General features: G+C 63.8%; 207 protein-coding genes, 1 pseudogene and 1 riboswitch (2 of these 209 cut by a window edge). Of the genes and pseudogenes, 123 read left to right on the top strand and 85 right to left on the bottom strand.

Going from position 1 to position 225,288, the window contains the following annotated elements; all coding sequences use genetic code 11:
- Window positions 1–185: the start of a cobalt-precorrin-6A reductase gene (locus H3H51_RS14725; protein ID WP_183089803.1), read on the bottom strand. Its footprint begins 553 nt before the window's first position; 185 of the gene's 738 nt are visible here — the first part of the coding sequence; it begins with the start codon at window positions 183–185; the stop codon falls past the left edge of the window.
- Window positions 182–1,384 (bottom strand): precorrin-6y C5,15-methyltransferase (decarboxylating) subunit CbiE, encoded by a 1,203-nt coding sequence (gene cbiE, locus H3H51_RS14720; RefSeq protein ID WP_183089802.1) that lies wholly within the window; start codon window positions 1,382–1,384, stop codon window positions 182–184. Before cbiE ends, H3H51_RS14725 begins: the two co-directional genes overlap by 4 nt.
- Before the next feature lie 64 nt (window positions 1,385–1,448).
- Window positions 1,449–1,636: riboswitch (cobalamin riboswitch) on the top strand.
- An 89-nt stretch (window positions 1,637–1,725) separates the two neighbouring features.
- Between cbiE and cobG the strand changes: the two genes are divergently transcribed.
- The 5 genes from cobG (at window position 1,726) to H3H51_RS14695 (ending at window position 6,847) form a co-directional block, all read left to right on the top strand.
- Window positions 1,726–3,072 (top strand): precorrin-3B synthase, encoded by a 1,347-nt coding sequence (cobG, locus tag H3H51_RS14715; RefSeq protein ID WP_183089801.1) that lies wholly within the window; start codon window positions 1,726–1,728, stop codon window positions 3,070–3,072.
- The gene (locus H3H51_RS14710; RefSeq protein ID WP_183089800.1) at window positions 3,065–3,691 is read left to right on the top strand and encodes a precorrin-8X methylmutase; all 627 of its coding nucleotides are present in this window, start codon (window positions 3,065–3,067) and stop codon (window positions 3,689–3,691) included. The genes cobG and H3H51_RS14710 overlap by 8 nt, the downstream gene beginning before the upstream one ends.
- A complete protein-coding gene (locus H3H51_RS14705) occupies window positions 3,688–4,437 on the top strand; it encodes a precorrin-2 C(20)-methyltransferase (protein WP_183089799.1) in 750 nt (249 codons plus the stop codon). The genes H3H51_RS14710 and H3H51_RS14705 overlap by 4 nt, the downstream gene beginning before the upstream one ends.
- Window positions 4,425–6,086 carry a precorrin-3B C(17)-methyltransferase gene (gene cobJ / locus H3H51_RS14700; protein WP_183089798.1) on the top strand — a complete coding sequence of 554 codons (1,662 nt, stop codon included), beginning with the start codon at window positions 4,425–4,427 and terminating at the stop codon, window positions 6,084–6,086. Before H3H51_RS14705 ends, cobJ begins: the two co-directional genes overlap by 13 nt.
- Before the next feature lie 350 nt (window positions 6,087–6,436).
- Window positions 6,437–6,847 carry an MAPEG family protein gene (locus H3H51_RS14695; RefSeq protein WP_183089797.1) on the top strand — a complete coding sequence of 137 codons (411 nt, stop codon included), beginning with the start codon at window positions 6,437–6,439 and terminating at the stop codon, window positions 6,845–6,847.
- Between the two features lie 47 nt (window positions 6,848–6,894).
- On the opposite strand, the gene H3H51_RS14690 is transcribed toward H3H51_RS14695, so the two are convergent.
- Together H3H51_RS14690 and H3H51_RS14685 are read right to left on the bottom strand one after the other, a co-directional pair.
- Window positions 6,895–7,182: an outer membrane protein assembly factor BamD gene (locus tag H3H51_RS14690; protein ID WP_183089796.1), complete on the bottom strand. Its 288-nt coding sequence runs from the start codon at window positions 7,180–7,182 to the stop codon at window positions 6,895–6,897.
- Window positions 7,183–7,306: 124 nt separating this feature from the next.
- A complete protein-coding gene (locus H3H51_RS14685) occupies window positions 7,307–7,567 on the bottom strand; it encodes a hypothetical protein (RefSeq protein WP_183089795.1) in 261 nt (86 codons plus the stop codon).
- A 127-nt stretch (window positions 7,568–7,694) separates the two neighbouring features.
- Here H3H51_RS14685 and H3H51_RS14680 point away from each other — a divergent pair, with 127 nt between their 5' ends.
- The 7 genes from H3H51_RS14680 (at window position 7,695) to H3H51_RS14650 (ending at window position 18,727) form a co-directional block, all read left to right on the top strand.
- Window positions 7,695–8,165, top strand: a complete 471-nt coding sequence (locus tag H3H51_RS14680; RefSeq protein WP_183089794.1) for a PaaI family thioesterase — start codon at window positions 7,695–7,697, stop codon at window positions 8,163–8,165.
- A complete protein-coding gene (locus tag H3H51_RS14675; RefSeq protein WP_183089793.1) occupies window positions 8,162–8,608 on the top strand; it encodes a PaaI family thioesterase in 447 nt (148 codons plus the stop codon). Before H3H51_RS14680 ends, H3H51_RS14675 begins: the two co-directional genes overlap by 4 nt.
- A 201-nt stretch (window positions 8,609–8,809) precedes the next feature.
- Complete coding sequence (locus H3H51_RS14670; protein WP_183089792.1) at window positions 8,810–10,051, top strand: MFS transporter; 1,242 nt, start codon at window positions 8,810–8,812, stop codon at window positions 10,049–10,051.
- A 281-nt stretch (window positions 10,052–10,332) separates the two neighbouring features.
- Complete coding sequence (htpG, locus tag H3H51_RS14665; RefSeq protein ID WP_183089791.1) at window positions 10,333–12,231, top strand: molecular chaperone HtpG; 1,899 nt, start codon at window positions 10,333–10,335, stop codon at window positions 12,229–12,231.
- A 904-nt stretch (window positions 12,232–13,135) separates the two neighbouring features.
- On the top strand, window positions 13,136–16,828 hold the full coding sequence (locus H3H51_RS14660) for a PAS domain S-box protein (RefSeq protein WP_183089790.1): 3,693 nt from the start codon (window positions 13,136–13,138) through the stop codon (window positions 16,826–16,828).
- Window positions 16,821–17,819 carry a response regulator gene (locus H3H51_RS14655; protein ID WP_183089789.1) on the top strand — a complete coding sequence of 333 codons (999 nt, stop codon included), beginning with the start codon at window positions 16,821–16,823 and terminating at the stop codon, window positions 17,817–17,819. The genes H3H51_RS14660 and H3H51_RS14655 overlap by 8 nt, the downstream gene beginning before the upstream one ends.
- Before the next feature lie 185 nt (window positions 17,820–18,004).
- Window positions 18,005–18,727, top strand: a complete 723-nt coding sequence (locus H3H51_RS14650) for a dienelactone hydrolase family protein (protein WP_183089788.1) — start codon at window positions 18,005–18,007, stop codon at window positions 18,725–18,727.
- 143 nt (window positions 18,728–18,870) lie between these two features.
- Here H3H51_RS14650 and H3H51_RS14645 read toward each other — a convergent pair whose 3' ends face one another.
- The 4 genes from H3H51_RS14645 to H3H51_RS14630 all read right to left on the bottom strand — a co-directional run bounded on the left by H3H51_RS14645 (window position 18,871) and on the right by H3H51_RS14630 (window position 22,588).
- Entirely contained in the window at window positions 18,871–19,752 is an 882-nt protein-coding gene (locus H3H51_RS14645; RefSeq protein ID WP_183089787.1) for a pirin family protein, read from the bottom strand.
- Window positions 19,753–19,754: 2 nt separating this feature from the next.
- The gene (locus H3H51_RS14640) at window positions 19,755–20,150 is read right to left on the bottom strand and encodes an OsmC family protein (protein WP_183089786.1); all 396 of its coding nucleotides are present in this window, start codon (window positions 20,148–20,150) and stop codon (window positions 19,755–19,757) included.
- A gap of 50 nt (window positions 20,151–20,200) precedes the next feature.
- A complete protein-coding gene (locus H3H51_RS14635; RefSeq protein WP_183089785.1) occupies window positions 20,201–21,595 on the bottom strand; it encodes a methyl-accepting chemotaxis protein in 1,395 nt (464 codons plus the stop codon).
- A 135-nt stretch (window positions 21,596–21,730) separates the two neighbouring features.
- Window positions 21,731–22,588 (bottom strand): substrate-binding periplasmic protein, encoded by an 858-nt coding sequence (locus tag H3H51_RS14630; RefSeq protein WP_183089784.1) that lies wholly within the window; start codon window positions 22,586–22,588, stop codon window positions 21,731–21,733.
- Between the two features lie 109 nt (window positions 22,589–22,697).
- On the opposite strand from H3H51_RS14630, the gene H3H51_RS14625 reads away from it, so the two are divergent.
- The 3 genes from H3H51_RS14625 to H3H51_RS14615 all read left to right on the top strand — a co-directional run bounded on the left by H3H51_RS14625 (window position 22,698) and on the right by H3H51_RS14615 (window position 26,009).
- Window positions 22,698–23,726: an amidohydrolase family protein gene (locus H3H51_RS14625; RefSeq protein WP_183089783.1), complete on the top strand. Its 1,029-nt coding sequence runs from the start codon at window positions 22,698–22,700 to the stop codon at window positions 23,724–23,726.
- A gap of 72 nt (window positions 23,727–23,798) precedes the next feature.
- A complete protein-coding gene (locus H3H51_RS14620; protein WP_183089782.1) occupies window positions 23,799–24,263 on the top strand; it encodes a DUF3859 domain-containing protein in 465 nt (154 codons plus the stop codon).
- 120 nt (window positions 24,264–24,383) lie between these two features.
- The gene (locus tag H3H51_RS14615) at window positions 24,384–26,009 is read left to right on the top strand and encodes a methyl-accepting chemotaxis protein (protein WP_183089781.1); all 1,626 of its coding nucleotides are present in this window, start codon (window positions 24,384–24,386) and stop codon (window positions 26,007–26,009) included.
- A gap of 54 nt (window positions 26,010–26,063) precedes the next feature.
- On the opposite strand, the gene fabB is transcribed toward H3H51_RS14615, so the two are convergent.
- The 3 genes from fabB to H3H51_RS14600 all read right to left on the bottom strand — a co-directional run bounded on the left by fabB (window position 26,064) and on the right by H3H51_RS14600 (window position 29,908).
- Window positions 26,064–27,281 carry a beta-ketoacyl-ACP synthase I gene (fabB, locus tag H3H51_RS14610; RefSeq protein WP_183089780.1) on the bottom strand — a complete coding sequence of 406 codons (1,218 nt, stop codon included), beginning with the start codon at window positions 27,279–27,281 and terminating at the stop codon, window positions 26,064–26,066.
- An 11-nt stretch (window positions 27,282–27,292) separates the two neighbouring features.
- Window positions 27,293–27,808 carry a 3-hydroxyacyl-[acyl-carrier-protein] dehydratase FabA gene (fabA, locus tag H3H51_RS14605; RefSeq protein WP_183089779.1) on the bottom strand — a complete coding sequence of 172 codons (516 nt, stop codon included), beginning with the start codon at window positions 27,806–27,808 and terminating at the stop codon, window positions 27,293–27,295.
- A 177-nt stretch (window positions 27,809–27,985) separates the two neighbouring features.
- Window positions 27,986–29,908, bottom strand: coding sequence for an ATP-binding protein (locus tag H3H51_RS14600; protein WP_183089778.1), 1,923 nt, complete (start codon window positions 29,906–29,908; stop codon window positions 27,986–27,988).
- A gap of 261 nt (window positions 29,909–30,169) precedes the next feature.
- Here H3H51_RS14600 and H3H51_RS14595 point away from each other — a divergent pair, with 261 nt between their 5' ends.
- From H3H51_RS14595 to H3H51_RS14580, 4 genes are all read left to right on the top strand, one after another.
- Window positions 30,170–31,192, top strand: a complete 1,023-nt coding sequence (locus tag H3H51_RS14595) for an NAD(P)H-dependent glycerol-3-phosphate dehydrogenase (RefSeq protein ID WP_183089777.1) — start codon at window positions 30,170–30,172, stop codon at window positions 31,190–31,192.
- A 35-nt stretch (window positions 31,193–31,227) separates the two neighbouring features.
- Complete coding sequence (locus tag H3H51_RS14590) at window positions 31,228–31,575, top strand: DUF4389 domain-containing protein (protein WP_183089776.1); 348 nt, start codon at window positions 31,228–31,230, stop codon at window positions 31,573–31,575.
- Window positions 31,572–32,030 (top strand): phosphohistidine phosphatase SixA, encoded by a 459-nt coding sequence (gene sixA, locus H3H51_RS14585; protein ID WP_183089775.1) that lies wholly within the window; start codon window positions 31,572–31,574, stop codon window positions 32,028–32,030. Before H3H51_RS14590 ends, sixA begins: the two co-directional genes overlap by 4 nt.
- Window positions 32,031–32,214: 184 nt before the next feature.
- A complete protein-coding gene (locus H3H51_RS14580) occupies window positions 32,215–33,867 on the top strand; it encodes an AMP-binding protein (protein WP_183089774.1) in 1,653 nt (550 codons plus the stop codon).
- A 190-nt stretch (window positions 33,868–34,057) separates the two neighbouring features.
- Here the strand turns inward: H3H51_RS14580 and cobA are convergent, their stop codons facing one another.
- The 10 genes and pseudogenes from cobA to H3H51_RS14530 form a co-directional block, all read right to left on the bottom strand.
- Entirely contained in the window at window positions 34,058–34,795 is a 738-nt protein-coding gene (gene cobA, locus H3H51_RS14575; RefSeq protein ID WP_183089773.1) for a uroporphyrinogen-III C-methyltransferase, read from the bottom strand.
- 10 nt (window positions 34,796–34,805) lie between these two features.
- Window positions 34,806–37,526, bottom strand: coding sequence for a nitrate reductase (locus tag H3H51_RS14570; protein WP_183089772.1), 2,721 nt, complete (start codon window positions 37,524–37,526; stop codon window positions 34,806–34,808).
- A 146-nt stretch (window positions 37,527–37,672) separates the two neighbouring features.
- A pseudogene (locus tag H3H51_RS14565) lies at window positions 37,673–38,914 on the bottom strand (NAD(P)/FAD-dependent oxidoreductase); the annotation flags it as partial.
- Window positions 38,915–39,163: 249 nt separating this feature from the next.
- Window positions 39,164–39,790, bottom strand: a complete 627-nt coding sequence (locus H3H51_RS14560) for an ABC-type transport auxiliary lipoprotein family protein (RefSeq protein WP_183089770.1) — start codon at window positions 39,788–39,790, stop codon at window positions 39,164–39,166.
- Window positions 39,787–40,722 carry an MlaD family protein gene (locus tag H3H51_RS14555; protein ID WP_183089769.1) on the bottom strand — a complete coding sequence of 312 codons (936 nt, stop codon included), beginning with the start codon at window positions 40,720–40,722 and terminating at the stop codon, window positions 39,787–39,789. The genes H3H51_RS14560 and H3H51_RS14555 overlap by 4 nt, the downstream gene beginning before the upstream one ends.
- Window positions 40,722–41,507 carry an ABC transporter ATP-binding protein gene (locus H3H51_RS14550; protein WP_407926505.1) on the bottom strand — a complete coding sequence of 262 codons (786 nt, stop codon included), beginning with the start codon at window positions 41,505–41,507 and terminating at the stop codon, window positions 40,722–40,724. The genes H3H51_RS14555 and H3H51_RS14550 overlap by 1 nt, the downstream gene beginning before the upstream one ends.
- On the bottom strand, window positions 41,504–42,628 hold the full coding sequence (locus H3H51_RS14545) for an MlaE family ABC transporter permease (protein WP_183089768.1): 1,125 nt from the start codon (window positions 42,626–42,628) through the stop codon (window positions 41,504–41,506). Before H3H51_RS14545 ends, H3H51_RS14550 begins: the two co-directional genes overlap by 4 nt.
- 208 nt (window positions 42,629–42,836) lie before the next feature.
- On the bottom strand, window positions 42,837–44,504 hold the full coding sequence (locus tag H3H51_RS14540; protein WP_183089767.1) for a bifunctional protein-serine/threonine kinase/phosphatase: 1,668 nt from the start codon (window positions 44,502–44,504) through the stop codon (window positions 42,837–42,839).
- Between the two features lie 235 nt (window positions 44,505–44,739).
- A complete protein-coding gene (locus H3H51_RS14535) occupies window positions 44,740–45,951 on the bottom strand; it encodes an MFS transporter (RefSeq protein ID WP_183089766.1) in 1,212 nt (403 codons plus the stop codon).
- A 429-nt stretch (window positions 45,952–46,380) separates the two neighbouring features.
- A complete protein-coding gene (locus H3H51_RS14530) occupies window positions 46,381–46,821 on the bottom strand; it encodes a thioesterase family protein (RefSeq protein ID WP_183089765.1) in 441 nt (146 codons plus the stop codon).
- A 111-nt stretch (window positions 46,822–46,932) separates the two neighbouring features.
- Here H3H51_RS14530 and H3H51_RS14525 point away from each other — a divergent pair, with 111 nt between their 5' ends.
- Both H3H51_RS14525 and pyrF read left to right on the top strand, forming a co-directional pair.
- Complete coding sequence (locus H3H51_RS14525; protein ID WP_183089764.1) at window positions 46,933–47,667, top strand: ZIP family metal transporter; 735 nt, start codon at window positions 46,933–46,935, stop codon at window positions 47,665–47,667.
- Between the two features lie 80 nt (window positions 47,668–47,747).
- Window positions 47,748–48,443, top strand: coding sequence for an orotidine-5'-phosphate decarboxylase (gene pyrF / locus H3H51_RS14520; RefSeq protein ID WP_183089763.1), 696 nt, complete (start codon window positions 47,748–47,750; stop codon window positions 48,441–48,443).
- 159 nt (window positions 48,444–48,602) lie between these two features.
- On the opposite strand, the gene H3H51_RS14515 is transcribed toward pyrF, so the two are convergent.
- On the bottom strand, window positions 48,603–49,607 hold the full coding sequence (locus tag H3H51_RS14515) for an NADP-dependent oxidoreductase (protein WP_183089762.1): 1,005 nt from the start codon (window positions 49,605–49,607) through the stop codon (window positions 48,603–48,605).
- A 221-nt stretch (window positions 49,608–49,828) separates the two neighbouring features.
- On the opposite strand from H3H51_RS14515, the gene H3H51_RS14510 reads away from it, so the two are divergent.
- On the top strand, window positions 49,829–50,590 hold the full coding sequence (locus tag H3H51_RS14510; RefSeq protein ID WP_183089761.1) for an SDR family oxidoreductase: 762 nt from the start codon (window positions 49,829–49,831) through the stop codon (window positions 50,588–50,590).
- Between the two features lie 287 nt (window positions 50,591–50,877).
- Window positions 50,878–51,774 carry a bile acid:sodium symporter family protein gene (locus H3H51_RS14505; protein ID WP_183089760.1) on the top strand — a complete coding sequence of 299 codons (897 nt, stop codon included), beginning with the start codon at window positions 50,878–50,880 and terminating at the stop codon, window positions 51,772–51,774.
- Between the two features lie 144 nt (window positions 51,775–51,918).
- Here the strand turns inward: H3H51_RS14505 and H3H51_RS14500 are convergent, their stop codons facing one another.
- Together H3H51_RS14500 and H3H51_RS14495 are read right to left on the bottom strand one after the other, a co-directional pair.
- Window positions 51,919–53,106 (bottom strand): benzoate/H(+) symporter BenE family transporter, encoded by a 1,188-nt coding sequence (locus tag H3H51_RS14500; RefSeq protein WP_183089892.1) that lies wholly within the window; start codon window positions 53,104–53,106, stop codon window positions 51,919–51,921.
- 20 nt (window positions 53,107–53,126) lie between these two features.
- Window positions 53,127–53,741 carry a LysE family translocator gene (locus H3H51_RS14495; RefSeq protein ID WP_183089759.1) on the bottom strand — a complete coding sequence of 205 codons (615 nt, stop codon included), beginning with the start codon at window positions 53,739–53,741 and terminating at the stop codon, window positions 53,127–53,129.
- A gap of 143 nt (window positions 53,742–53,884) precedes the next feature.
- Here H3H51_RS14495 and H3H51_RS14490 point away from each other — a divergent pair, with 143 nt between their 5' ends.
- Window positions 53,885–54,514, top strand: a complete 630-nt coding sequence (locus tag H3H51_RS14490) for a hypothetical protein (RefSeq protein WP_183089758.1) — start codon at window positions 53,885–53,887, stop codon at window positions 54,512–54,514.
- A gap of 2 nt (window positions 54,515–54,516) precedes the next feature.
- On the opposite strand, the gene H3H51_RS14485 is transcribed toward H3H51_RS14490, so the two are convergent.
- Window positions 54,517–54,972, bottom strand: coding sequence for a MarR family transcriptional regulator (locus H3H51_RS14485; RefSeq protein ID WP_183089757.1), 456 nt, complete (start codon window positions 54,970–54,972; stop codon window positions 54,517–54,519).
- A gap of 92 nt (window positions 54,973–55,064) precedes the next feature.
- On the opposite strand from H3H51_RS14485, the gene H3H51_RS14480 reads away from it, so the two are divergent.
- Both H3H51_RS14480 and H3H51_RS14475 read left to right on the top strand, forming a co-directional pair.
- Complete coding sequence (locus tag H3H51_RS14480) at window positions 55,065–56,243, top strand: aminotransferase-like domain-containing protein (RefSeq protein ID WP_183089756.1); 1,179 nt, start codon at window positions 55,065–55,067, stop codon at window positions 56,241–56,243.
- A gap of 2 nt (window positions 56,244–56,245) precedes the next feature.
- Window positions 56,246–56,848, top strand: a complete 603-nt coding sequence (locus H3H51_RS14475) for a glutathione S-transferase family protein (protein ID WP_183089755.1) — start codon at window positions 56,246–56,248, stop codon at window positions 56,846–56,848.
- A 42-nt stretch (window positions 56,849–56,890) separates the two neighbouring features.
- Here H3H51_RS14475 and H3H51_RS14470 read toward each other — a convergent pair whose 3' ends face one another.
- The 3 genes from H3H51_RS14470 to H3H51_RS14460 form a co-directional block, all read right to left on the bottom strand.
- Window positions 56,891–57,262 (bottom strand): glutaredoxin family protein, encoded by a 372-nt coding sequence (locus tag H3H51_RS14470; RefSeq protein WP_183089754.1) that lies wholly within the window; start codon window positions 57,260–57,262, stop codon window positions 56,891–56,893.
- A 134-nt stretch (window positions 57,263–57,396) separates the two neighbouring features.
- Window positions 57,397–57,942, bottom strand: coding sequence for a GTP cyclohydrolase I FolE (folE, locus tag H3H51_RS14465; RefSeq protein ID WP_173206837.1), 546 nt, complete (start codon window positions 57,940–57,942; stop codon window positions 57,397–57,399).
- A gap of 95 nt (window positions 57,943–58,037) precedes the next feature.
- A complete protein-coding gene (locus H3H51_RS14460) occupies window positions 58,038–58,373 on the bottom strand; it encodes a winged helix-turn-helix transcriptional regulator (RefSeq protein WP_183089753.1) in 336 nt (111 codons plus the stop codon).
- A gap of 84 nt (window positions 58,374–58,457) precedes the next feature.
- Here H3H51_RS14460 and H3H51_RS14455 point away from each other — a divergent pair, with 84 nt between their 5' ends.
- Window positions 58,458–59,006 (top strand): carboxymuconolactone decarboxylase family protein, encoded by a 549-nt coding sequence (locus tag H3H51_RS14455; RefSeq protein WP_183089752.1) that lies wholly within the window; start codon window positions 58,458–58,460, stop codon window positions 59,004–59,006.
- Window positions 59,007–59,009: 3 nt separating this feature from the next.
- Here H3H51_RS14455 and H3H51_RS14450 read toward each other — a convergent pair whose 3' ends face one another.
- The 3 genes from H3H51_RS14450 to H3H51_RS14440 form a co-directional block, all read right to left on the bottom strand.
- Window positions 59,010–59,567, bottom strand: coding sequence for a Smr/MutS family protein (locus H3H51_RS14450; RefSeq protein ID WP_183089751.1), 558 nt, complete (start codon window positions 59,565–59,567; stop codon window positions 59,010–59,012).
- 34 nt (window positions 59,568–59,601) lie between these two features.
- A complete protein-coding gene (locus H3H51_RS14445; RefSeq protein WP_183089750.1) occupies window positions 59,602–59,925 on the bottom strand; it encodes a hypothetical protein in 324 nt (107 codons plus the stop codon).
- 83 nt (window positions 59,926–60,008) lie between these two features.
- A complete protein-coding gene (locus tag H3H51_RS14440; RefSeq protein ID WP_183089749.1) occupies window positions 60,009–60,602 on the bottom strand; it encodes a cysteine hydrolase family protein in 594 nt (197 codons plus the stop codon).
- Between the two features lie 145 nt (window positions 60,603–60,747).
- Here H3H51_RS14440 and prmB point away from each other — a divergent pair, with 145 nt between their 5' ends.
- Window positions 60,748–61,662 (top strand): 50S ribosomal protein L3 N(5)-glutamine methyltransferase, encoded by a 915-nt coding sequence (gene prmB / locus H3H51_RS14435; protein WP_183089748.1) that lies wholly within the window; start codon window positions 60,748–60,750, stop codon window positions 61,660–61,662.
- A gap of 128 nt (window positions 61,663–61,790) precedes the next feature.
- On the opposite strand, the gene H3H51_RS14430 is transcribed toward prmB, so the two are convergent.
- On the bottom strand, window positions 61,791–62,573 hold the full coding sequence (locus H3H51_RS14430) for a hypothetical protein (protein ID WP_183089747.1): 783 nt from the start codon (window positions 62,571–62,573) through the stop codon (window positions 61,791–61,793).
- 167 nt (window positions 62,574–62,740) lie between these two features.
- Between H3H51_RS14430 and aroC the strand changes: the two genes are divergently transcribed.
- The 5 genes from aroC (at window position 62,741) to mtnC (ending at window position 66,982) form a co-directional block, all read left to right on the top strand.
- Window positions 62,741–63,832: a chorismate synthase gene (gene aroC, locus H3H51_RS14425; protein ID WP_183089746.1), complete on the top strand. Its 1,092-nt coding sequence runs from the start codon at window positions 62,741–62,743 to the stop codon at window positions 63,830–63,832.
- Window positions 63,829–64,983 carry an MFS transporter gene (locus H3H51_RS14420; RefSeq protein ID WP_183089745.1) on the top strand — a complete coding sequence of 385 codons (1,155 nt, stop codon included), beginning with the start codon at window positions 63,829–63,831 and terminating at the stop codon, window positions 64,981–64,983. Before aroC ends, H3H51_RS14420 begins: the two co-directional genes overlap by 4 nt.
- The gene (locus tag H3H51_RS14415) at window positions 64,980–65,591 is read left to right on the top strand and encodes a methylthioribulose 1-phosphate dehydratase (protein ID WP_183089744.1); all 612 of its coding nucleotides are present in this window, start codon (window positions 64,980–64,982) and stop codon (window positions 65,589–65,591) included. The genes H3H51_RS14420 and H3H51_RS14415 overlap by 4 nt, the downstream gene beginning before the upstream one ends.
- A gap of 23 nt (window positions 65,592–65,614) precedes the next feature.
- Window positions 65,615–66,160, top strand: coding sequence for a 1,2-dihydroxy-3-keto-5-methylthiopentene dioxygenase (locus H3H51_RS14410; RefSeq protein ID WP_183089743.1), 546 nt, complete (start codon window positions 65,615–65,617; stop codon window positions 66,158–66,160).
- Between the two features lie 138 nt (window positions 66,161–66,298).
- Complete coding sequence (gene mtnC, locus H3H51_RS14405) at window positions 66,299–66,982, top strand: acireductone synthase (protein WP_183089742.1); 684 nt, start codon at window positions 66,299–66,301, stop codon at window positions 66,980–66,982.
- A gap of 133 nt (window positions 66,983–67,115) precedes the next feature.
- On the opposite strand, the gene H3H51_RS14400 is transcribed toward mtnC, so the two are convergent.
- Window positions 67,116–68,261 (bottom strand): catalase family protein, encoded by a 1,146-nt coding sequence (locus H3H51_RS14400; protein WP_183089741.1) that lies wholly within the window; start codon window positions 68,259–68,261, stop codon window positions 67,116–67,118.
- Between the two features lie 15 nt (window positions 68,262–68,276).
- The gene (locus tag H3H51_RS14395) at window positions 68,277–70,151 is read right to left on the bottom strand and encodes a di-heme-cytochrome C peroxidase (protein ID WP_183089740.1); all 1,875 of its coding nucleotides are present in this window, start codon (window positions 70,149–70,151) and stop codon (window positions 68,277–68,279) included.
- A 264-nt stretch (window positions 70,152–70,415) separates the two neighbouring features.
- Between H3H51_RS14395 and H3H51_RS14390 the strand changes: the two genes are divergently transcribed.
- Window positions 70,416–71,747 carry a sigma-54 dependent transcriptional regulator gene (locus H3H51_RS14390; RefSeq protein ID WP_183089739.1) on the top strand — a complete coding sequence of 444 codons (1,332 nt, stop codon included), beginning with the start codon at window positions 70,416–70,418 and terminating at the stop codon, window positions 71,745–71,747.
- An 86-nt stretch (window positions 71,748–71,833) separates the two neighbouring features.
- On the opposite strand, the gene H3H51_RS14385 is transcribed toward H3H51_RS14390, so the two are convergent.
- Both H3H51_RS14385 and H3H51_RS14380 read right to left on the bottom strand, forming a co-directional pair.
- A complete protein-coding gene (locus H3H51_RS14385; protein ID WP_220791005.1) occupies window positions 71,834–72,448 on the bottom strand; it encodes a hypothetical protein in 615 nt (204 codons plus the stop codon).
- Window positions 72,449–72,455: 7 nt separating this feature from the next.
- A complete protein-coding gene (locus H3H51_RS14380) occupies window positions 72,456–74,087 on the bottom strand; it encodes a methyl-accepting chemotaxis protein (RefSeq protein WP_183089738.1) in 1,632 nt (543 codons plus the stop codon).
- 196 nt (window positions 74,088–74,283) lie between these two features.
- Here H3H51_RS14380 and H3H51_RS14375 point away from each other — a divergent pair, with 196 nt between their 5' ends.
- Window positions 74,284–75,114 (top strand): undecaprenyl-diphosphate phosphatase, encoded by an 831-nt coding sequence (locus H3H51_RS14375; protein WP_183089737.1) that lies wholly within the window; start codon window positions 74,284–74,286, stop codon window positions 75,112–75,114.
- Window positions 75,115–75,130: 16 nt separating this feature from the next.
- Window positions 75,131–75,844, top strand: a complete 714-nt coding sequence (locus H3H51_RS14370; RefSeq protein ID WP_183089890.1) for a DUF1294 domain-containing protein — start codon at window positions 75,131–75,133, stop codon at window positions 75,842–75,844.
- Here H3H51_RS14370 and H3H51_RS14365 read toward each other — a convergent pair.
- The 3 genes from H3H51_RS14365 to H3H51_RS14355 all read right to left on the bottom strand — a co-directional run bounded on the left by H3H51_RS14365 (window position 75,838) and on the right by H3H51_RS14355 (window position 78,380).
- Complete coding sequence (locus H3H51_RS14365; RefSeq protein WP_183089736.1) at window positions 75,838–76,188, bottom strand: MmcQ/YjbR family DNA-binding protein; 351 nt, start codon at window positions 76,186–76,188, stop codon at window positions 75,838–75,840. The genes H3H51_RS14370 and H3H51_RS14365 overlap by 7 nt on opposite strands.
- Entirely contained in the window at window positions 76,185–77,381 is a 1,197-nt protein-coding gene (locus H3H51_RS14360) for an MFS transporter (protein WP_183089735.1), read from the bottom strand. The genes H3H51_RS14365 and H3H51_RS14360 overlap by 4 nt, the downstream gene beginning before the upstream one ends.
- Window positions 77,382–77,471: 90 nt before the next feature.
- Entirely contained in the window at window positions 77,472–78,380 is a 909-nt protein-coding gene (locus H3H51_RS14355; RefSeq protein ID WP_183089734.1) for a LysR substrate-binding domain-containing protein, read from the bottom strand.
- Window positions 78,381–78,552: 172 nt separating this feature from the next.
- On the opposite strand from H3H51_RS14355, the gene H3H51_RS14350 reads away from it, so the two are divergent.
- The 8 genes from H3H51_RS14350 (at window position 78,553) to H3H51_RS14315 (ending at window position 86,428) form a co-directional block, all read left to right on the top strand.
- Complete coding sequence (locus H3H51_RS14350) at window positions 78,553–79,059, top strand: DUF1993 domain-containing protein (RefSeq protein ID WP_183089733.1); 507 nt, start codon at window positions 78,553–78,555, stop codon at window positions 79,057–79,059.
- A gap of 132 nt (window positions 79,060–79,191) precedes the next feature.
- A complete protein-coding gene (locus H3H51_RS14345; protein WP_183089732.1) occupies window positions 79,192–80,214 on the top strand; it encodes an alpha/beta hydrolase family protein in 1,023 nt (340 codons plus the stop codon).
- A gap of 117 nt (window positions 80,215–80,331) precedes the next feature.
- Entirely contained in the window at window positions 80,332–80,940 is a 609-nt protein-coding gene (locus H3H51_RS14340; RefSeq protein WP_183089731.1) for an FMN-dependent NADH-azoreductase, read from the top strand.
- A 447-nt stretch (window positions 80,941–81,387) separates the two neighbouring features.
- Window positions 81,388–82,512, top strand: coding sequence for a branched-chain amino acid ABC transporter substrate-binding protein (locus H3H51_RS14335; protein ID WP_183089730.1), 1,125 nt, complete (start codon window positions 81,388–81,390; stop codon window positions 82,510–82,512).
- 133 nt (window positions 82,513–82,645) lie between these two features.
- Window positions 82,646–83,560 (top strand): ABC transporter permease subunit, encoded by a 915-nt coding sequence (locus H3H51_RS14330; protein ID WP_183089729.1) that lies wholly within the window; start codon window positions 82,646–82,648, stop codon window positions 83,558–83,560.
- A gap of 2 nt (window positions 83,561–83,562) precedes the next feature.
- Entirely contained in the window at window positions 83,563–84,843 is a 1,281-nt protein-coding gene (livM, locus tag H3H51_RS14325) for a high-affinity branched-chain amino acid ABC transporter permease LivM (RefSeq protein WP_183089728.1), read from the top strand.
- Window positions 84,840–85,715, top strand: a complete 876-nt coding sequence (locus H3H51_RS14320; RefSeq protein WP_183089727.1) for an ATP-binding cassette domain-containing protein — start codon at window positions 84,840–84,842, stop codon at window positions 85,713–85,715. The genes livM and H3H51_RS14320 overlap by 4 nt, the downstream gene beginning before the upstream one ends.
- The gene (locus H3H51_RS14315; RefSeq protein ID WP_183089726.1) at window positions 85,712–86,428 is read left to right on the top strand and encodes an ABC transporter ATP-binding protein; all 717 of its coding nucleotides are present in this window, start codon (window positions 85,712–85,714) and stop codon (window positions 86,426–86,428) included. Before H3H51_RS14320 ends, H3H51_RS14315 begins: the two co-directional genes overlap by 4 nt.
- A gap of 388 nt (window positions 86,429–86,816) precedes the next feature.
- On the opposite strand, the gene H3H51_RS14310 is transcribed toward H3H51_RS14315, so the two are convergent.
- From H3H51_RS14310 to phnD, 7 genes are all read right to left on the bottom strand, one after another.
- A complete protein-coding gene (locus H3H51_RS14310) occupies window positions 86,817–88,403 on the bottom strand; it encodes an ABC-F family ATPase (RefSeq protein WP_183089725.1) in 1,587 nt (528 codons plus the stop codon).
- 20 nt (window positions 88,404–88,423) lie between these two features.
- Complete coding sequence (locus H3H51_RS14305) at window positions 88,424–88,579, bottom strand: integrase (protein ID WP_183089724.1); 156 nt, start codon at window positions 88,577–88,579, stop codon at window positions 88,424–88,426.
- A 292-nt stretch (window positions 88,580–88,871) separates the two neighbouring features.
- Window positions 88,872–89,699 (bottom strand): phosphonoacetaldehyde hydrolase, encoded by an 828-nt coding sequence (gene phnX / locus H3H51_RS14300; protein ID WP_183089723.1) that lies wholly within the window; start codon window positions 89,697–89,699, stop codon window positions 88,872–88,874.
- Between the two features lie 71 nt (window positions 89,700–89,770).
- A complete protein-coding gene (gene psrA / locus H3H51_RS14295) occupies window positions 89,771–90,868 on the bottom strand; it encodes an iron-containing alcohol dehydrogenase PsrA (RefSeq protein WP_183089722.1) in 1,098 nt (365 codons plus the stop codon).
- Between the two features lie 131 nt (window positions 90,869–90,999).
- Window positions 91,000–91,818: a phosphonate ABC transporter, permease protein PhnE gene (phnE, locus tag H3H51_RS14290; RefSeq protein WP_183089721.1), complete on the bottom strand. Its 819-nt coding sequence runs from the start codon at window positions 91,816–91,818 to the stop codon at window positions 91,000–91,002.
- Between the two features lie 10 nt (window positions 91,819–91,828).
- On the bottom strand, window positions 91,829–92,617 hold the full coding sequence (gene phnC, locus H3H51_RS14285) for a phosphonate ABC transporter ATP-binding protein (RefSeq protein ID WP_183089720.1): 789 nt from the start codon (window positions 92,615–92,617) through the stop codon (window positions 91,829–91,831).
- A complete protein-coding gene (gene phnD / locus H3H51_RS14280) occupies window positions 92,614–93,483 on the bottom strand; it encodes a phosphonate ABC transporter substrate-binding protein (protein ID WP_183089719.1) in 870 nt (289 codons plus the stop codon). The genes phnC and phnD overlap by 4 nt, the downstream gene beginning before the upstream one ends.
- Before the next feature lie 111 nt (window positions 93,484–93,594).
- On the opposite strand from phnD, the gene H3H51_RS14275 reads away from it, so the two are divergent.
- The 8 genes from H3H51_RS14275 to H3H51_RS14240 all read left to right on the top strand — a co-directional run bounded on the left by H3H51_RS14275 (window position 93,595) and on the right by H3H51_RS14240 (window position 101,302).
- Entirely contained in the window at window positions 93,595–94,476 is an 882-nt protein-coding gene (locus tag H3H51_RS14275; RefSeq protein ID WP_183089718.1) for a LysR substrate-binding domain-containing protein, read from the top strand.
- A gap of 238 nt (window positions 94,477–94,714) precedes the next feature.
- Entirely contained in the window at window positions 94,715–95,695 is a 981-nt protein-coding gene (locus tag H3H51_RS14270; RefSeq protein ID WP_183089717.1) for a quinone oxidoreductase family protein, read from the top strand.
- A gap of 10 nt (window positions 95,696–95,705) precedes the next feature.
- On the top strand, window positions 95,706–96,554 hold the full coding sequence (locus H3H51_RS14265; protein ID WP_183089716.1) for a TauD/TfdA dioxygenase family protein: 849 nt from the start codon (window positions 95,706–95,708) through the stop codon (window positions 96,552–96,554).
- Window positions 96,555–96,605: 51 nt separating this feature from the next.
- Window positions 96,606–97,655, top strand: a complete 1,050-nt coding sequence (locus tag H3H51_RS14260) for a BKACE family enzyme (RefSeq protein ID WP_183089715.1) — start codon at window positions 96,606–96,608, stop codon at window positions 97,653–97,655.
- A gap of 329 nt (window positions 97,656–97,984) precedes the next feature.
- Window positions 97,985–99,313, top strand: coding sequence for an MFS transporter (locus H3H51_RS14255; protein WP_183089714.1), 1,329 nt, complete (start codon window positions 97,985–97,987; stop codon window positions 99,311–99,313).
- Window positions 99,310–99,972, top strand: coding sequence for a DsbA family oxidoreductase (locus H3H51_RS14250; protein ID WP_183089713.1), 663 nt, complete (start codon window positions 99,310–99,312; stop codon window positions 99,970–99,972). The genes H3H51_RS14255 and H3H51_RS14250 overlap by 4 nt, the downstream gene beginning before the upstream one ends.
- Complete coding sequence (locus H3H51_RS14245) at window positions 99,969–100,295, top strand: Rieske (2Fe-2S) protein (RefSeq protein WP_183089712.1); 327 nt, start codon at window positions 99,969–99,971, stop codon at window positions 100,293–100,295. Before H3H51_RS14250 ends, H3H51_RS14245 begins: the two co-directional genes overlap by 4 nt.
- Complete coding sequence (locus tag H3H51_RS14240) at window positions 100,292–101,302, top strand: YeiH family protein (RefSeq protein WP_183089711.1); 1,011 nt, start codon at window positions 100,292–100,294, stop codon at window positions 101,300–101,302. Before H3H51_RS14245 ends, H3H51_RS14240 begins: the two co-directional genes overlap by 4 nt.
- A gap of 214 nt (window positions 101,303–101,516) precedes the next feature.
- On the opposite strand, the gene H3H51_RS14235 is transcribed toward H3H51_RS14240, so the two are convergent.
- Window positions 101,517–102,533 carry an AraC family transcriptional regulator gene (locus H3H51_RS14235; RefSeq protein WP_183089710.1) on the bottom strand — a complete coding sequence of 339 codons (1,017 nt, stop codon included), beginning with the start codon at window positions 102,531–102,533 and terminating at the stop codon, window positions 101,517–101,519.
- A gap of 297 nt (window positions 102,534–102,830) precedes the next feature.
- Here H3H51_RS14235 and H3H51_RS14230 point away from each other — a divergent pair, with 297 nt between their 5' ends.
- From H3H51_RS14230 to H3H51_RS14200, 7 genes are all read left to right on the top strand, one after another.
- Complete coding sequence (locus tag H3H51_RS14230) at window positions 102,831–103,394, top strand: RBBP9/YdeN family alpha/beta hydrolase (protein WP_183089709.1); 564 nt, start codon at window positions 102,831–102,833, stop codon at window positions 103,392–103,394.
- Window positions 103,395–103,516: 122 nt separating this feature from the next.
- Window positions 103,517–105,583: a DUF1302 domain-containing protein gene (locus tag H3H51_RS14225; protein ID WP_183089708.1), complete on the top strand. Its 2,067-nt coding sequence runs from the start codon at window positions 103,517–103,519 to the stop codon at window positions 105,581–105,583.
- Window positions 105,584–105,622: 39 nt separating this feature from the next.
- Window positions 105,623–106,981, top strand: a complete 1,359-nt coding sequence (locus H3H51_RS14220; protein ID WP_183089707.1) for a DUF1329 domain-containing protein — start codon at window positions 105,623–105,625, stop codon at window positions 106,979–106,981.
- Between the two features lie 165 nt (window positions 106,982–107,146).
- Entirely contained in the window at window positions 107,147–108,214 is a 1,068-nt protein-coding gene (locus tag H3H51_RS14215) for a YCF48-related protein (protein WP_183089706.1), read from the top strand.
- A 21-nt stretch (window positions 108,215–108,235) separates the two neighbouring features.
- Entirely contained in the window at window positions 108,236–110,749 is a 2,514-nt protein-coding gene (locus H3H51_RS14210; RefSeq protein ID WP_183089705.1) for an efflux RND transporter permease subunit, read from the top strand.
- Window positions 110,736–112,358 carry a SulP family inorganic anion transporter gene (locus H3H51_RS14205; RefSeq protein ID WP_220791003.1) on the top strand — a complete coding sequence of 541 codons (1,623 nt, stop codon included), beginning with the start codon at window positions 110,736–110,738 and terminating at the stop codon, window positions 112,356–112,358. The genes H3H51_RS14210 and H3H51_RS14205 overlap by 14 nt, the downstream gene beginning before the upstream one ends.
- Window positions 112,359–112,702: 344 nt before the next feature.
- Entirely contained in the window at window positions 112,703–113,920 is a 1,218-nt protein-coding gene (locus H3H51_RS14200) for a multidrug effflux MFS transporter (RefSeq protein ID WP_183089888.1), read from the top strand.
- 53 nt (window positions 113,921–113,973) lie between these two features.
- On the opposite strand, the gene H3H51_RS14195 is transcribed toward H3H51_RS14200, so the two are convergent.
- Window positions 113,974–114,252 (bottom strand): peptidylprolyl isomerase, encoded by a 279-nt coding sequence (locus tag H3H51_RS14195; protein ID WP_183089704.1) that lies wholly within the window; start codon window positions 114,250–114,252, stop codon window positions 113,974–113,976.
- 145 nt (window positions 114,253–114,397) lie between these two features.
- Here H3H51_RS14195 and H3H51_RS14190 point away from each other — a divergent pair, with 145 nt between their 5' ends.
- Entirely contained in the window at window positions 114,398–115,621 is a 1,224-nt protein-coding gene (locus H3H51_RS14190) for a PilT/PilU family type 4a pilus ATPase (protein ID WP_183089703.1), read from the top strand.
- A gap of 93 nt (window positions 115,622–115,714) precedes the next feature.
- Here H3H51_RS14190 and H3H51_RS14185 read toward each other — a convergent pair whose 3' ends face one another.
- The 3 genes from H3H51_RS14185 to fnr form a co-directional block, all read right to left on the bottom strand.
- Window positions 115,715–119,206, bottom strand: coding sequence for a response regulator (locus H3H51_RS14185; protein WP_183089702.1), 3,492 nt, complete (start codon window positions 119,204–119,206; stop codon window positions 115,715–115,717).
- A 208-nt stretch (window positions 119,207–119,414) separates the two neighbouring features.
- On the bottom strand, window positions 119,415–119,963 hold the full coding sequence (locus H3H51_RS14180; RefSeq protein WP_183089701.1) for an adenine phosphoribosyltransferase: 549 nt from the start codon (window positions 119,961–119,963) through the stop codon (window positions 119,415–119,417).
- A 34-nt stretch (window positions 119,964–119,997) separates the two neighbouring features.
- Window positions 119,998–120,732: a fumarate/nitrate reduction transcriptional regulator Fnr gene (gene fnr / locus H3H51_RS14175; protein ID WP_183089700.1), complete on the bottom strand. Its 735-nt coding sequence runs from the start codon at window positions 120,730–120,732 to the stop codon at window positions 119,998–120,000.
- 154 nt (window positions 120,733–120,886) lie between these two features.
- Between fnr and H3H51_RS14170 the strand changes: the two genes are divergently transcribed.
- Window positions 120,887–121,336 (top strand): hypothetical protein, encoded by a 450-nt coding sequence (locus H3H51_RS14170; protein ID WP_183089699.1) that lies wholly within the window; start codon window positions 120,887–120,889, stop codon window positions 121,334–121,336.
- A 4-nt stretch (window positions 121,337–121,340) separates the two neighbouring features.
- On the opposite strand, the gene hemN is transcribed toward H3H51_RS14170, so the two are convergent.
- The 13 genes from hemN to ccoN (H3H51_RS14105) form a co-directional block, all read right to left on the bottom strand.
- Complete coding sequence (hemN, locus tag H3H51_RS14165; protein ID WP_183089698.1) at window positions 121,341–122,723, bottom strand: oxygen-independent coproporphyrinogen III oxidase; 1,383 nt, start codon at window positions 122,721–122,723, stop codon at window positions 121,341–121,343.
- A 90-nt stretch (window positions 122,724–122,813) separates the two neighbouring features.
- On the bottom strand, window positions 122,814–123,497 hold the full coding sequence (locus H3H51_RS14160) for a sulfite exporter TauE/SafE family protein (protein WP_183089697.1): 684 nt from the start codon (window positions 123,495–123,497) through the stop codon (window positions 122,814–122,816).
- Window positions 123,490–123,696 carry a cbb3-type cytochrome oxidase assembly protein CcoS gene (ccoS, locus tag H3H51_RS14155; RefSeq protein ID WP_183089696.1) on the bottom strand — a complete coding sequence of 69 codons (207 nt, stop codon included), beginning with the start codon at window positions 123,694–123,696 and terminating at the stop codon, window positions 123,490–123,492. Before ccoS ends, H3H51_RS14160 begins: the two co-directional genes overlap by 8 nt.
- Before the next feature lie 93 nt (window positions 123,697–123,789).
- Window positions 123,790–126,189: a heavy metal translocating P-type ATPase gene (locus tag H3H51_RS14150; RefSeq protein ID WP_183089695.1), complete on the bottom strand. Its 2,400-nt coding sequence runs from the start codon at window positions 126,187–126,189 to the stop codon at window positions 123,790–123,792.
- Window positions 126,190–126,202: 13 nt separating this feature from the next.
- Window positions 126,203–126,703 (bottom strand): FixH family protein, encoded by a 501-nt coding sequence (locus H3H51_RS14145; protein ID WP_183089694.1) that lies wholly within the window; start codon window positions 126,701–126,703, stop codon window positions 126,203–126,205.
- Window positions 126,704–126,716: 13 nt separating this feature from the next.
- Window positions 126,717–128,132, bottom strand: coding sequence for a cytochrome c oxidase accessory protein CcoG (gene ccoG / locus H3H51_RS14140; protein ID WP_183089693.1), 1,416 nt, complete (start codon window positions 128,130–128,132; stop codon window positions 126,717–126,719).
- Window positions 128,133–128,273: 141 nt separating this feature from the next.
- Window positions 128,274–129,239 carry a cytochrome-c oxidase, cbb3-type subunit III gene (gene ccoP / locus H3H51_RS14135; RefSeq protein WP_183089692.1) on the bottom strand — a complete coding sequence of 322 codons (966 nt, stop codon included), beginning with the start codon at window positions 129,237–129,239 and terminating at the stop codon, window positions 128,274–128,276.
- Window positions 129,236–129,421 (bottom strand): cbb3-type cytochrome oxidase subunit 3, encoded by a 186-nt coding sequence (locus H3H51_RS14130; RefSeq protein ID WP_183089691.1) that lies wholly within the window; start codon window positions 129,419–129,421, stop codon window positions 129,236–129,238. The genes ccoP (H3H51_RS14135) and H3H51_RS14130 overlap by 4 nt, the downstream gene beginning before the upstream one ends.
- Before the next feature lie 6 nt (window positions 129,422–129,427).
- Complete coding sequence (gene ccoO / locus H3H51_RS14125; protein ID WP_183089690.1) at window positions 129,428–130,042, bottom strand: cytochrome-c oxidase, cbb3-type subunit II; 615 nt, start codon at window positions 130,040–130,042, stop codon at window positions 129,428–129,430.
- Window positions 130,042–131,484 (bottom strand): cytochrome-c oxidase, cbb3-type subunit I, encoded by a 1,443-nt coding sequence (gene ccoN / locus H3H51_RS14120; protein WP_183089689.1) that lies wholly within the window; start codon window positions 131,482–131,484, stop codon window positions 130,042–130,044. The genes ccoO (H3H51_RS14125) and ccoN (H3H51_RS14120) overlap by 1 nt, the downstream gene beginning before the upstream one ends.
- A 361-nt stretch (window positions 131,485–131,845) precedes the next feature.
- Window positions 131,846–132,781, bottom strand: a complete 936-nt coding sequence (gene ccoP, locus H3H51_RS14115; protein WP_183089688.1) for a cytochrome-c oxidase, cbb3-type subunit III — start codon at window positions 132,779–132,781, stop codon at window positions 131,846–131,848.
- 5 nt (window positions 132,782–132,786) lie between these two features.
- Complete coding sequence (ccoO, locus tag H3H51_RS14110; RefSeq protein ID WP_183089687.1) at window positions 132,787–133,401, bottom strand: cytochrome-c oxidase, cbb3-type subunit II; 615 nt, start codon at window positions 133,399–133,401, stop codon at window positions 132,787–132,789.
- Window positions 133,401–134,837 (bottom strand): cytochrome-c oxidase, cbb3-type subunit I, encoded by a 1,437-nt coding sequence (gene ccoN, locus H3H51_RS14105; protein ID WP_183089686.1) that lies wholly within the window; start codon window positions 134,835–134,837, stop codon window positions 133,401–133,403. Before ccoN (H3H51_RS14105) ends, ccoO (H3H51_RS14110) begins: the two co-directional genes overlap by 1 nt.
- Before the next feature lie 41 nt (window positions 134,838–134,878).
- Between ccoN (H3H51_RS14105) and H3H51_RS14100 the strand changes: the two genes are divergently transcribed.
- The gene (locus H3H51_RS14100) at window positions 134,879–135,556 is read left to right on the top strand and encodes an alpha/beta family hydrolase (RefSeq protein WP_183089685.1); all 678 of its coding nucleotides are present in this window, start codon (window positions 134,879–134,881) and stop codon (window positions 135,554–135,556) included.
- 55 nt (window positions 135,557–135,611) lie between these two features.
- Here H3H51_RS14100 and H3H51_RS14095 read toward each other — a convergent pair whose 3' ends face one another.
- The gene (locus tag H3H51_RS14095) at window positions 135,612–137,177 is read right to left on the bottom strand and encodes a methyl-accepting chemotaxis protein (RefSeq protein WP_183089684.1); all 1,566 of its coding nucleotides are present in this window, start codon (window positions 137,175–137,177) and stop codon (window positions 135,612–135,614) included.
- Window positions 137,178–137,955: 778 nt separating this feature from the next.
- Here H3H51_RS14095 and H3H51_RS14090 point away from each other — a divergent pair.
- The 12 genes from H3H51_RS14090 (at window position 137,956) to H3H51_RS14035 (ending at window position 153,865) form a co-directional block, all read left to right on the top strand.
- The gene (locus H3H51_RS14090; protein WP_183089683.1) at window positions 137,956–139,266 is read left to right on the top strand and encodes a nucleotide sugar dehydrogenase; all 1,311 of its coding nucleotides are present in this window, start codon (window positions 137,956–137,958) and stop codon (window positions 139,264–139,266) included.
- Between the two features lie 87 nt (window positions 139,267–139,353).
- Window positions 139,354–140,835, top strand: a complete 1,482-nt coding sequence (locus tag H3H51_RS14085) for a glycosyltransferase family 2 protein (protein ID WP_183089682.1) — start codon at window positions 139,354–139,356, stop codon at window positions 140,833–140,835.
- Between the two features lie 65 nt (window positions 140,836–140,900).
- Complete coding sequence (locus H3H51_RS14080; RefSeq protein WP_328803666.1) at window positions 140,901–142,067, top strand: HlyD family efflux transporter periplasmic adaptor subunit; 1,167 nt, start codon at window positions 140,901–140,903, stop codon at window positions 142,065–142,067.
- Window positions 142,064–143,440: an SEL1-like repeat protein gene (locus H3H51_RS14075; protein ID WP_183089681.1), complete on the top strand. Its 1,377-nt coding sequence runs from the start codon at window positions 142,064–142,066 to the stop codon at window positions 143,438–143,440. The genes H3H51_RS14080 and H3H51_RS14075 overlap by 4 nt, the downstream gene beginning before the upstream one ends.
- Window positions 143,437–144,870, top strand: coding sequence for an alginate export family protein (locus H3H51_RS14070; RefSeq protein WP_183089680.1), 1,434 nt, complete (start codon window positions 143,437–143,439; stop codon window positions 144,868–144,870). The genes H3H51_RS14075 and H3H51_RS14070 overlap by 4 nt, the downstream gene beginning before the upstream one ends.
- An 80-nt stretch (window positions 144,871–144,950) precedes the next feature.
- On the top strand, window positions 144,951–146,450 hold the full coding sequence (algG, locus tag H3H51_RS14065) for a mannuronan 5-epimerase AlgG (RefSeq protein WP_235981383.1): 1,500 nt from the start codon (window positions 144,951–144,953) through the stop codon (window positions 146,448–146,450).
- A 28-nt stretch (window positions 146,451–146,478) separates the two neighbouring features.
- A complete protein-coding gene (locus H3H51_RS14060; RefSeq protein WP_183089678.1) occupies window positions 146,479–147,882 on the top strand; it encodes an alginate O-acetyltransferase in 1,404 nt (467 codons plus the stop codon).
- Window positions 147,883–147,938: 56 nt separating this feature from the next.
- Entirely contained in the window at window positions 147,939–149,423 is a 1,485-nt protein-coding gene (locus H3H51_RS14055) for an MBOAT family O-acyltransferase (protein ID WP_183089677.1), read from the top strand.
- A 12-nt stretch (window positions 149,424–149,435) separates the two neighbouring features.
- Window positions 149,436–150,575 (top strand): alginate O-acetyltransferase, encoded by a 1,140-nt coding sequence (locus H3H51_RS14050; protein WP_183089676.1) that lies wholly within the window; start codon window positions 149,436–149,438, stop codon window positions 150,573–150,575.
- A gap of 40 nt (window positions 150,576–150,615) precedes the next feature.
- Window positions 150,616–151,251, top strand: coding sequence for an alginate O-acetyltransferase AlgF (locus tag H3H51_RS14045; protein ID WP_183089675.1), 636 nt, complete (start codon window positions 150,616–150,618; stop codon window positions 151,249–151,251).
- A 9-nt stretch (window positions 151,252–151,260) separates the two neighbouring features.
- Window positions 151,261–152,358, top strand: coding sequence for a mannuronate-specific alginate lyase (locus H3H51_RS14040; protein ID WP_183089674.1), 1,098 nt, complete (start codon window positions 151,261–151,263; stop codon window positions 152,356–152,358).
- A gap of 64 nt (window positions 152,359–152,422) precedes the next feature.
- On the top strand, window positions 152,423–153,865 hold the full coding sequence (locus tag H3H51_RS14035) for a mannose-1-phosphate guanylyltransferase/mannose-6-phosphate isomerase (protein WP_183089886.1): 1,443 nt from the start codon (window positions 152,423–152,425) through the stop codon (window positions 153,863–153,865).
- 49 nt (window positions 153,866–153,914) lie between these two features.
- Here the strand turns inward: H3H51_RS14035 and acnA are convergent, their stop codons facing one another.
- On the bottom strand, window positions 153,915–156,602 hold the full coding sequence (gene acnA, locus H3H51_RS14030) for an aconitate hydratase AcnA (RefSeq protein WP_183089673.1): 2,688 nt from the start codon (window positions 156,600–156,602) through the stop codon (window positions 153,915–153,917).
- A 145-nt stretch (window positions 156,603–156,747) separates the two neighbouring features.
- Between acnA and rlmM the strand changes: the two genes are divergently transcribed.
- The 3 genes from rlmM (at window position 156,748) to tusA (ending at window position 159,318) form a co-directional block, all read left to right on the top strand.
- Window positions 156,748–157,803, top strand: a complete 1,056-nt coding sequence (gene rlmM / locus H3H51_RS14025; RefSeq protein ID WP_183089672.1) for a 23S rRNA (cytidine(2498)-2'-O)-methyltransferase RlmM — start codon at window positions 156,748–156,750, stop codon at window positions 157,801–157,803.
- 111 nt (window positions 157,804–157,914) lie between these two features.
- A complete protein-coding gene (gene lpxO / locus H3H51_RS14020; protein WP_183089671.1) occupies window positions 157,915–158,814 on the top strand; it encodes a lipid A hydroxylase LpxO in 900 nt (299 codons plus the stop codon).
- A 264-nt stretch (window positions 158,815–159,078) separates the two neighbouring features.
- A complete protein-coding gene (tusA, locus tag H3H51_RS14015) occupies window positions 159,079–159,318 on the top strand; it encodes a sulfurtransferase TusA (protein WP_183089670.1) in 240 nt (79 codons plus the stop codon).
- A 108-nt stretch (window positions 159,319–159,426) separates the two neighbouring features.
- Here tusA and H3H51_RS14010 read toward each other — a convergent pair whose 3' ends face one another.
- Window positions 159,427–160,827, bottom strand: coding sequence for an MATE family efflux transporter (locus H3H51_RS14010; RefSeq protein WP_183089669.1), 1,401 nt, complete (start codon window positions 160,825–160,827; stop codon window positions 159,427–159,429).
- A 124-nt stretch (window positions 160,828–160,951) separates the two neighbouring features.
- Between H3H51_RS14010 and pdxB the strand changes: the two genes are divergently transcribed.
- Window positions 160,952–162,082: a 4-phosphoerythronate dehydrogenase PdxB gene (gene pdxB / locus H3H51_RS14005; RefSeq protein ID WP_183089668.1), complete on the top strand. Its 1,131-nt coding sequence runs from the start codon at window positions 160,952–160,954 to the stop codon at window positions 162,080–162,082.
- Between the two features lie 82 nt (window positions 162,083–162,164).
- Here pdxB and H3H51_RS14000 read toward each other — a convergent pair whose 3' ends face one another.
- A complete protein-coding gene (locus H3H51_RS14000; protein WP_183089667.1) occupies window positions 162,165–162,341 on the bottom strand; it encodes a PA1571 family protein in 177 nt (58 codons plus the stop codon).
- Between the two features lie 241 nt (window positions 162,342–162,582).
- Between H3H51_RS14000 and H3H51_RS13995 the strand changes: the two genes are divergently transcribed.
- The 7 genes from H3H51_RS13995 (at window position 162,583) to H3H51_RS13965 (ending at window position 169,681) form a co-directional block, all read left to right on the top strand.
- A complete protein-coding gene (locus tag H3H51_RS13995) occupies window positions 162,583–163,713 on the top strand; it encodes an ATP-NAD kinase family protein (RefSeq protein WP_183089666.1) in 1,131 nt (376 codons plus the stop codon).
- Between the two features lie 30 nt (window positions 163,714–163,743).
- Window positions 163,744–164,142: a GFA family protein gene (locus tag H3H51_RS13990; protein ID WP_183089665.1), complete on the top strand. Its 399-nt coding sequence runs from the start codon at window positions 163,744–163,746 to the stop codon at window positions 164,140–164,142.
- 44 nt (window positions 164,143–164,186) lie between these two features.
- Window positions 164,187–165,419, top strand: coding sequence for a lysozyme inhibitor LprI family protein (locus H3H51_RS13985; RefSeq protein WP_183089664.1), 1,233 nt, complete (start codon window positions 164,187–164,189; stop codon window positions 165,417–165,419).
- A 34-nt stretch (window positions 165,420–165,453) separates the two neighbouring features.
- Window positions 165,454–166,011 carry a DUF1287 domain-containing protein gene (locus tag H3H51_RS13980; protein ID WP_407926508.1) on the top strand — a complete coding sequence of 186 codons (558 nt, stop codon included), beginning with the start codon at window positions 165,454–165,456 and terminating at the stop codon, window positions 166,009–166,011.
- Window positions 166,012–166,022: 11 nt separating this feature from the next.
- On the top strand, window positions 166,023–166,457 hold the full coding sequence (locus tag H3H51_RS13975; protein ID WP_183089662.1) for a thiol-disulfide oxidoreductase DCC family protein: 435 nt from the start codon (window positions 166,023–166,025) through the stop codon (window positions 166,455–166,457).
- 320 nt (window positions 166,458–166,777) lie between these two features.
- Window positions 166,778–168,556: an ABC transporter transmembrane domain-containing protein gene (locus H3H51_RS13970; RefSeq protein ID WP_183089661.1), complete on the top strand. Its 1,779-nt coding sequence runs from the start codon at window positions 166,778–166,780 to the stop codon at window positions 168,554–168,556.
- A 15-nt stretch (window positions 168,557–168,571) separates the two neighbouring features.
- Window positions 168,572–169,681 carry a saccharopine dehydrogenase family protein gene (locus tag H3H51_RS13965; RefSeq protein ID WP_183089660.1) on the top strand — a complete coding sequence of 370 codons (1,110 nt, stop codon included), beginning with the start codon at window positions 168,572–168,574 and terminating at the stop codon, window positions 169,679–169,681.
- 11 nt (window positions 169,682–169,692) lie between these two features.
- Here the strand turns inward: H3H51_RS13965 and rhtA are convergent, their stop codons facing one another.
- The 3 genes from rhtA to H3H51_RS13950 form a co-directional block, all read right to left on the bottom strand.
- Complete coding sequence (gene rhtA / locus H3H51_RS13960) at window positions 169,693–170,565, bottom strand: threonine/homoserine exporter RhtA (protein ID WP_183089659.1); 873 nt, start codon at window positions 170,563–170,565, stop codon at window positions 169,693–169,695.
- Window positions 170,566–170,652: 87 nt separating this feature from the next.
- A complete protein-coding gene (gene ppnP, locus H3H51_RS13955) occupies window positions 170,653–170,934 on the bottom strand; it encodes a pyrimidine/purine nucleoside phosphorylase (protein WP_183089658.1) in 282 nt (93 codons plus the stop codon).
- Window positions 170,935–171,089: 155 nt separating this feature from the next.
- On the bottom strand, window positions 171,090–171,635 hold the full coding sequence (locus tag H3H51_RS13950) for an exonuclease domain-containing protein (protein ID WP_183089657.1): 546 nt from the start codon (window positions 171,633–171,635) through the stop codon (window positions 171,090–171,092).
- A gap of 145 nt (window positions 171,636–171,780) precedes the next feature.
- Between H3H51_RS13950 and H3H51_RS13945 the strand changes: the two genes are divergently transcribed.
- The gene (locus tag H3H51_RS13945) at window positions 171,781–172,653 is read left to right on the top strand and encodes an NAD(P)-dependent oxidoreductase (RefSeq protein WP_183089656.1); all 873 of its coding nucleotides are present in this window, start codon (window positions 171,781–171,783) and stop codon (window positions 172,651–172,653) included.
- A gap of 35 nt (window positions 172,654–172,688) precedes the next feature.
- On the opposite strand, the gene H3H51_RS13940 is transcribed toward H3H51_RS13945, so the two are convergent.
- Window positions 172,689–173,030, bottom strand: coding sequence for a DMT family protein (locus tag H3H51_RS13940; RefSeq protein ID WP_183089655.1), 342 nt, complete (start codon window positions 173,028–173,030; stop codon window positions 172,689–172,691).
- A 198-nt stretch (window positions 173,031–173,228) separates the two neighbouring features.
- Between H3H51_RS13940 and H3H51_RS13935 the strand changes: the two genes are divergently transcribed.
- Both H3H51_RS13935 and H3H51_RS13930 read left to right on the top strand, forming a co-directional pair.
- A complete protein-coding gene (locus H3H51_RS13935) occupies window positions 173,229–173,480 on the top strand; it encodes a YkgJ family cysteine cluster protein (RefSeq protein WP_183089654.1) in 252 nt (83 codons plus the stop codon).
- A 65-nt stretch (window positions 173,481–173,545) separates the two neighbouring features.
- Complete coding sequence (locus H3H51_RS13930; RefSeq protein ID WP_183089653.1) at window positions 173,546–174,154, top strand: START domain-containing protein; 609 nt, start codon at window positions 173,546–173,548, stop codon at window positions 174,152–174,154.
- A 58-nt stretch (window positions 174,155–174,212) separates the two neighbouring features.
- On the opposite strand, the gene gltA is transcribed toward H3H51_RS13930, so the two are convergent.
- Window positions 174,213–175,502, bottom strand: a complete 1,290-nt coding sequence (gene gltA, locus H3H51_RS13925) for a citrate synthase (RefSeq protein WP_183089652.1) — start codon at window positions 175,500–175,502, stop codon at window positions 174,213–174,215.
- Between the two features lie 348 nt (window positions 175,503–175,850).
- Between gltA and sdhC the strand changes: the two genes are divergently transcribed.
- From sdhC to H3H51_RS13850, 15 genes are all read left to right on the top strand, one after another.
- On the top strand, window positions 175,851–176,237 hold the full coding sequence (gene sdhC / locus H3H51_RS13920) for a succinate dehydrogenase, cytochrome b556 subunit (RefSeq protein ID WP_183089651.1): 387 nt from the start codon (window positions 175,851–175,853) through the stop codon (window positions 176,235–176,237).
- Window positions 176,231–176,599 carry a succinate dehydrogenase, hydrophobic membrane anchor protein gene (gene sdhD, locus H3H51_RS13915; protein ID WP_183089650.1) on the top strand — a complete coding sequence of 123 codons (369 nt, stop codon included), beginning with the start codon at window positions 176,231–176,233 and terminating at the stop codon, window positions 176,597–176,599. Before sdhC ends, sdhD begins: the two co-directional genes overlap by 7 nt.
- Before the next feature lie 3 nt (window positions 176,600–176,602).
- Complete coding sequence (sdhA, locus tag H3H51_RS13910) at window positions 176,603–178,378, top strand: succinate dehydrogenase flavoprotein subunit (RefSeq protein WP_183089649.1); 1,776 nt, start codon at window positions 176,603–176,605, stop codon at window positions 178,376–178,378.
- An 11-nt stretch (window positions 178,379–178,389) separates the two neighbouring features.
- Window positions 178,390–179,109 (top strand): succinate dehydrogenase iron-sulfur subunit, encoded by a 720-nt coding sequence (locus tag H3H51_RS13905; protein ID WP_183089648.1) that lies wholly within the window; start codon window positions 178,390–178,392, stop codon window positions 179,107–179,109.
- Between the two features lie 240 nt (window positions 179,110–179,349).
- On the top strand, window positions 179,350–182,181 hold the full coding sequence (locus H3H51_RS13900) for a 2-oxoglutarate dehydrogenase E1 component (RefSeq protein WP_183089647.1): 2,832 nt from the start codon (window positions 179,350–179,352) through the stop codon (window positions 182,179–182,181).
- A gap of 73 nt (window positions 182,182–182,254) precedes the next feature.
- Window positions 182,255–183,472 carry a 2-oxoglutarate dehydrogenase complex dihydrolipoyllysine-residue succinyltransferase gene (gene odhB / locus H3H51_RS13895; protein ID WP_183089646.1) on the top strand — a complete coding sequence of 406 codons (1,218 nt, stop codon included), beginning with the start codon at window positions 182,255–182,257 and terminating at the stop codon, window positions 183,470–183,472.
- A gap of 67 nt (window positions 183,473–183,539) precedes the next feature.
- Window positions 183,540–184,976, top strand: coding sequence for a dihydrolipoyl dehydrogenase (gene lpdA, locus H3H51_RS13890; RefSeq protein ID WP_183089645.1), 1,437 nt, complete (start codon window positions 183,540–183,542; stop codon window positions 184,974–184,976).
- A gap of 199 nt (window positions 184,977–185,175) precedes the next feature.
- On the top strand, window positions 185,176–186,342 hold the full coding sequence (gene sucC / locus H3H51_RS13885) for an ADP-forming succinate--CoA ligase subunit beta (protein WP_183089644.1): 1,167 nt from the start codon (window positions 185,176–185,178) through the stop codon (window positions 186,340–186,342).
- A complete protein-coding gene (gene sucD / locus H3H51_RS13880) occupies window positions 186,342–187,229 on the top strand; it encodes a succinate--CoA ligase subunit alpha (RefSeq protein WP_183089643.1) in 888 nt (295 codons plus the stop codon). The genes sucC and sucD overlap by 1 nt, the downstream gene beginning before the upstream one ends.
- Before the next feature lie 286 nt (window positions 187,230–187,515).
- A complete protein-coding gene (gene brnQ, locus H3H51_RS13875) occupies window positions 187,516–188,829 on the top strand; it encodes a branched-chain amino acid transport system II carrier protein (RefSeq protein WP_183089642.1) in 1,314 nt (437 codons plus the stop codon).
- Window positions 188,830–188,984: 155 nt separating this feature from the next.
- Window positions 188,985–189,791, top strand: a complete 807-nt coding sequence (locus tag H3H51_RS13870) for an alpha/beta fold hydrolase (protein WP_183089641.1) — start codon at window positions 188,985–188,987, stop codon at window positions 189,789–189,791.
- The gene (locus tag H3H51_RS13865) at window positions 189,788–190,651 is read left to right on the top strand and encodes an alpha/beta fold hydrolase (protein ID WP_183089640.1); all 864 of its coding nucleotides are present in this window, start codon (window positions 189,788–189,790) and stop codon (window positions 190,649–190,651) included. The genes H3H51_RS13870 and H3H51_RS13865 overlap by 4 nt, the downstream gene beginning before the upstream one ends.
- 50 nt (window positions 190,652–190,701) lie before the next feature.
- Complete coding sequence (locus tag H3H51_RS13860; protein WP_183089639.1) at window positions 190,702–191,361, top strand: glutathione S-transferase family protein; 660 nt, start codon at window positions 190,702–190,704, stop codon at window positions 191,359–191,361.
- Window positions 191,362–191,369: 8 nt separating this feature from the next.
- Complete coding sequence (locus tag H3H51_RS13855; RefSeq protein WP_183089638.1) at window positions 191,370–192,170, top strand: DUF4892 domain-containing protein; 801 nt, start codon at window positions 191,370–191,372, stop codon at window positions 192,168–192,170.
- A gap of 57 nt (window positions 192,171–192,227) precedes the next feature.
- Window positions 192,228–193,301: an AI-2E family transporter gene (locus H3H51_RS13850; RefSeq protein WP_183089637.1), complete on the top strand. Its 1,074-nt coding sequence runs from the start codon at window positions 192,228–192,230 to the stop codon at window positions 193,299–193,301.
- A 136-nt stretch (window positions 193,302–193,437) separates the two neighbouring features.
- Here H3H51_RS13850 and xopAW read toward each other — a convergent pair whose 3' ends face one another.
- The 3 genes from xopAW to H3H51_RS13835 form a co-directional block, all read right to left on the bottom strand.
- Complete coding sequence (xopAW, locus tag H3H51_RS13845; RefSeq protein WP_183089636.1) at window positions 193,438–194,211, bottom strand: XopAW family type III secretion system calcium-binding effector; 774 nt, start codon at window positions 194,209–194,211, stop codon at window positions 193,438–193,440.
- A gap of 196 nt (window positions 194,212–194,407) precedes the next feature.
- Window positions 194,408–195,457, bottom strand: a complete 1,050-nt coding sequence (locus H3H51_RS13840; RefSeq protein ID WP_183089885.1) for a sensor histidine kinase — start codon at window positions 195,455–195,457, stop codon at window positions 194,408–194,410.
- Window positions 195,454–196,209: a response regulator gene (locus H3H51_RS13835; RefSeq protein ID WP_328803664.1), complete on the bottom strand. Its 756-nt coding sequence runs from the start codon at window positions 196,207–196,209 to the stop codon at window positions 195,454–195,456. Before H3H51_RS13835 ends, H3H51_RS13840 begins: the two co-directional genes overlap by 4 nt.
- A 296-nt stretch (window positions 196,210–196,505) precedes the next feature.
- Here H3H51_RS13835 and H3H51_RS13830 point away from each other — a divergent pair, with 296 nt between their 5' ends.
- From H3H51_RS13830 to H3H51_RS13805, 6 genes are all read left to right on the top strand, one after another.
- Window positions 196,506–196,595 carry a K(+)-transporting ATPase subunit F gene (locus tag H3H51_RS13830; protein ID WP_183089635.1) on the top strand — a complete coding sequence of 30 codons (90 nt, stop codon included), beginning with the start codon at window positions 196,506–196,508 and terminating at the stop codon, window positions 196,593–196,595.
- 10 nt (window positions 196,596–196,605) lie between these two features.
- Window positions 196,606–198,306, top strand: coding sequence for a potassium-transporting ATPase subunit KdpA (gene kdpA, locus H3H51_RS13825; RefSeq protein ID WP_183089634.1), 1,701 nt, complete (start codon window positions 196,606–196,608; stop codon window positions 198,304–198,306).
- Window positions 198,307–198,318: 12 nt separating this feature from the next.
- Window positions 198,319–200,379 carry a potassium-transporting ATPase subunit KdpB gene (gene kdpB / locus H3H51_RS13820; RefSeq protein ID WP_183089633.1) on the top strand — a complete coding sequence of 687 codons (2,061 nt, stop codon included), beginning with the start codon at window positions 198,319–198,321 and terminating at the stop codon, window positions 200,377–200,379.
- Between the two features lie 106 nt (window positions 200,380–200,485).
- Entirely contained in the window at window positions 200,486–201,061 is a 576-nt protein-coding gene (kdpC, locus tag H3H51_RS13815) for a potassium-transporting ATPase subunit KdpC (RefSeq protein WP_183089632.1), read from the top strand.
- Window positions 201,058–203,709 (top strand): sensor histidine kinase, encoded by a 2,652-nt coding sequence (locus tag H3H51_RS13810; protein WP_183089631.1) that lies wholly within the window; start codon window positions 201,058–201,060, stop codon window positions 203,707–203,709. Before kdpC ends, H3H51_RS13810 begins: the two co-directional genes overlap by 4 nt.
- Window positions 203,710–203,781: 72 nt before the next feature.
- Entirely contained in the window at window positions 203,782–204,474 is a 693-nt protein-coding gene (locus tag H3H51_RS13805; protein WP_183089630.1) for a response regulator, read from the top strand.
- A gap of 55 nt (window positions 204,475–204,529) precedes the next feature.
- Here the strand turns inward: H3H51_RS13805 and H3H51_RS13800 are convergent, their stop codons facing one another.
- Window positions 204,530–205,546, bottom strand: a complete 1,017-nt coding sequence (locus tag H3H51_RS13800) for a patatin-like phospholipase family protein (RefSeq protein ID WP_183089629.1) — start codon at window positions 205,544–205,546, stop codon at window positions 204,530–204,532.
- 243 nt (window positions 205,547–205,789) lie between these two features.
- Here H3H51_RS13800 and H3H51_RS13795 point away from each other — a divergent pair, with 243 nt between their 5' ends.
- The 7 genes from H3H51_RS13795 to H3H51_RS13765 all read left to right on the top strand — a co-directional run bounded on the left by H3H51_RS13795 (window position 205,790) and on the right by H3H51_RS13765 (window position 212,364).
- Entirely contained in the window at window positions 205,790–206,068 is a 279-nt protein-coding gene (locus H3H51_RS13795; protein WP_183089628.1) for a hypothetical protein, read from the top strand.
- 22 nt (window positions 206,069–206,090) lie between these two features.
- Window positions 206,091–206,699, top strand: a complete 609-nt coding sequence (locus tag H3H51_RS13790; protein WP_183089627.1) for a flavin reductase family protein — start codon at window positions 206,091–206,093, stop codon at window positions 206,697–206,699.
- 102 nt (window positions 206,700–206,801) lie between these two features.
- Window positions 206,802–207,719, top strand: coding sequence for an AAA family ATPase (locus tag H3H51_RS13785; protein ID WP_183089626.1), 918 nt, complete (start codon window positions 206,802–206,804; stop codon window positions 207,717–207,719).
- Window positions 207,716–208,678: a DUF58 domain-containing protein gene (locus H3H51_RS13780; RefSeq protein ID WP_220791002.1), complete on the top strand. Its 963-nt coding sequence runs from the start codon at window positions 207,716–207,718 to the stop codon at window positions 208,676–208,678. The genes H3H51_RS13785 and H3H51_RS13780 overlap by 4 nt, the downstream gene beginning before the upstream one ends.
- Entirely contained in the window at window positions 208,675–210,675 is a 2,001-nt protein-coding gene (locus H3H51_RS13775) for a transglutaminase TgpA family protein (protein WP_183089625.1), read from the top strand. Before H3H51_RS13780 ends, H3H51_RS13775 begins: the two co-directional genes overlap by 4 nt.
- Entirely contained in the window at window positions 210,672–211,433 is a 762-nt protein-coding gene (locus tag H3H51_RS13770; protein WP_183089624.1) for a CHAD domain-containing protein, read from the top strand. Before H3H51_RS13775 ends, H3H51_RS13770 begins: the two co-directional genes overlap by 4 nt.
- 133 nt (window positions 211,434–211,566) lie before the next feature.
- Entirely contained in the window at window positions 211,567–212,364 is a 798-nt protein-coding gene (locus H3H51_RS13765; RefSeq protein ID WP_183089623.1) for an acyl-CoA thioesterase, read from the top strand.
- On the opposite strand, the gene H3H51_RS13760 is transcribed toward H3H51_RS13765, so the two are convergent.
- A complete protein-coding gene (locus tag H3H51_RS13760; protein ID WP_183089622.1) occupies window positions 212,365–213,177 on the bottom strand; it encodes a TatD family hydrolase in 813 nt (270 codons plus the stop codon).
- Window positions 213,178–213,406: 229 nt separating this feature from the next.
- Here H3H51_RS13760 and H3H51_RS13755 point away from each other — a divergent pair, with 229 nt between their 5' ends.
- A complete protein-coding gene (locus tag H3H51_RS13755) occupies window positions 213,407–214,828 on the top strand; it encodes an MltF family protein (protein ID WP_183089621.1) in 1,422 nt (473 codons plus the stop codon).
- A 107-nt stretch (window positions 214,829–214,935) separates the two neighbouring features.
- On the top strand, window positions 214,936–215,370 hold the full coding sequence (locus H3H51_RS13750; protein WP_183089620.1) for a DoxX family protein: 435 nt from the start codon (window positions 214,936–214,938) through the stop codon (window positions 215,368–215,370).
- Window positions 215,371–215,412: 42 nt separating this feature from the next.
- Here H3H51_RS13750 and H3H51_RS13745 read toward each other — a convergent pair whose 3' ends face one another.
- From H3H51_RS13745 to thpR, 3 genes are all read right to left on the bottom strand, one after another.
- Window positions 215,413–216,465: a lipase secretion chaperone gene (locus H3H51_RS13745; RefSeq protein WP_328803663.1), complete on the bottom strand. Its 1,053-nt coding sequence runs from the start codon at window positions 216,463–216,465 to the stop codon at window positions 215,413–215,415.
- Window positions 216,466–216,522: 57 nt separating this feature from the next.
- Window positions 216,523–217,464, bottom strand: coding sequence for a triacylglycerol lipase (locus H3H51_RS13740; protein ID WP_183089619.1), 942 nt, complete (start codon window positions 217,462–217,464; stop codon window positions 216,523–216,525).
- Window positions 217,465–217,708: 244 nt separating this feature from the next.
- Window positions 217,709–218,242 carry an RNA 2',3'-cyclic phosphodiesterase gene (thpR, locus tag H3H51_RS13735; protein ID WP_183089618.1) on the bottom strand — a complete coding sequence of 178 codons (534 nt, stop codon included), beginning with the start codon at window positions 218,240–218,242 and terminating at the stop codon, window positions 217,709–217,711.
- A gap of 177 nt (window positions 218,243–218,419) precedes the next feature.
- Between thpR and H3H51_RS13730 the strand changes: the two genes are divergently transcribed.
- Window positions 218,420–218,731 (top strand): class I SAM-dependent methyltransferase, encoded by a 312-nt coding sequence (locus H3H51_RS13730; protein ID WP_183089617.1) that lies wholly within the window; start codon window positions 218,420–218,422, stop codon window positions 218,729–218,731.
- Window positions 218,732–218,746: 15 nt separating this feature from the next.
- Here H3H51_RS13730 and greB read toward each other — a convergent pair whose 3' ends face one another.
- Genes greB through H3H51_RS13715 form a run of 3 tightly spaced genes read right to left on the bottom strand, consistent with a single transcriptional unit; the run spans window position 218,747 to window position 222,471 of the window.
- On the bottom strand, window positions 218,747–219,241 hold the full coding sequence (greB, locus tag H3H51_RS13725) for a transcription elongation factor GreB (RefSeq protein ID WP_183089616.1): 495 nt from the start codon (window positions 219,239–219,241) through the stop codon (window positions 218,747–218,749).
- A gap of 42 nt (window positions 219,242–219,283) precedes the next feature.
- The gene (locus H3H51_RS13720) at window positions 219,284–221,788 is read right to left on the bottom strand and encodes an ABC transporter permease (protein WP_183089615.1); all 2,505 of its coding nucleotides are present in this window, start codon (window positions 221,786–221,788) and stop codon (window positions 219,284–219,286) included.
- Window positions 221,788–222,471, bottom strand: coding sequence for an ABC transporter ATP-binding protein (locus H3H51_RS13715; RefSeq protein ID WP_183089614.1), 684 nt, complete (start codon window positions 222,469–222,471; stop codon window positions 221,788–221,790). The genes H3H51_RS13720 and H3H51_RS13715 overlap by 1 nt, the downstream gene beginning before the upstream one ends.
- 10 nt (window positions 222,472–222,481) lie before the next feature.
- Between H3H51_RS13715 and H3H51_RS13710 the strand changes: the two genes are divergently transcribed.
- From H3H51_RS13710 to H3H51_RS13700, 3 genes are all read left to right on the top strand, one after another.
- Entirely contained in the window at window positions 222,482–223,090 is a 609-nt protein-coding gene (locus tag H3H51_RS13710; protein ID WP_183089613.1) for an arylesterase, read from the top strand.
- A 56-nt stretch (window positions 223,091–223,146) separates the two neighbouring features.
- Complete coding sequence (locus H3H51_RS13705) at window positions 223,147–223,428, top strand: hypothetical protein (RefSeq protein WP_183089612.1); 282 nt, start codon at window positions 223,147–223,149, stop codon at window positions 223,426–223,428.
- A 73-nt stretch (window positions 223,429–223,501) separates the two neighbouring features.
- The gene (locus H3H51_RS13700) at window positions 223,502–224,464 is read left to right on the top strand and encodes a L,D-transpeptidase family protein (RefSeq protein WP_183089611.1); all 963 of its coding nucleotides are present in this window, start codon (window positions 223,502–223,504) and stop codon (window positions 224,462–224,464) included.
- A 130-nt stretch (window positions 224,465–224,594) separates the two neighbouring features.
- On the opposite strand, the gene oprI is transcribed toward H3H51_RS13700, so the two are convergent.
- A complete protein-coding gene (gene oprI, locus H3H51_RS13695) occupies window positions 224,595–224,846 on the bottom strand; it encodes an outer membrane lipoprotei OprI (protein WP_106740573.1) in 252 nt (83 codons plus the stop codon).
- Between the two features lie 333 nt (window positions 224,847–225,179).
- Here oprI and H3H51_RS13690 point away from each other — a divergent pair, with 333 nt between their 5' ends.
- Window positions 225,180–225,288: the 5' portion of a hypothetical protein gene (locus H3H51_RS13690; RefSeq protein WP_183089610.1), read on the top strand. It continues 1,157 nt past the right edge of the window; only the first 109 of its 1,266 coding nucleotides appear in the window; the start codon lies at window positions 225,180–225,182; its stop codon lies off the right edge, out of view.

The following is a 225,288-nucleotide window of genomic DNA, read 5'->3' as shown; positions in this document are numbered from 1 at the left end:
TGCTGTTCGCGGATAAACGCCGCCAGCCCCTCGGCACCACCGAAACCGCCGACGCGCACCTGACAGGCCAGGTCGCCGGGCACCTTGCCCAGCCCGGCCAGGCTGTAGATATGCGCCGGCCCCAACTGGCGCGCGGTGGCCAGGGCATCGCCGACGCCGCCGAGCAGGAGGATGCGCGGGCTCACGGCTTGCGGCTTTCCAGCAAGGTGATCGGCAGGGCGCTGCGCCAGGTATCGAAACCGCCCAGTGGCTGGGCCTGGGCCACGGCGATGCGGGTCAGCTCGCCGCCCTGTCGCTCACGGAAGGTCACCAGCGCGGCTTCGCTTTGCAGGGTTACGGCATTGGCGATCAGCCGACCGCCAGGCTTGAGCGCTTGCCAGCACTGCTCAAGCACGCCGGGAACAGTCACGCCGCCGCCGATGAAGATCGCGTCGGGCTGCTGCAGGCCACTCAGGGCATCGGGTGCAGCGCCGGCCACCAGTTGCAGGGCCGGTACGCCGAGGGCGTCGCGGTTGCGCTGGATCAGCTGCTGGCGCCCGGTATCGGCCTCGATGGCGATCGCGCGGCAGCTGGGGTGGCTGCGCATCCACTCGATGCCGATGGAGCCGCAGCCGGCACCGACATCCCACAGCAGCTCGCCGGGGCGCGGTGCGAGGCGGGCCAGGGTGATGGCGCGCACGTCGCGCTTGGTCAACTGGCCGTCGTGCTGGTAGGCGTCGTCGGGCAGGCCACAAGTCAGTGGCAGGCGCGTGGCGCTGTCGTCGGCATGGCACTCCACTGCCAGCAGGTTGAGCGCGGCGGCTTCGTCCAGCGCCCAGCTCTCGGCCAGGCCGTCGATGCGCCGCTCCAGCGGGCCGCCCAGGTGTTCCAGCACGCTCAGGCGGCTGGGGCCGAAGCCGCGCTCGCGTAGCAGGGCGGCGATGGCGGCCGGGCTGCTGCCATCGTTGCACAGGATCAGCAGGCGCTGGTCGGCGTGGATGTGTGTATTCAGCGCTGCCAGCGGGCGAGCGACCACCGACAGCAGGGCCACCTCCTGCAGCGCCCAGCCCAGGCGTGCGGCGGCCAGTGAGTAGGAGGAGGGGGCCGGCAGCACGCGCAGTTCCTCGGCCGCGACTTGGCGCGCCAGGCTGGCGCCGACACCGAACAGCATGGGATCGCCGCTGGCCAGCACGCAGATTGGCGTGCCGCGTTGCTCCAGCACTGGCGCCAGGCTGAAGGGGCTGGGCCAGGCCTGGCGCGGTGCGCGAATGCAGGCGGGCAGCAGCTCCAACTGGCGCGGCGCGCCGATGATTCGTTCGGCCGCCAGCAGGGCCCGGCGCGCGGCCTTGCCTAGCCCGGCGTAACCGTCTTCACCGATCCCCACTACTGTCAGCCACTGCGCCATCGGCGATTCCTACCTGTTGTCGTGCGGCCCGCTGCAGGCATGTCGCGGCGCCGGGCAAAGCGGGCATAATAGCGCCTTCGTCGGTGCAGGCGGTTCAACCCGCTTGCTGAAAAGGGAACACGGTTAAGCCGTGGCTGCCCCCGCAACTGTAAGCAGCGAGTCGTTCTACGCGCATACCACTGAGCAATCGGGAAGGTGGTGGAACGATCATGACCTGCCAGCCAGGAGACCTGCCGACGACGCTGGTCGCGAGTGCCAACATCGGGCGGGGTGTACCGATGCCGTAGAGTCCTGCCTGGGCTCGCTGGTTCGGTCGCCGCGTCGCTGTTTCGGATGACCTTGTGCGCGACCGTCCCTCCATCACTGCCTTGCCTGTACCACGCCCTTCTGCGTGCCCTGGGCTGCTGCGCATCGTGGCGGCGCTGGACGGTGGCATCTGCCGGGTCAAGCTGGCCGGTGGCGAGCTGAGCAGCGCCCAGGCGCGAGCCATTGCCGCCGCTTCCGAGGCTTGCGCCAGTGGTGTGCTGGAGCTGACCAACCGCAGCAACCTGCAGATTCGCGGTGTGCGCGACGCCGCCCAGGACGAGCTGATCCAGCGCCTGTTGGACGCCGGCCTTGGCCCGCGCGTGGCCGGTGCTGACGATGTGCGCAACCTGCTGCTCAGCCCTAGCGCGGGTCTGGATCCGGCAGCGCTATTCGATGTGCGGCCCCTAGCCGCGCAACTGCTCGAGCTGTTGCAGGACACCTCAGATTTTCACGCCCTGTCGGCCAAGTTCGCTCTGCAACTGGACGGAGGCGAAGCCCTGGCCATGCTCGAACACCCGCACGACCTGTGGCTCAGCGCGCTGCCTGGCGGTGAGCTATTGGCATTCGGTCTGGCGGGTTGTCCGGTGGATGGCTCGCTGGCGGCGGTAGAGCGCAAGCAGGCCGTGGCCTTGGTCGATACTGTGCTGCGTTTGTTTCTCGAACTGGCCAGCCCAGAGCAGACGCGTATGCGCCAGTTGCTCGATGGGCTCTCGGTGGATGACTTTCTCCAGCACGTGCAGGCGCGGTTGCCGTTCCAACTGCGCCGCGATGAGTCGGTACTGGGTTGGCGACGTGTTGCCGGGTCGAGCGCAATTGCCCTCGGGGCGCAGTCACAGCGCCAGGCCGGTTTGCAGATGATCTTGGCTGCTCCGCCGCTGGGGCGGTTTACGGCCTGGCAGTTGGCGGCGCTAGCCGATCTCGCCCAGCGCCATGGTGATGCCACGTTGCGCCTGACGCCCTGGCAGGGCGTATTGCTGCCGAATATCCCCGCCGCCCGCTGCCCAGACCTGCTGGCCGAATTGGCTGCGTTGGGCCTGTTGCTGGATAGCCATGAACCGCTGACCCACCTGCTGGCTTGCACCGGTTCGGCGGCCTGCGCCAAAGGCCTGGCCGATACCAAGGCTGACGCCTGCCAACTGGCCGACCTGCTGCGCGCCGGCACGCTGCGACCGCAGGTGCACCTCAGTGGCTGCCCGCGCTCCTGCGCGGCGGCGCATACCGCTTCCTTCACCCTGCTGGCTCAGCCTGGCGGGCGTTATCAGCTCTATCAGCGCGCTGCAGGCATGGCCGGTTTCGGCCACCTGCTGGTGCCTTCCCTCAGCATCAATGAAGCCGGCGCCTGGTTCGCCGCGCAGCCCGAATCAGGAACAACCCATGATTGATTACATCCGCGACGGCCAGGAAATCTATCGCCAGTCGTTCGCTACCATTCGCGCCGAGGCCGATCTGTCGGCCATCCCGAGTGATCTGGAAAAGCTCGCAGTGCGCCTGATCCACGCCTGCGGCATGGTCGATGTGGTGCAGGACATTCGCTTCTCGCCGGGCGCCGGGGCTGCCGGCCGTGCGGCCCTGGCCGCAGGCGCGGCGATCCTCTGCGATGCGCGGATGGTCGCCGAAGGCATTACCCGCGCGCGCCTGCCGGCGAACAACCCGGTGGTCTGCACTCTGCACGATGACGGCGTGCCGGAACTGGCCCGCGAACTCGGCAACACCCGTTCCGCTGCGGCCCTGGAGCGTTGGCGCGAGCACCTCGACGGCAGTGTGGTGGTGATCGGCAACGCGCCGACCGCGCTGTTTTATTTGCTGGAAATGATTGATGCCGGCGCCGCCAAGCCGGCGCTGATCATCGGCATGCCGGTGGGCTTTATCGGCGCCGCCGAATCCAAGGACATGCTCGCCGCCGACAGCCGTGGCGTGCCTTATGTGATCGTGCGCGGTCGTCGCGGCGGCAGCGCCATGGCCGCCGCCGCAGTCAATGCGCTGGCCACGGAGGTCGAATGATGACGGTAAAAGGACGTCTGCTCGGCCTCGGTGTCGGCCCTGGCGACCCGGAGCTGATCACCCTCAAGGCCCTGCGCCTGCTGCAGGCGGCGCCGGTGGTGGGCTACTTTGTGGCCAAGGCCAAAGCCAGCAAGGGGCAGGGCGGCAACGCCTTCGGCATCATCGAACAGCATCTGAGCGAGGCACAGCAGCGTTTGCCGCTGGTGTACCCGGTGACCACCGAAAAGCTGGAGCCGCCGCTGACCTACGAAACTGTGATCAGCGACTTCTACGACACCTGCGCCGCGCAGATTGCCCTGCACCTGGATGCCGGCCGCGATGTGGCGGTGATCTGCGAGGGTGACCCGTTTTTCTACGGCTCCTACATGTACCTGCACGATCGCCTGGCCGAGCGCTACGAGGCGCAGGTGATCCCCGGCGTATGCTCGATGCTCGGTGGCGCGGCGGTGCTCGGCGTGCCGCTGGTGTACCGCAACCAGAGCCTGTCGGTGCTCTCCGGTGTGCTGCCGGAGGAGGAGTTGAAGCAGCGCCTGGCGATTGCCGATGCGGCGGTGGTGATGAAGCTCGGGCGCAACTTCGACAAGGTGCGCCGGGTGCTCGGCGAGCTCGGCCTGGCCGAGCGCGCGCTGTATGTGGAGAGGGCGACCATGGACAATCAGCGCATCGTGCCGCTGGATGAGGTGGAACCGATGGACTCGCCGTATTTCTCGCTGATTCTGTTGCCGGGGGTGAAATGGTCGGCCTGACCCCCCCCGCCCTGGTGATTCTTGGCGCTTCGGCGCTGCCCACCGCACGCCGTCTGCAAACGCTCTATCCGCTGGCACAGGTGCATGGCCTACGTGGCCGCGCCGAGGGGGCGGATGTGCTGTTCGATGACTTCGGCGAGAACCTGCGCGAGCTGTATCGCCGGGATACGCCGATCATCGCCCTGTGCGCCGCCGGCATCGTCATTCGCAGCCTGGCGCCGCTGCTCGCCAGCAAGGGCGCCGAGCCGCCGGTGCTGGCCCTGGCCGAGGATGGCAGCGCGGTGGTGCCACTGCTTGGCGGCCTGGCCGGGGTGAATCTGCTGGCGCGCGAGATCGCCACGTTGCTGGCCGTGGCCCCGGCCATCACCACCAGCGGCGAGCTGCGTTTTGGCACCTGCCTGCTCAATCCGCCGGATGGCTACGCCCTGGCCGATCTGGAGCAGGGCAAGCGTTTCGTCAGTGATCTGCTTGGCGGTGAGTCGGTGCGCATCGATGGCCAGGCGGCTTGGCTGGAGCAGGCGAACCTGCCCCTGGCTGATGACGCGGCGCGGCGCATTTTGATCAGCCCGCAGCGCACGGTGGCGGAGGATGAGTTGCTGATTCATCCGCGACTGGTACTGGCTCGTCTGCGTCAGCTGGAGGGCGACTTACCGGCCCTGGTGCGCGCTGCACTGGCCGATGCGCACCTGGCCGAGGCCGCGCTGGCCGTGCTGCTGGCAGATTGCAGCGCGATGGCACGCCCCGAGTTGGCTGCCGCTGCGGTTGAACTGGGCGTGCCGTTGCGCTTCCTCGACGCCGATTGCACGCTGCCCGAGGCGCTGGCGTGCGGCGAGGCACTGAGCCTGCACCTGGCCGAGGCGCCGGAAGTGGCCGAAGTCATCGGCCGGGCGCGTGGCCGTCTCAGTGTGGTCGGCCTCGGCCCCGGCGCTGCCGAACTGATGGTGCCGGCGGTGCGCCAGGCGCTGGATCAGGCGGACGATGTGCTGGGCTACGAAACCTACGTGAACATGGCGGGCCCGTTCCGTGCGGAACAGGTGCTGCATTGCAGCGACAACCGCGAGGAACTGCAGCGCGCGGCCCATGCCTTTGAGCTGGCGGCCCAAGGACGGCGGGTGGTGGTGGTGTCGTCTGGCGATCCTGGTGTGTTCGCCATGGCCGCCGCCGTGCTGGAGGCGCTGGAAGGCTCGAGCGATGAGGCTTGGCACAGCGTCGAACTGGACGTGCTGCCGGGGGTTTCCGCCGCACTGGCCACCGCCGCCAAGGCCGGTGCCCCGCTGGGGCATGACTTCTGCCTGCTGTCGCTGTCGGACAACCTCAAGCCCTGGGCGGTGATCGAGAACCGCCTGGATCATGCCGCCGCCGCCGATCTGGCGATGGCTTTCTACAACCCGATCTCCCGGGCGCGGCCCTGGCAGCTCGGGCGCGCGCTGGAGATCGTCCGTCAGCACCGCACGCCACAGACCCTGGTGGTGCTCGGTCGTGATATTGGCCGGCCAGCGGAAAGCCTGCGTGTGCTGACCCTGGGCGAGCTGACGCCAGAGCAGGTGGACATGCGTACCCTGGTGATCATCGGCTCTTCGACCACCCGGCGCATGCCACGCGCCGGTGGCGGCGAGTGGGTGTATACGCCGCGCTGGTATCGCGCGTGAATAGCGTGGTTACCGGCACCTTGAGTGGGTTGGGTTGAGACACTATCCACCCCAACCTTGTAGGAGCCAGCTTGCTGGCGATCCGCTGCCAATCGGCGCCGAACAAGCATCGCCAGCAAGCTGGCTCCTACAAAGGCGGCATGTGCTAACGAGAGCGTCGTAGGTTGCAGTTGAACGCAGCCGCGGCGGCAGATGGTGTTTAGCGGGCTGTCTGTACGGTTCCACGGGGCTCAATTCGATCTGTCGGCTTACTGCAACGGGCTGCCGGTCGGTTGTATCTGGGTGCAATGTGCTACATGTGAAGGGGTACAGCCCACTCAGGCGGCGGAGCCGCCGAAGGAGAACAAATAATGAGTATTCCGTTCTGGTGCGTGTTTATCGCAGCCCTGCTTATCTATCTGGCCAAGCTGCCGGTGGCCAAGGCCATGAATGCCCAATCCGGTGGTTACGACAATCACCACCCGCGCGAGCAGCAGGCGCGCCTGACTGGCCTCGGCGCCCGTGCCCATGCGGCCCACCTCAACAGCATCGAGATGTTCCCGCTGTTCGCCGCCGGGGTGCTGATGGCTCACACCACGGAGGTGTTTGGCTGGTGGGTCGACCTGCTGGCGATTCTCTACATCGTCACCCGCGTGCTGTACCTGGTGTTCTACTGGCGCGACCTGGCCACGCCGCGTTCGCTGGTCTGGGTGGTTGGCCTGCTGTGCTGCCTGCTCTTGATGCTCAGCCCCGCATTGCGCTGGCTGATTGTCAGCGTGTAGAAACGACGAGGCCCGCAAATGCGGGCCTCGTGTTTTGGCGGTTCGGATCAGTTGTCGACGGCGTCCTTGGCTTCGTCCCCGGCGTCCTTGATGGCGTCGGCGGTGTCATCGGCAGCGTCTTGCAGCTTCTCGCCTGCGGTGGGCTCATGGCCGGTGACTTCGTCAGCTTTCTGCTCAATCGCATCGCCGGTGTCTTTGGCGGCGTCACCGAGGGACTCCATGGCTTCGGAGACGTTTTCCTTGGCGGCATCCATCTTGTCTTCCGGGGTCTTCTCGCAGGCGGCCAGGCCAAGGGTGGCGGCGAGGATCAGGGCATAGGTCAGCGGCTTTTGCACGATTGAATCTCCTGGTAGTGCGGATGAAGATATCCGTACCGATAGGAGCGGGGTGGGCTGTAGGAAGTTCCGCAGATGTTCGACAAGGCTGCCTGCGGCACAGCCGCAGGCAGCGAGTAGCAGGTTATTGCTGCTGGTTGGCCGGTGGCGGCGGAGTCACTGGCGCGGTCGGCACCTCCTCGGCATTTTCCTTGGCGCGCTCCTCAGCAGCCTCGCCGGCTTTCTGTGTGGCCTCGTTGCTGTGCTCGGCGGCCTCGTTCATCGAGTCCTGGGCTTCGGATTGCGCCTCGCGGGCTTCTTCGGCTTTGTCTTCAGAAGGTTTGTCGCAGGCGGCAAGACCCAGCGTGGCAGCCAGCATGAGTGCGTAAGCGAGAGATTTTTGCATGGGGACGTTCTCCTTGGAAAAATGACCAACAATTTTTCGAGGTACCCCCTGCGGCATTAGTTCAGTGCGTTTTTACCTGCGCAGGTATCATCCCGTTTTTTCCGCAGTCGCCATGAGGTCATCGACGATGAGCGATAACATCCTTGAGGAACGCGCCCGGCGCTTCCTGTCTGCCCTTCGCCACTGCCAGGTACTGGGCATCGCGGTGCATGACGCCAGCGCGGCAGGGCTGACCCTGCGTCTGCCCTACAGCACGCAAATCATCGGCAACCCAGAAACCGGGGTGATCCACGGCGGCGCCATCACCACGCTGATGGACACCACCTGCGGCATCTCCACCGTCTGCGTACTGCCCGAGTTCGAGATCTGCCCGACGCTGGACCTGCGCATCGACTACATGCGCCCGGCCGAGCCACACAAGGATGTCTACGGTTTCGCCGAGTGCTACCGGGTCACCGAGAACGTCATCTTCACCCGTGGCTATGCCTACCAGGACAACCCGGACGAGCCGATTGCCCATGTAGTGGGCGCGTTCATGCGCATGGGCAAGGGCTCGCCAAAACTCGATGTGGCGAAGAAGCCGGAGGTCGCGCAATGACGGCGCTCAATCTCAACGCGCTGGTGCGCGAGGCCCACGAGAAGAACGACTACGACACGCTGCTAAGCCTGATTCCTTACGCCAAGATGATCGGCATCGAATGCCTGCGCCTGGGCGATGACATGGTGTTCCGCCTGCCGGCGAACAAGGACAACATCGGTAATCCAACGCTGCCGGCGCTGCACGGCGGGGTGATCGCCGGCTTCATGGAACATGCGGCGATGCTCCACCTGCTGATGTTCATGGGCATTCCACATTTGCCGAAAATCATCGACTTCTCGATAGATTACCTACGCGCCGGTCATTATCGTGACACCTTCGTTCAGTGCCAGGTCTGGCGCCAGGGACGGCGAGTCGCCAACGTGGCGATCACCGCTTGGCAGACCAGCCAGACCGAGCCTATTGCCACGGCACGGGCGCATTTCAAGGTCGATGAGCCCTGAGAGCCTGTCTCGGATTTTTTGATCGTCGGCCATGCTGCGTTGAAATTGGGCTCGGACTGCTCATTTACACTTCGTAAACTCCGCGTCCTTACCCAATTTCGCCTTGCCTGGCTCTAGCTCAAAAGCTCCGAAAACAGGCTCTGAGAAACGTTTATTCGGGGTTGTGAAACCTGCGTCCAATAAAACAACAAGGAATTCTCGATGGATGCATTGCTGATCCTCGGCGGGGTACTGCTGATCCTGGTCGGTCTGGTCTGGCTGGTGATGCGGGCGTTCGGCACCAGCCTGCTGTGGGGCTGGGGCTGCCTGATCCCGCCGATCACCCTGATCTATGTGGTGCGTCACTGGCGTACCGCGCGCAAGGCCGTTGCGCTGAGCGCCCTGGGCTTCATTCCGCTGGTGGTCGGGTTGACGTTGATGGCCAGCCAGGATGCCGCGCGCCTGGAGGCGATCCTCAGCCTCAAGTGGCTCAAGGCCGATCAGCTGGCGCCGGCCGAACTGAATATTCGTCTGAACGGCGAACTCAACGGGCAACACTTCAAACCGCAGCATGCCGAGCTGATCGACGGGGTGTTGAGCCTGCGCGAAGGCGAGGACTTCTTTGCCCGGCGCGAGGTGAAGATTCGCCTGCCCAAGGACATGAAAGCGCCGATTGTGCTGGATGTGCTGCCGTCCGATAGCGGCCCGCAACCGGAAGTCGAGGTCAGCTGGCTGTTGCCTGAACAGGACCTGCCCGAGGCGCGTCGCCTGAGCAAGGGCTACACCCTGCACCTGGCCCTGCAGGCGCTACCGCCGAACAAGCTGCAGGGCGATTTCCACCTGGTGCTGCCGCCCGCGTTCAAGACCACCCTGAGTGGCAGCCTGGAGCTGTTCAGCGATCGCCTGCGCTACCACGATGGCCGCCTGGACAATGCCTTCGACTCGCGGGAAACCCTGGCGCGGGTGGTCGACGATTACCTGCAGCGACGTTTCAACAGCCGCGTGGTGCAGGTCGCCGAGTTGCCGGACATCACCTTCCCGACCACCCGCGTGCCGCTGGATATCGAGGCGCGCATCAATGGCCAGTCGCAGCAGCTGGCCCTGGTACTGTCCAAAGGCCCGCGCGGTTGGCAGGTGGAAGGGGATCGCTATCCGGCGTTGCCGATGGTCGACAAACCGGTGGTGGCTGCACCGGTTGCCAGCGCCAAGCCGGTGACGACGAGCAAGCCGGTCGTCGACCGTCGCCAGTATTTCTCCCTGTTGCGTTTGCAGCGCAATCCGGAGCAGTACCGCAACCTCAGCATGCGCGTGACCAAGTCCAGCGGCGGGGTGGCCGAGGGGCGTTTCGCCGGGCTCGACAGCACGGGCAACATCCTCCTCAGCCAGCAACATGGCGGCAACGGCCAGGTCAATTTCAACCTGCCACTGGACGATATCCTCAAGGTCGAGCTGCTCGAGCCCTAGGGCACATCTTTATGGGCTTGGCTGCCGCCGCTATTCGTCGTCCCCGCGCAGGCGGGGACCCAGAGAAGCGCCAGGATGCACGGCGCTGCCGGCTGCTGGATCCCCGCCTACGCGGGGATGACGGGTCTGTTTGCCGGTTATCACATAGCAGCGCTTGCTGCGATCAGCTCGCCACGGCGGACTCGACCCGCTGCGCAAACACTTGAAATCCCAAACGAAGCCCCCATCTGCATGACATCCGCCGCGTTTGCGGCCTGTCCTGCATGTGGAGTTAGACGACCATGAGTGTGGAAACTCAAAAAGAAACCCTGGGCTTCCAGACCGAGGTGAAGCAACTGCTGCACCTGATGATCCATTCGCTGTATTCGAACAAGGAAATCTTCCTGCGGGAGCTGATTTCCAACGCGTCGGATGCTGCCGACAAGCTGCGTTTCGAGGCGCTGGCCAAGCCAGAACTGCTCGAAGGTGGCGCCGACCTGCGCATCCGCGTCAGCTTTGACAAGGATGCCAAGACCGTCACCCTCGACGATAACGGCATCGGCATGAACCGCGAGGAAGTGATCGCTCACCTCGGCACCATCGCCAAGTCCGGCACCGCCGACTTCATGAAGAACCTCACCGGCGACCAGAAGAAGGATTCGCACCTGATCGGTCAGTTCGGTGTGGGCTTCTACTCGGCCTTCATCGTTGCCGACAAGGTCGATGTGTACAGCCGTCGCGCCGGTACTGCGGCCAGCGAAGGTGTGCATTGGTCGTCCAAGGGCGAGGGCGAGTTCGACATCGCCGGCGTCGAGAAAGCCGAGCGTGGCACCCGCATCGTCCTGCACCTGAAGAGCGGTGAGGAAGAGTTCGCCGATGGCTGGCGCCTGCGCAATGTGATCAAGAAATACTCCGATCACATCGCCTTGCCGATCGAACTGCCGAAGGAAGCCCAGGGCGAAGAACAGCCGGCCGAGGTCGAGTGGGAAACCATCAACCGCGCCAGCGCCCTGTGGACCCGTCCGCGTACCGAGATCAAGGACGAGGAATACCAGGAGTTCTACAAGCACGTCGCCCACGATTACGAGAACCCGCTGAGCTGGAGCCACAACAAGGTCGAGGGCAAGCTGGAATACAGCTCGCTGCTCTACGTGCCAGCCCGCGCGCCGTTCGACCTGTACCAGCGCGAAGCCCCGCGCGGCCTCAAGCTGTATGTGCAGCGCGTGTTCATCATGGACCAGGCGGACCAGTTCCTGCCGCTGTACCTGCGCTTCATCAAGGGCGTGGTCGACTCCAACGACCTGTCGCTGAACGTCTCCCGTGAAATCCTCCAGTCCGGCCCGGTCATCGACTCGATGAAGTCGGCGCTGACCAAGCGCGTGCTGGACATGCTGGAGAAACTGGCGAAAAACGAACCCGAGCAATACAAGGGCTTCTGGAAGAACTTCGGCCAGGTGCTCAAGGAAGGTCCGGCGGAAGACTTCGCCAACAAGGAGAAGATCGCCACGCTGCTGCGCTTTGCCTCCACCAGCGACGAGTCCGGCGAGCAGTCTGTGGGCCTTGCCGACTACCTGGCGCGGGTCAAGGAAGGCCAGGACAAGATCTACTTCCTCACCGGCGAGAGCTACGCGCAAGTGCGCAACAGCCCGCACCTGGAAGTGTTCCGCAAGAAAGGCATCGAAGTGCTGCTGCTCACCGACCGTATCGACGAGTGGCTGATGAGCTACCTCAGCGACTTCGACGGCAAGGGCTTTGTTGACGTGGCGCGCGGTGACCTCGACCTCGGCAAGCTGGACTCGGAAGAGGACAAGAAGGCCCAGGAAGAAGTCTCCAAGGCCAAGGAAGGGCTGGTCGAGCGCCTAAAAGCGGCGCTGGGTGATGAAGTCGCGGAAGTGCGCGTGTCGCACCGCCTGACCGACTCGCCGGCGATCCTGGCCATCGGCGAACAGGACCTCGGCCTGCAGATGCGCCAGATCCTCGAAGCCAGCGGGCAGAAAGTGCCAGAGTCCAAGCCGATCTTCGAGTTCAACCCGGCCCACCCGCTGATCGAGAAACTCGACGGCGAGCCGGACGAAGAGCGCTTCGGCGAGCTGTCGCACATCCTCTTCGACCAGGCGGCCCTGGCCGCTGGCGACAGCCTGAAGGACCCGGCTGCCTATGTGCGCCGCCTGAACAAGCTGTTGGTCGAGCTGTCTGCCTGACCGCTGCTGTAAGTGAAAAAGCCCGCTTCGGCGGGTTTTTTCATGGCTGCAGTTTCGGTGGAGGGGCTATATCCGTGAAAAATTCCGAGAGCTGTAAGGCCACCTGCCACGGTATAGCCATACCTCGCAGACAGAACCCTCTCCCTTTTGGGGAGAGGGCAGGGTGAGGGGGCGCAGCCAGTGTTGGCGAAGATGCTGTGTGGCGACGAAACCTCTTCCCCTCACCCCAACCCTCTCCCCAGAGGGGCGAGGGAGCGGGCCGTGCAAGTCGGTTAGTCACAGTTTCGGTGGAGCGGCTATACGCGCGAATAAAACCGAGAGCTGTAAGGCCACCTGCCACGGTATAGCCATACCTCGCAGACAGAACCCTCTCTCTTTTGGGGAGAGGGCAGGGTGAGGGGGCGCAGCCAGTGCAGTCGAAGATGCTGTGTGGCGACGAAACCTCTTCCCCTCACCCCAACCCTCTCCCCAGAGGGGCGAGGGAGCGGGCCGTGCAAGTCGGTTAGTCTCAGTTTCGGTGGAGCGGCTATACGCGCGAATAAAACCGAGAGCTGTAAGGCCACCTACCACGGTATAGGCATACCTCGCGGACAGAACCCTCTCCCTTTTGGGGAGAGGGCAGGGTGAGGGGGCGCAGCCAGTGTTGGCGAAGATGCTGTGTGGCGACGAAACCTCTTCCCCTCACCCCAACCCTCTCCCCGGAGGGGCGAGGGAGCAGGCCGTACAAGTCGGTCAGCCTCCTTGCACGGCTAAAGTCGTGTCCACGAAGGATACAGAGCGCATCTTTCCCGGCGAAAGGGACTGGAGTTCAGCCGGTGATGGCTATTTAATAGCCAGCTAAAGCGAATCGGCCCTGCGGCCGATACGGCTTAACTATCAGCAGTCCTCGGTAGCCGTATTCCGCATGTCGTACCTGACCAGCCTGTTCATCGATCCCAACGACCCCAGCCTGTATCTCTACGGTAGCCACAACCCCTGGTTGGTGGCGCTATCGCTGCTGATCGCGGTATTTGCCTCCGGCATGGCGTTGCAGGTCGCCGGCATGGCGCGCCTGAGTGATAGCCGCCTGTATCGCCAGGTGGCACTGGGCACCGGGTCGCTGGCGCTGGGCGGCGGGGTTTGGTCGATGCACTTCATTGGCATGCTGGCCTTCCAGCTGTGTGCGCGGGTCGACTACGCGCCCGGCCTCACGCTGTTGTCGCTGCTGCCGAGCTTTTTCGCTTCCTGGGTGGCCTTGCAGTTGCTGGCGCGGCGCAGCATCACCACCATCCAGTTGGTCACCAGCGGCGTGCTGGTGGGCGCCGGCATCGGCGCCATGCACTACAGCGGCATGGCGGCCATGGAAATGGCGCCGTTGCTGCGCTATGACCCTTACTGGTTTGCCCTGTCCATCGTCGTGGCGGTGGTGCTGGCGATTCTCGCCCTGTGGGTGCGCTTTGGTCTGCGCGGGCGGATTTCCGGGGGGCGGGCGATCCTCGCCAGTAGCGTGGTCATGGGCCTGGCCATCGCCGGCATGCACTACACCGGCATGGCGGCTGCGCGTTTCATCGGCAGCGTCGAGGCGCTGGACCAGCAGAGCAATGCCGACAGCGTGTTCATCGCCCTGGCCGTGGCCCTGATCACCGTATCGCTGACCATCTTCGTCGCCGCCACCAACGGCCTGCTGCGCTATCGCCAGCTGTTCCGGCAGATGCAGGGCAGCGAGCTGCGCCTGCGCGGGATTCTGGAAACTGCGGTGGATGGCATCGTCATCATCGATGACCAGGGTCTGATCGAAGGCCTCAACGCCGCTGCCGAACGCCTGTATGGCTGGAGCAAGCAGGAGTTGATCGGCCGGCACATCAACACCGTGATTCCCGAGAGCTACCACCAGGGTGCCCTGGATTACCTGCCCAGGGTGATGCTCGAGGGGCAGAGCGACATCATTGGCGGCAGCCGCGAAGTAGACGCGCTGCTCAAGGACGGCAGCCTGTTGCCGATCCGCCTGGCCATCGGCCTGGCCAAACTGCCGAACCGCACCTTGTATGTCGGCTTCATCAGTGACATCAGTGCGCGCAAGGGTATGGAGCAGGCGCTGCGCGAGAGCGAGCAGCAGTACCGCTCGCTGATCGGCAACATCCCGGGGGTGTCGTTCCGCTGCCTGCTGGACGACGACTGGACCATGCTGTTCATCAGTGATGCGGTGGAGACGCTGACCGGCTGGACGGCGGACGACTTCATGAGCCAGCGCAAGTCGATCAGCGAGCTGTACCACCCCGAGGACTTCCAGCGGGTGGCCGAGCAAGTGCTGGCGGCGATCGGCCAGGGCCACAACTACACCGTCGAATACCGCCTCTATGACCGCCAGGGCGTAGAGCACTGGATCTGGGAAAGCGGCAGTGCGGTGCTCGACGAGCACGGAAAACCCACGTGGATCGACGGCGTGCTGCTGGATATCACCGAGAACAAGCTGCGCAATGCCGAGTTCGAAAGCACCGTAACGGCCATCCGCCGTGCCCTGCTGGTGGTCGAGTTCGACCTGCAGGGCACTATCCTCGATGCCAACCAGAACTTCCTCGACCTGACCGGCTACCAGCTGGAGGAAGTCCAGGGCCAGCATCACCGCATGTTCTGCGAGCAGGACTATGTCGAGAGCCCGGAATACGCAGCGTTCTGGGCCCGCCTGGGGCGCGGCGAGCTGGATGCCGGCGAATACCTGCGCCTGGGCAAGGGCGGGCGCGAAGTGTGGATCCAGGCGTCCTACAACCCGATCTTCGATGCCGACGGCAAGCCGTTCAAGGTGATCAAGTTCGCCACCGACCTCAGCCAGCGCCGCGAGATGGAAGGCGCCCTGCGCGAGGCCAAGGAAGTCGCCGAGCAGGCCGCAGCCGCCAAGACCACCTTCCTGGCCAACATGAGCCACGAGATCCGCACGCCGATGAACGCCATCATCGGCTTCACCGAGCTGCTCCTCGGCGGCTCGCTGGAGAGCCAGCAGCGGCGCCACCTGGGCACCGTGCGCCAGGCTGCGCGTTCGTTGCTGGGGCTGCTCAACGGCATCCTCGACACTGCCAAGCTGGAGCGCGGCGCGGTGGAGCTGGAGCGCGTGGACTTTTCCCTGCGCGAGCTATGCCAGCAGATCTGCGATTCCCTGCGCCTGAGCGCCGAGGCCAAGGGCCTGACCCTGGAGCTGGATTACCCGGACGAGCTGGGGGCGCACTTCAAGGGCGATTCGTTGCGTATCCAGCAGGTGCTGACCAACCTGGTGGGCAACGCAGTGAAGTTCACCGAGCGCGGCTGGGTGCGCCTGGAGCTACGGGCGGGGCAGGGCGACGAGCTGCATTTTGCCGTGCGTGACAGTGGCATCGGCATCGCTGCCGATCGCCTGCAGCGCATCTTCGAGCCGTTCGCCCAGGCCGATGCCTCGATGAGCCGGCGTTTCGGCGGTACCGGCCTGGGCACTACCATTGCCCGCCAACTGACCGAGCTGATGGGCGGGCGGATCGAGGTCGAAAGCCAGCTCGGCGAGGGCACCACCTTCCATGTTCACCTGAGCCTGCCGGCGGGCTTGGCCACCAGCCATGAGCCGAGCGCCGGTGGCCCCAACCTGCCGCCGCTGCGCATCCTCGCCGCCGATGACGTGCCACAGAATATCGAGCTGCTCAGCCTGATCCTCAGTCGCCTGGGGCATAGCGTGGTCACCGCCTACGATGGCGAGGAAGCGCTGACGGCCTTCCACGCCGAGCGCTTCGACCTGCTGCTGATGGACGTGCAGATGCCTCGGGTGGACGGCCTGGAGGCGACTCGGCGGATTCGTCGTCACGAGCAGGTCAACGGCCTGGAGCCGACGCCGATCATCGCCCTGACCGCCAGCGTGCTGGAGCAGGATCGCCGCGCCGCGCGCGAGGCCGGCATGGACGGCTTCGCTTCCAAACCGTTGGAAATGGACAAGCTGCTGGCCGAGATCGCCGCGGTGCTGGGCCTGGCGCCTCAACCCAGTGCCGCGCCTGCGCCGGTAGTGCATGAGCGGCCAACGACCATCGACTGGCCACGGGGTATCGCCTTGTGGGGCAGCGAAAGCGCGCTGCTGGCGGCCATTCGGCGTTTCCTGCACGAGCATGGCGAGGCCGGCCTGCGCATCGCTGAGTTGCTGCACGCCGGCGACCAGGCTGCGGCCATCGAGCTGACCCACCGGGTCCGCGGCGCGGCGGCCAACCTTGCGTTGTTGCCGCTGAGCCGCCTGGCCGGGCAACTGGAACATGCGCTCAAGGGCGCGGTGCCGGCCTCGACCGAGGAACTGCTGGCCGCCCTCGGCCAGGCCCTGGCCTCTCTGCCAGGCGAGCTGCCGGAACTGCCGCCGGCAGCGCTGGACAAGCCCGCTGCCGGCGCAGTAGAACTGCAACAGATGCGGCCGCTGATCGAACAATCGCGCACCGCCCTGCAGCATGGCGAGCTGGCCGAACAGGCCTTGCAACAATTGCTCGATACGCTGCCTGCCAGGCAGGCGCAGGCCCTTGAGGCGGCGATCAATAATTTCGATTTCGAGCGTGCCGATGCCTTGCTTGCCGAACTCCTCGGCAACCTCGAGCAGCAGTCCGGAGCCCCTGGTAATGAGTGACCCCGTGGATACCCGCCCGAAACTCCTGCTGGTCGATGATGAGCCGACCAACCTGCAGGTGTTGCGGCAGATTCTTCAGGACGACTACCGCCTGTTCTTTGCCAAGGACGGCGACAAGGCCCTGGAGCTGGCCGCGCGCGAACGGCCGGACCTGATCCTGCTCGACGTGATGATGCCGGGCATGACCGGCTACGAGGTGTGTACGCGCCTCAAGCAGGCGGCTGAAACGCTGGCGATCCCGGTGATCTTCGTTACCGCCCTGGCCGATGTCGATGACGAGGCGCGTGGCTTCGAAGTGGGCGCAGTGGACTACATCACCAAGCCGGTCAGCCCGCCGATCGTACGGGCGCGGGTGCGCACCCACCTGTCGCTGGTGCGCGTCGATGAGCTCAAGCAGACCCGCCTGCAGATCGTCCAGCGCCTCGGCCTGGCTGCCGAGTACAAAGACAACGAAACCGGCCTGCACGTGATCCGCATGAGCCATTACTCGCGGGTGCTGGCCCTGGCTGCCGGTTTCAGCGAGCTGGCCGCCGACGATCTGCTCAACGCCGCACCGATGCACGACGTGGGCAAGATCGGCATTCCCGACGCGATCCTGCAAAAGAACGGCAAGCTTGACGAAACCGAGTGGCGGGTAATGCGCAGCCACGCGCAGATCGGCGCCGAGATCATCGGCGAGCACGAATCCGGGCTGCTGCGCATGGCCCGCAGCATCGCCCTGACGCACCACGAGAAGTGGGACGGCAGCGGCTACCCGAACGGCCTCAAGGGCGAGGAAATCCCCCTGGAAGGGCGCATCGTTGCGATTGCCGATGTGTTCGATGCGCTGACCAGCGTGCGCCCGTACAAGGCCGCCTGGTCGGTGGAAGACACCCTCGACCTGCTGCGCCGGGAAAGCGGCAAACACTTCGATCCGCAGCTGGTGGAGCTGTTTCTGACCCAGATGCCGGAGATCCTGCAGATCAAGCAGCGCTGGGCCGAGCACGAGTGAGCGGGTTCTAATAACCATCCTTTCGCTTCGCTCTGTGCTGGAACTGTCATGACGCTGCAAACCTGGGAACTGCTGTCCTATAGCCGTGGGCTGGCAGAGCAGGAGAGCGCTACCCTACAGGACTGAATCTGTCTTGCCTGGCGGCCCAGGCCGCTGCGTTTTGCCTCGACCTCAAAGGAGATGCCATGAACTCGATCGCCAACCTGACCGTGCGCTACGAAATCGACGGCCAGACCTTCGCCAGCCAATTGCTGTACGACGAATCCCACGCGGCCCCGCGCCCCGGCCTGCTGATGGCGCCGAACTGGATGGGCGTGTCCGCCGGTGCCATCGAGATCGCCCAGCAGGTAGCAGCGCGTGGCTACGTGGTGCTGGTTGCGGACGTGTATGGTGCCGATCTGCGCCCGCAGGGGATGGACGAAGCTGGTGCCGCGATGATGACAGTGAAGGGCAAGCCCGCCCTGCGCCAGCGTCTGCAGGCGGCTCTCGACAGCCTCAAGGCGCAGCCCGGCATCCCGCTGGACAGCAGCCGCCTGGCGGTATTCGGCTTCTGCTTCGGCGGGCATTGTGCGCTGGAGATGGCCCGCTCTGGCGCAGCGCTACAGGCGGCGGTGTCCTTCCACGGTACGCTGGACAGCGCCAACCCGGCGGAAGCACAGAACATCAAGGGTTCGGTGCTGGTGCTCGATGGCGCGGCCGATCCGTTCGTGCCGCGCACGCAGCTGACCGAGTTCGCCGAGGAAATGGGCGCGGCTGGGGTCGACTGGCAGTTGATCAGCTATGGCCGCGCAGTGCATTCCTTCACCGACCCGCAGGCCAACATCCCCGGCAAGATGCAGTACGACGCCAAGGTATCGCACCGTGCTTTTGCGGCGATGTATGACCTGTTCGACGAAGTGTTCGCGTAGGGCGGATGCAACCCGCGTAGATAGGTTCCAAGGGCGCATTCCCACGCGGAGCGGGTTCACAACGTAGGGTGGATCACGCTTCACCGATCCGCCGAGCGGGGCCATTGGTGGATGAGCAGAGCGTCATCCACCCTAGGGTCTGTTTACGCGGGTTTCACCCGCCCTACGGTTGGCAGTTCGATGCGTTGCTGCTCACCCGGCACCTGCGGCCAGTCACCGGCGTGCCAGCGTTGCTTGGCCTGCTCCAGCAACGCTGGATCGCTGGCGACGAAATTCCAGAACATCCGCCGTGGCCCCAGCGGCTCGCCGCCGATCAGCACCAGGTGACATTCACTGCTGGCGCTCAGCGTCAGCGCCTCGCCTTCGGGCAAGACCGCCAGGCCTTGTAGCGGCAGGTCGTCCTCTTCCAGCGTGGCTTCACCGTCGATCAGGTACAGCGCGCGCTCGCGGTGTTCGGCGGGAATCATCAAGCTGGCGCCTGTCTGCAGTTTCAGCTCGGCGTAGACCGTGGGCGAACGTACCGGCACCGGCGATTGCAGGCAGAAGCCGTTGCCGGCGATCAGGATAATCGCCACGCCCATGGCTTTACTGCGCGGCAGGCTGGCGGCCGGGTGGTGGCTGTAACTGGGCTCGCCCTGTTCCTCGGTCTGTGGCAGCGCCAGCCAAACTTGCAGGCCGTGTAGGCGCGTGGGTTGCTGCCAGAGCGCTGCCGGCGTGCGTTCGACATGGGCGACGGCACGCCCGGCCGTCATCCAGCTGACATCGCCGGCCTGCACCAGCTGGTCGGAGCCGAGGCTGTCCTTGTGTTGCAGCGCGCCTTCGAACAGGTAGGTGAGGGTGGACAGGCCGATGTGCGGGTGCTGGTTGATGTTCATCCCGCTGTCGGCCGGGTAGGCCTGTTCCAGCATGTGATCGAAGAACACGAACGGCCCGACGCTGCGGCACTTGGCCGACGGCAACGGGCGCAGGATCGGTTGGCCGGCGATGTCTTCCAGGCGCGGTTGGATCAGCAGCAGGCCGCTCATGTTCAGACTTCGCCCAGGCGGGTGCTGATCTGCACGTCAGCGCTGGTAATCAGTTTTTGCACCGGGCAGCGGTCGGCCACTCGCAGCAGTTGCTCACGCTGGGCATCGTCCAGCGCACCGTGCAGGTCCAGCTCCACGGCCAGGCGATAGATGCCCTGGCGCTCTTCGCTGTCGTCGCGGTTGACGCGTACGTCGAGGCCTTCCAGCGGCAGGCCTTTCTGCTTGGCGTAGAGCATCAGGGTCAACGCCTTGCAGGCGCCGAGGGCGGCATCGAACAGGTCGTGGGGTTCCGGCCCGGAGGCATTGCCGCCGTATTCGACGGGGACATCGGTGTGCAGCAGGTGGTCGCCGATTTCGATGCTGTGGCGCATGCCGCTTTCAGTGCTGATACGGATCATGGTGCTTCCTCGCTAGGCTGGGTGACCCAGCCTAGCCCAGCAACGCCATTTCAGACCAGTACGGAGAGGCGCACATCGGCGCCAAGCACGCGCTGCAAACGGCCATCCTGGCCGAGGATCGGCACCGACACGGTGAAGCAGAAATCGTCGGTGGCCGAAGAGCGGTAGACCGGAGTGATGTGACTGCGCAGGCCATCGGCCACCGCGCGGAACCAGGGACGCTGGCTCCAGTTGCGGCCGCGGCAGGAGGCCGCTTCCTGGTGCGGTACGTCGCTGGCGAAGATATTTTCCGAGAGCTGCACACCGTTGTTGTCGACCAGGTAGAACAGCTCGAAACGCGCATCGCGGCGCAGCGTCTCGCTGAGCAGGCGTTCCGCTCCAAGGAGGTCGCCGCTAAGCGCCGACTGGCGGGCCAGTTGCTCGACGCCGCTTTGCACCGCGCGGTGCAGCTCCAGACGGAAGTCGCCAAGGCCTTGCAGCAGGCGGTCGCCATCTTCGCGCACGGCCTGGCTGTGGCGCAGCACCTGGCCGGCCTTGCCAAGCAGGTCGCCGGCGACCTGGGCGATCTGTTGCACATCGCCATTGATCGAGCGTACGGCCTGGCCGATCTGCTCGGTGCCGGTGGCGATGTGGCTCACGCGCTCGTCGAGCATGTCCATGGCCTGGCGCGTGCTATCGAGGCCAGCGCCAACCTGCAGCATGCCGTCGCGGCCATCTTCCACGGCCTGGTGCATGCGTTCGCCGGCACTGCCGAGCTGGGCCATGCCATCCCGGAAGCGCTCGATGATCTGGCTGACCTGGCCGGTGGATTCGGTGGTGTGGCCGGCCAGGCGGCGGACCTCTTCGGCCACCACGGCAAAGCCTCGGCCGTGCTCGCCGGCGCGAGCGGCCTCGATGGCGGCGTTGAGCGCGAGCAAGTTGGTTTGCTGGGAGATGCTGGCGATCACGCCGATGACCTTGCTGACCTCTTCCAGTTGCCCGGCCAGGTTGCCGATCACCTTGCCCAGCTCGGCTTCGCAGGCGCCGATGGCTTCGACCTGGTTGAGCACGTCCTGGCCGCTTTGCTGGCATTGGCGCAGGGTGCTGGCGACCTCGCCGGAGAGGCGGGCGACTTCGGCGGCGCCGGGCACCAGTTCGACATCCAGGGTGGTGGTGACCTGCTCGCTGGCGCTGGCGATCAGCTCCGAAGATTGCGCCAGGCTCTGTCCGCTTTCCTGGTTGGCGCTGGCAATATCGGCCAGTTGCGGGGCGTGCGAGGCGATGCCGACGGCGGCGCCGAGGCTGGTGCGGATGCGCTGGTGCAGGCCGTCGCTGAAACGGTTCAGGCGGCCCATCCAGGCCTGCTGCTCGGGCAGGCGAGTGGTCAGGTCGTGCTGGTTGAACAGGGCGCTGAGCGCCTCTTCGTTCTCGGCGCGGCGGGCGTTGGTGCGCAGCAACTGCAGCATGAGGAAGCTCCCTTGATAGTCTGCAGGGAGCAGTGCAAGCACAGTGCCATCACTGCTGGCGGCGCGTCATGGGGCTGGCGCCGTAAGAATGACTCTCTGGGCGCGTCGGACCAGTGCGTCATCTGTCGACTGGCGCTATTTGGGTGCGCTCGGGCGGTACCACAGCTCGCTGCGCTCGAACGGGGTCTGTTCCGGCAGGTCCGGGTTCTGCAGTTCGATCACCTGGCGCTGGTCGAGGCGGGCCTTGCGCAGATGTTCGCCGTGGTACTGCTCGAACAGGCGGTCGAAACTGCCGTCGGCGATCATCGCCTCCAGGCCGCGCTGCAGGTCTGCTGCTAGGTCGGCGCGGGCGCGTGAGGTGAAGAAATAGAAGGCGGAGGGGTAGTGGAGGACGATATGCGAGTCCACCACCAGCTTGAGCCCGGCCGCGCTGGCGCGTTGCTGCTCGTCATGGGCCACCACCACTTCGCGGGGGAACAGGTCGAAACGCCCGGCGTCGAGCATGCGGAACAGGCTGTCGTAACTCTGGCTGGTGATCACCTGCAGGCCGTTGCTACGCAGGATGTGGGTGTCGGGCCAGTCCGCACGCTGCCCGATGCGCATGGGTTTTAGCTGGGCCAGGTTGCGTACCGAGGCCAGCCAGTCGCGGTCCTCCTCGCGGACCAGGGCCACGCGCCAGCCGATCAGGCCCTTGTAGATGGGGATGCGCACCGGCAGCAGGTTCTGCTCGCGCTCGCGGGTGGTCATGGTCCACATCACTTGCAGGTGACCGTCGTTCTGCTCCAGGGAAAGTTGGGCGCGGCTCTGCGGCATCGGTTTGTCCGAGGCCTGCAGGCGGTGGCCGGCGCCGCTCTTGTCGAGCGCCTGGCGCAGCAGTTCGACGACATAGGCTTCGGGGTTTTCCCCCTCGGAGTGCCGTGGGTAAGTGAGCAACTCGCCAGCCTGTAGCGGCAGGCAGCAGAGCAGGGCGAACAGGGGTAGCAGGCGGCGCATGGGCAGGCTCGTTTTGGGGCTACGAGCATGATGGCCGTTGTGCTGGCACCGCGCCAGTGAACCTCGCGATTGCCGGGCTGGTCTACCTTTGCCAGGACTGTCAGGAGGATTGCCCTTGCCCCATCACCGTCTACTGCTGGCCGTAGCCTTGAGCCTGCTGGCGTACCCCACGCTGGCCCGTGACTACCACTACAGCGATGCCCACCTGCATTACGTGGATTTCTTCCAGGAGAGCGACGGCATGACGCCGCTGCTCGAAGCCATGGCCGCCGGGCGCATCGACCATGCGTTGATCAGCGGCATTCCGGTGGCGAAGAAGTGGCACGAGGACGAACCCAAGCGACCTCGCTACTACGCCGGCGACGATGCTGGCGCCTACTGGTACAGCGCCACCGACGTGCTGGTGGCCGATGCGGTCCGGCGCTTGCCGGCGGAGCAGCGTCAGCGTCTGCATCCCTTCCTGTCCGGATTCAATCCGACCGACAAGAACGCCGATGCGCATATCCGCCGCATGCTCGAACTGGACCCCGGCCTCTGGCAGGGCCTGGGCGAAGTGTTCACCCGCCACGACGACCTCACTGCGCTGATCTACGGTGACACGCCGCGGGCCAACAACGAGGCCATGACGCGGGTCTATCACCTGGCCGCCGAGTACGACCTGCCGGTGCTGCTGCACAGCAACATCACCTCCAAGCGCGAGCGTAATCCCTTGTACCTGGCGGAAATCGAGGAGCCGCTGCGCAACCATCCGCATGTACGCTTCATCTGGGCCCATGCCGGCACCAGCATGGAAATCCACCGGCACCAGGAGCAGCTCGATTTCCTCCTGCCGACCCTGGAACGCATGCTCACCGATTACCCGAACCTGTATATCGATCTGTCCTGGAGCGTGCTGCGGCCCTATCTGCTGGACAAGGACGGCAAGCCAGACAAAGCCTGGTTGCAGTTGGTTGAGCAGCACCCGACGCGCTTTATGCTGGGCTCTGACGTGGTCGGGCGCTTCGAGGGGCTGGGCGACTACTTGACGGCGTTCAATCCGTTCCTCGATGCGCTGCCGGAACAGGTCGCGCGCCAGGTGGCTAGGGACAATTTCCTCGCGGTGCTGCCACGCAAGCAGCAGGGGCAGCTGACGCAGTAGTAAGCATCTGACTGTCACACGGCTGTAACCGACGTGTCATAGCCTCGCGCCATCCCAATCTAGGAGCGCGAGATGAAACTGTTCAGCCTGAGCGCACTGGCGCTGGGCCTGGCATCCAGCCTGGCCATGGCCGATGTGCAGGTCGAAGGACCGGTCGAGTACGGCGTATTCGCCACTGCCCCCATCAAGGACCCGCAGCCGGGTGAGCGCGTGCTGACCCGTGCCAATCAGGCGATCGAAGCGACCGATCAGGTGCCGGGGCGTTTGGGCACCAAGTTCGGCATGCGCTACCGCCTGGCCGGCAAGGTCGCGACCGATGCGCCGTTGACCTTGCTGTACCTCACGCCTGGGCTGGTCGGCGCCGATGGCCGCCGCCAGGACAAGATCGAGGTGGTGCAGAAACTGATGCCTGGCGCGCCGATGGACGTCATGGCCTACGAATTTACCGAGCCCCACGAACTGGTGGCTGGCGAGTGGCATTTCATGGTGTTCCAGGGTGACCGGCTGCTGGCCGAGCAACGTTTCCAGGTGCGTTAACAGGTTGTATCGACCTTGGCCCGGCTGCCCTGCAGTCGGGCCTTTTTTATGCGCGGCTGGCGGGGAACGTCGGGCTTTGCTTGGCTTAGGGCTTAGCCACCGCAGTCACGGATGCTCATCATGTACCTTCGCAACCTGAAAATTGCTCCACGCGCAGCTCTTGGCTTTGCCATTCTCGCGCTGCTGATGCTGATTCTTGGTGGCTTCTCGCTGAGTCAGATGGGGCGAATGCACCAGCAGTCGAGCGATGTGAACAACAACTGGCTGCCGAGCATCCAGGTGCTCAACGACATGAGCCAGGAGATCCTGCGCATTCGCGCAATCACCCTGCGACTGCTGATCAACCGTGATGCGCAGAGCATGAGCCAGAACGAACAGCGCCTGCTTACCCTCAAGGAAGGGCTGGCCGGCTCGCGCGGCGAATACGAGAAGCTGATTTCCAGCGCCGACGAGCGCGCGGCCTACGAGCGCTTCAAGCAGGCGCAGGACAATTACCTGGGCGAGCAGGAGAAGATCATGGCGCACTCGCGCCAGGACGAACTGGACGCGGCCGTGGCGATTGCCAACGGCACGCTCAACCAGTACGCCGACGGCATGGCCAAGGCACTCCAGGAACTGACCGAGATGAACGGGCAGGGCGCTACGGCTGCCGCCGAATCCAGCGATGCGGCATACGCCAGTGCCGTCGAGATGGTGGTGATTTTGCTGGTGATCACCGCGCTGATCACCATCGTCCTGGCCGTGTTGCTGACCCGCAGCATTGTCCGCCCGCTGACGCAGGCAGTGGAGGTAGCGCAGGTGGTTGCCTCCGGTGATCTGACGGGTGAGTTTCGCATCGAAGGCAAGGACGAACCGGCGCAGTTGCTGGAGTCGCTCAAGCGCATGCAGCAGAGCCTGCGTTCCACTATCCAGAGCATCGCCGACTCGTCCAGCCAACTGGCCTCGGCGTCCGAGGAGCTGCATGCGGTGACCGAGGACGCCACCCGTGGCCTGCACCTGCAGAACGCCGAGATCGAGCAAGCAGCCACCGCGGTGAATGAAATGACGGCGGCAGTGGAGGAGGTGGCGCGCAACGCGGTGAGCACCTCGGAGGCGTCCCGCGAGTCGGATCGCACCACCCAGCATGGCCGTGAGCAGGTGCGCCAGACGGTGGACTCGATCAGCCATCTGGCCAGCGACGTGACCACTACCTCGGACCAGGTGGAAACCCTGGCCGGCAAGGTGCGCAATATCAGCCAGGTGCTCGACGTGATCCGTTCGATTGCCGAGCAGACCAACTTGTTGGCGCTTAATGCGGCCATCGAGGCGGCGCGGGCCGGGGATGCCGGGCGTGGCTTTGCCGTGGTGGCCGACGAGGTGCGCGCGCTGGCGCATCGCACCCAGCAGTCGACCCAGGAAATCGAGCAGATGATCGGCGGCATTCAGCAGGGCACCGAAGCGGCCGTCAGTGCCATGCAGGGCAGCACCACGCGGGCGCATTCCACCCTGGATGTGGCGCGCGCAGCAGGCGCGGCGCTGGACGAAATCGCCGTGGCCATCGCCTCGATCAACGAGCGCAACCTGGTGATCGCCAGTGCTTCGGAGGAACAGGCGCAAGTCGCCCGCGAGGTGGACCGCAACCTGGTGAACATTCGCGACTTGTCGCTACAGACCTCGGCGGGTGCTGACCAGACCAGCGCCGCTAGTCAGGAGCTGTCGCGCCTGGCTGTCGACCTCAGTGTCTTGGTCGGGCGTTTTCGCATCTAGCGCGCGGACAAACAAAAACGGCGCCCGAGGGCGCCGTTTTCATTGCCGCAGCAATCAGCCTTTGTAACGTTGCAGCACCAGCGTGGCATTGGTGCCGCCGAAGCCGAAGCTGTTGCTCATCACTGTGTTCAGCTCGGCGTTCTCGCGGGTCTGGCGCAGGATCGGCAGGTCGGCCACTTCCGGGTCCAGTTCGTCGATGTTGGCCGAACCGGCGATGAAGTTGCCTTCCATCATCAGCATGCAGTAGATCGCTTCCTGCACGCCGGCGGCGCCCAAGGAGTGGCCGGACAGGCTCTTGGTCGAGCTGATCGGTGGCGCCTTGTCGCCGAACACTTCGCGCACACCGCGAATTTCCGCCACGTCGCCCACGGGGGTCGAGGTGCCGTGGGTGTTCAGGTAGTCGATCGGTGCGTCGACCGTGGCCAGGGCCTGCTGCATGCAGCGGATGGCGCCTTCACCGCTCGGTGCGACCATGTCGTAGCCGTCGGAGGTGGCGCCGTAGCCGACCACTTCGGCGTAGATCTTCGCGCCGCGGGCGAGGGCGTGTTCCAGCTCCTCGACCACTACCATGCCGCCACCGCCAGCGATGACGAAGCCGTCACGCTTGGCGTCGTAGGCACGCGAGGCTTTTTCCGGGGTTTCGTTGTACTGGGTGGAGAGGGCGCCCATGGCGTCGAACAGGCAGCTCTGGCTCCAGTGTTCTTCCTCGCCACCGCCGGCAAACACGATGTCCTGCTTGCCCAGCTGGATTTGCTCCATCGCCTGGCCGATGCAGTGCGCGCTGGTGGCGCAGGCCGAGGAGATGGAGAAGTTCACGCCCTTGATCTGGAACGGCGTGGCCAGGCAGGCCGACACGGTGCTACCCATGGTGCGGGTGACGCGGTATGGGCCGATGCGCTTGACGCCCTTTTCGCGCAGGGTGTCGATGGCTTCCATCTGGTTCAGGGTCGAGGCGCCACCGCTGCCGGCGATCAGGCCGGTACGCGGGTTGGACACCTGCTCCGGGGTGAGGCCGGAGTCGGCAATCGCCTTCTCCATCGACAGGTAGGCATAGGCCGCGGCATCGCCCATGAAGCGGAAGATCTTGCGATCGATCAGCTCTTCCAGGTTCAGGTCGACCGAGCCGGACACGTGGCTGCGCAGGCCCATTTCTGCATAGGCCGGGTTGAAGCGGATACCCGCTTTGCCGGCACGCAGGTTGGCGGAAACGGTGTCTTTGTCATTGCCCAGGCACGAAACGATGCCCAGACCGGTGATCACGACGCGACGCATGCGGATAACCCTTAGAAATTGTCAGTGGAGGTGAACAGACCGACGCGCAAGCCTTCGGCACTGTAAATTTCGCGACCATCAACACTGACGGTGCCATCGGCGATGGCCAGGATCAGCGAGCGGTTGATGGTGCGCTTGATATGAATGTTGTAGGTGACCTTCTTCGCGGTAGGCAGCACCTGGCCGAAGAACTTCACTTCGCCGGAGCCCAGGGCGCGGCCGCGGCCGGGGTTGCCCTGCCAGCCGAGGTGGAAACCGACCAGTTGCCACATGGCATCGAGGCCTAGGCAGCCGGGCATTACCGGGTCGCCTTCGAAGTGGCAGGCGAAGAACCACAGGTCTGGGGTGATATCGAGCTCGGCGACGATTTCGCCTTTGCCGTACTTGCCGCCGTTGTCGCTGATGTGAGCGATGCGGTCGATCATCAGCATGTTGGGGGCGGGCAGTTGCGCATTACCCGGGCCGAATAGCTCGCCACGACTGCAGCGCAGCAGGTCTTCCCGGGTGAAGGCGTTTTGCTTGGTCATGCGAGCTCCTCAATGGCCCCGCCGCACGGGGCTAAGCGATACATCCTGGTCGCCGCAGGCTCTGGGCTTCTGTCGGCAGCGTAGTCATAGACTGTTGCGTGTTGGTGAAAGTCACAGTTTCCTGTGAACACCTGTATACCGGGCTGTTCCCGCGCCTGAAAAACGCTTTGGCTGACTCTAGCACTCCTGTTCCTGGCGCTGGTTACGGTTGTTCAACCAGCGCAGCAAGACACGTTCCAGGTCTGCACGTTTGAAGGGCTTGGCCAGGTAATCGTTCATTCCCGCCTGCAGGCAGGCTTCGCGGTCGCCCTGCAGGGCGTTGGCGGTGAGGGCGATGATCGGGATGTTGCAGTGCGGCGCCTGCTGGCGAATCTGTCGTGTGGCCTCGTAGCCATCCATGATTGGCAGGCGGCAATCCATCAGGATGGCGGCGAAGCGCTGGGCATTGAAACGGTGCACCGCCTGGGCGCCATCGCCGACCAGGGTGACGCGGTAGCCGAGGCTGCGCAGCATGGCCTCGATCACCGTCTGGTTGACTGGGTTGTCTTCCACCAACAGCACTTCCTGGCCTTCGCCGGCCGGCCCCTGCAAGGCCAGATCGGCTTCCAGGCTGGCGCTGCGCGGGCGGAACGGCAGGGGAATTTCCAGGCTGAATACCGAGCCTGCACCTTCCTGGCTGGAGGCGTGCAGGGTGCCGCCCATGCGCTCGGCCAGGGTGCGGGCGATGGACAGACCAAGCCCGGTGCCGCCGTAGCGTCGGGAAATCGAGGTGTCGGCCTGCTGGAAGGCATCGAACATGTGTTCCAGGCGCTCCGGGGCGATGCCGATCCCGCTGTCGTGTACCGCGCAGATGAACCACAGCACCTCGTTGTCCAGCGGCTGCCAGTGGGTTTCGATGCGGATGCCGCCGTCCTCGGTGAACTTCAGCGCATTGCCCAGCAGGTTGACCAGGATCTGCCGGATGCGCGTCGGGTCGCCCTGCACCTCGAAGTCTTCCAGGCCTGGCTGGTTGTTCAGGCGCAGGTACAGGCCACGCTGCTGGGCGCTGTGCTGGAACACCTGCAGCGAGCCTTGCAGCAGATCGATCAGGTTGAACGGGATGCGCTCCAGCTCCAAGGCGCCGCGCTCGATGCGCGAGAAGTCGAGGATGTCGTTGATCACCTTGAGCAGGTGCTCGGTGGATTCGGTAGCCAGGGCGGCGTATTCGGCCTGCTCCTGGTTCATCTCGGTGGTTTCCAGCAGCTGCAACATGCCCAGAACGCCGTTCATCGGGGTGCGCAGCTCGTGGCTCATCATTGCCAGGAAGTCGGATTTGGCCCGGCTGGCCTGTTCGGCCTGCTCGCGGGTCTGGATCAGCTGCTCCATGGCGCTTTGCTGCTCGCGGCTGGCGCTGGCCAGGCCGCTGGCCAGGTTGTTGATGTGACGTGCCAGCTCACCCAGCTCGCCGCCGGCGCTTTCCGGCAGCTGGCTCTGGTAGTTGCCGGCCTGGATCGCCTCGACGGCCCGGCCCATGGCGCTGATCGGGCGTGCCAGGCGGCTGGCCAGCTGACGGGCGAGGAGGAAGGTCAGGAGCAGTGCAAGCAGGCTGAGCACCGCGGCCTTGATCAGGATGTCCTGCTGCTGGCTGCTCAGCGCCTCATTGGACATCCCGACCACCACGCGGCCCAGGTAGTCGCCCGGGCGTTTGTCGTTCTTGGCTCTCTGGCCTTGGGCCGGAGTCTGGTTGGGTTCGATGCGCTGCTGGTGGATCGAGGCCTGGAACACCTCGACACTGACACCGCTGTCATGGTCCGGCTGTTCGACATAGACGAGGATGTTCTCGTCGCGGTCGCGTATTTCCAGAAAGCGCACATGGGGCGTCTTCAGCGTGGCGCGCAGCAGGTTGTCGAGTACCTGCGGGTTGTGCGCCAGCACGCCGTATTCGGCTGCCGGCGCGAGCTGGTCGGCGATCAACTGGCCGGTGTGGTCGAGTTCCTGGCGCAGATCCTGCAACCGGGCAAAGGTGAAGAAACCGGTCAGCAGCAGGGTCAGCAACAAGGCCGGGCCGACGCTGATCAGTTGAGTGCGGGTATGGATGTCCCAGTTCTGGCCAAGATTCATGGGCACGCCACCCCGGCGGTCTGTGCGGGGCAGGGCCGAGGCTCGAGTCGCGACGAGCTGGGAAACGGGGGCAGCGCAGGAATAAAAAATGAGGTGCGCACGGAACAGCCTTGTTCGGGGGCGGACAGGCGCATGTTAACCGAGATGCCCGGGTTTGCCAGCGCATGCACAGTCAATGGTCACACGCGGCACTGGCCGGTCGGGCGATGCTCCGTGATAATCCCCCCATTCGCCATGTGAATGGCTTGTTCTGGAATCGTTATGACTGAGCAACAACCTGTTGCAGTGCTGGGCGGCGGTAGTTTCGGAACCGCCATTGCCAACCTGCTGGCCGAAAATGGCCAGCGCGTCCTGCAGTGGATGCGCGACCCCGAGCAGGCCGAGGCAATGCGCACCCAGCGTGAAAACCCGCGCTACCTCAAGGGCGTCAAGCTGCACCCGGGGGTGGAGCCGCTGAATGACCTGCATGCGACCCTGGCCGCCTGCGAGCTGGTGTTCGTCGCCATTCCCTCGTCAGCCCTGCGCAGCGCGTTGCAGCCCTTTGCCGCCGACCTGGCTGGCAAGCTGCTGATCAGTACCACCAAGGGCATCGAGGCCAACGGCTTCAAGCTGATGAGCCAGATTCTTGCCGAAGTGGCGCCACAATCGCGCATCGGCGTGCTGTCGGGCCCCAATCTGGCCAAGGAAGTGGCCGAACACGCACTGACTGCCACGGTGATTGCCAGCGAAGACGAAGAACTTTGCGAGCGGGTGCAGCAGGCGCTGCACGGCCGCACCTTCCGCGTGTATGCCAGTCGCGACAGTTTTGGCGTCGAGCTCGGCGGTGCGTTGAAGAACGTCTACGCGATCATCGCCGGCATGGCTGCTGCCATGGGCATGGGTGAGAACACCAAGAGCATGCTGATCACCCGCGCGCTGGCGGAAATGACCCGCTTCGCCGTCAAACTCGGTGCCAACCCGATGACCTTTCTCGGCCTGGCCGGGGTTGGCGATCTGATCGTCACCTGCACCTCGCCGAAGAGCCGCAACTACCAGGTTGGCTTCGCCCTGGGCGAGGGCTTGAGCCTGGAAGATGCGGTGGCGCGCCTGGGTGAAGTGGCCGAGGGCGTCAACACGCTCAAGGTGCTCAAGCACAAAGCCGAGGAAATGCAGGTGTATATGCCGTTGGTCGCCGGTTTGCATGCCATTCTCTTCGAAGGGCGCACCCTGGCCCAGGTCATCGAGGCGCTGATGCGTGCCGAACCGAAGACCGATGTGGATTTCATCCCGATCAGCGGATTCTGAACCGCGGCCGCGCCGCATGCCCCAAGGAGAGTGACATGAGCGAACCGAGCAAAGACCTGGAACGTGAATCCATCGTGCTGCGCATTCTGTGGATGGTGATCTTCGCCATCGTCTGGCAGTTGGCGGAAATCATTCTTGGCGGCGTGGTGTTGCTGCAACTGGGCTATCGCCTGTTCTACGGTGCACCGAACAGCGGCCTGCAGGGTTTTGGCGACAGCCTCAGCCAGTACCTGCAGCAGATTGGCCGTTTCGGCAGCTTCAATACCGAGGAGAAGCCCTGGCCGTTCGCCGATTGGCCGACGGCGCGCCCACCGCAAGACAACGAGCCGCACAGCATCCCGCCGGCGCCACACCCGGTGCGTGACGAAGAACCCAAGCTGTGAAGCTCTGGCTGTTGCGTCATGGTGAGGCTGCTGCGCAAGCGCGTAGCGATGCCGAGCGGGCGTTGACGGCCCACGGTCGTGCGGAAGTGCGGCAAAGCGCCGAACGCCTGCGCGGCGCGGCGCTGCAACAGATTCTGGTGAGCCCGTATCTGCGCGCCCAGCAGACCGCCGAGTTGGTGCGCGAGGTGCTCGGCCTTGATCTGCCACTGACCACCCTGGAGTGGCTGACCCCGGACGACTCACCGCGCGAGGTGGCCAATCAGCTTGATCACTTTGTCGTCGATGAATTGCTGATTGTCAGCCACAACCCGTTGCTCGGCGCCCTGGCCGGGCTGCTGGTGCATGGTCACCTGCAACTGCCTTTTCCCCTGCGTACCGCCAGCCTGGTCGGCCTTGAAGCCGAGCTGCCATTGATTGGCGGTATGCGCCAAATCGGCCTGTATCACCCCGGCTGAGCCCACTAGCCTCTTCATAATCCCTGCTCGCGCGCTCTGGTTCGCGGGCTGCGTAGCTGCGCCTGCACGCTGTTGCTTCGCTGAAACATTTCTCCACTTGCACTGCCTCCTTGCCCCGTGGAATATTCAACCAAGCAAGTGCTTGGTTGCTCCCTGTGACAATAAGAAAAAACAAGGAGGCCCCGTGGCCAGTGCCGTCCGTTTACCGCTCGATGTCTTTTTCGAGCGTGAGTCGCGTCATCCGAACAAGACATTCCTGATCCAGCCCCAGGGCGGTGGTCAGGTCGAGACGCTGAGCTGGGCCGAGGTAGGCGAGCAGGCGCGGCGTGCTGCCAACTGGCTGCGCAGCCTGGAGCTGGCCCAGGGCAGCCGTGTCGCGATCATCTCGAAGAACTGCGCGCACTGGATCGTCGCCGACCTGGCGATCTGGATGGCCGGGCATGTTTCCGTGCCGCTGTACCCCAATCTCACCGGGGAGACCGTGGCCCAGGTGCTCGAACATGCCGAAGCCCGGGTGGCGTTCATCGGCAAGCTCGACGACTGGCCGGGCATGGCCTCTCACTTCCCAGCGAGCGTGACGACCGTGGCGTTGCCGCTGCATCCCGCGGGTGAGTTCAACAAGCACTGGAGCGACCTGCAGGCCTGCGCGCCGATCCAGGACACCCCGCGTCCGGGGCCGGATCAGCTCGCCACCATCATCTACACCTCCGGCACCACCGGCATGCCCAAGGGCGTGATGCACAACTTCTCCAACTTCGGCTTCACCGCCAGCCACGCCACCCAGCTGTTTGGCGTCAGCGAGAGTGACCGGGTGCTGTCCTACCTGCCGCTGTGCCACGTGGCCGAGCGCATGTTCGTCGAGCTCAATGCGCTGTACAGCGGCCTCACCGTGTATTTCGCCGAAAGCCTGGATACCTTCCTCGCCGACCTGCGCCGCGCGCGGCCCACGGTGTTCTTCGGCGTGCCGCGGATCTGGACCAAGTTCCAGATGGGCGTGTACGACAAAATGCCGGCGGCAAAGCTGGACCGCCTGCTATCGCTGCCGCTGATTGGTCGGCTGATCGGGCGCAAAGTCCTCAAGGGCCTGGGCCTGGATGCGGTGAACTTCGCCCTGTCCGGCGCGGCCCCGGTGCCTGATGCGCTGCTGGCCTGGTATCGCCGCCTGGGCCTGGAGCTGCAGGAGGTCTATGGCATGACCGAAAACTGCGGTTACTCGCACGTCTGCCGCCCGGGCCAGTTCAAGCGTGGCTGGATCGGCCAGAACAACCCAGGAGTGGAAGTGCGCATCAGTGAAGAGGGCGAGGTGCTGGTACGTAGCGGCTCGACCATGCAGGGCTATTTCAAGGAACCGGGCAAGACCGCCGAGGCGTTGACCGAGGATGGCTTCCTGCGCACCGGCGACAAGGGTGAGCAGGACGATATCGGCAACCTGCGCCTGACCGGGCGGATCAAGGAAATCTTCAAGACCAGCAAGGGCAAGTATGTCGCCCCGGCGCCGATCGAGAACCGCCTGGCGGTGCATTCGCAGATCGAGCAGGTCTGTGTGGTCGGCGATGGTTTGCCGCAGCCGCTGGCCCTGTGCGTGCTCTCCGAAGCCGGTCAGCGCGAACCGCGCGAGCAACTGGCAGGTAGCCTCAAGGCCTTTCTGCACAGCATCAATGAACAGCTCGACAAGCCCGAGCGGCTCAGCGGCCTGGTGTTGATCAGCGAAACCTGGGCAATCGACAACGGCTTCCTCACGCCCACCCTGAAGATCAAGCGCAACGTGGTGGAGAACGCCTACAGCCAGCATTTCCCGGTGTGGGGTGAGCGGGTGGGCGAGGTGTTCTGGCACTGAGTGCCTGGCTGTCGCGGCTGCTGTCTGGCAGGCGCTGCTCGTGTAGGAGCCAGCTTGCTGGCGATGCTCTGGGTAACTGATCGCCAGCAAGCTGGCTCCTACAGGGTGTCAACGTCTCGTACATCCGAGTGGCAAAAAAAAGCCCGGCCAAATGGCCGGGCAAAGCATTTCTCCGCAGGAGCGAAGGGGATTAGGCAATCTCTGCCAAGACTTGAATCTGTTGCTGCGCTGCCACTTCCCCAATCACCAGGATCGCCGGGCTTTTCAGCTGAAAATCGTGGGCGTCCTGTTGCATGGCCGCCAGGCTGCTGCGGCATTCACGCTGGTGCGGCAGGGAGGCGTTTTCGATCATCGCCACCGGCATGTCGGCGCGCATGCCGCCGGCCAGCAGGCTTTCGCGAATTTCCGGCAGTTTGGCCACGCCCATGTACACCACCAGGGTGGTGCCGCTCTGCGCCAGCGCCGGCCAGTTGAGGCTGCTGTCGTCCTGGGTGTGGGCGGTGACCAGGGTCACGCCGCGGGCCACGCCGCGCAGGGTCAGGGGAATGCCGCAGTTGGTGGCGCCGGCCAGGCCGGCGGTGATGCCATTGACCATTTCCACCTCGATGCCGTGGGCGCCAAGCCAGTCGACCTCTTCACTGCCACGGCCGAAGATGCACGGATCGCCACCTTTGAGGCGCACCACGCACTTGCCCTGGCGCGCATAGCGCAGCATCAGGCGATGGATAAATTCCTGCGGGGTGGAGCGGCAGCCGCCGCGTTTGCCCACCGGGACGATGCGCGCCGTGGGGCAGTGCTCCAGCACCGCCGGGTTGACCAGGTCGTCGATCATCACGATCTCGGCCTGATTCAGGGCTTTCACGGCCTTGAGGGTCAGCAACTCCGGATCGCCCGGGCCTGCGCCTACCAGCCAGACTTTTGCGCTCATGTCTCTCTCCTCAGGCGGTCGCTGCGACGGCCACGGGTTGCGTGGCCAGCAGTCGTTTGATTTCGGGTACGCAGGAGCCGCAGCTGGTGCCGCATTTCAGCTCCTGCTTCAGGCCGTTCAGGTCCAGGCCACGGGCGATGCCGGCACACACCGCGCTTTCGCTGACGTTCATGCAGTTGCACAGGGTCTTGCTGGCCTTGCCGCTGGCTGCGCCGGGTGGCGTGGCCAGCGGGGCGAGCAGCCAGCGCCGCAGGCTGGCGTCGGCCTTGCCTTCGCTCCAGAGGTTTTTCAGCCAGTCGCGGGCAGCGGTTTCGCCGGCCAGGCGGATGGCGACGATACGTCCGTCCTCGATGCGCACGCGCTTGCCGACGCGGTGCTGCGGGTCGTCGTAGGCCAGTACCGGACCTGCGTCGACGGCCAGCAGGGCATCGATCTGTGCCAGCAGGGCAGCGTCCGGCGCCTCGGCGCTGGCGGCCTTGATCAGCAGCGCCGGACGTTCGCGGCCGGTGAGCGCCAGGTTGGCGTAGGCGAAACCCTCGAACAGCGGGCGCAGCGCTTCGAAGCGGCGCTGCACGTCGCCTTCGACCAGGGCGAAGAACTGCCAGGGCAGCTCGGCTTTCTCCACTTCGACGCCGCTGAGCTTGAGTTCCGGCTGCTTGGACAGCGGATCGAAAGCCGGCTGGGTCAGCACGTTGGTGCCCAGCCCCTTGAGGAAGCGGTTGCCCCAGTGCATGGGCAGATAGGCCTGGCCGGCGCGCACATTCTCATCGGCCTGTACCGGCACGATCAGCTCGCCGCGACGGCTGCGCAGGCTGACCAGTTGGCCGTCCTGCAGGCGGCGCCGGCGCAGTTCGTCCGGGTGCAGGCTGAGCACGGCCTCTTCGGCGTGGCCGAACAGCCGCGCGGCGGTGCCGGTGCGGCTCATGCCGTGCCACTGGTCGCGCAGGCGGCCGGTGTTGAGCAGCAGCGGGAAGCGTCCGTCGCGCTTTTCCTTGGCCGAGCAGTAAGGCTCGGCAAGAAACTGCGCCCGCCCGCTGGCGGTGGGAAAGCGGCCATCCTCGTACAGGCGCGCGGTGCCGTGCTGGGCACCGGCCGGGAACGGCCATTGTTGTGGACCTTGGTTATCCAGAATGGCGTAGCTCAGGCCGCTGAGGTCGAGGTCGCGATTGCTGGTCAGGTGTTTGTATTCCTCGAACAGCGCTTGCGCGCTAGCGAAGTCGAACAGGCTGGGCAGGCCGGGTTTTAGCAGGTGTTCCAGGCGACGGGCGAAATCACAGGTGATCGCCCAATCCGGGCGCGCATCGAAAGGGGGCTGCACGGCGCGGCGCACATGGCTGACGCGCCGTTCGGAGTTGGTCACGCTGCCTTCTTTTTCGCCCCAACTGGCGGCTGGGAGCAGAAGGTCGGCGTAGTGGCAGGTTTCGGTGGTGAAGAAGGCTTCCTGCACCACCACGAACGGGCAGGCGGCCAGGGCGGCGTGCACCTTGCTCTGGTCCGGCAGGGATTGGGCGGGGTTGGTGCAGGCGATCCACAGCGCCTTGATCTTGCCCTCGGCCACTGCATCGAACAGCTCGATGGCGGTCAGCCCCGGCGTTTCCGGCAGTGCATCGACGCCCCAGTAGCGGGCGACCTCGGCACGGTGCTCGGCGTTGCCGGCATCGCGGTGGCCGGGCAGCAGGTTGCTCAGGCTACCGGTCTCGCGGCCGCCCATGGCATTCGGCTGGCCGGTGAGGGAGAAGGGGCCGGCGCCGACTTTGCCGATCTGCCCGGTGGCCAGGTGCAGGTTGATCAGCGCGCTGTTCTTGGCTGAGCCTGCGGTGGACTGGTTGAGGCCCATGCACCACAGCGAGAGGAACGAAGGCGACTTGCCGATCAGTTCGGCGCAGCGCAGCAGGTCGGCCTGGGAAATGCCGCAGAGATCGGCCACCACCGTGGGGCTGTAGTCGCGCACCAGTTGCTTGAGGGCGTCGAAGCCTTCGGTGTGGGCCTCGATGTAGGCGCGGTCGATCCAGTCTTCCCACATCAGGATGTGCAGGATGCCGTGGAACAGGGCCACGTCGGTGCCCGGCAGAATCGCCAGGTGCAGGTCGGCCAGGTCGCAGGTGTCGGTGCGCCGCGGGTCGACGACGATGACCTTCATCTCCGGGCGTGCGGCCTTGGCCGCTTCCAGGCGACGGAACAGGATGGGGTGGGCATAGGCCATGTTGCTGCCGACGATCAGCAGGCAGTCGCTCTGCTCGATGTCCTCGTAGCTGCACGGCGGCGCATCGGCCCCCAGGCTGCGCTTGTAGCCGACCACTGCCGAGGACATGCACAGGCGCGAATTGCTGTCGATGTTGTTGGTACCGACCAGGGCGCGGGCCAGTTTGTTGAAGCTGTAGTAATCCTCGGTCAGCAACTGGCCGGAGATGTAGAAGGCCACGCTGTCCGGGCCGTGTTCGCGGATGGTTTCGGCAAATACCTTGGCGGCGTGATCGAGGGCGCTGTCCCAGGTGGCGCGCGAGCGAGCCAGGCCCTTGCCCAGGCGCAGCTCGGGGTAGAGGGCGCGGGCGTCGAGGTCGCCGGTCAGGTGCAGGGTCGAGCCCTTGCTGCACAGCTTGCCGAAGTTCGCCGGGTGCTTGGGGTCGCCCTGGACGCCGAGGATCGTCTTGCCGTCATGTTCGATCAGCACGCCACAACCCACGCCGCAGTAGCAGCAGGTCGAGGCGGTGGTCTGCAGGGAAGTAGGCATGGCGTTGGCTTCCATCGTCTGCGGCCGGGTCATGCGTGCTGAGCGGCATTGGCCGCCACCAGCGCCAGCGGGTTGGCCGGCAGGTTCGCATCCAATTTCAGCACCTGCAGGGCGAGGGTGGCGCTGTCGTACAGGCTGACCTCGTTGTCGGGCTCAGCGGCTGCGCGGGGCATGTCGGCAGCCGTCTGCTCGCCGAACATCAGGTAGTTGCGGATGGTGCTGATGTTGGCTCGCTCGCGAACCTGGCGGAAATACCAGCCGCCGTCGACGGTATCGCCGTACAGGCAGGCGCCGACCAGGATGTCGTTCTTCACCACCAGTTTTTTGTACACACCGCTGATCGGGTCGCTGAGGGTGATGGTTTCGGTGCCTTCGCCGCCCATGAAGTCGCCGGCGGAGAACAGGTCGATGCCGGTGACTTTCAACTTGGTGGAAGTGACCGAGCCCTGGTAACGAGCGAAGCCGAGTTGGGCCAGGTGGTTGGCGCAGACCTGTGCCTGCTCGAACAGCGGAGCGACCAGGCCGTAGGCGATGCCGCGGTGGTTGGCGCACTCGCCGATGGCGTAGATGCACGGGTCGTTGGTCTGCAAGGTGTCGTTGACCAGGATGCCGCGGTTGCACGGGATGCCGGATTTTTCCGCCAGCTCGTAGTTGGGGCGGATGCCGGCGGCCATCACTACCAGGTCGGCGGGGATGGTGTCGCCGCCCTTGAACTGCACGGCGCAGACACGGCCGTTGCCGTTGTCGATCAGCTCTTCGGTCTGCTCGCTGAGGCGGAAGTGGATACCGCGTTCTTCCAGCGCCGCTTGCAGCAGCTTGCCCGCGGTCTTGTCCAGCTGGCGCTCCAGCAGCCAGTCGGAGATATGCACCACGGTCACGTCCATGCCGCGCAGTTTCAGGCCGTTGGCGGCTTCCAGGCCGAGCAGGCCGCCGCCGATGACCACAGCGTGGCTATGGGCCTTGGCGGTGTCGATCATGCTTTGGGTGTCGGCCACGTCGCGGTAGCCAAGCACGCCCTGCAGCTTGTTGCCGGGAATCGGCAGGATGAACGGGGTGGAGCCGGTGGCAATCAGCAGGCGGTCGTATTCGGCGCGGGTGCCGTCGTCGGCGATTACTACGCGCTTCTTGCGATCGATGCTGACCACCTTGCGGTTGAGCAGCAGCTGGATGTTGTGCTCGGCGTACCAGTTGAGGTCGTTGAGCACGATGTCCTGGAAGTTCTGTTCGCCGGCCAGTACCGGGGAGAGCAGGATGCGGTTGTAGTTCGGGTGCGGTTCGGCCCCGAACACGGTGATGTCGTAGAGATCCGGGGCGAGCTTGAGCAGCTCCTCCAGGGTCCGCACGCCGGCCATACCGTTGCCAACCATGACCAGCTTGAGTTTTTTCATGCCGGTTTTCTCCTGCCTGTAAAAATCACGGAAAACAAAAAAGGCGTCCCGCTAGTCACCTAGCGAGGACGCCTTTGTCCTTGTCCCGATCGATCGGGTGAGCTGCTCTTCGCCATTGAAGAACAGCTCTATGTCTGTGTTATCCGTGATAAAGCAGGGATTGTGCCAATACCGGAAAACGCCGCCTGAGAGGGGCTTTTGCAGGATTTTGCGGGGGAATGGCGCACCGCGCTGAGGCGGTGCGCGCAGTCATGGTGCGGTTTGTCGCGCTTTGGGGGCAGACGCCAGCAGCCAGTCGCTCAGCTGGCGCGCCAGGCTATCGCTGGCCGTGCCGAAGGCATCGACTACCGAGGCGACCTGGGCGTCGCTGCTCGTTTGGCTGACCTCGAAGCGGCGGCTGGCGAGGATGTGCCGGCTCTCGCTGTCGACTAGCTGCGCATCGAGGCGAATCACCGCCTGCACCTGGCCGTCGTGGTACTCGCTCTGGAAGCTCAACAGGTTGCCGCGCAGTTCCAGGTCGCTGTGCAGGTGTTGCTCGTCGCTGGCCACGGCAGTGAAACGGCCATCGCGGCGCAGCACGTCGAGCAGGCGGTCGCGCAGCAACGAGGGCGCTGGATCGCCCCAGCGTGCGCCTTTATAGCTGCTGATGCGGCTACCAGCCGGGACCACGGCGATACGCGTGCTGTCGAGTACCTGGCTGGCTTGCGGGCGCACCACGCTCAGGGTTTGCGCCAGGCGTGGGCTGCTGGCCTGGCTGGCGAGCGTTGAAGGTGGCAGCAGGTAGATGTCGATGGGCTGCGCCTTGGGCAGCAGTGAACAGGCGGCGAGCAGGCTGCTCAGGCCAAGCAAGGTGGCGGCGCGCAGGGCGTGGATCATGGTTCGAACTCCTGATTCTGTTCACGTTCGAGCAGGGCGCCGGGGTTTTCCGCCAGGCGTCGACCGGACTGGCGCAGGCTGGCCAGGGTGGCGCGCAGTTCGGCGATGGCCGGGCCGATTTCGCCGAGGCCCTGCAGGCTGCTGCCCAGTGCGCCTTTGTTGTCGTCCAGTATCTGCTCAATGCTCTGGCTGCTGCGCTCCAGGGCGGCGACGGCCTGTTCGGTGCGCTGGAAGATGCTGCGGCCTTCGCCGTCGACCAACTGGTTGGCGGTCTGCGCCAGCGCGGCGGTCTGCTTCAGGGTGATATTGGCCTGGCGACTGGCCTCGTTGAGCTGGGTCAGGGTCTGGCGAATGCTGTCGCGCTGCTCGGCGAACACGGCTGTGGTCTGGTCCAGCTGGGTGAGGGTGCTGCCGATGTGCTTGATATTGTCATCGGAGAACAGGCGGTTGGCGTTGCTCAACAGCTTGTTGATGCTGGTCAGCACGTCTTCGCCGTTGGCTAGCAGGCTCGACAGTGGCGAAGGTGACGCGAGGATTTCCGTGGGGTTGTCATTGTCGGTCGCCAACGCCGGACTGGAGGGGGTGCCGCCATTGAGCTGGATGATGGCGTTGCCGGTGACGCCGGTGATGGCCAGGCGCGCGTGGGTGTCTTCCTTGATCGGCGTGCTGGACGACACGCGAATGCGCGCCCGTACGATGCGCGGGTCTTTTGTGTCGAGGCTGAGGTTGGCCACTTCGCCGACCTTGATCCCGCTGTACTGCACGGCGCTGCCGATCGACAGGCCGGTCACCGCCTCCTTGAACACCACGTCATAGACACGGAATTCCTGGTCGACGCTGGACTTGCCCAGCCACAGGGCGAACAGCAGCGCGGCACTGATTGCCAGCACGGTGAACAGGCCGATCAGCACATGGTGGGCACGGGTTTCCATCAGTATGTCTCCGAACGCAGGACCGCCTGGGCGGCGGCGCGGCCACGGGGGCCGTGAAAGTATTCCTGGACCCAGGCATCGTCGGTGGCCTCGACCACTTCCAGGCGGTCGGCCACCAGCACGCGCTTCTGCGACAGCACCGCGACGCGGTCGCAGATGCTGTACAGGGTGTCCAGGTCATGGGTGATGATAAAAACGCTGAGCCCCAGGGCATCGCGCAGGGTGCGAATCAGTTGGTCGAACGCCGCCGCGCCGATGGGGTCGAGGCCGGCGGTGGGTTCGTCGAGAAAGAGGATTTCCGGATCCAGCGCCAGGGCGCGCGCCAGGGCGGCCCGCTTGACCATGCCGCCGGACAGCTCGTCGGGGAATTTGTCGCCGGCGCCCACCGGCAGACCGGCGAGGGCGACTTTCAGCCGCGCCAGGTGCTCGGCATCGGCACGCGGCAGGCCCGCGTGCTCGATCAGCGGCAGGGCGATGTTTTCCACCACGCTCAGCGAAGAGAACAGGGCGCCGCGCTGGAACAGCACGCCAAAGCGTCGTTCTAGTTGCGAACGGCGTTCGGCATCGAGGTTCAGCAGGTCTGCGCCGAATACCTTGACGCTGCCGGCGGCCGGTCGCAGCAGGCCGACGATGCTGCGCAGCAGCACCGACTTGCCGGTGCCGGAGCCGCCGACCACGCCAAGGATCTCACCCTGGCGGATATCCAGGTCGAGGTTGTCGTGCACCACCTGCGCGCCGAACTGGTTGACCAGCCCGCGCACCTCGACCAGCGCCGCGCGGCTCACCAGCCCATCTCCATGAAGAACAGCGCGGCCACGGCGTCGAGCAGGATCACCACGAAGATCGACTGCACCACGCTGCTGGTGGTGTGGTCGCCGACCGATTTGGCGCTACCGCTGGCCTTGAAGCCTTCCAGGCAACCGATGATGGCGATCACCAGGGCGAAGAACGGTGCTTTCACCAGGCCGATGAAGAAGTGCTGTACGGGAATGTTCGACTGCAGGATGTGCAGGAACAGGGTGGGCGAGATATCCAGTAGCAGGGTGCAGACCAGGCCGCCGCCGACGATGCCGCAGAGCATGGCGATAAAGGTCAGGATCGGCAGGCTGATCAGCAGGGCCAGCACGCGCGGCAGCACCAGCAACTCCATGGGGTCGAGGCCGAGGGTGCGGATCGCGTCGATTTCCTCGTTGGACTTCATCGCGCCGATCTGCGCGGTGAACGCGCTGGCCGTGCGCCCGGCCATGAGGATGGCGGTCAGCAGCACGCCGAACTCGCGCAGAAAGGAGAAGGCCACCAGGTGCACGGTGTAGATCGTCGCGCCGAACTGGGCGAGCACCGTGGCACCGAGAAAGGCCACCACCGCACCGACCATGAAGGTCAGCAGGGCGACGATGGGCACGGCGTCGAGCCCGGTCTGTTCGACATGCGAAACCAGCGCGGTGATACGCCAGCGGCGCGGTCGCCAGAGGCTGGTGAACAGGCTGGCCAGGGTCAGGCCGAGAAAGCCCAGCAAGGCACGCAGTTGCAGCGCCTGGGCGCTGACGGCGGCGCCGATGTGTTCGAGAAATTCGCGCAGGCTGGACGGTGGTGGCGGTGGGCAGACCACCGGCACGCCTTGCAGCGCCTGGCATACGGTGCGCAACAGGGCCAGGCGTTCGGCGGGCAGGTCGGGGCTGTGTTCGATCAGCGTGGCCAGGCGTTCGGCACCCAGCCAGTCACTGAGCAGCGAGGCACCGGCGGTATCGAGTTGGCCGAGCTGGTTCAGTTCCACCTCGGCGGACGCGGCCTGGCTGGCGATGCGCTGGCGCAGCTCACGGTAGTGCGCCAGGGTCCAGTCGCCGCGCACGCTCAGGCGTGGCGGAGAAACGGAAGAGTCCAGATCGATGCTGCCGGCCTGTGCCATGTTCGTCCTGAAAGCTGGCTGGAACGGCCATGGCAGAGAGTCGCCATGGGTTGCGCTCAGTGTATACGCGGCGGGCTAGGGCTGACGACCCGATCAGTTTTCAGGAAATGTTGGTCTGTCTGGGCTGTTGTAGGGGCCCGCTTGCTGGCGATCCGCAGGTCGACTGCATCGCCAGCAAGCTGGCTCCTACAGGGCTTTGCGACCAGCCCTAGCGCAGCAGGACAACCAGCAGGGCAAGATTGAGCAGCAGCGAGGCCAGTGCCACGCCGCGCCAGACTTTCAGCGGTTCGCGCTCGAGCAGTGGGCGCGGGCGCAGGATCAGCGCCTGGCGTTCGCCCTGTTCGAGGCTGAGCAGCCATTCTTCGGCGGTTTCGAAACGCTCCTCGGGGTTGGCGGCCACGGCGCGCAGCACGCACTCATCCAGCCAGGTGGGGATATCCGGGCGGTAGCGGCTGGGCGGCGTCGGTTTGCCGAAGCGCGGGTGCTGGAAGGCTTCGATCTCACCGTAGGGGTAGTGGCCGGTGAGCAGGCGATAGAGGGTCACGCCGGCGGCGTAGATATCCTGCTGCGGGCTGGGCTTGCCGCCGCTGAAGGCTTCCGGGGCGATGTAGCTGGGCGTGCCGGGCAGGCTGTGTTGTTCATCGCGCGACAGCCCGGGGCAGTAGGCCAGGCCGAAGTCGAGCATGCGCAGTTCGCCGTCATCGCACCACAGCAGGTTCTCCGGCTTGATGTCGCGGTGCAGGATGTTGCGCCGGTGCAGCATGCCCATGGCCTTGAGCAGGCGCGGCGCGACATCCAGCCATTCCGGCAGGCCCAGCTGACCGGACAGGCGCAGGTGCTCGGCCAGGGTCTGGCCCGGGTGTTCGCGTTGCACGTAGTACAGGTGCTGACGCTGCGGCAGCGGGTGCGCCTCGGGAAAGTGGCGGCCGGCCACGCGGCGCAAGAACCATTCTTCCAGCAGCAGGGCGGGGGCGGCCTGCTCCTCGTCATGGCGACTGCTCGGTAGGGTTTTCAGCAGCCAGCGGCGTGACTGGTTGTCGCGCACGCGGTAGACCAGCGACTGGCGCGACTCGGCCAGCAGGCGTTCGACCTGCCAGCCCTCGAAGTTTTGCCCGGCGCGCAGTTGCGGCGGCAGGGGCCATTGCTCGAGCTGGGCCAGGGTGTCGGCCAGGTTGTTGTCGGGCAGGTTCTGCACCTGTACCAGCACGGCGCTGGCGTTGTCCTGGCTACCGGCCAGGTGCGCAGCGCTAACCAGGGCGCGGCAGGCGGCGCCAGGGTCGGTTTCGTCCTTGAGCATGCTGTGGATGCCGTGGTCGCCGAGGGTCGACCACACGCCATCGCTGACCAGCAGGAAGCTGTCGCCTTCCTGCAGTTCGCCTTCGCGGTAATCCACCACCAGGTGCTGGTCCAGGCCGAGCGCACGCTTGAGCACGTGCTGCATGCCCGGTTGTTCCCACACATGGTCTTCGCTGAGGCGTTCGAACGTGCTGCCGTTGAGGCGATAGGCACGGCAGTCGCCGACATGCGCCAGGGTGTAGCGCCGACCGCGCAGCACCAGGCTGGTCAGGGTGGTGAGCAGTGGCTGGCCACCGCCATTGGCCTGCAGCCAGCGGTTGTGGGCCACCAGCAGGCGATCCAGCGATTGCGCCACGGCCCAGGTTTCCGGGGTGGCGTAGTAGTCGAGGGCCAGGGCCTGCAAGGTGGCGCGGGCGGCGAGGCCACCGTCGGCGCACTGGCTGACACCATCGGCCAGGGCGAACAGGCAGCCCTTGCTGGCCGCCAGGGCCGGCGCCGGGGTCACCACGCGGATGGCGTCCTGATTTTCCGCACGGGGGCCGGTGGCGGTGGCTTCACCAAAGGTCAGTTGCAGGGCCATCTGGGGTTCTCATGGATAAACAGATAAGTCGGTTGAGGCAAAGGCGAAACCAGTCCGGCTTTCCTGGAAGGCCGTCGTTGCCGACGGCTATCCACCTTTCCTGACCAGTGCGTGGAGGCTGGACGGGCCTCGCCTTTGTCGCAACCGACCTGAATGATCAAGCGGAAGAGTCTGCCTTGGGGTGAACCAAGGCAGACTCTCAGAACCGGCTTACGATCAAGAAATCGTAGGGGGCTCAGACGCGGGCGGCGGTGACGGCAGCCGAACCCCACGTGGTGCGCCAGCGCAGCTTCACGCCGTACAGGCCGAACCAGGCCAGCACGCCGAGGCTGGCGAACAGCCACAGGCCCAGCTGGTAGGAACCGGTGGATTGTTTGATCGCACCCAGGCCGGCAGTCAGCAGGAAGCCACCAATGCCGCCGGCCATGCCGATCAGCCCGGTCATCACGCCGATTTCCTTGCGAAAGCGCTGCGGTACCAGTTGGAACACTGCACCGTTGCCGGCGCCCAGGCTAAGCATGGCCAGCACGAACAGGCCAAGGGCGGCCAGTGAGCTGGGCAGGTTGAAACCGACGGCGGCGATGCAGATCGAGGCGCAGGTGTAGACCACCAGCAGCGAGCGGATACCACCGATGCGGTCCGCCAGGGCACCGCCGAGGGGGCGCATCAGGCTGCCGGCGAACACGCAGGCAGCGGTGTAGTAGCCTGCCTTGACCGGGTCGAAGCCGTACTGATCATGGAAGTAGCCGGGCAGGGTGCTGGCCAGGCCGAGGAAGCCGCCGAAGGTCACGCTGTAGAAGAACATGAACCACCAGCTGTCACGGTCGCCCAGGGCCTTGAGGTAGTCAGCGGTGGACTTGGCCGGCGGGCGTTCCGGGGCGTTGCGCGCCACACTGGCGAAGATGATCAGCACCAGCACCAGCGGGATCAGTGCCAGGCCGAACACGTTGCTCCAGCCGAAGATGGCGGCCAGTACCGGGGCGAACAGTGCGGCCAGCACGGTGCCGGAGTTGCCGGCACCGGCGATGCCCATGGCCTTGCCCTGGTGTTGCGGCGGGTACCACTGCGAAGCCAGCGGCAGGGCCACGGCGAACGAGGCGCCTGCGAAGCCGAGGAACAGGCCGAGCAGCAGGGCATGCTCGTAGGTCTTCACCCCGTGCAGCCAGGCCACGGCAAGGGCGGCAATGACGATCACCTGGCCGATCAGGCCGGCGCTCTTCGGTGACGTGCGATCCGCCAGCATGCCCATGAAGAAGCGCAGCACCGCGCCGGAGAGAATCGGCGTGGCGACCATCATGGCGCGCTGCTGGGTGCTCAGGCCGAGGTCGGCGGCAATCTGCACGCCAAGTGGGCCGAGTACGTACCAGACCATGAAGCTCAGGTCGAAATAGAGAAATGCGGCGAGCAGCGTCGGTGCGTGGCCGGCTTTCCAGAAACTTGTGTTCATCCAACACCTCGTCAGCGATAAGTGTCCCGACAGGCTGCCGGTCGACGTGATCGTGGGCACGTCGCCGGCAGTTGCCGGGGGAAATCAGGGGCTTGTGGCCCCCGACCTTGCGACCGAAGCCGCAACCAGGTTGAGAGAGTGACGAGTTGACGCCCGGATCACGGCCGTCCACCCACCCCATTCGTTGGGGCTGAAACGAAAAAGCGCCGCACCATCGAACCGCACTAAGCGATGGGATGGATGCGACGCCATTGTCGTATCGGTGGGCAACCGTCGTTGGATGCCTGTGCGGTGGCTACAGCAAGAGCTGGGCCAACCTGCTCAGGGCGCATAAAGACTGAGGGTGGGCGGGCTTTTGCGGGCTAGTTCGGGTCAATACAGTGCGATCGGGATCGCGCTCGCACTGTATTGATGCGATGTGCCGAGGCTTCAATCCAGCCAGTTGACCTGCGGAAACAGGGCGCGGAAGGCTTCCGGCATTTCCACCACCTTGCCCAGGCGGTAGTCGAAGAACACGAAGCCGGACTTGGCCATGGCGATCAGCGTGTCGTCGGCCGGGCGGGTGATGCGGAAGATGATGTCGCCGCCGTAGCGGTTGAAGTCCATCACCCCGACCTCGAACAGCAACTGGTCGCGCGAGTGCGACTCGGCGCGGTACATGGTGGCCAGGTCAGTGACGATGATGCCCTCTGCTTCGGCAGCTTCCTTGATGCCGAAGTCGAAGAGGAAGCGTGCCCGCGCCTCGGAAATCATCGAGATCATCGAATCGTTGCCCAGGTGGTTGCTGGCATTGATATCGGTGCTGCGCACGGTCATGTGGGTGCTGTAGCAGAACTGCTGCTGGGAAAAGTCGAGCTTGAGACGGGCCATGACTACTGCCTGGACGGTGGAAAAGGCGCACAGTTTACTCGTAGGGCCCCGCTGCGGAATCATTGCTGCAGTGAATGGCCCAACGCCTGAGACGCTCTACAAGGAAAGGAAATGCACTGGAGTACCACCCTGCAAGCCGGAATGTGGGGCCTGCTGGCTGCCAGCAGCCTGTTGTTTGGTGCCCTGTTGGGGGTTTTTCTGCGGCTGCCGCGCAAGGTGGTGGCGTCGATCATGGCCTATGGCAGCGGGGTACTGATTGCCGCCATCTGCTTCGAGCAGATTCCCGAGGCGCTGCGTCTGGGTGGTCATCTGCCGACGCTGGGCGGGATGTTGGCGGGCGGGCTGATATTCGTGCTGGCCAGCGCGGGGCTGGATCGCATCGAACAGCGTCATCGTCGCGCCGGTGGCAGCGGTTCGACGATTGGCCTGCTGATCGCCGCCGGGGCCTTTCTCGATGGTATCCCCGAGTCCCTTGGCCTGGGCCTGGGGTTGCTCGATGGTGGCTCGGTGAGCGTGATGCTGCTGGTGGCGATCTTCCTCTCCAACCTGCCGGAGGGCCTGGCCAGCGCTGCCGGCTTGCGTGAGGAGGGGCATAGTCGGCGCTGGATCTTCACGCTGTGGACCGGCATCGTCCTGCTTTCCGGGCTGGCGGCGATGTCCGGGCCGGCGCTGTTCGCGGATCTGTCGCCACTGTGGCTGGCTTTCGCCCTGGGTTTTTCCGCTGGCGCGGTGCTGTGCATGCTGGTCGATACGCTGATTCCCGAAGCCTTTGCCGAGACCCACGCCTTGACCGGGCTGATCACCCTCGCCGGGTTCATGACCGCGCTGGCTGTCGGCGGTTCATGACGGCCGGCGGCCGTGAGGTCTGACGGCGGCGGCGGCTTTCGCTACAATGCGCGGCGTTTCGACCTGCCTGTGAGCCCGCCATGTCCTGCCAGACCCCGATCATCGTTGCCCTCGACTTTCCTTCCCGTGATGCCGCCCTGGCGCTGGCGGATCAACTCGATCCGGCGCTGTGTCGGGTCAAGGTCGGCAAGGAGCTGTTTACCCGCAGCGGTCCGGCGGTGGTGGAAACCCTGCAGGACAAGGGCTTCGAGGTGTTCCTCGATCTGAAATTCCACGACATTCCCAACACCACGGCGATGGCGGTCAAGGCCGCTGCCGAGATGGGCGTGTGGATGGTCAACGTGCACTGCTCCGGCGGCCTGCGCATGATGGCGGCCTGCCGCAATGAGCTGGACAAGCTGGCAGGCAAGCAGCCGCTGCTAATCGGGGTGACCGTGCTGACCAGCATGGAACAAGAGGATCTGGCCGGCATCGGCCTGGATATCGCACCGCAAGAGCAGGTGCTGCGTTTGGCGGGGCTGGCTACCCAGGCGGGCATGGACGGTCTGGTGTGCTCGGCCCAGGAAGCGCTCGCGCTGAAGGCTGCGCACCCAGCCCTGCAACTGGTGACCCCGGGGATTCGCCCGGCTGGTAGCGCCGCCGATGACCAGCGCCGCATCCTCACTCCGGTGGAGGCCCTGCAGGCGGGTTCCGACTTCCTGGTGATCGGTCGCCCGATCAGCCAGGCCGCCGATCCGGCCCAAGCCCTGGCGGCTGTGGTTGCCGAACTGGCTTGAACGCCAGGCGAGCATCCAGGCTCGTGTAGGGCGGGTGCAACCCGCGAGAGGAGGCACGCGGGTTGCACCCGCCCTACGGTGAGGCGCGCCGAGCGCTTTGCAAGCGCCCTGGATTCCCTCCTCGCGGTGCGCCATGGGCTGGCGCACCGCGTTCATGCTTCAGCGTACCTTGAGCACCAGCTTGCCGAAGTTTTCCCCGCTGAACAGCTTGCCCAGGGTTTCCGGGAAGGTTTCCAGGCCTTCGACGATGTCTTCCTTGCTCTTCAGCTTGCCCTCGGCCATCCAGCCGCCCATTTCCTTGGCGGCATCGGCGAACTGCGCGGCGTAGTCCATCACCACGAAGCCTTCCATGCGTGCACGGTTGACCAGTAGCGACAGGTAGTTGGCCGGGCCTTTGACGTTTTCCTTGTTGTTGTACTGGCTGATCGCGCCGCAGATGACGATGCGCGCTTTCGGCGCGATGCGGGTCAGTACGGCGTCGAGGATCTCGCCGCCGACGTTGTCGAAGTACACGTCCACGCCTTTCGGGCATTCGCGTTTCAGGCCGGCATGCAGGTCTTCGCTCTTGTAGTCGATCACCCCGTCGAAGCCCAACTCGTCGATCAGCAGCTTGCACTTCTCGGCGCCGCCGGCGATGCCGACCACGCGGCAGCCTTTGATCTTGGCGATCTGCCCGACCACGCTACCCACAGCACCAGCCGCGCCGGAAATCACCACGGTATCACCGGCTTTCGGCTGGCCAACGTCGAGGAAGGCGAAGTAGGCGGTCATGCCGGTCATACCCAGTGCCGACAGATACAGCGGCAGCGGGGCGCGGCTCGGGTCGACCTTGTAGAACCCACGTGGCTCACCGAGGAAATAGTCCTGCACGCCAAGGGCGCCGTTGACGTGGTCGCCGACGGCAAAGGCGGGGTTGTTGGAGGCAATCACCTTGCCCACGCCGAGGGCGCGCATCACTTCGCCGATGCCGACCGGCGGGATGTAGGACTTGGCGTCGTTCATCCAGCCGCGCATGGCCGGGTCCAGCGACAGGTAGAGGTTTTCCACCAGGATCTGGTTCGGGCCGAGCTCGCCGACCGGGTTTTCCACGTAGGAAAAGGTCTCGCGCGTGGCGGCGCCGACCGGGCGTTTGGCGAGCAGGAACTGGCGGTTGGTCTGGGACATGGCAGTGACTCCGGAAAGTGAAGCTGTGGTGATAGACCTGTGCAGGCTGCGGGGCAAGGTTTGTTGTTGAACAGAATGCTTTGGTATGAATTTCACTGATTTACGTTGTAGTTCTTTATCACTAATTTGGATGCGCTTGCCAACGCTCGCCTGATAGTGCTGACGCAGGGGCAGGTGCTCTGGCTAGACTCGAGCCAGATTTCCCCTTCGAGGATGTACAGATGAGCATGAGTTTCTCTGGCCAGGTCGCCCTGGTGACTGGCGGCGGCAATGGTATTGGCCGCGCAACCGCCCAGGCCTTCGCTGCCGAAGGCCTCAAGGTGGTGGTCTCCGATGTCGACGTGGCGGGCGGTGAAGGCACCGTGCAGCTGATTCGCGAGGCCGGTGGTGACGCCGTTTTTGTACGCTGCGACGTGACCCGTGAGGCCGAGGTCAAGGTGCTCATGGAGCGTACCCTGGCTGCCTATGGTCGCCTGGACTACGCCTTCAACAACGCCGGTATCGAGATCGAGAAGGGCAAGCTGGCCGAAGGCAGCGAGGCCGAGTTCGACGCCATCATGGGCGTCAACGTCAAAGGCGTGTGGCTGTGCATGAAGCACCAGATCCCGCTGCTGCTGGCCCAGGGTGGCGGTGCCATCGTCAACACCGCGTCCGTGGCCGGGCTCGGTGCTGCGCCGAAAATGAGCATCTATGCCGCGTCCAAGCACGCGGTCATCGGCCTGACCAAGTCCGCTGCGGTGGAATACGCGAAGAAAAAAGTCCGGGTCAACGCCGTGTGCCCGGCAGTGATCGACACCGACATGTTCCGCCGTGCCTATGAAGCCGACCCGAAGAAGGCCGAATTCGTCGCCGCCATGCACCCGGTCGGGCGTATCGGCAAGGTCGAGGAAATCGCCGCTGCGGTGCTCTACCTGTGCAGCGATGCGGCCGCTTTCACTACAGGCCATTCGCTGGCAGTGGACGGCGGTTCGACAGCTATCTAAGAACCTGATTACGCTCTCCTGACTCGCGGCCATACGGCGTTAAAAGCGGCCTCGGAATGCTCATTTACAGCTCGTAAACTCCGCTTCCTCGGCCGCTTTTGCCTTGTCTGGCTCTAATTCAGAAGACCGTAAACACGTTCTCAGTCGTGCCGGAACCGGCGAAAAGGGCGCTCTAGAGCGCTCTTTTTGCATTTGGTTACAGCCGCACTAGCCATTGGCGCGAAAAGCCAGTTACAACACAGCGTGCCGAGCCAAGAATCGATGGCTGTTTACGGAGAACAACAATAATGACCGCTTCCCCCTTGCTGACCGCGTTCCTCCCCATTGCCCTGGGCATCATCATGCTCGGCCTGGGCTTGTCCCTGACCCTGGCGGATTTCGCCCGGGTGGTGAAATTCCCCAAACCGGTATTGATCGGCCTCGGCTGCCAGCTTCTGCTGCTGCCGCTGCTGTGCTTCCTGATCGCCAAGGGCTTCGGCCTGGCGCCGGCCCTGGCTGTCGGCCTGATGCTGCTGGCGGCCTCGCCGGGCGGTACCTCGGCCAACCTCTACAGCCACCTGGCCCACGGTGACGTGGCGCTGAATGTGACGTTGACGGCGGTCAACTCGGTGATTGCGATCCTGACCATGCCGTTTATCGTCAACCTGTCGCTGGTGTACTTCATGGAGGGCGATCAGGCCATCCCGCTGCAGTTCGGCAAGGTCCTGCAGGTGTTTGCCATCGTGCTGGTGCCAGTGGCGGTGGGTATGGTCATTCGCCGTCTGGCGCCTGGCTTTGCCAACGCCATGGAGACGCCGGTGAAAATCATCTCCGCGTTGTTCCTGCTGCTGGTGGTGGTGATTGCCTTCGTCAAGGATTGGCAGACCGTGGTGGAGTACGCGCCGATGGTCGGCCTGGCTGCGCTGCTGTTCAACCTGGTTAGCCTCGGCGTCGGCTACTGGGTGCCGCGCCTGCTCAAGCTGCCGCAGCGCCAGGCTGTGGCCATCGGCATGGAGATCGGTATCCATAACGGTACCCTGGCCATCGCCCTAGCGCTCAGCCCGTCACTGCTGAACAACCCGACCATGGCTATTCCGGCGGCGATCTACAGCTTCTTCATGTTCTTCACCGCCGCACTGTTCGGCTGGTGGGTGAATTTCGCCCACGGCAAGGAGCTGGCGGCTGAAGAGGGCGAAGCCGCCTGATGCTCAGCAGTCGTTTCAGCCGATAATGCTGTTCGTGTAAGAAAAACGCCGCGATCTCTTTACAGAGTCGCGGCGTTTTTCATGTAGGAGCGAGCGCTGCTCGCGAAGCTTTTAAGCGGCCTGCTTCGCGGGCAGAGCTCGCTCCTATACCCGCGTGCGCCAGTTGAGGATCAACAGGGTCAGGGCGCCGGCCACCAGGCCCCAGAAGGCCGAACCGATGCCCAGCAAGGTCATGCCGGAGGCGGTGACCATGAAGGTGATCAGCGCCGCGTCGCGCTCGGCCGGTGCGCTCATGGCCTGGGCCAGGCCGTTGCCGATGGAGCCGAGCAGGGCGAGGGCGGCGACCGAGAGGATCAGCGCGCTGGGCAAGGCTGTGAACAGCGCGGCCAGGGTGGCGGCAAAGGTGCCGGCGATACCGTAGAAAATCCCGCACCAGACTGCCGCTGTGTAGCGTTTGTGCTTGTCCTCGTGGGCATGCGGGCCGGTGCAGATGGCGGCGCTGATGGCCGCCAGGTTGACCCCGTGGGAGCCGAACGGCGCCAGCAGCAGCGAAGCAATGCCGGTGGTGGTGATCAACGGCGAGGCTGGCACCTGGTAGCCATCAGCGCGCAGCACGGCGATTCCCGGCATGTTCTGCGAGGTCATCGCGACCACGAACAGCGGAATGCCGATGCTGATGGTGGCGGCCAGGGAGAACGACGGCGTGGTCCATACCGGTACTGCGAGCTGCAGATGGAAGCCGCTGAAGTCGAGCAGGCCCATGACGCCGGCCAGGGCGCTGCCGACCAGCAGGGCGGTGAGCACCGCATAACGGGGCGCCAGGCGCTTGGCGAGCAGGTAACCGAAGAACATCGCCAGCACCAGCGCGGTGTGGTGCTGCGCGGCAACGAAGATCTCGCTGCCGATCTTGAACAGGATGCCGGCCAGCAGCGCGGCGGCGAGGGAGGCTGGCAGGCGCCGGACCAGGCGCTCGAAGCTGCCGGTGAGCCCGCAGATGACCACCAGCACGGCGCAGGTGATGTAGGCGCCGATGGCTTCGTCGTAGGACACCCCGCCCAGGCTGGTGATCAGCAGCGCCGCGCCGGGGGTCGACCAGGCCACGGTGATCGGCGTGCGATAGCGCAGAGACAGGCCGATGCTGCAAATCGCCATGCCGATCGACAGCGCCCAGATCCACGAGGAAATCTGCGCCGAGCTCAGCCCGGCCGATTGCCCGGCCTGGAACATCAGCACCAGCGAGCTGGTGTAGCCGGTGAGCATGGCGATGAAGCCGGCGACTACCGCAGAGGCGGAGGTGTCGGCCAGGGGGCGCAGGCGAGTGGGGCTATCCATGGTTTCCGTGGCGTCGGCCATTACAGGGTTCCCTTGACGTCGATCAGGATAGGGTAGAGCGAAGCCACCAGCAGCAATGCCATGCCGATATTGAACACACGCAGGCGCAGCGGGTTTTCCAGCCAGCGCCGCAGCAGGCTGCCAGCGACGGTCCAGAGGCCGACACTGGGGCAGTTGACCAGGGCGAACAGGGCGGCGATCACCACGACATTGAACAGGAAGCCCTGTTGTGGCGTGTAGGTGGTGATGGCGCCGATGGCCATGACCCAGGCCTTGGGGTTGACCCACTGGAAGGCAGCGGCCTGGAGAAAGGTGAAGGGTTTGCTGCGGCTGTCGGCGTTGGCCTGCGGGGCACCGCTGCGGGCAATCTTCCACGCCAGGTACAGCAGGTAGGCCGCGCCGGCATAGCGCAGCGCGTTGTACAACGGCGGAAACTGTTCGAACAGTTGACCGAGGCCCAGGCCGACCGCGATCACCAGCACCATGAAGCCCAGGCTGATGCCGAGCATGTGCGGCACGCTGCGGCGCACGCCGAAGTTCACCCCGGAGGCGAGCAGCATCATGTTGTTCGGCCCCGGCGTCACCGAGGTGACAAAGGCAAAGGCGATAAAAGCGATCAGCAGTTCGGTGGTCATGGCGGTTCTCCTCGCTAGCTGGCAGCCTATGGCGTGCCGTCGCAAGCGTCGCGATACAGCCAGGCGGGCATTCAGCGGTACAGTTTTCTCTCGCGTTGGTTTGATTGAAGACTGTTCACCTCAACACATGCACAGGACGTGGTATGGACCAGCACAACCCTTACGCTGCACCCCAGGTCGCCCTGGTCGAGGAATCGTCACCCGCCGAACTGCCAGGCTGGACGCCCAGGCAGCTGCGCCTGCTGGCCTGGGTCAACCTGGCGTCCTTGCTGGGCACCTTGGCGATGCTGGTGCTGGGTTTCATTCCCGGCGAGGAAGGCAAGCAGTACCCGGACTGGCTGAGCGCCGTGCTGATGCTGGTGGGTTGCTATGTGCTGCTGCGTTTTCGCAATTTCGCCGAACTGCGTTTTGCCGCACGCGGGCTGGCCTGGCCGATTTGGCTCAGCGTGGGGCTGAGTCTGCTACTGGAAGTGCTGCAACTGCTCTGGGGCGACGAGGTGCTGGCCAGCATCAGCGGCAAGTCGCTGGCCTATTTCGGCCTGATCGGCCTCTATGGCGCGATTACCCTGTGGCTGGGGATTCGCCTGCTCAAGGTGGATAACGTCTACCCGTCCTTTCGCGTGCTGGCCTGGTTGGAGATCGCCGGCGGGGCGCTGTTGGCCTCGGTGATTCTGTTCATCGTCGGCATGCTGCCGCTGCTGGGCTCGATGCTGGCAATGAGTCTGGTGTTTCTGCGCGGCGCGCGGGAGCTGGAAGACAATCGCCGCGTTTGACCTCAGTTTTCGCCCAGGCTGGCTTGGCGGGTGTTGCCCAGCGCCTGATTGATCGCCAGCCAGCCGGCCACGGCGCTCTGGTCGGCCTCGTTGAACACCCGCTCCAGCAGTTTCGCCTGTTCGCGGCGCAGCAGCTGTTCCAGCTTGGCGCCCTCGCTGGTCAGTCCGAGGGCGCGTTTGCGCTTGTCGTCGGTGGCCGCCACGCTCTCCACCAGGCTCATTTCCAGCAGCTGGCGCAGCGGAATGTTCAGCGCCTGCTTGCTCACACCCAGGTAGCTCAACAGCTGGCTGACGCTCAGGCCGGGGTAGCAGGCGATGAAGAACAGGATGCGGTGGTGCACGCGCGACAGGCCGCGCTTGGCCAGGATTTCGTCCGGTTTGGCGGTGAAGGCCTGGTAGCCGAAGAAGAAGGCCTGCATGGCGGCTTGTTGGCTGCTCGTCTTTTTCAGGTCAAACATGTTGACGTATATGTCCTTGCCGTCGTAGTTTCGGTCAACCACTTTGACCCAGTTTGCCTTCTTTTGTCCTGCCTTTGCTACCGGTGATTACCATGGCCTTCTCCGAACGCGTTGCCCGCCTGAAAAGCTCCCTGATCCGCGAAATCCTTGCTGCGGCGCAGCGTCCGGAGGTGATGTCCTTCGCTGGCGGCCTGCCTGCTGAGCCGATGCTGCCCAAGGTGGACTGGAGCGACATGCCGGCGAGCATGGGCCAATACGGCATGAGCGAGGGCGAACCGGCGCTGCGTGAGGCCATCGCGGTCGAGGCCAACAAGCTGGGGGTGAAGTGCGATGCCAGCCAGGTGCTGATCGTCTGCGGTTCGCAGCAAACCCTCGACCTGGCCAGCAAGCTGTTCATCGATCCGGGCACCGAGATCCTGGTAGAGGCGCCGACCTACCTGGCTGCGCTGCAGTCCTTCCAGCTGTTCGGCGCCGATTGCATCACCGTGCCGCAGGAAGCCGACGGCCCTGAGTTGGAGGCCCTGCGCGAGCGCCTGCAGAAGCACAAACCGGCTTTCGCTTACCTGATCCCGACTTTCCAGAACCCGTCCGCCGTGCGCTACAGCGAGGCCAAGCGTGACGCGGTGGCGGCCCTGCTCGACGAGTTCAACGTGACCCTGATCGAGGACGAGCCGTACCGCGAGCTGGTATTCGATGCCGGCAGCGCCACGCCGATCGTCAGCCGCCTCAAGCGCACCAGCTGGATCTACACCGGTACTGTGTCCAAGACCTTGCTGCCGGGCCTGCGCGTTGGTTTCCTGATCGCCAGTCCGGATCTGTTTCCGCATCTGCTGCGCCTGAAACAGGCAGCAGACCTGCACACCAACCGCATCGGCCAGTGGCAGGCCCTGCAATGGCTGGGTACCGATAAATACCGTGCTCATCTGGCCGAGCTGCGCGACTTCTACCGCGTGCGCCGTGATGCCATGCAGGTGGCGCTGGAAGAGCATTTTGGCGAGCTGGCGACCTGGGAGATTCCCCAGGGCGGTTTGTTCTTCTGGCTGACCCTGAAGGACAAGCTGGATACCCGCACGCTGCTGCAGCCGGCGATGGCGCAGAATGTGGCGTTCATGCCGGGCGAGCCGTTCTTCGTTGACCCGGATGCCAACCCTGGCCACCTGCGTCTGAATTTCAGCCACGTACCGCCGGAGAAACTCGGCGAAGGCCTGCGTCGCCTGGCCGGCGTCGTCCGCGAAGCACAAGGGAGCCGCGAAGCTCCGGGGAGTAAGTAGCCATGCTCAAGGTCTACGGCGATTACCGTTCCGGTAACTGCTACAAGGTCAAACTGATGCTGCACCTGCTCGGTCGTGAGTATGAGTGGGTGGCGGTCGACATCCTCAAGGGCGAGACCCAGACGGATGAGTTCCTGGCCAAGAACCCCAACGGCAAGATCCCGGTGCTGGAGTTGGAAGACGGCACCTGCCTGTGGGAGTCCAACGCCATCCTGAATTTCCTGGCCGATGGCAGCGACTTCATTCCCAGCGAGCCGCGCCTGCGCACCCAGATGCTGCAATGGCAGTTCTTCGAGCAGTACAGTCACGAACCATATGTGGCGGTGGCGCGCTTCATCGAGCTGTACCAGGGCCGCCCCGCCGAGCGCGAGGAAGAGCTGAAAATCTGCATGGTACGCGGCTACAAGGCGCTCAAGGTGATGGAGCAGCAGCTTAGCCGTACGCCCTACCTGGTTGGCGAGCAGTACACCATCGCCGACATCGCCCTGTACGCCTACACCCATGTGGCCCATGAGGGTGGTTTCGATCTTTCCGCCTACCCGGCGGTGCAGGCCTGGCTGGCCCGTGTGGCGAGCCATCCGCGGCATGTGGGCATGCTCGGCTGAAAGCGGGTGCGGGACGGGCAGGCAACTGCCCATCCCTGGCCGTCACTGCGCGGCGAAACGCTCGTTCAGGTAGGCGCCGATGGCCTTGGACTCGTACAGCCAGCGGACTTGGCCCTGGTCCTCGATGCGCAGGCACGGCACCTGCACCTTGCCGCCTTGTTCCAGCAGTTCCTGGCGATGAGCGTCGTCGTTCTTCGCGTCACGCAGCGTCATGGGTACATTCAGGCGATGCAGGGTGCGGCGAGTCTTCACGCAGAAAGGGCAGGCGCGGAACTGGTACAGCGCCAGGCCGGCGGCTGCGCTCTCGACCTGGGCTTGCTCCTGCGGGCTGCGCTTGAGCTTGCGTGGGCGAGTGATGAAGTCGAGAAAGATGATGATCTGGCCGAGGCCGATCCGCAGTGCCTTGATGAGCATTGGCGGTCATTCCTGTAGGAGTATCTGAAAGGGGCGGCAGGGTACCCGAGTTGGGCGGCCTTGGCTGTACCGGATATCGATTCTGCACCCATAAAAAACCGGCCCTGGAGGCCGGTTTTTTGTTGCGGTGCCGATTAGCCGATCAGGCTGAGGAACTCGCTGCGGGTGGCGGCGTTCTCGCGGAACTCACCGAGCATCACCGAGGTGACCATCGACGAATTCTGCTTTTCCACGCCCCGCATCATCATGCACATGTGCTGCGCTTCGATAACCACGGCCACGCCCAGGGCGCCGGTGACCTGCTGGATCGCCTCGGCGATCTGCCGGCTGAGGTTCTCCTGAATCTGCAGGCGGCGGGCGTACATGTCGACGATCCGCGCCACCTTGGACAGGCCCAGCACCTTGCCGCTGGGGATGTAGGCCACATGGGCCTTGCCGATGAACGGCAGCAGGTGGTGTTCGCACAGCGAGTACAGCTCGATGTTCTTCACCAGCACCATTTCGCTGTTGTCGGAGCTGAACAGGGCGCCGTTGGTGACCTCTTCGAGGGTCTGCTGGTAGCCCTTGCAGAGGTACTGCATGGCTTTGGCGGCACGTTTTGGCGTGTCGAGCAGGCCTTCGCGGGATACGTCTTCGCCGAGCTGGCCAAGAATCGCGGTGTATTGCTGTTCCAGGGACATGGATCTACCTGTGGGACTATCAAAAATTTGCAGAGGCGCAGGGTAGGGCGCAGCTGCCGGGCTGGCAAGGGCGCTGTGCGCCAGAGCGATCTGCTTTATGGCCGCGCTGGCAGTTGCGCAGCCCAGTTTTCGGCCCATAGCGCCAGAGGTAGGCACTGCTGCACGAGTTCCTGACCCAGTGCTGACAGCTGGTAGCCACGCTCGCCGTTTTCCAGTAATTGCGCTTCGCGCAACTCGCCCAGGCGGGTATTGAGCACCGAGGGCGAGACGCCCTCGCAGCGCGCCTGCAGGTCGCGAAAGCTGGCCGGGGTCTGGTGCAGCTCCCACAGCACACGCAGACACCAGCGGCGACCGAGGAGATCGAGCAGGGCCATGATCGGGCGGCCAGTGGTCGAGCCCCGCACTACGTCGCCAGGCTGAGGAAAACTCATTGCAGCTCCTTGCTTCTTTTTTAGTAGCGGCCTAGGGTTGTGCTACTTATTTCGTAGCATAACAGCCAAACAGGAGTCCTGCCCATGTCTATGCCCCGTGTCCAGCCGCTGCAACCGCCCTATGCCAATGAGGTTCAGGCCGCTTTCGATCAGGTCATGCCACCGGGCATGCCGCCGCTGAAACTGTTCCGCAGCATGGCGCACAACCCGCGTGTGCTGCAGCGCCTGATCGCTGGTGGCTTGCTCGATCATGGCAGCATCGAACTGCGTCAGCGCGAGCTGCTGATCCTGCGGGCAACGGCGCTATGCGGCGCGGAGTACGAGTGGGGTGTGCATGTGGCGGTGTTTGCCGGCAAGGCCGGGTTCAGTCCGCAACAGATTGCCGATACTTGCAGCACGTCGACCGACCCCGCCTTGTGGAGCCCTCCGGAGCAGGCGTTGCTGGCACTGGCCGACGAGCTGCACAACACCGCGCATGTGGGAGATGAACTCTGGTTGCGTCTAGAGCGGCATTTCAGCGCTGGGCAGTTGATCGAGTGCCTACTGTTGGTCGGTTTCTACCATGCGGTGTCGTTCGTGGTGAACGGCTTGCGCGTGGAGCATGAGGTCCACGCGCCGCGTTTCCCGGCTTGAGGGTTACTCGTCGCGGCCGTCGAGCATGGTGCGTTTGAGCAAGATGTAGACCGCGCCGGTGCCGCCATGCTTGGGCAGGCAGGAGGTGAAGCCCAGCACCTGCGGGTGCTGGCGCAGCCAGGTGTTGACGTGGCTCTTGATCATCGGCCGCTTGCCGTCGGTGCGCACCGCCTTGCCGTGGGTGACGCGGGCGCAGCGCACTTCCATGCGCGCGGCTTCGGCGAAGAAGTCCCAGAGGATTTCGCGAGCTTTTTCCACACTCATGCCGTGCAGGTCGAGGCTGCCTTCGAAGGGCACCTGGCCGGCCTTGAGCTTGCGCATCTGGCCGTCCTGTACACCGTCGCGGGCCCAGTAGAGTTCGTCTTCGGCGCCGACGTCGATGACGAACTGGTCGGAAAGGCCATCGACCTTGATGCTCTCGGTTCGCACGGTGGCGGCCTGGCGCAGGGTGTTCAGGCGCTGGCGGTCGGCCCTGGGTTTGCCGGTGTCGGCACGGTCGTGCTTGATCTGCTTGACGCCATGTACGGCGGATTTGAACAGGGAAAGGTCGTCGTCTTGCATTGCAGCCTCCACGGGAGAGGCCAGTTTAACGGGTTCAGCCACGTTTTTTCAGCAGTTGCGGCGACAGGCTGAGGTCGTTGTTGTTGCGCCGCAGACGACGGCGGCTGCGGCGCCAGACGTTGACTCCACCCCAGAGCAGAAACAGACCGACCAGTACCAGGCTGATGGAAGCACCAATGCTGTCATTCAGTGGGCCAAGGGCGGGTGGTCGACCCAGCAGGGTGGCAGCGCCGGCCATGCTCAAGAGCACACCGAACGCGGCGCCCAGGGCGGCGAGAGCAGCAAGAAAGCGCCAGCGCCAGATGGCGGGGCCGCGTTCACGCAAGCGGCGGGCGTCGAACCCATCGGGAAGCTTCATTCCGATTTCCTCTTCGGTTATCGGCGCTATGACCGGTCAATACCGCCAGGGTTCCGACCGGCCAGGGTCAAACCAACATCTCCTTACAACAATGCGTTGGCCTGGGGCACCACGATGGCGAAATTGTCGGCCAGGGCGGCCATCTCCATGCGTTGCAGTTGGCGCGCCGGAATCAGCTCGCCAGCATAGGGCACGTCACGGGTGGCGCAGGCGGTTTCCACCAGGGTGCAGCGGTAGCCGTAGTCCTTGGCGGCGCGCACCGTGGTGCTGATGCTGGAGTGGGTCATGAAGCCGCAGACGATCAGGTCGAGGTGGCCGAGGCGCTGTAGGTGTTCATGCAGCTCCGTGTTGCTGAAGGCATTAGGCAGGCGTTTCTCCACGACCGGTTCGCCGGGTTGTGGCGCCAGGCCTTCGAGGAAGTGCCCGCGCGGGCCTTGTGGGTCGAGCAGGCCGCCGGGGATGCCGAGGTGACGCACATGCACCACCGGCGCGCCGAGCTTGCGGGCGGCGTTGAGCAGAAGGGCGATTTCGGCACTGGCAGCGTCCACGTCGGGCAACTGCAGGACACCGCTGCGGTATTCCTCCTGGGCATCGATGATCAGCAAGGTGGCCTTGCCCAGCGTGGCTGGCGCATAACCACGGCCAGTCAGTTGGAACATGGTTTTGGCATCGGACATGTCGCAGGCTCCTGGTACGGCGATCCGTCTATTCTCTGCTTGCCAGAGCTATCTGTGAACCATTTGCAGTAAATCCACCTGATCGAGCAAGGCAAATCGGGCACGCTTGCGGCTAGAATCGCGCCCCCGTCCTGGAGTATTCACTGTGTCCCAATCCCGCTTGCGCACCCTGCGCGACCATATTCGCTGGGCTGTCAGCCGTTTCCACGAAGCCGACCTGTTCTTCGGACACGGTACCGACAATGCCTGGGACGATGCCCGGCAGCTGGTTCTGGGTGCTGTGCATCTGCCGTGGGAAGTGGCCGATGCCTACCTCGATTGCCGCCTGGAGGAGGATGAGCAGTCGTATCTGCTGGAGCTGATCCGTCGGCGTATCGAGGAGCGTGTGCCGACGGCCTACCTGTTGGGTGAGGCCTGGTTCTGCGGCTTGCCATTTTTGGTCGACGAGCGCGTGCTGGTGCCACGCTCGCCGATTGCCGAGCTGATTGGCGCGCAGTTCGCTCCCTGGCTACCGGCCGAGCCGGCGCGGATTCTCGACCTGTGCACCGGCTCGGGCTGCATCGGTATCGCCTGTGCCCATGCCTTCCCCGAGGCGGAAGTGGTGCTGGCCGACCTGTCTTACGATGCCCTCGAAGTGGCCAACCAGAACATCGAGCGGCACGAGCTGGAAGCGCGCGTGTATACGGTGCAAGGCGACGGTTTCGGCGGGTTGCCGGGGCAGCGCTTCGACCTGATCGTGTCCAATCCACCTTATGTGGATGCCGAGGACTTCGCCGACATGCCGGCCGAATACCACCACGAGCCTGAGCTGGGCCTGGCTTGCGGCGACGATGGCCTGGACCTGGTGCGGCGCATGCTGGCCGAGGCTGCCGATCATCTGACCGAGAAAGGCCTGCTGATCATCGAGGTGGGCAACAGCCAGGTGCATGTCGAGGCGCTGTACCCGGAAGTCGACTTCACCTGGCTGGAGTTCGAGCAGGGCGGCCACGGCGTGTTCCTCCTGGCTGCCAAGCAGTGCAGCGAGCATCAGGAGTTGTTCCGCTCGCGCCTGAACGGCTGAACGGCTGAACGGCTGAACGGCTGAGCGCTGACCTGAGCGCGGGGTTGTAGGTCTAGCGAGCTCGCGTCGGGCACGGCGCAACGGGCTAAGGCTGTTGCTGCAATGTCGCCCAGCCGATCGCCACTCCGTCAGCGGGTGGCGATCCAGATCAGCAGCCCAGCCTGGAACAACGCCAGTGCTACTAGGCAGGCGATGGTGAAGCGCAGGCTGCTGTCTTCACGCTTGAGTCGATCGAGACGCCGCTCCAGTTTGCCGATCTTCACTTCCTGCTCATGCAGGTTCTGATCCGCCTGTTGCAGCATGGCGGCCACATCCAGCAGTTCAAGGACCTGCAGCTTCTCGCGATTCCACTCCGGGCTCAGTTCACTGACCCGGCCGGCAGCGTAGCTGGCCTTCATCTGTGCCAGGTCCTGGTACTCGACCTTGAAGCCCTGGGCATGCAGGAAGTGGTCGCGTAGCAGGCGAGCCTCTTCGTTGTGTACGTCCTTGGCCGCCAGCGGCCCTCCCTCGAGCGTATAACTGCTCCAGCGCTGGCGGGCCCACTGAATGCCCTGGGCCAGGAGAAAACGCCCGATACCGCGGTTCAGTGGCTCGATATGCAGGCTGTGGCTCGTACCGAAGCGCACTTGTCGAGTGCGGTGGTCGGCCCAGATTTCCAGCTGGTTATGCCCGTGGTGCAGGCGTTGGCCGGGCAGCTCGACGTTCAGGCGCAGCAGGCTGAGTTCCTCGCTGTTGCGCTCGACGCGCCCCAGTTGGACAAAGCGTAGCGGCCGCGCACCGGTACTGCGGTCGGTGGGTAGTGGCGCCAGGCGTAGCAGGCGGAACTGTTCGGCCGGCAGATCATGCCAGGGATGTACCTGGGGCGCTTCGGCGGTAGGCTCGGCGGGCTGTTGGGTGTTGGTGTCGGTCATCGATGGCATCTCTGGGCCACTGTGGCATCTGCATTATCGGCGGTTTTGCCGACAACTTCAGGCTGGCAGACGGCCAGTCGTGCGCAAGTCGGGTTGCAAGGGTGAACTGACCGGGCACCACGGGTATACTGGCGCCCCCTCGTTCAGGTCCTCGCGGAGCTTTCTGCATGTCCGGCAATACTTACGGCAAGCTGTTCACCGTCACCACTGCTGGCGAGAGCCATGGCCCGGCCTTGGTTGCCATCGTCGACGGTTGCCCGCCGGGCATCGAGCTGTCCTTGGACGACCTGCAGCGCGACCTCGACCGCCGCAAGCCAGGCACCAGTCGCCACACCACCCAGCGCCAGGAAGACGACGAAGTCGAGATCCTGGCCGGGGTATTCGAGGGCAAGACCACCGGTTGCGCCATCGGCCTGCTGATCCGCAACACCGACCAGAAGTCCAAGGACTACTCGGCGATCAAGGATCTGTTCCGCCCGGCCCATGCCGACTACACCTACCACCATAAGTACGGCATCCGCGACTACCGTGGCGGCGGCCGTAGCTCGGCCCGCGAAACCGCCATGCGCGTCGCCGCCGGCGCTATCGCCAAGAAGGTGCTGGCCGCTTTCGGCATCAGCGTGCGCGGCTACATGAGCCAACTCGGCCCGATCGAGATTCCGTTCAAGACCTGGGACAGCGTCGAGCAGAACGCTTTCTTCAGCCCCGACCCGGACAAGGTGCCGGAGCTGGAGGCCTACATGGACCAGCTGCGCCGCGACCAGGACTCGGTCGGCGCGAAGATCACCGTGGTTGCCGAAGGCGTGATGCCGGGCCTCGGCGAGCCAATCTTCGACCGCCTGGACGCCGAGCTGGCCCATGCTCTGATGAGCATCAACGCGGTCAAGGGCGTGGAAATCGGTGCCGGTTTCGCCTCGGTGGCCCAGCGTGGTACCGAGCACCGCGATGAAATGACGCCGGACGGTTTCCTGTCGAACAATGCCGGCGGCATCCTCGGCGGTATTTCCTCCGGTCAGCCGATCGTCGCTCACCTGGCGCTCAAGCCGACCTCCAGCATCACCACCCCGGGGCGTTCCATCGATGTCGACGGCAATCCGGTCGAGGTGATCACCAAGGGTCGCCATGACCCCTGCGTCGGCATTCGCGCCACGCCGATCGCCGAGGCGATGATGGCCATCGTCCTGCTTGACCACCTGCTGCGCCATCGTGCGCAGAACGCAGGCGTGCAGGTGAGCACTCCGGTACTTGGCCAGCTGTGACGACAGCTGCGCTGCCTTACTGGCGCCTGTCCGGCTTCTACCTGTTCTACTTCGCCCTGCTGGGTGCCACGGCACCCTTTCTGGCGTTGTACTTCGACTTCCTCGGTTTCAGCCCGGCGCGCATCGGCGAGCTGGTGGCCATTCCCATGCTGATGCGCTGCGTGGCGCCCAACCTGTGGGGCTGGCTCGGCGACCGCAGTGGCCAGCGCCTGCGCATCGTGCGTTTCGGGGCGGTCTGCACCTTGCTCAGCCTGTGCCTGATCTTCGTCGACCAGAGTTACGCCTGGCTCGCTCTGGTGATGGCCCTGCATGCCTTCTTCTGGCACGCGGTGCTGCCGCAATTTGAGGTAATCACCCTGGCGCATCTGCGCGAGCAGACGGCGCGTTACTCGCAGATCCGCCTGTGGGGCTCGATCGGCTTCATTCTCACCGTGGTCGGCCTCGGCAAGCTGTTCGAGCTGTACAGCCTGGCGATCTATCCCTGGGCGTTGCTGCTGATCATCGCCGGTATCGCCTTGAGCAGCTTCTGGGTACCCAATGCCACGCCGCTGGCCAGGAGCAATGAGGCAGGCGAGGGCGGCTTCCTGGCCCAGTTGCGACGGCCCGGTGTGCTGGCCTTCTACCTGTGCGTGGGGTTGATGCAGATGTCCCACGGGCCGTACTACACCTTTCTCAGCATTCACCTGGAGTCGCTCGGCTACACGCCGGGCGTGATCGGCCTGCTGTGGGCGCTGGGTGTGGTGGCGGAGATCGTGCTGTTCCTGTTCATGACGCGGATCCTGGCGCGCTTTTCCCTGCGCCAGGTGCTGGCGGCCAGTTTTGCCCTGGCCGCGCTGCGCTGGTTGCTGCTGGGCACCTTGGCCGATCACCTGGCGGTACTGCTGTTTGCCCAGTTGATGCATGCGGCCACCTTCGGCAGCTTCCATGCGGCGGCCATTCATTTCGTCCAGCGCAGCTTCGGTGCCAGGCAGCAAGGCCAGGGGCAGGCGCTGTATGCGGCCATGGCCGGCATCGGCGGGGCGCTGGGTGCGCTGTATTCCGGCTACAGCTGGAGCAGCCTGGGGCCGACCTGGACCTTTGCCATCGCCAGCTTGGTCGCATTGGCTGCGACCCTTATCATTGCCCTTCGATTGCGCGAGGAACAGGCATGAAGCGTGAACAACTCGCCGAGCAGATTATCGAGGCCGGGCGTTTTCTCTATGGTCGCGGCTGGTCGCCGGCCACCAGCAGCAACTATTCGGCGCGCCTGAGCTTTGATCAGGCGCTGCTCACCGTCTCCGGCAAGCACAAGGGCCAGCTCGGCCCGGACGACGTGTTGGCCACCGATCTCGACGGCAACAGCCTGGAACCGGGCAAGAAGCCCTCGGCGGAAACCCTGCTGCACACCCAGCTGTACCGCTGGCAGGCCGGGATCGGCGCGGTGCTGCACACTCACTCGGTCAACGCCACGGTGCTCTCGCGCCTGACCCTGGCCGATTCGCTGGTGTTCGCCGACTACGAGCTGCAGAAGGCCTTCACCGGCATCAGTACCCATGAATGCCAGGTCGAAGTGCCGATCTTCGACAACGATCAGGACATCGCCCGCCTGGCGTCCAGGGTGCAGCTCTGGCTCGACCAGCACCCCGACTGCGTCGGCTACCTGATCCGTGGCCACGGCCTGTATACCTGGGGCGCGCAGATGAGCGACGCCCTGCGCCAGATCGAAGCCTTTGAATTCCTGTTCGAGTGCGAACTGAAAGTTCGCGCCTTGCAGCGCTAAAGCATCCCGCAGAGGACATCGCCATGAGCAGCCTGACCGTTTACCACCAGTCCAGCCCGGACGTGCCGAACAAGATGCTGACCCACCTGGAAGACATCGCCAGCACCCTGGGCGAAGTCGGCGTGCGCTTCGAGCGCTGGCAGGCCAGTACCAAGGTCCTGCCGGGGGCCAGCCAGGACGAGGTGATCGCCGCCTACCGTGCGCAGATCGACCAGCTGATGGCCGAGCGTGGCTACGTCACGGTCGATGTGGTCAGCCTGGATAAAAGCCATCCGCAGAAGGACGAACTGCGCGCCAAGTTCCTCGACGAGCACCGCCACGGCGAGGACGAGGTGCGTTTCTTCGTCGCCGGTCGCGGCTTGTTCACCCTGCATATCGACGACTACGTGTACGCCGTGCTTTGTGAGAAGAACGACCTGATCTCGGTACCGGCCGGCACCCGCCACTGGTTCGACATGGGCGAATTCCCGCATTTCGTGGCGATCCGCCTGTTCAATAATCCCGAGGGCTGGGTGGCCAACTTCACCGGCGCCGACATCGCCAGCCGCTTTCCGCGCCTGGAAGACTGATCCGGCGCAGGGCCATTTTGTAAGGTGGACGACGCTTTAGCGTCCACCAATGCCAAGTCATGGTGGATGGATGAAGCGCCATCCACCCTACGTAGCCGGATGACGGGCACATCATTGGTGTTTCATCTGGAGTCATCTATGCCGATCAAAGCCATCCTCACCGATATCGAAGGCACCACCAGCGCGGTAAGTTTCGTCTTCGACGTGCTGTTTCCCTATGCCGCACGGCATCTGCCGGATTTCGTCCTGAATCACGCCGATGAACCTCTGGTGCGTGAGCAGCTGCAGGCCGTACGGGTGGAAAGTGGCGAGGCGGATGCCGACCTGGTTCGCGTCATCGAGATACTGCTGGGCTGGATCGTCGAAGACCGCAAGGCCACGCCGCTCAAGGCATTGCAGGGGATGATCTGGGCCGAGGGCTATCAGGCCGGCCAGCTCAAGGGCCATGTCTACCCGGATGCGGTGGAGGCGCTGAAGCGCTGGAAGGAGGAGGGCTATGGGTTGTACGTGTACTCGTCCGGTTCGATCCAGGCGCAGCAGCTGATCTTCGGTTGTTCCGAGGCGGGCGACCTGACGCCGTTGTTCAGTGGTTATTTCGACACCAGTAGCGGGCCTAAGCGCGAGGCGGACTCTTATCGGCGGATTGCCGAGAGCATTGGCCTGGCGGCTGACGAGATTCTGTTTCTTTCCGATATTGTCCAGGAGCTGGACGCCGCGCAGCAGGCGGGGATGCAGACTTGCGGCCTGGCTCGCGATGGCGGCGACCTGCCGGGCCATGCCGTGGTTGCCAGTTTTGCGGTGATCGATCTGGCCGGGTTCTAGACGCTAGCCCCGATTCCCGCCCGCTTTTGTAGGAGCCAGCTTGCTGGCGATCCACCGCCGCACAAAAGCATCGCCAGCAAGCTGGCTCCTACAGGATCGTGATACCCCCAGGCACCTGGACTCCAGGCTCTCTTCAGTACTGGTCCTGTGCGCCATTGCGTTGGTGGCGGTAGACGCTGATGGCTTCGTACACCGCCTTGCGCAGACGGTTGATGCCACCGATCGGGCGGTGCTCGGGCAGGGCGTGCCAGGGGTTGAACGAGAGGTTGTCGCAGAACAGGTTCTGCTCGCTGCTATCGAAGTCCTGTGCCGGCACCTTGATGGTGGCGATGGTCTCGAAGGGCGAAATCGTTTCGCTCCATTCCACACTGGTGTCTTCGATCGGCATGTACTGGCTGGCGTTCTGCCGCTGTACCTGCAGGGCAAAACAGGCGGGTACGCGGTCCATCGACAGCTGCTGGTAGAGCGCATTGCGCAGGAAGTTGGGCAGGTCGGTGTTCTGCTTGGGCAGCTCGTACGACGGGCAGCTGGCAGGGTCGGGGATCACCCGGTACTTGATATTGAGTGGCCCGAGCTTGAACGGCGCGATGGAGTTGTAGGTGGTCGCCACCGGGCTTTCCGGTGCGGGGCTGAGGGTTTTCAGGGCGATGATCATGTGGCGGATTTCCCAGGTCCGCGGGTCCAGGCTGGGGAAGAAGGCGAGCACCTTCTTGCCGCTGGCCTGGGCGGCGAAGTTCTGTTTGTACTCGGCCACATCGCGGACGAAGAACAGCGGATGGTTGAACATCACGAAGTCCTGGTTGCCCGCAGTGCTCTTGCTGCTCAGCAGCTTGTCGCCCGGCACGTCGAGCAGCTTGATGGCCATGCCACGGGCATCGCGGGCACGGTCGAACTGCGGATAGGCGTTGCCGTTGGACAGGCGAATCCAGGCGTTCCAGGTCTTGCCCGGTTCGCTGAACACGCCCTGGCGCAGGGCGGCATCCAGGGTCGGCAGCACGCTGACTTCGGCCTTCACGCAGCCGTGGGCCTTGGCGTGGGCATCGCGCAGTACGCGGGTGTTGTCGCGGTGCTGTTCGACCACGCTGATGGCGTCTTCGATGATGTCCTGGGTCAGCGCCGCTTCATCGGCCGGGATCTGCTCCTCGGTCGACACCGGGCCGGAGAATTTCCAGCCGTAATACAGTTCGCCGATGCCCCAGCCGAGCAGGCCGATGATCAGCAGGGCGAGCAACAAGCGGCCAAGCAGACGGCCAAGCCAGAGCCAGAAACGTTTGAGCATGCTGAAATTCCTTAATCAGTTCTGGCAGTTCGGGCCGGGTGTCCAGGGTTTGGTGTCCACCGGTTTGAGCTGGCTTTCCAGGGCTTGGTCGCCCATCACCTTGAGGTATTCGATCAGCGCCCAGCGCTCTTCCGGCGCCAGGGCACGACCGATCACGCCATTGACCCGGCAGCCGTCGCGGAACTCGTGGCCACGGTTGCTGTTGCCGGTGATGCTGGTGTTATAGAGGAAACCGCCGTCGAACTTGTCGGTGACGAATCCGGCGCGCTTGGGGTCGTACTCGAAGTTACCGACCCAGAACTGGGTGGCGCGCTGGCCTACCGGTGACAGCAACTGGAACAGGTTGGGCACCGAGCCGTTGTGCAGGAACGGCGGGGTGGCCCAGATGCCATGCAGTGGCCGCGCCTTGTAGCCGCGTTTTTCCTGCACGCCGATGGCCAGGCCGTAGCCGTCCATGCGCCAGCGCTCGCGGGGCTGGATGCCGGCATCTTGGTAGGCGCGGTTCTCCACGTAGGCGGTGACGTAGGCCAGGCCCTTGGCGCTGGAGATGCTGGCGAAGTCGACTTCATCCAGGCTGGAACCGAACAGCTTGACGTCCAGGCGGCCCAACTCGTCCTTGGTCCAGCCCAGCTTGCGAATGTCGAAACGGTGGTCGGCGATATTGTCGGCGGTGGTCGGGTCGGTGCCGATAATACGCGTCGGCACGATGCGCAGGTGCCACTCGGGATCGCGCTCTGGCGCCACGCGTTGCTCGCGCGGCACCGGGTCGGGGGCGTGGCAATAGGCGCAATTTTCGCTGAACAGGGCGCGGCCCTGGCTGGCCAGGTCGATGTCGACCTTGCCCAGAATGGCTTCCGGCCAGGTAGGCGGCTTCAGTTGCTTGAGGGTTTCTTCCAGGGTGTAGAGGTCGTGCAGGCGCACGCTGGACGGGTAGCGCTCGGCTTCCGGCAGTGTGCCGCCGTTTTCGTCGGTCAGGTGCAGGGTGGCGCCTACGCCGAGGGATTCGCCGATATTGCGCGCCATCGGCTGCATGGCCGAACCGTTCCACTGCACCCAGTCGAACTTCCAGATATCCCACACCTGCGGGTAGCTGACCGGGGCGTTGGCCACGCGGTAGTTGCTTGGGTCGATGGCGTCGCCGAACACGCTGTTGGCAATGCGGCCAAAGGCGTCGGTGCGGCCGAAGCCTTCTTCGGTGGGGTAGAGGCCGCGGTGCCAATCGTTGAAGGCGGTACCGAGCAGGCGGTCGAGCACCACCTTGAAGTCGTCGCTCAGTTGCTTGCGGTCCTGTTCGTAGTTGTCACCCAGCACGGTCTTGGCGAAGCGGGTGAACTTGACCGGGTTGTAATAGGTGAAGGCCATGCTCATGCCCAGCGCCTGGCCGAAACTGCCACCTTTGAGGGTGGGCACGGTGGAGGCCAGCGAGTGCAGGGCGGCGCCGCCGTCGATGCGGATGGCCTGGCCTTTGTAGTGCAGTTCGCCGGTATGGCAGGCGGAGCAGGTGATATCGAGGTACTGCTCGCCGCCTTCGTCATCCTGATGGCGGGCGAAACCCACCGGCAGGTTACCGGGGTTGAGAGCGGTCGGCTGTTGCTGCGGATCGACGAGGAAGCCGAAGCGGGCGAGGTAGTCGAGGGAGGCGAATTTCTCCTTGGAGAAAGGCTGTTCGAGGGCTGTGAACCACTCGTAGCGCAGCCCTTTCACCAGGGTGCCCTGGGGGGTGTAGTAGTAGGTCTGCCGATCCTGCGCGTTCCACTGATCCAGGTAGGTGACCTGGTCCAGTTGGCTACGCGTCGGGAGATTGGGGTTGGCGATGTAGTACAGCACCACCGCAAGGGCCACCAGGGCGAGCAACACGACCAAGTACAAGGCGCGGCGCAGGATTCGCATTCGGCTTACATCCGTGTGGGAATTTTCTTATTGCGCTGGTTTATGCCAATCCGGCAGGCATAAGGCAAGCGGTGTGACCGAATTCAAATAGCGAAATTGGGTAAGCGCCGTGATACAGGCGTTTGGCGGGCTTATGCACGAAAGCTTTTTGGTCTTATAAGAAAACGTTCCTAAGAGCGTCAGAGTTCTTGCTAGCGTTATGGGTGGTTGCGCCAAATTATTGTTTTTATTAGGTTTTCAAAAAATTGGCGCCAAGGACTGGTTATGCTTCAGGCCGTAGCCGCAGCTCCGCGGCGTCTTTTAGTAGTCGACCCCTGCCATGAATGTGAGCGCCTGCTGCCGTGCTTGCAGGCCAGCGGCTGGATGGTGCACAGCTGCGGGCTGGAAGAGGTCGGCGAGGTGCTCTGCGACGTCGGCCTGATTCGCCTGCGCGCGCCACATCTGGAACGGCCGGAAACCCTCAAGCAACTGATCAGCCAGAGCGGCACCGAGTGGATCGCTGTGCTCAGCTCGGAAGCCTTGCAGCAGCCGGAAATCGGCAACTTCATCGGCGAATGGTTCTTCGACTACCACACCTTGCCGTTCGACGTGGACCGGGTCAGCGTGGCCCTCGGCCGCGCCTTCGGCATGGCGCGCCTGCGTGGCAAAGGCAGTGACGTCGGCGATGAGCACCCGCACGAGCTGCTGGGCAGCAGCCGCAGCATCCGCGAGCTGTGCCGCCTGCTCAGCAAACTGGCGCCCACTGAGGCACCGGTGCTGATTCGTGGTGAAAGCGGCACCGGCAAGGAGTTGGTGGCGCACACCCTGCATCGCCTGTCGCGGCGGGCCGGGGAGCCGTTCGTGGCGGTCAACTGCGGGGCGATTCCCGAGCACCTGATCCAGTCGGAAATGTTCGGCCACGAGAAGGGCGCCTTCACCGGCGCCCACCAGCGCAAGATCGGGCGCATCGAGTCGGCTGATGGCGGCACGCTGTTTCTCGACGAAATTGGCGACCTGCCGCTGGAGTTGCAGGCCAACCTGCTGCGCTTCCTGCAGGAAATGCAGATCGAGCGGGTCGGCAGCAGCAAGCCAATCTCGGTCAACGTGCGGGTATTGGCGGCGACCCACATCGACCTGGAAGCGGCAATCCGCCAGGGACGTTTTCGCGAAGACCTGTATTACCGGCTCAATGTGCTGCAGGTGCAGACCACGCCGCTGTGCGAGCGCACCGTGGATATCCGCTGCCTGGCCGAATACTTCGCCCGGCGCTATGCCGTCGAGATCGGCCGGCGCCCGCGCAGCTTCAGCGAGCGGGCGGTGCGCGCGATGATCGAGCATCCCTGGCCGGGCAATGTGCGCGAGCTGGCCAACCGGGTGCGCCGTGGCATGGTGCTGGCGGAGGGGCGACAGATCGAAGCGGCGGACCTGGGCATGGAAGTCAGCGAGGTTGCGATCCCCTTGCTTGGCACGCTGGATGACTACATTTGCCGCGCCGAACAGCAGGCGCTCAGCGATGTATTGCTGCACTACTCGAAGAACATGAGCCAGGCTGCCCGGGTGCTGGGGGTGTCTCGCCCGACCTTCTACCGGTTGCTGCACAAGCACCGGATTCGCTAAGAACCTGCCCACGATCTCCTGTCCGTCGGCCATGCTGCGTTGTGGCGCTGCAGGCTTCTGTCAGGTCGCTGATGCAGTCTGCGGGGTCAGCAGACCAGGCTGTCGGCCCGGCGGTAGAGTTCCAGCAGCTTGCGGGTGATGGTTTGCTGGATATCGTCGCGTTCGAAGGTCGACAGGCGCGTGAGCTTCTGCACCTGCAGGCGGTGCAGGTGGATGTAGGGCATCTGCTGGTCGAACTCGCGCAGGTCGCCCTTCATCATGATCGGCAGGAATACGTCGCCGATCTTCTTCTGGTTGCTGATGATCTGCGCCAGCGCCTGCTTGAACGGCATGGTCTTGGGCGCCGGGCCACCTTCCTTCATCTGCGTGGCCAGGAGCAGCCCGGGTTTGCCCAGCAGCCTGCCAGGCAGCACGCACAGCCCGGTCTGGCGCACGGCAGCGCTGTCGATGCCGTGCAGGGTGTCGTGGAAGGCGTAGGGGTTGGGCAACACCACCATCTTGCGTCCCAGGTCCGAGGGGAAGTGCAGGTTGTAGTTGGTGTAGAGCTGGCGCACCGATTCGGAGTAAACGCACAGGCGGTTTTCGAACAGGGTGATGAAGCGCTCCGCCAGCTCACGGCGGGCCATGCTGTCCAAATCCCAGATCAGGTCCTGATTCTGCGGCTTGCTCAGGTCGACTTCCTGGTGCTCCATGCTGCTCATTAAGCCCTCATACGCGAAATTGCCCCAATAGACGGTTCAGCTGGCTGGCCAGTTGCCCCAGGTGCTGGCTGGCCGCGCTGGACTGGTCGGCCGCCAGTGCATTTTCGTGGGCCAGGGATGCCGCCTGGGTGACGTTCTGGTTGATGTCGTCGACCACATGGGATTGTTGCAGCGTGGCGCTGGCGATGGAAGCGTTCAAGCCGGTGATATTGCGCAGCGAACTGGCTATCTGGCTGAGGCTGGTGCCGGCCTGGCGAGCCAGCTCGACGGTTTGCTGGGAGGCCTGGCTGCTGGCGTTGATGACTTTCACTGCCGCCTCCGAGTTGCCCTGCAGGCGCTCGATCATGGTCTGGATCTCGGCGGTGGACTGCTGGGTACGCTGGGCCAGCAGGCGTACCTCGTCGGCGACCACGGCAAAGCCACGGCCCTGTTCGCCGGCGCGGGCGGCCTCGATGGCGGCGTTCAGCGCCAATAGGTTGGTCTGCTCGGCGATCGCGCGGATCACTTCCAGCACGCTACCGATCTGCGTGCTTTCGGTGGCCAGGTTGCGGATCACCTCGACGGCCTGGTCGATGGTGCTGGACAGCTGGTCGATCTGGCGCAGGCTGCTGTCGATGTTCTGCTGGCCTTGCAGGGCCTGTTGTTCGGCGTCACGCACTTCGTTGGAGGCGTGCTCGGCGTTCTTCGCCACGTCCTGCACGGCGTAGGACACTTCATTGATCGCGGTGGCCACCAGCTCCATCTGCTGCGACTGCTGCTGGCTGTGCTGCTGGGCATTGCTGGCGATTTCGCCGAGCGATTGCGAGGCCTGGTTCAGCGTGCTGGCGGCCTGCAGCGACTCGCCGATCACGCTGCGCAGCTTGTTGGTGAAGCCGTTGAAGTGGCCGGCGAGGGCGGTCAGTTCATCACGGCCCTGATTGTCCAGGCTGCGGGTCAGGTCGGCTTCGCCGCTGGCGATGTTGGCCATGGCGTTGACCGCATCATCCAGCGGGCGGGCGATGCTGCGCGCAATCAGGATCACCAGGGCGGCGAGGATCAGGGTGATCACCAGCAGGATGCCGACGGCGCGCAGGGCCTGCTCGCGGAACTCGCTCTGCACGTCGTCGACATAGATGCCCGAACCCAGGATCCAGCCCCAGGGCTGGAACAGCTCGACGTAGGAGATCTTCGGCACCGGCTCTTCGGAGCCCGGCTTGGGCCAGCGGTAGTCGACCTGGCCGGCGCCGCTTTTCTTCGCCAGCGCGACCATTTCGTTGAACAGGAACTTGCCGTCCGGGTCTTTCAGGCCGGAGAGGTTCTGGCCCTCCAGCTTGGGGTTGGTCGGGTGCATGACCATTACCGGGGTCATGTCGTTGATCCAGAAGTAGTCGCCCTTGTCATAGCGCAGGCCGCGAATCACCTCCATGGCCTGCTTCTGCGCTTCTTCCCGGGCCAGGCCGCCGCTTTCCAACCCCTGGTAGTACTTGATCACGCCCATGGCGCTGGCCACCACGTCGCGGGTCTTCACGGCCTTGGCCTTGTACAGGTCGCCATGGATTTGCTGCAGCATCAGCCCGGCCAGGGCCAGCAGCATGAAGATGGAGCTCAACAGGATCAGCCACAGGCGACGGCTGATGGGGAGGCTACGCAGGCTGTTCATGGGCGGGATGACTCCGGGTTTTATTATTGTGGTGGCTTTGGGCCGCTAGTTAACAGGCAGTCTAGAAGCTGCGTTATCAGCCGTTGGCCTGGCAGCGAAAAAGACCGTCCTCTGGTAGGATTCGAGGCCTTTTTGCTCTTCCAACCCTTTCTATCGGCCGGCCCTGCGCAAAGGCCAGCCCCGAGGTATTCGATTCATGGATGTGTGGTCCGCGCTGCAGGCAGTGATTCTTGGCATCGTCGAAGGCTTGACCGAGTTCTTGCCGATTTCCAGCACCGGACACCAGATCATTGTCGCCGACCTGATCGGCTTCGGCGGTGACCGGGCCATGGCGTTCAACATCATCATCCAGCTGGGTGCCATTCTCGCGGTGGTCTGGGAATACCGGCGCAAGATCCTCGAAGTGGCCTTCAACGTGCCGCGCCAGCGTGAAGCGCAGCGTTTCACCGCCAACCTGCTGATCGCCTTTATCCCGGCGGTGGTGCTGGGCGTGGCGTTCTCCGATCAGATCCACGCGTACCTGTTCAACCCCATCACCGTGGCGCTGGCGCTGGTGGTCGGCGGGGTGGTGATCCTCTGGGCCGAGCAGCGCAAGCATGAGATCCGCGTCGAGGAAGTCGAGCAGATGACCTGGAAAGACGCCCTGAAGATCGGCTTCGCCCAGTGCCTGGCGATGATTCCCGGTACTTCGCGCTCAGCCTCGACCATCATCGGCGGCCTGTTGTTCGGTCTGTCGCGCCGCGCCGCCACTGAGTTTTCCTTCTACCTGGCGATGCCGACCATGGTCGGTGCCGCGGTGTATTCCGGCTACAAGTACCGCGAGCTGTTCCAGCCCGGAGACCTGCCGGTGTTCGCCATCGGCTTCGTGGTGTCCTTCCTGTTCGCCATGATCGCCGTGCGGGCCTTGCTCAAGTTCATCGCCAACCACAGCTATGCGGTGTTCGCCTGGTACCGCATCGTTTTCGGTCTGCTGATCCTCGCCACCTGGCAGTTCGGCCTGATCGACTGGAGCACGGCGCAGGGCTGACAGGGAGATGAGCGTGATGGAACAACGCGGCGTACTGCGCAGCTGGAATGACGACAAGGGCTTCGGCTTCATCACCCCGGAGCGCGGTGGCGAAGACGTGTTCGTGCACATCTCGGCGATGCGTGGCGACCAGCGCCCGCAGGTCGGCCAGCCGGTGCTGTTCCTGGCCGGCAAGGATGGCCAGGGGCGGCTACGTGCCGAGCACATGCGCGGTGAGGGGCTGAGCCTGGATCGCCCGGCGATCCGCCGCAAACCCAAGCCGACCGGTTCCGCCAAGCCGGCGCCACCCAAGGCTGCGCCACGCCAGCCGGCTCGTCCTGCACGGCAGGAGCCGTCGACCGGCATCCAGGCCTTGCCACTCAAACTGCTGGTGCTGGCGGGGCTGTGCCTGTTGCCGCTGCTCGGCGCTTTGCAATTGCTGCGTGATAACGGGGCGATCTGGGCGCTGGGCGTTTATCCGTTGCTCAGCCTGATCAGCTTCCTGCAGTACTGGAACGACAAGCAGAGTGCGCAGAAAGGGCGCTGGCGCACGCCGGAAAACACCCTGCACATCACTGAACTGCTCGGCGGCTGGCCGGGGGCGCTAGTGGCGCAGCAGGTGTTTCGGCACAAGACGCGCAAGCTGTCATTCCAGGTGGTGTGCTGGGCCATCGTGCTGCTGCACCAGGCGTTCTGGATCGATCACCTGCTACTGGGCGGGCGTTACTTCGGCGCCTGGCTGCCTCACTGATCCAGCAGCAGGCCGGCCTGGCGAATCTTCGGCAGCTTGCGCACCACCAACTGGTGCGAGCGGGTCAGTAGCTCGCGCAGCTCATTGTCGCCCAGTGGCAGCGGCGTCCCCATGCTGATCCAGTAGGCCCGTGCCAGATACGGCGCCGGGCGGATGCCCGGGCGGTCGACGAAACCGAGAAACAGCTCCGGACCGACCTTGAAGGCCAGGCCATCGCCGAAGAAGTCGAGGATGGCGAACATCTTGTTGCCGGCAATCGAGAACACCCGGTTGCTGCCCCATTTGAGGTCTTCGCGGGCGCCCGGCAGGCTCAGGCAGAACGCAGCAATGTCGTCGGTGGTCATCTCGTCTCGTCCGTGTGATGGCTGGCGCCGCGCAGCAGGTAACAGCTGATCAGCACGCCGAGCAAGGCTAGCAGGGCGGCCACCAGGAAGATGCTGGCGAAGCCGAAGCCGGTGGCGACCATACCCATCAGCGGGCCGGCAATGCCCAGCGCCAGGTCGAAAAAGATCGCGTAGGCGCCCAGGCCCGAGCTGCGGCTGGCGGCAGGAATGCGCGAGATCACCTCGACGCCCAGGGCCGGGTACACCAGCGACAGGCCGAAGCCGGTCAGCGCCGCGCCGCAGAGAATCAGCCAGGGGCTCGGCGCGAGCCACAACAGCAGCAGGCCGATGCTCTCGATGGCCAGGCAGGCGATGGCTACGCGGTAGCCGCCGCGGCTCTTGATCGCGCCGGCAAAGATCAGTCGCGCACCAATAAAGGCACAGCCGAAGGCGGTCAGCGCATAGGCCGCGCCGTCCCAGCCGCGGCTGGCGTAATACAGCGCGACGAAGGTCGCCAGGGTGCCGTAGCCGATGGTGCCGAGGGCCAGCGCCAGGCCATTGGGTAGCACGCGCAGGAACACATGGCGAAACGGCAGGCGGGTGCCGTGGAAGATTGGTACGGCCGGCTTGCGCTGGGCCAGCAGCAGCGCCACGACGCTGAGCAGGGTGATCAGGCCGCCCAGGCTCCACAGTCCCAGGTACTTGACCATCACCACACCCAGCGGCGCACCGACGGCAATGGCGCCATAGGCGGCAATGCCGTTCCAGGAAATCACCTGGGCGGTGTCGTCAGCGCCGACCCGGCCGATCGCCCAACTGATTGAACCGGTGCCGATCAAACCCTGGGCGACGCCGAGCACCAGGCGCCCGGCCAGCAACAGGCCGAGGCTGACCAGGGGCAGGTGCTGCAGCAGGGGTGAGAGCAGGGTCAGCAGGCCGCTGACGGTGCAGCCGACCAGGCCATAGACCACTGCGCGCTTGGGGCCGAGGCTGTCGCACAGGCTGCCGGTGATCGGCCGGGAAACCAACGTGGCCAGGTACTGCATGCTGATCACCAAGCCGGCCAGCACCGAGCTGTAGCCCAGGTCGAGATGCACATAGCCGGGCAGCACCGCGAGCGGCAGGCCGACGCAGAGGAAGCCGATAAAGGTGAACAGGACGATGGAGACGATCTGCAAGGTCGTGGCGGTTGCAGACTGCTCGGGCGTACTCATGGGTGAACCTGGCCGGAAACGGAGAAATGCTGCGGGCCATGATCGCTTGAGATCGCTAGTAAAGAAAGCTTGCTAACTATTGCGCTGCTTTCACACCGGGCGCAGGTCGCTGTCCTTCATGGCTTCGCTGAGGTGTTCGATCCACGCCCGCACGGCAGGTAGCATGCCGCGTCTGTGGGTGTAGGCGGCTTGCAGATGGCCGCCGGGCAACTCCCAGTCCGGCAGCAGGCGCACCAGACGGCCGTCGTCCAGTTCTTCCTGGCAGTTGCTCTGCGGCAGCATGGTCATGCCCAGACCTTGCAGGGCGGCGACCTTGCGCACCTCGAAATCCTCGATACCCAGGCGTGCCTCCAGGGCGATATCGCGCTTGTCGCCCTTGGCATCGCGCAGCAGATAGTGCACGCGCCGGTCATTGGCCAGGGCGCCGAGCACCGGCAGTTTGCTCAAGTCGTCCGGAGTATTGATCTGTATGCCCAGCAACAGGCTGGGTGCCGCCACTAGATAGGCGCGGGCGGGCACCAGTTGCCGGCAGATCAGCGATGGGTCTTCGTCACCGTGTTCGCGTACGCGCAGGGCGACGTCGATGCCTTCGTCGAGCAGGTCTATGCGCCGGTTGCTCAGGACGACTTCCAGTTGCACCTCCGGATAACGGGCGATGAAGCTGGCGATGCATTGGCGCAGGCGAGTGCGGGCCAGCTCTGTGGGGCAGGACACTCGCAGGCGCCCGCGCGGTTGGCTGATCAGCGTGGCGACGGCTTCCTCGGCCTGTTCCGCTTCCAGCAGCATGGCCTGGCAGTGGCGCAGGTAGCGTTCGCCGACATCGGTCAGCGCCAGCTTGCGCGTGGTGCGCTGCAGCAGGCGTACGCCGAGGCGTTCTTCCAGTTCGGCGACGCGTCGCGACAGGCGCGACTTGGGGATACCCAGCAAACGCCCGGCAGCCGCGAAGCCGCCTTGCTCGACCACTTTGGCGAAGTAGAAAAGGTCATTGAGATCGTGCATAGAGTCGTCCTGTTTGTGAGACGAACTATGGCATTTTTCCGGTGATGGATGTCATTGCACTGCCGTGTGAGGCTTATTCTCGACGCGCCACGGGCGTGAAACCGGGTGTATTGTGAGCGTCCGCCCCCGGAGCGCTCCGCGGGCGCCCACTTCAACCAATCGGAGTCAGACCATGTCCTTGTCCATGTACGAGGCTTCCATTCCAGTCTTCAGTCGTGTGTTGACTAACCTGTCGGCCATTCTCGGCAAGGCGGCGGCCCATGCCGAAAGCCAGGGTATCGATCCGGCAGTGCTGATCAATGCACGCCTGGCGCCGGACATGTTCCCCCTGTCGCGCCAGGTACAGATCGCCACTGACGCGGTGAAGGGCGCGGCCGCGCGCCTGGCCCAGGTGGATACCCCCAGTTTCGCCGACACCGAAAGCAGCTTCGCCGACCTGCAGGAGCGTGTCGCCAAGACCCAGGCGTTCATCCAGTGCATCAGCGCCGACCAGGTCAATGGCAGCGAGAGCCTGCCGATCAGCATCAAGACGCCGAACCGTGAGCTGAACTTCTCCGGGCAGACCTTCCTGCTGAGCTTTGCGCTGCCCAACCTGTATTTCCACGTCACTACCACCTACGCGATCCTGCGCCACAATGGCGTGGCCCTGGGCAAGATGGATTACCTCGGCGCCGCGTGAGCCTGGCGTAATCCATGCAGATGAAAGTGGCGCTGGGGATTCGCCTCGGCGCTGCCGGCTCAAGGCGTGCAGCGCGGCAACCGTGATGGCAGGCACGCCCGACTCCTGAGTGCGCAAGGGTAGGTGAGCAGCATGTTGAGGCGTTGTAGTGCCCTGTTGCTGGTGTTGTCCGGCTGTTGCCTGGTTTCCCTGTCGAGCCAGGCGCTGGTGCAGCCGCTACCGGTGGGCATGCATCAGCTGAGTTTTCACGATCCGCTCGACCAGCAGCCGATGCAGGCCATCGCCTTTTACCCGGCCAGCGCGCCGCCGGGGCACATCGAGATGGACCTGTACCAGGTTGCCGCCTCGCTGGATGCGCCTGTCGCGCCCGGCCACTACCCCCTGATCGTCCTCTCCCACGGCAATAGCGGCTCGCCGCTGGCCCATCACGACCTCGCTACTGCGTTGGCCCAGCAGGGGTTCGTGGTACTGGCGGTGATCCATCCGGGCGACAACTACCAGGATCAGAGCCGCCTGGGCACGCTGAGCAATCTCTACGGGCGGCCGCTGCAGCTGTCGGCGGCCATCGATGCGGCCAGCCAGGACCCGCTGCTGGGACGCCATCTCGACAGCGCACGGGTTGGCGTTATCGGTTATTCGGCTGGCGGCGAAAGCGCCCTGATCCTGGCCGGCGCGCAGCCTGAGCCCGAGCACCTGCGCGCGTACTGCCAGCAAGTGCCGGAGGATGCCGACGCCTGTGCCACCCAGGGCCGGCTGATTGCCGACCGTGACGACCTCGAAGCCAGCGCCGACCCGCGCGTGGCGGCGCTGCTGCTGTTGGCACCGCTGGGGCTGATGTTCGACAAGCAGGCGCTGGCCGAGGTGCGGGTGCCGGTGCTGCTCTATTCCGGCGACGATGACCAGGTGCTGGCGCTGGAGCACAACGCCGACGCGCTCAACCGCAGCCTGCCGCGTGCGCCGTATTACCGGGTGGTGCCGGGTGCCGGTCACTTCGTGTTCATGGCGCCGTGTTCGGCGCAGATGGCCCGGCTGCTGCCCTACCTCTGTGAGGATGCCGAGGGCGTCGACCGGGTGGCCATCCATCATCAATTGAGTGCCGATGCGGTGGCTTTCTTCCGCAAGACCCTCGGTCCGGTGCAGGCATCTGGGCGTTGATTGGCTCCATAGGTAGGACGCTGAATCATACTTTCGCTGACTAACCGAGCTTTGGCTTCATGGGTAGGATTCACTGCATCCGGTCACGACCCGTTGATCGCTCATTGAGGAATTCCCATGAAACTGCTGCATCTCGATTCGAGCATCCTCGGTGATGCTTCCGCTTCCCGCCAACTGACCCGCAGCCTGGTCCAGGCCTGGCAGGCCGCCGAGCCGACTGCCCAGGTCAGCTACCGCGACCTGGCCAGCGACGCACTGGGCCACCTGTCCGCCGCTAGCCTGGTAGCGGGCGGCACTCCAGCTGACCTGCGCGATGCGGCGCAGAAGCACGAAGTCGAACTGGCCGAAGCGACCCTCAACGAGTTCCTCGCGGCCGACGCCATCGTCATCGGTGCGCCGATGTACAACTTCAGCGTGCCGACCCAGCTGAAGGCGTGGATCGACCGCGTCGCCGTCGCCGGCAAAACCTTTGCCTACGACGAGAACGGCCCGAAAGGCCTGGCCGGTGGCAAGAAAGTGGTGATTGCCTCTACCGCAGGCGGCATCCATGCCGGTCAACCCAGCGGCCAGGCCCATGAGCAGTACCTGGTGCAGGTGCTCAACTTCCTCGGTATCACCGATATCGAGATCGTCCGCGCCGAAGGCCTGGCCTACGGTGATGAGCCGCGCGCCAATGCCCTGAAAAGCGCCCAGGCGCAGATCGGCGAGTTGTTCGCCGCAGCCTGAGTAACAGGCTGAGCAATACCCCGGCGGTGGCTGGGCGAGGCGTGCTGATAGAGCACGACCTTGCACCAGCCACCGCCGTTTTCGTTTCTGCGCGGCACGATTTTTTAGCGTATGGGGCAGGGCAAGGCCGTCGCGGGCTGGCGGTTTGGCGGGCTCGAACGGTTGCGCTAATTGCTGGTGCAAGTGGGTGTTTTTACCGCACCGAAGCAGGGCGATAAATAAAGGAAAAATCACCGTTACCGAAAGTAAAAGACGCGGCTGAAAAAGCCTTCTTGGTTTTGGCGTAAATGCCTTGGTTTTTCAGTGAGGCATTTTTATTTCTTCCAAAATGCGACGAATTTTTATCAATAAGCTCTGAATTCAGGTGCTTTTCATTTCCTGGGTTAGGCTGGCATAAGCCTTGCTGTCGCAGGTTGCCAACCCCAAAACCCTCAGGAGCACAACTCCATGTCGCAGAAGATTTTCAGAAAAGGCTTTCTGGCTCTGGCGGTCACCGCCGCCGTGGGCGCTTCTTCCCTCGCACAAGCGGACGTCGTGATCGGCGTTGCCGGCCCGCATACCGGTGCCAACGCTTCGTTCGGCGAGCAATACTGGCGTGGTGCAACTCAGGCCGCCGAAGACATCAACGCCGCAGGCGGTGTGAACGGCGAGAAGATCAAACTGGTCAAGGCGGACGACGCCTGCGAACCGAAGCAGGCCGTGGCCGTGGCCAACCGCCTGGTGGATTCGGACAAGGCCGTCGGCGTGATCGGGCACTTCTGCTCCTCGTCGACCATTCCGGCGTCCGAGGTGTATGACGAGGCGGGCATCATCGCCATCACCCCGGCTTCGACCAACCCGCAAGTGACCGAGCGCGGCCTGAGCTCCATGTTCCGCATGTGCGGCCGCGATGATCAGCAAGGCGTGGTGGCCGGCGATTACCTGGTCGACAAACTGAAAGCCAAGAAAGTCGCGATCATCCATGACAAGGACACCTACGGTCAGGGCCTGGCCGATGCCACCAAGGCGCAGCTGTCTACCCGGGGCCTGGAGCCGGTGCTGTACGAAGGCCTGACCCGCGGCGAGAAGGACTTCAACGCCCTGGTTACCAAGATCCGTGCTGCCGATGCCGACGTCGTTTATTTTGGCGGCTGCCACCCGGAAGCCGGTCCACTGGTTCGCCAGATGCGCGAGCAGGGCGTGACCGCTTCGTTCGTGTCCGGCGACTGCGTGGTGACCGACGAGATGGTCACCACCGCTGGCGGCCCGCAGTACACCAAGGACGTGCTGATGACCTTCGGCGCCGACCCGCGCCTGTTGCCTGACGGCAAAGCGGTGATCGACAAGTTCCGCGCCAATGGCTTCGAGCCGGAAGGCTACACCCTGTACGCCTACGCCTCGGTGCAAGCCCTGGCGGCTGCCTTCACCGGCGCCGGCGGCACCGATGGCGCCAAGGCCAGTGCCTGGCTGAAAAGCCATCCGGTCGATACCGTGATGGGCAAGAAGGCGTTCGACGCCAAGGGCGACCTGAAAGTCTCCGACTACGTGATGTACCAGTGGGACGACAAGGGCAAGTACCACCAGCTGCCCTGATTCCCCCAGCCCGCTCCACCCGTGCATGCGGGTGGGGCGGCGCTTCCTTTCAACGTGACGCAGCGGTGTTCCGCCTGAGACGGGTGGAGGTTGCGGAACGTCCAAGCAATCCCACGCCTACGAGACTTCCTGCATGGACGGCATTTTCCTCCAGCAAATGATCAACGGGCTGACCCTGGGCTCGGTCTATGGCTTGATCGCCATTGGCTACACCATGGTTTACGGCATCATCGGCATGATCAACTTCGCCCACGGCGACGTGTACATGGTGTCTGCCTACCTCGCGGCCATCGGTCTGGCCGTGTTGAGCTTCTTCGGTTTGCAATCCTTCCCTTTTCTGATCCTCGGGACGCTGGTGTTTACCATCGTGGTCACCGGGGTCTATGGCTGGACCATCGAGCGCATCGCCTACAAGCCACTGCGCAACTCCACGCGGCTGGCGCCGCTGATCAGCGCCATCGGCATGTCGCTGATCCTGCAAAACTATGTGCAGATCAGCCAGGGCGCCCGCCAGCAGGGCGTGCCGACCCTGCTCGAAGGGGTGATCAAGTTCCATGTCGGTGACGGCTTCGTCCAGCTCACCTACACCAAGCTGTTCATCATCATCGCTTCGTTCGTCGGCATGGGCGTGCTGACCTACGTGATCCACCGCACCAAGCTCGGCCGCATGTGCCGCGCCACCCAGCAGGATCGCAAGATGGCCTCGATCCTGGGGATCAACACCGACCGGGTGATCTCCTACGTGTTCGTCATCGGCGCCTCGATGGCGGCCCTGGCTGGCGTGTTGATCACCATGAACTACGGCACCTTCGACTTCTATGCCGGCTTCATCATCGGTATCAAGGCCTTCACCGCCGCGGTACTCGGCGGCATCGGTTCGTTGCCGGGGGCGATGCTTGGCGGTCTGATCCTCGGGGTGGCCGAGGCGCAGTTCTCCGGGCTGGTCAACTCGGACTTCAAGGACGTGTTCTCCTTCTCACTGCTGGTACTGATTCTGATCTTCCGACCGCAAGGGCTCATGGGCAAACCCCATGTGGCGAAGGTGTAACGATGTCTGTCGGTCAAACCGCTTCCCTCGATATCAAGAAATGCCTGATCGATGCCGTACTCGCCGGCTTTATTGCCCTGATCGTGTTTGGCCCCATCGTCGGTGTGGTGCTGCAGGGCTACAGCTTCCAGCTTGAGCCCAAGCGCCTGGCGATCATGGTCGGCCTGGTGATGGCCGGGCGCCTGATGCTCAGCCTGTTCCTGCAGTCCTCGCGCGGGCGCGCCTTTGCCAGTTCGCTGCAGCGCCAGGACGGCGTGCATGTGCTGCCCTCGGACCACAAGTCGATGCTGCGCTACGCGATTCCGCTGCTGATCCTGCTGGCGATCGCGTTCCCGTTCTTCGCCAACAAGTACCTGTTGTCGGTGGTCATCCTCGGTCTGATCTACGTGCTGCTTGGTCTGGGCCTGAATATCGTTGTGGGCCTGGCGGGCCTGCTCGACCTGGGTTTCGTCGGCTTCTATGCGATTGGCGCCTATGGCCTGGCGCTGGGGTATCAGTACCTGGGCCTGGGCTTCTGGTCGATGTTGCCGATTGCCGTGGTGCTGGCGGCCTGCGCGGGAGCGATTCTCGGCTTCCCGGTGTTACGCATGCATGGCGACTACCTGGCCATCGTCACCCTGGGCTTCGGTGAAATCATTCGTCTGGTGTTGAACAACTGGGTGGGCTTCACCAACGGCCCAAACGGCGTGCCGGTGCCGGGCCCGACCTTCCTCGGCCTGGAGTTCGGGCGGCGGGCGAAGGAGGGCGGAGTACCGATCCACGAGTGGCTGGGCGTCAGTTACAACCCCAATGCCGAGCTGATCTTCACCTTCGTCACCCTGTTCCTGGTGGTGATGGCGGTGCTCTACATCAAGCACCGGCTGACCCGCATGCCGATTGGCCGGGCCTGGGAAGCACTGCGCGAGGACGAAATCGCCTGCCGTGCCATGGGTCTCAACCATGTGCTGGTGAAGCTCTCGGCGTTCATGATGGGCGCCGCGATCGCCGGGCTGGCTGGGGTGTTCTTCGCCACCAAGCAGGGCTTCATCGACCCCTCGTCGTTCAACTTCTTCGAGTCGGCAATCATCCTGGCCATCGTCGTGCTTGGCGGCATGGGGTCGACGGTGGGTGTGGTGATTGCGGCCTTTGTGCTGACGGTCATGCCCGAGCTGCTGCGCAGCTTCGGTGAATACCGTGTGCTGCTGCTCGGCGTGCTGATGGTGCTGATGATGATCTGGCGCCCGCGCGGCCTGGTACGCATCAGCCGTACCGGCTTTGCCCCACGCAAGGGGGTGGCGCCATGAGCGATGAGCTGATCCTCTCGGTCGACAACCTGATGATGCATTTCGGCGGCATCAAGGCGCTCAACGACGTCAACTTCAGCATCAAGCGCCACTCCATCTCGGCGCTGATCGGGCCCAACGGCGCGGGCAAGACCACGGTGTTCAACTGCCTCACCGGCTTCTATTCGGCCACCGGCGGCAGCATCAAGCTCAACGCCAATGGCTCCAGCACCAACGTGATCCAGGTGCTCGGCGAGTTCTTCCAGGCGGACGACTTCGTCAAGCCACGGCAGTTCGGCTCGCGGCTCTGGTACAAGCTGTTCGGCGGTACTCACCTGGTCAACCGCGCCGGCCTGGCGCGCACGTTCCAGAACATCCGCCTGTTCAAGGAAATGTCGGTGGTGGAGAACCTGCTGGTGGCCCAGCACATGCTCTCCAACCGCAGCCTGTTGGCCGGGGTCCTCAATACCAAGGGCTTTCGCGAGAAGGAAAACCAGCTGCTCGACCACGCCTTCTACTGGCTGGAAGTGGTCGACCTGGTGGATTGCGCCAACCGCCTGGCGGGCGAGCTGTCCTATGGTCAGCAGCGCCGCCTGGAGATCGCCCGGGCGATGTGCACCCAGCCGGAACTGATTTGCCTGGATGAGCCCGCTGCTGGCCTCAATCCGGCGGAAACCCATGCGCTGAGCCAGATCATCCGGCGCCTGCGCGACCAGCACGCCATCACCGTGCTGCTGATCGAGCACGACATGGGCATGGTCATGGATATTTCCGACCACATCGTCGTGCTCGAATACGGGAACGTGATCGCCCAGGGCGGCCCGGATGCGATCAAGAACGACCCCAAAGTCATCGCTGCCTACCTCGGCGCGGAAGAAGAGGAAGTGGCATGAGCGGGCCGTTGTTAGAGTTCAAGAACGTCGATGTGCATTACGGGCCGATCCAGGCGCTGCGCTCGGTCAGCCTGCATATCAACGAAGGCGAGACGGTCAGCCTGATCGGCGCCAACGGGGCCGGCAAGTCTACGCTGCTGATGTCGATCTTCGGCCAGCCGCGCGCCAGTGGTGGGCAGATTCTCTACCAGGGCACCGAGATCACCCACAAGAGCGCGCACTACGTGGCGTCCAATGGCATCGCCCAGTCGCCGGAGGGGCGCCGGGTGTTTCCTGACATGAGCGTCGAGGAAAACCTGCTGATGGGCACCATCCCCATTGGTACGGCCCACGCCGACGCGGACATGCAACGCATGTTCGAGCTGTTTCCACGCCTCAAGGAGCGCCGCAACCAGCGGGCCATGACCATGTCCGGGGGCGAGCAGCAGATGCTGGCGATTGCCCGTGCACTGATGAGCCGCCCCAAGCTGCTGCTGCTGGATGAACCGAGCCTGGGCCTGGCGCCGATCGTGGTGAAGCAGATCTTCCAGACCCTGCGCGAACTGGCCAAGACCGGCATGACCATCTTCCTGGTCGAGCAGAACGCCAACCACGCGCTCAAGCTGTCGGACCGCGCCTACGTGATGGTCACCGGAGAGATTCGCATGACCGGTACCGGCGCCGAACTGCTGGGCAACGAAGAAGTGCGCAACGCTTATCTCGGAGGGCATTGAGAGCCGGATATAACCGCAATAGAAAGGCTATGTCTCTTTCCGTGCTGCCGAAAGCCTCTGGATTCCCGCCTGCGCGGGAATGACGAGGCAGGGGTGTAGCACAGCGTCCTCCCACCCACTTCGTCATTCCCGCGCAGGCGGGAATCCAGATCGGTGCAGGGACGGACGGGAAGGTTTCTCCCCTGGCAACACATAACTGGAACACAGCCAATAAAAAGGGCATCCCATGGGATGCCTTTTTTGTTTTCACAATCATGAGGGGCGAGCGAGCTAGAGCCAGACAAGGCGCAAGCGGGCGAGGCGAAGGCGCGGAGTTTACTCACTGTAAATGAGCAGCCTGAGCCCGCTTGCAACGCCGGCTGGCCGACGCGCAGCCGGCCAGTCTCGGTTAGACGATTACGCCTTGGCTGCGCAGGTAGTCATCGTAGGTGCCACTGAAGTCGGTGATGCCGTTCGGCGACAGCTCGATGATGCGCGTGGCCAGGGAGCCGACGAACTCGCGGTCGTGGCTGACGAAAATCAGCGTGCCCGGGTAGTTCTCCAGCGCCAGGTTGAGCGACTCGATGGACTCCATGTCCAAGTGGTTGGTCGGCTCGTCCATCACCAGCACGTTGGGCTTTTGCACGATCAGCTTGCCGAACAGCATGCGGCCTTGCTCACCACCGGAGATGACTTTCACCGACTTGAGGATCTCGTCGTTGGAAAACAGCATGCGGCCGAGGGTGCCACGCACCGCCTGCTCGCCCTGGGTCCACTGGCTCATCCAGTCGAACAGGGTCACGTCGTCTTCGAAGTCGTGGGCGTGGTCCTGGGCGTAGTAGCCCAGTTCAGCGCTGTCGGTCCATTTGACCGAACCGGCGTCCGGGGTCAGCTCGCCGACCAGGGTACGCAGCAGGGTGGTCTTGCCGATGCCGTTGGGGCCGATGATCGCCACGCGCTCGCCGGCTTCGACCTGGAAGCTGAAGTTCTTGAACAGCGTCTTGCCGTCGAAGCCTTTGCCCATTTTCTCGACCATCACGGCCTGGCGGTGCAGCTTCTTGTTCTGCTCGAAGCGGATGAACGGGCTGACGCGGCTGGACGGCTTGACCTCGGCCAGCTGGATCTTGTCGATCTGCTTGGCACGGCTGGTGGCCTGCTTGGCTTTCGAGGCGTTGGCCGAGAAGCGGCTGACGAAGTTCTGCAGTTCGCTGATCTGCGCCTTCTTCTTCGCGTTGTCCGACAGCAGTTGCTCGCGCGACTGGGTGGCGGCGGTCATGTACTCGTCGTAGTTGCCCGGGAACAGGCGCAGCTCGCCGTAGTCCAGGTCAGCCATGTGGGTGCACACGCTGTTCAGGAAGTGACGGTCGTGAGAGATGATGATCATGGTGCTGTTGCGCTGGGTGAGGATGTTTTCCAGCCAACGGATGGTGTTGATGTCCAGGTGGTTGGTGGGTTCGTCCAGCAGCAGCACTTCCGGGTCGGAGAACAGCGCCTGGGCCAGCAGCACGCGCAGTTTCCAGCCTGGGGAGACTTCGCTCATCGGACCGAAGTGCTGTTCCAGCGGAATACCCAGACCGAGCAGCAGTTCACCCGCGCGGGACTCGGCGGTGTAGCCGTCCATCTCGGCGAACTCACCTTCGAGCTCGCCGACCTTCATGCCGTCTTCTTCGCTCATTTCTGCCAGCGAATAAATGCGGTCGCGCTCGGCTTTGATCTTCCACAGCTCTTCGTGACCCATGATCACGGTATCGATCACGGTGAATTCTTCGTAGGCGAACTGATCCTGGCGCAATTTACCCAGGCGTACGTTCGGCTCGAGCATCACCTGGCCGCCGGACGGCTCCAGATCACCACCGAGGATTTTCATGAAGGTCGACTTGCCGCAGCCGTTGGCCCCGATCAGGCCGTAGCGGTTGCCGTTGCCGAACTTGACGGAAACGTTCTCGAACAGCGGCTTGGCGCCGAACTGCATGGTGATGTTGGCTGTGGAAATCAAGAGGCTCTATCTCGCGGGTTTCAAAGGTGTTCGGTTACGCTTGGGGCACTTTTGGGGGCAAAAGCTGATTTTTCCATCTCTGCCCAGTCACTCGCGCCATACAGCCAGCAGGCATACCGAGTCAGCAGGATCTGAATCGAATGGCCGAGCTGCTTGGCGATGAATGCGGGCTTCATGCCAGCCATCAAGCACAGGGTTGCGTAAGTGTGGCGCGCATTGTACGGGGGTCGGTAACGAATACCCAGTGCCTTTAGGGCGGGTCGCCACTGATGATGCAGGCCACTCGTCTGTTGGATGCGCTCTGCGTTCTTGTTCGGAGGGAGGTCAGGGGGTATCGGTGATCCTGCCGATGCCAACGCACAAGCCCTAGGCGCTCCTGCGGCGTGCATAGGGCGCAACGCTTTACCAAGCCTGGAGCCCCGCCAGTGTGAGGCTCTCTGCTTGTGCCTCTACTAAAACCGTCGCTCGTCAGCAGTTCTGGGGCAGTTCGCCTCGGGCCAGGCGCTGGTTGATGGCGTCGATGACGGCGGGTAGTTCGGCGATGGTGTCGATCAGGTAATGAGGGCGGCTGCCTGCGAAGGCATCGGTGATTCGCTCGCGCTGCACAGCCAGATCTGCAGCGGGCAATGCCTGGTACTGCTCGTAGGTCAGGCCCAGGGCATTGCCCGAGCAGGTCAGTGCGACCGTCCACATGCCTGCGCTGCGTCCTTCCAGAATCCCGGGCCAGGTGTCATCGACTTTCACGCAGGCTGCGACATCCTCGATGCCCAGGGCAATCACGTTGGCCAAGGACTGGGCGGGGTGGGGGCGTCCGTTGGGCACCTCATCGGTGGCGACCACATGATCGGCCACATAGCCGTTCTGCCGCGCCAGTTCCACGACCTTTGCCATCACCACCGCCGGGTAGCCGGAGCAGGAGCCGATCAACATCCCTTGGGCCCGCAGGCTGGCGATGGCCTCAAGCGCGCCGGGGATGAGTTGCGAGTGCAGGGCGATCTTCTCGATCTGCAGCGGCATGAAGCGCTGATAGATAGCCGTGACATCTTCATCCGTCGGTCGATGCCCGATTACCGCGACGAAACGCTCGGCAATGCCGGGCACGTCGCACAGCGTGCGGATGTGATCCCACTTGCCCATGCCCATGGGGCCGCGAGCCTCAGCCAGGGTGATCTGCACAGCGAATTCGGCGAAGGCTTCGACAAAGATCTGGGTCGGGGCGAACGAGCCGAAATCGACGACAGTACCCGCCCAGTCGAGGATGGCGGCCTTGAGTTGGCGGGGTGGCTGGTAGTGCATGGGTCAAGCTCCTGTGACGGCTCAGATGGAAAGAGTTGCTGGTGCGGGGCGCATGGCTGGCCCTGCGCGGTTTATGCGCGGGCGGCAGTCGAGCCGATGAAGTTCTGCCCGCGGGCGCCGTGGATGGCGGCTTCGAGAATGGCCTGCGCCTCGTCGGTGGTGACCCCGTAATCGGCGAATTCGGTCTTCACCGCCAGGCTGTGCAGGAATGCCCGCAGGCGCGCCTGGGCGGCGTCCAGTTCGGGGCCGAAGATCCGTTGCAGCGTGCGGTCGCGGGTGGCGTCCCGGCCCCAGGCCAGGCCCAGCACCAGCGGCAGGGTGAACGAGCAGGCAATGCCGTGGGGCAGGCCATGACGCAGGGTCATCTCGTAGGAAATCGAGTGGGCCAGTGCGGTCTTGGTGTTGGAAAACGCCATGCCGGCCTTCAACGCAGCCAGCGCCATGCGCGAGCGCAGTTCCGGGTTCGCCAGGTCGTTATGCAGCTGCGGCAGGCATTCCAGGATGTCTTCGATGGCGGCCACCGCGAAGGTGTCGGAGATCGGGTTGGCGTTGTGGTTCCAGATCGCCTCCAGGGCGTGGGACAGGGCATCCAGGCCGGTGGAAACGGTCACGCTGGCGGGCACCGTCATCATCAGTTGCGGGTCGATCAGCGCGACCGTTGGCCAGGTGCAATCCAGATGCAGGGAATACTTTTTCTGGTTATCGGCATCCCAGAGGGTTGCCCAGGGCGTGACCTCGCTGCCGGTGCCGGCGGTGGTCGGCGCGGCAATCAGGCGCTTGCAGCGAGACGGCACGAAGGATTCGCCGCTGGCCAGCAACGCCAGCAGTTCATCGAAGCAGCCGCCTTCGGTGCCGACGATCAGCGCCTTGGCGGTGTCGATCGCGCTGCCACCGCCGACCGCGACCACGGTGTGGCAATCGCCGGCCTCGCGCCAGAAACGCTCATAGGTACCCCGCAGCTGGGCGACGTCGGGGTTGGGTTGCACGTCTTCGATCACGCACACCAGGCGCTCGCCCAGGATGGTCTGGATGCGCTCGACCAGGCCCAGCGCACGTGCTTCGGGGAAGATGACCAGGGCGACCTTCTGGCCTTCGGTCAGGTCGGCGAGCAGCTCGATACTGCCCCAGCCGAAGCGGGTATCGACCGGGTTGTGGAAACGGGAAGTCATGCGCACTCCTGGATTGCGGCTTTGCGCGGGACGAGGCTGGCCCGTCCTGAGCGAAACCGGACAAGTAACTGGGTGAGAGAGCAGCCGCCACGGCAGGTCGAGGCCTGCCAGGCGAGCTGAAAGCAACGGGTCTAGTGGCTGGCGCCGCGCTGGATGGCGTTGCGCAAGCGGCTGGAAATGGCATCGGCAGCCACCACCATGCAGGTGATGACGATGATGCAGGTGGCGGTTTCCGGGTACTTGAACAGCTTGAGGCTGCTCACCAGCTCGAAGCCCAGGCCGCCGGCCCCGACCATGCCCAGCACCGTTGCCGAGCGCAGATTCACCTCGAAGCGGTACAGCACCACGGCGATCCAGGCCGTGATCACCTGCGGTAACACGCCGAAGGCGATGACCTGCAGCGGTCGCGCGCCGGTGGCCTGCAGGGCTTCGATCGGGCCCTGATCGATCTCCTCGATGCTCTCGGCGAAGAACTTGCCGAGCATGCCCAGCCCGTGCAGCGCCAGGGCCAGTACGCCGGGAAAGGGTCCCAGGCCCACAGCCGAGACAAAAATCAGCGCCAGGATCAGTTCGTTGATGCTGCGGGTGACGTTGAGGAACTGCCGGGTGCCGTGGTACAGCACGCGATTGCGCGAAAGGTTGCGCGCGGCCAGAAAGGACAGCGGCACCGCCAACACCACGCCGAGCAGGGTGCCCCAGATCGCGATCTGCAGGGTTTCCAGGGCCGGCTGCCACAGGCGCGGCAGAATGCTGAAGTCCGGCGGCATGGTGCGCCCAAGGAAATCGCCTATCTGCGGCAGGCCGTTGGCCAGCTCTGCGATGCTCAACTGAGCGCCTTCGGCGCTCCAATGCAGTACCAGGACCACTGCCAGCACCAGGGCCGCGCTGCCCAGCCAGCCACGCGGGCCTTGTGGCATATCGACGGTCCAAAGGTATTTACGAGCCTGCATGGTGGTACCCCTATTCGTTGGCATAGTGCACGCGCATGGGGCCGATTGAGCGACTGGGTGCTGGCTCGGGCTCCTGGCCGGGGTAGATGCGCTGCAGGTCTGCGTCGGTCATGTCCGAGGCAATACCGTCGTAGACCATGCGCCCGTGGGCGAGGCCGACGATGCGGTCGCCGAACTCCCGGGCGTAATCCACCTGGTGCAGGTTGCACACCACGGTGATGCCGAGTTCGCGCGTGGCATCGCGCAGGTATTGCAGCACCAGGCGCGCGGTTTTCGGGTCCAGGCTGGCCACCGGCTCGTCGGCCAGGATTACCTTGGGTCGCTGCGCCAGGGCACGGGCAATGCCCACGCGTTGCATCTGCCCACCGGACAGCGAGTCGGTGCGCTGCTGCGCCTTGTGCGCCAGCTCGACGCGCTGCAGGCATTGCATGGCCAGGTCGACGTCCTCGCGGCGAAACAGCTGCAGCACCGAGGCGAGCGTCGACACCGAGCCCAGGCGCCCGGTCAGCACGTTCTTCAGCACCGACAGGCGCGGCACTACGTTGTGGTGCTGGAAGATCATCGCCACCTGCTGGCGCAGGGCGCGGGTATCGCTGCAGCCGATGGCATCGACGCCAGCGATGGTCAGCTCACCGCCATCTGCCTGTACCAGGCGGTTCATGCAGCGCAGCAGGGTGGATTTGCCCGCGCCGGATTGCCCCAGTATCACCACGAACTCGCCTGCACCGATCTGCAGGTCGATACCTCGCAGCACGGCATTGCTGCCGTACTGCTTGGTCAGGTGGTGCACGCTGATCATTTCATGCTCCGCAGGTCCAGGTTGAGGACCTTGGCGGTATCACGCACGACGTCATAGGCTGCGTCGTTGGTGGGCTGGAAGCCGTTGAGCATGCCCTGGTCGCCCCACGGCACGTCTTTCATCGAGGCCAGTGCGGCGGCGATCTGCTGTTTCAGCTGCGGGTCCAGGGCTTTGCGCCAGACCATCGGCGACTCGGGAATCGAGCGCGAGGTCCACACCACCTGGAAGTCGTCCTGCTTGACCACGCCCTTGGCCACGGCGCCGTTCAGGATGCGATCGGCGACGGCGGCCGCGTCGACCTTGTTGTTCTCCACGGCCAGGATGCTGGCGTCGTGGGAGCCGGAGAAGATCACCCGCGAGAACAGTTTTTCCGGGTCATAGCCGGCCTGTTCCAAACCAGCCTTGGGGAACAGGTGGCCCGAGGTGGAGCTGGGGTCGACGAAGGCGAAGGTGCGCCCCTTGAGGTCGGCCAGGTTGCGGATACCGCTGTCCTTGCGCGCCAGGATCAGGCTCTTGTAGGCGCTCTGGCCGGTCTTCTTGGTTTCCGCCACGGCGAAGGCTTCGACATCGGCAACCGAGGCAGCCAGCACGTAGGAGAATGGGCCGAGGTAGGCGACATCCAGCTTGCCGGCGCGCAGGGCTTCGATGATGCCGTTGTAGTCGGTGGCCACGAACGGCTCGACGGGCATGCCCAGCTGTTTTTCCAGGCTGTCGAGCACTTGCTGGCTGCTTTCGATCATGGCCTGGGAGTCTTCGGAAGGAATCAGGCCGATGGTCAGTTTTTCCGCGGCCTGGGCCGTGCCGACAGTGAGCAGCGGCAGCAACGCAAAACCGGCGATACGGAGTAACGAGGCGATAGAGGTCATGGCATTTCCAGCAGGTGTGGTTGAAGTAGGCACAGGCTAGAAACGTCACGTGACAGTCATACGATCAATTCAATATGCGTTTTCCCTACCGAGTATTGATGGAGTCTATGGATGTCGACCGCCAGGATCCGCGCCTTTCTCGCCGTGGCCCGGCATGGCAGCTTCAGTGCCGGAGCCCGCACGCTGGGCCTGAGCCAGCCCACCCTGACGACCCAGGTGCAGAGCCTGGAGCGCCAGCACAACGTTGAACTGTTCCATCGCAAGGGCCGGCGCATCGAGCTGTCGGATGTCGGCCGGCAACTGCTACCTATCGCCCAGCGCATGGCCTTGCTGGAGCTGGAAGCCAACAACCTGTTGCGCGACTCCGGGCGGCTCGACAGTGGTCAGCTCAAGCTCGGCGCCGTGGGCCCGTTCCACGTCATCGAGATGGTCGATGGTTATCGCCAGCAATACCCGCGCATCGATGTCTCCATTCGGGTCGGCAACTCGGCGCAGGTGCTGGCAGACCTGGAGCAGTACGTCACCGACATTGCCGTGCTCGCCGGTAGGCATGACGACCCGGGCCTGTGCGCCGTGCTGTACGCGCGCCACGCCATCACTCTGTTTGCCAGCCAGGATCACCCCTTCGCCCGGCGTGGCGGCGTGCGGCTGGAGGAGCTGGAAGACCAACCGTTGCTGCAACGGGAAACCGGCTCCACGACTCGCCTGGCCATGGAGCGAGCACTGGCTGCAGCGGGTGTGACACCGCGCAAGGCAATGGAGATCGGCAGCCGTGAAGCGCTGCGCGAAGCCGTGGCGCGAGGTATAGGCATCGGCGCGGTGTCCGAGGCCGAGTTCATTCCGGACCCGCGCATCCAGCCCGTTCGCATCGAGGGGGAGGGGATCTATACCGAGACCTACCTTTATTGCCTGGCAGAGCGCCGCAACAGTCGACTGGTCTCTTCGTTTTTCGAATCAGTGCAAACCGCAAAGCCCGCGAGCGTAGAGAGCTAGGTCGGGGCGCGCGAAGGCTTGGAAGTCTCTACAGACACCGAGGCTCTTCACTACCAGCCATGCTTTGACAGCGCGATTTAAAGCCTGGCATTTCGGGCCAGGCGTTCTAGCCAGTCCCCCATCTCCCTATGTCACGAAATGAAAAGCGCCTGTCGTGCGATGAGAAGCACTCGTTCGGGGGCAGTTCTACAGTCCGATCCACGCTATTGGTGGCTAATAACAAGACTGGAGAACAGGCATGGCCAAAGCCGTCCGCTTTTACGAGGCCGGGGGTCCCGAGGTGTTGCGCTACGAGGACGTCGAGGTCGGCGAGCCCGGCCCGGGGCAAGTGCGCATCCGTCACGTCGCTGTCGGCTTGAACTACGCCGACACCTATTTCCGCAACGGTACCTACCCGATCCCGCTGCCCAACGGCATGGGCGTGGAAGCGGCCGGTGTGGTGGTGGAGCTGGGCGAGGGCGTGGACAACGTCGCAGTAGGCGACCGGGTCACCTACACCGGCTTCCTCAATACCCTCGGCGCCTACAGCACCGAGCGCCTGATCGCGGCTGCACCGCTGATCAAGCTGCCGGAGACCATCTCCTTCGAGACTGCCGCGGCCATGACCATGCGCGGCCTGACCTCGTCCTACCTGATGCGTCGCATCTATGACTTCAAGCCGGGCGACAGCATTCTGCTGCACGCCGCTGCCGGGGGAGTCGGCCTGATCGTCTCGCAGTGGGCCAAGCTGCTCGGCCTCAACGTGATCGGCACGGTGTCCACCGAGGCCAAGGCCGAAGTCGCCCGCGCCCACGGTTGCGCCCACACCATCAACTACAGCCACGAAGACGTTGCCAGCCGCGTACGCGAGCTGACCGATGGCGTCGGCGTCAACGTGGTGTTCGACAGTGTCGGCAAGAACACCTTCATGGGCTCGCTGGATTCGCTCAAGCGCCGTGGCCTGCTGGTTTGTGTCGGCACCGCTTCGGGTCCGATCGACGGTTTTAATCCGCAACTGCTGGCGATGAAGGGGTCGTTGTACATGACCCGTCCGGCCCTGGCCGACTACATCGCCGATCCGGCAGAGAAGGCCGCGCTGGCTGGCGAGCTGTTCGACCACGTCGGCAGCGGCCGGATCAAGATCGAGATCAACCAGCACTACGCCCTGCAGGACGCGGTGCAGGCGCACCGTGACCTGGAGTCGCGCAAGACCACCGGTTCATCGATCTTCGTCATCTGAGGAGGCCAGCATGCGTATTGAACAACTGACCTGCGCCATCGGTGCCGAACTGAGTGGTGTGAACCTGGGTGATGCCGCGCGTGACGACGGCCTGTTCGCCGAGATCAAGCAACTGCTGCTGCAACACAAGGTGCTGTTCCTGCGTGACCAGGACTTCAGCCGGGCCGAACACGTGGCCTTCGCTCGCCGCTTCGGCGAGCTGGAGGACCACCCGGTGGCTGGCAGCGATCCGGAGCATCCGGGCCTGGTGCGTATCTACAAGACGCCGGATAAGCCCAACGACCGCTACGAAAACTCATGGCACACCGACGCCACCTGGCGCGAGGCACCGCCCATGGGCTGCGTGCTGCGCTGCGTGGAGTGCCCGCCGGTAGGTGGCGACACCATGTGGGCGAACATGGCGCTGGCCTATGCAAACCTGCCGGCCGAGATCAAGACCAAGATCGAGGGCCTGCGCGCCCGCCACAGCATCGAGGCGAGCTTCGGTGCGGCCATGCCGATCGAGAAGCGCCTGGCGCTCAAGGCGACCTACCCGGACGCCGAGCACCCGGTGGTGCGTACCCACCCGGAAACGGGCGAGAAGGTGCTGTTCGTCAACGCCTTCACCACGCACTTCAGCAACTACCACACGCCCGAGCGGGTGCGCTTCGGCCAGGACGCCAACCCCGGCGCGAGTGACCTGCTGCGCTACCTGATCAGCCAGGCGTACATCCCCGAATACCAAGTGCGCTGGCGCTGGAAGCCGAACAGCGTGGCGATCTGGGACAACCGCTGTACCCAGCATTACGCCGTCATGGACTACCCCGCATGCCACCGCAAGATGGAACGTGCCGGGATCATCGGTGACAAGACCTACTGAGTCGAAGCGCCCTAGACGCATCGCTCACTATCAATTTTTTGAGGCAAAGAAATGAACTTCCTCGACGGCTCTCTCTTCCCTGAAAACCAGGACAAGCTGGTCATCACCGTAGCGCCCTATGGCCCTGAATGGTTCCCCTCCGACTACCCGGAAGATATTCCGGTGACCATGGAAGAGCAGATTCAGAAGGCCGTCGACTGCTACGCCGCGGGCGCCGCGGTACTTCACCTGCATGTGCGTGAGCTGGACGGCAAGGGCTCCAAGCGCCTGTCCATGTTCAACGAACTGATTGCTGGCGTGCGCAAGGCCGTGCCGGACATGGTCATCCAGGTCGGCGGCTCCATCTCCTTCGCGCCCCCGGAAGATGGCGCAGCGGCGAAGTGGCTGCATGACGACACTCGCCACATGCTCGCCGAGCTCGACCCCAAGCCCGATCAGGTCACTGTGACGGTCAACACCACGCAGATGAACGTCATCGAGCAGATGGATGTGCGCGACTACACCGGCACCTCCATGGGTAGCGATACCTACGAAGCCTACCGCGAGATGATCGTGCCTTCCGGCCCCGGCTTCATCGAGGAGCACGTCAAGCGCCTGAGCGCTGCCGGCATCCAGAGCGCCTTCCAGTTCTACAACATCAACAGCTACGAGTCGGTGGAGCGCCTGATCCGTCGCGGCGTCTACAAGGGGCCGCTGGTGTGCAACTGGGTAGCGATCGGCGGTGGCATGGACCAGCCGCATATCTACAGCCTGGCCAACTTCCTGCGGGCCATCCCCGACGGCACCATGCTGACGGTGGAAAGCACCATGCTCAACACCCTGCCGGTCAACCTGATGGGCATGGCGATGGGCTTGCACGTGCGCTGCGGTATCGAGGACAACATCTGGACCCAGGACCGTTCGCGCAAGATGACCTCCGTCGAGCAGGTCGAGCAGTTGGTGCGCATCGCCAAGGAAATCGGCCGGCCGGTTGCCAACGGCCAGGAAGCCCGCGAAATCCTCAAGATCGGCGTGTTCTACGACACCGTCGAAGAAACCCTGGCCGCCAACGGCTTCGCCCCGAACCCGAAGGGCGGTCAGCAAGGCTTCCTGCGCAAATGATTGATCCGCAGCCGATGGGGGAGAGCCGCGACAGCGGCGTAACCCCTTAGGCAATGAGTCAGTCCCCTGCGGGTCAGGTCAGGGGGCGGATACTGTGAGCACGGGCTGACCCGTGCGCGCAGGGGCCGTGACGGACACGGGGCCTGGCCTTGTGTCCGACCGACTTCGATCCGTTTGTGCAAAGGCTTCTACCCGGTCGGCGCCACCCGCTTGTCACCACACTGACACGCTCAGGCGCCGAGCGTCGGTTCCCACGAAGAGCCAGGCCGAAGCCTTTGCACAACCGGTTCCACACAGAACAACAACAATACGTTTTCTAGGAGGCACTCATGGCCTTTCATCACAGCGCAGACAATGAGGTCGATACCTCGTCTGGCATTCCGCGCAGTTATGCCTGGGTGGTTTTCGCCCTGACTTTCGGCCTGCTGATTTCCGACTACATGTCGCGGCAGGTGCTCAACGCCGTGTTCCCCTTGCTGAAGGGCGAGTGGGCACTGTCCGACAGCCAGCTGGGCCTGCTCAGCGGCATCGTCGCGCTGATGGTCGGCCTGCTGACTTTTCCGCTGTCGCTGCTGGCCGACCGTTTCGGCCGGATCAAGAGCCTGACGCTCATGGCTGTGCTGTGGAGCCTGGCGACCCTGGGCTGTGCCTTGGCTGAGAACTACCAGCAGATGTTAATCGCCCGCTTCCTGGTCGGCGTCGGCGAGGCGGCCTATGGCAGCGTCGGCATCGCGGTGGTGGTATCGGTGTTCCCCCGCGAGATGCGCGCCACCCTCTCGGGTGCCTTCATTTCCGGTGGCATGTTCGGCTCGGTGCTGGGCATGGCGGCTGGCGGGTTCATGGCGCAGCATTTTGGCTGGCGCTGGGCCTTTGCCGGCATGGCGCTATTCGGCTTGCTGCTGGCCTCGCTCTATCCACTGATCGTGCGTCAGGCGCGCATTGCCCCGCAGCGTGCCGTGGTGGCCGCAGGCCAGGTGGCGGACAAGATCAGCCGGCCGCTGCGCACCCTGTATTCCAGTCGCTCGGTGATCAGCGCCTATGTTGGCAGCGGCCTGCAGCTGTTCGTCGGCGGCACCGTGATCGTGTGGATGCCCAGCTACCTCAACCGCTTCTACGGCATGACCACCGAGAAGGCCGGCGCGGTGGCGGCGATCATCGTCCTGTGTAGCGGTGCCGGGATGATCTTCTGCGGCATGCTTTGCGACCGTCTGTGCCGCAATCACCCGGATCGCAAGATCGTACTGTGCGTCGGCTACTGCCTGGGCAGCTGCCTGCTGCTGTCGCTGGCCTTTGCCCTGCCGTTCGGCACGCCGCAGCTGGTGCTGATCGGCCTGGGCATGCTGATCGCCGCCGGCACCACCGGTCCGTCCGGAGCAATGGTCGCCAACCTGACCCATTACTCGGTGCACGGTACCGCCTTCGCCACCCTGACCCTGGCCAACAATCTGCTGGGGTTGGCCACCGGCCCGCTCCTTACCGGCAAAGTCTCCGATGTGATCGGCCTGGATAACGCCTTCCAGCTGGTGCCGCTGGTGAGCATCGCCGCCGCCGCCGTTTTCCTCTATTGCCGCCGCCATTACCTGCTGGACATCGCCCGCCTGCGTGGCGAGCCAGGCCGGGAGGAAGCCGGCGCGACCGTGCTGGAGGTACAGCCGTGAGCCGTGCATTGCGTATCGACGTGGCCTTCGACTTCATCTGCCCCTGGTGCCTGATCGGCAAGCGTCAGCTGGAACTTGCCATGACGCAGCTGCAGCAGACGTTGCCGCACCAGGTGGTGAGTGTCGACTGGCAGGGCGTGCAGCTGTTGCCCCATCTGCCGGTTGGCGGCGAGCCGTTCCGCGAGTTCTACCAGCGTCGCCTGGGCAGCGAGTCGGCCGTGCAGATGCGCCAGATGCAGGTGCAGGAAGCGGCCGAGGCCGTCGGCCTGCAGATCAAGTTCGAGCGCATCAGCCGGATGCCCAATACCGCCGATGCCCATCGCCTGTTGCGGCATGCCAGCGGGCTGGGCAGCCCACAGCAGCGCGACTACCTGCTGGAACGGTTGTTCGCCGCGCATTTCCTGTACGGCGAGGACCTCGGCAACAGCAACACCCTGCTGTCCATTGCCGAAACCTGCGGCTACCCGCGCGAGAACATGGCGCGTGCGCTGTACCGTGACGGCCGGCCCTTCCAGTCGCCGGACGTGAACGCCAGCAGCGTGCCGCAGTTCGTCTTCGATGAGCAGCTGCAGCTGACTGGTGCGCAACCGGCCGAGCTGCTGCTGCGTGGCATGTACGAGGCCCTCAGCGTGCCGCAACGGCGGAGCCTGCTGGTATGACCCTGCGTCATCCGGTGCCGGCCAGCCAGGTGCCGGCAGCAGGGCAGCGCGCGCTGATCGGGTTCGGCGATCACAGCATCGCCCTGTTCAACCTGGCCGGGCAGTTTTTCGCCATCGCCGACAGTTGCCCGCACCAGGGTTCCTCCCTGTGCGCCGGCGAGTTGCAGGGGCGACTGATTCAGTGCCGCTCCCACGGCCTGCGCTTCGACTTGGCCAGTGGCTACCTGGCCAACTCCGACCGACTGAAGGTTGCCACCTACCCGATCGAGGAGGAGGGCGGCCAGTTGTTCATCGTCATTGCCAATGAGGTTTCCGCGTCATGAGCGCCATCGCTCTTACCCAGTTCAATGTCCGTGCCCGCGAACTGGCGCCGGGCATTACCGTCAGCCTGGTGGTCGCTGCCGCCGCCACCTTCCTCTCCGAACACTACGGCGCACCGGTGATGCTGTTCGCCCTGCTGCTGGGGCTGTCACTCAACTTCCTTGCCGGCGAGGGCAAGTGCAAGGTCGGGATCGAGTTCACCGCGCGCACCGTGCTGCGCATTGGCGTGGCCCTGCTGGGCATGCGCATCACCCTGGAACAGATCGCCGCGCTGGGCTGGAAACCCCTAGCCCTGGTGGTGACCCTGGTAGTGGTGACCATCCTGGTCTCGGTGGTGGCGGCCAAGGCGCTGGGCTTCCAGCGCCTGTTCGGCATGCTCACCGGCGGCGCTACGGCAATCTGCGGCGCCTCGGCGGCGTTGGCCCTGGCCGCCGCGCTGCCCAACCACCCCCAGAAGGAGCGCGCCACCCTGTTCACCGTGATCGGCGTGTCGGCGCTGTCGACCCTGGCGATGATCCTCTACCCGATGATCGCCAACGCCCTCGGCCTGTCGCCGCAGGAAGCCGGGGTGTTCCTCGGCGCCACCATTCACGATGTGGCCCAGGTGGTCGGCGCCGGCTACAGCATGTCGCCGGAAACCGGCGACACCGCCACGGTGGTCAAGCTGATGCGCGTGGCCATGCTGCTGCCGGTGATCGTGGCGGCCGCCATGATCACCCGCATGCAGGGCGCCGAGACTGGTGGCCAGCGTCCGCCGCTGCTGCCCTGGTTCGCCGTCGGTTTCCTGATCCTGGCCTGCGTCAACAGCACCGGCTGGGTGCCGGCGCTGGTGCAGACCGGGGTTAACGAAGCTTCGCGCTGGTGCCTGGTGGTGTCCATCGCCGCCCTGGGCATGAAGACCCAGCTCAAGGAACTGGCCACGGTGGGCATCAAGCCGATCCTGTTGATGGTTGGCGAAACCGTCTTCCTTGTCGTCCTGGTGCTGCTGCTGATGCATTGGGGCCTCTGAAACCACCGGTAGAGCGTCTGCTACACCCCGTTTACTCCATGGTGGGGTGTGCTCCGTCGGGGCCTCGGTCCCGGCATTCGTGCGACGGCTGCTGCTCCTGCGGCCGTCCACACCTTTTACCGAGGCAGCACGCACAAACAACAAGCTGGTGCCGCCGCTGAATGCCCGCAGTGCGGCGCCCCGGTAGCTCCAGTTGAGCCAGGTTCTGCCGACGTTACCTGTCCTTGCGCGCGGCACCGTGCTCGCTGCGCCAGGCTGCTGGCGGCATGCCGAACTGGCCGATGAACCAGCGGGTGAAGGAACTGGGCATCGAGTAGCCGAGCATGTCGGCGATACGCCCGAGCGAGTAGCTGGGGTTTTCCAGGTAGCGGATCACCAGGTCGCGGCGCACGTCGTTGATCAGGTCACTGAAGGTGGCCTGGTTATCCTCCAGGCGCCGCTGCAGGGTGCGTACGTTCATGCCCATGGCCATGGCGATCTGCTCGATGGTGGCGCGCCCCATGGGCAGCAGCAGGTAGATGGCCTTACGCACTTCGAATATCAGCGGCGTTTCCTGCTCGGCCTGCAAGGAGTCGAGGAAGCGCTGCGCGTAGCGCGCCATGGCCGGGTCGGCCTGGGGGTTAGGCACGTCGAAGTCGGCGGCGTGGCAGACGATGCCATTGAATTCGCTGTTGAACTCCAGCTTCTGCCCGAGCACCCGGCGGTGTAGCTGCAAGTCGTCCGGCGCCGAGTGGGTGAAGTTGACGCTGATCGGCCGCCAGTGCGTGCCGAGTAGGGCGCCGCACAGCCGGTACATCACGCCGATGGCCAGCTCGTTGCCCTGGCGGCAGCTAAGGCCGACGCCGGTGACCACTTCCTCGCGGATGATCACCATGCTGCCGGCTTCCTCGATGAAGATGGCCAGAGAGTCGTTGAGCAGGTGTCGATATTGCACCACCACCTGCAGCGCCTCGCGCAGGGTGCGCTGGTGGGTGAGCAGCAGGCTGACCGCGCCGAAGTCGGAGAGTTGGCGCGACTCGGCCATACGCAGGCCAAAGGTCTGGCAGCCGCTGTTGGTGGCGGAGATTTCCAGCAGGCGCACGGCGGCGTCGATCGGGATGCGTTGTTCCGGGTCCTGCAGCTGAGTTTTGCTGAGGCCCACTTCGTTGAGCAGGGTCTGCGGCTTGAGACCAAGGTGCTGGGCTACTTCCAGGTAGTTGGTCAGTACCGCTGCGCGAACCAATGTTGTCATTGTTTTAGTTCCTTCACAGGCACGGCCGCTTGTGGCGGCCGCTGCGCATGATGCCCGAAGCCCTCGGCGATGGTCACGCGGCTGTCACGAAATGAAAAATCAACCCTCTAGCGCAGAGCTTAGCAGCCCTTGGGAAGGCGACTCTGTACTGACGAAAAGACGGCCGCCCGGCCACTGTCATGAATTGCGAAATGGCTGACGCCTAATGTGAAGCGTCGCCAAGGCCCCGACCTCTACTGTCTGTCCAACTCCGGCGCCTGGTGCGCCGCACACCGATCAGGCAGTCAGGAGCCCCGTGTGGCCAGCAGCAAAGCATTCACCGTTCTCATCGTCCCCGGTCTGCGCGATCACGTCGCCGATCACTGGCAGACCCTGCTCGCCGCGCGCCTGCCCAACTGCCGCTCGGTGCCGCCGCTGGAGACCTACAAGCTGAGCCTGGATGCCCGGGTCGCGGCCATCCAGCACGAGCTAGACGCCATCGAGGGTCCTGTGGTGCTGGTCGCCCATAGTGCTGGCGTGCTGATGACCGTGCACTGGGCCGCGCGTCACTCGCGGCCGATTCTCGGTGCTTTGCTGGCGACCCCTCCGGATCTAAGCAGCCCCTGGCCACCGCAGTATCCCAGCCCTGAGGTGCTGCAGGAGAACGGCTGGTCGCCGTTGCCCCGTGGCCCGCTGCCGTTCCCCAGCATCGTCGCTGCCAGCAGCAACGACCACCTGGCCAGCCTCGATGCGGTGCACGAAATGGCCCGTGAATGGGGCAGCCGCCTGGTCGAGCTGGGCGCGGTCGGCCACCTCAACCCGGCCGCTGGCTACGGCGAGTGGCCGCAGGCCGAGAACCTCATCCAGGCATTGCTGGGCTAAGGCCCGAACGGAAGCACGCAATCCTTTCTACCGAACAAGGAATACACCACCCAGTTACCCGTTCTCGCGACTCGATCGCGCGTGCGGCATGTCGTAAGCCCAAAAAAAGCGGAGTCAACGCTATGCACAACAATAAGAAACAGCACCGCCTTCCCTTGCGCAAAAGCCTGCTGGCCACGGCCATCATGCTGGCGGCCGTGCCGGCTACCCAGGCTTTCGAGCTGGACACCGGTAACCCGGACTGGTCCATGCGTTTCGACAACACCGTCAAATACAACTACGGCGTACGGACCGAGAGTGCCGACAAGACCATGCTCGGCACGCCGAACAACAATGACGGTGACTACAACTTCCGCAAGGCCGGGACCAACATCACCAATCGTGTCGACCTGCTGACCGAACTGGATGTGGTGTACCAGAACTTCACGGGCTTCCGCGTCAGTGCTGCCAGCTGGTACGACAAGGCTTACGACAACACCGGTTCCAGTTCCAACCCGTTCGTCAACGGTAATGGCGCGCGCTCCGGCCTGGTGGCCAACGACCCGCGTCTGGGTTACGGCGGCGTGCCATTCGGTGCAATCAACGTCACCAACGACAACGTCGGCAACGGCAGTCCACACCTTAGCCGCTACGCCAAACGCTACTACAGCGGCCCGTCCGGCGAGATTCTCGATGCCTTTGTGTTCTACAGCACTGAGGTTGGCGAGGAGTCGCTGTTCAGCTTCAAGGCTGGCCAGCACAACGTCTACTGGGGTGAGACCATCCTTAACCCCGTGCACTCGGTCAGCTACGGTCAGTCCGGCCTGGACTTGGCCAAGCTGGCGTCGTCTCCCGGCACCGAGGCCAAGGAACTGTTCGTCCCGCGCAACCAGCTTTCTACCGCCTTCACCGTCAACCCCGAGCTGACTCTGGCGGCCCAATATTTCTTCGATTGGAACGCTGCACGCCTGCCCGAGGCCGGCACCTATTACGGCACCTCTGACCTGGTGGGCTTCGGCGCGCAGTCCTTCCTGCTCGGCAACACCAACGGTGCGCCGGGCAACGATGCCCTGGGCAACCCCGCGTGCGGCCTGGCGCCGTGCAACGGGCTGACCAATGTGCGTCGCGGCGATGACCTGACGCCGCACAACAGTGGCGACTGGGGTGTGATGGCCAAGTGGTCGCCGCAATGGCTGGACGGCACCCTGGGTGCCTACTACCGGCGTACCTCGGACATCCTTCCGCAGGCCTGGCTGAACGCCAAAGGCATGACCATTCTCAACCCGGATGGCAGCGTACCGTCGGCCGGTCCGCTGACGCCGCTACTGGCCAACGTCAACCTGCTCAACTCGCTGAATACCTCCAGCTATCAGTTCGCTTACAGCGACGATATCGACATCTTTGGCCTGAGCCTGTCCAAGGATGTTGGTGGGGTGAGTGTCGGCAGTGACTTGAACATCCGCCACAACATGCCGTTGGCCAGCATCCCGGCCATCCTCAGTTCCGACAGCCCGTTCGGCTTGGGTAATGGCTTCGGCCTGCTGCCGGCGCGCAGTGCCGCGAGTGGCGTGGTGTACGGCAGCGCGCAGGACGGCGACAGCATGAGCGCCACAGGCGACACCCTGCACTGGACCGTCAACGGCTTGATGACCATCGCCGATACGCCTGTGTTCGACTCGGCAACCCTGCTCGGCGAGTTGTACTACAGCAACCTGCTGAAGCTCGATAGCGAGAATGAGGCGCTGTACAAGGGCGAGGACAGCTACCGCGGCATCGACAAGCCGACCCGTGACAACTGGGGGCTCGCGGTCAACTTCACGCCGACCTGGTACCAGGTATTCCCAGGCATTGACCTGAGCGCGCCGATGTCGATCAACGTCGGCATTGATGGCGTCTCCCCAGTGTCTGCAGGCGGCGCTGAGGACACTGGCAACTACTCGCTGGGCCTCAGTGCAGCGGTCTACAACCAGTACTTCGTCGACCTCAAGTACGTGGACTCCTTCGGTAAATCCGACAAGTGCGAGGACAGCGGCTACAGCGGCCTGGCTGCCGATCCGAGCGGCGGCAGCGGCGACGGTTCGACGCCCAACGCCTTCAGCGCCAACGAGAACTACGCCTGCTACGCCGGCGGTTACTCCTCGTTCTCCGGCGGCGGCGCTACTGGTGAGGACCGCGGCGCGCTCTACCTGACCTTCAAAACCACTTTCTGATCCACGTATTGCCCAGCCTCTGAGCAGGAGTACAACAAGATGAAATTCGTACAAACCGTATTGGCTGCCTCCCTCGCCTTGGCCATTGCCGGCCAGGCCAACGCCGCCGTGTCTGCCAGTGAAGCGGCTAAGCTCGGCACCAGCCTGACCGCCATAGGTGCGGAAAAGGCCGGCAACGCCGACGGCTCCATTCCCGCCTACGAAGGCGGCCTGACCCAGGCTCCGGCCAGCTTCAAGGTCGGTGACAGCGTGCGCCCCGATCCTTACGCCGCGGAGAAACCGCTGCTGGTGATCGATGGCAAGAACGTCGATCAGTACAAGGACCAGCTCAGTGCCACCACCGTGGAGCTGGCCAAGCGGTTCCCCAGCTACCGCGTCGAGGTCTACCCGACCCATCGCAGTGTTGCTGTACCCCAGGCAGTGCTGGATAACAGTCTGAAGAATGCTACCGGCGCCAAGTCGCTGGAGGGCGGGCTGGCCATCGACAACGTACTGCCGGGCGTGCCATTCCCGATCCCGCAGTCGGGCGCCGAGGCCATGTGGAACTTCCTGTTGCGCTACCAGGGCGTGACCATCAACTCCAAGTACGACTCGTGGAACGTCGACTCCGCCGGCGTGGCCAGCCTCGCCACCACCGGCCAGGCGTTCATCAGCTACCCGATCTACGAGGACATGAACAAGCTGATCGGGGCCACCGACACCTATTACCAGATGAAGCTGAGCTATACCGGCCCGGCCCGTCGCGCCGGCGAGGCAATCATGCTGCGCGACGCGGCCAACCCGCTGCAGCAGCCGCGCCGCGCCTGGCAGTACCTGCCGGGTGTGCGTCGGGTCAAGTTGGCTCCGAACCTGGCCTACGACACGCCGAACCCGGGTACTGCCGGTGCCGGTACCTACGATGACGTGTTCGTCTTCAACGGTGCGCTGGATCGCTTCGACTGGAAGCTGGTGGGCAAGCAGGAAATGATCGTGCCCTACAACACCTACCGCCTGACCTACGCGACCGACGCCAAGGCCATCACCACCCCCAACCACCTGGCGCCGGAGCTGGTGCGCTGGGAGAAACACCGCGTGTGGGTGGTAGAGGGCACGCTCAAGGAAGGCACCCGGCACGTCTACGCCAAACGTCGCTTCTACCTCGACGAAGACAGCTGGGTGGCTCTGGCCTCGGATCAGTACGACGCCCGTGGTCAGCTCTATCGTGGCTCTTTCGCCTTCCTCAGCCAGAGCTACGACAAGAATGTGCCGGACTCCACGCCATTCATGATCTACGACCTGGTTGGTGGCTCCTACAACATCAACGGTGTGGTCGGCCCATATGGCGGTATCCGTTACGTCGAGGCTCTGTCCAAGTCGCAGTGGTCGCCTGAGTCCCTGGCTGGCGCGGGCATTCGCTGAGTCCTCGGGGGCATAGATCCCGTCACTTGTGCCACCAGGACTCCCCCCTGGGCACAACGTCAGGCGCCCAGCGATGGGGCCTGGCGTGGCACGGCGGGAGATTGACCCAGCGCCGCATGGCATGCCTTGCATGCCGGCGGCGCACTTTTACTGCCGAGATTGACCATGAGCGATTTCTACAAAGTCCTGCTTCCCCTGCTGGGCCTGCTGCTGGGCGCCATGCCCCTCGGCGCGCAGGGCGAGTTCATCGACGTGCTGGATCTGCCGGCGCGCGTGAGTCCGTTGGCGCAAGTAGCGCCACTGAACGACGTGACCCGCACCGGCGACAAGCTGGTGGCAGTGGGTCAGCGCGGCCACATCCTGTTTTCCGACGATGCCGGCAACCAGTGGCAACAGGCCCGGGTGCCGGTGAGCAGCGACCTTAATGCGGTGTATTTTCCAACCCCACAACAGGGCTGGGCGGTGGGCCATGACGGCGTGATCCTGCACAGCGAAGACGCCGGTGCCACCTGGAACAAGCAACTCGACGGCCGCCAGATTGGCGGATTGATGCTGGCGCATTACACGGCCTTGGCCGCCGCCGAACCGAACAATGAGCAATGGGCGGCACGCCAGGCCGATGCGCAGCGGATGGTCGAGGAGGGCGCTGACAAGGCACTGCTGGACGTCTGGTTCGCCAACGAACGGCTCGGTTATGCCGTCGGTGTGTTCGGCCTGATCCTGCGCACCGAGGACGGTGGCCAGCACTGGCAGCCGCTCGGCGAGCGTACCGACAACCCCCAAAGCCTGCACCTGAACGCCATCGCCGGCGTCGACGGCGTGCCCTATATCGCGGGCGAGCAGGGCTTGCTGCTGCGCTGGGATGTTGCACAGCAGCGTTTCGTGGCACTGCAAACCCCTTACAGTGGCAGCTTCTTCGGCGTCATCGGTACGGGTAATGAACTGCTGGTCTACGGCCTGCGCGGCCACGTGCTGCGCAGCGTCGACGGTGGTACCAGCTGGAACATGCTGAATAGCGGTCTGCAGAACAGCATCACGGCCGCCGTGCGCGATGCCTCCGGGCACGTGTTGCTGTTCAGCCAGGTTGGCCATGTCCTGCGCACCACCTCGAGCGGTGAGCTGGAGGCATTGCCACAGCAGGCGCTGGCCCCGGTCAGTGGCGCCGATTTCGCCGCCGGCGACAGCCTGGTACTGGTCGGCAACCGCGGTGTGCGCAGCCAGCGCCTGCCATAACAAGGTCAACGAGAAACCATCATGGCTACCATCAAACAAGACAGCATGCCGGTGATCCGCGACCTGCGCGATTTCGACCGCAACAGCGGGCACTTCCTCGAGCGCCTGCTATTCAACCACCGGCCCTGGTTCATCGCCGCCATCGCCTTGCTCTCGGTGTTGTTCGGCTACATGGCGTTGACCCGCCTGGAGCTGCGGCCGAGCTTCGAGAAGATGATCCCGCAGAGCCAACCTTACATCCGCAACTTCCTCGACAACCGCGACCAGTTGCGCGGCCTGGGTAACTCGGTGCGGGTGGTGGTGGAGAACAGTCAGGGGGACATCTTCGACCCGGCCTACCTGGCCGTGCTCAAGCAGGTCAACGACGAGCTGTTCCTCACCCCAGGGGTGGATCGCGCCTGGTTGCGTACGCTGTGGAGCCCCAGCGTGCGCTGGACCGAGGTCACCGAGGAGGGCTTCCAGGGCGGCAGCGTGATGCCCGATGGCTACAACGGCTCGGCCGAGAGCATCGAGCAACTGCGGCAGAATATCGGCCGTGCCGGCATTGTCGGCAGCCTGGTGGCCAACGACTTTTCCTCGAGCATGCTGGTGGTGCCGCTGCTGGATCGGCAGTCCGCCACCGGCCAGCGCATCGACTACTACAACTTCGCCCAGAAGTTGGAAGAACTGCGCAGCAAGGTCGAGCGGATCAATGCTGACGGCGATGGTAAAGGGCCGTACCAGGTACGGGTGATCGGCTTCGCCAAGCTGGTCGGCGACCTGATCGACGGCTTGCTGCAGGTGATGGCCTTCTTCGCCCTGGCGGTGGGTGCCGCCTTCGCCATCATCCTGCTGTACACCCGCTGCCTGCGCAGCACCCTGCTGGTGATCGGCTGCTCGTTGCTGGCGGTGGTCTGGCAGCTGGGCATCGTCGCCTGGCTGGGCTATAGCATCGACCCTTACTCGGTGCTGGTGCCTTTCCTTATCTTTGCCATCGGCGTGTCCCACGCGGCGCAGAAGATGAACGGCATCATGCAGGACATCGCCCGTGGCACGCACAAGCTGATCGCCGCGCGCTACACCTTCCGCCGCCTGTTCATCGCCGGTGTCACCGCGCTGCTGGCCGATGCGGTGGGCTTCGCCGTGTTGATGCTGATCGACATTCCGGTGATCCAGGACCTGGCGATCGCCGCCAGTATTGGCGTGGCCGTGTTGGTGTTCACCAGCCTGCTGCTGATGCCGGTGGCGCTGTCCTATGTCGGCGTCAGTGCCAAGGCCGCCGAGCGCGCGCTGCGTATCGATACCCGTGCAGCGCAGCACCGTGGTTTCGGTCGCCTGTGGGATGGCCTCAACCGCTTCACCACGCCGAAGTGGGCCACTGGCACCGTGCTGCTGGCGGCGCTGCTGGGCATCGGCGGTTTCGCCGTCAGCCTGCACCTGCAGATCGGCGACCTTGACCGCGGCGCCCCGGAGCTGCGCGCCGACTCGCGCTACAACCGCGACAACGCCTACATCACCAGCCACTACGCGCTGTCCAGCGACCTGTTCGCGGTGATGATCAAGACCCCGCCTGAGGGTTGCCTCAACTACAAGACCCTGGCCCTGGCCGATCGCCTGGCCTGGGAACTGCAACAGCACCCTGGGGTGCAGACCACCGTGTCGCTGGTCAACGCGGTGCGCCAGATCACTGCCGGCTCCTTCGAGGGAAACCCGAAGATGGCCAGCCTGCAGCGCAACCAGGACGTGCTCAACTACGCCGCCCAGCAGGCCTCGGTGAACGCCCCCGAGTTGTTCAACAACCAGTGTTCGCTGATGCCGGTGATCGCCTTCCTCAAGGATCACAAGGCCGAGACCCTCGACGGCGTGGTGGCCATCGCCGAGCGCTTCGCTCGCGAGAACAGCACGGAAGATCGCCAGTTTCTGCTGGCGGCCGGCAGCGCCGGGATCGAGGCGGCCACCAACCTGGTGGTGCGCGAGGCCAATCGCAGCATGCTGTTGTACGTCTACCTGGCGGTGGCGATTTTCTGCCTGATCACTTTCCGCAGCTGGCGCGCCATGCTGGTGGCGCTGCTGCCGCTGGTACTCACCTCGGTGCTGTGCGAGGCGCTGATGGTGGCCATGGGCATCGGCGTCAAGGTGGCCACCTTGCCGGTGATCGCCCTGGGTGTGGGGATTGGCGTGGACTACGCGCTGTACCTGCTCAGCGTGCAACTGCACTACCAGCGCCAGGGCCGCAGCCTGGGTGATGCCTACCGCAGCGCGGTGGCCTTCACCGGGCGGGTGGTGGCGCTGGTCGGCATCACTCTGGCCGCCGGTGTGGTGTGCTGGGCGTGGTCGCCGATCAAGTTCCAGGCCGACATGGGCATCCTGCTGACCTTCATGCTGCTGTGGAACATGCTCGGCGCGCTGATCCTGATTCCCGCGCTGTCGCACTTCCTGCTGCGCGACGTGGGCCAGACGGAGCGTACATCGATAATCGGCTGGCCATTCGGCAAGGTATCGCGGCGCAAGCGGGCCGAGCTGAAGAACGAGCTGCGCCGAGTTGTTGGGCAATAACGACGGCATGCTCGACTGGCTGAAACACTACCGCCGCGCCATGTTCGCCGGTGACCTAGGCGCCGGCCTGGTGGTGGCGCTGATGTTGCTGCCGCAGGGTATGGCCTACGCCATGGTGGCTGGCCTGCCACCGGTGGTGGGGCTGTACGCCAGTATTTTGCCGGCACTGGCCTACGCCCTGGCGGGTAGCAGCACCACCTTGTCGGTAGGCCCCATGGCGCTGACCTCGATGATGACTGCGGCGGCGTTGGTCGAACTGGTACCGGCTACGGGACTGGCTGCGCCGGTCCTGGTCGTCCAGCTGACGTTGCTGTGCGGCGCTATCCTGGTGCTTTGCGCGTTGTTGCGCCTGGGCTTTCTCTGCGCGTTGCTCAGTCGCCCGGTGCTAGGTGGTTTCACTGCTGGCGTTGCGTTGCTGATCGTGGCGGGGCAGGTCGAGGTACTCTGCGGCGCGCCGGCGGCCTGGCCTTCGACCATGCTCGGCGTGGGCACGCTGCTTGCTCTGTATGGTGCGCGTCGCTACTTGCCGGCACATCTGGCGCGGCTGGCGCCAGCGCTGCTGCTGGCGTTCGCCACCCTGCTGGTGGTCGTGGGTGAGCTGGACCAGGCGGGAGTGCAAGTGCTCGGCGAGTTGCCCAAGGGCCTGCCTCCACTTGGCATCAGCCTGCAACCCGGGCTGTGGCCGGAGCTGTTGCCTTCGGCGGCGCTGCTGGCCTTCGTGGTGTTCATCTCCGGGCATTCTTCGGCCCGGGTGCTGGCGCAGCGGCGCGGCGAGCAGGTAAACGATGGGCGCGAGCTGCTTGGCCAGGGCCTGGCCAACCTGGCCAGTGCGCTGTCGGCGGGGCTGCCGGTCAGCGGTGGCCTGTCGCGCTCGGCACTCAACCATGCCGCCGGGGCATGCAGTCAGCTGGCCGGGGTGATCACCGCGCTGCTGCTGGCACTTGCCCTGCTTGTACCCACTGGCTGGTTGAGCCTGCTACCGCTGCCGGCCCTGGCGGCCACCATCGTCTTCGCCGTGCTTGGCATGCTCGACCTCGATGGCCTGCGTCAGGCCTGGCGTTACGACCGTGGCGATGCGGGCGTGTGGCTGGCTACTGCCGCCTGCGTATTGCTCCTGGGTGTGGAGGAGGGTGTTCTGGCTGGCGTTCTGTTATCGCTCGGCGGCTATCTGGCGCGCAGCAGCCGTCCTCACATCGCCGTGCTCGGGTGCATGGCCGATGGCGAGACCTTTCGCAATGTATGCCGCCACACGGTGGAGACTCGTCCGCACCTGTTGTTGCTGCGCGTCGATGGCAGCCTGTTCTTCGGCAACGCGGCGTCGGTCACCGCGCACATCGAGGAGCTGTTGAACCCCTCGGTGCGCGAGCTGGTACTGGATATGTCCGCCGTCAACGGCGTGGATTTCTCGGCCCTGGTCGCCTTCTGCGAGCTCAATCGCAGCCTGGCCAGTCGAGGTATCCGTTTACACCTGGCGGCGGTCAAGGGGCCGATAGGTGATCGGCTAGCCGGTAGCCAGCTAATGCTGCAACTGAGTGGCTGTCTGTTTGTCACGACGGCGCAGGCCTTTCGGCACTTGTATGATGCGGCGACCGCTGGGGATACGGAATGATTCGTGATCTGTCATCAGCGGGAGGGCGAGTAGTGGCGCGACATTCCGGGGTAATTCCCGTTGCGCCGACAAAGATTATGGTCGTAATATCAAGCGTCAGAAATTGAGGCGTCCAGATTCATTTCGGATTTGCGAGCTGGTGATAGCGCGAGGAATGCAGGGTGAGCGCGGGCAAAAAGCAGGCGCAGGCAAATCGAAAGCGCGTCGTTACGGTAGCCGTACTTTTTCGAGAACGCGGTTACGACGGTAGGGCGGCGTGAAAGAGGCGTAGCCCGGGGTGAAACGTAGGTATAGCAAGCCGACCATTTGGCGGCGGTTCATTCGTTGAAAGGGCAATTTCCGTGATGCAGACAGTTGAGCGAGATCATTCCACCCCCGTCAGCGAACCCATGGTTGAGAAAGCCCAACCCGAACTCACGAGGCGTTTGTTGCTGCTGCTTGCTGGGTTTGCAGCGCTGGGCGCTTTGGCGACCAATATCATTCTGCCGGCCTTTCCGCAGATCGCTAGCGATCTGAACGCGTCGTTCAATGATCTTGGTGCCACCCTCAGCAGCTTTTTCGTGGCGTTTGCACTCGGCCAGTTGGTAGTCGGGCCTCTGTCGGATCGGTTCGGTCGAAAGCCGCTGGTGCTCGGTGGTATTGCGACGTTTGTGTTGGGTTGCGCGGTGTGTGCGCTGGCGACGTCACTGCCACAACTCATCACCGGCAGGACCATACAAGCGCTGGGTGTCTGCGCGACATCGGTGTTGTCACGGGCGATCGCGCGGGACCTTTTTGACGGCGACCAGCTGGCGCGAACCCTGGCGTTGATCATGGTCGCAATGGCGGCCGCTCCCGGGTTTTCACCGTTGTTGGGCGGTGCTTTTGAACAGCTGCTCGGCTGGCGTGCGACGTTTGGATTTGTCGCTGCTGTCGCCATTTTGTTAGGGGGCTACTACGTGGTGAGCCTTGGTGAAACGCATGCCAAGGATTACCGAACAGCGCCGTCCATCCAGGCCGTGCTACTCGGCTACAAACGTTTGCTGCTCGACAGGCGTTTCATTGCCCCGGCGCTTACCGTGAGCTTGGTTGTCGGAACCCTCTACGCATTTTTCTCGATGGCTCCGGCGATCTTGATGGCCGGTTTTGGCTTGTCGTCGCTCGACTTGGGTGTGTTTTTTGCTGCGACCGTATTCGTAGTATTTGCTGCTGGGTTAAGCGCTCCGCGCCTGGTACGCCGATGGGGTCAGGTGGCTGTGGCACGTACAGGCATCGTGATTGCGTTTGCAGGCAGTCTCGGGTTGCTTATCGCCCCACACAGCTTTCTGTTTTTTTGCGTGTTCCTGACCATCTTTTTGCTCGGCATGGGGGTCGTGAATCCCTTGGGCACGGCAATCGCTTTACATCCTTTCGGCGCTCAAGCGGGTGCCGCTTCGGCACTACTGGGCTTTTTACAGATGGGTTGTGCGGCCGCTGCGATAACGCTCGGTACCAGTCTCAGCTTGTCTGCATACGCGTCGCTAGCGGTGATTTCCGTAGCTGCTTTGACGGCGTCGTTCATCGCATTTCTTGCTGCAAGGTGACTGCACGGGACAGGCGGGGCGCGTAGAGCGGCAGCGTCTGCGCGACTGACGGCTCACTCGCGGTAGAACACCTGCACCAGGTGGTAGCCGAACTGGCTCTTGATCGGGCCGTGCACGGTGCGCAGTTCCTTCTTGAAGATGACCTGGTCGATGGAGCGCACCATCTGTCCTGGGCGTACCTCGCCCAGATCACCGCCTTTTTTGCCGGACGGGCAGGTGGAGTGTTTGCGCGCCAGCACATCGAAGGCCTCGCCGGCGGCGATGCGCTTCTTCAGCGCGGCCGCTTCGGCCTCGGTCTTGACCAGGATGTGGCGGGCCATTGCCTTTGCCATGACGGGTTCCTCATTTCTACCGGGCCGCTATTGTGCCAGCATTTGCTGCGCCATCAGAATGACGCCAATTTACAGGCTGTATCGGGTCGGTAACGCCGCCGATCATGGCCTATTTTATTAAGTCTCGAATGATGGAAGCGCCGCCATGGATCTCTCTGCAATGCTGAAAGTCCTGTCCAGTCAGGATGGCTCCGATCTGTACCTGTCCACCGGCGCGCCGCCTTGTGCCAAGTTCAACGGCGTACTCAAGCCGCTCAGCAGCGAGCCGCTCAAGCCCGGGGACGTGGCGGCTATCGCGGCTGGCGTGATGGATGCCGAGCAGCGCGCCGATTTCGAGCGCGAGCTGGAGATGAACCTGGCAATTTCCCTGCCCAACATCGGGCGCTTCCGCATCAACATCTTCAAGCAGCGCAACGAAGTGTCGATCGTCGCGCGCAACATCAAGATGGAAATCCCCAAGTTCGAAGACCTCAAGCTGCCGGAAGTGCTGCTCAAGACGGTGATGGAAAAACGCGGCCTGGTGTTGTTCGTCGGCGGCACCGGCTCGGGTAAGTCGACCTCCCTGGCGGCGCTGATCGACTACCGCAACCGCAACAGCGGCGGACATATCATCACCATCGAGGACCCGGTGGAGTACGTACACCGGCACAAGAAGTCGATCATCAACCAGCGTGAAGTCGGGGTAGACACCCGCAGCTTCCACGCGGCGCTGAAGAACACCCTGCGCCAGGCGCCGGACGTGATCCTGATCGGTGAGATCCGCGACCGCGAAACCATGGAACACGCCCTGGCCTTTGCCGATACCGGCCACCTGGCGATCTCCACTCTGCACGCCAACAACGCCAACCAGGCGCTGGACCGCATCATCAACTTCTTCCCGGAAGAGCGTCGTCCGCAGCTGCTCAACGACCTGGGTAACAACCTCAAGGCGTTCGTTTCCCAGCGCCTGGTCAAGACCGTCGATGGCAAGCGCCGCGCTGCCGTGGAAGTGCTGCTGGGTACGCCGACCATCCGCGATCAGATCAAACGCAACGATTTCTCCGAGATCAAGGAAACCATGGAGAAGTCGAAGAACCTCGGCATGCAGACCTTCGACCAGGCGCTGATCGACCTGGTGCACGACGGCAGCATCGACGAAGACGAAGCGGTGAAGAACGCCGACTCGGCGAACAACGTGCGCCTCAAGCTCAAGCTCTACCGCGAGAACCCGGCGAATGCTGCCCCGACTGCCAGCGCAGCACCGGCTGCTGCGGCTCCGGTTGCGGCGGCAGCGCCGGCGGCGGAGGTGAGCAGCTGGAGCATGGAGTTGAAGCTGGAGGACATCGAGGAAGAAATCGTGCCGGAAGATCCGGGCCGGCCGGGTATCTGAGCCAGCCTCGGGGAGTCATCTTGACGACCCGTGGCGCCTGAGCTCCCGCCTGCGTGGGAGCGACGGAGCATGTGTGAGGATCGCGGCGGGCTCTTAGAAGATATCCCTGCGCGGTAGCCACACGCGGATCAGCGAGAACAGCCGCTCCAGGTCCAGCGGCTTGGCCAGGTAGTCGCTGGCTCCCGCCTTGAGGCACTGCTCCTGGTCGTCCTTCATCGCCTTGGCGGTCACGGCGAGGATCGGCAGCTTGTGCCAGCGCGGGTCCTGGCGGATGCGGCGGGTGGCTTCGAAGCCGTCCATCACCGGCATCATCACATCCATCAGCACCAGGTCGACGTCAGGGTTCTTGTCGAGCTTGTCGAGCGCTTCCTGGCCATTGCTGGCGCTCACCACCTTGATGCCTTTTTCGTCCAGGGCGCTGATCAGCGCGTAGACGTTGCGCATGTCGTCATCGACCACCAGGACCTGGCGGTTTTCGAACACCTGGTCGCGGTTGCGCGCGCTTTTCAGGGGGCGCTGGCGATCATTGGCAAACGGCGCCTCGACCTTGTGCAGGAACAGCGTCACTTCATCCAGCAGACGCTCGGGGGAGCGCGCGCCCTTGATGATGATCGAGCGCGAATGCTGGCGCAGGCTCTCTTCCTCGCTACGGCTCAGCGGGCGCGAGACGTAGACGATCACCGGCGGGTAACTGTCGATGGTTTCGCTGGCCATGCGGGTAAGCAGTTCGTTGCCGTGCATGTCGGGCAGCTTGAGGTCGGTGATCATGCAGTCGAAGGTGGTCTGCCGCAGTAGCTGTAGCGCGTGCTCGCCATCGGCGACGGCAGTCACTTCGATATCCACGTCGTCCACCAGCTGGCTGATGCTGTCGCGCTGCTCGGCATCGCCTTCCACCACCAGTACGCGTTTGACCTTCTGCGTGAGCTTGGCTTCCAGCCTGGAGAACACCTCGACCAGTGACTCGCGGGTGGTCGGCTTCTGTGCGTAGCCAATGGCGCCCAGGTGCAGGGCCAGCTCGGTGCGGTCGTCGGTGGAGATCACGTGCACGGGAATGTGTCGGGTGTGTGGGTCTTCCTTGAGGCGCTGCAGCAGCGACAGGCCCGGCTCATCGGGTAGGCGCATGTCCAGCAGGATGGCGTCCGGCGCCTGTTCGGCGAGCAGGGCAAAGGCCTCGGTGGAACTGTGGGCGACCAGGCAGCGGTAGTTCATCTCGTGGGCCAGGTCATAGAGGATCTGGGCGAATTTGGCTTCATCCTCGATAACCAGCACGCAGCGGCCAGGCATGTCGCTGCGGTCACGGTCGTCCGGAAAGCTCGGTTCGGCGTGCCCCGCTGGCAGGCTGGTCGGTGTGTGAGCGGCGGCTTCCGGACGAATGAACAGGTCACGGGCAGCGGGCGCGCTGGTTGGAGAGGAGGTGGTGACGGCCTGCGCATAGTTCAGCGGCAGCCAGAGGGTGAACTGGCTGCCGCGCCCCGGCTGGCTATCGACCTGGATATGGCCGCCCAGTACTTCCGCCAGGTTGCGCGAGATGGACAAACCGAGCCCGGTACCACCAAACAGCCGGTTGGTGCTGCCATCCGCCTGGCGGAAGGCGTCGAAGATGATGCTTTGCTGTTCCTGGCTGATGCCGATACCGCTGTCGCTGACCACGAAAGCAAGCCCGCCGTCAGCCGGCTGAATGTGCAGGCTGACGGTGCCCTGGCTGGTGAACTTGAAGGCGTTGGACAGCAGGTTCTTGAGGATCTGCTCGACCCGCTGACTGTCGCTGACGAATTGCGCCGGCGCGTTGGCGGCGATGCTGACTTTGAAGGCCAACTGCTTCTCCACGGCCTGGGGCTGGAACAGGCTTTCCAGGCTGGCGGCGAGGTGCGGCAAGGCCGTTTCCTCGGGACGCAGTTCCAGGCGCCCGGCCTCGACCTTGGACAGGTCGAGGATGTCGTTGATCAGACTCAGTAAGTCCTTGCCCGAGGAGTAGATCAGCTCGGCATGCTTGATCTGCTGTTCATCGAGGTTGCCGTTGCGGTTGTCGGCCAGCAGCCGGGACAGGATCAGCGAGCTGTTCAGCGGGGTGCGCAGCTCGTGCGACATGTTGGCGAGGAATTCCGACTTGTAGCGGCTGGCCCGCTGCAGCTCGTCCGCGCGTTGCTCCAGCTCGCTGCGGGCCAGGGCCAGGGCGTGGTTGCGCTCGTCCAGTTCGTCGCGCTGCCGGGTCAGGTATTGGGTCTGCTCATTGAGCTGTTCGTTGGTCTGCTCCAGCTCCGCTTGCTGTTGCTCCAGGTTGGCCTGCGACTCCTGAATCAGCCGCGCCTGGTCTTCCAGCTCCTCGTTGGCGCTTTTCAGCTCTTCCTGCTGGGCCTGAAGCTCCTCATTGAGCTGCTGGGTTTCGCGCAGCACTTCATGCAAGCGCTGGCGGTAGCGCGCCACTTCGATGGAGGTGCCGAGGCCTTCGGTGATCGAGGCGACGAAGGTCTGCTCGCGTACCGACAGGGTCTTGAGGAAGCCCAGCTCGATCACGCCGTTGACTTCGCCTTCGTTCTCGATGGGCGCGAGCATCACCGCCAGCGGCGCATCATTACCCAGGCCGGAGGTGACGCGCAGGTAGCCGGTGTTGAGGCCACTCATCACCCGCGGGCGGCGCTCCAGGGCGACTTCGCCGACCAGCCCGGCGCCGTCCTTGAAGGTTTGTGCTTGCGCCTGATGCTCCGCGGCGAAGCCATAGTCGGCCACGCGGGCCAGGCTGCCGTCGTCCTGGCGCACATAGAAGGCGCCGACCACCAGGTCGAGGTAATGGCCGAGGAAGGTCAGGGCGGTGCGGCCGATAGAGTCGATGTTCGGCTGGCCGATGATTCGCTCAGCCAGTTGTGATTGCCCTTCGCGTTGCCAGGCCTGCTGCTGCAACTGCTCGGTCACGACCTGCTGCTGTTGTAGCAGGCTGCCATAGAAACTCGACAGACCAAGCAGCTCGCGGCGGCCGAAGAAGGCCAGGATGGCGCTGAAGGATAGGTTGAACAGTACATACAGGCTGATGGTGAGGATGGCGGTGAAATTGGCTTTCTCGTTGCGGTCGTGACGCAGCTGCTGTTCGACGGCAATCAGGTCATTGAACTGAGCGCGGATGCTTTCCATCAGCTTGCCGCGTCCGACGGTGGCGCTGGCGGGCGGGGCATTGCTGGCCTGGCGTTGCTCGAGCATGGCGCTGGCGCTGGTCAGCCACTCCTGTTGCAGGCTCTCGATCTGCCGGATCCGCTCGACCTGCGGCGGGTTGTCGTGCACCAGGTCGTGCAGGCTCTGCATCTGTGCATCGAGCTGCGTACGGGCCGCCAGGTAGGGCGTGAGGTATTCCTCTTCGCCACCGATCAGATACCCGCGCAGACCGGATTGCAGGTCGATGGTGAGGCGATAGTTTTCATTGGCCTGGCTGATCACCCGTTCGGTGTGTTCAACCCAGTTGAGTACGTACAGCAGGTAGACGATCAGCACCACGAACAGACCGGTGCCCAGTACACCGGTGCCAACGGGCAAGGCCAGGTTGCGGGTCAGAATGCGGCGAAAGCTCTTCTCATCGATACTGGCGGCGCTGTTCATCTGGCATCCCTCCGACTGAACATCTGCGGTACACGGCAGGCTACGGGGCGTCGTGTTCCTGGCACCCGTTCATGTCACGCAAGGAAAACCCGCGTGCTGAGGAAAATGTAGCTGGATGTCGGATGCAGCGTGGTGAATCGAGGGGAGAAACAGGGAGCGCCTGGCTCGGCATCCGCCGAGTGGGGCGGATGCCGGGGCCGGGGAAAACTCAGCGTTCGCTGAGTTCGAAGGCGGTCAGGCAGAAGGTGGGGATGCCGATGTCTTGCAGCTTTTGCGAGCCGCCCAGTTCGGGCAGGTCGATGATCGCGGCGGCTTCGTGCACGCTGGCGCCCATGCGCCGGACCAGGCGAGCGGCGGCGAGCAGGGTGCCGCCGGTGGCGATCAGGTCATCGAAGATCAGCACCGAATCGCCTTCGCACAGGCTGTCGGCGTGGACTTCCAGCAGGGCTTCGCCGTATTCGGTCTGGTAGCTCTCGGCGAGTACATCGGCTGGCAGTTTGCCCTGCTTGCGGAACAGGATCAGCGGTTTGTTCAGCTCGTAGGCGATGATCGAGCCGATCAAAAAGCCCCGTGCGTCCATGGCCGCGATGTGGCTGAAGTCGCTTTCCACATAACGCTGGATAAAACTGTCGGCGACCATGCGCAAGGCGCGCGGCGACTGGAACAGTGGAGTGATGTCGCGAAACACCACGCCCGGTTTGGGGAAGTCCGGCACGGGGCGGATCAGGGTTTTGAGGTTGAATTCGTCGAAGATCATTCCGGGTTCCTGCCAAGTCGCTGGGTGCGCATTATCAGTCAGGCATGCTGCCGCCAGCCAGGGCGCAGAGCTCGATGGGGTCGAGAATCTGCACTTCCTTGCCGTCGGCATTGATCAGGCCGTTCTGCTGGAAGCGGGTGAATACCCGGGACACGGTTTCCACGGCCAGGCCCAGGTAGTTGCCCACTTCGTTGCGCGACATGGCCAGGCGGAACTGGTTGGCCGAGAAGCCGCGGGCACGGAAGCGCGCGGAAAGGTTGACCAGGAAGGTGGCGATGCGTTCGTCGGCGGTCTTTTTCGACAGCAGCAGCATCATCTGCTGGTCATCGCGGATCTCGCGGCTCATCACCCGCATCAGCTGGCGACGTAGCTGCGGCAGTTGCACGGATAGCTCATCCAGGCGGTCGAAGGGGATTTCACACACCGAGGTGGTTTCCAACGCCTGGGCCGACACCGGGTACAACTCGGTGTCGACACCGGACAGACCGACCAGCTCGCTGGGTAGGTGGAAGCCGGTGATCTGTTCTTCGCCGCCGTCACTCAGGGTGAAGGTCTTCAGGGCGCCTGCGCGCACGGCGAACACCGAGTTGAAGGTGTCGCCCTGGCGGAACAGGAATTCGCCTTTCTTCAGGGGGCGGCCACGTTTGACGATGTGGTCCAGAGCATCCATGTCTTCCATGTCGAGCGACAACGGCAGGCACAGTGGCGCCAGGCTGCAGTCCTTGCAATGGGCATGGTGCGGGCTGTGAACCTTGAGGATCTCGGACATCGAGGCAATTCCTGCTGATAAACACCTATGAAGTGCAAGGGTAACGCATGGCCCTGCGTTCTCGCCAGCCGCCAATCCATCAGTCCTGACTCGTTGTTCAAGATTTGCTCAGGCTGACCGATAAGGTCAATGAGTCAATTTCCAGGACAGGACCATGCTACGGATAGATGTCGGCCAGATGAACGACAATCTGGTGCTGGGCGTACAGCGCCAGGCGGCACGCGAGCGGGGGGAGACCGTTGCGCCAGAAACCGTGAAGGAAGGTTTGCGCGTGAGTCTGTCCGAGTTGGGGCGAATTCAGTCGGTGGCGAAGAACGATGACATCGATGAGAGCAACCTGCCGGACACGGTCAAGGAAATCCTCAAGATGATGCGCGCGCTAAAACAGCAGATCGCCGAGAAGAAGCAGGAGCTGGAGGCGGTGATGGCCGACCAGAGCCTGAGCCCGGAAGCTCGCCAGGTGCGGGTCGAGGCGCTACGGGGCGAGCTCAACGCGCTACAAGGGGCGCTCAGCAGTGCCAGCGCCAATCTGATCAAGGTGATGCGCGAGGCCGGCCTGAGCGCCGAGCAGAAGCAGACGGCGGCCAAGCTGGCGATGGCGTGAGCCGCTAGATGACCCGCGAGAAACGCTGCAGGTTCTGTTGCTCCAGGTAGCGGTCGAAGAGCATGCACACTGAGCGCACCAGCAGCCGCCCGGCTGGCAGTACCTCGATGTGCTGGCTATCCAGCTCGATCAGGCCGTCCTGTGCGCATCGCTCTAGCTGCGGCCAGAGGGCGGCGAAGTAACCCCTGAAGTCGAGGTTGAAGCGCTCCTCGATGTCGCTGAATGCCAGGCTGAACTGGCAGATCAACTGCTGGATCACGGCGCGGCGGATACGGTCGTCGGCATTACACTGCAGGCCGCGCAAGGTGGCCAGTTGGGTGTTCTGCAGGCTTTGCTGGTAGTTGCCCAGGTCACTGCTGTTCTGGCAGTAAAGGTCGCCGATCTGGCTGATGGCCGAGACGCCGAGGCCGATCAGGTCGCAGTGGCCATGGGTGGTGTAGCCCTGAAAGTTGCGCTGCAGGCTGCCGTCTTCCTGGGATATGGCCAGCTCATCGTCGGGCAGGGCGAAGTGGTCCATGCCGATGTAGCGGTAACCGGCCGCCGTGAGCTGTTCGATGCTGCCTTGCAGCATGGCCAGCTTGTTGGCAGGGTCGGGCAGTTCGTCCGGGTTGATCCTGCGTTGCGGCAGGAAACGCTCCGGCAGGTGAGCGTAATTGAACAGCGAAAGCCGATCCGGCTGCAGGGCGATCACTTCGGCCACGGTGCGGGCGAAACTCTCCGGTGTTTGGCGGGGCAGGCCGTAGATCAGGTCGATGCTCAGCGAGCGGAACTGCAGGGTGCGCGCCGCTTCGACAATGGCACGGGTCTGTTCCAGGCTCTGCAGGCGGTTGATGGCGCGCTGCACATCCGGGTCGAGGTCCTGCACGCCGAGGCTGACGCGGTTGAAACCGAGCTCGCGCAGCAGCCCCATGGTGGCCCAGTCCGCTTCGCGTGGGTCGATCTCGATGCCGTAATCGCCGGAGTCATCGTCCTTCAAGGTGAAGTGCTGGCGCAGATACTCCATCAGCCGGCGCAGTTCATCGTGGCTGAGGAAGGTCGGTGTGCCGCCGCCCAGGTGCAGTTGTTCGACTGGCTGGCGGCGATCCAGATGGCGACTGATCAGTTCGATTTCCCGCTCCAGGCTTTCCAGGTACGGCAGCGCACGGCCCCGATCCTTGGTGATCACCTTGTTGCAGCCGCAGTAGTAGCAAATGTTCGCGCAGAACGGCACGTGCACATACAGCGACAGCGGGCGCTGTGCCTTGCGACTGTCACGCAGGGCGTGCAACAGATCGAATGTGCCGACCTCACCGTGGAACTGCACCGCGGTGGGGTAGGAGGTGTAGCGGGGGCCGGGCTGGTCGTAGCGACGGATCAGGTCGGCGTCCCAAAGGATGGCGTCGAGCATGCGGGCTGTCCCTAGAGTGGCGATGGTGGCCAGTCTAGGGGGCGGCAGGCGACAGGGTCTTGACCTGCATCAAGGCTGCGGGAGGCCCTGTTAATGGCCCATCAGCCAGTGCTGGTGTGGGCCGGGCAGGGTCCACAAGCCGAACAGGATCACCAGCAGCCCGCCGGCCATGCGTACGCCGCGGCGCCGCAACAGTGCCGTCAGGCGTTCGGCGGCCAGCCCGGTAGCCAGCAATACCGGCCAGGTACCGAGGCCGAATGCCAGCATCAGCAAGCCGCTGTTCAGCGCCGAGCCCTGGCTGGCGGCCCACAGCAGGGTGCTGTAAACCAGCCCGCATGGCAGCCAGCCCCAGATGGCGCCGAGCAACAGCGCGCGAGGCAGGCTGCTGACGGGCATTAGCCGGCTGGCGATGGGTTGCAGGTGGCGCCACAGGTGGCGGCCAATGCCTTCGATACGGGTCAGGCCGCTCCACCAGCCGGCCAGGTACAGGCCCATGGCGATCAGCAACAGGGCGGCGATCACCCGCAGGATCATCGCCGCCGGGCTGCTGGCTACGGCCCAGCCGGCCAGGCCGATCAGCACGCCGGCCACGCTGTAGCTGAGGATGCGTCCGAGGTTGTAGGCCAGCAGCAAGCGCAAGCGCTTGGCCCGTTGCTCGGGCGGGATGGCCAGGGTCAGCGCACCCATCAGGCCACCGCACATGCCCAGGCAGTGACCGCCGCCGAGCAGGCCGAGGATCAGCGCGGAAATCAGCAGGGGCGCCAATTCAAGCACGCGTGTCGTCCTGTTCGGCGGCCTTGTCGGCTTCGGCGATGCCGGCCTTGTGCTGCGGGTCTTCGTCGTCGAACAGGATGCTGTGCGCCGGGCCGTCGAGGTCGTCGTACTGGCCGCTGTTGACTGCCCAGAAGAATACCCAGATGGCAATGCCGACCAGCACCACGGCAATGGGGATCAGGATGTAGAGCGCAGGCATGGGGACTCCGGGCTGGGGCTGGGGGTAGGGTGGATGTCGCTTTCTACATCCACCATGGCGGCGCTGTGGTGGATCGATGAGGCGTGATCCACCCTACGGACGGGCCAGGCGCAGGGCGTTCAGCACCACCAGCAGCGAACTGACCGACATGCCGAATGCTGCCCAGAGCGGGGTCACCCAGCCGAGGGCGGCGAACGGCAGGACCAGGCCATTGTACAGGCAGGCCCAGGCCAGGTTTTCCAGAATGATGCGGCGGGTGCGCTTGGCCATGGCGAAGGCCTGCACCAGGCTGCTCAGGCGGTTGGACAGCAGCACCGCGTCGGCACTGGTCTTGGCCAGGTCGGTGGCGCTGCCCATGGCTACGCTGATGTCTGCGCCGGCCAGCACGGGCACGTCGTTGACCCCATCGCCGAGCATCAGCACGCGGTGACCGTCCTGGTGCAGTTGCTTGAGTACGGCGAGCTTGGCGTCCGGCGTCATGCCGCCACGGGCGTCATCGATGCCGAGCCGGCGAGCCACTTCGTCGACCATCGGCGAGCTGTCGCCGGACAGCAGGATGACTTGCCAACCCTGGGCACGGCAGGCGTTCAGTAGCTCGCCGGCATCTTCGCGCAGGCGGTCGTCGAGGACGAACCAGGCCAGCGGCCCCTGCTCATCACCCAGCAGCAGCCATTGGCCTTGCGTGCCGGGAATCGCCGGGGTGGTCTGGTTGCTCAACGCCGCCACGAAAGCAGGTTGGCCAATGCGCAGGCGACGCCCTTCGACAAGTCCTTCCAGCCCCTGGCCAGGGCTGCTGATGATCTGCTCGGCAGCCTGGGCGCAATGGCCGAAAGCGCGGGCGATCGGGTGTTCGGAGCCGTGTTCCAGGGCGGCAGCGAGGGCCAGGCAGCTGCCGCTATCAAGCGTACCAAGCGGCTGGATGCTGCTCAGGGTTAGCCGGCCTTCGGTGAGGGTGCCGGTCTTGTCGAAGATCACCGTGTCGATCTGCTTGAGGCCCTCCAGCACATGGCCCCGCGTTAGCAGCAGGCCGAGTTTGTGCAGACTGCCGGTGGCGGTGGTCAGGGCCGTCGGTGTCGCCAGCGACAGTGCGCAGGGGCAGGTGGCAACCAGCAGCGAGAGGACGATCCAGAAGGCGCGCTCACTGTCGATCTGCCACCAGATCAGACCGACGATGGCGGCCGCGCCGAGGACGATCAGCAGGAACCATTGCGCCACCTGGTCTGCCACTTCGGCCAGGCGTGGCTTGTCGGCTTGTGCGCGTTCCAGCAGGCGGACGATGGCCGACAGGCGCGTGTCGGCGCCAAGGGCCTGCACGTCGACGGTCAGCGGGCCTTCGACATTGAGCGTGCCGGCGGTGACCAGATCGCCTTCGCCGCGCGGGCGTGGCAGGTATTCGCCGGTCAGCAGCGATTCATCGACGCTGGACTGGCCGCTGCGGATGCGCCCATCAGCGGGCAGCAGGGCGCCGGGCGCGACCAGTACCTGATCGCCGACCTTGAGTTCGCGCAGCAGGATGCGCTCGCTGCGGCCCTGGGCATCGAGGCGCAGGCAGGAGGCCGGCAGCAGGTTGACCAGTTGCGCGGTGGCCGCCGCCGTGCGCTCGCGGGCACGGCGTTCCAGGTAGCGGCCGGCGAGGAGGAACAGGGCGAACATGCCGACGGCATCGAAATACAGTTCGCCTACGCCGGTGATGGTCGACCAGATGCCGGCAACGTAGGCGCCGCCGATGGCCAGGGACACCGAGACATCCATGGTCAGGTGTCGCGTGCGCAGGTCACGCAGGGCACCCCGGAAGAACTGGCCGCAACAGTAGAAAACGATGGGGGTGGTGAGGAACAGGCTGGTCCAGCGCAGGATGGTGTTCAGCTCTGGCGACAGGTCGATGTTGAACTCTGGCCAGGTGGCCATGACGGCCATCATCACCTGCATCCACAGCAGGCCGGCGACGCCGATCTGGCGCAGCGAGCGGCGGTTTTCCTCGGCCAGGCGCAGGCTGGCTTCGTCGGCCTGCCAGGGGTGGCCGGCGTAGCCGATCTTGCGCAGTTCCTTGAGCAATTGGCTGAGCGGCAACTGGCTATCGGCCCAGCGCACGGTGAGGCGCTGGTTGGACAGGTTGAGTGCGGCTTCGGCCACGCCGGGCAGGGCGCGCAGGTGTTTTTCAATCAACCAGCCGCACGCCGCACAGCTGATGCCTTCGATCAGCAGGCAGGCTTCGCTGAGCTCGCCCTGGTGCTGGACGAAGGGTTGCTGCACATCGCTGCGGTCATACAGGGCCAGCTCGTCTGGCAGGACCTTGGGCAGCTCCTGCGGGTTGATCGCGCTGTCGCTGCGGTGACGGTAGTAGCTTTCCAGGCCGCCGCCGACTATGGCTTCGGTTACCGCCTGGCAACCCGGACAGCACAGGGCCCGCATCTCACCGAATACGCGGGCCTCGAAGCGGCTGCCGGCGGGAACCGGCAGGCCACAGTGATAACAGGGCTGAGGGCTGCTCATGGGCGGACTGGCATCACTCGCCGAGCTGGATCGGCTTGCGGTTCTGCAGTTCTTCTTCCTCGAACAGGCGCCAGTCGCTGTCGCCCTCGCGGCCGAGCAGTTCGACGAAGCGGCGGCCTTCGGCGATGTCCTGCAGTTGGCCGAAGTAGCTGCCGTCGTCCTGCAGCAGGAGGATCACCCGGCGGTCGCGCTCGGGCTGGGTCGGCGACTCCAGGTTGAGGGTCAGCTGCTGTGGCTTGCTGTTGCCGCTGAGCTGCAAGCGCGCGGTACCGTCATCGTTGTTCAGCACCAGGCTGCCCTTGAGCTGCAGGCGCTTGGCCAGGGTTTCGCGTTCCAGCGAGGTGTTGATGCCTTTGCCGACGTCGTAGTAGTTGTCGGAGATCAGGCCTGGCGGATGCTGGGTGGCGAACACCAGCAGGCCGAGACCGAGAACGACGGCGAAACCGAGGATGGACAGGATGAACCAGACCCAGAACTCTTTGTACCAGGGGTTTACGGGACTTTCGGACTGCATGAAATTGCCTTGTCTAACGCACGCTAGGGCCGATGAAACGGCTGTCGGCATCGCTGTGAATGGTTGGGTCGTCGAGCGCCTGGACCTTGAACAGGATCTTGTTGGCGCTGGACGGCAGTTTTTCCGGCGGGATGGACAGTTCCACGGGGACCGAGAGGACCTCGCCTGCCAGCGCCTTGACCTCATTCTTGCCCTCGTAGATCAGGCCATCGAGGCCTTCGGCTTCGATGCGGAACACCAGGTCGCGCTGGGCCTTGTTCATCAGTTTGAGGGTGTAGACGTTTTCGATGAAGCCCTGTTCGTTCTCGCGGAACAACACGCGGTCCTTGATCACGTCCAGCCCGACCAACGAGCGGCTGGCGATGGCCCAGCCGAACAGGCCGATCATTACGATCAGGGCGACGGCGTAGCCGATCAGGCGTGGGCGCACCAGGTGGGTCTTTTGCCCGGACAGGTTGTGCTCGGTGGTATAGCTGATCAGCCCTTTCGGGTAGTTCATCTTTTCCATGATGCTGTCGCAGGCGTCGATGCAGGCGGCGCAGCCGATGCATTCGACCTGCAGGCCGTCACGGATGTCGATGCCGGTCGGGCAGACCTGGACGCACATGGTGCAGTCGATGCAGTCACCCAGGCCCTCGGCCTTGTAGTCGGCGTTCTTCTTGCGCGGACCACGGTGTTCGCCACGGCGCGGGTCGTAGGACACGATCAGGGTGTCCTTGTCGAACATCACGCTCTGGAAACGCGCGTACGGGCACATGTAGATGCACACCTGTTCGCGCAGCCAGCCGGCGTTGCCGTAGGTGGCCAGGGTGAAGAAACCGACCCAGAAATAGGCCCAGCCATCGGCTTCGCCACTGAGCAGGCCGGGGATCAGGTCGCGGATCGGTGAGAAGTAGCCGACGAAGGTCAGGCCGGTGACCAGGCCGATCAGAATCCACAGGCTGTGCTTGGCGGCCTTGCGCGCGAACTTCTCGGCGCTCATGGGCTGCTTGTCCAGCTTCATGCGCTGGTTGCGGTCGCCTTCGGTGATCTTCTCGCACCACATGAACACCCAGGTCCATACGCTCTGCGGGCAGGTGTAGCCGCACCAGACTCGACCGGCGAACACGGTGATGAAGAACAGGCCGAAGGCACAGATGATCAGCAGCCAGGACAGCAGGGCGAAATCCTGCGGCCAGAAGGTGGCGCTGAAGATGTAGAACTTGCGCTCAGGGAGGTTCCACCAGACGGCTTGCCGATCATTCCAGCTGAGCCAGGCGGTACCGAAATAGAGCAGGAAGAGAAAGCTGCCGCCGCTCAGTCGCAGGTTGCGAAACAGACCGGTGAAGGCGCGGGTGTAGATTTTTTCGCGGCTGGCGTAGAGGTCGACAGTGTCGCCGCCCTTGGCCGGAGGAGGGGTGATGTTGCGGACAGGAATCTGGTCACTCATCAGGGTCGTACCACGGCGGTAGGTGATTGCTCCGGCCAGTACATGCCAACCGGAGTCAGGGCTTCACGTATGTCGCTATGGTACGCCTGAAAGAGCCTTGCCCGGATGCGACGCTAGGTCGCGCTCCGGGCGTCGGGAAGGTTACTTCTCGACTTTATCGCCATGCGACAGGCTGTACACATAGGCAGCCAACAGGTGCACCTGGTCTTTGCCCAGGCGATCAAGCTGTGCCGGCATGCTGCCCTTACGACCATAGCGGATGGTCTGCTGGAGCTGCGCATAGCTGCTGCCGTAGATGAACGCCGACGGGTTGGTCAGGTTCGGTGCGCCCATGGCCGGGGTACCTTTGCCGTCCGCGCCGTGGCAGGCGAAGCAGGTGGTGGAGAAGACCTTGTGACCGGCTTCCACGTCCGCTTCAACGCCTTCCGGCAACTTGCGGCCGGCGAGCTGGGTCAGCACGTAGGCGGCTGCGTTTTTCACGCCTTCTTCACCGATCATCGGGCCTTGGGCCGGCATTTCACCGTGACGACCACCGAGGATGGTCTGCTCGATGGTTTCAGCTGCACCACCCCAACGCCACTCGTTGTCGGTCAGGTTGGGGAAGCCGTAGGCGCCCTTGGCATCGGAGCCGTGGCAAACCGAGCAGTTGGAGGCGAACAGGCGGCCACCCATTTTCAGGGCATGGTCGTCCTTGGCTACTTCCTCGATCGGCATGGCGGCGAACTTGGCGAAGATCGGTGCGTACTGTTTGTCTGCACGAACCATCTCCTTTTCCCACTGGTGCACACCGGTCCAGCCGCTTTCGCCGTTGGCGAACGGCTTGCCGTCACCGGCTTCGTTGTAACCCGGGAGGATGCCTTTCCAGGTACCCAGGCCCGGGTACAGGACCAGGTAGCCGAGGGCGAAGATGATGGTGCCGACAAACAGCATGAACCACCATTTCGGCAGTGGGTTGTCGAACTCCTCGATACCGTCGAACGAGTGTCCAACGGTGTCTTCAGTGCTTTCCTGGCGCTGGCCTTTGCGCACACCGAAGATCAGCGCCGTCAGAGCCGCGATGGTGCCCAGGCTCAGTACGCTGATGTAGATACTCCAGAACAAAGTCATTCTTTATTGCTCCCAGAAGCTTGCTCGTCACGCGTGGTGGCCGGGACGTCGTCGGCGAAGGGCAGGTTGGCTGCCTCGTCGAAGCTGTCTTTGCGCCGGGCGCTATAGGCCCAGAGCACTACCCCGATGAAGGCGATGAACACTACTACGGTGCCAATGCCGCGAATCGTCCCGATATCCATCATGCGTTACCGTTTGTTCTTGATAGCGGTGCCAAGGCCCTGCAGGTAGGCAACCAGGGCCTCCATTTCGGTTTTGCCTTTGACCGCAGCGCGAGCGCCGTCGATATCTTCGTTGGTGTAGGGCACGCCGAGGGAGCGCAGAGCTTCCATTTTGGCGGCGGTGTCCTTGCCATCGAGCTTGTTCTCGACCAGCCACGGGTAAGCCGGCATCTTCGACTCAGGCACTACGTTGCGCGGGTTGTACAGGTGCGCACGGTGCCAGTCATCGGAGTAGCGGCCGCCAACGCGAGCCAGATCCGGGCCGGTACGCTTGGAACCCCACAGGAAGGGGTGGTCCCAGACGCTTTCACCAGCGACGGAGTAGTGGCCATAGCGCTCGGTTTCGGCGCGGAACGGACGGATCATCTGCGAGTGGCAGCCAACGCAGCCTTCGCGGATGTAGATATCACGCCCTTCGAGTTCCAGCGCGGTACGCGGCTTCATGCCTTCGACCGGGGTGTTGGTCACGTCCTGGAAGAACAGCGGAACGATCTGGGTCAGACCGCCGATGCTTACCGCGATGACCATGAAAAACGCCAGCAGGCCGATGTTTTTCTCAAGTATCTCGTGCTTGCTACTCATCAGTGGGCAACCTCGGCAGGAATCAGCGCGGCGGCCTCATATTCAGCCGGCTTGGCAGCACGCACGGTGCGGAAGGTGTTGTACGCCATCAGCAGCATGCCGGTGACGAAGAAGGCACCGCCGAGCGCACGAACCATGTAGCCAAGGTGGCTGGCTTCCAGGGCTTCGACGAAGGAGTAGGTGAGGGTGCCGTCTTCGTTGACTGCACGCCACATCAGGCCTTGGGTGATGCCGTTGACCCACATGGAGGCGATGTACAGCACGGTGCCGATGGTGGCCAACCAGAAGTGGGCGTTGATCAGGCTGACGCTGTGCATCTGCTCGCGACCGAAGACTTTCGGCAGCAGGTGGTACAGCGAACCGATGGAGATCATCGCTACCCAGCCCAGAGCGCCGGCGTGTACGTGGCCGATGGTCCAGTCGGTGTAGTGGGACAGGGCGTTGACGGTCTTGATGGCCATCATCGGGCCTTCGAAGGTCGACATGCCGTAGAACGCCAGGGAGACCACCAGGAAGCGCAGGATCGGGTCGCTGCGCAGCTTATGCCAGGCGCCCGAGAGGCTCATCATGCCGTTGATCATGCCGCCCCAGCTCGGAGCCAGCAGAATCAGCGACATCGCCATGCCGAGGGACTGGGCCCAATCCGGCAGCGCGGTGTAGTGCAGGTGGTGCGGACCGGCCCAGATGTACAGGGTGATCAGCGCCCAGAAGTGCACGATGGACAGGCGATAGGAGTAGATCGGGCGACCGGCCTGCTTGGGTACGAAGTAGTACATCATCCCGAGGAAGCCAGTGGTCAGGAAGAAGCCCACGGCGTTGTGGCCGTACCACCATTGCACCATCGCGTCGGTTGCGCCCGCGTACATGGAGTACGACTTGAACAGGGTCACCGGCATTTCCATGCTGTTGACGATGTGCAGCATGGCGGTCACGACGATGAAGGCACCGAAGAACCAGTTGCCGACATAGATGTGCTTGGTTTTACGCTTGACGATGGTGCCGAAGAAGACCACCAGGTAGGTGATCCAGACGATCCCGAGGAGGATGTCGATCGGCCACTCGAGCTCGGCGTATTCCTTGGAGCTGGTGTAACCCAGCGGCAGGGTAATGACTGCCAGCACGATCACAGCTTGCCAACCCCAGAAGGTGAAGGCGGCCAGGGTGTCGGAGATCAGGCGCGTCTGGCAGGTGCGCTGGACCACGTAGTAAGACGTGGCGAACAGGGCGCAACCACCGAAGGCGAAGATCACCGCGTTGGTGTGCAGCGGGCGCAGACGGCCGAAGCTGGTCCAGGGAAGGTTCAGGTTGAGTTCTGGCCACACGAGTTGTGCGGCGATGAACACACCGAGCCCCATCCCGATGACACCCCAGATTACCGTCATGACGGCAAACTGGCGGATCACCTTATAGTTATAAGCAGTCTGACTTGTTGCTGTGCTCATGCTAAGGGTTCCACGGTTAATGGAGTTTTCTAGGGTAAAAAACGGCGGCAAGTATGTAGAAACGAGACCCTCATTGCAACGCTAGATGCCTGTGCGATCAAGGTTTTAGCGGCTTTTGAGCGCGCTTGGGAAGCATTCTGGCTGGGCATACTTGCCAGACCATTTCGCATCAAATGACGCGACACAAGAAGGGATCGCTTGGATTTGTTACCGGGTGCGACTGTCCAGCAGCTTAGCCCAAGTCAAAACAGCATAGATGCAACTGGTCGGAGGGGTGCGACACTGGGTCGCACAGGTGTGGCGGGGGTTGTAGCGGTTTGTCGGCGGTGGCGTTCGGGTACGTCCCTGTACCCGAGCGGTGTTACTCGGCAGTGCTGGCCGGTGTGGGTTGCGACAGGCTGTACACATAGGCGGCTAGCAGGTGCACCTGATCCGCGCCGAGAAAGGCCTGCTGCGCCGGCATGCTGCCCTTGCGGCCATAGCGAATGGTTTGCTGCAGCTGCGCATAGCTGCTGCCGTAGATGAACGCAGATGGGTTGGTCAGGTTCGGCGCGCCCATCACCGGGGTGCCTTTGCCTTCCACGCCGTGGCAGGCGAAGCAGGTGGTGGAGAAGACCTTGTGTCCGGCCTCCACATCGGCTTCAACGCCTTCCGGCAGTTTGCGGCCGGCGAGCTGGGTCAGCACGTAGGCCGCCACGTTCTTCACGCCGTCTTCACCGATCATTGGGCCTTGGGCCGGCATTTCACCGTGACGACCCGCGAGGATGGTCTGCTTGATGGTTTCAGCCGAGCCGCCCCAGCGCCATTCGTTGTCGGTCAGGTTGGGGAAGCCGTGGTTACCCTTGGCGTCGGAGCCATGGCAGACCGAGCAGTTGGAGGCGAACAGGCGATTGCCCATCTTCAGCGCGGCTGGGTCCTTGGCGACTTCTGCGATCGGCATGGCAGCGTACTTGGCGAAGATCGGCCCGTAGGCCTGGTCGGCTTTGTCCATCTCGCGCTGCCACTGTTTGACCTGGGTCCAGCCACCCTCGTATCCCGGCAGCACGCCCTGCCAGTTGCCCAGGCCTGGATAGAGCACCAGGTAGCCGGCGGCGAAGATCAAGGTGCCGAGGAACAGCATGAACCACCATTTCGGCAGGGGGTTGTCGAACTCCTCGATGCCATCGAAGGTGTGCCCCATGGTCTGCTCGGTAGGGCCCGTGCGCTGCCCCTTGCGTGTGGCGAAGAGCAGCCACAGCAGGGCGATCAGGCTGCCCAGGGTGAGCAGGGCGACGTACCAGCTCCAGAATTGAGTCATCGTGCTTACCTCTTGTTCTTCAGGCTGGTGCCGAGCACCTGCAGGTAGGCGACCAGGGCTTCCATTTCGCTCTTGCCCTTGACCGCCGCGCTGGCATCAGCAATGTCGGTCTCGCTGTAGGGCACGCCGAGGGTGCGCAGGGCCTGCATCTTGGCGGCGCTGCCCTTGCCGTCGAGTGTGTTTTCGACCAGCCAGGGATAGGCCGGCATCTTCGACTCGGGCACCACGTTGCGCGGGTTGTACAGGTGCGCGCGGTGCCAATCGTCCGAGTAGCGGCCGCCAACGCGGGCCAGGTCCGGGCCGGTACGCTTGGAACCCCACAGGAAGGGGTGGTCCCAGACGCTTTCACCGGCCACCGAGTAGTGGCCGTAGCGCTCGGTCTCGGCGCGGAACGGACGGATCATCTGCGAGTGACAGCCCACGCAGCCTTCGCGGATATAGATGTCGCGGCCTTCCAGCTGCAGCGCGGTATAGGGCTTCATGCCCTGCACAGGCTGGTTGACCACGTCCTGGAAGAACAGCGGGACGATCTGCGTCAGGCCGCCGATGCTTACCGCCAACACCATGGCCAGTGCCAACAGGCCGACGTTCTTCTCGAGTATTTCGTGCTTGCTGCTCATCAGTGGGCTCCTGTGGCGATCAGCGCGCCGGTGTCGTAGTCGGCAGGCTTGGCGGCTTGCACCGTGCGCCAGGTGTTCCAGGCCATCAGCAGCATGCCGAGGAAGAAGATCGCGCCACCCAGCACGCGCACCACGAAGCCGATATGGCTGGCTTCCAGGGCCTCGACGAAGGAGTAGGTGAGGGTGCCGTCTTCGTTGACTGCACGCCACATCAGGCCCTGGGTAATGCCGTTGACCCACATGGAGGCGATGTACAGCACGGTACCGATGGTGGCCAACCAGAAGTGCGCGTTGATCAGCGCGAGGCTGTGCATCTGCTCGCGACCGAAGACTTTCGGCAGCAGGTGGTACAGCGAACCGATGGAGATCATCGCCACCCAACCGAGGGCGCCGGCGTGCACGTGGCCGATGGTCCAGTCGGTGTAGTGGGAGAGGGCGTTGACGGTCTTGATGGCCATCATCGGACCTTCGAAGGTCGACATGCCGTAGAACGCCAGGGACACCACCAGGAAGCGCAGGATCGGGTCGCTGCGCAGCTTATGCCAGGCCCCGGAGAGGGTCATCATGCCGTTGATCATGCCACCCCAGCTGGGCGCCAGCAGGACCAGGGACATGACCATGCCCAGGCTCTGCGCCCAGTCCGGCAGTGCGGTGTAGTGAAGGTGGTGGGGACCGGCCCAGATGTACAGGGTGATCAGCGCCCAGAAGTGCACGATCGACAGGCGATAGGAGTACACCGGGCGCTCGGCCTGCTTGGGCACGAAGTAGTACATCATCCCGAGGAAGCCGGCGGTGAGGAAGAAGCCCACGGCGTTGTGCCCGTACCACCACTGCACCATGGCGTCGGTGGCGCCGGCGTACAGCGAGTAGGACTTGGTCAGGCTGACCGGCAGTTCCAGGTTGTTGACGATATGCAGGATCGCCACGGTGAGGATGAAACCGCCGAAGAACCAGTTGCCCACGTAGATGTGCTTGGTCTTGCGCTTGAGCAGCGTGCCGAAGAACACGATGGCGTAGGCGACCCAGACCACGGTGATGAGGATGTCGATCGGCCATTCCAGCTCGGCGTATTCCTTCGAGCTGGTCCAGCCCAGCGGCAGGCTGATGGCGGCGAGCACGATCACCAGTTGCCAGCCCCAGAAGGTGAAGGCGGCCAGGCTGTCGGATATCAGCCGGGTCTGGCTGGTACGCTGCAGCGAGTAATAGCTGGTGGCGAACAAGGCGCAACCACCGAAGGCAAAGATCACTGCGTTGGTGTGTAACGGACGCAGGCGACCAAAACTGGTCCACGGCAGGTTGAAGTTGATTTCGGGCCAGGCCAGTTGCGCGGCGATGAACACGCCGAGCCCCATCCCGACAATGCCCCAAACCACCGTCATAATGGCGAACTGGCGGACCACCTTGTAGTTGTAGGCGGTGCTGCTGCTTGTGCTCATGTGTTGGGCTTCCATCCACGGTTATAAAAAGCAGGGCAAGCATGGGTAAAGGCAAGGCGGGAGTTATTGACGAGGATCAATGCCGAGCGAACGGCTGGCTGTGGAATGGGGCGGGCGGAATGTCGCAGGCAAGCCCGAGTACCCTGATCCTTGCCCACGGCGCTGGCGCACCAATGGACAGCACCTTCATGCACCGCATGGCCGAGCTGCTGGCGGCGCGTGGCGTCAACGTGCTGCGCTTCGAGTTTCCTTATATGGCGGCGCGGCGGGCTGATGGCGGCAAGCGCCCACCCAATCCACAACCGCAGCTGCTGGAGTGCTGGCGGCAGGTCTATCGCACAGTGCGCCAGCAGGTGAGCGGCCCGCTGGCCATCGGCGGTAAGTCCATGGGCGGACGCATGGCCAGTCTGCTGGTCGATGAGTTGGCGGCGGATGCGCTGGTCTGTCTGGGTTATCCCTTCCATGCCGTGGGCAAGCAGGACAAACCGCGGGTGGCGCACCTGGCCGAGCTGTGTACCCCCAGCCTGATCGTGCAGGGCGAGCGCGATGCCATGGGCAGTCGCGAGACAGTGGCAGGCTATGTGTTATCGCCGGCGATTCGCCTGGAGTGGCTGGCAGCGGGGGACCATGACCTGAAGCCGTTGAAGGCCTCGGGTTTTAACCATGAGCAGCATCTGCTTACGGCGGCGCAGGCGGTGGCCGGGTTTCTGCAGCGGTAAAACCTACGCGCAATAAAAAGGCCGGCATCTGCCGGCCTTTTTATTGGCACCTGAATCAGCGGTTGAAGCGTTCCACCAGGGCGTACTGGTCCTGCGCGGTGGAGGTCAGCTCCTCGCTGAGCAGCGCAGTGTTCTGCGCCTCGCCGGCAGTCTGGTCTGCCAGTTGGGCGATGGTGATGATGTTCTGGTTGACCTCATCAGCCACCGCGCTCTGCTCCTCGGCCGCCGCCGCAATCTGATTGGCCATGTCGGTGATATTGGCCACCGCGTCGCTGATGCCCGCCAGCGCCTGGTCGGCCTGCAGCACGCGCTCGACGCCTTCGTCGGCCTGCTTGCGGCCGATTTCCATGGTCAATACGGCTTCTTCTGCGGTGCGCTGCAATTTGGCGATCAGGCCGTGGATCTGCCCGGTGGATTCGGCGGTACGCTGCGCCAGCGAGCGAACCTCGTCAGCCACCACGGCAAAGCCGCGGCCCATCTCGCCGGCCCGTGCAGCCTCGATGGCAGCGTTGAGGGCGAGGAGGTTGGTCTGGTCGGCGATGCCTTTGATCACGTCGACCACGCCGCCGATTTCATTGCTGTCCTGGGCCAGGCGCGACACGGTTTCACCGGTTTCGCCGACCGATACCGACAGGCGCTGGATGGCTTCCCGGGTTTCGGCAGCCACGGTGCGGCCTTCGCTGGTCAGGCGATTGGCTTCCTGGGTGGCGATAGCGGTGCGGGCCACGTTGCTGGCGACCTCCAGGGTAGTGGCGGCCATCTCGTTGATGGCGGTGGCGACCTGTTCGGTCTCCACGCGCTGACGCTCGAGGCCGGCGGAGCTGTTGTGGGCCAGCTGGTCGGCCTGGCGCGCCTGGCTGGTCAGCCGCTCGGCGGTGTCCTGCAGGCGGGTCAGGCAGGTCTTCAGCCGTGCTTCCTGGCTGAGCATGGCCATTTCCAGGCGTGCTTCGGCGCCCTGGCTGTCGGTGTACATCTGTGCGATCAGCGGGTCCGAGGTGGTTTGCTCGGCAAGACGCAGCAGGCGTTTCACGCCGCGGTTCTGCCAGCTCAGGCCGATCATGCCCAGCGGAATGGCCAGTAGGGCGGAGAGCAGGAAGCCCCAGCTCGAGCCCAGCCAGCCACCGATCAGGGTGCCGAGCAGACCGGCCAGCACATACGGCAGGACAGCCTGCACGACCGGCAGCCAGTACTGGCTGCTGGGGATCGCCGGCTTGCCGGCATTGATTCGTGCATACAGCGCTTCGGCGCGGCGCACCTGCTCGAGGCTGGGCTTGACCCGCACAGACTCGTAACCCACCACCTGGTTGTTATCCAGCACCGGTGTGACATAGGCACTGACCCAGTAGTGGTCGCCGTTTTTGCAGCGGTTTTTCACGATGCCCATCCACGGACGGCCCTTCTTTAAGGTCGTCCACATATGTTCGAACACGGCGGGCGGCACATCGGGGTGGCGCACCAGGTTGTGCGGTGCACGAATCAGCTCGTCGCGGCTGAAACCACTGATGTCGATAAAGGCTTCGTTGCAGTAAGTGATCTGACCTTTGATATCGGTGGTCGAGATCAGGCGCTGCTGGGCCGGGAAAGTACGCTCACGCTGAGTAACGGGCTGGTTGTTTCTCATCTCGGGCTTCTTGCGCAAAGGATTGTGTAAAGGATCGGCCGGTGGTGGGAAAAATTTAGCTCACCGGGGGTTCGAATGGGGCGAGTGTACCTCCTTGGCGCAAGAGGAAAAATTTTGGCGTCAAAATCTCGATAAAAAATTCAAAGTAATTTAAATAATTCAATCAAATATCGCCAACTTTTAAGTTGCCATTACAGTGCTCTCGCTTAATCGGCTGATATTGCTCTGCCACCATCTCGTTCATTTTGCATGGTGGTAAAAGAGTCGCTCCATTGCGAATTGCCCGATAGCAACTACGCGTTATTTGAACTTTGCCTGATTAGTACAAGTAATTGGGGTGTGCCTGCTGTTTTGGCGTTTTTATGACGTCGATAATCTGGCGATATTCACTTTTATCTTGGTTTTTATTCCTTTTGCGCCTAATTGAAATTAGGTGTTACTTTCTAAAAAATCTTGTGTACTCTCCGTCCTAGAGCGGTCACACCTTCCGGTGTTACCCGCCGAGGGAAATGTGAGAGCACGCACATGTTACTTGTCGTAGCTTGATTCTTAGTTGCTTAAGTGTAACTTTCCGTCTGCCTTAATTTGACTTGAAGTTGTCGGTTGTGAACTTTCGATTTAATTGTCGATCTGTTCCGGTCTGATGGTTTTGTTCAGGTTGAAGAAAATGGATTTGAAGTAAGGAGGCGGTGGAGTTTGTAGTCCCGTCGATCTCGCAAGGTATACGGCATATCACTGGATATGCCTTGTCGACCCATGCAAGGAAAGGAGATCGTCCATGCGTATCAGCATTTTTGGGCTGGGTTACGTGGGAGCTGTATGCGCAGGGTGCCTGTCGGCACGCGGACACCAGATTGTCGGGGTGGATATCTCGGCGTTGAAAATCGACCTGATCAACAGCGGCAAGTCGCCAATTGTCGAACCAGGTCTGGAGGAGCTGCTGCAGAAGGGCGTCAGCAGCGGCAAGCTGCGCGGCACGCTGAACGTGCAGCAGGCGGTACTGGATACGGATATCTCGTTCCTCGCTCCACCGACCCCAAGCAAGGCCAATGGCGACCTCGATGTGTCCTACATCGAAGAGGTCTGCGAGCAGATCGGCAAGATACTGCCGCTCAAGGCCAGTCGCCACACCGTGGTGGTGCGCAGCACCGTGTTGCCGGGCACCCTGCGCAACGTGGTGATCCCCACCCTGGAGAAATTCTCCGGGCTGGAAGCGGGCAAGGATTTTGGCGTTGCGGTAAACCCCGAGTTCCTGCGCGAAAGCACGGCGATCAAGGATTACGACTTCCCGGCGATGACCGTGATCGGCGAGCTGGATAAAACCTCCGGCGACCTGCTCGAGGAAATCTACAGCGAGCTGGACGCCCCGATCATCCGCAAGACCATCGAGGTCGCGGAAATGATCAAGTACACCTGCAACGTCTGGCACGCGGCCAAGGTCACCTTCGCCAACGAGATCGGCAACATCGCCAAGGCGGTGGGCGTCGATGGTCGTGAGGTGATGGATGTGATCTGCCAGGATCACAAGCTCAACCTGTCCAAGTACTACATGCGCCCGGGTTTTGCCTTCGGCGGCTCCTGCCTGCCCAAGGACGTGCGTGCCCTGAGCTATCGCGCCGGCCAGCTGGATCTGGAGTCGCCGCTGATCAGCTCGCTGATGCTGAGCAACGCCGCCCAGGTGCGCAAGGCCTACAACCTGATCGCCAGCCAGGGCAAGCGCAAGGTCGCGCTGCTTGGTCTGAGCTTCAAGTCGGGTACCGACGATCTGCGTGAGAGCCCGCTGGTGGAACTGGCGGAAATGCTGATCGGCAAAGGCTTCGACCTGAAGATCTTCGACCGCAACGTCGAGTACGCCCGTGTCCACGGTGCCAACCGCGAGTACATCGAGTCGAAAATCCCCCACGTTTCTTCGCTGCTGCGCGCCGACCTCAACCAGGTCGTGGCGGATGCGGACGTGATCGTGCTGGGTAACGGCGACGAGATGTTCGAGACCTTGGTTCAGAAGGTTCCGCCAGGCAAGAAGGTGATCGATCTGGTGGGCTTCATGCGCCAGACCACCACCTCTGAAATGGAAGGGCTGTGCTGGTAATCACAGCCAGTCGGAACGTGCATCGGGCGTAACAACAACAATAACAACGCCCCCGCTGCAGTGCGAAAACTGAGACGGGGCTAAAACATGGAAGGTCTGCAGAGACGCCTGCGCACGGGTGCAGGTTGGCTGTTCTACGTCACGGTACTGATGGGCATGGCGCTGTTGCTGCCACGCAGCATCTTTGACCCTGAATCCACGGACTTCTTGCTGTTACTGGGTGCCGTCGGCATCTGGCGTTACTCCATGGGCGCGATTCACTACGTGCGGGGGCTGCTGTTCCTCTACCTGGTGTATCCGTACTACCGGCGCAAGGCTGCGCGGCTGGGGGATTCTGCCGATCCGTCACAGGTCTTTCTGATGGTCACCAGCTTTCGCATCGATGCGCTGACCACCGCCGAGGTGTATCGCTCGGTGATTCGCGAAGCGATCGATTGTGGCTACAAGGCGACGATTGTCTGCTCCATCGTCGAGCTCTCGGACGAGATGCTGGTCAAGGGTCTGTGGTCGAAGATGAACCCGCCGGAGCGGGTGCGTCTGGACTTCGTGCGGATCGCCGGCACCGGCAAGCGCGATGGCCTGGCCCACGGTTTCCGTGCCATCTCGCGGCACCTGCCGGACGACGATGCAGTGGTGGCGGTGGTTGACGGCGATACCGTGCTGACCCCCGGTGTGGTGCGCAAGACCATGCCGTACTTCAAATTGTTCGACAACCTGGGCGGGCTCACCACCAACGAGTTCTGCGAGGTGCACGGCAGCTACGTGATGAGCGAGTGGCACAAGCTGCGCTTCGCCCAGCGCCACATCAACATGTGCTCGATGGCCCTGAGCAAGCGCGTGCTGACCCTGACCGGGCGCATGTCGGTGTTCCGCGCCAATGTGGTGACCAACGCCAGCTTTATCAACGACGTCGAGAACGACTACCTGGAGCACTGGCGCCTGGGGCGCTTCAAGTTCCTCACCGGTGACGACAAGTCCAGCTGGTACAGCCTGATGCGCCTGGGCTACGACACCTTTTACGTGCCGGATGCGGCGATCAATACGGTCGAGCACCCGCCGGAAAAGAGCTTCATCAAGGCCAGTCGCAAGCTGATGTTCCGCTGGTATGGCAACAACCTGCGGCAGAACTCGCGTGCCCTCGGCCTGGGCTCCAATCGCCTCGGCTGGTTCACCAGCATCGTCCTGCTGGATCAGCGTGTGGCCATGTGGACCAGCCTGCTCGGCCCGACTGTGGCGATAGTCGCGAGCATCAAGTACGGCTTTGCCTACCTGATGATCTACCTGCTGTGGATCGGACTTACCCGCCTGGTGTTGACCCTGCTGTTGCTGGCTTCCGGACATGAGATCGGGCCGGCCTATCCGCTGATCCTCTATTACAACCAGATCGCCGGTGCACTGGTGAAGGTGTACGTGTTCTTCCGCCTCGACCAGCAGTCCTGGACCCGCCAGAAAACCAAGCTCAATCGTGATCTGGCCAGTTTCCAGCGCTGGTTCAACACCTGGTCGTCGCGGGCCATGACTTTTTCGGCGAGCAGTGTCTTCGTCGCTGCCTTGATGTGGGTGGTGTGATCGGCAACGGATGGCCGTCGGCCACGGGATGCCTGAGTTAACTCATTAATTTAAAGGGAAAGACTATGAGCGCAGTGATGAGCCCCAGCAGCAATGCCAATGTTGTCCACGAGTCGGAGGCCCAGCGCCAGTACGCGCGTCTGAAGCTGCCGGCGAAGATCATCTATCGCAGCCAGCAAGGGCAGGAGCTGGAAGCACCGCTCACGGATTTGTCCGCAGGTGGCTTCAGCTTCGTACCCACCAGCGGGCTGGTCAGTGAAGGGCAGAGTTTTCAGGGCCGGCTGATGTTCGAGATCGAGGGCATCGGTTTCTCCATGGATGTGGAGTTCCAGGTGCGTTCGATGATCGGCGGCAAGCGCGCGGGTTGCGAGTTCCACAACCTCAAGCCGCGCGAAGTGGCCGCGTTGCGCTACCTGATCAGCTCCTTCCTGAGCGGTGAGCTGGTCAATGTCGGCGACCTGATCAGCACCCTGCAGCGCGATAACTTCACCAAGGCGCGCAACAACAAGGCAGACGCCCCGGCCAGCCTGTTCAGCCGCATGCGTGCCGTGAGCATGAGCCTGTTGCTGTTCCTGATCGGGGTCAGCGCCTGCACCTATGTGCTGTATCAGCTGTACGACATCTATTTCGTCACCCATGCCGACTCGGCTCAGGTACAGGTCCCTGGCCAGCAGGTGTCGATGCCGCGTGAAGGTTCGGTGCAGAGCCTGGTCAAGGTTGGCGATAGCGTGGCCAAGGGCGCACCGGTGGCGACGTTTTCCGCGACCATGCTGGATGCGCTCAAAGGGGTACTGCCGGAAGCAGAGATGACTCCGGATAACCTCGAACGACTGTTCAGCAAGAGCTTCCAGGGCACCCTGACCAGCCCATGCGATTGCCGCGTGGTGGCGCAGCTGGTGGGCGATGGCCAGATGGTGGTGAAGGGGACGGCGGTGTTCACCCTGGCTCCTACAGACAGCGTTGCCAACGTTGAGGCGCGCTTTCCTTACCGGGCGTTCGATGAGCTGCAGCCGGGTACCCAGGTCAGCTTCCTGGTGGGTGGGGAGACCGAAAAACGCAGTGGCGTGATTAGTAGCATGGCGCTGCAGGATGGCGGTCTGGCCTCGGACATCCGGGTGATGATCGAGCCGGAACTGCCACTGGCTAGCGAGCTGGCCAAACGCCCGGTGGATGTGCGCATCCAGCCGCTGGGTGGTTTGTGGTCGAGCATCAGCCTGGCGGCTGGCAAATGAAAGGGGTCAGCCTGGCGTTTGGGACTCTGAGCCTGGGCCTGCTGTCGGGCTGCATGAGCCTGCCTGATTTGCAGCTGGCCAAGCAGGCGAAAGGTGCTGGCGATCTGACGACCGCGCAGGCCAACTATCAGACGCTGGCAGAGCAGGGCTACGTCGACGCTGAAATCGGTCTGGCAGACATTCTCGTGCGCAGTGCCTCGCCGGAGCAGCAGGCGCAGGGCGAGAGCCTTTACCGCGGCGCTGTGGGGCGCTCGCCACTAGCGCCTGTGCGGCTCGGCAAGTGGCTGGCGAGTAAACAGCAGCCAACGGTTGAGGAGCGCTCGGAGGCCGAGCGTCTGTTGCGGAAAGGCCTGCAAGAGGGGGACCGCAGTGCATTGCTGCCGTTGGTGCGGTTGCAATTGCTCGATCCGCAGAAAGTCAGCAGCGGTGAAATCGATCGCGAGCTGACGCAATGGCAGGAGCAAGGTTTCGGCGAGGCACAACTCGGCAAGATCGAGCTGTATCGAGCTCGCGGTGATTACGACCAGCACCTGGCGGAGATCCGTGAGACCTGCGAGGCCTGGCTGGCGCAAGTCAGCGAATGCTATGCCGAGCTGGCGGCGATCTACCGCAAACAGAACGATAGCGCGGCCCTGGCCGCATTACTCGAGCGCTTGCTGGCCGGCTATGAGTCGGGCGCAATTATTCCTGAGCGGGTGCAGGCGGTGGCCAAGGTACTGGCCGATGCAAGCCTCGGTGAGCCTGATCTGCCGAAGGCCCAGGAACTGCTGACCTTGATTGCCCCTGGCTATGTCGATGCCTGGATAAGCCTGGCCGAACTGATCGAGAGCTACCCCGACCTCGGTGGTGCCGTGGAATTGACCGGCTATCTGCAGAAGGCCGTCGATGCAGGGTCCACCCGTGCGGCGTTGGCGCTGGGTCAGCTTTACCTCAAAGGCCAGGTGGTTCCCGGGGATCCGCAGTCGGCGGAGAAATACCTGCTGATTGCGGCACCCGTCGAGCCCAAGGCGCACTTCTTCCTCGGCAAGCTTTATAGCGAGGGCCAACTGGGGGATATCGATCCGGAGAAGGCCGTTGAGCATTACCTGATCGCAGCCCGCAGCGGTAACGCAAATGCCGATGTGGCCCTGGCGCAGTTGTTTGGCAGTGGCAAGGGCGTGCGCATTAACGCGGTGTACGCCTACACGTTTGCCACTTTGGCCAAGAACCAGGGCGTTGTGCAGGCCGATGCCCTGATGCAGCGCCTGGCACCGAGCCTGCAACCACAGGATTACCAACAGGTGGAAAGCCTGCTGGCCCGCGAGCTTAGTGCCCGCGGCGGCGAGCAGCTGAGCATCCGCAATTCGACCCATCCAATGCAGGGAATGCTATGACCTCGACCAACCGTTGCGTCGCCCTATTCGCGTGCACGGCCGGCCTGCTCGGCAGCCCGGTTCTGTGGGCAGCCGAGGCACAGCCTGGGCTGTCCTACGGGGCCAATATGAAGATCACGGCGCAGTCGATCGACGACCAGGACCTGGGCACCCGTGATGGCGGCGACTTCAATGGCGCCGGCGTGAGTGTGCGTCCCTGGGTTTACGGGCTGAGCGGAGACTGGAGCGCCTACCTGATGGGCGAGGCGTTCATCGCCAGCGATGTGATCGAGTCCGATACCAGCGAATCCGACACCTTCGATCCCAATGATGCCCGCGAGCGCGACGATCACTTCCTGGCGCTGCACGAGTTCTGGGTCGACTACGGTGGGCTGACGGCCTATCCCGGCGAGACCCTGCGCCTGGGGCGGCAGAAGATTCGCAGTGCCGACGGCCTGTGGTGGGACAGCAATATCGAGGCCCTGCGCTGGAATTTCGATACCACGCTGCTCAATGCTCATGTCGGCGTCGCCGAGCGTTTCAGCGACTACCGCACCGACCTCGACGACCTGGCGCCGCAGGATGAGGATCGCCTGCACCTGATGGGCGATATTTCCACCCAGTGGCGACCGGGTCACTGGGCCGGGCTCAAGCTCCACCACAGTGACGATCATGGCGGCCTGCCGCATTCAGGCGAAGAAGTTGACCTGCTGAGCAAGACCTACAGCGGCCAGTTGACCTGGCTGGGGGTCGAGGCTAACGGCGATTTCTACAACTACCGCAGCAGTTTGCCGCTGAGCTATATGGCGAGCCTGACCTGGCTGACCGGTGATGCCGACCTGCTGACTGCGCGTACCGTTGACGGCGTGCGCCGGGCCGTAGGCGAGACCAATCAGGATGTCGACGCCTGGGCCCTGGATCTCGGCCTGCGCTGGAATATCGATGAAAGCTGGCGGGTCGGCGCCACCTATTCGCGCGCCAGTGGCGGTAGCGATGGCGATGATTCCGAGCAATTCATCCAGACCGATTTGCAGAGCAATCGCGCCAACTTCACCGGCACCAATTCCGGCGTCAATCGCTTTGGCGAGGCCTACCGCGGCGAGCTGAACAACTTGCAGGCGGCCAGCCTGTTCGGTGCCTGGCAGTTGAACAAGGACTATGACGCCAGCCTGATCTATCACCGCTTCTGGCGGGTCGATGATGAGGCCGACAGCGCCAGCGGCCTGCAGGCATCACTGGTGCCAGGGGAAAAAGACCTGGGGCAGGAAGTCGACCTGGTACTGACTCGCTACTTCAACGAAGGACAAATGCCTGCCGAACTGGGTTGGCTGGGCGCCAAGTCGGCACTGGTGCGTTTTCGCGGTGGCCTGTTCCTGCCTGGCGATGCCTTTGCCAGCGACACCGATTCGAGCATGCATCGCGCCTTTATTGATGTGGTCTGGCGTTACTGAGGCTGTCTGCAATGAATATGGAGACTGGCAAGATGGAATTACCAAGAGCATTCAGGCACGTGCTTCGTAATGGCCTGCTGATGGCGGGAGCGCTGGCGTTTGCCACGGCTGCTACGGCAACCGAGGTCAAATCGCAGGCTTATCAGATCTCGAGCATTCCGGTCGAATCGCTACAGCGCGAGGCGCCCAAGCTTCCCGATCTGAGTGGCTACACCGCAGAGGCGGTGTACGCCAAGGTTCAGGCCAAACCGGCTGGCCGAGTGGTCGTACGCGGCATGATCGAGCAAAACCCGCTGGTCGAGTTCACGGGCGGTGACGAACGTTTGCGCGAGTGGGTCAAGCGCCAGGGCGAGATGCCGCAGGTGATATTTATCGAGGGTGGCTATGTGACCCCGGTGGAACTCGCTCGCAGCCTGCCAGAGAAGTATTTCCGCGAGACCGCACCGGGCGTGTACCTGGCCCGTCTGCCCATCGTGGTCAGCCAGGGCGCGACCCTGCACATCGGCAAGGAGACCAAGGACTTCCGCCTTTCCAGTGAGCGTGGCGCCTTCCTGATTAACGACGGCAAGCTGTTCATCACCGACAGCCGCCTGACCGCCTGGCGCGAAGCCGATAACCAGCAGGACTGGTTTACCAAGAAGGGCAAGTTCCGCCCGTTCCTCAACTCCTGGGGCGGTACGGAGACCTACATCGTCAATAGTGTGGTTTCCAGCCTCGGCTACACCGCGAGCAAGTCCTATGGTGTGTCGATTTCCCAGTACAGCCCGGCGATGCATCCCATCATGCAGCGTGACCATCCCACCGGCTGGCTGCTCAATTCGATGTTCGATGACATGTGGTACGGCTTCTACTGCTACGAAGCGTTTGATGTGGTGCTGCGTGGCAACACCTACCGCAACAATCTGGTTTACGGCATCGACCCGCATGACCGCTCGCGCCGCCTGATCATCGCCGAGAACACCGCCTACGGCACGGTGCAGAAGCACGGGATCATCATTTCCCGCGAGGTCAACGACAGCTGGATTTTCAATAACCGCTCCTATGAAAACCATCTGTCCGGCATCGTCATTGACCGTTCCAGCATCAACAACGTGATTGCCTACAACGAGATTTATCGCAACAAGTCCGACGGCATCACCATCTACGAGAGTGGCCAAAACCTGTTGTGGGGCAACAAAGCCTTCAGCAACGGCCGGCATGGCATCCGCGTGCGTAACAGCTCCGATATGGGCTTGTACGAGAACGTAGCGGCGGCCAACGGCCTGCTGGGCATCTACGGCCACGTCAAGGACCTGAATGGCACTGACCGTGACCTGGCGCTGGACCCCTTCGACATGAAGCTGTCGCTGGTCGTGGTCGGCGGGCGTCTGGTGGGCAACGAGAGCGGGGCCATCTCGGTGGTTTCACCGCAGAGCGTGAAGCTCTATCAGCTGGACATGCTGATGCCGACCAAGCCCGCGGGGATCGGCATGTTCGGGGCCCTGGCCGACGGCAAGAACCAGATTCTCGACCTGCTGGTACGGCAGAAAAAGGCCGTGCTTGTCCTGCCAGTCAACCACGTGGCGCAACTGCAGAAGTGAGGAACGAGCGATGAGACGGAATTCAAGTGTGAAAGCGGTAGAAATCCTGGCTTCGCTGGGCCTGTTCGGTCTGTTGGCCTCGATTGCCCACGCCGAAGAACCGCCGCAGTACCCGGTCGAGCGCTGCTGCGACATCTGCCCGCAGACGCTGCAAGACACTACCTATAGCGGCGATATGGGTGAGTTCACCAAGTTGGTAAAAGGCCAGGATGACTGGCTGTTTCGGACTCGTACCGACCTGATGACGCAGATGGGCACCACGCCTGAGGGCTATGCACATTTGCAGGAGTTGCGCGACGCGCTCAAGGCTCGTGGTGTCGAGCTGATGGTGGTGTACATCCCGACGCGAGGGATGGCCAACGCAGAAATGCTCGATCCCGCCGTACGCCAGGGATACAACCTGGATGAGGCCAAGAACAACTACCACCAGGTGATCGAGAAAATGCGCAGCCTGGGTATACGCGTGCCCGACCTGACGCCGCTGTTGTACGAGCATGGCACGGCTGAAAAGCCGTTCTTTTTCAAACGTGATCACCACTGGACGCCCAACGGCGCCGAGTTCACCGCAAGCCTTGTGGCAGACGAGCTGCGCAAGTCGGACGTATTCAAGAACATCCCGCGCAAGGAGTTCGTCAGCCGCAGTGATGGGCAGATGTACAAAATTGGCTCGCTCAACGAGGCCTTCAACAAGGTCTGTGGTTATAGCTATGCCAACCAGTACGTCACCCGTTTCGCTACGGAGCCGAAGGAAGAGAGCAGTGACCTGTTCGGCGATGAAGTGACACCGCAAGTGGTGCTGGCCGGGACCAGTTTCAGTTCTCCGCAGTACAACTTTGCGGGGTTCCTCAAGCAGCATGCCAATGTCGATGTCGATAACCGCTCGGTGAGTGGCGGCGGTTTCCACAGCGCCATGCTGCAGTACCTCGGTAGCCAGGATTTCCAGAGCAACCCGCCGAAGATCCTGATCTGGGAAATCACCAGCTACTACGACATCTCCATGCCGATTTTCTACCGCCAGATCATGCCGATGTTGGCTGACGGTTGCCGCATGGCGCCAGCGGAAATGAGCCAGAAGATCAAGCTGCGACCGGGCAAGAACGAGCTCTTGGTCAACGCCGACGTGAAGCCGATTCGTAGTGAGCGCTATATCGCCGATATCCAGTTCAGCCAGCCCGATATCAAAGAGCTGCAAAGCGCCTTCTGGTACATGAGCGGCTCCAAGGAAAGCCTGCTGATCTCGCGCTCACGTGAAGTCGAGCCAGACGGTCGCTTTGTTTTCCGTCTACGTGACGATACGGAGTGGGCAGGGCAGACCCTGCTATCGATGGAAATCACCATGCCCGACGACATGCCAGCAGGCCTGGAAGTGGAGGCGAAGATCTGTTCGCGCGCCTCTGCCAACCAGGCCAGCCTGCAAGCCAACGTGGATTGAGTTAGCGCGCACGGCGGCGGCTCTGCTGCATTGCCCGAGCAAGGGAGATCTAAGGTATGGTTTTCTCGTCCAACGTGTTCCTGTTCTTGTTCCTGCCGATCTTCCTCGGCCTGTATTACTTGAGCGGAAACCGCTACCGCAACCTGCTGTTGCTGGTGGCCAGTTACATCTTCTACGCCTGGTGGCGCATCGACTTCCTCGCGCTGTTCGCCGCGGTGACGGTGTTCAACTACTGGATCGGCCTGCGCATCGGCGCTGCCGGGGTGCGCACGAAAACCGCGCAGAAATGGCTGATTCTCGGCGTGGTGGTCGACCTCTGCGTGCTCGGCTACTTCAAGTACGCCAACTTCGGCGTCGACAGCCTCAACGCGATCATCGCCTCGTTCGGCCTCGAGCCGTTCATCATCACCCACATCCTGTTGCCCATCGGCATCTCGTTCTACGTGTTCGAGTCGATCAGCTACATCATCGACGTGTACCGCGGCGACACCCCGGCCACCCACAACCTGATCGACTTCGCGGCCTTCGTGGCGATCTTCCCGCACCTGATCGCCGGCCCCGTGCTGCGCTTTCGCGACCTGGTCGACCAGTTCAACCATCGTACCCACACGATCGACAAGTTCGCCGAAGGCTGCACACGCTTCATGCAGGGCTTCATCATGAAGGTGTTCATCGCCGACAGCATCGCGCCGATCGCCGACCACGCCTTCGCCCTGGCCGATCCCACCACCGGTGACGCCTGGCTCGGCGCGCTGGCCTACACCGCGCAGCTGTACTTCGACTTCGCCGGCTACAGCAGCATGGCCATCGGCCTGGGCCTGATGATGGGCTTTCGCTTCATGGAGAACTTCCGCCAGCCGTACATCAGCCAGTCGATCACCGAGTTCTGGCGGCGCTGGCACATCAGCCTGTCCACCTGGCTGCGCGACTACCTGTACATCAGCCTGGGTGGCAATCGCGGCAGCACCTTCGCCACCTACCGCAATCTGTTCCTGACCATGCTCCTGGGCGGCCTGTGGCACGGCGCCAACTTCACCTACGTGATCTGGGGCGCCTGGCACGGCATGTGGCTGGCCATCGAGCGGGCCATGGGCGTGGATGCCGCACCACGGGCGATCAACCCGCTGAAGTGGGCCTTCACCTTCCTCCTGGTGGTGGTCGGCTGGGTGATCTTCCGCGCCGAGAATCTCGACGTGGCCTGGCGCATGTACGCGGCGATGTTCAGCTTCGGCGACTGGCGCCTCTCCGAGTTGGCTTCCGCCTCGCTGACCAGCCTGCAGATCTACACCCTGCTGCTGGCCTACGCGGTGCTGGCCATATTTGGTATCCGCCAGTTCTTCGCCGACCCGCTGGGCGGCGCGCCGAAGGCCAAGGCAGCCGAGGAGGGCGGTATTGCGCTTTCGGCCTCTGGCGCAGCGTTGTCGATCACCCCGGCCTATGCCGTGCTGATTGGACGGACCCTGGTTCTGCTGTTGTTTGTCGCCTCTGTACTCAAGCTGTCGGCGCAAAGCTTTTCACCCTTCCTGTATTTCCAATTCTGAGGAGGAGCCGACATGACACGTAGCCTCAATATCCTTTACAGCCTGGTCTTCATCGGCCTGATGCTGGCCTTGTCGCTGGCGTCGGTACCGGCGCTGCTGAGCTTTTCCACCGCCAGCGAAACGACCGTGCTCAACGGCAAGCTGGCCCATGCCATCGAAAAGCATTACGACAAGAACTTTCCGGTCAAGGAGTTCGGCACCAACGCCTGGGCAGCGCTGGACTACAGCCTGTTCGGCGAGGGGCGCCCGGGTGTGGTGGTCGGCACTGGCGACTGGTTGTTCACCGATGAAGAGTTCAAACCCGCCAGCAATCCCAAGCAGTTGCAGGACAACTGGGCGCTGATCGGTGCGGTGCAGCAGGAATTCAAGCGCCGCAATATCGAGCTGGTACTGGCGCTGCTGCCGGCCAAGGCGCGCCTGTACCCGGAGCAGTTTGGCGAGGACAAGCCGGTTGCCGCCCAGCAAGAGCTGTACGCCCGTGTTCATCAACTGATGCAGGCCCAGCAAGTGGCAGGTCCGGACCTGCTGCCGGCGTTGCAGCAGGCCAAGCGCCAGGAACCGGTGTTCCTGCGCACCGACACCCACTGGACGCCCTATGGCGCCGAGGTGGTGGCGCGCAGCCTGGCCACCTACCTGAGTGCGCAGCCTGGCTGGGCGCCCGGTAGCCAGCAATTTGTGACCGAGACCGCTGCCAGCCAGCCCCACAAGGGCGATCTGCTCAGCTTCCTGCCGCTGGACCCGTACTTCAGCGGGTTGCAGCCACCGGCCGAAACCCTGCAGCCGCGCAGCACCGAAGTTCAGGAAGCCAGTGGCGAAGAGTCGGGCGACCTGTTCGGCAGCGAGCAACCGCAACTGGCCCTGGTTGGCACCAGCTACAGCGCCAACCCCAAGTGGAATTTTGCCGGCGCACTGAAGCAGGCGCTGGGCAGTGACTTGCTCAACTACGCCGAGGACGGCCATGGCCCGCTGGTGCCGATGCTGCGCCTGCTGAGCAAGGGCCAAGCGGAAACCGCCGGGCTGCGCTTCGTGGTGTGGGAGGTGCCGGAGCGCTACCTGATGATGCCCAGCGACCTATCTGGTTTCGACCGCGCCTGGCTTGATCGGCTGCGTGCGAGTGAGCAGCTGGCTGCAACTGATGCCTTAAAAATGTGACGCGGCCATAAGCCCGTCCTGCCCAACTGGAGAGTCAACCATGCCTATCAAACGTTCCCTGATCCTTGGCAGCCTGCTGCTAGGTTTCGTCCTAACCCAAGCCCAGGCTGATGAGGCCGCCTTGTATGGTCCGACAGCACCTCCAGGCTCGGCCTTCATTCGTGGCTACAACGCCGGCAGCGAAAGCCTGGACCTGAGCGTCGGCAGTGTCGTGCTCAACGATATCGCGCCGAAGAACAGCAGCGACTTCTCCTTCCTGCCTGCTGGCAGTTACAGCGTGGCCGCTGGCGCGCAGAGCCTGCCGGTAAAGCTGCAGCAGAACCAGTACTACACCTTGGTCAAACTGCCGGGAGGCACGCTCAGCCTGGTTGATGAGCCGGTGTTCAAGAATCGTCAGAAAGCCCTGGTGCGCCTACAAAACCTTTCGGACAGTCCGTTGACCCTGAGGACCGCCGATGGCAAGACCGAGGTGATCAAGGCGGTGTCCGGCAAATCCAGCGGGGAGCGCGAGATCAACCCGGTCAAGGTGCGTCTGGCGCTGTTTTCCGGTGAGCGCAAGATCAGCGACCTCAGCCCGTTGGTGCTGGAGCGCGGCGAGGTGGCCTGTCTTTACGTAACGGGCTCGGCCGACAAACTTTCCCCGGTCTGGGTCAAGCGCCCGGTCGCGGCCAACTGAGAGGCGAGCATGCGCGTATTGCAGGTAATCGGCTTGGCGGTGTTGCTGGGGCTCGGTCAGGGGTGCTCCTGGGAGCATGACGGCCGCGCTACGCTGGTGCCGCCCGGGGGTTATCTGCTGAGCGCGGCGGAGCCCCAGGGCAAGCCCCGGAGTTGCCCAGCAGTGCCGACGCCCTATACCGGGGAGCTGTATTTCCCGAGCAAGTATTCCGGCTCTGGTGCTGCGCGCGACAAGATCAACAGCGAGGCAGCCGCCCGCTATGCACAACTCACCGACGATGTACGCCTGCTGGAGAACGGCAGCAATCGGCTGGTCGCCCGTTACCTCGAAACAGGCCAGCAGGCTTATGCCGATTGCGTGGTGACCTGGCTGCATAGCTGGGCCGACGCCGATGCGCTGCTCAGCGAGCGTTACAACCACACCGGCAAGTCGGTGCGCAAATGGGCTTTGGGGAGCGTGTCGGGTGCCTACCTGCGCTTGAAATTTTCCCGCTCCCAGCCGCTCAAGAGGCATGCCGACGAGGCTGAACGCATCGAAGAATGGCTGGGTGAGTTGGCCGATCAGGTGGTGGTCGACTGGAACGCCCAGCCGATGGATCGGCGCAACAACCACCAGTACTGGGCGGCCTGGTCGGTGATGGCCACTGCTGTAGTGCTTGATCGACACGACTTGTTCGACTGGTCCGTGGCGCAGTACCGGCACGGTATGCAACAGGTCGACGCTGAGGGTTACTTGCCGCTTGAGCTGTCCCGGCAGACTCGCGCGCTGGCGTACCACAACTACAGCATGGGGCCGTTGCTGATGATCGCCGCTTTCGCCCAGGCCAATGGCCTGGATCTGCGCAAGGAGAATTCCGGAGCCCTGCAGCGCTTGGCGCAGCGCATGGAGTCCGGTTTGCGCGACCCAAAGATATTCCAAGAAAAAACCGGTTACCCGCAGACCCTTGAGGACCTGCAGGAGAAAAACCGTTTTGCCTGGCTGGAGCCTTACTGCGCGCTGTACCCGTGCTCGGAGAGCACGCAAGCGTGGCGGCGTTCCATAGAACCATTGGGCACCTATCGGCTCGGTGGTGATATGACCCAGTTGTTTTCCCGGCACCTGCCTTGAGGTAGTCCTGCCACCGCATGTAGCGGATGGCGGTTTAAACGGATATTGAATGGAGACTGACCCAATGATCCCGGTAATCCTTTCTGGTGGTAGCGGCTCTCGCCTGTGGCCTTTGTCGCGCAAGCTGTATCCCAAGCAGTTCCTGCCATTGACCAGCGACAAGTCGCTGTTCCAGCAGACCCTGCAGCGCCTGTCCTTCGATGGCATGCAAAAGCCCCTGGTGGTGTGCAACCTGGAGCACCGTTTCATCGTCAACGAGCAACTGGCGCAGATCGGTGTCACGCCGCAGTCCATGCTGCTCGAGCCATTCGGCCGCAACACCGCACCGGCCGTGGCCATGGCGGCACTGCACCTGCTGGGCGAGGGGCGCGACGAGCTGATGCTGGTGTTGCCGGCCGACCATGTGATCACCGACGAACTGAACCTGCGCCGCTCCCTGGAGCTGGCGCGCATCGCGGCGGAAGAGGGCGAGATGGTGCTGTTCGGCATCCCTGCGCAGACCCCGGAAACCGGTTTTGGCTACATCAAGGTCGGGCGTAGCGAAGAGGGCGATTCGCTGATCCCTGGCGCGCACCGCGTCATGCAGTTCGTCGAAAAGCCCGATCATGCGCGTGCTGCCGAGTTCGTCCGCAGCGGCTGCTACTTCTGGAACAGCGGCATGTTCCTGTTCCGCGCCAGCCGTTATCTGGACGAGTTGCGCAGCCATGAACCGGACATCTACGACACCTGTGTCCTGGCGCTGGAGCGCAGCAAGGCCGCTGCGGGCGTGGTGGTCATCGATGCTGGCACCTTCGAGTGCTGCCCGGACAACTCCATCGACTACGCGGTGATGGAGAAAACTTCGCGGGCCTGCGTGGTGCCGCTGTCGGCGGGCTGGAACGATGTCGGTTCCTGGTCCTCGTTGTGGGATGTGCACGAGAAAGACAGTGACGGCAACGTGCTCAAGGGCGATGTGGTCACCCACAGCAGCCACAACAGCTTCGTGCATGGCACGTCCAAGCTGGTCACGCTGATTGGCATGGACGATGTAGTGGTGGTGGAAACCAAGGACGCGGTGATGATCGCGCACAAGGATTCGGTACAGGATGTGAAGAAGCTGGTCGGCGTGCTGGATTCCCTCGGCCGTCCGGAGACCCAGAGCCACTGCGCTGTGTACCGGCCGTGGGGCAGCTACGACTCGGTGGACAACGGCACCCGCCACCAGGTCAAGCACATCACCGTCAAACCCGGCGCGCAGCTCTCGCTGCAGATGCACCACCACCGCGCCGAGCACTGGATCGTGGTGTCTGGAACGGCCCAGGTGACCTGCGACGACAAGGTGTTCCTGCTCACCGAAAACCAGTCGACCTATATCCCCATCGCGTCGGTGCACCGCCTGATGAACCCCGGCAAGATCCCCCTGGAGATCATCGAGGTGCAATCCGGCAGCTACCTGGGCGAGGACGATATCGAGCGCCTGGAGGACGTCTACGGACGCACGCCGGTGGTGGCCGTGCTGAGCAACTGAATAAAGCAGGAAAGCCAACCGGCGGCGGGCAAGCCGCCGCCGGTATAGCTCATGCGGCGAGCAACTGGCGCAAGACGTAGTGCAGGATGCCGCCCGCCTTGAAGTACTCCACCTCGTTCTGAGTGTCGATGCGGCACAGCACTTCGACCTGTTCCCGGCTGCCATCGGCGCGGGTAATGGTCAGCGTCAGGTTCATCTGCGGGCGCAGGCTGACGCCGTCGAGGCCGCTGATATCGATGCTTTCCTGGCCGGTCAGGCCCAGCGTCTTGCGGCTCTGCTCCTCGCCGAACTGTAGCGGCAGCACGCCCATTCCCACCAGGTTGGAGCGGTGGATACGCTCGAAACTTTCGGCAATCACCGCCTTGACGCCCAATAGATTGGTGCCCTTGGCTGCCCAGTCGCGGGATGAGCCGGTGCCGTACTCCTTGCCGGCGAAAATCACCAGGGGCGTGCCTTCGCTCTGGTAGCGCATGGCCGCGTCATAGATCGCCAGCTTCTCGCCCGTCGGGATGTGCAGGGTATTGCCGCCTTCCTCGCCGCCCAGCATCTCGTTGCGGATGCGGATGTTGGCGAAGGTGCCGCGCATCATCACTTCATGGTTGCCCCGGCGCGAGCCGTAGGAGTTGAAGTCCTGGTAATCCACCCCGTGTTCGCTGAGGTAGCGCCCGGCGGGGCTGTCTTTCTTGATGTTGCCGGCGGGGGAAATGTGGTCGGTGGTCACCGAGTCGCCGAGCAGGGCGAGGATGCGCGTGCCGTGGATGTCGCCGATGTGTGGTGGGGCATCGGCAATGCCTTCGAAAAACGGCGGGTGGCGGATATAGGTGGAGTCGGGCTGCCATATATAGGTGGCAGCCTGCGGCACCTCGATGGCTTGCCACTGCGCGTCGCCACTGAACACTTCGGCGTATTCCTTGCGAAACATGGCCGTGTCCACCTTGGCGATGGCCTGGCTGATTTCCTCCTGGCTCGGCCAGATGTCACGCAGGTACACCGGTTGGCCGTCCTTGCCGGTGCCCAGGGGCTCGCGGCTGATATCGATGCGCACGTTACCGGCCAGGGCATACGCCACTACCAGCGGCGGCGATGCCAGCCAGTTGGCCTTGACCAAGGGATGCACGCGGCCCTCGAAGTTGCGGTTGCCGGACAGCACGGCGGAAACGGTGAGGTCGGCCTTCTGGATGGCCTGCTCGATGGGTTCGAGCAGCGGCCCCGAGTTGCCGATGCAAGTGGTGCAGCCATAGCCGACCAGGTCGAAGCCCAGTTCATCCAGGTAGCGGGTCAGGCCGGCTGCGGCGAAGTATTCGGTGACCACTTTGGAGCCGGGGGCCAGCGAGCTCTTTACCCAGGGTTTGCGCTGCAGGCCTTTCTCCACGGCCTTCTTCGCCAGCAGGCCGGCGGCCATCATCACGCTGGGGTTGGAGGTGTTGGTGCAGGAGGTAATGGCGGCGATCACCACGGCGCCGTCCTGCAGTTGGTAACGCTGGCCATCCTGCTCGACCAGGCCGTTGCCGACCTTGTCACCGTCGGCTGGCTTGAGCTGCAGCCCCAGCAGTTCGTCGAAGGCTTTGCTCACCTGCGGCAGCGCCACTCGGTCCTGCGGGCGCCGTGGCCCGGCCAGGCTGGCTTCGACGCTGTCCATGTCCAGCTCCAGGCTGTCGCTGAACAGCGGTTCGTGGCCGGGTTCGCGCCACAGGCCCTGGGCTTTGCTGTAGGCCTCGACCAGTTTTACCGTGGCCTCCGGGCGGCCGGACAGGCGCAGGTAGCCGAGGGTGATCGCATCCACCGGGAAGAATCCGCAGGTGGCGCCGTACTCCGGGGCCATGTTGGCGATAGTCGCGCGGTCGGCGAGGGGCAGGTCGGCCAGGCCATCGCCGTAGAATTCGACGAACTTGCCGACCACGCCTTTCTTGCGCAGCATCTGCGTCACCGTCAGCACCAGGTCGGTGGCGGTAATGCCGGGCTTGAGCTTGCCGCTGAGCTTGAAGCCGATCACCTCGGGAATCAGCATCGACACCGGCTGACCGAGCATCGCCGCTTCGGCCTCGATGCCACCGACACCCCAGCCGAGCACGCCAAGGCCGTTGACCATGGTGGTGTGCGAGTCGGTGCCGACCAGGGTGTCGGGGAAGGCGAAGGTCTGGCCGTCTTCCTCTTTGGTCCACACGGTGCGCGCCAGGTATTCCAGGTTGACCTGGTGGCAGATGCCGGTGCCCGGCGGTACCACGGCGAAGTTGTCGAAGGCACTCTGGCCCCAGCGCAGGAAGGCGTAACGTTCGCCGTTGCGCTGCATCTCGATGTCGACGTTTTCGCTGAAGGCAGCGGATGAGGCGTATTTGTCGACCATCACCGAGTGATCGATGACCAGATCCACCGGTGACAGCGGGTTGATCTTCTGCGGGTCGCCACCGGCCTTGGCCATGGCTGCGCGCATGGCGGCCAGGTCGACCACCGCCGGCACGCCGGTGAAGTCCTGCATCAATACGCGCGCGGGACGGTACTGGATTTCATGGTCGGAGCGGCGCTGTTGCTGCCAGTCGATCATGGCCTTGATGTCGTAGGCACTGACGGTGGCGTTGTCCTCGAAGCGCAGCAGGTTTTCCAGCAGCACTTTCAGCGACATCGGTAGCCGATCAAGGTCGCCCAGGCTGCTGGCGGCGGCTTCGAGGCTGAAGTACTGGTAGGTCTTGCCGTCGATTTCCAGGCTGCGCTGGCAATTCAGGCTATCTAGAGAGGGCATCTTGTATCTCCTGCACGGTCAGGTCCCGCGGCGGCGGAACTAGTGAAACTAGTCCGCCCGGTCAGCTCCTGCCAGTCTGGCGGGTATGGCGGACGCGCTGTAGCGGGTCGACTCGGCTATCATGCGCCGCTTGAGGAGAACTGCGATGAATACCCTGCTATTGCACTGCCGCCCGGGCTTCGAAGGTGAAGTCTGTTCCGAGATCAGCGAACACGCCGCGCGCCTGGAGGTGGCCGGCTATGCCAAGGGCAAGGCCAGCAGCGCCCATGCCGAGTTCGTCTGCAGCGAGGCTGATGGTGCTGAGAGGCTGATGCGTGGCCTGCGGTTCAATAAATTGATCTTCCCGCGGCAGTGGGCGCGCGGCAGCTACGTGCAATTGCCGGAAACCGACCGCATCAGCGTGCTGCTGGCCAGCCTCGCTGCATACCCGGTGTGCGGCAGTCTGTGGCTGGAAGTCTTCGATACCAACGACGGCAAGGAGCTGTCGAACTTCTGCAAGAAGTTCGAGGCACCGCTGCGCAAGGCGCTGAGCGCGGCCGGCAAGCTGGTCGACGACCCGCACAAGCCGCGCCTGCTGCTGACCTTCAAGAGCGGCCGCGAAGTGTTCCTCGGCATCGCCGAGGCGGACAACCAGGCCTTGTGGCCGATGGGCATTCCACGGCTGAAGTTCCCCCGTGAGGCGCCGAGCCGCTCCACCCTGAAGCTGGAGGAGGCCTGGCACACCTTCATCCCGCGCGAGCAGTGGGATGAACGGTTGTCGGACGAGATGACCGGCGTTGACCTCGGTGCATCGCCCGGCGGCTGGACCTATCAACTGGTCAAGCGTGGCATGCTGGTCACTGCAATCGACAACGGCCCGATGGCGGAAAGCCTGATGGACACCGGGCTGGTGCAGCACCTGATGGTCGATGGCTTCACCTGGAAACCCAAGCAGCCGGTGGACTGGATGGTCTGCGATATCGTCGAGAAGCCGGCGCGCAACGCCGCGCTGCTGGAAACCTGGATCGGCGAAGGCCTGTGTCGCGAGGCAGTGGTCAACCTCAAGCTGCCGATGAAACAGCGCTATGCCGAGGTCTGCCGTCTGTTGTTGCGCCTGGAAGAGGCTTTTGCCGAGCGCAAGATCAAGGTATCGATTGCCTGCAAGCAGCTCTATCACGACCGCGAGGAAGTCACCTGCCACCTGCGCCGCCTGGGGCGTTGACGGGTTTTTGGTGCGGGGCAGGAGCCATTTTTCGGGGCTTTGAGTGATATCGGCTTGACGTTATAGTGGCGCGATTATTTCCGGCTTGATGCAATTCCGAGGAAGAACCTCTTGAAAATCGCTCTGTTGCTGCTGTTCTTCGCCAGTGTGGCGCATGTCCATTTTCGTGGACGTGTACGGCACAAGATCGGCCGCCAGTTGAAGGAGCACTCGACCTTCCTCGCTCCGATCAACTCGATTTTGTACCTGACCTCCAAGCTGCCCGGCACGCCGTTTCACAAGCCGGAGGTGTTCCCCGAGCTGAAGGTGATCGAGGACAACTGGGAAGTGATCCGCTCCGAAGGGCTGCACCTGTGGGAGCTGGGTCGGATCAAGAAGGCCGACGGGCACAACGACGCCGGTTTCAACTCGTTCTTCAAGACTGGCTGGAAGCGCTTTTACCTGAAGTGGTACGGCGACAGCCATCCCTCGGCCGAAACCCTGTGCCCGCGCACGACCGAACTGGTGCGCAGCATTCCGCAGATCAAGGCCGCCATGTTCGCCGAGCTGCCGCCCGGTGCGCGTCTGGTGCGCCACCGCGACCCTTACGCCGGCTCGATGCGTTATCACCTGGGCCTGGTGACGCCGAATTCGCCGGACTGCTTCATCGAAGTGGATGGCGAACGCTATTTCTGGCGCGACGGTGAGGGTGTGGTATTCGACGAAACCTTTATCCACTACGCCGAGAACACCACCGACAAGGATCGCCTGATCCTGTTCTGCGACATCGAGCGGCCGCTCAAGTACCGCTGGGCCGAGGCGCTCAATCGCTGGTTCAGCCGCAAGGTCATGGCCGCAGCCAGTTCGCCCAACGATGAGCAGGACGCCACCGGTGGCATCAACCGCGCGTTCCACTACCTGTACAAGGTCCGCCTGCGTGCCAAGGCCCTGAAAAAACGCAGCCGCACGGCCTATTACGGCTTGCAGTGGCTGTTGCTGGCGCTAATCGTGGCATTGATCATCTGGATCTAAGAACCTGTTTACGATTTTCTGAATTAGCGCCAGACAAGGCAAAAACAGCCGAGGAAGCGCAGTTTACGAGCTGTAAATGAGCATGACTCGTTTCACTCGCCCTTCGGGTCGCGCTGAAGCGCGTTAGCCGCAAGCGGCTTGCCGAGGCTGTTTTTAACGCAGGCTGGCCGACAGTCAGGGAATCGTAAACAGATTCTGAAGCGCTCCAGGTGACCACAGGCCAGGCTTTGCGCGACAATACCTGGCCGTTTCTGGAGCCTGACGATGTCCCTGCAACCCGATGCCATTCTTGATGCCAGTGGCCTGAACTGCCCCGAGCCGGTGATGATGCTGCACAACAAGGTGCGCGATCTGCCGGCCGGCGGCCTGCTCAAGGTGATTGCCACCGACCCCTCGACCCGCCGCGATATCCCCAAGTTCTGCATGTTTCTCGACCATGAGCTAGTCGAGCAGAGCGAAGAAGGTGGGACCTACCTGTACTGGATTCGCAAGAAGCTTGCCTGAGCCTCTTTGCTGCTTTTCGTAGGAGCAAGCTCTACTCGCGATCCTGCAAGCGCGAAAGCTTCGCGAGCAGAGCTCGCTCCTACGGCCAGGCCTCCGTACTTGGTCGCGTTACGCCGACACCGCACCCTTGCTGACGTAAGCCGCAGCGCGGATACGCCGACGCGCACTGCGCGCCAGGCGCACGCCGAGCATCAGGGCGGCGCAGGTCAGGCCCACCACCAGGCCTTGCCACAAGCCGCTGGGCCCGGAAGGTTCGCCGAACCAGTCTGCCAGCCCCAGGCTGTAGCCCACCGGCAAACCGATGCCCCAATAGGCGAACAGGGTGATCAGCATGGTCGCGCGGGTGTCCTGATAACCGCGTAGCGCGCCGGCAGCCGTGACCTGCACGGCATCGGAGAACTGAAACAGCGCCGAGTACACCAGCAGAGTGGCGGCCACGGTGATCACCGTCGGGTCGGGGCTGTAGATCATCGCGATCGGTTCACGCAGCAGCAGTACCAGGCCGGCGGACAGGCAGGCATAAGCCAGCGCGCTGCCCATGCCGATGCCGGCGGCGAAGCGCGCTTCCCGGGGTTCGCCACGGCCCAGGGCCTGGCCCACGCGCACGGTCACCGCCATCGCCAGGGAGTAGGGGATCATGAAGATCATCGAGCTGAAGTTCAGGGCGATCTGGTGCCCGGCCACCACCGTGGCGCCGAGGCCGCCGATCAGCAGGGCGATCACCGAGAAGATGCTGGATTCGGCGAACACCGCCACGCCAATCGGTACGCCAACACTGAGCAGGCGGCGAATCACCGCCCATTGCGGCCACTCGAAGTGGTTGAACAGCTGGCTTGGCCGGTAGTACCGCGCGCTATTCACCCACCACAGCATGCCCAGCAACATGCACCACATCACCGCGCCGCTGGCCCAGCCGCAACCGGCGCCGCCCATGGCCGGGAAGCCCAGGTGGCCGTAGATCAGTACATAGTTGAGCGGGATGTTCAGCAGCAGGCCGCCGATGCCGAGCATCATGCTCGGCCGGGTATGCCCGAGGCCGTCGCTGAAGCAGCGCAGCACGTGGTACAGCGCCACAGCCGGGAAGCCGCAGGCGATACCGCGCAGGTAGCCCATCGACAGTTCGACCAGCGACGGCTCGACCTGCATCAAGCGCAACACCGGTTCGGCATTCCACAGCAGTGCCGCACAGGCAAAGCCCACGGCGAGGGCCAACCACAGCGCCTGGCGCACCAGCGGGCCGATCTGTTCCTGCTGACCGGCGCCGAAACGCTGCGCCACTTTTGGCGTGGTGGCCAGCAGGATGCCGTTCATCAGCAGGAATACCGGCACCCACAGCGAGTTGCCCAGGGCCACGGCCGCCAGGTCATGGGGACTGACGCGCCCGGCCATCACGGTGTCGACGAAGCCCATGGCGGTGTAGGCCAGTTGGGCAATGATGATCGGCGTGGCCAATGCCAGCAGGGCACGCAGTTCGGTGCGGATGCGGACAAGGCGGGAGAGGGCGGGCATGGGGAAATCCGGCGGGTGCAGCGCAAGGCGGCACAGTCTAGCCCTGTCCGCTTGGTCAGAAAAGCGCGGCTTACCGCGCGCGCCGCTCTGCGCCTAGAATGGCGCCTCGTGATTGGAGTAACCCATGCAGATAGTTGCCGACGAAAACATCCCGCTGCTCGACGAATTCTTTGCCGGTTTTGGCCCGGTCAGCCGCTATCCGGGCCGCAGCATTGACCGCGCTGCCGTTGGAGATGCCGAAGTGCTGCTGGTGCGCTCGGTGACCCGTGTCGACCGGGCGTTGCTGGCGGGCAGCCAGGTACGCTTTGTCGGCACCTGTACCATCGGCACCGATCACCTCGACCTCGACTACTTCAAGGAAGCCGGCATCGCCTGGTCCAGTGCGCCCGGCTGCAATGCCCGTGGCGTGGTGGATTACGTGCTGGGTTGCCTGCTGTCGCTGGCCGAGAAAACCGGCAAGCCGCTGGCCGAGCGCCGCTATGGCGTGGTCGGCGCGGGTCAGGTCGGCGCACGTCTGGTCCAGGTGTTGCGTGGGCTGGGCTGGCAGGTGCTGGTCTGTGACCCACCACGGCAGGTGTTGGAAGGTGGTGATTTCGTCGATCTGCCGACCATCCTGCGCGAGTGCGATGTAATCAGCCTGCACACCCCGCTGGATGACGACACGCGCCATCTGCTCGGTGCTGCCGAACTGGCCCAGTTGAGTGCGGGCAGTTGGCTGATCAACGCCAGCCGCGGGGCGGTGGTGGATAACCAGGCGCTGCTGGCTCATCTGCGCGGTGGTGCCGAGCTGCAGGTGGCGCTGGATGTCTGGGAAGGTGAGCCGCTGGCCAGTCGCGATCTGGCCCAGCTGTGCCATATCGCCACGCCGCACATCGCCGGTTACAGCCTGGACGGCAAATTGCGCGGCACCGCGCAGATCTACCAGGCCTTCTGCGCCGCCAGCGACCTGGTGGAGCAGGTGCAACTGGCCGATCTGCTGCCGCCGGCCTGGTTGGGCAGCATCGATCTGCAGTCCGCGACTAACCCCGACTGGGCCTTGGCCATGCTCTGCCGCGCGGTGTATGACCCGAGGCGCGACGATGCCGATTTCCGCCGCACGCTGTTGGGTGATGAAGCCCAGCGCCGCGCCGCCTTCGATGCGCTGCGCAAGCATTACCCGCCGCGCCGCGAGATCGACGGGCTGCACGTGCGAATACAAGGCGATGCGCCGGAGTTGGCCAAGCGCGTGCGCGCCCTAGGCAGCACGCTGCTCTGAGCGCGCGGGCGGTCAGGAAGCAAGAAACGGCAACGACCCCTTGCCGTGATCGGCGACGGAGTCGTTGCCGGAGGCCGACACGTCAGCCGCGCTTGGCTGTTTGCGGGTAGTACTTTTCCAGCTCACGGCAGGCTTGCTGGACCATCAGCTCGGTGATCGGCACTTCGCGGCCTTGGGCATCGATGATGGCGCCGCCAACGCTCTGCTGTTGGTTCTGGCGAGCGGAGCGTGGGCTGGAGCGGTTGTCGTTCAGGTGCATGGTCTGTCTCCTCATCCGTTGATGCGCGCAGTCTAGGGCGGTCAGATGAACGCGCGGTGACAGTAAAAAGCGCCAAGCGAGGCGCTAAAGCAGGGCGTACAACAGGCCCTGCACTGATCATCCTGGGGTGGTTGACCCTCTGGCTGGCGCCGAGGTTCGAACTGATTCAGGACTTGTAGTCGTCACGAGCAGGCTTGGGCACAATTCGCCCTCGACCCGTCGTCTACCTATCGGAGAGTGAATGAGCTTGTTCCACCTGGGGCTGATCATCAACCCGCTGGCCGGCCTTGGCGGACCAGCGGCGCTCAAGGGCAGTGATGGCGTCGCCGCCGAGGCATTGGCCCTGGGCGCCACGCCACGCGCCGCCGAGCGTACGCGCATCGCCCTGGAGTGCTTGCGCCCGGTGGCTTCGCGCCTGCAGTTCCTCACCTTTGCCGGGCCGATGGGCGCTGACTTGCTGGCCGAGCTGGGCTACGCCCACCGCGTAGTGGGCAGCGCCGGTGACGGCCCGACCTGTGCCGAGCACACCCGGCAGGCGGTGCAATTGCTGCAGGAAGCCGGTTGCGCGCTGATCCTGTTTGCCGGCGGCGATGGCACCGCGCGCGATGTCTGCAGCGCGGCGCGCGAAGATCAGCCGGTGCTGGGCATTCCGGCCGGGGTGAAGATCCACTCCGGGGTCTATGCCATCAGCCCGCGTGCGGCCGGTGAAATGGCCCGGCGCCTGGTGGAGGGCGGCCTGGTGCGCCTGGCCAGCGGCGAGGTGCGTGATATCGACGAAGCCGCGCTGCGCGAGGGCAAGGTCAGTGCACGCTGGTACGGTGAGCTGTGCGTGCCGGTTGAAGGCGAGTTCATGCAGCATGTGAAGCAGGCCGGCATGGAGTCCGAGGAACTGGTACTGGTCGATCTCGCTGACTGGCTGCAGGAAAGCTGGGAGGACGGGGTGCGCTACGTGTTCGGCCCCGGCTCCACGCTGCACGGCCTGGCTGCCAACCTGGGTCTGGAGACCACGCTGCTGGGCGTCGATGTGATCGAGAACGGCGTGGTGATCGCCCGCGACGTCACCGAAGCGCAGCTGTTCGAGTTGGTTGACCGCCAGCCGACGCGGTTGCTGGTCACGGCCATTGGTGGCCAGGGCCATATCATCGGTCGCGGCAACCAGCAGATCAGCCCGCGTGTACTGCGCGCCATTGGCCTGGAGCACCTGCGGGTAGTGGCGACCAAGCGTAAGCTGGCGACACTTGAAGGTCGTCCGCTGCTGGTGGACAGCGGTGATCCGGCGCTGGATGAGAGCTTTCCGGATGCGTTGCGCGTGTGGGCGGGCTACAAGGAAGAACTGCTGTATCCGCTGGGCTGGGGTGGGCAGAACACATAATCGGTGGGAAGGCAGCAAGGAGGGCAACCCATGTATCAGGGAAGTTGTTTGTGTGGCGCGGTGCAGTTTCGTCTTCAGGGCGAGCTGGCGCCGATCCAGATCTGTCACTGCAGCCAGTGCCGCAAGGCCCAGGGCGGGCCGTTCGCCAGTAATATCCCGGTGGCGCAGGGCGACTTCGAGCTGCTTGGCGGCAGCGACCAGCTGCGCTCTTTCGAGTCTTCGCCGGGTAAGCAGCGGGTGTTCTGTGGCACCTGCGGTTCGCCCATTTACAGCCATACCGAGAAACTGCCGGGCGTGCTGCGCATTCGCGCCGGCACGATGGACGGTGAACTGGCCACTCGCCCTGATGCCCACAGTTTTGTCGCCAGCAAGGCCAACTGGTGGCCGATCAATGATGATCTGCCGCGCCACCCGAAATTCCGCCCATGACCCTCGCCAGAGGGCGATTGGCACACTTTCAACAAGGAGGTTTCATGCGCTTGCTGTTCTGCGGTATCGGTTTGCTGTTTGCGTCTGAGTCGTTATTGGCCGCGAGTTTCAACTGCGCCAAGGCGCAACAACCCATCGAGCGCACGATCTGCGCCTATCAGGAGCTGGACCGGCTGGATGGCTTGCTCGGTCGACGTTTCGGCGAACAGCAGAAGAAGCTCGACGAGGATCAGCGCAAAGCCGCGCTCAAGGTGCAGCGCAGCTGGTTGTCGTCACGCACCGAGCTGTGCCCGGTGGATGACCGTGATTGCCTGATTGACCTGTATCGCAAGCGCATTCAGGCGCTATCCAGCGACAGCCCGCCAGAGCTGGTGCCGTTCCAGGTCTCGGTGCCGCAGAACGTGCTCCAGCAGGCCAGCCCGGTTTGCGAACTGCCCGGTCTCGAGCTACCGGATGACACGCTGGTGTATGCCGCCGGCAACTACGGCGGTCGCGAGCTGGATGTGCAGATCGACCGGAGCGGGCACCAGGCCACCCAGTTCGACATCCTGGTGAACTCGCCGGATCGCCCGGTGGTGTTGCTGCTGGGGGCGTACGAGCCGTCGATCTGGAACATCGGCTGGACCGAAGACACCGAGATCCTTGCGGTGCTTGCCGTCGGCTATCACCGTCAGGTGGTGGCGGGGCTGCCGGCGGAAACCCCGTTGCGCACCAGCAGCTATGAGGACAAGGGCCCGTGCGGCTATCTGTATGTCAGCGACGAGCACCGGGCCGAGCTCAACCCGCTGGCGCAGCGCGTGTTCCAGCGCAATGTCGACCTGGTCTACCAGATCGGCAATGGCGCGATGGTGCTGGGTGAACCCCTGCCGAAGGACGCGGTGCAGCTGACCTCGGCAGACTCGCCACCGGACAGCTTCGTCGATACCAGCCTGCCCAAGGCCGGGCCGGCCGGGCTCGCCGAGGCGGTAGAGAAGGGCCTGATGCGCCCGGCGGAAAACACCGATATATCTGCCTGGCAGGCCATCATCTCGGCCAAGGAAAGCCAGCGTGGGGAAGGTTTGCCGCCCATGGCCACGCCCGTAGAACCCTCGCAGCTGTTCGTGCATAACGGCTATGTGCTGCTGAAGGCCCAGCGCCTGCCGGCCGGGTTGTATGGTGCGCACCTGGCGACTTTCTTCCTGCCCAAGGGGGTGCCATACCCGGAAGGTGAGCTGGGGCATTCCACGCTCTATGACTTCAATACCGAGACTTGCCGAGGTGCGGGCTGTGGCCGCTGAGCGTGCTGGCACGGCCTGGCGTGGTTTGTTCGCGCTGCTGGTATTGCTGGCGCTGCCTGTGTGGGCGGCGCCAATCCAGCCGCTGCAATTGGTGAGCGACGCGCGTAGCCAGGTCGGCGTGACTCTCGGTTATGACCCGGTGTACCGGCGCCTCGCCTATCCCAATGGCGATGTGCCGCTGAGCACCGGAGTGTGCACCGACGTACTGATTCGCGCCTTGCGGGTTCAGGGGCTGGATCTGCAGAAAACGGTGCACGAGGACATGGCCGCGCATTTCTCCAGCTACCCGCAGAGCTGGGGACTCAAGCGCCCGGACAGCAATATCGACCATCGCCGCGTGCCTAACCTGATGGCCTGGCTACGCCGCCAGGGGTTGGCGCAACCTATCAGCGATCAACCGGCGGACTACCGCGCCGGTGATGTAGTGACCTGGGATCTCGGCCGCGGCCTGACCCATATCGGCATCGTCTCGGATCGCCAAAGCGCCGACGGCGTCCCGCTGGTACTGCACAATATCGGCCGTGGCACGCGCGAAGAGGACATCCTGTTCCGCTTCACGATCATCGGTCACTACCGTTTTCCGTCATCGTGAGCAGCGCTGCCATGAATCAGTCCGCCTTACCTCCATTGATCCAGCCTGGCGACCGCGTAGTGCTGTTCGATGGCGTGTGCAAGCTGTGCAATGGCTGGGCGAAGTTCCTTATTCGCCATGACCGCCAGCAGCTGTTCAAGCTGTGTTCGGTGCAGTCTGCCGAGGGGCAGGCGCTGCTGCAGTGGTTCGGTCTGCCGACCGACCATTTCGACACCATGGCCTATGTCGAAGGGGCCGAGCTGTTCGTGCGCTCCGACGCGGTGCTGCGCATCGTTGCGCAACTGCCGGCGCCGTGGCGCTGGGCCGCCTGGCTGCGTGTGTTGCCGCGCGTGCTGCGCGACTGGGCCTACGACCGCATTGCGCTGAACCGTTATCGCCTGTTTGGCCGTTACGACACATGCCTGCTGCCGTCTGCCGATCATGCCGGGCGCTTCCTGCAGGGCTGAGAGCCTGCTTACGACCTCCTGACTCGCGGCCATACTGCGTTAAAAACGGCCTCGGGAAGCCGCTTGCGGCTAACGCGCTTCAGCGCGGCCCGAAGGGCGAGTGAAACGAGTCATGCTCATTTACAATTCGTAAACTGCGCTTCCTCGGCCGTTTTTGCCTTGTCTGGCTCTAATCCAGGAGCCCGTAAACAGGCTCTGCGGCAGTAAGGCACGCCTTGATGTTGCGCGGTAGTGCCCCCATCTGCTGCTGAGGCCTGTCTCTGTCGTACGGCAGGCCTCTACGATTCCTTACTTGGGCCCCGGCCCATCTGCGAGTGCCCATGCTATCGATTCTGTCCTCCCGCCAGCGCAATGCCTTGCGCATGGCCGGGCGTTTCGTTGCGCCGTACCGCTGGCGGGTGATCGGCGCCTTGCTGGCGCTGATGTTCACCGCCGCCATCACGTTATCGATGGGCCAGGGCATCCGCCTGCTGGTGGACCAGGGCCTGGCGACCCAGTCGCAGCAGGCGCTGAACCATTCGATCCTGCTGTTCTTCGGGCTGGTGGTGGCGCTGGCAGTGGGCACCTTCACGCGTTTTTACCTGGTGTCGTGGATCGGCGAACGCTTCGTCGCCGATATCCGCAAGCGCGTGTTCAACCACCTGATCGGCCTGCACCCGGGCTTCTACGAGAGCAACCGCGCCTCGGAAATCCAGTCGCGCCTGACTGCTGATACCACGTTGCTGCAGACGGTGATCGGCTCCTCGCTGTCGATGGCGCTGCGCAACATCATCATGATGGTCGGTGGCATTGGCTTACTGTTTTTCACCAACCCCAAGCTCAGCGCCATCGTTATTGCGGCCCTGCCGCTGGTGGTGGCGCCGATTCTGATCTTCGGCCGGCGCGTGCGCGCCTTGTCGCGGCAAACCCAGGACCGGGTGGCGGATGTCGGCAGCTATGTCGGCGAATCGCTGGGCCAGATCAAGACGGTGCAGGCCTATAACCACCAGACGCAGGATCAGCTGCGCTTCGGCCAGACCGTGGAAGCGGCGTTCGATACGGCCCGCAAACGCATCAAGCAGCGTGCCTGGCTGATCACCGTGGTTATCGTGCTGGTGCTCGGTGCGGTCGGGGTGATGCTCTGGGTCGGTGGCATGGATGTGATCGACGGGAAGATTTCCGGCGGCGACCTGGCGGCCTTCGTGTTCTACAGCTTGATTGTCGGCATGGCGTTCGGTGCGGTCAGTGAAGTGATCGGCGAATTGCAGAGCGCCGCGGGCGCCGCCGAACGCATTGCCGAACTGCTGCAGACCGACAATGCGATTACCGCACCGCGTGAGGGTTTGCTGCAGCTGCCGCCACGCATCAGTGGCGCGCTGGAGCTGGATCAGGTGCGCTTTGCCTACCCGTCACGGCCTGAGCATTTCGCCGTGGATGGCATCAGCCTGCAGGTGCGCGCGGGTGAAACCCTGGCGCTGGTGGGGCCTTCCGGGGCGGGTAAGTCGACCCTGTTCGATTTGCTGCTGCGTTTCTTCGACCCGCAAGCCGGACACATCCTGGTCGAAGGCATGGCCATCGAGCGGCTTGATCCGGCGGATCTGCGCCGCTGTTTTGCCCTGGTTTCGCAGAGCCCGGCGCTGTTCTACGGCACCGTGGAAGACAACCTGCGCTACGGCAAGCCCGACGCCAGCCAGGCCGAAGTCGAAGCGGCGGCGCGCGCGGCGCATGCTCACGAGTTTATCCAGCGGCTGCCGCAGGGTTACCAGACCCACCTGGGTGACGCCGGACTGGGGCTGTCTGGCGGTCAGCGTCAGCGCCTGGCGATTGCCCGCGCGCTGCTGGTGGATGCGCCGATTTTGCTGCTGGACGAGGCCACCAGTGCCCTCGACGCGGAAAGCGAACACCTGATCCAGCAAGCCCTGCCGCAACTGATGAGCGGGCGCACTACCCTGGTGATCGCCCATCGCCTGGCCACGGTGAAGAGTGCCGACCGCATCGCGGTGATCGAGCACGGCCGTCTGGTGGCCATCGGCAGCCACAGCGAGCTGGTGGCGAGCAACCCGCTGTATGCGCGACTGGCCGAGCTGCAGTTCAATACCGACAGCGCCGAGGCGGTCTGACGCAAGGAGTGGGGCATGACGCAAAGGGAATTTGGCGTGGTGGTGCTGGGTGGCTACGGCAACTTCGGCGCGGTGATTGTCCGGCGCCTGTGCGCCAGCAGTGGCATGCGCATCTGGGTGGCCGGGCGTGACTTGGCCAAAGCCCAGGCGCTGGCGGCGCAGACAGGCGCCAGCGCGCTGCAACTGGACATGAACAGCCCGGACCTGGCCGAGCAGTTGGCGGCGCTGGATGCGGACCTGCTGATTTCCACTGCCGGGCCGTTCCAGAACCAGGATTACCGCGTGGCCCAGGCCTGCATCGCGGCCGGCGTGCATTACGTCGACCTGGCCGATGCGCGCGAGTTCGTCTGCGCCATTGGTGAGCTGGATGCGGCAGCGCAACGTGCCGGGGTGCTGGTCTGTGGCGGCGCCAGCTCGGTGCCGGCACTCAGCGCGGCGGTGATCGACAGCCTGTTGCCACGCTTCTCGCGCCTGGACAGCATCTGGCACGGCATCAGTTCATCGGAGAAAACGCCGGGCGTGTCGACCCTGGCGGCAGTCCTCAACTATTGCGGCAAACCGTTCAGTCAGTGGCGCGACGGCGCCTGGCAGCGCGTTTATGGCTGGCAGGATCTCAGCCCGCATGACTTCGCCGCGCCGCTGGGCCGACGCTGGGTGGGCAACTGCGATATTCCCGACCTCGAACTGTTTCCGGCGCGCTATCCCGGGGTGCGTAGCGTGCGCTTCTCGGCGGGTGTCGGCCTGCGGCTGACCCAGTTCGGCACCTGGTTGTTGTCCTGGCTGGTGCGTGGCGGGTTGTTACGCAGCGGTGTGCCGTTGGCCGGCGTGCTGCGCCGTGGCGCCGTGCTGGTCGAGCCACTGGGTGACGGCCTGAGCGGCATGTTCGTGCGCCTGCAGGGGCTGGATCAGGCCGGCCAGGCACAAACCCTGTGCTGGGAGTTGCAGGCGCTGCACAACGACGGGCCGAACATCCCCTGCATGGCCGCCGTGGCGCTGGCGCGCAAACTGGCGGCCGGCACGCTGGTAACCCGAGGGGCGATACCGTGCCTTGGCCTGCTGACCCTGGATGAATACCTGGCCGAGCTTGAGCATCTGGCGATCAGCAGCGAACTGCGCGCGCTGTAACGCCCGCCGGATCAGTGTTCGACTGGCGGAACCGGCTTGCCCTTGCTGGTGGCAGCCGCGCCGACCGAGGCGAGGATGATCGCGCCAATCGCCAGCCACTGGTTGCCCGTCAGGCGCTCGCTGAGGAACAGCAGGCCGGTCAGCGCGGCAATCGCCGGCTCCATGCTCATCAGGATGCTGAAGGTGCGCGCTGGCATGCGGGTCAGGGCGAACATTTCCAGGCTGTAGGGCAGGGCCGAGGACATTACCGCGACGCCCAGGGCGATGGGCAGCAGGTCCAGCGAAAACAGCGCGCTGCCGTTCTGCCAGAGGCCGATCGGGAACACCAGCAGCGCCGCGACTATGGTGCCAAACGCCACGGTTTGCGCACCATGCTCGGCGCCGGCTTTCTGCCCGAAGACGATGTACAGCGCCCAGCACACCCCAGCGCCCAGGGCCAGGGCCATGCCCAGTGGGTCCAGATGGCCGGTGGAGCCACTTTCCGGTAGCAACAGCCAGAGGCCGAACACCGCCAGGGCGATCCACACGAAGTCCAGCAAGCGCCGCGAGGCGAATAGCGCCAGGGCCAGCGGACCGGTGAACTCCAGGGCCACGGCAATGCCCAGCGGAATGGTCTTCAGCGACATGTAGAACATCAGGTTCATGGCGCCCAGCGACAACCCATAACCCAGCAGCGATGGCCAGGCCGACACATTGGCGCGTGTGCGCCAGGGGCGCATGACCAGGCACAGGATCAGAGCGCCCAGGCTGAGGCGCAGTGCGGTGGTACCTTCGGCGCCGACCAGCGGGAACAGGCCTTTGGCCAGGGAGGCACCGCTTTGGATGGAAACCATCGCGATCAGGAGCAGGGCGATGGGCAGGAATAGAGCGCTGGAGCGGGACATGGGGCTATCCGTGGGTGTGACTGGTCGGTCGGGCTGGGGCGATAAAAAAACCGGCCACCGGGGCCGGTTTTTTGTAGCGCTGCGAACTCAGCGATATTCGCAGAGGTAGGCAGTCTCTACGGCAACCTGCAGCTGGAACTTGCTGTTGGCCGGAACGGTGAACTGGCTACCGGCGGCGAAGGTTTCCCACTTCTCGCTGCCTGGCAGCTTGACGACCAGGGCGCCAGCGATCACGTGCATGACTTCCAGTTGGCTGGTACCGAACTCGTATTCGCCCGGAGCCATCACGCCGATGGTGGCCGGACCTTCGCTCATGGCGAAACCGATGGATTTGACGGTGCCGTCGAAGTACTCGTTGACCTTGAACATGCAGGGCTCCTCGGAGGGGGTTAAAAATGGCCCGCCAGTATGCCGAAGGTGCGTGGGCACGTCATCCGCTTAGAGGCTGTTTACGATCTTCTGAATTACAGCCAGACCATTTCTAGCGCAGGCTGAGCGAAAGCCCGGAGGCCGTGAGCGGGCTCTTATGTAGGGTGAATCAGCGGCAGCAGCCGCGCCGTATTGCGTGCGTCTTCCAGGGCGCGGTGCTGCTGGCCCTGGAAGTTCAGGCCGGCCAGCTGCAACGCGCTGTTCAGGCCTACCGGGCGCTGCAGTTGGCGGGCGCTGGCAAAGCGCTGCTTGAGGTTGAGGTGGGGCAGGTCGGCAAGGCGGCTGTGCAGGCCGTGCGTGCGCCATTCCAGCTCGAACTGGCGGCGGTCGTAGTCGCCCCAGCTGCCCCAGCCGGCCAGGTGAGAGAGGTGCCCGCCGATCCAGCGTTCGAACTGTGGCCAAATTGCGGCCAGCGGCTGCGCTGCATCGATCTGGGCCTGGCTGATGTGGGTCAGCTCGCGGCAGAAACTGGTTAGGCAGGGGCGTCGCAGCGGGCGTACGAAACGCTGGAAGTGATCCAGCTCATGGCCGTCGCTGGCCACCAGGCTGGCGCCGATCTCGATGATCTCCATTTCTTCGACCGGCCAGCCGCCTTCTTCGGTGGTGGCTTCCAGGTCGATTACCAGCCAGTGCTGCTGCATAAGCTCTCCTTGCGCGCAAGCCAGTATGGAAGGGCGCACGCGCCTTGGCAAAGCCCGACCTATACAGTTTTCGCACGAGGTTGTGCTGGTCGGCTACCCCTTGATACGGGCTATGCTTGGGCACCTGTAATTGAGGAGGTGGGGCATGGCAAAGGTGGCGTTTATCGGTCTGGGCGTGATGGGTTTCCCCATGGCCGGACATCTGGCGTGCGAAGGGCACGAAGTCTCCGTGTACAACCGCTCGCCAGCCAAGGCGGAGCTGTGGAGTGACAAATACGCCGGCGAGCATGCACTGACACCACGTGAAGCGGCGCAGGGTGCCGAATTCGTGATGACCTGCGTAGGTAATGACGATGACCTGCGCAGTGTGTTGCTGGGGCCTGATGGCGCGTTTGCCGGGATGGAGCCGGGCAGCGTACTGGTCGATCACACCACGGCCTCGGCGACTGTCGCCCGTGAGCTGGCGGGTGTCGCTGTCGGGCTGGGCCTGGGCTTTCTCGATGCGCCGGTATCCGGCGGCCAGGCCGGCGCCGAGAACGGCATGCTGACGGTGATGGTCGGGGGCGAGGAGGCTTTCTACAAGCGCGCTGAGCCGGTGATCGACGCCTACGCCAAGATGATCAAGTTGATGGGCCCGGTGGGCAGCGGTCAACTGACCAAGATGGTCAACCAGATCTGCATCGGCGGCCTGGTTCAGGGCCTGGCCGAGGCCCTGCATTTCGCCCAGTGCGCCGGCCTCGACGGGCATGCGGCGATGGAGGTTATCAGTAAGGGTGCGGCGCAGTCCTGGCAGCTGGAAAACCGCCACCAGACCATGCTGGCCGGCAAGTTCGACTTCGGTTTCGCTGTGGACTGGATGCGCAAGGACCTGTCGATCCTGCTGGAAGAGGCGCGGCGCAATGGTGCGCAGTTGCCGGTGACCGCGTTGGTCGACCAGTTTTACTCCGACGTTCAGGCCGGCGGCGGCGGGCGTTGGGATACTTCCAGCCTGATTTCCCGGCTCAAGCAGCGCCCCTGAGGCGCTGGCATCTGCGTCGTCCGTGGCTACCCGAGTCAGGTGCGGAAGATAAAGTACACCGCACCTAGCAGGCACAGACCTGCCCATAGGTAGTCCAGCTTCAGCGGCTGCTGCATCACGTAGACGCTGAAGGGGACGAACACCGCCAGGGTGATGACTTCCTGCATGATCTTCAGTTGGCCGACCGACAATTCGGTGTATCCGATGCGGTTGGCCGGCACCATGATCAGGTACTCGAACAGGGCAATGCCCCAGCTGACCAGTGCCGCGATGATCCAGGGCTTGCTGTTCATCGTCTTCAGGTGGCCGTACCAGGCGAAGGTCATGAATACATTCGACAGGGTGAGCAGCGCGGCGGTTTGCATCCAGACCGGCATGGCGGGGTACTCGCTGTGGCAAAGCGGCCAGCCTAAACGTGCCAGGGCGGTCGGCCAAGTCCTTGCTGCCAGTAGAACTGGCCTTTTGATCGACCTGCCTGAGGACTGTCTCTCAGCGTGAAAACAGGTGACGGAAGGGGTGCCGGGACTGGCTTGCAGGCGGTAAGATCGCCGCCGTTCAATTCATGAGAGACCTTCATGGAGTGTCGTGCCGGCTGCGGTGCCTGCTGCATCGCGCCTTCCATCAGCTCCCCGATTCCCGGTATGCCCAATGGCAAGGCCGCGGGCGAGCGCTGTGTAAATCTGACTGCCGCCTTTATGTGCGGCATTTTCGGCCGCGCCGATCGCCCGGCCGTGTGTTCGGGCTTTGCCGCCGATCCTGAGGTCTGCGGCGATAGCCGCGAGCAGGCAATCCGCCTGATCGGCTGGCTGGAGCAGGCCACGGCCTGAGTGCCATGAACTCCAAGCGCTGTGGCAGGTCTGCCGTAGTGCGCTACTTGTACGAGAGGTTATCGATGATTCCGTTGAGTCGAGCGGCTGCAATCTGCAGCCTGGGCCTGCTGGCGAGCGCTGCGGTGCATGCCGAGGATTGGACGTTGGCCAAGGACGAGGATGGTATCCGCATCTATTTGAGCTCGGTGCCGGGCTCCAAATACAAGGCCTACCGTGGCGTGACCACAATCAAGGCGGACATCGCCAAGCTGCGCGCCCTGCAGGAAGACGTTCAGGGTTCCTGTGCCTGGATTCATGCCTGTGCCGAGCAGAGCCTGCTCAAGCACGAGGGCAACGAGAGCTGGGTCTATACCCGTTTCGAGATGCCTTGGCCGGTGACCGCACGGGATTCGATCCTGCATGTGGTGACCACCGAAAACCCCGATGGCAGCATGTTGCGCAAGATGGATGGTCAGCCGCAGTACCTGCCCGTGGACAAGGATTACGTGCGCGTAGCCAGCCTGGAAGGTGCCTGGACGTTCGTGCCGAAGGCCGCCGGCGAAGTCGAAGTGACCTACCAGGTGCACACCGAGCCGGGTGGCAGCGTGCCGTCCTTGCTGGCCAACAGTTTCGTGGTGGATGCGCCTTTCAAGACCCTGAGCGCCATGCGTGCCAAGGCTGAAAGCCGCTGATAGCGGGCTGGAATGAAAAAAGGCTGCCAATTGGCAGCCTTTTTCGTTAGCGCAGTGCTTACTTGCGCTGATCCAGCGGCGCGATGTCGCGCTGGGTGTAGCCGGTGTACAGCTGGCGTGGACGGCCAATCTTGTACGGGCTGGAGAGCATTTCTTTCCAGTGCGAGATCCAGCCGACGGTGCGTGCCAGGGCGAAGATCACGGTGAACATGCTGGTCGGAATGCCGATTGCCTTGAGGATGATCCCCGAGTAGAAGTCGACGTTCGGGTACAGGTTGCGTTCCTTGAAGTACGGATCGGTCAGGGCGATCTCTTCCAGGCGCATGGCCAGTTCCAGCTGCGGGTCGTTGGTGATGCCCAGCTCGCTCAGCACTTCGTCGCAAGTCTGCTTCATCACGGTGGCGCGCGGGTCGCGGTTTTTGTAAACCCGGTGACCGAAGCCCATCAGTTTGAACGGATCGTTCTTGTCCTTCGCTTTGGCGATGAACTTGTCGATGTTCTCGACGCTGCCGATCTCGTCCAGCATGCTCAGTACGGCTTCGTTGGCGCCGCCGTGTGCCGGGCCCCACAGCGCGGCGATGCCGGCAGCGATACAGGCGAACGGGTTGGCACCGGACGAACCGGCCAGGCGTACGGTGGAGGTAGAGGCGTTCTGCTCATGGTCGGCGTGCAGGACGAAGATACGATCCATCGCCTTGGCCAGCACCGGGCTGATCGGTTTGATCTCGCACGGGGTGTTGAACATCATGTGCAGGAAGTTTTCCGCGTAGTTCAGGTCGTTACGCGGGTACATCATCGGCTGACCCATGGAGTACTTGTAGGTCATGGCGGCGATGGTCGGCATCTTGGCGATCAGGCGCATGGCCGAAACTTCGCGGTGATGCGGATTATTGATGTCCAGGGAGTCGTGGTAGAAGGCGGAGAGGGCGCCGACTACGCCGCACATGATGGCCATCGGGTGGGCATCGCGGCGGAAGCCGTTGAAGAAACTCTTCAACTGCTCGTGAACCATGGTGTGGTTCTTGATGGTGCTGACGAACTTGGCTTTTTCCTCAACTGTCGGCAGTTCGCCGTTCAGCAGCAGGAAGCAGGTTTCCAGGTAGTCAGACTTCTCGGCCAGTTGCTCGATCGGGTAGCCGCGATGCAGCAGGATGCCCTGGTCGCCATCGATATAAGTGATTTTCGACTCGCAAGAGGCGGTCGACATAAAGCCAGGATCAAAGGTGAAGCGACCCGTGGCGGTTAGGCCCCGTACGTCAACTACATCGGGACCAACTGTGCCGGTCAGAACGGGCAGCTCTACGGGGGCATTGCCCTCGATGATCAACTGCGCTTTTTTGTCAGCCATGTTCGGCCTCCTGTTTATGCTTGAAATCATCAGAAGCCCCCCACGCAGGGCCCGGGACACTATAGAGACATAAATTTGAATGTCAATTTGCGCTAAGCCAGACGGCAGACGGGTTCCAGCCATCTTTTACAGTATTTGGAAGTGCCCTTTACGCCATTTGCAAGAGTCATTCAATGAGCATTTTGGCGTGGGCCTTTGCGTTGTCATTAGTAACCTAACTGTCTATACTCTGCGCCCGGCCGCCAGGGGCTTTAGGGCCTGCATTCTGGAGGCTGGCACTCCCTTGGTGAGGGGTACCTGACCAGTGCACTTCCCGACAACTTGCCCTGTTTGTTTGGGGCCTCTAGTGTGAAAAAAGCCGTGAATAGCCAACGACCTGTAAACCTAGATCTCAGGACTATAAAACTCCCGATCACCGCTTATACGTCCATTCTGCACCGTATTTCCGGGGTCATTCTCTTTGTCGGCCTTGCCGTGATGCTGTTTGCACTCGACAAGTCGCTGAGCTCGGAGGAAGGCTTTGCAGACGTGAAGGCGTGTCTGACCAGTCCGCTGGCCAAGCTGATTATCTGGGGTCTGCTGTCCGCTCTGCTGTATCACCTGGTGGCCGGTGTACGCCATCTCATCATGGACATGGGTGTCGGTGAGTCGCTGGAAGGCGGCAAACGAGGCTCGAAAATCGTCATCCTGGTTTCCGTGGTGGTGATCCTGCTGGCAGGGGTGTGGATATGGTAACTAACGTAACGAACTTCTCCCGCTCGGGCCTCTACGACTGGATGGCCCAGCGTGTATCTGCGGTCGTTCTCGCGGCTTATTTCCTGTTCCTGATCGGCTTCCTCGTGGTGAATCCGGGCCTCGGCTATGCCGAATGGCACGCGTTGTTCGCTCACACGGCGATGCGCATCTTCAGTCTGTTGGCCCTGGTGGCCCTGGGCGTACACGCCTGGGTCGGCATGTGGACCATCTCCACTGACTACCTGACGCCGATGGCGCTGGGCAAGTGGGCAACTGTCGTGCGTTTCCTGTTCCAGGCGGTTTGCGGTATCGCGATGTTCGCGTACTTCGTCTGGGGCGTGCAGATTCTCTGGGGTGTCTGATCCATGTCTAGCATTCGTACTCTTTCCTATGACGCCATCATCGTTGGTGGCGGCGGCGCCGGCATGCGTGCCTCGCTGCAACTGGCCCAAGGCGGCCACAAGACTGCTGTCGTAACCAAGGTCTTCCCGACTCGTTCGCACACTGTTTCCGCCCAGGGCGGCATCACCTGTGCCATCGCATCCAACGACCCGAACGACGATTGGCGCTGGCACATGTACGACACCGTCAAGGGCTCCGACTACATCGGTGACCAGGACGCGATCGAATACATGTGTTCCGTCGGCCCTGAGGCCGTGTTCGAACTCGAGCACATGGGCCTGCCGTTCTCCCGTACCGAACAAGGCCGCATCTATCAGCGTCCGTTCGGTGGCCAGTCCAAGGGCCCGGATAATCCGTCGGTCCAGGCTGCCCGTACCTGCGCCGCCGCTGACCGTACCGGTCACGCCCTGCTGCACACCCTGTACCAGGCCAACCTGAAGGCTGGCACCTCGTTCCTCAACGAGTGGTACGCCGTGGATCTGGTGAAAAACCAGGATGGCGCGGTGGTTGGCATCATCGCCATCTGCATCGAGACTGGCGAAACCGTCTACATCCGCTCCAAGGCCGTGGTTCTGGCCACCGGCGGTGCTGGTCGCATCTACTCCTCGACCACCAACGCTCTGATCAACACCGGTGACGGCGTGGGCATGGCCCTGCGTGCCGGCGTGCCGGTGCAGGACATCGAGATGTGGCAGTTCCACCCGACCGGTATTGCCGGCGCTGGTGTACTGGTCACCGAAGGTTGCCGCGGTGAAGGTGGTTACCTGATCAACGCCCACGGCGAGCGCTTCATGGAGCGTTACGCTCCGAACGCCAAAGACCTGGCCGGCCGCGACGTGGTTGCGCGCTCCATGGTCAAGGAAGTGATCGCCGGTAACGGCTGTGGCCCGGACAAGGACCACGTACTGCTGAAGCTCGACCACCTCGGTGAGGAAGTGCTGCACAGCCGCCTGCCAGGTATCTGCGAGCTGTCGAAGACTTTCGCCCACGTTGACCCGGTCGTCGCTCCGGTCCCGGTGATCCCGACCTGCCACTACATGATGGGCGGCGTTGCCACCAACATTCATGGCCAGGCGATGACCCAGGACGCCAACGGTAACGACGTGATCATCGAAGGTCTGTTCGCCGTAGGCGAAGTGGCCTGCGTATCGGTACACGGCGCCAACCGCCTGGGCGGTAACTCGCTGCTCGACCTGGTGGTATTCGGCCGTGCCGCCGGTATCCACCTGGAGAAAGCTCTGAAAGAAGGCGTGGAAGTTCGTGGCGCCAGCGAAACCGACATCGAGCAGTCGCTCAAGCGCCTGTCCGGCGTCAACCAGCGCAGCACTGGCGAAGACGTGGCTCCGCTGCGTAAAGAGCTGCAAGCCTGCATGCAGAACTACTTCGGCGTATTCCGTACCGGCGAATATATGAAGAAGGGTATTGCTCAGCTGGCTGACCTGCGCGAGCGCATCGCCACCGTCAAGATTGCCGACAAGAGCCAGGCCTTCAACACCGCGCGTATCGAAGCGCTGGAGTTGCAGAACCTGCTGGAAGTGGCCGAAGCCACTGCCATCGCCGCCGACACCCGTACCGAATCCCGTGGCGCCCACGCCCGTGAAGATTACGAAGATCGCGACGATACCAACTGGCTGTGCCACTCCCTGTACTTCCCGGGTGAGAAACGTGTTGCCAAGCGCGCTGTCAACTTCGCGCCGAAGACCGTTCCTGCTTTCGAACCCAAAGTGCGTACTTATTAAGGGTGGCCACCATGTCTCTTGGCAAAACTTTGCAAGTCAGCGTTTATCGCTACAACCCGGAAAAAGATGCTGCACCTTTCATGCAGGACTTCGACGTCACCATCGACGGCAAAGACCTGATGGTGTTGGACGTACTGGCCCTGATCAAAGAGCAGGACGAAGGCTTCTCCTATCGTCGCTCCTGCCGTGAAGGCGTGTGCGGTTCCGATGGCATGAACATCAGTGGCAAGAACGGCCTGGCCTGCGTCACGCCGATCTCCACCGTGGTCAAGGGCAACAAGCTGGTGATCCGCCCGCTGCCTGGCCTGCCGGTCATTCGTGACCTGGTCGTCGACATGAGCATCTTCTACAAGCAATACGAGAAGGTGCAGCCTTTCCTGCAGAACGATACGCCGGCTCCGGCCATCGAGCGTCTGCAGTCGCCGGAAGAGCGCGAGAAGCTGGACGGTCTGTACGAGTGCATCCTGTGCGCGTGCTGCTCCACCAGCTGCCCGTCCTTCTGGTGGAACCCGGACAAGTTCCTCGGTCCCGCTGCACTGCTGCAGGCTTATCGCTTCCTCGCCGACAGCCGTGACACCAAGACCGCTGAGCGCCTGGCCTCGCTGGACGACCCGTTCAGCGTGTTCCGTTGCCGCGGCATCATGAACTGCGTGAACGTCTGCCCGAAAGGTCTCAACCCGACCAAGGCAATCGGCCACGTACGTAACATGCTGCTGCAGAGCGGTACCTGATTCAGTTTTACCCGTGACACCTGCGGCACCGGCGTAACTCCGGTGCCGCAGTAAAATCGAAGCGCAGCTCACAAAGCCGCGGTTCTTACTTGAAAAGAAATTGACGACCAGCAGGGGCATCCGGGCTGGTGCCCGGACTATCTGCGGGATCCGTAGTGGCTTACCCGTCGCTGCCTCAGGACTTTGAGCCGCAATACGGCCTCCACGCCGGTGGTGTCCCCTTACCGAGGGTGACCAAGCATGCAAGAAAGCGTGATGCAGCGCATGTGGGACAGTGCCCACCTATCCGGTGGTAACGCTGCCTATGTGGAAGAGCTCTATGAGCTCTACCTGCACGATCCCAACGCTGTGCCAGAAGAGTGGCGCACCTATTTCCAGAAACTGCCGACTGACGGGAATTCCGCCACCGACGTTTCGCACTCCACCGTCCGCGATCATTTCGTGCTGCTGGCCAAGAACCAGCGTCGTGCTCAACCGGTTTCTGCCGGGAGCGTGAGCAGTGAGCACGAGAAGAAGCAGGTGGAAGTCCTGCGCCTGATTCAGGCATATCGCATGCGTGGCCACCAGGCTGCGACGCTCGACCCGTTGGGTCTGTGGCAGCGTCCGGCTCCGGCTGACCTGGCGGTCAACCACTATGGTCTGACCAACGCCGACCTCGATACCACCTTCCGCACCGGTGAGTTGTACATCGGCAAGGAGGAGGCGACTCTACGGGAAATCTTTGAGGCGCTGCAGCAGACATATTGCCGCACCATTGGCGCCGAGTTCACCCACATCGTCGATTCCGAGCAACGCAAGTGGTTCCAGCAGCGTCTGGAAAGCGTGCGCGGCCGTCCGGCATTCTCCGTGGAAGTGCAAGGTCACCTGCTTGAGCGTCTGACCGCGGCTGAAGGCCTGGAAAAATACCTGGGCACCAAGTACCCGGGCACCAAGCGTTTCGGTCTGGAAGGCGGCGAGAGCCTGATTCCGCTGCTGGACGAAATCATCCAGCGCTGTGGTTCCTACGGCACCAAGGAAATCGTCATCGGCATGGCCCACCGTGGCCGTCTGAACGTACTGGTCAACACCTTCGGCAAGAACCCGCGCGACCTGTTCGACGAGTTCGAAGGCAAGAAGGTCGAAGGCCTGTCCTCGGGTGACGTGAAGTACCACCAGGGTTTCTCCTCCAACGTCATGACCCCGGGCGGCGAAGTCCACCTGGCGCTGGCGTTCAACCCTTCGCACCTGGAGATCGTCTCTCCGGTGGTCGAGGGTTCGGTGCGTGCTCGTCAGGATCGCCGCAGCGACCCGAGCGGTGACACTGTGCTGCCGATTTCCATCCACGGTGACGCGGCGTTCGCCGGTCAGGGCGTGGTCATGGAAACCTTCCAGATGTCACAGACCCGTGGCTACAAGACTGGCGGCACCATCCACCTGGTGATCAACAACCAGGTCGGCTTCACCACCAGCCGTCCGGAAGACTCGCGCTCCACCGAGTACTGCACCGACGTGGCGAAAATGATCCAGGCGCCGATCTTCCATGTGAATGGTGATGATCCGGAAGCCGTGCTGTTCGTTACCCAGCTGGCCGTCGACTACCGCATGCAGTTCAAGCGTGACGTGGTCATCGACCTGGTCTGCTACCGCCGTCGTGGCCACAACGAGGCCGACGAGCCGAGCGGCACCCAGCCGCTGATGTATCAGCAGATCGCCAAACAGCGCACCACCCGTGAACTGTATGCCGAGAGCCTGGTGCAGACCGGCCGCGTCGCTGACGATGCGGTGAAGACCAAGATCGACGAGTACCGCAACGCGCTGGACAACGGCCAGCACGTGGTCAAGAGCCTGGTCAAGGAGCCGAACAAAGAGCTGTTCGTCGACTGGCGCCCGTACCTGGGCCACGCCTGGACCGCCCGCCACGACACCCGCTGCGAGCTGAAGACCCTGCAGGATCTGGCTGGCAAGCTGCTCGACCTGCCGGAAGGCCTGGTCCTGCAACGTCAAGTGGCCAAAGTCCTGGAAGACCGGGTCAAGATGACCGCCGGTGCCATGCCGATCAACTGGGGCTACGCCGAGAACCTGGCCTACGCCACGCTGCTGCAAGCCGGTCACCCGGTGCGCATCACCGGTCAGGACGTTGGCCGCGGTACCTTCTCGCACCGCCATGCGGCGCTGCACAACCAGAAGGACGCCACCACCTACCTGCCGCTGCAGAACCTCTTCGAAGGCCAGCCGAAGTTCGACCTGTACGACTCCTTCCTCTCGGAAGAAGCGGTACTGGCTTTCGAATACGGCTACTCGACCACCGTGCCTAATGCGCTGGTGATCTGGGAAGCCCAGTTCGGTGACTTCGCCAACGGTGCCCAGGTGGTGTTCGACCAGTTCATCTCCAGTGGCGAGCACAAGTGGGGCCGTCTGTGCGGCCTGACCATGCTGCTGCCGCACGGCTATGAAGGGCAGGGTCCGGAGCACAGCTCCGCGCGTCTGGAGCGTTACCTGCAACTGTGCGCCGAGCACAACATGCAGGTCTGCGTACCGACCACCCCGGCGCAGATCTACCACCTGCTGCGTCGCCAGGTGATCCGTCCGCTGCGCAAGCCGCTGGTCGTGCTGACACCCAAGTCGCTGCTGCGTCATCCGCTTGCCATCTCGACCCTGGAAGATCTGGCCGAAGGCTCGTTCCAGACCGTCATTCCCGAGATCGATACCATCGATCCGAAGAAGGTCGAGCGTCTGGTGCTGTGCAGCGGCAAGGTCTACTACGACCTGCTGGCCAAGCGTCGCAACGAAGGTCGCGAAGACATCGCCATCGTGCGCATCGAGCAGCTCTATCCGTTCCCGGAAGACGATCTGGCCGAGGTTCTGGCGCAGTACAAGAACCTCAAGCACATCGTCTGGTGTCAGGAAGAGCCGATGAACCAGGGTGCCTGGTATTGCAGCCAGCACCACATGCGTCGTGTCGCCAGCGCCCACAAGAAAGGCCTGTTCCTCGAGTACGCCGGTCGCGATGCTTCGGCAGCGCCAGCTTGCGGTTATGCCTCGTTGCACGCCGAACAGCAGGAAAAACTGCTGCAGGACGCCTTTACTGTTTAACGCCTTCGCGTATTGAGGCGGCGGCACGGGCCGTCGCCTCTTTGAAGAAAACGAATTTAAGGAAACACAGAGAATGGCTATCGAGATCAAAGCCCCAACCTTCCCGGAATCGGTTGCCGACGGCACCGTGGCTACCTGGCACAAGAAGCCGGGCGATGCGGTCAAGCGCGACGACCTGATCGTCGACATCGAGACCGACAAGGTGGTGTTGGAAGTCCTCGCCGAGGCCGACGGCGTACTCGCCGAAATCGTCAAGAACGAAGGTGACACCGTGCTGTCCGGCGAGCTGCTGGGCAAACTGGGTGCCGCCGGCGCCGCCGTTGCTGCTGCCCCGGCCGCTGCCGCACCGGTTGCCGCTGCTGCAGCCGCACCGGCTGCTGGCGATGACGACGCGATCCTCTCGCCAGCGGCACGCAAGATCGCCGAAGAAGGCGGTATCGATCCGAACAGCATCAGCGGCACCGGCAAAGGCGGTCGCGTGACCAAGGAAGACGCCGTTGCCGCCGTCGCGGCCAAGAAAGCCGCTCCGGCTCCGGTTGCCAAACCGGCTGCTCCGGCTGCTGAGGCCCCGGTATTCGCCACTGGCGCTCGCGTCGAGAAGCGCGTGCCGATGACCCGTCTGCGCGCCAAGGTTGCCGAGCGTCTGGTTGAGGCTCAATCGACTATGGCCATGCTGACCACCTTCAACGAAGTCGACATGACTGAAGTGATGGCCCTGCGCAGCAAGTACAAAGACCTGTTCGAGAAGACCCATAACGGCGTGCGCCTGGGCTTCATGTCCTTCTTCGTCAAGGCTTCCGTCGAGGCGCTGAAACGCTTCCCGGCCGTCAACGCCTCGATCGACGGCACCGACATCGTCTACCACGGCTACCAGGACATCGGCGTTGCCGTCTCCAGCGACCGCGGCCTGGTAGTACCTGTCCTGCGTAACGCCGAGCTGATGAGCCTGGCCGAAGTTGAAGGCGGTATCGCCACCTTCGGCAAGAAGGCCAAAGAGGGCAAACTGTCGATCGAAGAAATGACCGGCGGCACCTTCACCATCACCAACGGTGGTACCTTCGGTTCGATGATGTCGACCCCGATCGTCAACCCGCCGCAAGCCGCGATCCTCGGCATGCACAACATTCTTCAGCGCCCGATGGCCGTCAACGGTCAGGTGGTTATCCGCCCGATGATGTACCTGGCGCTGTCCTACGATCACCGTCTGATCGACGGCAAGGAAGCGGTGAGCTTCCTGGTGACCATCAAGAACCTGCTGGAAGACCCGGCTCGTCTGCTGCTGGACATCTGATCCCGCTGCTGTGCACGTGGCGGTCCTCACAAGGGGCCGCCCGGTTTTATCCGAGAAGGAATGAGTTATGACCCAGAAATTCGACGTGGTAGTGATTGGCGCTGGCCCAGGGGGCTATGTGGCCGCCATCAAGGCCGCGCAACTTGGTCTGAAGACCGCCTGCATCGAGAAGTACCAGGACAAGGACGGCAAGGTTGCCCTGGGCGGTACCTGCCTGAACGTCGGCTGCATTCCATCCAAGGCGCTGCTGGACAGCTCCTACAAGTACCATGAGGCCCACGAAGGCTTCAAAATCCATGGCATCGAAGCCAAGAGCGTCACCATGGACGTGCCCGCGATGGTCGCGCGCAAGAACGGCATCATCAAGAACCTGACTGGCGGCGTTGCCGGCCTGTTCAAGGCCAACGGTGTGACCCTGCTGGAAGGCCACGGCAAGCTGCTGGCTGGCAAGAAAGTTGAAGTCACCGGCACCGATGGCAGCGTGCAAGTGGTTGAGGCCGAGAACGTGATCCTCGCGTCCGGCTCCAAGCCAGTCGACATTCCGCCGGCTCCGGTCGACCAGGATGTGATCGTTGATTCCACCGGCGCCCTGGAATTCCAGGCCGTGCCGAAGAAACTCGGCGTGATCGGCGCTGGCGTGATCGGCCTTGAGCTGGGCTCCGTCTGGGCCCGCCTGGGTGCCGAAGTCACCGTGCTGGAAGCGATGGACAAGTTCCTCGCGGCCGCCGATGACCAGATATCCAAAGAAGCCCTGAAAATCCTCGGCAAGCAGGGTCTGGACATCCGTCTGGGCGCCCGCGTGACCGGCAGCGAAGTGAAGAAGAAGCAGGTGACTGTGACCTTCACCGACGCCACCGGCGAGCAGAAGCTGACCTTCGACAAGCTGATCGTCGCCGTGGGCCGTCGCCCGGTGACCACCGATCTGCTGGCCGCCGACAGCGGCGTGACCCTGGACGAGCGTGGTTTCATCTTCGTCAACGACCAGTGTGAAACCAGCGTACCGGGCGTCTACGCCATCGGCGACGTGGTGCGCGGCGCGATGCTCGCGCACAAGGCCTCGGAAGAGGGCGTGATGGTTGCCGAGCGCATCAAGGGCCACAAGGCCCAGATGAACTACGACCTGATCCCGTCGGTCATCTACACACACCCGGAAATCGCCTGGGTCGGCAAGACCGAGCAGCAGCTGAAAGGCGAGGGCGTTGAAATCAACGTCGGTACCTTCCCGTTCGCCGCCAGTGGCCGTGCCATGGCAGCCAACGACACCGCCGGTCTGGTCAAGGTTATCGCCGATGCCAAGACTGACCGTGTGCTGGGCGTGCATGTAATCGGCCCAAGCGCTGCCGAGCTGGTTCAACAGGGCGCCATCGGCATGGAATTCGGCACCAGTGCCGAAGACCTGGGCATGATGGTGTTCTCGCACCCGACTCTGTCCGAGGCGCTGCACGAGGCGGCCCTGGCCGTGAATGGCCATGCCATTCACATTGCCAACCGCAAGAAGCGCTAAGCGACGATAGAGACATGGCGCCCCGCACAGGCGGGGTGCTTATCCGCAGTAACAACCACGGCGGGCGGCCCGCAGCAGTTCTCTTGAGCGTGCTGCAGGAATGTCCGCCGGACTGCTAACCAATGCAGTCACAGGTGGCGCGGTGCCTTCGAGCGCAGCGCCGAATGCGCAATACCTAAACGAAGAACGGTAGATAAGCATGAATCTTCACGAGTATCAGGGTAAGCAGCTGTTCGCTGAGTACGGCCTGCCGGTTTCCACTGGTTTCGCCGTTGACACCCCGGAAGAAGCGGCTGCGGCCTGCGAAAAGATCGGTGGCAGCGAGTGGGTTGTCAAAGCCCAGGTGCACGCCGGTGGCCGCGGTAAAGCGGGCGGTGTAAAGCTGGTCAAGAACAAGGAAGACGCCAAGGCGTTCGCCGCCAACTGGCTGGGCAAGCGTCTGGTGACTTACCAGACTGACGCCAATGGCCAGCCGGTCACCAAGATCCTGGTCGAGTCGTGCACCGACATCGACAAGGAACTGTACCTGGGTGCCGTCGTTGACCGTTCCAGCCGCCGTATCGTGTTCATGGCTTCCACCGAAGGTGGCGTGGACATCGAGAAAGTCGCTCACGACACTCCCGAGAAGATCCTCAAGGCCACCATCGACCCGCTGGTCGGCGCTCAGCCGTACCAAGGCCGCGACCTGGCTTTCCAGCTGGGCCTGAAGGGCGACCAGATCAAGCAGTTCACCCACATCTTCGTTGGCCTGGCCAAGCTGTTCCAGGACTACGACCTGGCGCTGCTGGAAGTGAACCCGCTGGTCATCAAGAAAGACGGCAACCTGCACTGCCTGGACGCCAAGATCAACATCGACAGCAACGCCATGTACCGCCAGCCAAAACTGCGCGCCATGCATGACCCGTCGCAGGACGATCCGCGCGAAGCCCACGCTGCCAAGTTCGAACTGAACTACGTAGCCTTGGAAGGCAACATTGGCTGTATGGTCAACGGTGCCGGCCTGGCCATGGGTACCATGGACATCGTCAACCTGCACGGCGGCAAGCCAGCCAACTTCCTCGACGTAGGTGGTGGTGCGACCAAAGAGCGCGTGACCGAGGCCTTCAAGATCATCCTGTCCGACAGCAATGTCGCGGCCGTACTGGTCAACATTTTCGGCGGCATCGTTCGTTGCGACATGATTGCCGAAGGCATCATCGGCGCTGTGAAAGAAGTCGGCGTGAAGATCCCGGTTGTTGTGCGCCTTGAAGGTAACAACGCTGAACTGGGTGCCAAGGTCCTGGCCGAAAGCGGCCTGAACATCATCGCGGCAACCAGCCTGACCGACGCTGCCGAGCAAGTCGTCAAAGCTGCGGAGGGCAAGTAATGAGCGTCCTGATCAATAAAGACACCAAAGTCATCTGCCAGGGCTTCACCGGCTCGCAAGGTACTTTCCACTCCGAACAAGCCATCGCTTACGGCACCAAGATGGTTGGCGGCGTGACTCCGGGCAAGGGCGGCACCACTCACCTGAATCTGCCGGTGTTCAACACCGTCAAGGAAGCCGTTGACGCCACTGGCGCCACCGCTTCGGTGATCTACGTTCCGGCTCCGTTCTGCAAGGACTCGATCCTGGAAGCGGCCTTCGGCGGCATCAAGCTGATCGTCTGCATCACCGAAGGCATCGCGACCATCGACATGCTGGAAGCCAAGGTCAAGTGCGACGAGCTGGGCGTGACCCTGATCGGCCCTAACTGCCCAGGCGTGATCACTCCGGGCGAGTGCAAGATCGGCATCATGCCAGGTCACATTCACCTGCCAGGCAAAGTAGGCATCGTGTCGCGCTCAGGCACCCTGACTTACGAAGCCGTCAAGCAGACCACTGACGCCGGTTTCGGTCAGTCCACCTGCGTCGGCATCGGTGGTGATCCGATCCCGGGCTCCAACTTCATCGACATCCTGAAGCTGTTCCAGGAAGACCCGAAGACCGAAGCGATCGTGATGATCGGTGAGATCGGCGGTTCCGCTGAAGAAGAAGCTGCTGCCTTCATCAAAGCCAACGTGACCAAGCCGGTGGTGTCCTACATCGCTGGTGTGACTGCCCCTGCGGGCAAGCGCATGGGCCACGCCGGTGCCATCATCTCCGGTGGTAAAGGCACTGCGGACGAGAAGTTCGCTGCCCTGCAGGACGCTGGTGTGAAAACCGTGCGTTCGCTGGCCGACATCGGCAAGGCCCTGGCCGAGCTGACCGGTTGGGAAGTCAAGAAAGCCTAAGGCATTCGTGACTGGAAGGAGGCCGCCTACGGGCGGCCTTTTTCGTTTCTGGTTCGCCTACGTTATTGCGTCCAGGCGACACCGAGTTGCCTCGAGCCGACAGCCCGACCACTGTCAGACGCGGCTAATTTAAAAAATCGTTAGGCTTGCAACTAATTTTTAGGCGCCGCTTCACAAGAGCAGGTGTCGGCAACAGTGATCGATCTGAACCGGTTCGGTGACGTTTGCCAACTCAGCGCAAACCCTGCCGTTTTCCTATGAATTTCTGCCTGTGGTACTTCCTGCTATGACTCGTTTGAAAAGCCTCGACCTTCTGGCCCTGGGCTTCATGACCTTCGCCCTGTTCCTGGGTGCCGGCAACATCATCTTCCCGCCCAGCGCCGGCATGGCCGCTGGGGAGCACGTCTGGTCCGCCGCCTTTGGCTTTCTGATCACAGGGGTTGGCCTGCCGCTACTTACCGTGGTGGCCCTGGCCCGCGTCGGCGGCGGCATGAATGAGCTAACCGCGCCGCTCGGTCGACGTGCCGGCACGCTGCTGGCAGTGGCCGTATACCTGGCCATCGGCCCGCTATTCGCCACTCCGCGTACTGCTACGGTGTCCTTCGAGATGGGCGTGGCGCCATTTACCGGCAACGAGCCCGGCGCACTGATGATCTACAGCGTGGCCTACTTTGCTGCTGTGCTGTTCCTCGCGCTCAACCCGGGCAAGCTGGTGGACAGTATCGGCAAGTTCATCACCCCGGTGCTGCTGGCCGCGCTGCTGGTACTGGGCGGCGCTGCGCTGCTGGCCCCGGTCGGTGGTATTGGCCAGAGCGCCGAAACCTATCAGGAAATGCCCTTCGTGCAGGGTTTCCTGCAGGGCTACCTGACCATGGATACCCTCGGTGCCTTGGTGTTCGGTATCGTCATCGCTACTGCGATCAAGGATCGCGGTGTCAGTGATTCGCGCCTGGTGACGCGCTATTCGATGATCGCTGGTTTCATCGCAGCGAGCGGCCTGTCGCTGGTCTACCTGGCGCTGTTCTACCTCGGCGCAACCAGCCAGGGCATCGCCGGCGACGCGCAGAACGGCGTGCAGATCCTCACCACCTACGTGCAACACACGTTCGGCATTTACGGCAGTCTGTTGCTGGCGGTGGTCATCACCCTGGCCTGCCTGACTACGGCTGTTGGCCTGCTGACAGCTTGCGGCGAATACTTCAGTAAGTTGCTGCCGGTTTCCTACCGCACTGTCGTGCTGGTGTTTGGGCTGTTCAGCCTGGTGGTATCCAACCAGGGACTGACCCACCTGATCAGCGTCTCCGTGCCGGTTCTGGTGGGGCTTTATCCGTTGGCCATCGTGCTGGTGGCATTGAGCCTGCTGGACTGCCTCTGGCGTTCACCGCGCCGGGTGTTTGTGCCAACCATGGCAATAACCCTGGTCTTCGGCTTGGTGGATGCCATCAACGCGGCCGGTTTCAAAGCGTTGCTGCCGAGCTTTATTGCTCATCTGCCGCTGGCGGAGCAGGGGCTCGGCTGGTTGATTCCCGTTGCGTTGACGCTGTTGATCGCTGCGGGCGCCGATCGCCTGTGTCCTCAGCCGGCTACTCGGCCCGCCTGATCGTTTACGGGGCCGTGCAAGGCGGCCCCGGACTCTCTGTATCGCGCCTTTTGGCACACTGAAGCTGTTCTTTGGCGCATCTGGCATCTTCTATCGATTGCTGCCTGCCCAGGTGTGCCGGACAATCGCGGGAACTCCCCAGCAGTTCCACCACCATGTCGCAGACCATCTTCTTCGCCCACGCCAACGGTTTCCCTTCTGCCACCTACGGCAAGCTGTTTACCGCCTTGGCGCCAGATTTCCACGTTCAGCACCTGGAGCAACACGGGCATGACCCGCGCTTCCCGGTGGATGACAACTGGCAGAACCTGGTCGAAGAGCTGATCGATCACCTTGAGCGTCAGGAACACCCAGTGTGGGGCGTCGGCCACTCGCTGGGTGGCGTGCTGCATTACCACGCGGCGCTGCGCCGGCCCGAGTTGTACCGCGGTGTGGTGATGCTGGATTCGCCGCTGCTGACGGTGGTCGACCGGGTGCTGATCCGCGCGGCCAAACGTTTCGGCTTCATTGACCGGATTACCCCAGCCGGGCGCACCGTCGGCCGCCGCGAGCTGTTCAGTGATGTGGCCGAGGCGCGCCAGTACTTCGCCGGCAAGACGCTGTTCAGCCGCTTCGATCCGGAATGCCTGGATGCCTATGTGCAGCACGGCCTGCGTGCGGACGGGCAAGGCCTGCGCCTGCGGTTCGACCCGGCCACGGAAATCAGCATCTACCGCAGTGTGCCGCATACCAGCCCCGGTCGGCCGCAGCAGTTGCAGGTGCCGCTGGCGGTGGTGCGTGGTCGCCACAGCAAGGTGGTGCTGCCGCACCATGCGCGGCAGATCAACCGGGTACCGCAGGGCGAATACCACAACCTGCCTGGCGGCCACATGTTTCCCCTGGAGCGCCCGCAGCAGACGGCTGTGCTGCTGCGTGAACTGTTCGCCCGCTGGCAGGGCGTTGCTGAGGAGCGTTCGGCATGACCGTCACCGTCGAGGAAATCCGTTTCAGCCTGCCGCATGTCGAGCTGGCGGCGCACCTGTTCGGCCCCGAGGACGGCATTCCGGTGATCGCCCTGCATGGCTGGCTGGACAACGCCATGACCTACGCGCGCCTGGCGCCCAAGCTGAAGGGGCTGCGCATCGTTGCCCTGGACTTCCCCGGTCACGGCCATTCCGGGCACTACGCGAGCAATTCCAGCTACAGCATGTGGGAGTACCTGGAAGATGTGCTGCTGGTGGCCGAACAGCTCGGCTGGCAGCGTTTCAGCCTGATGGGGCATTCCCTCGGCGCCATCATCTCGACGCTGCTGGCTGCGTCCGTGCCCGAGCGTATCGAGCGCCTGGCATTGATCGACGGGCTGATTCCCTTCGTCGGCGAGGCACAGGGCTCGGCCAAGCGCCTGGGCGACGCCCTGCGTGCGCGGCTGGCGGTGCGTGACAAGCGCAAGCCGGTGTACGCCGACCCGGACCGCGCGGTGCAGGCGCGCATGCAGGGCGTGGTTGCGGTCAGCCGCGAAGCCGCCGAGTTGCTGGCCCAGCGTGGCCTGGAACCGGTGCCGGGTGGCTACACCTGGCGTACCGATATCCGCCTGACCCTGCCGTCGGTGATGCGCCTGACCTTTGCCCATGTCGAGGAGTTCGTGCGCAGCGTGCAATGCCCGGTCAGCCTGGTGCTGGCGGCGCAGGGGCACATGGCGGTCGAGCCGCGTATCGCCGGGCTGATCGAAGGCACTCATTTCGAGGTGCACAAACTGGCTGGCGGGCATCACCTGCACTTGAACGACGAAGCTGGCGCGCAGCAGGTTGCAGACTGTTTCAATCGATTCTTCCCGCAGCCTTGACTTGCCCCTGACAACTGCCGACGCTGGGCGGACTGTTTCGGGAGCTTGTCATGATCGATCTCTACACTGCCGCCACGCCTAACGGCCACAAAATATCCATCGCCCTCGAGGAGCTGGGCCTGCCGTACGAGGTGCACGCGCTGTCCTTCGACAAGCAGGAACAGAAGACCCCGGAATTCCTCAAGCTCAACCCCAACGGGCGCATCCCGGCCATCGTCGATCGCAGCAACGACGACTTCGCCGTGTTCGAGTCCGGCGCCATCCTCATGTACCTCGCCGAGAAGACCGGCCAACTGATGCCCAGCGACGTCAAAGGGCGCTCGCGGGTGATCCAGTGGCTGATGTTCCAGATGGGCGGGGTCGGGCCGATGCAAGGCCAGGCCAACGTGTTCTTCCGTTACTTTCCGGAGAAGCTGCAGGGCGCCATCGATCGTTACCAGCATGAGACCCGACGCCTCTACGAAGTGCTCGACGGGCACCTGGGTGAAGCCGAGTTCCTCGCGGGCGACTACAGCATTGCCGACATCGCCACCTTCCCCTGGGTGCGCGTGCACGAGTGGGCTGGTGTTTCCGTGGATGGCCTGGAACACCTGCAACGCTGGATCGCCGCCATTGCTGCGCGCCCGGCAGTGCAGCGCGGCCTGCTGATACCGCAACGCCACACCGATGATGCCGTGGTGAAAACCGCACAAAGCATGCTGACGCGTTGAGTAGACGAATGCGCCTGAGCCTATTTTTCTGCCTGTTTCTCTCGCCCGTCGTGCTGGCCGATGACCTGCCCGGCAGCAGCGATCTACCCATCCTGCCGCGCTTTGCCCATGCTGAGATCGTCGATTACAGCGACGCTGCCGATGTGGAACGGCGCTACCCGCGTGGTGAGCTGCGGCGCATCAGCGGCCAGCTGCGGGTTGAGCGCGAAGTGCTCGCCGAAGGCCGCCTGCGCGCGCTGACCTACCGCCTGCCGGATGGCCACAGCCCGAGTGAGGCCCTGGCCCACGCACGCAAGACGCTGCTCGATGGCGGCGCGCAATTGCTCTACTGGTGCGAGGGGCGCGAGTGCGGTTCGAGCAACCTGTGGGCGAATGCGCTGTTCGGCAATGCCAAGCTGTTCGGGCCGGATGAGCGGCAAAGCTTTATTCTGCTGCGCCTGGCCGAGCCGCAACAAAACAGCCTGCTGGCCCTGTATGGCATAACCCGTGGCAACCGCCGGGTCTATCTGCAGGTCGAGCAACTGGACGCCGACCAGGCCGTGGCCGATCAACTGCCGACCGCCAGTACACTGCTGCGCCAGTTGCGCGTGCATGGTGACCTCAAGCTGCCGCAGTTGAGTGAGCTGGATACCCAGTGGAGCGAGCTTCTGGCGCGCACCCTGAACCTCGACAGCACCTTGCGCGTCAGCCTGACCGGGCCCCAGGCCGAGGCCTGGCGAGCCGCGCTGGTGGAGCAGGGCGTGCGCAGCAGTCGCCTGGAAGCTGGCAGCGGCGGTGCTGCTGGTCTGCAATTGCAATCTTTACCGTGAATCATCCGGTGTCGGCTCGCTAGTGAGCCGACACTTTTGTAGCAGGACATTCTGGCAATGCTGAATAACGATCGTCTGTTGATACAGATTCTCCTGCTGGCCCTTTTCGGCGCCTGCTTGTGGGTGCTGGCACCATTCTTCTCGGCGCTGTTCTGGGCGGCGGTGCTGGCCTTTGCCAGCTGGCCGTTGATGCGCTTGCTGAGCAAGGCGCTGGATGGTCGGGAAACCCTGGCGGCGGTGCTGCTGACCGGTGGCTGGATGATTCTGGTGGCGGTGCCGCTGGTCTGGCTGGGCTTCAACCTGGCCGACCATATTCGCGATGCCACCGAGCTGTTCAAGGATGTCCAGGTTGGTGGGCTGCCGGCGCCACCCGCCTGGCTGGTGGGTTTGCCGATCATCGGCGATAACCTGGAGCAGCTCTGGCAGCGTGTCGATCGCGAAGGTGCCGAGCTGTTCGCCAGCGTGAAGCCCTATCTCGGCCAGGTCGGCAACTGGTTGCTGGCGCGCAGTGCGCAAATTGGCGGTGGGGTGCTGGAGCTGGCCCTGAGTCTGGTGCTGGTGTTCTTCTTCTACCGCGATGGCCCGCGGATGGCGGCGTTCGTGCACAGCCTGCTGGAGCGCCTGATCGGCGACCGCGCGGGCCACTACACCGAACTGGTGGCAGGCACCGTGCAACGGGTGGTCAATGGCGTGATCGGCACGGCGGCGGCGCAGGCGCTGCTGGCGCTGATCGGATTCTGGATTGCCGGGGTACCCGGCGCCCTGGTGCTGGGTATCGTCACCTTCATCTTCAGCCTGATTCCCATGGGCCCTCCGCTGGTGTGGATTCCTGCCACGGCCTGGCTGGTCAGCAAGGGTGAATATGGTTCCGCGGTTTTCCTCGGTATCTGGGGCATGTTCATCATCAGCGGCGTGGACAACGTGCTCAAGCCGTACCTGATCAGCCGTGGCGGTAACTTGCCGCTGGTGGTGGTGCTGCTCGGGGTATTCGGCGGCATTCTCGCCTTCGGCTTCATGGGTCTGTTTCTCGGCCCAACCCTGCTGGCAATTGCCTTCAGCCTGCTCGGTGACTGGGTCAAGGGCGAGCCGCAGAAGCTCAACGCACCGGCGCCGGAGAAGACCGAGGGCTGAGCTGGCCGCAGATTACGACGGCTACAAAAAACAACGGCCGGTCTATCCGTACTGCGGATAGACCGGCCGTTTGCTTTTAGCACCTGCAGTCGATTGGCGACCTGGCGTGTGAACGCCGTGGATCGTCAACCGACGCTCAGGCCGATAGGTCGAGCTGGCTACCGATGCTGGACTGATAGCTGGCGTTGCTCTGGTACTGCTTGAGCAATTGGGCGATCAGACCGGAGAAGTTTTCCTCCTCGCTGCTGGAGCTTTTACTGCTGGCTTGCGCTTGCTGGCCGATGCTGTCGAGCAGGCTGCTCAACTCATCGCGGCTGATGCTGCCACTACTGTCCGCATCCAGTTGGCTGAACAGCTCATTGGAGCTGGCTTCGGCTGCCGGAGGCGGTGGTGGCGGCGCCAGGGCGGCCAGCTCATCGACATTGAGGCTGCCGTCACTGTCGCCGTCGAGTTCGCTGAACAGGCTGCTGACATCAGTGTCGCTACCGGTCAGCGCAGCCAGTTCTTCCTCATCGATGCTGCCGTCGCCGTTGGCATCGAGTTGGGAGAGCAGCTCTTCCGGGTTGGGGCCACCCGGGCCTCCGGGCGGCGGTGGTGGGGCGAGGGCAGCGGTTTCTTCGCTGTCCAGGCTGCCATCGCCATTGGCATCGAGCTGACTGAACAGTTCGTCGATGTCGATGGTCAGGCTGCTGTCACTTTCCTTGGCGGCGCTCAGGGCGCTGTCCAGTTCTTCCTTGGCAATGCTGCCATTGCCGTCGCTGTCGAGCAGGCTGAACAGCTTTTCCTGCACCTTTGCCGGGCCTCCGGCACAACTGCTTCCGCTACTGCTGGCGGAGCTGCTGCGCTGGGTGCTGGCAAGTGTCGAGCTGTAGCTGCTGTAGCTCGAGTAACTGCTGACACCACTGATCATGGGAGTCACTCCTATGTGGGCATAACCGAAGAGGGTTCTCCGGTTTTGTCAGCCTCCGGGTGCTCTGTGTCGGGGGTATGTGGACTTTGTAACGACGCGCATACAGCCCGCGCGAATGAGTAGGCGCCAGCGTGCTGGCGATGTTCAGGCGGGCAAACATCGATCGCCAGCAAGCTGGCGCCTACAGGCCGCAGGCTCAGCGGGGCAGGCGCAGGATGGCGGTCAGACCGCCACCCGGGGTTTCTTCAAGGAGGATGTCACCGCCCTGGCGCCGCGCCGCTTCGCGAGCGATGGTCAGGCCCAGGCCGACGCCGCCGGAGCTGCGGTTGCGCGAACCTTCGACGCGGAAGAAGGCTTCGAACACCACTTCGCGCTGCTCCGGCGCAATGCCCAGGCCGTTATCGCAGACGCGGACTTCGATCTGCTGGGCGCTGTCATGCAGTTCGATATGGGCGTGCCCGGCGTAGCGCAGGGCATTTTCCAGCAGGTTGCTGATGCACGAGCGCAATGCCATCGGCTGCACCCGCAACGGCGCGCAGTGGCCGCTGAAACGTACATCGGCGCCACGGTCCTGGGCGTCCTCGACCATCGACTCGATCAGCGCCTGCAGGTCGAACCATTGCAGGGCTTCGGTGCTGCGCTGTTCGTGCAGGTAGCGCAGGGTGGCGTCGAGCATGCTGATCATCTCGCCTAGGTCCTGGCCCATGCGTGTGCGCAATTGCGGATTGGGGATCTGTTCGATGCGTAGCTTGAGCCGTGCCAGCGGCGTGCGCAGGTCGTGCGACACCGCCGCGAGCATGCGCCCGCGTTGCTGCACCTGTTCGCGGATGCGCTGCTGCATCAGGTTGAAGGCATGGGCGGCCTGGCGCGCTTCCTTCGGCCCGGTTTCCGGCAGCGGCGGGGTGTCGAGATCTTCACTGAGACGTTCGGCGGCATCGGACAGGCGCTGGATCGGCCGGCTGAGCAGGCGCGCGCCATACCAGGCGGCGACCACCAAGGTCAGCATCTGGAACAGCAGCGGGACCAGTGGCCCACTGAGGCCGCCTCCTGGCGGCGGCGGGCGATCGCCAGGCTGGCCTTCGCCGGGTGGCGGCCCTGCATGGCCTTGCTGGCTGGTGTGCTCGGGGGGCGGTGGCCGATGGCCGTAGTGGCTGAACCAGACGAAAGCCAGGGCGTGAGCCAGCACGATGGCGACCAGGAAGACGCCGAACAGGCGGGCGAAGAGGGTGTCGGCCTTGCGCATCAGGCGATTTCGCGTGCGTCGAACAGATAGCCTTCGCCACGCACGGTCTTGATCAGGCGCGGCGAGCGCGGATCGTCACCGAGTTTCTGGCGCAGGCGCGAGACCAGCAGGTCGATGCTACGGTCGAAGGCTTCGATGGAGCGGCCACGGGCTTCGTCCAACAGCTGCTCGCGGCTGAGCACCCGGCGCGGGCGTTCGAGAAACACCCAGAGCAGGCGAAACTCGGCGTTGGACAGCGGCACCAGCAGGTCATCCGGCGATTGCAGCTGGCGCAGCACGCTGTGCAGGGTCCAGCCGTCGAAACTGATGCTGGTGCGCGGCTCCTGGCGTTGCTCGATGCGGGCCGGGTCGCGGTCGTCGCGTACGCGACGCAGGATGCTCTGGATGCGCGCCACCAACTCGCGCGGCTCAAAGGGCTTGGCCATGTAGTCGTCGGCGCCCAGCTCCAGGCCGATGATGCGGTCGGCCGGTTCGCAGCGGGCGGTGAGCATCAGGATCGGGATGTCGGAGGTGCTGCGCAGTTCGCGGCACAGTGCCAGGCCGTCTTCGCCGGGCAGCATAAGGTCGAGGATGATTACGTCGAACTGGCTCTGCGCCAGGGCACGGCGCATGCCATGGCCATCACCGACGGCCTCGCTGTCGATATTGAAACGGGTCAGATAGCCGCCCAGCAGCTCACGCAGCTCGAGGTTGTCGTCGACGATCAGGGCGCGTGTCGTGCGTGCACGCCATTCATGCGTATTGCGGGCTTCCACCGGGGCAGGCTCCAGGAACTTCAGGGGCTGGGATGCGGGCGGGACAGGCGCGCATCCTAGCCTGTCACGGATTTTACGGCCATGCCGCTTGGCGCCGCCCGTCTGCCATGGTGGCGGTTGCGCGTATCGGCATGGTGTCGGTCATGTATCAGCATAGGTACAAACCTCTGCAAACCCCTAAAACCGTGGATTTTTACGCCTTCTTTACGCCCCGGCCAGTGTCCAGCAATCGCGCCTTTACGCCCTGCCTGCCGAGAATTCGCTCACAGCGGTAACCACCGCAACAAGGAGCACACATGAGCATTCTCGACGGGTTGTCCCTCGGCCTGGCCGCCGGACTTTTCATTTACCTGCTGGTGGCGCTGCTACGCGCCGACCGTAGCTGAGGGGCGCGCCATGCAAGTCCAAGACTACTGGCTGATCCTCGCCTTTTTCACACTGGTGCTGCTACCCGCACCGTTTCTCGGGCGTTACCTGTTCCGCGTGATGGAAGGGCAGAAGACCCTGCTGACGCCGCTGCTCGCGCCCATCGAACGACTTTGCTATCGCCTGGCCGGCGTCGACAGCCAGGCCGAGCAGGACTGGAAGACCTACACCCTGGCCTTGCTGGCCTTCACCCTGGCCAGCCTGCTGGCGTTGTTCACCATCCTCATGCTGCAGGGCGCGCTGCCGCTCAATCCGCAAGGGCTGCCGGGGCTGGAATGGACCCTGGCGTTCAACACGGCGGTGAGCTTTGTCAGCAACACCAACTGGCAGGCCTACAGCGGCGAGGCGGCGCTCAGTTACTTCAGTCAGATGGTCGGCCTGGGCGTACAGAACTTCGTCAGCCCGGCAGTCGGCCTGGCGGTGCTGGTGGTGTTCTGCCGTGGCATCGCCCGTCGTTCGAGCAACAGCGTCGGTAATTTCTGGGTCGACCTGACCCGCGCCACCCTCTACGGCCTGTTGCCGCTGTGCCTGGTGCTGGCGTTGTTCCTGGTCTGGCAGGGCGTGCCGCAGACCTTCCTTGAATACGCCACGGCACACACCCTCGGCGGCACCGATCAGGTCGTGCCGCTCGGGCCGGCGGCCAGCCAGATTGCGATCAAGCAGCTGGGCACCAATGGTGGCGGCTTCTTCGGCGTCAACTCGGCGCACCCGTTCGAGAACCCCACGGCCTGGAGCAACTTGTTCGAGCTGGCCTCGATCATTCTGATCCCGGCGGCCTTGCTGTTCACCTTCGGCCATTACGTCAAGGACCTGCGCCAGAGCCGTGCCTTGCTGGCCTGCATGCTGATCCTGTTCGTCCTCGGCCTGGGTGTGACCCTGTATGCCGAGTACCAGCCGAACCCGGCCCTGGCCGCGTTGCCGATCGAGCAGAGCGGTTCGCTGGAGGGCAAGGAGAGCCGCTTCGGCATCACCGCCTCGGCGCTGTGGGCGGTGACCACCACGGCGGCCTCCAACGGCTCGGTGAACGCCATGCACGACAGTTTCAGTGCCCTCGGCGGCATGGTGCCGATGTTCAACATGATGCTCGGCGAGGTGATCTTCGGCGGCGTCGGTGCTGGCCTGTACGGCATGCTGCTGTTCGTGCTGATCGCGGTGTTTCTCGCCGGCCTGATGATCGGCCGCACCCCGGAATACCTTGGCAAGAAGCTGGAAGCCCGCGAAGTGCGCCTGCTGGTCGCCACGCTGCTGGTAATGCCGGTTGGCGTACTGGTGCTTGGTGCGCTGGCGGCCAGCCTGCCTGGGCCGGCGGCTTCGGTGAGCACCCCGGGAGCCCATGGCTTCAGCCAGATTCTCTACAACTACACCTCCGGCGCGGCCAACAACGGCTCGGCCTTCGGCGGCTTCGGCGCCAACACGCCGTACCACAACCTGATGATCGGCCTGGCCATGTTGATCGGCCGCTTCGGCTACATCCTGCCGATCCTCGCCATCGCCGGCAGCCTGGCGGCGAAGAAGCGCGCGCCGATTGGCAGCAACAGCTTCCCGACCCACGGCCCGCTGTTCGTCACCCTGCTGACCCTGACCATTTTGCTGGTCGGCGGCCTGACCTTCCTGCCGGCACTGGCCCTGGGCCCGATCGCCGAGCACCTGACCATGTTCCAGGGCTTCTAAGGGAGAACCATGATGAATGCCCACACTCAGGTGTCGAAAGACACCAAGAACCAGACCCAACCTCATGCTAAGACCAGTTTCGCTGCGCTCTGGCAACCGGCGCTGCGCCAAGCCTTCGTCAAGCTCGACCCGCGCCAGCTGCAACGAGCGCCGGTAATGCTGGTGGTGGAGCTGACGGCGATCCTCACCACCGTGTTGTGCTTTATCCCCAATCCTCAGGTGTCTACCGGCCTGGCCGTGCAGATCGCCCTGTGGCTGTGGTTCACCGTGCTCTTCGCCAACTTCGCCGAGGCCCTGGCCGAAGGCCGCGGCAAGGCTCGCGCCGACAGCCTCAAGGCCGGCAGCCAGGGGCTCAATGCGCGCCGGCAGAAGGGCCAGCAATTCGAGACCGTGCTGGCCAGCAGCCTGCGCCGTGGCGATATCGTGCGGGTCGAGGCCGGCGAGCTGATCCCCGGCGACGGCGAGGTGATCGAAGGCATCGCTGCGGTCAATGAGGCGGCCATCACCGGGGAGTCCGCCCCGGTGATTCGTGAATCCGGCGGCGACCGTTCGGCCGTCACCGGCAACACCCGCGTGGTGTCCGACTGGCTGCTGGTGCAGATCACCGCCAACCCGGGCGAGTCGACCCTGGACCGCATGATCGCCCTGGTCGAAGGCGCCAAGCGGCAGAAGACGCCCAACGAAGTGGCGCTGGATATCCTGCTGATCGGCCTGACCCTGATCTTCCTGCTGGTGGTGGCGACCCTGCAGCCGTTCGCACGTTATGCCGGTGGCGACCTGCCGCTGGTGTACCTGGTGGCGCTGCTGGTGACGCTGATCCCGACCACCATCGGCGGCCTGCTCTCGGCCATCGGCATCGCCGGCATGGACCGCCTGGTGCGCCTCAATGTGATCGCCAAGTCCGGCCGTGCGGTGGAAGCGGCGGGGGACGTGCACGTGCTGCTGTTGGACAAGACCGGCACCATCACCTTCGGCAACCGTCGCTGCACTGCGATGATCAAGGCGCCTGGCGTGTCCGGCAAAGAACTCAGCGAAGCGGCGCTGCTGGCATCCTTGGCCGACGACACCGCCGAGGGCAAATCGATCGTCGAGTACCTGCGTGGCCTGCATCCGATGCAGGAACCAGCGCGCAGCGAGGTCGTTGCCATCGCCTTCAGTGCCGAAACGCGCCTGTCCGGCGCCGACTGGAATGGCCACGTGTACCGCAAGGGCGCGGTCGACTCGGTGCTCGACTACCTGCAGCTGAGCCGCAACGAGGTGCCGGCCCCGCTGGCCCGCGAGATCGAGAAGATCGCCCAGAGCGGCGGCACGCCGTTGCTGGTGGCCGGTGATGGCAAGCTGCTCGGCGCCATCCACCTCAAGGACGTGGTCAAGCCGGGCATCCGCGAGCGCTTCGCCGAACTGCGCGCCATGGGTATCCGCACCGTGATGGTCACCGGCGACAACCCGCTGACCGCCGCTGCGATTGCCGCCGAAGCCGGCGTGGATGACCTGATCGCCGAAGCCACCCCGGAGAAGAAGCTGCAGCGCATCCGCCAGGAGCAGGCCGAAGGCAAGATGGTCGCCATGTGCGGCGACGGCGCCAACGACGCGCCGGCGCTGGCTCAGGCCGATGTCGGCCTGGCGATGAACGACGGCACCCAGGCGGCGCGCGAGGCGGCCAACCTGGTCGATCTGGACAGTGATCCGACCAAGCTGCTCGACGTGGTGCAGGTGGGCAAGGAGCTGCTGGTGACCCGTGGCGCGCTGACCACCTTCTCGGTGGCCAACGACGTAGCCAAGTACTTCGCCATCCTGCCGGCGCTGTTCGCCGGCATCTACCCGCAGCTCGGCGCGCTCAACCTGATGCAGTTGCACAGCCCGCAGAGCGCGATCCTCTCGGCCATCGTGTTCAACGCGCTGATCATCGTCGCACTGATCCCCCTGGCCCTGCGTGGGGTGCGCGTACAGGCGCTGGATGCGGCCAGCCTGCTGCGGCGCAACCTGCTGATCTACGGACTGGGCGGCATCCTCGCACCCTTTGTCGGTATCAAGCTCATCGACCTGCTGCTGGTGGCCGTCGGCCTGGTGTGAACAACCGTAGGGTGGAAAACCGCGCAGCGTTTTCCACCAAGCCAATCCGTGTTGCGCAATGGTGGACAAGCACAGCGTTGTCCACCCTACAAACTGGAGCCTCATCATGTTCAAGCAAATCCGCCCGGCCCTCAGCGTGCTGGCCTTTATGACCCTGATCACCGGCGTGATCTACCCGTTGAGCGTCACCGCCATCGCCCAGCTGGCATTCCCCGAGCAGGCCAATGGCAGCCTGCTGCGCGATGCCACTGGAGAGGTGCGCGGTAGCCGCCTGCTGGCACAGAACTTCGAGGGTGCGCAGTGGTTCCAGCCGCGCCCCTCGGCCGCCGCCTTCGCCACCGTGGCCAGCGGCGCGAGCAACCTGGCGCCGAGCAACCCGGCACTGGCCGAACGCATCGCCAAGGAGGCCCAGCGGTTGCTGGGTGAAGGGCAGGGGCCGGTGCCGATGCAACTGGTCACCACCTCGGCCAGCGGCCTCGACCCGCACCTGTCGCCGGCGGCCGCGCGTTACCAGATCGAGCGCGTCGCCAGCGCACGCGGCATCTCGGTTGCCAGCCTGGAGCGCCTGGTCGCGCAACATGTGGAAAAACCACTGGTAGGCCCTGCCGTGGTCAACGTGCTGGCGCTCAATCTGGCGCTGGCTGACAATCGCGCCATCGCCAAAACCGAGACGACTCCATGAGTGATGCGCAACGCGCCGATGCCTTGCTGGCCGATATGCCCCGAGAGGGCCGTGGCCGCCTGAAAGTATTTCTCGGCGCGGCGCCTGGGGTGGGTAAGACCTTCGCCATGTTGCAGGCGGCGCAGGCGCAATTGCGCCAGGGCGTCGACCTGCGCGTGGGGGTGGTGGAAACCCACGGCCGGGCGGAAACCGAGGCGATGCTGGTCGGCCTGCCGCAGCAGCCGGCGCTGCGTAGCGAGTACCGCGGTGTGACGCTGAGCGAGATGGATCTGGACGGCATTCTCGCGACGCCGCCCAAACTGGTGCTGGTCGACGAATTGGCGCACAGCAATGCCCACGGCAGCCGTCACGCCAAGCGCTGGCAGGATGTGCAGGAATTGCTGGATGCGGGCATCGACGTCTACACCACGGTCAATGTGCAGCACCTCGAAGCCTTGAATGACCAGGTGCGCGACATCACCGGCGTGCAGGTGCGCGAGACGCTGCCGGACTGGGTGCTGCAGGAGGCCGACGAGATCCTGCTGATCGACCTGCCGCCGCGCGAGCTGCTCGAACGCCTGCGCGACGGCAAGGTGTATGTGCCCGAGCAGGCGCGGGCGGCCATCGATGCCTTCTTCAGCCAGACCAACCTCACTGCGCTGCGCGAACTGGCCATGCAGACCGCCGCCGCGCGGGTGGATGCCGACCTCAATCGACGCTACCGCCAGCAGGGCCAGGAGGCACCGACCGTGCGTGGGCGCCTGTTGCTCGGCATCGACGGCGATGCCCAGGCCGAACGCTTGGTGCGGCATGCCTGCCGGGTGGCCGAGCGCCGCCATCTGCCCTGGTCGGTGGTGCATGTGGAGGTGGGTGGCGAACGCGACGAACAGCGCCTGGGCAACCTGCAGGCCGCTCAGCAACTGGCCGAACGCCTGGGCGGTGAGGTGGTGGTGCTGCGCGGCAGTTCGGTGGCCGATACCCTGGTCGAGCATGCCCGCGAACGCCGCGCCAGCCTGATTCTGGTCGGGCGCAGCCGTCAGCGCCTGCGTCGTCGTTGGCGTGTCGGTCGTGGCCTGGCCGAGCGCCTGTTAAGCCTGGGCGAAGGGCTGGAAGTCAGCGTGCTGGATACCGAAGTCGAGCGCGCACCTGCACGACTGCGGGCGAGGCAGCCGGTGCAATGGCGTGATTATCTGCTGGCCCCGCTGGCAACCGGCGTTGCTGCCGCCGCTGCGCTGGGCTTGGCGCAGATTGTCGAGTTGCCGAACATTTCCCTGATCTTCCTTGCCGCCGTACTGGTGGTGGCGGTGCGCAGCAGCCTTGGGCCGGCGCTACTGTGCGCTGGCTTGTCGTTTCTGGCGTACAACCTGCTGTTTATCGAGCCGCTGCTGTCGCTGAAGATCGAGCGCCAGCAGGACGTGCTGACGCTGCTGTTCTTCCTGTTGATGGCAGCGCTGACCGGCAACCTGGCCACGCGCCAGCGCCAGCAGTTGCAGGCCTTGCGCCAGACCCAGGGCGAAACCACGGCCTTGCTCGAACTGTCGCGCAAGCTGACCGCCGCCACCGACCGCCAGGCGGTGCTGGCTGCAGCGACTCAGCAGTTCAGCCAGTGGCACGAGATCGAGGTCAGCCTGCTGGCGCGCAGCAGCGACGGCCTGTGGAAGGTCGAAGCCGGCGCCCAGCGCCTACTCACCGAGCAGGAGCGGGCGGCGGCCGATTGGGCCTGGCAGCATGCTCAGCCGGCGGGCCTGGGCACGGGCACCTTGCCGGGCGGGCGCTGGTGGTGGTGGCCGTTGTCTGGCGAGGAAGGTCCGCTGGCGCTGCTGGGGATCAGCCCCAAACAGGGCGGCCCGTTGCCGGCGGATCAGCGGCGGCTGATCGCCGCGCTCGGCCAGCCGCTGGCCCAGGCCCTGGAGCGTGCGCAGCTGGCCGAGGATCTGGAGGCCGCGCGTCTGCACGGGCAGACCGAGGAGCTGCGCAGCGCACTGCTGGCCTCGGTGTCCCATGACCTGCGCACGCCGCTGACTGCCATGCGCGGCTCCATCGACAGCCTGCTGGCCCTCGGTGAGCAGATTCCCCTGGCCGATCGCCGCGAGCTGCTGGAAGGCACCCGCGACGAAGCCGAGCGCCTCGACCGCTATATCCAGAACCTGCTGGACATGACTCGCCTCGGCCACGGCGGCTTGAAGCTGGCGCGCGACTGGGTGGCGCCGGCCGATATCGTCGCCAGTGCCCTGCAGCGCCTGCGCCCGGTGCTGGCGCCGTTGCAGGTGGAAACCGCGCTGCCGGGCGAGTTGCCGCTGCTGTACGTGCATGCGGCGCTGATCGAACAGGCGCTGGTCAATGTGCTGGAGAACGCCGCGCGTTTCTCGCCGAGCCAGGGTCGTTTGCGCGTGGCGCTGGAGGTGGGCCGCGAAGAACTGCGTTTTTCCGTCAGCGACCAGGGCCCGGGGATTCCCGAGCACGAGCGGGAGAAGATTTTCGACATGTTCTACACCGCCGCCCGTGGTGATCGCGGCGGGCAGGGTACCGGCCTGGGTTTGGCGATCTGCCAGGGCATGCTCGGCGCCCACGGTGGGCGGGTCACCGTGGGTGAGGGCCTGGATGGCCGAGGCGCTACGCTGACCCTGCACTTACCGCTGCACCCGCAACCGTTAGCGGAAGATGAGTAGGGCGGGTGCAACCCGCGTCGAGTGGTGAGCGCGGGTTTCACCCGCCCTACGTGAGCCGAATGAGCGAGTGATATGACGAGCAACCCAACAACCATCCTGGTCATCGACGACGAAGCGCAGATCCGCAAGTTCCTGCGCATCAGCCTGGCTGCCCAGGGCTACAAGGTGCTGGAAGGTGCCAATGGCGCCGAGGGCCTGGCCCAGGCCGCGCTGGGCAAACCGGACCTGGTGGTGCTCGACCTCGGCCTGCCGGACATGGACGGCCAACAGGTGCTGCGCGAACTGCGCGAGTGGTCGCAGATGCCGGTGCTGGTGCTGTCGGTGCGCGCCAGTGAGGGCGAGAAGGTGCTGGCACTGGACGGCGGCGCCAACGATTACGTGACCAAGCCCTTCGGCATCCAGGAGTTCCTCGCCCGGGTGCGCGTGCTGTTGCGCCAGGCCGGCGCGGGCGAGCAGCAAGAGGCGGTGGTCAGCAGCGGGCCGCTGAGCCTGGATTTCGCCTACCGGCGGGTCAGTCTGGAGGGCGTTGAGGTCAATCTGACCCGCAAGGAATACGCGGTGCTGGCCATGCTGGCCCGTCACCTCGGCAGGGTGGTGACCCAGCAGCAACTGCTCAAGGATATCTGGGGGCCAACCCATGTCGAGGACAGCCACTACCTGCGCGTGGTGGTCGGCCATCTGCGGCAGAAACTCGGCGACGACCCGGCGGCGCCGCGCTTCATCCTCACCGAAGCCGGCGTCGGCTATCGTCTGCTCGAGCTGTAGGGCGGGTGAGGGCGGGTGAAACCGATTACGCGGGTTTCACCCGCCCTACAAAGCGCTATGGGTGGTCGCTTTCGTACTTGTCCAGGGTGTCGCTGGCGATCTGCCGGCCGAGCATGATCAGCTCCGGCGCCTTGTGGAACTCGAAGAAGCGGCACACGCGCTTGGGCACGTTGATCAGGATGTCCGGCGGGTAGCCGGCGATCTTGTACTGGGTCAGCGAGCTCTGCATGGTCTCGAAGCTCTGGTTGACCAGCTCCAGCAGCGAGGCCGGCCCGACGTTGCTCAGCACATGGGAGTCGCTGGCCGAGTTGGGCGTGGCGTCTTTCTCCGCTTCGGCTAACGCCTTGCGGCTCGGCGCGCGCGCCTCGATCCACGGGTTGACCTCCACCGCCAGTTCGCCTTCTTCCTCCTCGTCGGTTTCGCGCTTGAGGAAGGGCAGACGGGCGCTGAGTGAGCCCATCAGTTGGTCGATGCGTCCCTTGATTGCCGCAGGCCGCTCGATCACTGGCAGGTGGTACTGCTTCTGGTTGAGTGAGTTGAGGTTGACCGCGACGATCAGGTCGCAGTGGCTGGCCACCACCGGCACGATCGGCAATGGATTGAGCAGGCCGCCGTCGACCAGCATGCGATTGCCCTGGGTCACCGGGGTGAACAGGCTGGGAATCGCCGCCGAGGCACGCATGGCCTTGTGCAGGCAGCCTTCCTGGAACCAGATTTCCTGCTGGTTGGTGAGGTCGGTGGCGACGGCGGTGTAGGGAATGCTCAGGTTCTCGATGTCGATCTCGCCGACGATCTCGTGGATTTTGCCGAAGATCTTCTCGCCGCGAATGGCGCCGAGGCGAAAGCTGACATCCAGCAGGCGCAGTACGTCGAGGTAGTCCAGGCTTTCCGTCCACTGGCGGTACTCATCCAGTTTGCCGGCGGCGTAGATGCCACCGATCACCGCACCCATCGAACAGCCAGCGATGCAGCCGATTTCATAGCCACGCGCTTCCAGTTCCTGGATCACGCCGATATGGGCGTAGCCGCGCGCGCCGCCCGAGCCCAGAACCAGGGCCACTTTCTTGCTCATCTTCCTTCCCCCCAAAGCATGCTTCGACCATACGCCCGTGTCAGCGCTGCGCCAAGGCGGCGTTTGCTAGTATCAGGCGGCTGGCACAATGATCGTTGTCAGGCTCTGAGATGGCCCTTCCAGGCGAAACGATACGTTGCCGATGGGGCCCCGCTGCGGCACTCTCGCCGTCGCACTTCGGCCCAGGCACTTTTGTGCCGAGAAAGCATCCATAACAGACCCCGCAGTTAAGGAAGTCTACCGATGAAACGATTGATCACCCTGTCTTTGATGGCGCTGGTGCTGACTGGCTGTGCCGGTCGCACGGCCTACCGCGAGAGCTGCGGCAGCCAGTTGGATAGCGCCTGGCGCGAGCTGGACATCGCCAAGGCTGAAGGCTTTGCCGGCACCGTGAGCTATTCCAAGGCATTCTCGCTGCTCACCGCAGCCAAGACCCAGCAGCAGTTCGAAGCCTATGAAGGCTGCACGAGCAAGGCTGAGAAGGCGCGCTTCTATATTCGTGAGTCGCGCGCCGGCCGCTAGATCGCGCTTTTGGGAGTTTTCCATGCAACTCGATTTTTCCCACCTGGCGCCTTTGGATGCCTACCGCTGGCTGGCGTCGACCGTGACGCCTCGGCCGATTGCCTGGGTCTCCACCTGCGCGGCGGACGGCACCAGCAACCTGGCGCCGTTCAGCTTCTTCCAGGTCATCAGCGATGAGCCGCCGACCCTGATGGTCAACGTTGGCACCCGTGACGACGGCAGCCTCAAGGACACCCTGCGCAATGTGCAGGAAACCGGCGAACTGGTGATCCAGTTGGTGTCGTTCGCCCAGGTCGAGGCGATGAATGCCAGCGCCGCGCAGTTGCCCCACGGCATCAGCGAGTTCGAGCAGTGCGGCATCGCCAGCCTGCCCAGCGAGCGGATTGCGGTGCCTCGCGTGGCCGCAGCGGCGGTGGCGTTCGAATGTCGGCTGGCGGAAGTGCAGCCTTATCCGCGGCAGGCGCCGAATTGCCATCTGATCTTCGCTGAAGTGCTGCTCGGTCACGTGGAGGATGCGGTGCTGGATGAGCGTGGGCGGATCGACCCGCTGCGCCTGGATCTGGTCGGCCGCCTGGGCGGCAGCAACTACAGCCGCACCCTCGATATGTTCCAGTTGGTACGTCCGAGCTGACTAGCAGGGCGACCCTCACAGTTTCGTGAGCAAAGGTTACGCCGCGCTTTGCCGCACCTGTCTGGGCCAGTAGCATCCAGGCATCAGAACAAGGAGTGAGCGATGCGCACGAAACTGGATGCCTGCCTGCAGTCGGTGAACGAGGTCCTGTTGGGCAAGGAGCCGCAGGTTCGCCTGGCCCTGGCTTGTTTGCTGGCCGGCGGGCACCTGCTGATCGAAGACTTGCCGGGCATGGGCAAGACCACCCTCAGCCAGGCCCTGGCGCGAGTGTTGGGGTTGAGTTTCCAGCGCATCCAGTTCACCTCCGACCTGTTGCCCGGCGACATCCTCGGCACCTCGGTGTTCGACAAGGACAGCGGCCAGTTCACCTTCCACCCTGGGCCGATCTTCGCCGAGCTGGTGTTGGCCGACGAGATCAACCGCGCCACGCCGAAGAGCCAGAGCGCGCTGTTGGAGGCCATGGAGGAGGGTCAGGTGACCATCGAGGGCGCCACCCGGCCACTGCCGCAGCCATTCTTCGTGATCGCCACGCAGAACCCGGTCAGCTCCGGCGGCACCTTTGCCTTGCCCGAGTCGCAACTGGATCGCTTTCTAATGCGCCTGTCCCTCGGCTATCCAGCCAAGGCGGCGGAAAAAGCGCTGCTACTCGGCGAGGCGCGTCGTGACCTGCTGCCGCGTCTGGAACCGCTGATGGATCACCGCGAACTGGCGGCGATCCAGGCGCTGATTCCCCAGGTGCGCGCCAGCGATGCACTGGTTGATTACGTGCTGCGCCTGGTCGAGGCCACGCGCAGCGAGCCGCAGTTCGCCTGGGGCCTGTCGCCACGCGCCAGCCTGGCGCTGTTGGCCGCCGCTCGTGCCTGGGCATTCCTGGCCAACCGTGACTATGTGATTCCCGAGGATGTGCAGGCGGTACTGCCAGCGGTGGTCGGCCATCGTCTGCGTGAGCGCGCCGATCCGTCCGGCCATGGTGGTGGCTCGCTGGTGCAGTGGCTGTTACGTGAGGTGGCGGCGGTTTGATCCTCACCGGTTGGCTCAAGCCGCGCTGGCGGCGCTGGATTGTCCGGCGCATTCCACCTGCGGCGCAGGTGCAGTTGAACCAGCGGCGCATCTTCATCATGCCCAATCGGGTCGGCGCCGGCTTTGGTCTGGCGCTGATGCTGATGCTGCTTGCCGGGATCAACTACGAGAACAGCTTGGCCTATGGCCTGACGTTCATGCTGGCGGCGGTGTTTATCGTTGCCATCTTGCATACCTTCCGCAATTTCACCGGGCTGATTCTCAAGGCCGGCATCAGCGGCGCGGTGTTTGTCGGCGAGCAAGCGCGCTTTCGTGTGCGCCTGGAAAGCGCCGAGTACGCTCACCAGGCCGTGGCCCTTGGCTGGCCGCCGGCCGAACTGCAGACCGTCGATGTGCCGGCGCGTGGCCAGCGCGAGTGCGAACTGAGCTTGCCGGCGCTACGCCGTGGCTGGTTGCGCCCCGAACGCCTGCGGGTGGAAAGCCGTTTCCCCCTGGGTATCCTGGTGGCCTGGAGCTGGGTCGATCTGGATCAGGCGGTGCTGGTCTATCCACGCCCGCTGGCGGGTGATCTGCCGCTCGGCGCTGGAGGCGGGAAAGATGAAGAGGACGAGGGCGCACGCGTGCAGGGACGTGGCGCCGACGATTATCAGGGGCTGAAGACCTATCAGCCCGGTGACTCGCGGCGCCGCCTGCACTGGAAGGCTTATTCGCGCGGCCAGGGATTGCTGGTCAAGGATTTTGCTGCGTTGGCCGGGCGTGACCTGTGGCTGGACTTCCTGGCCCTGGGCGGCGATCCCGAAGAGCGCCTGTCGCGTCTGTGCCACTGGGTGCTGGAGCTGGATAACCGCCAGCAACCCTACGGCCTGCGCATTCCCGGCACGGAGCTGGCACCCGACTACGGCGATGCTCACCGCGAGGCCTGTCTGCGCGCGCTGGCGCTGTACGGGGTGGCGGTATGAGTGCGCTACAGCCGATCCCGCGCATCGGCCTGATCTGGCTGCTGGTGGCGCAGGTACTGGTGATCCTGCCGCTGCTCCTGCATCTGCCGCCGTGGATCATCCTGCTGTGGCTGGCGTGTGCCGGCTGGCGGATGCAGATCTTCCGTATGCGTGCGCGTTACCCCACGAGCCTGGAACGCATCGGTCTGATCGTCGCCACCGGGGCGGCGGTGGTGCTCTCGCGGGGCAGCCTGATTGGTTTGGATGGCGGCGCACTGCTGCTGGTGGCGGCGTTCTGTCTCAAGCTGCTGGAGATGCGCAGCCGCCGTGATGCGCTGCTGGAGATATTCCTCGGCTTCTTCGTGGTGGTGATCGGCTACCTGTTCGATGACAGCCTGCTGGCGGCGGCCTACAGCCTGTTGCCGGTGGTGGCCCTGCTGGCGGCGTTGATCGGCCTGCAGCAGAGCGCGCTGGCAGTGCAGCCGCGGGCGACCATCAAGCTGGCTGCCAGCCTGCTGTTGCAAGCACTGCCGCTGATGCTGGTGCTGTTCGTGTTCTTCCCGCGCCTGGCGCCGCTGTGGAGCCTGCCGACACCGGACAAGGCGTTCAGTGGCCTGTCCGACAGCATGGCGCCGGCGGATATCGCCGAACTTAGCCAGTCCGACGCACTGGCCTTTCGCGCCAGCTTCGAAGGCACCATCCCGCCACGCCCGCAGTTGTACTGGCGCGCCTTGACCCTGGAGCAGTTCGATGGCCGGCGCTGGTCGCAATCGCCCGGCGCGTTGCACGGCGCCGCCGCGCAGTGGCAGAAACGCGGTGAGCCGCTGAGTTACAGCATCGTCATGCAGCCGAGCGGCCAGTCCTGGCTGTTTGCCCTCGATGTGGGGCAGACCGACCTGGCAGACGTGCGGCAGATGAGCGATTTCCGCTTGCAACGCGGCGATTCGGTACAGCAGAGCCTGCTGTATCAGGTGCAGTCCTGGCCTGCTGCGCTGCGTGAGGTGCAGTTGCCCGACGCGGTGGCCAAACGCACCTTGCAGTTGCCGGAGCAGGGTGACCCGCGTAGCCGCGCCTGGGCCGCCGAGCTCAAACAGGAGCACCCCCAGACGCAGGCGCTGGTCAACGCGCTGTTGCAGCACTTCAACCGCGAGCCCTACGGCTACACCTTGCGTCCGCCACCCGTGGGGCGGGATAGCATCGACGAATTCCTGTTCCGCACGCGCAAGGGCTTCTGTGCCCACTATGCCGGGGCGATGACCTTCGTCCTGCGCGCCGCCGGCATTCCGGCGCGAGTGGTGGCCGGTTACCAGGGCGGCGAGTTCAATGCGACCGGGCGGGATGTCACGGTGCGCCAGTTCGATGCCCACGCCTGGGTCGAGTACTGGCAGGCCGGGCAGGGCTGGGTGGCGGTCGATCCAACCTTCCAGGTGGCGCCGGAACGGATCGAACAGGGCCTGGAGCAGGCGTTGTCCGACGAGGACAGCTTTCTCGCCAATTCGCCGCTGTCGTTGCTGCGTTACCGCGATGTCGCCTGGTTGAATCAGCTGCGCCTGGCCTGGGATGACGTCAACTACGGTTGGCAGCGCTGGGTGCTGGGTTACCAGTCGGCCCAGCAACTGCAATTGCTGCAACGCTGGTTCGGCAGCCTGGACTGGACTCGCCTGGCCCTTGGTCTGGTCGGCGGCGGGGCGTTACTGCTGGGGGCGTTGGCCCTCTGGCTGTTCAAACCCTGGCGCCGTGAGCGTGATCCGCAGCAACGGCTGTTGCGCGGGTTTGAACGGCTGCTCGGGCGTCACGGTCTGCAGCGCGACAAGGCCGAGGGTGTGCGCGCCTTTGCCGGGCGTGCTGCGCAGGCACTCCCGGCGCAGGCCGGTGCGATTCTGGCGTTTGCCCACGAATTCGAAGCACAACGCTACGCTGGTCAGGCCGGTACTGCGCAGGCGCTGCGTCTGAGCCTGCGCCACTTGCGGCGTAGCCTGCCTTGGTGGCGGGCTCACGGAACAAGGAGAAACCCATGACGGCGTTGGTCAACGGATTGCGAGCCCAGGTACTGACACTGGAAATACGCGTACTGGCTTGTCGCGAGCGACTGCTGGCACACACCGACCCTGAGGCGCTGCACGACCTGCGCATCGCCTTGCGCCGCTTGCGCAGCCTGCTGCGCCCGCTGCGTAGCCAGGCGCACTGTGCGCGCCTGGAGCAGGCCACGGCGGCACTGGCGCAGGCCAGCGGGCCGCTGCGTGACCTGGAAGTGCTGCTGGCCGAATTGCAGGTGCGTGGCCTGGGCGAACCGCAGCGCCAGCGGCGGGCGCAGTTGGAGGAGGGCTATGCACGGCTGCTGGACGGCCTGGCACTGCAACGGCTGCTGATCCTGCTCGATGCCTGGCCGGAGGATTGTCGAGAGGCGTTGCGCGATGGCGAGTGGCAGGTGGGCGGCAAGCAGGTGCGCCACTACCTGGCCCAGCAGAGCAAGCTGTTGGGCACAGCCCTGCGCGATCCTGCCCATGACCGCCATCGTCTGCGCCTACTGATCAAACGACTGCGTTACTGCGCCGAGGCCTATCCCCGGCAGAATCACCTGAGCAAACCTTGCTTCAAGGCCCTGCGTGCGGCTCAGGGCGCGCTCGGCGACTGGCATGACCGGCTGCAGTGGTTGATCCGCAGTGAGCAGGAGCGGGACCTCGGCCCCTGTGCAGCCGCCTGGCGTGAGGAGCTGGCGCAGGCCGAAGGAAAGTCGGACCAGGCGCTGGAAGGGTTGCTCGAATACTTCTCCTGATCCCTGCAACGCGACGAAACTAGCGTGGCAGAGCTGATGCGTGGCAATTCCGTCGCTGAATTGTCTGCTCTGCCACTCCCGCCCGGGGCCGGTTTTCTCCTAAGCTTTGCGACAGACTCGAGGAGATTGCTGAATGACTTTCGCTGAACTGATCCAGGCGGTGCACAAGCGCCCGCAACACGTCGTGGTACCGGCCTTGTGGGGCCAGGGCCGGGCGACCTTTGGCGGGCTGGTGGCGGCCATGGTCTACGAGGCCATGCGTGGCAAGGTACCGGCTGGCCGCCCCGTGCGTTCGCTGTCGATCACCTTCGTCGGCCCGCTGCTGATGAACGAGCCAGTGGCTTTCGAGGTGGAAGTGCTGCGCGAAGGCAAGGCCGTCAGCCAGGTGCTTGGTCGCGCCGTGCAGAACGGTGAAGTGGTCGCGCTGGTCCAGGGCAGCTTCGGCGCTTCGCGCGAATCGGCGGTATCCGTCGCAGCCGAGCCGGCACCGGCGATGAAAGCGGTGGAAGAGTGCCAGGAGCTGCCGTACATCAAGGATGTCACCCCCGAGTTCACCCGCTTCCTGGCCATGCGCTGGGGCCTGGGCGGCATGCCGTTCACCGGGGTTGCCTCGCGGGAAATGGGCGGCTGGGTGCGCCTGCGCAGTGATGTCAGCTATGACACGGTCACCGAGGCCCATCTGCTGGCCCTGGTCGATGCCTGGCCACCGGCAGTGCTGTCGTTTCTCAAGGCCCCGGCACCGGGCAGTTCGCTGACCTGGACCATCGAGTTCGTCCACCCGATCCCCAAGCTGACCACCCATGACTGGTGCCTGTACCGCGCAGAGATCGAGCATGCCCGTGATGGCTACGGGCACATTGCCGCGCGTCTGTGGAGCCCGAGCGGTGAACTGCTGGCGCTGAGCCGGCAGACCACCGTGGTCTTTGCCTGATCAGGCCTGCGCCAGCTCCGGCAAACCGAAGAACGCCCGGGCACTGGTGGTGCTGTGCGCCGCCAGTGCTTCTTCGCTTTCGCCACGGTGCAGCGCCACTTCCCGTAGAACTTCCGTGAGAAACGCCGGCTCGTTGTGGCCGCTCTTCGGCTTGGGGCGCAGGCTGCGCGGTAGCAGGTAGGGCGCGTCGCTTTCCAGCATCAGGCGCCCCTGCGGAATGTCGCGCACCAGCGGGTGCAGGTGAGTGCCACGGCGCTCGTCGCAGATCCAGCCGGTGATGCCGATGTGCAGATCCAGGTCGAGATAGGCATACAACGCGTTTTTCTCGCCGGTGAAACAGTGCACCACGGCGGCCGGCAACCGGTCACGAAACTCCCGCAGGATCGCCACCAGCCGCTCGCTGGCATCGCGCTCATGGAGAAACACCGGCATCTGCAGCTCTACCGCCAGCGCCAGTTGCTCTTCCAGGGCTTTTTCTTGCGCCGGCCGCGGCGAGAAGTCGCGATTGAAATCCAGCCCGCATTCACCCACGGCACGCACCTGCGGTTCGCTCAGCAGCGTGCGCAGTTGGCGCGCGCTGTCGACGCTCCACTGGCTGGCATCGTGGGGATGTACACCGGCGGTGCTGAATAGACGCAGGTGGCTGTCGTCCAGTTCCTGGCAGAAGGCCAGGGCTTTCTCGCTCTCTTCGAGACTGGTGCCGGTTAGCACCAATTGGCAGACGCCGGCGGCATGTGCGCGGGCGAGCACTGCGTCACGCTCGCGAGCCAGACTCGGGTGGGTCAGATTGACGCCGATGTCGATGAGTTGCATGGTGCTACCTCAAGGGCTGAGCCGGGCAGCATAGCAGAGCTTCTATATGCAGAATAAAGCCAACAAGAACATTGAGTTAGCTATGACTTTTCATGCTCGTTACCAGCTTTTGCTGGTCGCTGACAAAGGGCTGTGAGAATCTCCGCGCCCCTCGCCGTGGAACTGCCATGCGAGCGGACGATCTCACGCGGCCAGGTCTGCCGATGACCTGGTTCAACCCGGAGGCCCGATGAGGCGAGCGCTGCTGTTGTTGCTCTGCTGGCTGGCAGTACTGCCATTGCCGGCATCGGCGCGCCTGACCGGCCTGGCGGAAAACCTGCCCCACAGCAAAACCGAGCGTGACCTGGCGCAAATCCGCAAGAGTGGCGAGCTGCGTGTGCTGGTCAACCAGAGCCGCAACAGCTCAGGTGAAATCAAGGGCCAGGCCATCGGCGTCGAATACCACCGGCTGCGCGCCTTCGAGCAATACCTCAATGACAACTCCCGCGATGGCCGCAAGCTGCAGCTGAAGCTGATTCCCCGCGCCAAGGAGCAACTGCTGGATGCGCTGCAGCGTGGCGAGGGTGACCTGGTCGCACCGGGCGAGCTGCTCGAAGCCCACGCTGGCCAGGTGGTCAGCGCCAGTGCCGCGATCCGCCGCGATGTACCGATCGTGATTGTCGGCAGCCGCGGCAATCGTCATTACCGCAAGCTGGAGGACATGGCCGGGCGCGTGTTGGTGCTACCGCGCGGCAGTGCGGCCGGCGAAGCGCTGCGTGAGGTCAATGAACGCCTTGCGCAGCGTAAGCAACCGGCGATCCTGGTCGAATGGGCCGACCCCAGCCTGGCCGTGGAAGACGTACTGGAGATGGTGCAGGCCGGGGTGTATCCCTGGACCGCCGTGGAACAACCGATTGCCGAACGCTGGGCGCGGGTACTGCCCCGGCTACGCATCGAGCGCCACCTGGTGGTGGGGCGCGAAGACGACATGAGCTGGTTCGTGCGCCGCGACTCGCCGATGCTGCGCGCCAGCATCGACCGCTTCATCGCCGGCTACCACAGCCCGGGTGACCAGGATGCGGTGTTCCAGCGGGTTTATCGGCGTATGTACAAGGTGCGCTATCCCCTGGCGAGCGCTGACCGCAAGCGCCTGGACAAGGTCAAGGCGGTGTTACAGAAGCACGGCGAGCAGCAGAAGCTCGACTGGCTGTACCTGGCGGCTGTGGCCTTCAAGGAGTCGACGCTCAACCCGGCGGCTCGTGGTGCCGGTGGCGCCACCGGCCTGATGCAGATCACCCCGTCCGCCGCACGCAGCGTGGGGGTGAGCAATATCCAGGCGCTGGACAACAACGTGCGCGCCGCGTCGCTGTACCTGGCGCGTATCCGTCGGCAGTTCTTTGCCAGCCAGCAACTGGAAGAGCATGAGCGCATGGCGTTTGTGCTGGCGGCCTACAACCTGGGCCCGCAACGGGTACAGGGCCTGCGTGCCGAGGCGCGGCGGCGTGGGCTCAATCCCAACCAGTGGTTCTTCCAGGTCGAGCGGGTGGCCATGGAGCAGTTGGGTATGGGCGTGGTCAGCTACGTCAACAGCGTGAACAAGTACTACCTGGCGTTCGAGCATGAGCGTGACCTGCTGGAACCGCGCACCGGTCGTTCGGCTGCGCGAGATTGATCGTATAAATCGATACGTTTAAGCGCTAATTTGCGCTTTTAGAATCGATAAAATCGTCTAATCTGTCCTTCAGCAATAGCCCACTCTCACTTAAGGACATCGCACCCATGAGCACTCTGATCAAAAACCTGCTTTCCACCCACGCCGGCTACGGCATCACCCTGCTGCGTGTAGTCACCGGCCTGACCTTCGCCGCACACGGTGCGCAGAAGCTGTTTGGCTGGTTCGGCGGCTACGGCCTGGCAGGCGTTGCTCAGTGGATGGAAAGCATCGGCATCACTCCCGGCTACCTGATGGCAGCCCTGGCCGGCAGCGCCGAGTTCTTCGGCGGCCTGGCCCTGGTAGTGGGCCTGCTGGTACGCCCGGCGGCGGCGTCCCTGCTGGTGGTATCGCTGGTGGCGATGTTCACCGTGCACTGGGTCAACGGCTTCTTCATCACCGCCAATGGCTACGAATACGCGCTGATGCTGGGCGTGATTAGCCTGGCGCTGCTCATCGAAGGCGCTGGCAAACTGTCGGTGGATCGCATCATCGCTCGCTGAGTCACGCGCTAAAACAAAAGGCCCGCCAAGTGCGGGCCTTTTTTATTGGGCGCTGGTCTTTTCCTTGGCCCTTGCATCCGCCAACTGCTCGGCCGCTTCCAGGCGCAGGCGTTCACGTTCATCGAAGCGGTCGCTGGTAAGCGTGTCGATGGCAGCTTGCTTGTCACCGTCACTGAGGCCTTCGTTACTCTCGATACGGGCCTTTTCCTGGCGGTAGTCGCTCAGCCGCTGTTGCCATTGCTGGCGCTGCTTGTCGAGGGCTTCCAGGCGCACCGTGGCTTCAGCGCCGACCAGTTGCAGGCGCAACTGCTGGATCTGTGCGGGGCTGGCGCCCTGAGCCTGCAGGGCGGCGGTCTGTTGATGCAGCTCGGTCTGCATCTGTGGCACGACGGCATCCTGCAGGGATTCCGGCAGGCTGGCGCGCAGCTGATCGAGGGCCTCGGCTTTCTGCTGGTCGCTCAGGTTCTGGTCCTGGCGGATGGCCAGGCGCTGCAGGGTGAACTGGTTGTAATCCTCTTCCTCGGCAAAGAAGGCCTGGTGCACATCCTGGTTGAACAGCGAGGCGCGCAGGTTATGTACGGCTTGCTCACGCTGGCGCATGGCATCCACGCTGGACAGCTGCGGCAGGCCCTTTTCCAGCTCGATCAGCTGGCGTTTGTAATCCAGGTATTGCGCGAGCAGGTTCAGCGCCTGCTCCTGGGCCGGGCCCTGCAGTTGGCTGCGGATATAGCCTTGCAGGCGTTTGACGCTGGTTTCCAGCGGCTCTTCGCCGAGGGCACTGAGGAAATAGTCGAAGATGCGGCGGATATCGCGGGTGATCAGCAGATTGCCGTTCTGGTCGACGCTGAAGCTGCCATCGACCTGAGTGCCCGCAAAGGAGGGCGGCAGGGGCTGCAGTTCGGCGGCCAGGGGCGGCAGCGGATGAGTTGCTGGCGGGCTGTCAGCAACAACATTGGGGGCTGTCATCGGTTGTGTCGCATCGGCCTGCGGGGCTGGCGAGCCAGGAGCGGTAGCGTCGATGGGGTTGAAGTAGAGCGTCAGGGCAGCACTGGCCCCGATCAGCAGTGGCAGCGCGAATAGCAGAGGTTTGTTCACAAGGCGACTCGGCGAGTGTGGGAAAAGTCCGGGGCCCGCAGGCCCCGGAGTGCAGGCTTACAAGCCGGCTGTTTTCAGGCGGTTGGCTTGCTGGCGATACACGGTCACCGGATCGGTTTCGAACAGGCTGGTTAAGCCGAAGACCTGATTGACCTCGTCGAGGTGGTTCATCCGGTAGTCGTCGCGGATTACCTTGCCCAGGTGCGAGCTGCATTTGCCGACCAGGCCGTCGGTTGGCCCGGAGAAGGTCAGCGAGGCTGCGCCGGTCAGCAGGTCGCTAACGTCTAGGGCGTTGGTCAGCGGGCTGGTGCCGCTCCACGAGTAGTAGCTGACGCCATTGACCTTGTAGGCGCCTTCGCCACAGGCCGTAGTAGGAATGCCTTGCGGGTATTTGGCATTGAACACTGCGGCGCCGGCACTGCTGAGCGACTGCAATGAACCGAGAGAGTTTTGCGCAGACGTGCTGGAGCTGCTGGAGAGGAAGTTGATCAGCGCACCGAGGCCGTTGACGATCCCCGAGACCAGCGCTTCACCGGCCGAGCCTGGAGGAATCTGGCGCAAGAAGTCGGCCGTGTCGGAGCCCTTGTGCGGGCCGCCGACGCTGGTAACCGAGGCAACCAAATCCGGGCGGACAGCGGCGACGTAGCGTGCGGTCGGGCCGCCGTGGCTGTGGCCGACCAGGTTGACCTTGCCTTTGCCGCTGATGGCCGCGATGTCTTCGACTTGCTCCAGCAGTTCTTCACCACGCAGCTCGGAGGTATTGAGCTGGCTGACTTCGGTGACATAGACACTGGCGCCATCGCTGCGCAGGGCAGACGGGATGCCGTACCAGTAATCGATGCCGAGGATGCTGTCGAAACCGAGCATGCCGTGGGCCAGGACGATCGGGTACTTGGTTTTGGTGTAGCCGGTGGAGCCGAACAGGCCGGCTTCGGCTGTGCCTGACAGGAGCAGGCTGGAGCCGATACAAAGGGCGAGCAGGGTATTTTTATTATTCATCTGCGTTCTCGAGTTGTCGTGATGCTGGGGGTAACCATCCTTGTGTCCGGCAGCCGTATCCATCCCGGATAGGCACATCAGCCAGGAGCATGCGGCATGATCTATGCCAGTTCGGCGATTTTTTAGGGCGAAGGCTCTAAACGGGCGTTTGAAATATTGAACCGCGATTCACTCTTTTGCCGTAGTCGGCGGAGGTGTTACGCATAGGAACAGTTCGCAACACTCAAATTGTGTCCGCGCTGATTCAGGCTGCTACCAGTGGCCAGCGCTGCACGGCGCGATAGTGCGGATCGCCATCGCGCTGTTCCGAGACGAACAAGGCGAACTCGCGGACCTGCCAGGTAATTGAGCAAGGGGCGGGCTGCTCGGGCAGGTGGCTATGGCGGGCCAGCGTTACATGCGGCTGGTACGGCTGAGAATCGTGGGAGATGCCTGCATGATCGAGACGCTGAATCAGGTTTCGCTGCAGGGCGAGCAGTTCTTCGGGTATGTGCTGCGGTGCGAGGTGCAGTAGCCCGCCAGGCCAGCAGGCGAGCTGTTCCAGGCGCAGCTCAAAGACCGTGGCGGACAAGCCAGCGGCCAGCTGTTCGAGGCGCGGCAGCAGGCTACTGGGCTGGGCGCCGAGGAAGGCCAGGGTCAGGTGAAAGTTGTCGGGCAGCACGAGCTGGCCCTTAAGGGTCATGGGGCGGCGCCATTGCTCCAGTTGCTCGGCTAGCGGAGCCGGCAGGGGCAGGGCGAAAAACAGTCGCAGGTGCAGCTCTTCGGCTTTGTTGCTCATGACTACCTCTGGCAGGCGGCTTGACAGCGTACCGGGGCATTTTTAGGATTGCCGCCACAGCGCCGATTTAAGAGCAACTTGCGGGGCGCCGCCCGGTTGGGCAAATACCGCTAAAGCGCTGGCCGGTGTCGCCTCTCACCGCTGTCCGGCAGTGACTTTGAGGCTGAGACCGTCACCATGAGCTGCCCACGTCCCCATCTGCGTTTTTCCCCGGTATTTCCTGCGGCGTCCAGCCGCCATCCCCATGTGCTGCTGGTAGGCAGCCATCAACCTCATTTGCTGCGTTACCTGGATGGCTGGCCCAAGCACTGGGCGGGCGCGCGTAACTTCCTGATTCGTTTCGCCGGGCCGCAAGCGCAGTCGCTGCAGGCATTGCCGACGGATAGCTTCGACCTGGTGGTAGTCAGTGCCGAATCGCTGCCGGTCACTGCCGAGCTGGTCGGGCAGTTGGTGCGAGTAGCACGCCAGGGCTTGATCAGTCTGCGTTGAGGCCTATGGCAGACCCTAGTAGTCGATCGCGGTGATGTAGTAGCTCTGCTCGCCGCTCGGTGCCTGCACTCGCACTTCGGCGTCCAGGGCCTTGCCCACCAGGGCGCGGGCCAGGGGGGAGTCGATGCTGATCAGGTTGAGTTTGAGATCCAGCTCATCGGGGCCGACGATGCGGTAGCGGGTTTCGGCGCCCTCATCATCCTCCAGCGTCACCCAGGCGCCGAAATACACCTTGGCCGGGTCGGCCGGCCTCTCGCTGACCACCTTGAGACTTTCCAGGCGTTTGGTGAGGAAGCGTACGCGGCCATCGATCTCGCGCAGCATTTTCTTGCCGTAGGTGTATTCGGCGTTCTCCGAGCGGTCGCCTTGCGCTGCCGCCTCGCTGACCGACTGGGTCACCTGCGGTCGGCGTACATGCCAGAGTTCGTGCAGCTCGGCGCGCAGGCGCGCTTCGCCCTCGGGGGTGATCAGCGGGGTTCCGGCGGTGCGCGGTGGGCGATAGCGGCTCATGGTGCTCGGGAGTCGGGAAGGTCGAAGGATTCTACTGGCGACTCAACTTTCCCGCAGCACCGTCAGCGGGCTGCTGTTGAGCGCCCGCCGCGTACCCAGCACGCCGGCGCTGGCGATCAACAGCGCACCGAGCACGGGCAATAGCAGCAGCCAGGGGTGCGGTTGCCAGGGCAGGTCGAGGGCGAAACGGTAGAGCAGGAAGCTCACCAGCTCGCAGCCGAGTGCGGCCAGCAGGCCGCTGGCCACGCCGAGCAGGGCGAACTCGGTACGCCGGGCCGCGATCAGCAAGCGTCGCTCGGCGCCCAGCGCGCGGAGCAGGGCGCCTTGGCGGATGCGCTCGTCGAGCGTGGCCTGCAAACCGGCGAAGAGAACGGTCAAGCCGGCCGCGAGGACGAACAGCAGAACGTATTCGACGGCCAGGGTGACCTGGGCCAGGATGCTGCGCAGTTGATCGAGCAGCGCTTCAACCTGCAGTAGCGTCACTGCCGGGAAGGCTCTGGACAGCTCGACCAGTTGGCGCTCGCTGTGTGGCGGCAGGTAGAAGCTGGTCAGGTAGGTGGTCGGCAGGTCCTGCAGGGTGCCGGGCTGGAAGACCATGTAGAAGTTCGGCTGGAAGCTGTCCCAGTCGACCTTGCGCAAACTGCTGACCCGCGCCTGGCGCTGCATGCCGCCAACGCTGAAAGTCAGCACATCGCCCAGTTCGATCTGCAGGCTCTCGGCCAGGCGGGACTCGACCGAAACATCCGGCAGGTCGCCGGCAATCGCCTCCTGCCACCAGCGGCCGGCGAGGATTTCGTTGCCGGTAGGCAGGTGTTCGGCCCAGGTCAGGGTCAGGTCGCGCTGGGTCGCACGTTCGCCCTCGGAGTCCTTGCTGACGCGCTGGGTAACGGGCTTGCCATCGATCTCGGTAAGACGTCCGGCCACGGCCGGATACAACGGCGCCGGGTTGGGCGACAGCTTGGCCAACTGGGCGACGAAGGCATCCTTGTCGGCCGGCAGTACGTTGAGGGCGAAATGATTGGGGGACTCCGGCGGCAGCTGGTTCTGCCAGGTATCCAACAACTCGCCTCGCAACAGGGCGATCAGCGCCATGGATAGTAGAATCAGGCCGAAGGCCAGGGACTGACCCGCGGCCGCCAGTGGATAGCGCAGCAATTGGCCGAGGCCCAGGCGCCAAGGCAGGCTGGCCCGTGCCAGCAGGCGGCGCAAGCTGTGCAGGCCGGCGACCAGCAAACCGCCGAGTATCACGGCTGCGAGCAGGCCGCCGCCGAGCAGCGCCAGGGTCAGTTTGAGGTCCAGGCTCAGGCGCCACATGATCAGGCCCAGCGCCAGCAGCGCCGCGCCATATACCAGCCAGGAACTGGGCGGCACCGGCAACAGATCGCGGCGCAGGACGCGCAGCGGCGGTACACGCCCAAGCGCGGCCAGTGGCGGCAAGGCGAAACCAGCCAGGGCGACCAGGCCGGTGGCAATACCGGCCAACGCCGGCAGCACGCCGCCCGGCGGTACGCCCGCGGGCATCAGGCCGTGCAGCAGTTTGAACAGCACCAGTTGGCCGACCCAGCCGAGCAGGGCACCGAGCACGCTGGCGAGTAGGCCGAGCAGTGCCAGTTGCAGGGCGAACAGGGTCAGCGCTTCACGGCGCGACAGGCCCAGGCAGCGCAGCAGGGCGCTGGCATCGAAGCGGCGGGCGGCAAAGCGTGCCGCGGAGAGGGCTACGGCAACCCCCGCTAGCAAGACGGCAGCCAGGCTGGCCAGGTTCAGGTAGCGCTCGGCCTTGCCGAGGGCGCCTCCGATCTGCCGGTTGCCGGAGCGAGCGTCCTGCAGCTCCTGATGGGCGGCCAATGTCGGCTCCACAGCTTGTCGATACTGTTGCAGCGCCGCATCGTCACCGCGCCACAGTTCCCGATAGCGCACGCGGCTGCCCGGCTGCACGATGCCCGTAGCGGCCAGGTCGTCGAGGTTCATCAGTACGCGCGGGGTCAGGCTATAGAAGTCGCCGGCGCGGTCTGGTTCGTAGGTCAGTACCCGGGCCAGACGCAGTGGCAGGCTGCCGATCTCGATCTGCTGGCCGATTTTCAGGTCGAGTGCCGTCAACAGGCGGGCTTCGACCCAGGCTTCGCCCCGGCCGGGCCCTCCGCCAACCTGTTCCGGCTGGTAGGGCGCGGCGGCGCTTTTCAGCTCGCCGCGCAACGGGTAGCTGGCACTGGCTGCCTTGACGCTGGACAGCTGAATGCCCTGGTCAGTGGCGACCACGCTGGAGAACTCGACCGCCTGGGCGTGCTGCAGGCCGAGCTGCTTGCCTTGTTCGATCTGCTGCGCGCTGGCCGGAGAGCTGCCACTTAACAGTAAGTCGGCGCCAAGGAATTCGGTGGCGCGCAGGAGCATGGCGCCGTTAAGCCGGGCGCTGAAAAAACCGATGGCGGTACTGGAGGCCACTGCGATCAGCAGGGCGAAGAACAGCACGCGCAACTCGCCAGAACGGGTGTCGCGCAGCAGTTGGCGCAGCGCCAGGGCCAGCAGGCGAGAGAGCGGGGTGCGGAGCATCAGGGTTCCACGCTGTCGATCAGGTGGCCACCTTCCAGGCGGATCAGGCGTCGGCAGCGATGGGCCAGGCGCTCATCATGGGTAACCAGCACCAGGGTGGTGCCGCGTTCCTTATTGAGGTCGAAGAGCAGATCGCTGATGCGTTCGCCGGTGTGACTGTCGAGGTTACCGGTTGGCTCGTCGGCGAACAGCACAGCGGGCTCGGCAGCGAAGGCGCGGGCAATCGCCACGCGCTGTTGTTCGCCGCCGGAGAGCTGGCGTGGGTAATGGCTCAGGCGCTGGCCTAGGCCCACCCGCTGCAGCAGCTCACGAGCCAGCTCGCGGGCATCACGGCGGCCCTTGAGCTCCAGCGGCAGCATGACGTTTTCCAGGGCGTTGAGGTTGTCCAGCAACTGGAAGGACTGGAAGACGAAGCCGACCTGTTCGGCGCGAACCCGCGCACGTTGATCCTCATCCAGTTGGGCCAGGGCGTGGCCGGCCAATTCGACTTCGCCTGCGCTAGGCAGGTCGAGTCCGGCGAGCAGACCGAGGAGGGTGGATTTGCCCGATCCGGAGCTGCCGACAATCGCCAGGCTGTCGCCGCGGGCGAGGTCGAAGCTGAGGTCGTGCAGGATGGTCAGCTCGCCTTCCGCGCTGGAAACCACTTTGCTAAGGTGTCGCGCTGAAAGAATGCTAGCGCTCATGGAGAGTCCGATGCGTGCGTCGTGGTGGTTGAGCGGTGCGCTGGCACTGCTGTGTTGGATGCAGGGCGCGCAGGCGGCCACCTTGCTGGTCGTGGGCGATAGTATCAGCGCCGCTTTTGGCCTGGATACCCGCCAGGGCTGGGTCAATTTGTTGCAAAAACGCCTCGAACAGGGCGGTTCGCCATACCAGGTGGTGAACGGTTCGATCAGTGGCGACACCAGTGCAGGTGGCCTGGCGCGCCTGCCGGCGCTGCTTGCGCAGCATCAGCCGCAGTTGGTGATCATCGAGCTGGGCGGCAATGATGGCCTGCGCGGCCAGCCTCCGGCGCAATTGCAACAGAATCTTGCTGCGATGATCGATCAGTCCCGTGCGGTGGGTGCCCAGGTGCTGCTGTTGGGCATGCGCCTGCCGCCTAACTATGGCGCGCGCTACACCCAGTCCTTTGCCGAGGTTTATGCCACTCTGGCCAAGGACAAGCAGCTGCCACTGGTGCCGTTTTTCATGGAGGGCGTGGGCGGTGTCGAAGGCATGATTCAAGCCGATGGCATTCACCCCAGTGAGGCGGCGCAGGAGCGGCTGCTGGAGAACGTCTGGCCACTGCTTAAACCGATGCTCTGAGCCTTTCCCGCCTGCTGGCTTTCGGCTATCGTGGCGGCCCCTCCCCGGAGCACCCAATGCCGCGCCCTGCCTGGTCCCTGCACGCTTATCATTTGATCGTCCCGGACGAACAGCTTGACCTGTTCGCCTGTCGCGAGGCTCGCGTGCACCTGGTGGCTCGGCAGCTTGAACTGGGCGGTTTCGCCGATCGCACGTTGTGCGGTGGCTTGCTCCCAGCGCAGCCGGTGATGCGCGAGGTGGAGCGGACCAGTTTGCGTGACAAGCGCCTGTGCCTGGCCTGCAAGGCGGTGCTGGATGCCCAGCGCCAGGGCGAGCGCCCCGTCTGGTCAGGCGCCTGAGGTTTCCCGGCATGCGGGCGCCCGGTGTACAATTGCGCCCTTTCCATTAGCCATTTCGCCAAGGATTTTCCGGATGTTGTCGCGCGTTCCTGCCGTCGCCCGTTCCCTGACACTAGCCAGCCTCTTTGCGGCTGGCCCTGTTGTGGCTCTCGAGCTGCCCTTGCCGCCGCCTGGCGAAGATATCGTCGGTCAGGTGCAAGTCATCAAGGCCAAGTACGAAGACACGTTCGCCGACCTCGGCGTAGCCAATGACCTTGGCTATCTGGAGATGGTCGCGGCCAACCCGGGCGTTGACCCCTGGCTGCCGGGCGAGGGCGCTGAAATCGTCCTGCCGACGCGCTTCATCCTGCCGCCGGGCCCGCGCGAAGGCATTGTGATCAACCTGGCCGAGTACCGCCTGTACTACTTCCCGAAAGGGCAGAATGTAGTGCACACCTTCCCCCTGGGGATCGGCCGTGAAGGCTGGGGTTCGCCGATCGCGCACACCACCATTACCGCCAAGACGCCGAATCCGGGCTGGACGCCGCCGGCGTCGATCCGTGCCGAGCACGCTGCCGATGGCGATCCGCTGCCGGCTTATGTGCCGCCAGGCCCGGATAACCCGCTGGGGCCGTTCAAGTTCACTCTGGGCACTCCGGGTTACCTGATCCACGGTTCGAACAAGAAGTTCGGTATCGGCATGCGCGTCAGCCACGGCTGCTTCCGCATGCTCAACCCGAATGTGCTGGAGTTGTCGAAGATGGTGCCGGTTGGTACATCGGTACGCATCCTCAACGAGCCGTACAAGTTCGGAATCAGCGGCGGCAAGGTTTACCTGGAGGCGCATGCACCGCTGGACGATCAGGGCGAGCCGTCGGTGGTCGACAAGCACACGGCAGTGATCAATGCGCTGCTCAAGCGTGATGACCTGGCCGGCCGCCTGCGTCTGGATTGGGAAGTGGTGCGTGATGTGGTAGCTGCCGAAGATGGCCTGCCGATAGAAATTGCCATACCGCAGGATGCAGTAGCACACACCGAGGTGCCGCTCGAACTCTGATTCTGCTGCTTGTCCAGAGAACCCACTGCGCGGTGACGCCGGTGGGTTTTTTAATGCCCGTCATTTATTGCAGGCATTAAAAAAGCCGACTCGGTAAACCGAGTCGGCCTCTTCAAAGCCTTGGCAAGTATTACTTGCGGCTGGCTTTTTCCAGCATGCGCAGAGCGCGCTCGTTGGCTTCGTCAGCAGTCTGCTGAGCCTTTTGAGCAGCAGCCAGAGCTTCGTCAGCTTTGCGGTAGGCTTCGTCAGCACGGGCCTGAGCACGAGCAGCTGCGTCTTCGGTAGCAGTCAGACGAGCTTCGGTTTCTTTGGAGATGCTGCTGCAACCGGTAGCCAGAACAGCTGCCAGGGCCAGAGCAGAGAATTTCAGAACGTTGTTCATCGTGTTCCCCTTAAGGTGGACTTTCCGTAAAAGCAATTTCCCGACCTTGGGAAATTAGCCGGGCTACATACTACCCATTACTTGTAGTAAGTAAACTGACCTGATGCAAGGGAAGCAAAAAAATCCCATTTCTGCACAAGTTTTTATCTTTTTGTATGAAAAGCATACAGTTCTGGAGTGTTGGCAAGGCACTCAGGGTGCTCTTTTACGTACTTGGACGATGAACTGCTACGCCTTTACCGCGCGGATGGCTGGCATATTGCCGGCCTGTTAACATCGACAGCACCAGCCACCCGGAAGGTTGTGGTACCGGCACATTTCAAGGAAGTCCAAATGTCGAAACTCGTTAAATGGGGTTTGCTGTCGATTCTGGTGATTGCACTGCTAATCAAGGTTTCACTTTGGTTGTCGGTACGTTCGATCATGAATGATGCGGTGCAGC

This window comes from Aquipseudomonas ullengensis, from assembly GCF_014174475.1.
In the GTDB taxonomy this organism is placed as follows: domain Bacteria; phylum Pseudomonadota; class Gammaproteobacteria; order Pseudomonadales; family Pseudomonadaceae; genus Aquipseudomonas; species Aquipseudomonas ullengensis.
The sequence above is the reverse complement of the archived record's forward strand: the minus strand, read 5'-3'. Positions and strand labels throughout refer to the sequence as shown.

Excerpts from the sequence above, each read along its gene's own strand:
- cbiE (WP_183089802.1), bottom strand. The coding sequence starts at position 1,384 with ATGGCGCAGTGGCTGACAGTAGTGGGGATCGGTGAAGACGGTTACGCC.
- H3H51_RS14710 (WP_183089800.1), top strand. The coding sequence starts at position 3,065 with ATGATTGATTACATCCGCGACGGCCAGGAAATCTATCGCCAGTCGTTC.
- H3H51_RS14705 (WP_183089799.1), top strand. The coding sequence starts at position 3,688 with ATGATGACGGTAAAAGGACGTCTGCTCGGCCTCGGTGTCGGCCCTGGC.
- cobJ (WP_183089798.1), top strand. The coding sequence starts at position 4,425 with ATGGTCGGCCTGACCCCCCCCGCCCTGGTGATTCTTGGCGCTTCGGCG.
- H3H51_RS14695 (WP_183089797.1), top strand. The coding sequence starts at position 6,437 with ATGAGTATTCCGTTCTGGTGCGTGTTTATCGCAGCCCTGCTTATCTAT.
- H3H51_RS14685 (WP_183089795.1), bottom strand. The coding sequence starts at position 7,567 with ATGCAAAAATCTCTCGCTTACGCACTCATGCTGGCTGCCACGCTGGGT.
- H3H51_RS14680 (WP_183089794.1), top strand. The coding sequence starts at position 7,695 with ATGAGCGATAACATCCTTGAGGAACGCGCCCGGCGCTTCCTGTCTGCC.
- H3H51_RS14675 (WP_183089793.1), top strand. The coding sequence starts at position 8,162 with ATGACGGCGCTCAATCTCAACGCGCTGGTGCGCGAGGCCCACGAGAAG.
- H3H51_RS14670 (WP_183089792.1), top strand. The coding sequence starts at position 8,810 with ATGGATGCATTGCTGATCCTCGGCGGGGTACTGCTGATCCTGGTCGGT.
- htpG (WP_183089791.1), top strand. The coding sequence starts at position 10,333 with ATGAGTGTGGAAACTCAAAAAGAAACCCTGGGCTTCCAGACCGAGGTG.
- H3H51_RS14660 (WP_183089790.1), top strand. The coding sequence starts at position 13,136 with ATGTCGTACCTGACCAGCCTGTTCATCGATCCCAACGACCCCAGCCTG.
- H3H51_RS14655 (WP_183089789.1), top strand. The coding sequence starts at position 16,821 with ATGAGTGACCCCGTGGATACCCGCCCGAAACTCCTGCTGGTCGATGAT.
- H3H51_RS14650 (WP_183089788.1), top strand. The coding sequence starts at position 18,005 with ATGAACTCGATCGCCAACCTGACCGTGCGCTACGAAATCGACGGCCAG.
- H3H51_RS14645 (WP_183089787.1), bottom strand. The coding sequence starts at position 19,752 with ATGAGCGGCCTGCTGCTGATCCAACCGCGCCTGGAAGACATCGCCGGC.
- H3H51_RS14640 (WP_183089786.1), bottom strand. The coding sequence starts at position 20,150 with ATGATCCGTATCAGCACTGAAAGCGGCATGCGCCACAGCATCGAAATC.
- H3H51_RS14635 (WP_183089785.1), bottom strand. The coding sequence starts at position 21,595 with ATGCTGCAGTTGCTGCGCACCAACGCCCGCCGCGCCGAGAACGAAGAG.
- H3H51_RS14630 (WP_183089784.1), bottom strand. The coding sequence starts at position 22,588 with ATGCGCCGCCTGCTACCCCTGTTCGCCCTGCTCTGCTGCCTGCCGCTA.
- H3H51_RS14620 (WP_183089782.1), top strand. The coding sequence starts at position 23,799 with ATGAAACTGTTCAGCCTGAGCGCACTGGCGCTGGGCCTGGCATCCAGC.
- H3H51_RS14615 (WP_183089781.1), top strand. The coding sequence starts at position 24,384 with ATGTACCTTCGCAACCTGAAAATTGCTCCACGCGCAGCTCTTGGCTTT.
- fabB (WP_183089780.1), bottom strand. The coding sequence starts at position 27,281 with ATGCGTCGCGTCGTGATCACCGGTCTGGGCATCGTTTCGTGCCTGGGC.
- fabA (WP_183089779.1), bottom strand. The coding sequence starts at position 27,808 with ATGACCAAGCAAAACGCCTTCACCCGGGAAGACCTGCTGCGCTGCAGT.
- H3H51_RS14600 (WP_183089778.1), bottom strand. The coding sequence starts at position 29,908 with ATGAATCTTGGCCAGAACTGGGACATCCATACCCGCACTCAACTGATC.
- H3H51_RS14595 (WP_183089777.1), top strand. The coding sequence starts at position 30,170 with ATGACTGAGCAACAACCTGTTGCAGTGCTGGGCGGCGGTAGTTTCGGA.
- H3H51_RS14590 (WP_183089776.1), top strand. The coding sequence starts at position 31,228 with ATGAGCGAACCGAGCAAAGACCTGGAACGTGAATCCATCGTGCTGCGC.
- cobA (WP_183089773.1), bottom strand. The coding sequence starts at position 34,795 with ATGAGCGCAAAAGTCTGGCTGGTAGGCGCAGGCCCGGGCGATCCGGAG.
- H3H51_RS14570 (WP_183089772.1), bottom strand. The coding sequence starts at position 37,526 with ATGCCTACTTCCCTGCAGACCACCGCCTCGACCTGCTGCTACTGCGGC.
- H3H51_RS14560 (WP_183089770.1), bottom strand. The coding sequence starts at position 39,790 with ATGATCCACGCCCTGCGCGCCGCCACCTTGCTTGGCCTGAGCAGCCTG.
- H3H51_RS14555 (WP_183089769.1), bottom strand. The coding sequence starts at position 40,722 with ATGGAAACCCGTGCCCACCATGTGCTGATCGGCCTGTTCACCGTGCTG.
- H3H51_RS14545 (WP_183089768.1), bottom strand. The coding sequence starts at position 42,628 with ATGGCACAGGCCGGCAGCATCGATCTGGACTCTTCCGTTTCTCCGCCA.
- H3H51_RS14540 (WP_183089767.1), bottom strand. The coding sequence starts at position 44,504 with ATGGCCCTGCAACTGACCTTTGGTGAAGCCACCGCCACCGGCCCCCGT.
- H3H51_RS14535 (WP_183089766.1), bottom strand. The coding sequence starts at position 45,951 with ATGAACACAAGTTTCTGGAAAGCCGGCCACGCACCGACGCTGCTCGCC.
- H3H51_RS14530 (WP_183089765.1), bottom strand. The coding sequence starts at position 46,821 with ATGGCCCGTCTCAAGCTCGACTTTTCCCAGCAGCAGTTCTGCTACAGC.
- H3H51_RS14525 (WP_183089764.1), top strand. The coding sequence starts at position 46,933 with ATGCACTGGAGTACCACCCTGCAAGCCGGAATGTGGGGCCTGCTGGCT.
- pyrF (WP_183089763.1), top strand. The coding sequence starts at position 47,748 with ATGTCCTGCCAGACCCCGATCATCGTTGCCCTCGACTTTCCTTCCCGT.
- H3H51_RS14515 (WP_183089762.1), bottom strand. The coding sequence starts at position 49,607 with ATGTCCCAGACCAACCGCCAGTTCCTGCTCGCCAAACGCCCGGTCGGC.
- H3H51_RS14510 (WP_183089761.1), top strand. The coding sequence starts at position 49,829 with ATGAGCATGAGTTTCTCTGGCCAGGTCGCCCTGGTGACTGGCGGCGGC.
- H3H51_RS14505 (WP_183089760.1), top strand. The coding sequence starts at position 50,878 with ATGACCGCTTCCCCCTTGCTGACCGCGTTCCTCCCCATTGCCCTGGGC.
- H3H51_RS14500 (WP_183089892.1), bottom strand. The coding sequence starts at position 53,106 with ATGGATAGCCCCACTCGCCTGCGCCCCCTGGCCGACACCTCCGCCTCT.
- H3H51_RS14495 (WP_183089759.1), bottom strand. The coding sequence starts at position 53,741 with ATGACCACCGAACTGCTGATCGCTTTTATCGCCTTTGCCTTTGTCACC.
- H3H51_RS14490 (WP_183089758.1), top strand. The coding sequence starts at position 53,885 with ATGGACCAGCACAACCCTTACGCTGCACCCCAGGTCGCCCTGGTCGAG.
- H3H51_RS14485 (WP_183089757.1), bottom strand. The coding sequence starts at position 54,972 with ATGTTTGACCTGAAAAAGACGAGCAGCCAACAAGCCGCCATGCAGGCC.
- H3H51_RS14480 (WP_183089756.1), top strand. The coding sequence starts at position 55,065 with ATGGCCTTCTCCGAACGCGTTGCCCGCCTGAAAAGCTCCCTGATCCGC.
- H3H51_RS14475 (WP_183089755.1), top strand. The coding sequence starts at position 56,246 with ATGCTCAAGGTCTACGGCGATTACCGTTCCGGTAACTGCTACAAGGTC.
- H3H51_RS14470 (WP_183089754.1), bottom strand. The coding sequence starts at position 57,262 with ATGCTCATCAAGGCACTGCGGATCGGCCTCGGCCAGATCATCATCTTT.
- folE (WP_173206837.1), bottom strand. The coding sequence starts at position 57,942 with ATGTCCCTGGAACAGCAATACACCGCGATTCTTGGCCAGCTCGGCGAA.
- H3H51_RS14460 (WP_183089753.1), bottom strand. The coding sequence starts at position 58,373 with ATGAGTTTTCCTCAGCCTGGCGACGTAGTGCGGGGCTCGACCACTGGC.
- H3H51_RS14455 (WP_183089752.1), top strand. The coding sequence starts at position 58,458 with ATGTCTATGCCCCGTGTCCAGCCGCTGCAACCGCCCTATGCCAATGAG.
- H3H51_RS14450 (WP_183089751.1), bottom strand. The coding sequence starts at position 59,567 with ATGCAAGACGACGACCTTTCCCTGTTCAAATCCGCCGTACATGGCGTC.
- H3H51_RS14445 (WP_183089750.1), bottom strand. The coding sequence starts at position 59,925 with ATGAAGCTTCCCGATGGGTTCGACGCCCGCCGCTTGCGTGAACGCGGC.
- H3H51_RS14440 (WP_183089749.1), bottom strand. The coding sequence starts at position 60,602 with ATGTCCGATGCCAAAACCATGTTCCAACTGACTGGCCGTGGTTATGCG.
- H3H51_RS14430 (WP_183089747.1), bottom strand. The coding sequence starts at position 62,573 with ATGACCGACACCAACACCCAACAGCCCGCCGAGCCTACCGCCGAAGCG.
- aroC (WP_183089746.1), top strand. The coding sequence starts at position 62,741 with ATGTCCGGCAATACTTACGGCAAGCTGTTCACCGTCACCACTGCTGGC.
- H3H51_RS14415 (WP_183089744.1), top strand. The coding sequence starts at position 64,980 with ATGAAGCGTGAACAACTCGCCGAGCAGATTATCGAGGCCGGGCGTTTT.
- H3H51_RS14410 (WP_183089743.1), top strand. The coding sequence starts at position 65,615 with ATGAGCAGCCTGACCGTTTACCACCAGTCCAGCCCGGACGTGCCGAAC.
- mtnC (WP_183089742.1), top strand. The coding sequence starts at position 66,299 with ATGCCGATCAAAGCCATCCTCACCGATATCGAAGGCACCACCAGCGCG.
- H3H51_RS14400 (WP_183089741.1), bottom strand. The coding sequence starts at position 68,261 with ATGCTCAAACGTTTCTGGCTCTGGCTTGGCCGTCTGCTTGGCCGCTTG.
- H3H51_RS14395 (WP_183089740.1), bottom strand. The coding sequence starts at position 70,151 with ATGCGAATCCTGCGCCGCGCCTTGTACTTGGTCGTGTTGCTCGCCCTG.
- H3H51_RS14390 (WP_183089739.1), top strand. The coding sequence starts at position 70,416 with ATGCTTCAGGCCGTAGCCGCAGCTCCGCGGCGTCTTTTAGTAGTCGAC.
- H3H51_RS14385 (WP_220791005.1), bottom strand. The coding sequence starts at position 72,448 with ATGAGCAGCATGGAGCACCAGGAAGTCGACCTGAGCAAGCCGCAGAAT.
- H3H51_RS14380 (WP_183089738.1), bottom strand. The coding sequence starts at position 74,087 with ATGAACAGCCTGCGTAGCCTCCCCATCAGCCGTCGCCTGTGGCTGATC.
- H3H51_RS14375 (WP_183089737.1), top strand. The coding sequence starts at position 74,284 with ATGGATGTGTGGTCCGCGCTGCAGGCAGTGATTCTTGGCATCGTCGAA.
- H3H51_RS14370 (WP_183089890.1), top strand. The coding sequence starts at position 75,131 with ATGGAACAACGCGGCGTACTGCGCAGCTGGAATGACGACAAGGGCTTC.
- H3H51_RS14365 (WP_183089736.1), bottom strand. The coding sequence starts at position 76,188 with ATGACCACCGACGACATTGCTGCGTTCTGCCTGAGCCTGCCGGGCGCC.
- H3H51_RS14360 (WP_183089735.1), bottom strand. The coding sequence starts at position 77,381 with ATGAGTACGCCCGAGCAGTCTGCAACCGCCACGACCTTGCAGATCGTC.
- H3H51_RS14355 (WP_183089734.1), bottom strand. The coding sequence starts at position 78,380 with ATGCACGATCTCAATGACCTTTTCTACTTCGCCAAAGTGGTCGAGCAA.
- H3H51_RS14350 (WP_183089733.1), top strand. The coding sequence starts at position 78,553 with ATGTCCTTGTCCATGTACGAGGCTTCCATTCCAGTCTTCAGTCGTGTG.
- H3H51_RS14345 (WP_183089732.1), top strand. The coding sequence starts at position 79,192 with ATGTTGAGGCGTTGTAGTGCCCTGTTGCTGGTGTTGTCCGGCTGTTGC.
- H3H51_RS14340 (WP_183089731.1), top strand. The coding sequence starts at position 80,332 with ATGAAACTGCTGCATCTCGATTCGAGCATCCTCGGTGATGCTTCCGCT.
- H3H51_RS14335 (WP_183089730.1), top strand. The coding sequence starts at position 81,388 with ATGTCGCAGAAGATTTTCAGAAAAGGCTTTCTGGCTCTGGCGGTCACC.
- H3H51_RS14330 (WP_183089729.1), top strand. The coding sequence starts at position 82,646 with ATGGACGGCATTTTCCTCCAGCAAATGATCAACGGGCTGACCCTGGGC.
- livM (WP_183089728.1), top strand. The coding sequence starts at position 83,563 with ATGTCTGTCGGTCAAACCGCTTCCCTCGATATCAAGAAATGCCTGATC.
- H3H51_RS14320 (WP_183089727.1), top strand. The coding sequence starts at position 84,840 with ATGAGCGATGAGCTGATCCTCTCGGTCGACAACCTGATGATGCATTTC.
- H3H51_RS14315 (WP_183089726.1), top strand. The coding sequence starts at position 85,712 with ATGAGCGGGCCGTTGTTAGAGTTCAAGAACGTCGATGTGCATTACGGG.
- H3H51_RS14305 (WP_183089724.1), bottom strand. The coding sequence starts at position 88,579 with ATGAAGCCCGCATTCATCGCCAAGCAGCTCGGCCATTCGATTCAGATC.
- phnX (WP_183089723.1), bottom strand. The coding sequence starts at position 89,699 with ATGCACTACCAGCCACCCCGCCAACTCAAGGCCGCCATCCTCGACTGG.
- psrA (WP_183089722.1), bottom strand. The coding sequence starts at position 90,868 with ATGACTTCCCGTTTCCACAACCCGGTCGATACCCGCTTCGGCTGGGGC.
- phnE (WP_183089721.1), bottom strand. The coding sequence starts at position 91,818 with ATGCAGGCTCGTAAATACCTTTGGACCGTCGATATGCCACAAGGCCCG.
- phnC (WP_183089720.1), bottom strand. The coding sequence starts at position 92,617 with ATGATCAGCGTGCACCACCTGACCAAGCAGTACGGCAGCAATGCCGTG.
- phnD (WP_183089719.1), bottom strand. The coding sequence starts at position 93,483 with ATGACCTCTATCGCCTCGTTACTCCGTATCGCCGGTTTTGCGTTGCTG.
- H3H51_RS14275 (WP_183089718.1), top strand. The coding sequence starts at position 93,595 with ATGTCGACCGCCAGGATCCGCGCCTTTCTCGCCGTGGCCCGGCATGGC.
- H3H51_RS14270 (WP_183089717.1), top strand. The coding sequence starts at position 94,715 with ATGGCCAAAGCCGTCCGCTTTTACGAGGCCGGGGGTCCCGAGGTGTTG.
- H3H51_RS14265 (WP_183089716.1), top strand. The coding sequence starts at position 95,706 with ATGCGTATTGAACAACTGACCTGCGCCATCGGTGCCGAACTGAGTGGT.
- H3H51_RS14260 (WP_183089715.1), top strand. The coding sequence starts at position 96,606 with ATGAACTTCCTCGACGGCTCTCTCTTCCCTGAAAACCAGGACAAGCTG.
- H3H51_RS14255 (WP_183089714.1), top strand. The coding sequence starts at position 97,985 with ATGGCCTTTCATCACAGCGCAGACAATGAGGTCGATACCTCGTCTGGC.
- H3H51_RS14245 (WP_183089712.1), top strand. The coding sequence starts at position 99,969 with ATGACCCTGCGTCATCCGGTGCCGGCCAGCCAGGTGCCGGCAGCAGGG.
- H3H51_RS14240 (WP_183089711.1), top strand. The coding sequence starts at position 100,292 with ATGAGCGCCATCGCTCTTACCCAGTTCAATGTCCGTGCCCGCGAACTG.
- H3H51_RS14235 (WP_183089710.1), bottom strand. The coding sequence starts at position 102,533 with ATGACAACATTGGTTCGCGCAGCGGTACTGACCAACTACCTGGAAGTA.
- H3H51_RS14225 (WP_183089708.1), top strand. The coding sequence starts at position 103,517 with ATGCACAACAATAAGAAACAGCACCGCCTTCCCTTGCGCAAAAGCCTG.
- H3H51_RS14220 (WP_183089707.1), top strand. The coding sequence starts at position 105,623 with ATGAAATTCGTACAAACCGTATTGGCTGCCTCCCTCGCCTTGGCCATT.
- H3H51_RS14215 (WP_183089706.1), top strand. The coding sequence starts at position 107,147 with ATGAGCGATTTCTACAAAGTCCTGCTTCCCCTGCTGGGCCTGCTGCTG.
- H3H51_RS14210 (WP_183089705.1), top strand. The coding sequence starts at position 108,236 with ATGGCTACCATCAAACAAGACAGCATGCCGGTGATCCGCGACCTGCGC.
- H3H51_RS14200 (WP_183089888.1), top strand. The coding sequence starts at position 112,703 with ATGCAGACAGTTGAGCGAGATCATTCCACCCCCGTCAGCGAACCCATG.
- H3H51_RS14195 (WP_183089704.1), bottom strand. The coding sequence starts at position 114,252 with ATGGCAAAGGCAATGGCCCGCCACATCCTGGTCAAGACCGAGGCCGAA.
- H3H51_RS14190 (WP_183089703.1), top strand. The coding sequence starts at position 114,398 with ATGGATCTCTCTGCAATGCTGAAAGTCCTGTCCAGTCAGGATGGCTCC.
- H3H51_RS14185 (WP_183089702.1), bottom strand. The coding sequence starts at position 119,206 with ATGAACAGCGCCGCCAGTATCGATGAGAAGAGCTTTCGCCGCATTCTG.
- H3H51_RS14180 (WP_183089701.1), bottom strand. The coding sequence starts at position 119,963 with ATGATCTTCGACGAATTCAACCTCAAAACCCTGATCCGCCCCGTGCCG.
- fnr (WP_183089700.1), bottom strand. The coding sequence starts at position 120,732 with ATGTCCGAGATCCTCAAGGTTCACAGCCCGCACCATGCCCATTGCAAG.
- H3H51_RS14170 (WP_183089699.1), top strand. The coding sequence starts at position 120,887 with ATGCTACGGATAGATGTCGGCCAGATGAACGACAATCTGGTGCTGGGC.
- hemN (WP_183089698.1), bottom strand. The coding sequence starts at position 122,723 with ATGCTCGACGCCATCCTTTGGGACGCCGACCTGATCCGTCGCTACGAC.
- ccoS (WP_183089696.1), bottom strand. The coding sequence starts at position 123,696 with ATGCCTGCGCTCTACATCCTGATCCCCATTGCCGTGGTGCTGGTCGGC.
- H3H51_RS14150 (WP_183089695.1), bottom strand. The coding sequence starts at position 126,189 with ATGAGCAGCCCTCAGCCCTGTTATCACTGTGGCCTGCCGGTTCCCGCC.
- H3H51_RS14145 (WP_183089694.1), bottom strand. The coding sequence starts at position 126,703 with ATGCAGTCCGAAAGTCCCGTAAACCCCTGGTACAAAGAGTTCTGGGTC.
- ccoG (WP_183089693.1), bottom strand. The coding sequence starts at position 128,132 with ATGAGTGACCAGATTCCTGTCCGCAACATCACCCCTCCTCCGGCCAAG.
- ccoP (WP_183089692.1), bottom strand. The coding sequence starts at position 129,239 with ATGACTTTGTTCTGGAGTATCTACATCAGCGTACTGAGCCTGGGCACC.
- H3H51_RS14130 (WP_183089691.1), bottom strand. The coding sequence starts at position 129,421 with ATGGATATCGGGACGATTCGCGGCATTGGCACCGTAGTAGTGTTCATC.
- ccoO (WP_183089690.1), bottom strand. The coding sequence starts at position 130,042 with ATGAGTAGCAAGCACGAGATACTTGAGAAAAACATCGGCCTGCTGGCG.
- ccoN (WP_183089689.1), bottom strand. The coding sequence starts at position 131,484 with ATGAGCACAGCAACAAGTCAGACTGCTTATAACTATAAGGTGATCCGC.
- ccoP (WP_183089688.1), bottom strand. The coding sequence starts at position 132,781 with ATGACTCAATTCTGGAGCTGGTACGTCGCCCTGCTCACCCTGGGCAGC.
- ccoO (WP_183089687.1), bottom strand. The coding sequence starts at position 133,401 with ATGAGCAGCAAGCACGAAATACTCGAGAAGAACGTCGGCCTGTTGGCA.
- ccoN (WP_183089686.1), bottom strand. The coding sequence starts at position 134,837 with ATGAGCACAAGCAGCAGCACCGCCTACAACTACAAGGTGGTCCGCCAG.
- H3H51_RS14100 (WP_183089685.1), top strand. The coding sequence starts at position 134,879 with ATGGGTAAAGGCAAGGCGGGAGTTATTGACGAGGATCAATGCCGAGCG.
- H3H51_RS14095 (WP_183089684.1), bottom strand. The coding sequence starts at position 137,177 with ATGAGAAACAACCAGCCCGTTACTCAGCGTGAGCGTACTTTCCCGGCC.
- H3H51_RS14090 (WP_183089683.1), top strand. The coding sequence starts at position 137,956 with ATGCGTATCAGCATTTTTGGGCTGGGTTACGTGGGAGCTGTATGCGCA.
- H3H51_RS14085 (WP_183089682.1), top strand. The coding sequence starts at position 139,354 with ATGGAAGGTCTGCAGAGACGCCTGCGCACGGGTGCAGGTTGGCTGTTC.
- H3H51_RS14080 (WP_328803666.1), top strand. The coding sequence starts at position 140,901 with ATGAGCGCAGTGATGAGCCCCAGCAGCAATGCCAATGTTGTCCACGAG.
- H3H51_RS14075 (WP_183089681.1), top strand. The coding sequence starts at position 142,064 with ATGAAAGGGGTCAGCCTGGCGTTTGGGACTCTGAGCCTGGGCCTGCTG.
- H3H51_RS14070 (WP_183089680.1), top strand. The coding sequence starts at position 143,437 with ATGACCTCGACCAACCGTTGCGTCGCCCTATTCGCGTGCACGGCCGGC.
- algG (WP_235981383.1), top strand. The coding sequence starts at position 144,951 with ATGGCGGGAGCGCTGGCGTTTGCCACGGCTGCTACGGCAACCGAGGTC.
- H3H51_RS14055 (WP_183089677.1), top strand. The coding sequence starts at position 147,939 with ATGGTTTTCTCGTCCAACGTGTTCCTGTTCTTGTTCCTGCCGATCTTC.
- H3H51_RS14050 (WP_183089676.1), top strand. The coding sequence starts at position 149,436 with ATGACACGTAGCCTCAATATCCTTTACAGCCTGGTCTTCATCGGCCTG.
- H3H51_RS14045 (WP_183089675.1), top strand. The coding sequence starts at position 150,616 with ATGCCTATCAAACGTTCCCTGATCCTTGGCAGCCTGCTGCTAGGTTTC.
- H3H51_RS14040 (WP_183089674.1), top strand. The coding sequence starts at position 151,261 with ATGCGCGTATTGCAGGTAATCGGCTTGGCGGTGTTGCTGGGGCTCGGT.
- H3H51_RS14035 (WP_183089886.1), top strand. The coding sequence starts at position 152,423 with ATGATCCCGGTAATCCTTTCTGGTGGTAGCGGCTCTCGCCTGTGGCCT.
- acnA (WP_183089673.1), bottom strand. The coding sequence starts at position 156,602 with ATGCCCTCTCTAGATAGCCTGAATTGCCAGCGCAGCCTGGAAATCGAC.
- rlmM (WP_183089672.1), top strand. The coding sequence starts at position 156,748 with ATGAATACCCTGCTATTGCACTGCCGCCCGGGCTTCGAAGGTGAAGTC.
- tusA (WP_183089670.1), top strand. The coding sequence starts at position 159,079 with ATGTCCCTGCAACCCGATGCCATTCTTGATGCCAGTGGCCTGAACTGC.
- H3H51_RS14010 (WP_183089669.1), bottom strand. The coding sequence starts at position 160,827 with ATGCCCGCCCTCTCCCGCCTTGTCCGCATCCGCACCGAACTGCGTGCC.
- pdxB (WP_183089668.1), top strand. The coding sequence starts at position 160,952 with ATGCAGATAGTTGCCGACGAAAACATCCCGCTGCTCGACGAATTCTTT.
- H3H51_RS14000 (WP_183089667.1), bottom strand. The coding sequence starts at position 162,341 with ATGCACCTGAACGACAACCGCTCCAGCCCACGCTCCGCTCGCCAGAAC.
- H3H51_RS13995 (WP_183089666.1), top strand. The coding sequence starts at position 162,583 with ATGAGCTTGTTCCACCTGGGGCTGATCATCAACCCGCTGGCCGGCCTT.
- H3H51_RS13990 (WP_183089665.1), top strand. The coding sequence starts at position 163,744 with ATGTATCAGGGAAGTTGTTTGTGTGGCGCGGTGCAGTTTCGTCTTCAG.
- H3H51_RS13985 (WP_183089664.1), top strand. The coding sequence starts at position 164,187 with ATGCGCTTGCTGTTCTGCGGTATCGGTTTGCTGTTTGCGTCTGAGTCG.
- H3H51_RS13975 (WP_183089662.1), top strand. The coding sequence starts at position 166,023 with ATGAATCAGTCCGCCTTACCTCCATTGATCCAGCCTGGCGACCGCGTA.
- H3H51_RS13970 (WP_183089661.1), top strand. The coding sequence starts at position 166,778 with ATGCTATCGATTCTGTCCTCCCGCCAGCGCAATGCCTTGCGCATGGCC.
- H3H51_RS13965 (WP_183089660.1), top strand. The coding sequence starts at position 168,572 with ATGACGCAAAGGGAATTTGGCGTGGTGGTGCTGGGTGGCTACGGCAAC.
- rhtA (WP_183089659.1), bottom strand. The coding sequence starts at position 170,565 with ATGTCCCGCTCCAGCGCTCTATTCCTGCCCATCGCCCTGCTCCTGATC.
- ppnP (WP_183089658.1), bottom strand. The coding sequence starts at position 170,934 with ATGTTCAAGGTCAACGAGTACTTCGACGGCACCGTCAAATCCATCGGT.
- H3H51_RS13950 (WP_183089657.1), bottom strand. The coding sequence starts at position 171,635 with ATGCAGCAGCACTGGCTGGTAATCGACCTGGAAGCCACCACCGAAGAA.
- H3H51_RS13945 (WP_183089656.1), top strand. The coding sequence starts at position 171,781 with ATGGCAAAGGTGGCGTTTATCGGTCTGGGCGTGATGGGTTTCCCCATG.
- H3H51_RS13940 (WP_183089655.1), bottom strand. The coding sequence starts at position 173,030 with ATGCCGGTCTGGATGCAAACCGCCGCGCTGCTCACCCTGTCGAATGTA.
- H3H51_RS13935 (WP_183089654.1), top strand. The coding sequence starts at position 173,229 with ATGGAGTGTCGTGCCGGCTGCGGTGCCTGCTGCATCGCGCCTTCCATC.
- H3H51_RS13930 (WP_183089653.1), top strand. The coding sequence starts at position 173,546 with ATGATTCCGTTGAGTCGAGCGGCTGCAATCTGCAGCCTGGGCCTGCTG.
- gltA (WP_183089652.1), bottom strand. The coding sequence starts at position 175,502 with ATGGCTGACAAAAAAGCGCAGTTGATCATCGAGGGCAATGCCCCCGTA.
- sdhD (WP_183089650.1), top strand. The coding sequence starts at position 176,231 with ATGGTAACTAACGTAACGAACTTCTCCCGCTCGGGCCTCTACGACTGG.
- sdhA (WP_183089649.1), top strand. The coding sequence starts at position 176,603 with ATGTCTAGCATTCGTACTCTTTCCTATGACGCCATCATCGTTGGTGGC.
- H3H51_RS13905 (WP_183089648.1), top strand. The coding sequence starts at position 178,390 with ATGTCTCTTGGCAAAACTTTGCAAGTCAGCGTTTATCGCTACAACCCG.
- H3H51_RS13900 (WP_183089647.1), top strand. The coding sequence starts at position 179,350 with ATGCAAGAAAGCGTGATGCAGCGCATGTGGGACAGTGCCCACCTATCC.
- odhB (WP_183089646.1), top strand. The coding sequence starts at position 182,255 with ATGGCTATCGAGATCAAAGCCCCAACCTTCCCGGAATCGGTTGCCGAC.
- lpdA (WP_183089645.1), top strand. The coding sequence starts at position 183,540 with ATGACCCAGAAATTCGACGTGGTAGTGATTGGCGCTGGCCCAGGGGGC.
- sucC (WP_183089644.1), top strand. The coding sequence starts at position 185,176 with ATGAATCTTCACGAGTATCAGGGTAAGCAGCTGTTCGCTGAGTACGGC.
- sucD (WP_183089643.1), top strand. The coding sequence starts at position 186,342 with ATGAGCGTCCTGATCAATAAAGACACCAAAGTCATCTGCCAGGGCTTC.
- brnQ (WP_183089642.1), top strand. The coding sequence starts at position 187,516 with ATGACTCGTTTGAAAAGCCTCGACCTTCTGGCCCTGGGCTTCATGACC.
- H3H51_RS13870 (WP_183089641.1), top strand. The coding sequence starts at position 188,985 with ATGTCGCAGACCATCTTCTTCGCCCACGCCAACGGTTTCCCTTCTGCC.
- H3H51_RS13865 (WP_183089640.1), top strand. The coding sequence starts at position 189,788 with ATGACCGTCACCGTCGAGGAAATCCGTTTCAGCCTGCCGCATGTCGAG.
- H3H51_RS13860 (WP_183089639.1), top strand. The coding sequence starts at position 190,702 with ATGATCGATCTCTACACTGCCGCCACGCCTAACGGCCACAAAATATCC.
- H3H51_RS13855 (WP_183089638.1), top strand. The coding sequence starts at position 191,370 with ATGCGCCTGAGCCTATTTTTCTGCCTGTTTCTCTCGCCCGTCGTGCTG.
- H3H51_RS13850 (WP_183089637.1), top strand. The coding sequence starts at position 192,228 with ATGCTGAATAACGATCGTCTGTTGATACAGATTCTCCTGCTGGCCCTT.
- xopAW (WP_183089636.1), bottom strand. The coding sequence starts at position 194,211 with ATGATCAGTGGTGTCAGCAGTTACTCGAGCTACAGCAGCTACAGCTCG.
- H3H51_RS13830 (WP_183089635.1), top strand. The coding sequence starts at position 196,506 with ATGAGCATTCTCGACGGGTTGTCCCTCGGCCTGGCCGCCGGACTTTTC.
- kdpA (WP_183089634.1), top strand. The coding sequence starts at position 196,606 with ATGCAAGTCCAAGACTACTGGCTGATCCTCGCCTTTTTCACACTGGTG.
- kdpB (WP_183089633.1), top strand. The coding sequence starts at position 198,319 with ATGAATGCCCACACTCAGGTGTCGAAAGACACCAAGAACCAGACCCAA.
- kdpC (WP_183089632.1), top strand. The coding sequence starts at position 200,486 with ATGTTCAAGCAAATCCGCCCGGCCCTCAGCGTGCTGGCCTTTATGACC.
- H3H51_RS13810 (WP_183089631.1), top strand. The coding sequence starts at position 201,058 with ATGAGTGATGCGCAACGCGCCGATGCCTTGCTGGCCGATATGCCCCGA.
- H3H51_RS13805 (WP_183089630.1), top strand. The coding sequence starts at position 203,782 with ATGACGAGCAACCCAACAACCATCCTGGTCATCGACGACGAAGCGCAG.
- H3H51_RS13800 (WP_183089629.1), bottom strand. The coding sequence starts at position 205,546 with ATGAGCAAGAAAGTGGCCCTGGTTCTGGGCTCGGGCGGCGCGCGCGGC.
- H3H51_RS13795 (WP_183089628.1), top strand. The coding sequence starts at position 205,790 with ATGAAACGATTGATCACCCTGTCTTTGATGGCGCTGGTGCTGACTGGC.
- H3H51_RS13790 (WP_183089627.1), top strand. The coding sequence starts at position 206,091 with ATGCAACTCGATTTTTCCCACCTGGCGCCTTTGGATGCCTACCGCTGG.
- H3H51_RS13785 (WP_183089626.1), top strand. The coding sequence starts at position 206,802 with ATGCGCACGAAACTGGATGCCTGCCTGCAGTCGGTGAACGAGGTCCTG.
- H3H51_RS13775 (WP_183089625.1), top strand. The coding sequence starts at position 208,675 with ATGAGTGCGCTACAGCCGATCCCGCGCATCGGCCTGATCTGGCTGCTG.
- H3H51_RS13770 (WP_183089624.1), top strand. The coding sequence starts at position 210,672 with ATGACGGCGTTGGTCAACGGATTGCGAGCCCAGGTACTGACACTGGAA.
- H3H51_RS13765 (WP_183089623.1), top strand. The coding sequence starts at position 211,567 with ATGACTTTCGCTGAACTGATCCAGGCGGTGCACAAGCGCCCGCAACAC.
- H3H51_RS13760 (WP_183089622.1), bottom strand. The coding sequence starts at position 213,177 with ATGCAACTCATCGACATCGGCGTCAATCTGACCCACCCGAGTCTGGCT.
- H3H51_RS13755 (WP_183089621.1), top strand. The coding sequence starts at position 213,407 with ATGAGGCGAGCGCTGCTGTTGTTGCTCTGCTGGCTGGCAGTACTGCCA.
- H3H51_RS13750 (WP_183089620.1), top strand. The coding sequence starts at position 214,936 with ATGAGCACTCTGATCAAAAACCTGCTTTCCACCCACGCCGGCTACGGC.
- H3H51_RS13740 (WP_183089619.1), bottom strand. The coding sequence starts at position 217,464 with ATGAATAATAAAAATACCCTGCTCGCCCTTTGTATCGGCTCCAGCCTG.
- thpR (WP_183089618.1), bottom strand. The coding sequence starts at position 218,242 with ATGAGCAACAAAGCCGAAGAGCTGCACCTGCGACTGTTTTTCGCCCTG.
- H3H51_RS13730 (WP_183089617.1), top strand. The coding sequence starts at position 218,420 with ATGAGCTGCCCACGTCCCCATCTGCGTTTTTCCCCGGTATTTCCTGCG.
- greB (WP_183089616.1), bottom strand. The coding sequence starts at position 219,241 with ATGAGCCGCTATCGCCCACCGCGCACCGCCGGAACCCCGCTGATCACC.
- H3H51_RS13720 (WP_183089615.1), bottom strand. The coding sequence starts at position 221,788 with ATGCTCCGCACCCCGCTCTCTCGCCTGCTGGCCCTGGCGCTGCGCCAA.
- H3H51_RS13715 (WP_183089614.1), bottom strand. The coding sequence starts at position 222,471 with ATGAGCGCTAGCATTCTTTCAGCGCGACACCTTAGCAAAGTGGTTTCC.
- H3H51_RS13710 (WP_183089613.1), top strand. The coding sequence starts at position 222,482 with ATGCGTGCGTCGTGGTGGTTGAGCGGTGCGCTGGCACTGCTGTGTTGG.
- H3H51_RS13705 (WP_183089612.1), top strand. The coding sequence starts at position 223,147 with ATGCCGCGCCCTGCCTGGTCCCTGCACGCTTATCATTTGATCGTCCCG.
- H3H51_RS13700 (WP_183089611.1), top strand. The coding sequence starts at position 223,502 with ATGTTGTCGCGCGTTCCTGCCGTCGCCCGTTCCCTGACACTAGCCAGC.
- oprI (WP_106740573.1), bottom strand. The coding sequence starts at position 224,846 with ATGAACAACGTTCTGAAATTCTCTGCTCTGGCCCTGGCAGCTGTTCTG.